201 protein-coding genes, 2 tRNA genes, 1 other RNA gene and 1 pseudogene (2 of these 205 only partly in view) are annotated in these 230,686 nt (G+C 67.2%); 142 read left to right on the top strand and 63 right to left on the bottom strand.

The window, feature by feature from the left end:
• The 5 genes from hemC to ACWF5H_RS14360 form a co-directional block, all read left to right on the top strand.
• Positions 1-655 carry the 3' portion of a hydroxymethylbilane synthase gene (hemC, locus tag ACWF5H_RS14380; protein ID WP_452037781.1) on the top strand. It extends 311 nt beyond the left edge of the window, so 655 of the gene's 966 nt are visible here — the last part of the coding sequence; its start codon lies beyond the left edge, outside the window; it ends in the stop codon at positions 653-655.
• A gap of 2 nt (positions 656-657) precedes the next feature.
• Positions 658-1,578 carry a uroporphyrinogen-III synthase gene (locus ACWF5H_RS14375; RefSeq protein ID WP_452037643.1) on the top strand — a complete coding sequence of 307 codons (921 nt, stop codon included), beginning with the start codon at positions 658-660 and terminating at the stop codon, positions 1,576-1,578.
• Positions 1,575-2,549 (top strand): porphobilinogen synthase, encoded by a 975-nt coding sequence (hemB, locus tag ACWF5H_RS14370; protein ID WP_452037642.1) that lies wholly within the window; start codon positions 1,575-1,577, stop codon positions 2,547-2,549. Before ACWF5H_RS14375 ends, hemB begins: the two co-directional genes overlap by 4 nt.
• Before the next feature lie 77 nt (positions 2,550-2,626).
• A complete protein-coding gene (gene hemL, locus ACWF5H_RS14365; protein WP_452037641.1) occupies positions 2,627-3,961 on the top strand; it encodes a glutamate-1-semialdehyde 2,1-aminomutase in 1,335 nt (444 codons plus the stop codon).
• 181 nt (positions 3,962-4,142) lie between these two features.
• Complete coding sequence (locus ACWF5H_RS14360) at positions 4,143-5,273, top strand: AI-2E family transporter (RefSeq protein ID WP_452037639.1); 1,131 nt, start codon at positions 4,143-4,145, stop codon at positions 5,271-5,273.
• Positions 5,274-5,376: 103 nt separating this feature from the next.
• Here ACWF5H_RS14360 and ACWF5H_RS14355 read toward each other — a convergent pair whose 3' ends face one another.
• The 4 genes from ACWF5H_RS14355 to ACWF5H_RS14340 form a co-directional block, all read right to left on the bottom strand.
• A complete protein-coding gene (locus tag ACWF5H_RS14355) occupies positions 5,377-6,216 on the bottom strand; it encodes a MetQ/NlpA family ABC transporter substrate-binding protein (RefSeq protein WP_452037637.1) in 840 nt (279 codons plus the stop codon).
• 157 nt (positions 6,217-6,373) lie between these two features.
• Positions 6,374-7,108 carry a methionine ABC transporter permease gene (locus ACWF5H_RS14350; protein WP_364648206.1) on the bottom strand — a complete coding sequence of 245 codons (735 nt, stop codon included), beginning with the start codon at positions 7,106-7,108 and terminating at the stop codon, positions 6,374-6,376.
• A complete protein-coding gene (locus ACWF5H_RS14345; RefSeq protein ID WP_452037635.1) occupies positions 7,105-8,097 on the bottom strand; it encodes a methionine ABC transporter ATP-binding protein in 993 nt (330 codons plus the stop codon). The genes ACWF5H_RS14350 and ACWF5H_RS14345 overlap by 4 nt, the downstream gene beginning before the upstream one ends.
• A 185-nt stretch (positions 8,098-8,282) precedes the next feature.
• A complete protein-coding gene (locus tag ACWF5H_RS14340) occupies positions 8,283-8,981 on the bottom strand; it encodes an exonuclease domain-containing protein (protein WP_452037633.1) in 699 nt (232 codons plus the stop codon).
• A 121-nt stretch (positions 8,982-9,102) separates the two neighbouring features.
• On the opposite strand from ACWF5H_RS14340, the gene ACWF5H_RS14335 reads away from it, so the two are divergent.
• From ACWF5H_RS14335 to ACWF5H_RS14325, 3 genes are read left to right on the top strand one after another with little or no spacing between them, the layout of a single operon-like run.
• Complete coding sequence (locus tag ACWF5H_RS14335; protein WP_452037632.1) at positions 9,103-9,477, top strand: MGMT family protein; 375 nt, start codon at positions 9,103-9,105, stop codon at positions 9,475-9,477.
• Positions 9,477-12,734, top strand: coding sequence for an ATP-dependent helicase (locus ACWF5H_RS14330; protein WP_452037779.1), 3,258 nt, complete (start codon positions 9,477-9,479; stop codon positions 12,732-12,734). The genes ACWF5H_RS14335 and ACWF5H_RS14330 overlap by 1 nt, the downstream gene beginning before the upstream one ends.
• Entirely contained in the window at positions 12,731-16,087 is a 3,357-nt protein-coding gene (locus ACWF5H_RS14325; protein WP_452037631.1) for an ATP-dependent helicase, read from the top strand. Before ACWF5H_RS14330 ends, ACWF5H_RS14325 begins: the two co-directional genes overlap by 4 nt.
• Positions 16,088-16,112: 25 nt before the next feature.
• On the opposite strand, the gene ACWF5H_RS14320 is transcribed toward ACWF5H_RS14325, so the two are convergent.
• The gene (locus tag ACWF5H_RS14320; protein WP_452037630.1) at positions 16,113-17,582 is read right to left on the bottom strand and encodes a macrolide 2'-phosphotransferase; all 1,470 of its coding nucleotides are present in this window, start codon (positions 17,580-17,582) and stop codon (positions 16,113-16,115) included.
• 161 nt (positions 17,583-17,743) lie between these two features.
• Here ACWF5H_RS14320 and nudC point away from each other — a divergent pair, with 161 nt between their 5' ends.
• A complete protein-coding gene (gene nudC / locus ACWF5H_RS14315) occupies positions 17,744-18,691 on the top strand; it encodes an NAD(+) diphosphatase (protein WP_452037629.1) in 948 nt (315 codons plus the stop codon).
• The gene (locus ACWF5H_RS14310) at positions 18,688-20,817 is read left to right on the top strand and encodes an ATP-dependent DNA helicase UvrD2 (RefSeq protein WP_452037627.1); all 2,130 of its coding nucleotides are present in this window, start codon (positions 18,688-18,690) and stop codon (positions 20,815-20,817) included. The genes nudC and ACWF5H_RS14310 overlap by 4 nt, the downstream gene beginning before the upstream one ends.
• 40 nt (positions 20,818-20,857) lie before the next feature.
• On the opposite strand, the gene ACWF5H_RS14305 is transcribed toward ACWF5H_RS14310, so the two are convergent.
• Complete coding sequence (locus ACWF5H_RS14305; RefSeq protein WP_452037625.1) at positions 20,858-21,931, bottom strand: TOMM precursor leader peptide-binding protein; 1,074 nt, start codon at positions 21,929-21,931, stop codon at positions 20,858-20,860.
• A 151-nt stretch (positions 21,932-22,082) separates the two neighbouring features.
• On the opposite strand from ACWF5H_RS14305, the gene ACWF5H_RS14300 reads away from it, so the two are divergent.
• Entirely contained in the window at positions 22,083-22,748 is a 666-nt protein-coding gene (locus ACWF5H_RS14300) for a M48 metallopeptidase family protein (protein WP_452037623.1), read from the top strand.
• Here the strand turns inward: ACWF5H_RS14300 and ACWF5H_RS14295 are convergent.
• Positions 22,745-24,178, bottom strand: coding sequence for a zinc-dependent metalloprotease (locus ACWF5H_RS14295; RefSeq protein ID WP_452037778.1), 1,434 nt, complete (start codon positions 24,176-24,178; stop codon positions 22,745-22,747). The two genes, ACWF5H_RS14300 and ACWF5H_RS14295, sit on opposite strands and share 4 nt — an antisense overlap.
• Positions 24,179-24,452: 274 nt before the next feature.
• On the opposite strand from ACWF5H_RS14295, the gene ACWF5H_RS14290 reads away from it, so the two are divergent.
• The 4 genes from ACWF5H_RS14290 to ACWF5H_RS14275 all read left to right on the top strand — a co-directional run bounded on the left by ACWF5H_RS14290 (position 24,453) and on the right by ACWF5H_RS14275 (position 30,178).
• Positions 24,453-25,586 carry a YlbL family protein gene (locus ACWF5H_RS14290; RefSeq protein WP_452037622.1) on the top strand — a complete coding sequence of 378 codons (1,134 nt, stop codon included), beginning with the start codon at positions 24,453-24,455 and terminating at the stop codon, positions 25,584-25,586.
• A gap of 196 nt (positions 25,587-25,782) precedes the next feature.
• Complete coding sequence (locus tag ACWF5H_RS14285) at positions 25,783-28,773, top strand: UPF0182 family membrane protein (RefSeq protein ID WP_452037620.1); 2,991 nt, start codon at positions 25,783-25,785, stop codon at positions 28,771-28,773.
• Positions 28,774-28,818: 45 nt separating this feature from the next.
• Positions 28,819-28,892 (top strand) — tRNA-Met (locus ACWF5H_RS14280).
• A gap of 152 nt (positions 28,893-29,044) precedes the next feature.
• Positions 29,045-30,178: a hypothetical protein gene (locus tag ACWF5H_RS14275; RefSeq protein WP_452037619.1), complete on the top strand. Its 1,134-nt coding sequence runs from the start codon at positions 29,045-29,047 to the stop codon at positions 30,176-30,178.
• 74 nt (positions 30,179-30,252) lie between these two features.
• Here the strand turns inward: ACWF5H_RS14275 and ACWF5H_RS14270 are convergent, their stop codons facing one another.
• Entirely contained in the window at positions 30,253-31,020 is a 768-nt protein-coding gene (locus tag ACWF5H_RS14270) for a PspA/IM30 family protein (protein WP_364648244.1), read from the bottom strand.
• Positions 31,021-31,095: 75 nt separating this feature from the next.
• Positions 31,096-33,171 (bottom strand): TPM domain-containing protein, encoded by a 2,076-nt coding sequence (locus tag ACWF5H_RS14265; RefSeq protein WP_452037618.1) that lies wholly within the window; start codon positions 33,169-33,171, stop codon positions 31,096-31,098.
• 335 nt (positions 33,172-33,506) lie between these two features.
• On the opposite strand from ACWF5H_RS14265, the gene ACWF5H_RS14260 reads away from it, so the two are divergent.
• The 4 genes from ACWF5H_RS14260 to ACWF5H_RS14245 all read left to right on the top strand — a co-directional run bounded on the left by ACWF5H_RS14260 (position 33,507) and on the right by ACWF5H_RS14245 (position 37,761).
• Positions 33,507-35,063 carry a S1C family serine protease gene (locus ACWF5H_RS14260; protein ID WP_452037617.1) on the top strand — a complete coding sequence of 519 codons (1,557 nt, stop codon included), beginning with the start codon at positions 33,507-33,509 and terminating at the stop codon, positions 35,061-35,063.
• 152 nt (positions 35,064-35,215) lie between these two features.
• Positions 35,216-36,031, top strand: a complete 816-nt coding sequence (locus tag ACWF5H_RS14255; RefSeq protein ID WP_452037616.1) for an electron transfer flavoprotein subunit beta/FixA family protein — start codon at positions 35,216-35,218, stop codon at positions 36,029-36,031.
• Positions 36,032-36,064: 33 nt separating this feature from the next.
• A complete protein-coding gene (locus tag ACWF5H_RS14250) occupies positions 36,065-37,009 on the top strand; it encodes an electron transfer flavoprotein subunit alpha/FixB family protein (RefSeq protein ID WP_452037615.1) in 945 nt (314 codons plus the stop codon).
• Between the two features lie 23 nt (positions 37,010-37,032).
• Positions 37,033-37,761 carry a PIG-L deacetylase family protein gene (locus ACWF5H_RS14245; RefSeq protein ID WP_452037776.1) on the top strand — a complete coding sequence of 243 codons (729 nt, stop codon included), beginning with the start codon at positions 37,033-37,035 and terminating at the stop codon, positions 37,759-37,761.
• A gap of 65 nt (positions 37,762-37,826) precedes the next feature.
• Here the strand turns inward: ACWF5H_RS14245 and ACWF5H_RS14240 are convergent, their stop codons facing one another.
• From ACWF5H_RS14240 to ACWF5H_RS14230, 3 genes are all read right to left on the bottom strand, one after another.
• Complete coding sequence (locus ACWF5H_RS14240) at positions 37,827-38,414, bottom strand: anti-sigma factor (RefSeq protein WP_364648259.1); 588 nt, start codon at positions 38,412-38,414, stop codon at positions 37,827-37,829.
• 72 nt (positions 38,415-38,486) lie between these two features.
• Positions 38,487-38,954, bottom strand: a complete 468-nt coding sequence (locus tag ACWF5H_RS14235; RefSeq protein ID WP_452037613.1) for a tRNA (cytidine(34)-2'-O)-methyltransferase — start codon at positions 38,952-38,954, stop codon at positions 38,487-38,489.
• A gap of 66 nt (positions 38,955-39,020) precedes the next feature.
• The gene (locus ACWF5H_RS14230; protein WP_452037611.1) at positions 39,021-39,947 is read right to left on the bottom strand and encodes a J domain-containing protein; all 927 of its coding nucleotides are present in this window, start codon (positions 39,945-39,947) and stop codon (positions 39,021-39,023) included.
• Between the two features lie 116 nt (positions 39,948-40,063).
• Here ACWF5H_RS14230 and ACWF5H_RS14225 point away from each other — a divergent pair, with 116 nt between their 5' ends.
• Complete coding sequence (locus ACWF5H_RS14225; protein WP_452037610.1) at positions 40,064-40,969, top strand: diacylglycerol/lipid kinase family protein; 906 nt, start codon at positions 40,064-40,066, stop codon at positions 40,967-40,969.
• On the opposite strand, the gene ACWF5H_RS14220 is transcribed toward ACWF5H_RS14225, so the two are convergent.
• From ACWF5H_RS14220 to ACWF5H_RS14210, 3 genes are read right to left on the bottom strand one after another with little or no spacing between them, the layout of a single operon-like run.
• Positions 40,891-41,703 (bottom strand): pyrimidine reductase family protein, encoded by an 813-nt coding sequence (locus tag ACWF5H_RS14220; RefSeq protein ID WP_452037609.1) that lies wholly within the window; start codon positions 41,701-41,703, stop codon positions 40,891-40,893. The two genes, ACWF5H_RS14225 and ACWF5H_RS14220, sit on opposite strands and share 79 nt — an antisense overlap.
• Positions 41,700-42,644, bottom strand: a complete 945-nt coding sequence (gene folP, locus ACWF5H_RS14215) for a dihydropteroate synthase (RefSeq protein WP_452037607.1) — start codon at positions 42,642-42,644, stop codon at positions 41,700-41,702. The genes ACWF5H_RS14220 and folP overlap by 4 nt, the downstream gene beginning before the upstream one ends.
• Entirely contained in the window at positions 42,641-43,876 is a 1,236-nt protein-coding gene (locus tag ACWF5H_RS14210) for an NAD(P)/FAD-dependent oxidoreductase (RefSeq protein WP_452037605.1), read from the bottom strand. The genes folP and ACWF5H_RS14210 overlap by 4 nt, the downstream gene beginning before the upstream one ends.
• A gap of 177 nt (positions 43,877-44,053) precedes the next feature.
• Here ACWF5H_RS14210 and ACWF5H_RS14205 point away from each other — a divergent pair, with 177 nt between their 5' ends.
• The 5 genes from ACWF5H_RS14205 to ACWF5H_RS14185 all read left to right on the top strand — a co-directional run bounded on the left by ACWF5H_RS14205 (position 44,054) and on the right by ACWF5H_RS14185 (position 48,778).
• Positions 44,054-44,719 carry a helix-turn-helix transcriptional regulator gene (locus tag ACWF5H_RS14205; RefSeq protein ID WP_364648280.1) on the top strand — a complete coding sequence of 222 codons (666 nt, stop codon included), beginning with the start codon at positions 44,054-44,056 and terminating at the stop codon, positions 44,717-44,719.
• A gap of 120 nt (positions 44,720-44,839) precedes the next feature.
• Complete coding sequence (locus ACWF5H_RS14200; protein ID WP_452037603.1) at positions 44,840-46,063, top strand: cysteine desulfurase family protein; 1,224 nt, start codon at positions 44,840-44,842, stop codon at positions 46,061-46,063.
• An 80-nt stretch (positions 46,064-46,143) separates the two neighbouring features.
• Complete coding sequence (gene mnmA / locus ACWF5H_RS14195) at positions 46,144-47,280, top strand: tRNA 2-thiouridine(34) synthase MnmA (RefSeq protein WP_452037602.1); 1,137 nt, start codon at positions 46,144-46,146, stop codon at positions 47,278-47,280.
• Positions 47,281-47,352: 72 nt separating this feature from the next.
• Positions 47,353-47,718, top strand: coding sequence for a chorismate mutase (locus ACWF5H_RS14190; protein WP_127511335.1), 366 nt, complete (start codon positions 47,353-47,355; stop codon positions 47,716-47,718).
• A gap of 1 nt (position 47,719) precedes the next feature.
• Complete coding sequence (locus ACWF5H_RS14185; protein WP_452037600.1) at positions 47,720-48,778, top strand: hypothetical protein; 1,059 nt, start codon at positions 47,720-47,722, stop codon at positions 48,776-48,778.
• A gap of 53 nt (positions 48,779-48,831) precedes the next feature.
• Here ACWF5H_RS14185 and ACWF5H_RS14180 read toward each other — a convergent pair whose 3' ends face one another.
• The 6 genes from ACWF5H_RS14180 to ACWF5H_RS14155 all read right to left on the bottom strand — a co-directional run bounded on the left by ACWF5H_RS14180 (position 48,832) and on the right by ACWF5H_RS14155 (position 55,351).
• The gene (locus ACWF5H_RS14180) at positions 48,832-49,473 is read right to left on the bottom strand and encodes a DUF4166 domain-containing protein (protein WP_452037598.1); all 642 of its coding nucleotides are present in this window, start codon (positions 49,471-49,473) and stop codon (positions 48,832-48,834) included.
• Between the two features lie 66 nt (positions 49,474-49,539).
• Entirely contained in the window at positions 49,540-50,832 is a 1,293-nt protein-coding gene (locus ACWF5H_RS14175) for a DUF58 domain-containing protein (protein ID WP_452037597.1), read from the bottom strand.
• A 7-nt stretch (positions 50,833-50,839) separates the two neighbouring features.
• The gene (locus tag ACWF5H_RS14170; RefSeq protein WP_452037595.1) at positions 50,840-51,865 is read right to left on the bottom strand and encodes an AAA family ATPase; all 1,026 of its coding nucleotides are present in this window, start codon (positions 51,863-51,865) and stop codon (positions 50,840-50,842) included.
• A complete protein-coding gene (locus ACWF5H_RS14165; protein ID WP_452037593.1) occupies positions 51,862-53,124 on the bottom strand; it encodes a DUF4350 domain-containing protein in 1,263 nt (420 codons plus the stop codon). The genes ACWF5H_RS14170 and ACWF5H_RS14165 overlap by 4 nt, the downstream gene beginning before the upstream one ends.
• The gene (locus ACWF5H_RS14160; protein ID WP_452037591.1) at positions 53,121-53,798 is read right to left on the bottom strand and encodes a DUF4129 domain-containing protein; all 678 of its coding nucleotides are present in this window, start codon (positions 53,796-53,798) and stop codon (positions 53,121-53,123) included. Before ACWF5H_RS14160 ends, ACWF5H_RS14165 begins: the two co-directional genes overlap by 4 nt.
• Positions 53,795-55,351, bottom strand: coding sequence for a glycerophosphoryl diester phosphodiesterase membrane domain-containing protein (locus ACWF5H_RS14155; RefSeq protein WP_452037589.1), 1,557 nt, complete (start codon positions 55,349-55,351; stop codon positions 53,795-53,797). The genes ACWF5H_RS14160 and ACWF5H_RS14155 overlap by 4 nt, the downstream gene beginning before the upstream one ends.
• Positions 55,352-55,544: 193 nt before the next feature.
• Here ACWF5H_RS14155 and mtrA point away from each other — a divergent pair, with 193 nt between their 5' ends.
• The 7 genes from mtrA to secA all read left to right on the top strand — a co-directional run bounded on the left by mtrA (position 55,545) and on the right by secA (position 65,551).
• Positions 55,545-56,222, top strand: a complete 678-nt coding sequence (mtrA, locus tag ACWF5H_RS14150) for an MtrAB system response regulator MtrA (protein ID WP_127511342.1) — start codon at positions 55,545-55,547, stop codon at positions 56,220-56,222.
• On the top strand, positions 56,223-57,917 hold the full coding sequence (gene mtrB, locus ACWF5H_RS14145; protein ID WP_452037587.1) for an MtrAB system histidine kinase MtrB: 1,695 nt from the start codon (positions 56,223-56,225) through the stop codon (positions 57,915-57,917).
• Positions 57,898-59,625 (top strand): LpqB family beta-propeller domain-containing protein, encoded by a 1,728-nt coding sequence (locus ACWF5H_RS14140; RefSeq protein WP_452037586.1) that lies wholly within the window; start codon positions 57,898-57,900, stop codon positions 59,623-59,625. The genes mtrB and ACWF5H_RS14140 overlap by 20 nt, the downstream gene beginning before the upstream one ends.
• Positions 59,626-59,733: 108 nt before the next feature.
• Complete coding sequence (locus ACWF5H_RS14135) at positions 59,734-60,558, top strand: ComF family protein (protein WP_452037585.1); 825 nt, start codon at positions 59,734-59,736, stop codon at positions 60,556-60,558.
• Between the two features lie 208 nt (positions 60,559-60,766).
• On the top strand, positions 60,767-61,492 hold the full coding sequence (gene hpf / locus ACWF5H_RS14130) for a ribosome hibernation-promoting factor, HPF/YfiA family (RefSeq protein ID WP_364648315.1): 726 nt from the start codon (positions 60,767-60,769) through the stop codon (positions 61,490-61,492).
• A 40-nt stretch (positions 61,493-61,532) separates the two neighbouring features.
• Positions 61,533-62,783 (top strand): winged helix-turn-helix domain-containing protein, encoded by a 1,251-nt coding sequence (locus ACWF5H_RS14125; protein ID WP_452037584.1) that lies wholly within the window; start codon positions 61,533-61,535, stop codon positions 62,781-62,783.
• Positions 62,784-62,827: 44 nt separating this feature from the next.
• Positions 62,828-65,551: a preprotein translocase subunit SecA gene (secA, locus tag ACWF5H_RS14120; RefSeq protein ID WP_452037583.1), complete on the top strand. Its 2,724-nt coding sequence runs from the start codon at positions 62,828-62,830 to the stop codon at positions 65,549-65,551.
• Between the two features lie 13 nt (positions 65,552-65,564).
• On the opposite strand, the gene ACWF5H_RS14115 is transcribed toward secA, so the two are convergent.
• Both ACWF5H_RS14115 and ACWF5H_RS14110 read right to left on the bottom strand, forming a co-directional pair.
• Positions 65,565-66,191, bottom strand: coding sequence for an Rv3235 family protein (locus ACWF5H_RS14115; protein ID WP_452037582.1), 627 nt, complete (start codon positions 66,189-66,191; stop codon positions 65,565-65,567).
• Between the two features lie 86 nt (positions 66,192-66,277).
• Positions 66,278-66,979, bottom strand: a complete 702-nt coding sequence (locus tag ACWF5H_RS14110) for a LysM peptidoglycan-binding domain-containing protein (RefSeq protein WP_452037580.1) — start codon at positions 66,977-66,979, stop codon at positions 66,278-66,280.
• Between the two features lie 165 nt (positions 66,980-67,144).
• On the opposite strand from ACWF5H_RS14110, the gene ACWF5H_RS14105 reads away from it, so the two are divergent.
• A complete protein-coding gene (locus ACWF5H_RS14105; protein WP_452037579.1) occupies positions 67,145-67,705 on the top strand; it encodes a hypothetical protein in 561 nt (186 codons plus the stop codon).
• A 4-nt stretch (positions 67,706-67,709) separates the two neighbouring features.
• Here the strand turns inward: ACWF5H_RS14105 and ACWF5H_RS14100 are convergent, their stop codons facing one another.
• Positions 67,710-67,925 carry a helix-turn-helix domain-containing protein gene (locus ACWF5H_RS14100; protein ID WP_136784652.1) on the bottom strand — a complete coding sequence of 72 codons (216 nt, stop codon included), beginning with the start codon at positions 67,923-67,925 and terminating at the stop codon, positions 67,710-67,712.
• A gap of 237 nt (positions 67,926-68,162) precedes the next feature.
• Here ACWF5H_RS14100 and ACWF5H_RS14095 point away from each other — a divergent pair, with 237 nt between their 5' ends.
• The 4 genes from ACWF5H_RS14095 to ACWF5H_RS14080 all read left to right on the top strand — a co-directional run bounded on the left by ACWF5H_RS14095 (position 68,163) and on the right by ACWF5H_RS14080 (position 76,512).
• A complete protein-coding gene (locus tag ACWF5H_RS14095; protein WP_452037577.1) occupies positions 68,163-68,810 on the top strand; it encodes an SAF domain-containing protein in 648 nt (215 codons plus the stop codon).
• Positions 68,807-70,132 carry an AAA family ATPase gene (locus ACWF5H_RS14090; protein WP_452037576.1) on the top strand — a complete coding sequence of 442 codons (1,326 nt, stop codon included), beginning with the start codon at positions 68,807-68,809 and terminating at the stop codon, positions 70,130-70,132. Before ACWF5H_RS14095 ends, ACWF5H_RS14090 begins: the two co-directional genes overlap by 4 nt.
• A 70-nt stretch (positions 70,133-70,202) precedes the next feature.
• Positions 70,203-75,035, top strand: coding sequence for an NAD-glutamate dehydrogenase (locus ACWF5H_RS14085; protein ID WP_452037575.1), 4,833 nt, complete (start codon positions 70,203-70,205; stop codon positions 75,033-75,035).
• A gap of 1 nt (position 75,036) precedes the next feature.
• Positions 75,037-76,512 carry a sensor histidine kinase gene (locus ACWF5H_RS14080; RefSeq protein WP_364648342.1) on the top strand — a complete coding sequence of 492 codons (1,476 nt, stop codon included), beginning with the start codon at positions 75,037-75,039 and terminating at the stop codon, positions 76,510-76,512.
• An 80-nt stretch (positions 76,513-76,592) separates the two neighbouring features.
• Here ACWF5H_RS14080 and ACWF5H_RS14075 read toward each other — a convergent pair whose 3' ends face one another.
• Positions 76,593-76,841: a WhiB family transcriptional regulator gene (locus tag ACWF5H_RS14075; RefSeq protein ID WP_086994524.1), complete on the bottom strand. Its 249-nt coding sequence runs from the start codon at positions 76,839-76,841 to the stop codon at positions 76,593-76,595.
• Between the two features lie 269 nt (positions 76,842-77,110).
• On the opposite strand from ACWF5H_RS14075, the gene ACWF5H_RS14070 reads away from it, so the two are divergent.
• Positions 77,111-77,527: a hypothetical protein gene (locus tag ACWF5H_RS14070; protein ID WP_452037572.1), complete on the top strand. Its 417-nt coding sequence runs from the start codon at positions 77,111-77,113 to the stop codon at positions 77,525-77,527.
• On the opposite strand, the gene ACWF5H_RS14065 is transcribed toward ACWF5H_RS14070, so the two are convergent.
• Positions 77,499-81,386, bottom strand: a complete 3,888-nt coding sequence (locus tag ACWF5H_RS14065) for an FtsK/SpoIIIE domain-containing protein (protein ID WP_452037571.1) — start codon at positions 81,384-81,386, stop codon at positions 77,499-77,501. The genes ACWF5H_RS14070 and ACWF5H_RS14065 overlap by 29 nt on opposite strands.
• Before the next feature lie 155 nt (positions 81,387-81,541).
• Between ACWF5H_RS14065 and ACWF5H_RS14060 the strand changes: the two genes are divergently transcribed.
• The 5 genes from ACWF5H_RS14060 to ACWF5H_RS14040 all read left to right on the top strand — a co-directional run bounded on the left by ACWF5H_RS14060 (position 81,542) and on the right by ACWF5H_RS14040 (position 86,876).
• Positions 81,542-82,831: a nucleotide sugar dehydrogenase gene (locus ACWF5H_RS14060; RefSeq protein ID WP_452037570.1), complete on the top strand. Its 1,290-nt coding sequence runs from the start codon at positions 81,542-81,544 to the stop codon at positions 82,829-82,831.
• Between the two features lie 67 nt (positions 82,832-82,898).
• Positions 82,899-83,531 carry an acyltransferase gene (locus ACWF5H_RS14055; protein ID WP_452037568.1) on the top strand — a complete coding sequence of 211 codons (633 nt, stop codon included), beginning with the start codon at positions 82,899-82,901 and terminating at the stop codon, positions 83,529-83,531.
• Complete coding sequence (locus ACWF5H_RS14050; RefSeq protein ID WP_452037566.1) at positions 83,528-84,622, top strand: DegT/DnrJ/EryC1/StrS family aminotransferase; 1,095 nt, start codon at positions 83,528-83,530, stop codon at positions 84,620-84,622. The genes ACWF5H_RS14055 and ACWF5H_RS14050 overlap by 4 nt, the downstream gene beginning before the upstream one ends.
• 2 nt (positions 84,623-84,624) lie before the next feature.
• On the top strand, positions 84,625-85,695 hold the full coding sequence (locus ACWF5H_RS14045) for a Gfo/Idh/MocA family protein (RefSeq protein ID WP_452037565.1): 1,071 nt from the start codon (positions 84,625-84,627) through the stop codon (positions 85,693-85,695).
• Positions 85,695-86,876, top strand: a complete 1,182-nt coding sequence (locus tag ACWF5H_RS14040) for a glycosyltransferase (protein WP_452037564.1) — start codon at positions 85,695-85,697, stop codon at positions 86,874-86,876. Before ACWF5H_RS14045 ends, ACWF5H_RS14040 begins: the two co-directional genes overlap by 1 nt.
• 71 nt (positions 86,877-86,947) lie before the next feature.
• On the opposite strand, the gene ACWF5H_RS14035 is transcribed toward ACWF5H_RS14040, so the two are convergent.
• On the bottom strand, positions 86,948-88,087 hold the full coding sequence (locus ACWF5H_RS14035; RefSeq protein ID WP_452037563.1) for a hypothetical protein: 1,140 nt from the start codon (positions 88,085-88,087) through the stop codon (positions 86,948-86,950).
• 253 nt (positions 88,088-88,340) lie between these two features.
• Between ACWF5H_RS14035 and ACWF5H_RS14030 the strand changes: the two genes are divergently transcribed.
• From ACWF5H_RS14030 to fdhA, 8 genes are all read left to right on the top strand, one after another.
• Entirely contained in the window at positions 88,341-89,477 is a 1,137-nt protein-coding gene (locus tag ACWF5H_RS14030) for a glycosyltransferase (RefSeq protein ID WP_452037561.1), read from the top strand.
• A 52-nt stretch (positions 89,478-89,529) separates the two neighbouring features.
• Positions 89,530-90,195, top strand: coding sequence for a glycosyltransferase family 2 protein (locus tag ACWF5H_RS14025; protein WP_364648369.1), 666 nt, complete (start codon positions 89,530-89,532; stop codon positions 90,193-90,195).
• A 4-nt stretch (positions 90,196-90,199) separates the two neighbouring features.
• A complete protein-coding gene (locus ACWF5H_RS14020) occupies positions 90,200-90,583 on the top strand; it encodes a DUF2304 domain-containing protein (protein ID WP_364648372.1) in 384 nt (127 codons plus the stop codon).
• Positions 90,580-91,791: a glycosyltransferase family 2 protein gene (locus ACWF5H_RS14015; RefSeq protein ID WP_452037560.1), complete on the top strand. Its 1,212-nt coding sequence runs from the start codon at positions 90,580-90,582 to the stop codon at positions 91,789-91,791. The genes ACWF5H_RS14020 and ACWF5H_RS14015 overlap by 4 nt, the downstream gene beginning before the upstream one ends.
• A complete protein-coding gene (locus tag ACWF5H_RS14010) occupies positions 91,788-92,924 on the top strand; it encodes a glycosyltransferase family 1 protein (protein WP_452037559.1) in 1,137 nt (378 codons plus the stop codon). The genes ACWF5H_RS14015 and ACWF5H_RS14010 overlap by 4 nt, the downstream gene beginning before the upstream one ends.
• Before the next feature lie 3 nt (positions 92,925-92,927).
• On the top strand, positions 92,928-93,905 hold the full coding sequence (locus ACWF5H_RS14005; protein WP_452037558.1) for a glycosyltransferase: 978 nt from the start codon (positions 92,928-92,930) through the stop codon (positions 93,903-93,905).
• 208 nt (positions 93,906-94,113) lie between these two features.
• Positions 94,114-94,899 carry an MIP/aquaporin family protein gene (locus ACWF5H_RS14000; protein WP_452037557.1) on the top strand — a complete coding sequence of 262 codons (786 nt, stop codon included), beginning with the start codon at positions 94,114-94,116 and terminating at the stop codon, positions 94,897-94,899.
• An 81-nt stretch (positions 94,900-94,980) separates the two neighbouring features.
• Entirely contained in the window at positions 94,981-96,195 is a 1,215-nt protein-coding gene (gene fdhA / locus ACWF5H_RS13995) for a formaldehyde dehydrogenase, glutathione-independent (RefSeq protein ID WP_452037555.1), read from the top strand.
• 68 nt (positions 96,196-96,263) lie between these two features.
• Here fdhA and ACWF5H_RS13990 read toward each other — a convergent pair whose 3' ends face one another.
• Complete coding sequence (locus tag ACWF5H_RS13990; protein WP_452037554.1) at positions 96,264-98,081, bottom strand: ABC transporter ATP-binding protein; 1,818 nt, start codon at positions 98,079-98,081, stop codon at positions 96,264-96,266.
• A 207-nt stretch (positions 98,082-98,288) separates the two neighbouring features.
• Here ACWF5H_RS13990 and ACWF5H_RS13985 point away from each other — a divergent pair, with 207 nt between their 5' ends.
• The 7 genes from ACWF5H_RS13985 to ACWF5H_RS13955 all read left to right on the top strand — a co-directional run bounded on the left by ACWF5H_RS13985 (position 98,289) and on the right by ACWF5H_RS13955 (position 103,073).
• Positions 98,289-99,515, top strand: coding sequence for a CpaF family protein (locus ACWF5H_RS13985; protein ID WP_452037553.1), 1,227 nt, complete (start codon positions 98,289-98,291; stop codon positions 99,513-99,515).
• A complete protein-coding gene (locus ACWF5H_RS13980; RefSeq protein WP_452037552.1) occupies positions 99,512-100,369 on the top strand; it encodes a type II secretion system F family protein in 858 nt (285 codons plus the stop codon). Before ACWF5H_RS13985 ends, ACWF5H_RS13980 begins: the two co-directional genes overlap by 4 nt.
• Positions 100,366-101,307 carry a type II secretion system F family protein gene (locus tag ACWF5H_RS13975; protein ID WP_452037551.1) on the top strand — a complete coding sequence of 314 codons (942 nt, stop codon included), beginning with the start codon at positions 100,366-100,368 and terminating at the stop codon, positions 101,305-101,307. Before ACWF5H_RS13980 ends, ACWF5H_RS13975 begins: the two co-directional genes overlap by 4 nt.
• A gap of 86 nt (positions 101,308-101,393) precedes the next feature.
• Positions 101,394-101,591: a hypothetical protein gene (locus ACWF5H_RS13970; protein ID WP_452037774.1), complete on the top strand. Its 198-nt coding sequence runs from the start codon at positions 101,394-101,396 to the stop codon at positions 101,589-101,591.
• A 37-nt stretch (positions 101,592-101,628) separates the two neighbouring features.
• Positions 101,629-102,045, top strand: coding sequence for a TadE family protein (locus ACWF5H_RS13965; RefSeq protein WP_452037773.1), 417 nt, complete (start codon positions 101,629-101,631; stop codon positions 102,043-102,045).
• Between the two features lie 39 nt (positions 102,046-102,084).
• Positions 102,085-102,573 (top strand): hypothetical protein, encoded by a 489-nt coding sequence (locus tag ACWF5H_RS13960; RefSeq protein WP_452037550.1) that lies wholly within the window; start codon positions 102,085-102,087, stop codon positions 102,571-102,573.
• A 41-nt stretch (positions 102,574-102,614) separates the two neighbouring features.
• Positions 102,615-103,073, top strand: coding sequence for a pilus assembly protein TadG-related protein (locus ACWF5H_RS13955; protein WP_452037549.1), 459 nt, complete (start codon positions 102,615-102,617; stop codon positions 103,071-103,073).
• A 53-nt stretch (positions 103,074-103,126) separates the two neighbouring features.
• Here ACWF5H_RS13955 and ACWF5H_RS13950 read toward each other — a convergent pair whose 3' ends face one another.
• Entirely contained in the window at positions 103,127-104,431 is a 1,305-nt protein-coding gene (locus tag ACWF5H_RS13950; protein WP_452037547.1) for a S8 family serine peptidase, read from the bottom strand.
• 393 nt (positions 104,432-104,824) lie between these two features.
• Between ACWF5H_RS13950 and prfB the strand changes: the two genes are divergently transcribed.
• The 14 genes from prfB to smpB all read left to right on the top strand — a co-directional run bounded on the left by prfB (position 104,825) and on the right by smpB (position 118,932).
• The gene (prfB, locus tag ACWF5H_RS13945; protein WP_364648446.1) at positions 104,825-105,940 is read left to right on the top strand and encodes a peptide chain release factor 2; all 1,116 of its coding nucleotides are present in this window, start codon (positions 104,825-104,827) and stop codon (positions 105,938-105,940) included.
• 262 nt (positions 105,941-106,202) lie between these two features.
• Positions 106,203-107,384, top strand: a complete 1,182-nt coding sequence (locus ACWF5H_RS13940) for a substrate-binding domain-containing protein (protein ID WP_452037545.1) — start codon at positions 106,203-106,205, stop codon at positions 107,382-107,384.
• A 152-nt stretch (positions 107,385-107,536) separates the two neighbouring features.
• Positions 107,537-108,301, top strand: a complete 765-nt coding sequence (locus ACWF5H_RS13935; protein WP_241914959.1) for an ABC transporter ATP-binding protein — start codon at positions 107,537-107,539, stop codon at positions 108,299-108,301.
• Positions 108,298-109,191: an ABC transporter ATP-binding protein gene (locus tag ACWF5H_RS13930; RefSeq protein WP_452037544.1), complete on the top strand. Its 894-nt coding sequence runs from the start codon at positions 108,298-108,300 to the stop codon at positions 109,189-109,191. The genes ACWF5H_RS13935 and ACWF5H_RS13930 overlap by 4 nt, the downstream gene beginning before the upstream one ends.
• Positions 109,188-110,063 (top strand): branched-chain amino acid ABC transporter permease, encoded by an 876-nt coding sequence (locus tag ACWF5H_RS13925; RefSeq protein WP_127511396.1) that lies wholly within the window; start codon positions 109,188-109,190, stop codon positions 110,061-110,063. Before ACWF5H_RS13930 ends, ACWF5H_RS13925 begins: the two co-directional genes overlap by 4 nt.
• Positions 110,060-111,271: a branched-chain amino acid ABC transporter permease gene (locus ACWF5H_RS13920; RefSeq protein WP_452037543.1), complete on the top strand. Its 1,212-nt coding sequence runs from the start codon at positions 110,060-110,062 to the stop codon at positions 111,269-111,271. Before ACWF5H_RS13925 ends, ACWF5H_RS13920 begins: the two co-directional genes overlap by 4 nt.
• A complete protein-coding gene (locus tag ACWF5H_RS13915; protein ID WP_452037542.1) occupies positions 111,268-112,875 on the top strand; it encodes a class I adenylate-forming enzyme family protein in 1,608 nt (535 codons plus the stop codon). The genes ACWF5H_RS13920 and ACWF5H_RS13915 overlap by 4 nt, the downstream gene beginning before the upstream one ends.
• Positions 112,872-113,516, top strand: coding sequence for a TetR/AcrR family transcriptional regulator (locus ACWF5H_RS13910; protein WP_452037540.1), 645 nt, complete (start codon positions 112,872-112,874; stop codon positions 113,514-113,516). The genes ACWF5H_RS13915 and ACWF5H_RS13910 overlap by 4 nt, the downstream gene beginning before the upstream one ends.
• On the top strand, positions 113,509-114,261 hold the full coding sequence (locus ACWF5H_RS13905) for a 3-hydroxybutyrate dehydrogenase (RefSeq protein WP_136784621.1): 753 nt from the start codon (positions 113,509-113,511) through the stop codon (positions 114,259-114,261). Before ACWF5H_RS13910 ends, ACWF5H_RS13905 begins: the two co-directional genes overlap by 8 nt.
• Positions 114,258-115,193 (top strand): alpha/beta fold hydrolase, encoded by a 936-nt coding sequence (locus ACWF5H_RS13900; RefSeq protein ID WP_452037539.1) that lies wholly within the window; start codon positions 114,258-114,260, stop codon positions 115,191-115,193. Before ACWF5H_RS13905 ends, ACWF5H_RS13900 begins: the two co-directional genes overlap by 4 nt.
• Before the next feature lie 89 nt (positions 115,194-115,282).
• Positions 115,283-115,984, top strand: coding sequence for a cell division ATP-binding protein FtsE (gene ftsE / locus ACWF5H_RS13895; protein ID WP_136784619.1), 702 nt, complete (start codon positions 115,283-115,285; stop codon positions 115,982-115,984).
• Positions 115,981-116,895: a permease-like cell division protein FtsX gene (gene ftsX / locus ACWF5H_RS13890; protein ID WP_127511402.1), complete on the top strand. Its 915-nt coding sequence runs from the start codon at positions 115,981-115,983 to the stop codon at positions 116,893-116,895. Before ftsE ends, ftsX begins: the two co-directional genes overlap by 4 nt.
• A 100-nt stretch (positions 116,896-116,995) precedes the next feature.
• Positions 116,996-118,375, top strand: a complete 1,380-nt coding sequence (locus ACWF5H_RS13885; protein WP_364648476.1) for a peptidoglycan DD-metalloendopeptidase family protein — start codon at positions 116,996-116,998, stop codon at positions 118,373-118,375.
• Positions 118,376-118,458: 83 nt separating this feature from the next.
• Positions 118,459-118,932 (top strand): SsrA-binding protein SmpB, encoded by a 474-nt coding sequence (smpB, locus tag ACWF5H_RS13880; protein ID WP_364648479.1) that lies wholly within the window; start codon positions 118,459-118,461, stop codon positions 118,930-118,932.
• Between the two features lie 51 nt (positions 118,933-118,983).
• Here the strand turns inward: smpB and ACWF5H_RS13875 are convergent, their stop codons facing one another.
• Entirely contained in the window at positions 118,984-120,123 is a 1,140-nt protein-coding gene (locus ACWF5H_RS13875; RefSeq protein ID WP_452037537.1) for a carboxylate-amine ligase, read from the bottom strand.
• A gap of 132 nt (positions 120,124-120,255) precedes the next feature.
• Between ACWF5H_RS13875 and ssrA the strand changes: the two genes are divergently transcribed.
• Positions 120,256-120,625, top strand: a transfer-messenger RNA (tmRNA) gene (ssrA, locus tag ACWF5H_RS13870).
• Positions 120,626-120,730: 105 nt separating this feature from the next.
• Here ssrA and ACWF5H_RS13865 read toward each other — a convergent pair.
• Entirely contained in the window at positions 120,731-121,102 is a 372-nt protein-coding gene (locus tag ACWF5H_RS13865) for a hypothetical protein (RefSeq protein WP_452037536.1), read from the bottom strand.
• A gap of 214 nt (positions 121,103-121,316) precedes the next feature.
• Here ACWF5H_RS13865 and ACWF5H_RS13860 point away from each other — a divergent pair, with 214 nt between their 5' ends.
• Positions 121,317-122,021, top strand: coding sequence for an AfsR/SARP family transcriptional regulator (locus ACWF5H_RS13860; RefSeq protein WP_452037534.1), 705 nt, complete (start codon positions 121,317-121,319; stop codon positions 122,019-122,021).
• Positions 122,022-122,085: 64 nt separating this feature from the next.
• Here the strand turns inward: ACWF5H_RS13860 and ACWF5H_RS13855 are convergent, their stop codons facing one another.
• The 10 genes from ACWF5H_RS13855 to ACWF5H_RS13810 all read right to left on the bottom strand — a co-directional run bounded on the left by ACWF5H_RS13855 (position 122,086) and on the right by ACWF5H_RS13810 (position 131,498).
• Positions 122,086-123,186 carry a carboxylate-amine ligase gene (locus ACWF5H_RS13855; RefSeq protein WP_364648491.1) on the bottom strand — a complete coding sequence of 367 codons (1,101 nt, stop codon included), beginning with the start codon at positions 123,184-123,186 and terminating at the stop codon, positions 122,086-122,088.
• A 155-nt stretch (positions 123,187-123,341) separates the two neighbouring features.
• Positions 123,342-124,067, bottom strand: coding sequence for a metal-dependent transcriptional regulator (locus ACWF5H_RS13850; protein ID WP_452037532.1), 726 nt, complete (start codon positions 124,065-124,067; stop codon positions 123,342-123,344).
• 43 nt (positions 124,068-124,110) lie between these two features.
• Complete coding sequence (locus ACWF5H_RS13845; protein ID WP_452037530.1) at positions 124,111-125,007, bottom strand: metal ABC transporter permease; 897 nt, start codon at positions 125,005-125,007, stop codon at positions 124,111-124,113.
• The gene (locus ACWF5H_RS13840; protein WP_452037529.1) at positions 124,994-125,773 is read right to left on the bottom strand and encodes a metal ABC transporter ATP-binding protein; all 780 of its coding nucleotides are present in this window, start codon (positions 125,771-125,773) and stop codon (positions 124,994-124,996) included. Before ACWF5H_RS13840 ends, ACWF5H_RS13845 begins: the two co-directional genes overlap by 14 nt.
• On the bottom strand, positions 125,770-126,678 hold the full coding sequence (locus ACWF5H_RS13835) for a metal ABC transporter substrate-binding protein (RefSeq protein WP_452037527.1): 909 nt from the start codon (positions 126,676-126,678) through the stop codon (positions 125,770-125,772). Before ACWF5H_RS13835 ends, ACWF5H_RS13840 begins: the two co-directional genes overlap by 4 nt.
• A 66-nt stretch (positions 126,679-126,744) precedes the next feature.
• On the bottom strand, positions 126,745-127,503 hold the full coding sequence (locus ACWF5H_RS13830; protein WP_452037526.1) for a class I SAM-dependent methyltransferase: 759 nt from the start codon (positions 127,501-127,503) through the stop codon (positions 126,745-126,747).
• Between the two features lie 25 nt (positions 127,504-127,528).
• On the bottom strand, positions 127,529-128,413 hold the full coding sequence (gene hisN / locus ACWF5H_RS13825) for a histidinol-phosphatase (RefSeq protein ID WP_452037524.1): 885 nt from the start codon (positions 128,411-128,413) through the stop codon (positions 127,529-127,531).
• A gap of 66 nt (positions 128,414-128,479) precedes the next feature.
• Positions 128,480-129,583 (bottom strand): ribosome small subunit-dependent GTPase A, encoded by a 1,104-nt coding sequence (gene rsgA / locus ACWF5H_RS13820; RefSeq protein ID WP_452037522.1) that lies wholly within the window; start codon positions 129,581-129,583, stop codon positions 128,480-128,482.
• Between the two features lie 2 nt (positions 129,584-129,585).
• Positions 129,586-130,905 carry a 3-phosphoshikimate 1-carboxyvinyltransferase gene (gene aroA, locus ACWF5H_RS13815; protein WP_452037520.1) on the bottom strand — a complete coding sequence of 440 codons (1,320 nt, stop codon included), beginning with the start codon at positions 130,903-130,905 and terminating at the stop codon, positions 129,586-129,588.
• An 11-nt stretch (positions 130,906-130,916) separates the two neighbouring features.
• Positions 130,917-131,498, bottom strand: coding sequence for a DoxX family protein (locus ACWF5H_RS13810; RefSeq protein WP_364648517.1), 582 nt, complete (start codon positions 131,496-131,498; stop codon positions 130,917-130,919).
• A gap of 330 nt (positions 131,499-131,828) precedes the next feature.
• Between ACWF5H_RS13810 and ACWF5H_RS13805 the strand changes: the two genes are divergently transcribed.
• Both ACWF5H_RS13805 and rsrA read left to right on the top strand, forming a co-directional pair.
• Positions 131,829-132,533 (top strand): sigma-70 family RNA polymerase sigma factor, encoded by a 705-nt coding sequence (locus tag ACWF5H_RS13805; RefSeq protein WP_364648520.1) that lies wholly within the window; start codon positions 131,829-131,831, stop codon positions 132,531-132,533.
• Positions 132,530-132,793, top strand: coding sequence for a mycothiol system anti-sigma-R factor (rsrA, locus tag ACWF5H_RS13800; RefSeq protein ID WP_364648523.1), 264 nt, complete (start codon positions 132,530-132,532; stop codon positions 132,791-132,793). Before ACWF5H_RS13805 ends, rsrA begins: the two co-directional genes overlap by 4 nt.
• Before the next feature lie 131 nt (positions 132,794-132,924).
• Here the strand turns inward: rsrA and ACWF5H_RS13795 are convergent, their stop codons facing one another.
• From ACWF5H_RS13795 to ACWF5H_RS13775, 5 genes are all read right to left on the bottom strand, one after another.
• On the bottom strand, positions 132,925-132,999 hold the full coding sequence (locus ACWF5H_RS13795; RefSeq protein ID WP_394940783.1) for a 50S ribosomal protein bL37: 75 nt from the start codon (positions 132,997-132,999) through the stop codon (positions 132,925-132,927).
• 110 nt (positions 133,000-133,109) lie between these two features.
• Positions 133,110-133,706: a PadR family transcriptional regulator gene (locus ACWF5H_RS13790; RefSeq protein ID WP_452037518.1), complete on the bottom strand. Its 597-nt coding sequence runs from the start codon at positions 133,704-133,706 to the stop codon at positions 133,110-133,112.
• A complete protein-coding gene (locus ACWF5H_RS13785; RefSeq protein ID WP_452037516.1) occupies positions 133,706-134,530 on the bottom strand; it encodes a DUF4097 family beta strand repeat-containing protein in 825 nt (274 codons plus the stop codon). The genes ACWF5H_RS13790 and ACWF5H_RS13785 overlap by 1 nt, the downstream gene beginning before the upstream one ends.
• 190 nt (positions 134,531-134,720) lie before the next feature.
• Positions 134,721-135,320: a GDSL-type esterase/lipase family protein gene (locus ACWF5H_RS13780; protein ID WP_364648532.1), complete on the bottom strand. Its 600-nt coding sequence runs from the start codon at positions 135,318-135,320 to the stop codon at positions 134,721-134,723.
• A gap of 86 nt (positions 135,321-135,406) precedes the next feature.
• A complete protein-coding gene (locus ACWF5H_RS13775; RefSeq protein ID WP_452037514.1) occupies positions 135,407-139,204 on the bottom strand; it encodes a multifunctional oxoglutarate decarboxylase/oxoglutarate dehydrogenase thiamine pyrophosphate-binding subunit/dihydrolipoyllysine-residue succinyltransferase subunit in 3,798 nt (1,265 codons plus the stop codon).
• A 354-nt stretch (positions 139,205-139,558) separates the two neighbouring features.
• Here ACWF5H_RS13775 and guaB1 point away from each other — a divergent pair, with 354 nt between their 5' ends.
• The 6 genes from guaB1 (at position 139,559) to ACWF5H_RS13745 (ending at position 146,524) form a co-directional block, all read left to right on the top strand.
• Entirely contained in the window at positions 139,559-141,013 is a 1,455-nt protein-coding gene (gene guaB1 / locus ACWF5H_RS13770) for a GMP reductase (RefSeq protein ID WP_452037513.1), read from the top strand.
• A gap of 292 nt (positions 141,014-141,305) precedes the next feature.
• Entirely contained in the window at positions 141,306-142,646 is a 1,341-nt protein-coding gene (locus ACWF5H_RS13765; RefSeq protein WP_452037512.1) for a hemolysin family protein, read from the top strand.
• A gap of 8 nt (positions 142,647-142,654) precedes the next feature.
• Positions 142,655-143,704, top strand: coding sequence for a hemolysin family protein (locus tag ACWF5H_RS13760; protein WP_452037511.1), 1,050 nt, complete (start codon positions 142,655-142,657; stop codon positions 143,702-143,704).
• 134 nt (positions 143,705-143,838) lie between these two features.
• Entirely contained in the window at positions 143,839-144,825 is a 987-nt protein-coding gene (locus ACWF5H_RS13755; RefSeq protein WP_452037510.1) for a metal ABC transporter solute-binding protein, Zn/Mn family, read from the top strand.
• Complete coding sequence (locus tag ACWF5H_RS13750; RefSeq protein ID WP_364648549.1) at positions 144,822-145,628, top strand: metal ABC transporter ATP-binding protein; 807 nt, start codon at positions 144,822-144,824, stop codon at positions 145,626-145,628. Before ACWF5H_RS13755 ends, ACWF5H_RS13750 begins: the two co-directional genes overlap by 4 nt.
• A 2-nt stretch (positions 145,629-145,630) precedes the next feature.
• The gene (locus tag ACWF5H_RS13745) at positions 145,631-146,524 is read left to right on the top strand and encodes a metal ABC transporter permease (protein WP_452037509.1); all 894 of its coding nucleotides are present in this window, start codon (positions 145,631-145,633) and stop codon (positions 146,522-146,524) included.
• A 107-nt stretch (positions 146,525-146,631) separates the two neighbouring features.
• On the opposite strand, the gene ACWF5H_RS13740 is transcribed toward ACWF5H_RS13745, so the two are convergent.
• A complete protein-coding gene (locus ACWF5H_RS13740) occupies positions 146,632-147,066 on the bottom strand; it encodes a Fur family transcriptional regulator (protein WP_364648554.1) in 435 nt (144 codons plus the stop codon).
• A gap of 129 nt (positions 147,067-147,195) precedes the next feature.
• Here ACWF5H_RS13740 and ACWF5H_RS13735 point away from each other — a divergent pair, with 129 nt between their 5' ends.
• From ACWF5H_RS13735 to ACWF5H_RS13720, 4 genes are all read left to right on the top strand, one after another.
• Positions 147,196-147,855, top strand: coding sequence for an MBL fold metallo-hydrolase (locus ACWF5H_RS13735; protein WP_452037508.1), 660 nt, complete (start codon positions 147,196-147,198; stop codon positions 147,853-147,855).
• Positions 147,856-147,969: 114 nt separating this feature from the next.
• The gene (locus tag ACWF5H_RS13730; RefSeq protein WP_452037506.1) at positions 147,970-148,809 is read left to right on the top strand and encodes a sulfurtransferase; all 840 of its coding nucleotides are present in this window, start codon (positions 147,970-147,972) and stop codon (positions 148,807-148,809) included.
• A 202-nt stretch (positions 148,810-149,011) separates the two neighbouring features.
• Entirely contained in the window at positions 149,012-150,067 is a 1,056-nt protein-coding gene (locus tag ACWF5H_RS13725) for an NAD(P)-dependent alcohol dehydrogenase (protein ID WP_452037505.1), read from the top strand.
• Between the two features lie 79 nt (positions 150,068-150,146).
• Positions 150,147-150,575: an HIT family protein gene (locus tag ACWF5H_RS13720; protein WP_452037504.1), complete on the top strand. Its 429-nt coding sequence runs from the start codon at positions 150,147-150,149 to the stop codon at positions 150,573-150,575.
• A 374-nt stretch (positions 150,576-150,949) separates the two neighbouring features.
• Here ACWF5H_RS13720 and hrpA read toward each other — a convergent pair whose 3' ends face one another.
• The gene (hrpA, locus tag ACWF5H_RS13715; RefSeq protein WP_452037503.1) at positions 150,950-155,005 is read right to left on the bottom strand and encodes an ATP-dependent RNA helicase HrpA; all 4,056 of its coding nucleotides are present in this window, start codon (positions 155,003-155,005) and stop codon (positions 150,950-150,952) included.
• 352 nt (positions 155,006-155,357) lie between these two features.
• On the opposite strand from hrpA, the gene ACWF5H_RS13710 reads away from it, so the two are divergent.
• The 3 genes from ACWF5H_RS13710 to ACWF5H_RS13700 all read left to right on the top strand — a co-directional run bounded on the left by ACWF5H_RS13710 (position 155,358) and on the right by ACWF5H_RS13700 (position 158,166).
• Positions 155,358-156,371 carry an ABC transporter substrate-binding protein gene (locus tag ACWF5H_RS13710; RefSeq protein WP_452037502.1) on the top strand — a complete coding sequence of 338 codons (1,014 nt, stop codon included), beginning with the start codon at positions 155,358-155,360 and terminating at the stop codon, positions 156,369-156,371.
• Between the two features lie 105 nt (positions 156,372-156,476).
• A complete protein-coding gene (locus ACWF5H_RS13705; protein ID WP_452037501.1) occupies positions 156,477-157,376 on the top strand; it encodes an ABC transporter permease in 900 nt (299 codons plus the stop codon).
• Position 157,377: 1 nt separating this feature from the next.
• Positions 157,378-158,166 carry an ABC transporter ATP-binding protein gene (locus ACWF5H_RS13700; protein WP_452037500.1) on the top strand — a complete coding sequence of 263 codons (789 nt, stop codon included), beginning with the start codon at positions 157,378-157,380 and terminating at the stop codon, positions 158,164-158,166.
• Between the two features lie 56 nt (positions 158,167-158,222).
• On the opposite strand, the gene ACWF5H_RS13695 is transcribed toward ACWF5H_RS13700, so the two are convergent.
• Complete coding sequence (locus ACWF5H_RS13695) at positions 158,223-159,200, bottom strand: helix-turn-helix transcriptional regulator (RefSeq protein ID WP_452037499.1); 978 nt, start codon at positions 159,198-159,200, stop codon at positions 158,223-158,225.
• A 227-nt stretch (positions 159,201-159,427) separates the two neighbouring features.
• On the opposite strand from ACWF5H_RS13695, the gene ACWF5H_RS13690 reads away from it, so the two are divergent.
• Positions 159,428-159,985 (top strand): DinB family protein, encoded by a 558-nt coding sequence (locus tag ACWF5H_RS13690; protein WP_452037498.1) that lies wholly within the window; start codon positions 159,428-159,430, stop codon positions 159,983-159,985.
• 64 nt (positions 159,986-160,049) lie between these two features.
• On the opposite strand, the gene ACWF5H_RS13685 is transcribed toward ACWF5H_RS13690, so the two are convergent.
• A complete protein-coding gene (locus ACWF5H_RS13685; RefSeq protein WP_364648587.1) occupies positions 160,050-160,217 on the bottom strand; it encodes a hypothetical protein in 168 nt (55 codons plus the stop codon).
• Between the two features lie 81 nt (positions 160,218-160,298).
• On the opposite strand from ACWF5H_RS13685, the gene ACWF5H_RS13680 reads away from it, so the two are divergent.
• Positions 160,299-161,309, top strand: coding sequence for a GlxA family transcriptional regulator (locus ACWF5H_RS13680; protein ID WP_364648590.1), 1,011 nt, complete (start codon positions 160,299-160,301; stop codon positions 161,307-161,309).
• Positions 161,310-161,373: 64 nt separating this feature from the next.
• On the opposite strand, the gene ACWF5H_RS13675 is transcribed toward ACWF5H_RS13680, so the two are convergent.
• Positions 161,374-161,446: transfer RNA gene (locus tag ACWF5H_RS13675), tRNA-Arg, on the bottom strand.
• 205 nt (positions 161,447-161,651) lie between these two features.
• Here ACWF5H_RS13675 and argS point away from each other — a divergent pair.
• The 23 genes and pseudogenes from argS to murA all read left to right on the top strand — a co-directional run bounded on the left by argS (position 161,652) and on the right by murA (position 186,128).
• Positions 161,652-163,295: an arginine--tRNA ligase gene (gene argS, locus ACWF5H_RS13670; protein ID WP_452037497.1), complete on the top strand. Its 1,644-nt coding sequence runs from the start codon at positions 161,652-161,654 to the stop codon at positions 163,293-163,295.
• Positions 163,295-164,779: a diaminopimelate decarboxylase family protein gene (locus ACWF5H_RS13665; protein ID WP_452037496.1), complete on the top strand. Its 1,485-nt coding sequence runs from the start codon at positions 163,295-163,297 to the stop codon at positions 164,777-164,779. Before argS ends, ACWF5H_RS13665 begins: the two co-directional genes overlap by 1 nt.
• A gap of 56 nt (positions 164,780-164,835) precedes the next feature.
• The gene (locus ACWF5H_RS13660; protein WP_452037771.1) at positions 164,836-166,161 is read left to right on the top strand and encodes a homoserine dehydrogenase; all 1,326 of its coding nucleotides are present in this window, start codon (positions 164,836-164,838) and stop codon (positions 166,159-166,161) included.
• Positions 166,162-167,262 carry a threonine synthase gene (gene thrC, locus ACWF5H_RS13655; protein ID WP_452037494.1) on the top strand — a complete coding sequence of 367 codons (1,101 nt, stop codon included), beginning with the start codon at positions 166,162-166,164 and terminating at the stop codon, positions 167,260-167,262. It begins immediately after the preceding gene.
• Positions 167,263-167,269: 7 nt separating this feature from the next.
• Positions 167,270-168,241: a homoserine kinase gene (gene thrB, locus ACWF5H_RS13650; RefSeq protein ID WP_452037493.1), complete on the top strand. Its 972-nt coding sequence runs from the start codon at positions 167,270-167,272 to the stop codon at positions 168,239-168,241.
• Between the two features lie 321 nt (positions 168,242-168,562).
• The gene (gene rho / locus ACWF5H_RS13645) at positions 168,563-170,632 is read left to right on the top strand and encodes a transcription termination factor Rho (RefSeq protein ID WP_452037491.1); all 2,070 of its coding nucleotides are present in this window, start codon (positions 168,563-168,565) and stop codon (positions 170,630-170,632) included.
• A 204-nt stretch (positions 170,633-170,836) separates the two neighbouring features.
• A complete protein-coding gene (gene prfA, locus ACWF5H_RS13640) occupies positions 170,837-171,916 on the top strand; it encodes a peptide chain release factor 1 (RefSeq protein ID WP_452037489.1) in 1,080 nt (359 codons plus the stop codon).
• A gap of 6 nt (positions 171,917-171,922) precedes the next feature.
• On the top strand, positions 171,923-172,768 hold the full coding sequence (gene prmC, locus ACWF5H_RS13635) for a peptide chain release factor N(5)-glutamine methyltransferase (RefSeq protein ID WP_452037488.1): 846 nt from the start codon (positions 171,923-171,925) through the stop codon (positions 172,766-172,768).
• 18 nt (positions 172,769-172,786) lie between these two features.
• Positions 172,787-173,446 (top strand): annotated as a pseudogene (locus ACWF5H_RS13630) (L-threonylcarbamoyladenylate synthase); the annotation flags it as partial.
• An 11-nt stretch (positions 173,447-173,457) separates the two neighbouring features.
• Positions 173,458-175,332, top strand: coding sequence for a polysaccharide biosynthesis protein (locus tag ACWF5H_RS13625; protein WP_452037486.1), 1,875 nt, complete (start codon positions 173,458-173,460; stop codon positions 175,330-175,332).
• Entirely contained in the window at positions 175,329-176,342 is a 1,014-nt protein-coding gene (locus tag ACWF5H_RS13620) for a UDP-phosphate glycosyltransferase (RefSeq protein WP_452037485.1), read from the top strand. The genes ACWF5H_RS13625 and ACWF5H_RS13620 overlap by 4 nt, the downstream gene beginning before the upstream one ends.
• 99 nt (positions 176,343-176,441) lie before the next feature.
• Positions 176,442-176,957, top strand: a complete 516-nt coding sequence (locus tag ACWF5H_RS13615) for a hypothetical protein (RefSeq protein ID WP_452037483.1) — start codon at positions 176,442-176,444, stop codon at positions 176,955-176,957.
• A complete protein-coding gene (locus ACWF5H_RS13610) occupies positions 176,947-177,219 on the top strand; it encodes a hypothetical protein (protein ID WP_452037482.1) in 273 nt (90 codons plus the stop codon). Before ACWF5H_RS13615 ends, ACWF5H_RS13610 begins: the two co-directional genes overlap by 11 nt.
• A gap of 86 nt (positions 177,220-177,305) precedes the next feature.
• Positions 177,306-178,112, top strand: coding sequence for a F0F1 ATP synthase subunit A (gene atpB, locus ACWF5H_RS13605; protein WP_364648629.1), 807 nt, complete (start codon positions 177,306-177,308; stop codon positions 178,110-178,112).
• A 64-nt stretch (positions 178,113-178,176) separates the two neighbouring features.
• Positions 178,177-178,380, top strand: coding sequence for an ATP synthase F0 subunit C (gene atpE / locus ACWF5H_RS13600; RefSeq protein ID WP_074701684.1), 204 nt, complete (start codon positions 178,177-178,179; stop codon positions 178,378-178,380).
• 48 nt (positions 178,381-178,428) lie between these two features.
• Entirely contained in the window at positions 178,429-178,977 is a 549-nt protein-coding gene (locus ACWF5H_RS13595; protein ID WP_364648633.1) for a F0F1 ATP synthase subunit B, read from the top strand.
• Positions 178,977-179,792, top strand: a complete 816-nt coding sequence (locus ACWF5H_RS13590; RefSeq protein WP_452037479.1) for a F0F1 ATP synthase subunit delta — start codon at positions 178,977-178,979, stop codon at positions 179,790-179,792. Before ACWF5H_RS13595 ends, ACWF5H_RS13590 begins: the two co-directional genes overlap by 1 nt.
• A gap of 104 nt (positions 179,793-179,896) precedes the next feature.
• On the top strand, positions 179,897-181,534 hold the full coding sequence (gene atpA, locus ACWF5H_RS13585; protein ID WP_364648640.1) for a F0F1 ATP synthase subunit alpha: 1,638 nt from the start codon (positions 179,897-179,899) through the stop codon (positions 181,532-181,534).
• A 71-nt stretch (positions 181,535-181,605) separates the two neighbouring features.
• Positions 181,606-182,499: a F0F1 ATP synthase subunit gamma gene (locus ACWF5H_RS13580; RefSeq protein WP_364648643.1), complete on the top strand. Its 894-nt coding sequence runs from the start codon at positions 181,606-181,608 to the stop codon at positions 182,497-182,499.
• A gap of 59 nt (positions 182,500-182,558) precedes the next feature.
• Positions 182,559-184,022 carry a F0F1 ATP synthase subunit beta gene (gene atpD, locus ACWF5H_RS13575; RefSeq protein WP_353917296.1) on the top strand — a complete coding sequence of 488 codons (1,464 nt, stop codon included), beginning with the start codon at positions 182,559-182,561 and terminating at the stop codon, positions 184,020-184,022.
• A 5-nt stretch (positions 184,023-184,027) separates the two neighbouring features.
• Positions 184,028-184,321, top strand: a complete 294-nt coding sequence (locus ACWF5H_RS13570; protein WP_241915008.1) for a F0F1 ATP synthase subunit epsilon — start codon at positions 184,028-184,030, stop codon at positions 184,319-184,321.
• 6 nt (positions 184,322-184,327) lie between these two features.
• The gene (locus ACWF5H_RS13565; protein WP_364648647.1) at positions 184,328-184,759 is read left to right on the top strand and encodes a DUF2550 domain-containing protein; all 432 of its coding nucleotides are present in this window, start codon (positions 184,328-184,330) and stop codon (positions 184,757-184,759) included.
• 88 nt (positions 184,760-184,847) lie between these two features.
• Positions 184,848-186,128: a UDP-N-acetylglucosamine 1-carboxyvinyltransferase gene (murA, locus tag ACWF5H_RS13560; protein ID WP_364648650.1), complete on the top strand. Its 1,281-nt coding sequence runs from the start codon at positions 184,848-184,850 to the stop codon at positions 186,126-186,128.
• 88 nt (positions 186,129-186,216) lie between these two features.
• Here the strand turns inward: murA and ACWF5H_RS13555 are convergent, their stop codons facing one another.
• From ACWF5H_RS13555 to nucS, 3 genes are all read right to left on the bottom strand, one after another.
• The gene (locus tag ACWF5H_RS13555; RefSeq protein WP_136787594.1) at positions 186,217-186,420 is read right to left on the bottom strand and encodes a cold-shock protein; all 204 of its coding nucleotides are present in this window, start codon (positions 186,418-186,420) and stop codon (positions 186,217-186,219) included.
• Positions 186,421-186,682: 262 nt separating this feature from the next.
• Positions 186,683-187,906, bottom strand: coding sequence for an N-acetylglucosamine-6-phosphate deacetylase (locus ACWF5H_RS13550; RefSeq protein WP_452037478.1), 1,224 nt, complete (start codon positions 187,904-187,906; stop codon positions 186,683-186,685).
• Positions 187,907-187,959: 53 nt separating this feature from the next.
• Entirely contained in the window at positions 187,960-188,655 is a 696-nt protein-coding gene (gene nucS / locus ACWF5H_RS13545) for an endonuclease NucS (protein ID WP_364648657.1), read from the bottom strand.
• A 71-nt stretch (positions 188,656-188,726) separates the two neighbouring features.
• Here nucS and ACWF5H_RS13540 point away from each other — a divergent pair, with 71 nt between their 5' ends.
• On the top strand, positions 188,727-189,053 hold the full coding sequence (locus ACWF5H_RS13540; RefSeq protein WP_127511466.1) for a hypothetical protein: 327 nt from the start codon (positions 188,727-188,729) through the stop codon (positions 189,051-189,053).
• A gap of 8 nt (positions 189,054-189,061) precedes the next feature.
• Here ACWF5H_RS13540 and ACWF5H_RS13535 read toward each other — a convergent pair whose 3' ends face one another.
• Complete coding sequence (locus ACWF5H_RS13535; protein WP_452037476.1) at positions 189,062-190,369, bottom strand: AI-2E family transporter; 1,308 nt, start codon at positions 190,367-190,369, stop codon at positions 189,062-189,064.
• A 312-nt stretch (positions 190,370-190,681) separates the two neighbouring features.
• On the opposite strand from ACWF5H_RS13535, the gene ACWF5H_RS13530 reads away from it, so the two are divergent.
• The 9 genes from ACWF5H_RS13530 to ACWF5H_RS13490 all read left to right on the top strand — a co-directional run bounded on the left by ACWF5H_RS13530 (position 190,682) and on the right by ACWF5H_RS13490 (position 201,365).
• A complete protein-coding gene (locus ACWF5H_RS13530) occupies positions 190,682-192,472 on the top strand; it encodes a hypothetical protein (RefSeq protein ID WP_452037474.1) in 1,791 nt (596 codons plus the stop codon).
• 90 nt (positions 192,473-192,562) lie between these two features.
• Positions 192,563-193,522 carry a tetratricopeptide repeat protein gene (locus ACWF5H_RS13525; protein ID WP_452037473.1) on the top strand — a complete coding sequence of 320 codons (960 nt, stop codon included), beginning with the start codon at positions 192,563-192,565 and terminating at the stop codon, positions 193,520-193,522.
• Positions 193,523-194,635: an NADH:flavin oxidoreductase/NADH oxidase gene (locus tag ACWF5H_RS13520; RefSeq protein ID WP_452037472.1), complete on the top strand. Its 1,113-nt coding sequence runs from the start codon at positions 193,523-193,525 to the stop codon at positions 194,633-194,635.
• Between the two features lie 48 nt (positions 194,636-194,683).
• Complete coding sequence (locus tag ACWF5H_RS13515; protein WP_452037471.1) at positions 194,684-195,583, top strand: ATP-binding cassette domain-containing protein; 900 nt, start codon at positions 194,684-194,686, stop codon at positions 195,581-195,583.
• Entirely contained in the window at positions 195,565-197,136 is a 1,572-nt protein-coding gene (locus ACWF5H_RS13510; RefSeq protein ID WP_452037470.1) for a transporter, read from the top strand. Before ACWF5H_RS13515 ends, ACWF5H_RS13510 begins: the two co-directional genes overlap by 19 nt.
• A gap of 82 nt (positions 197,137-197,218) precedes the next feature.
• Complete coding sequence (locus tag ACWF5H_RS13505; protein ID WP_364648672.1) at positions 197,219-197,536, top strand: DUF3039 domain-containing protein; 318 nt, start codon at positions 197,219-197,221, stop codon at positions 197,534-197,536.
• 84 nt (positions 197,537-197,620) lie between these two features.
• Entirely contained in the window at positions 197,621-199,051 is a 1,431-nt protein-coding gene (locus ACWF5H_RS13500) for an MFS transporter (protein WP_452037469.1), read from the top strand.
• A complete protein-coding gene (locus ACWF5H_RS13495; RefSeq protein ID WP_364648677.1) occupies positions 199,048-200,835 on the top strand; it encodes a DEAD/DEAH box helicase in 1,788 nt (595 codons plus the stop codon). The genes ACWF5H_RS13500 and ACWF5H_RS13495 overlap by 4 nt, the downstream gene beginning before the upstream one ends.
• Before the next feature lie 287 nt (positions 200,836-201,122).
• A complete protein-coding gene (locus ACWF5H_RS13490; protein WP_452037468.1) occupies positions 201,123-201,365 on the top strand; it encodes a GIY-YIG nuclease family protein in 243 nt (80 codons plus the stop codon).
• A 256-nt stretch (positions 201,366-201,621) separates the two neighbouring features.
• Here ACWF5H_RS13490 and ACWF5H_RS13485 read toward each other — a convergent pair whose 3' ends face one another.
• Positions 201,622-202,239: an isochorismatase family protein gene (locus ACWF5H_RS13485; RefSeq protein ID WP_452037467.1), complete on the bottom strand. Its 618-nt coding sequence runs from the start codon at positions 202,237-202,239 to the stop codon at positions 201,622-201,624.
• Entirely contained in the window at positions 202,236-203,567 is a 1,332-nt protein-coding gene (locus ACWF5H_RS13480; protein ID WP_452037465.1) for a nicotinate phosphoribosyltransferase, read from the bottom strand. Before ACWF5H_RS13480 ends, ACWF5H_RS13485 begins: the two co-directional genes overlap by 4 nt.
• Before the next feature lie 87 nt (positions 203,568-203,654).
• Here ACWF5H_RS13480 and clpS point away from each other — a divergent pair, with 87 nt between their 5' ends.
• The 11 genes from clpS to ACWF5H_RS13425 all read left to right on the top strand — a co-directional run bounded on the left by clpS (position 203,655) and on the right by ACWF5H_RS13425 (position 212,507).
• Complete coding sequence (gene clpS, locus ACWF5H_RS13475; RefSeq protein ID WP_414958557.1) at positions 203,655-203,987, top strand: ATP-dependent Clp protease adapter ClpS; 333 nt, start codon at positions 203,655-203,657, stop codon at positions 203,985-203,987.
• Complete coding sequence (locus ACWF5H_RS13470; RefSeq protein WP_364648689.1) at positions 203,988-204,563, top strand: DUF2017 domain-containing protein; 576 nt, start codon at positions 203,988-203,990, stop codon at positions 204,561-204,563.
• 144 nt (positions 204,564-204,707) lie between these two features.
• Positions 204,708-205,664: a glutamate racemase gene (gene murI / locus ACWF5H_RS13465; protein WP_364648692.1), complete on the top strand. Its 957-nt coding sequence runs from the start codon at positions 204,708-204,710 to the stop codon at positions 205,662-205,664.
• The gene (locus ACWF5H_RS13460) at positions 205,661-206,455 is read left to right on the top strand and encodes an MBL fold metallo-hydrolase (protein ID WP_452037463.1); all 795 of its coding nucleotides are present in this window, start codon (positions 205,661-205,663) and stop codon (positions 206,453-206,455) included. The genes murI and ACWF5H_RS13460 overlap by 4 nt, the downstream gene beginning before the upstream one ends.
• Before the next feature lie 202 nt (positions 206,456-206,657).
• Entirely contained in the window at positions 206,658-207,446 is a 789-nt protein-coding gene (rph, locus tag ACWF5H_RS13455) for a ribonuclease PH (RefSeq protein ID WP_364648698.1), read from the top strand.
• Positions 207,439-208,071, top strand: coding sequence for an RdgB/HAM1 family non-canonical purine NTP pyrophosphatase (gene rdgB, locus ACWF5H_RS13450; RefSeq protein ID WP_452037462.1), 633 nt, complete (start codon positions 207,439-207,441; stop codon positions 208,069-208,071). Before rph ends, rdgB begins: the two co-directional genes overlap by 8 nt.
• 156 nt (positions 208,072-208,227) lie before the next feature.
• Complete coding sequence (locus ACWF5H_RS13445) at positions 208,228-208,905, top strand: DedA family protein (protein ID WP_452037461.1); 678 nt, start codon at positions 208,228-208,230, stop codon at positions 208,903-208,905.
• A gap of 462 nt (positions 208,906-209,367) precedes the next feature.
• The gene (locus ACWF5H_RS13440) at positions 209,368-209,757 is read left to right on the top strand and encodes a GntR family transcriptional regulator (protein ID WP_364648707.1); all 390 of its coding nucleotides are present in this window, start codon (positions 209,368-209,370) and stop codon (positions 209,755-209,757) included.
• On the top strand, positions 209,754-210,683 hold the full coding sequence (locus ACWF5H_RS13435; RefSeq protein ID WP_452037460.1) for an ABC transporter ATP-binding protein: 930 nt from the start codon (positions 209,754-209,756) through the stop codon (positions 210,681-210,683). Before ACWF5H_RS13440 ends, ACWF5H_RS13435 begins: the two co-directional genes overlap by 4 nt.
• Positions 210,680-211,369: a hypothetical protein gene (locus ACWF5H_RS13430; RefSeq protein WP_452037459.1), complete on the top strand. Its 690-nt coding sequence runs from the start codon at positions 210,680-210,682 to the stop codon at positions 211,367-211,369. The genes ACWF5H_RS13435 and ACWF5H_RS13430 overlap by 4 nt, the downstream gene beginning before the upstream one ends.
• A gap of 121 nt (positions 211,370-211,490) precedes the next feature.
• On the top strand, positions 211,491-212,507 hold the full coding sequence (locus tag ACWF5H_RS13425) for an exonuclease domain-containing protein (protein WP_452037458.1): 1,017 nt from the start codon (positions 211,491-211,493) through the stop codon (positions 212,505-212,507).
• Positions 212,508-212,537: 30 nt separating this feature from the next.
• On the opposite strand, the gene ACWF5H_RS13420 is transcribed toward ACWF5H_RS13425, so the two are convergent.
• Positions 212,538-213,464 (bottom strand): SDR family NAD(P)-dependent oxidoreductase, encoded by a 927-nt coding sequence (locus tag ACWF5H_RS13420; protein ID WP_452037457.1) that lies wholly within the window; start codon positions 213,462-213,464, stop codon positions 212,538-212,540.
• A gap of 3 nt (positions 213,465-213,467) precedes the next feature.
• Positions 213,468-214,571: an ADP-ribosylglycohydrolase family protein gene (locus ACWF5H_RS13415; protein ID WP_452037456.1), complete on the bottom strand. Its 1,104-nt coding sequence runs from the start codon at positions 214,569-214,571 to the stop codon at positions 213,468-213,470.
• Between the two features lie 147 nt (positions 214,572-214,718).
• Between ACWF5H_RS13415 and ACWF5H_RS13410 the strand changes: the two genes are divergently transcribed.
• The 4 genes from ACWF5H_RS13410 to ACWF5H_RS13395 all read left to right on the top strand — a co-directional run bounded on the left by ACWF5H_RS13410 (position 214,719) and on the right by ACWF5H_RS13395 (position 221,367).
• Complete coding sequence (locus tag ACWF5H_RS13410) at positions 214,719-215,693, top strand: MIP/aquaporin family protein (RefSeq protein ID WP_452037455.1); 975 nt, start codon at positions 214,719-214,721, stop codon at positions 215,691-215,693.
• Positions 215,694-215,785: 92 nt separating this feature from the next.
• On the top strand, positions 215,786-216,946 hold the full coding sequence (locus tag ACWF5H_RS13405) for an exonuclease SbcCD subunit D (RefSeq protein WP_452037453.1): 1,161 nt from the start codon (positions 215,786-215,788) through the stop codon (positions 216,944-216,946).
• Positions 216,943-219,978, top strand: a complete 3,036-nt coding sequence (locus ACWF5H_RS13400) for an AAA family ATPase (protein ID WP_452037452.1) — start codon at positions 216,943-216,945, stop codon at positions 219,976-219,978. The genes ACWF5H_RS13405 and ACWF5H_RS13400 overlap by 4 nt, the downstream gene beginning before the upstream one ends.
• Before the next feature lie 81 nt (positions 219,979-220,059).
• The gene (locus tag ACWF5H_RS13395; protein WP_452037451.1) at positions 220,060-221,367 is read left to right on the top strand and encodes an MFS transporter; all 1,308 of its coding nucleotides are present in this window, start codon (positions 220,060-220,062) and stop codon (positions 221,365-221,367) included.
• 6 nt (positions 221,368-221,373) lie between these two features.
• Here ACWF5H_RS13395 and ACWF5H_RS13390 read toward each other — a convergent pair whose 3' ends face one another.
• The gene (locus tag ACWF5H_RS13390) at positions 221,374-222,087 is read right to left on the bottom strand and encodes an IclR family transcriptional regulator (RefSeq protein WP_452037449.1); all 714 of its coding nucleotides are present in this window, start codon (positions 222,085-222,087) and stop codon (positions 221,374-221,376) included.
• A 309-nt stretch (positions 222,088-222,396) separates the two neighbouring features.
• Here ACWF5H_RS13390 and ACWF5H_RS13385 point away from each other — a divergent pair, with 309 nt between their 5' ends.
• Positions 222,397-223,788, top strand: coding sequence for an MFS transporter (locus ACWF5H_RS13385; protein ID WP_452037448.1), 1,392 nt, complete (start codon positions 222,397-222,399; stop codon positions 223,786-223,788).
• 83 nt (positions 223,789-223,871) lie between these two features.
• Here ACWF5H_RS13385 and ACWF5H_RS13380 read toward each other — a convergent pair whose 3' ends face one another.
• From ACWF5H_RS13380 to ACWF5H_RS13370, 3 genes are all read right to left on the bottom strand, one after another.
• Entirely contained in the window at positions 223,872-224,522 is a 651-nt protein-coding gene (locus ACWF5H_RS13380; protein WP_452037447.1) for a phosphoribosyltransferase, read from the bottom strand.
• Between the two features lie 584 nt (positions 224,523-225,106).
• On the bottom strand, positions 225,107-226,585 hold the full coding sequence (locus ACWF5H_RS13375) for an APC family permease (protein ID WP_452037445.1): 1,479 nt from the start codon (positions 226,583-226,585) through the stop codon (positions 225,107-225,109).
• 236 nt (positions 226,586-226,821) lie between these two features.
• Positions 226,822-227,598, bottom strand: coding sequence for an SDR family NAD(P)-dependent oxidoreductase (locus tag ACWF5H_RS13370; RefSeq protein ID WP_452037444.1), 777 nt, complete (start codon positions 227,596-227,598; stop codon positions 226,822-226,824).
• Positions 227,599-227,808: 210 nt separating this feature from the next.
• Here ACWF5H_RS13370 and ACWF5H_RS13365 point away from each other — a divergent pair, with 210 nt between their 5' ends.
• Positions 227,809-230,130, top strand: a complete 2,322-nt coding sequence (locus ACWF5H_RS13365) for an aminotransferase class III-fold pyridoxal phosphate-dependent enzyme (protein WP_452037442.1) — start codon at positions 227,809-227,811, stop codon at positions 230,128-230,130.
• On the top strand, positions 230,127-230,686 hold the 5' portion of the coding sequence (locus ACWF5H_RS13360; protein WP_452037440.1) for a TetR/AcrR family transcriptional regulator. The gene runs 106 nt beyond the window's last position; the window shows 560 of its 666 coding nt (coding positions 1-560); its start codon is at positions 230,127-230,129; its stop codon lies off the right edge, out of view. The genes ACWF5H_RS13365 and ACWF5H_RS13360 overlap by 4 nt, the downstream gene beginning before the upstream one ends.

Raw genomic sequence — 230,686 nt, 5'->3', positions numbered from 1 at the left:
CGCCCGCGACGGACTGACCCTTGCCGAACTGCCGGCCGGGGCTAAGGTGGGCACGGGCTCGCCGCGCCGGGCGGCCCAGTTGCGCGCCGCCCGCCCCGATCTGGACGTGGTGGACATCCGCGGCAACGTGGACACCCGGCTGGGACGGGTCAAGGGGTTGACCGGTGAAGCGATGGTCGAAGGAAAGCACGCCGATCTTGACGCCGTCGTGCTGGCCGCCGCCGGCCTGGCCCGGCTGGGCCGAACCCAGCATGTAACGGAACTGCTGGATCCGTCGGTCATGCTGCCCGCCCCGGGCCAAGGTGCGCTGGCCGTTGAATGCCGGGTGGCCGACACAGCGGCCGGCACGGCGCTGGCCGGCGCGCTGGCCGAGTACGACGACGCGGAAAGCCGTTTGGCCGTGACCGCCGAACGCTCGCTGCTGGCACGGTTGGAAGCCGGCTGCAGCGCTCCGGTGGGGGCGCTGGCACGGGTGGACGCCGGCAGCCTGATCCTGCGGGCAGTGGTCTGCAGCCCCGACGGCAGCCGTCTGCTGCACGGTGAGCAGCAGGTGCACGCCGCCGGTGCCGAAGACGCCGTGGCGCTGGGGGCCAGGCTGGCGGAAGAGTTGCTCGGGCAGGGCGCCGGCGACTTGATGAGCCAGGCTGGCCACTGACCATGGCGTTGCTGCGGCAGCGCGGGGCGCCGCAGAACCAGCTCCAGGGGCTGCGGGTGGTCCTGCCGCGCACACCGGACCGTGCGGCCGGGATGGCAGCCGAGCTGCTCCGGCGGGGCGCATCGTCCAGCGTGATGCCGCTGATCGATTTCGAGCGGACGGACAAGCCCGCCGAACTGGACGAAGCCCTCACCCTGCTGGCCCAGCACAAGGTGGACTGGCTGGTGATCACCAGCATCACCACGGTGCGGGCGCTCAAGGCCTGCGCCCTGGACCGCGGAACCAGTCTGGCCGCCCTGGTCGGCGACACCAAGGTTGCCGCCGTCGGCACGCCGAGCGCCAAGGCGCTTGAGGCGGAAGGCATCTCGGTGGACCTGGTTCCGCCCGGCAGCATGGACGCCGTCGGCCTGGTGGAAGCCTGGCCGCTTCCGCCCGAAGGCGCCAGCCGTTCGACGGAGCGGATGATGGTGTTGCTGCCGCAGGCCGACATCGCCGCCCCCACGGTTTTCGAAGGCTTGATGGCCAAAGGCTGGCAGGTGCTGCCCGTCACCGCCTACCGGACCGTGGACTACCCCGCCCGGCCGGAGTTCCGGCTGACGGCCGCGCTGGAGATCGCATCCGGTGAGCGCGCCGACGGCATGGAAGTCATTACGGCTGCCGATTTCCGCGGCCGCGCGCTCGACGGCGGCATTGACGCCGTCGTCCTGACCTCGCCCAGCGTGACCCGGCGGTTGGCCGGTCTTCTGGACCCCTGGCCGGCCGGACTCCGGCTGATCGCCATCGGCAATAGTTCGGCACGGCAGGCCGCCGAACTGGGGCTGCAGATCGCGGCCACTGCTGCCGAACCGACGCCGTCCGGCATCGCCGACGCGCTCGCACAGACCCTGGAGCGCCAGCCCACCGAAACGGAAGGAACGCCATGAGCTTCCCCTACCACCGGCCCCGTCGACTGCGGACCACCGAAGCGATCCGCCGGATGACTGCGGAGGTCCGGACCCACCCGAACCAGTTGATCCTGCCCGCGTTCATCCGCGAAGGCATCAGTGAGCCGGTGCCGCTGCAGTCCATGCCGGGCGTGGTCCAGCACACCACGGACTCGCTCAAACGAGCGGCCGCCGAGGCCGTGGAGTTGGGACTGGGCGGAATCATGCTCTTCGGCGTTCCTGCGGTGCGCGACGCCGTCGGCAGCGCGGGGGTGGACCCCAACGGCGTCCTCAACCGCGCCATCGCCGACGTAAAGGCCGAGGTAGGCCACGACCTGGTGGTGATGGGCGACGTTTGCCTGGATGAATTCACCGACCACGGGCACTGCGGCGTGCTGGCTCCCGACGGCACGGTGGACAACGACGCCACGCTGCCGATCTACGCGGAGATGGCAGTGCTCCAGGCGGCGGCGGGAGCCGACGTGCTGGGTCCGTCCGGCATGATGGACGGCCAGGTGGCGGTGATCCGCCAGGCCTTGGACGAAGCCGGATACCAGAACGCCTCCATCCTGGCCTACGCCGCCAAATATGCTTCGGCCTTCTACGGACCCTTCCGTGAGGCGGTGGATTCGCAGCTCACCGGAGATCGGCGCACCTATCAGATGGATGCCGCCAACCGGCGCGAGGCCATCCGCGAAGTGGAGTTGGATCTGGCCGAAGGCGCCGACATGATCATGGTCAAGCCGGCCATGAGCTACTTGGACGTCCTCGCCGACGTGGCGGAGATGTCCCCGGTGCCGGTGGCCGCCTACCAGATCTCCGGCGAGTACGCGATGATCGAGGCGGCCGCAGCCAATGGCTGGATCGACCGCAAGGCCGCCATCCTGGAGTCGGTCCTCGGCATTCGCCGCGCCGGTGCCGACATGGTGCTGACCTACTGGGCCCCGGAACTGGCCCGCTGGCTGAAGTAGCCGCCTGAACTCCCTGCCGCCTGCGGTCGCCACCGTGCCCGCAGCGGACTCAAGCTGTGCCGAAAGGAACCATGACCATGACTAAAGCCTCCCGCTCCGAGGAACTCTTCGAACGCGCCCGCAAACTGATGCCTGGCGGCGTGAACTCGCCGGTGCGGGCCTTCGGCTCAGTCGGCGGAACCCCGCGCATGATGGTCAGCGGCAAGGGCGCCTACCTCACCGACGCCGATGGCCGCGAGTACGTAGACCTGGTCTGCTCATGGGGACCTGCCCTGCTGGGCCACGCCCACCCCGCCGTGCTCGAGGCCGTGCACTCCGCGGTGGACCGCGGCCTGTCCTTCGGCGCGTCCACGCCGGCCGAGTCCGAGTTGGCCGCCCTGGTCGTCGGCCGGGTCTCCGCCGTCGAGCGCCTGCGGATGGTCTCCACCGGTACGGAAGCGACCATGACCGCGGTCCGCCTTGCCCGCGGCTACACCGGGCGCAACCTGATCGTGAAGTTCGCCGGCTGCTACCACGGCCACTTGGACGGGCTCCTGGCCGCCGCGGGTTCCGGCGTCGCCACGCTGGCGCTGCCCGGCTCGGCCGGCGTCACCGAGGCGACCGCCGCCGAGACGCTGGTGCTGCCCTACAACGACATCACCGCCGTCGAAGAGGTCTTCGCCGCCCGCGGCAGCCAGATCGCCGCGGTCATCACCGAGGCGGCACCCGCCAATATGGGCGTGGTCACCCCCGCCGATGGCTTTAACGCCGGCTTGTCCCGGATCACCCGTGAACACGGTGCGCTGCTGATCCTGGACGAAGTGCTCACCGGCTTCCGTACCGGACATGCAGGTTACTGGGGGCTGACCGGCGGAGCCGTTGGTGCAGCCGATCCGTTCGTGCCCGATCTGCTGACCTTCGGCAAGGTCATCGGCGGCGGCATGCCGGTGGCTGCCTTGGGCGGCCGGGCGGACGTCATGGACTACCTGGCGCCGGTGGGCCCGGTCTACCAAGCCGGAACCCTCTCCGGCAACCCGATTGCCATGGCGGCAGGCGTCGCGACGCTGACTGCCGCAACGCCGGACGTCTACACGGCCATCGACTCCCGCTCGCGCGAACTGCAGGCCGCACTGTCCGCCGCCCTATCCGAGGCCGGCGTGGACCACAGTATCCAGACCGCGGGAAACCTGTTCAGCATGGCCTTTGGCACCTCGGTCCACGGCGTGCGCAACTACGCCGACGCGCAGGCCCAGGAAGCCTTCCGCTATGCGCCGTTCTTCCACGCGATGCTCGACGCCGGCGTCTACCTGCCGCCGTCGGTCTTCGAAGCCTGGTTCCTCTCGGCCGCGCATGACGACGCGGCGATGGAGAAGATCTTCGCGGCCCTGCCGGCGGCCGCGCGTGCCGCCGCGGCGGCCGAGCCCGCGGCCTGACCCACTGGCCGAGCCGGCGCCGCCCCCAGCGCCGCGCGGTACAGTGCCGGGCAGCCTCCGGCGTCCCCGGGCCGGCCAAGGGCATGGCAGACTGGTCCTAAGACCGGCCCCGTGAGGGGCCGGTCTGCCGAAACGTCAAACCAGGGGAGTGCAGATGGGCCTGTTGTCCAGGCGCAGGCAAATGCAGGAAAAGCACGACGGCGGGACCCGCCAGACGCCGGAGGCAGCCGTCCACACGCCGCCGCGGTCCATGTGGTCGGACGGTATGGGCCGGACGGCCACCCGTTCCGCACAACTGCTGCTGGCGCTGGCGCTGGCCGTTGTGGTGATCTACGGGCTGCTGCAACTGCGGCTGCTGGTCATCCCCTTCCTGATTGCCCTGATCTTGGCCGCGGCCGTGAGCCCGGTGGTGGGGGTGCTGCGCCGCTGGGGCTGGTCCCCGGCGCTCGCGACAGTCACCGCGTTCCTCGGGATCCTCGCAGTGCTCGGCGGAGTGGTCACCGGAATCGTCTTTGCGGTCCGCAGCGAATCGGACGAACTCGTCCGCTCCGCAAACGAGGGCTGGCTTCAGTTGCAGGACATGATGGCCAACTTCCCGCTGCCGGTGAGCCAGGGGCAGATCGACGAAGCGCTGGCGTCAGTGGTGGACTTCCTGACCAGCGCCGCCGCCGGTCGCAGCGCCCTCAGCGGGTTGTCGATGGCAGCGGAAATCATTACCGGGGCTGTCCTGATGGCCGTCATCCTATTCTTCTTCCTCAAAGACGGTCCGCGGATCTGGGGCTTCCTGCTCAGCTGGTTCCCGGCGGCGCGGCGGCCCAAGCTGGAAGAGGCCGGATCGCGTGCCACGGACGTGCTGGGCAGCTACGTCCGGGGGACTGCCACCGTAGCGGCCGTCGACGCCTTTTTCATCGGTCTCGCCCTGTTCATCCTCCAGGTACCGCTGGCGCTGCCACTATCGGTGCTGATCTTCATCGGCGGATTCATTCCGATTGTCGGCGCCACCGTTGCCGGCATCTTGGCCACCCTCGTGGCGCTGGTGGCCAATGGCCCGGTGGCAGCGCTGGTGGTGGTCGCCGTCGTGATTGTGGTGCAGCAGTTGGAAGGCAACTTCCTGCAGCCGGTGGTGATGGGGCGCTCCGTGAGCCTGCACTCGCTGGTAATCCTGCTGGCCTTGACCGCGGGGACCATCCTGGGCGGCATCATTGGTGCAGTCTTGGCCGTTCCGGTGACGGCGGTGTCCTGGGTGGTCATTCAGGTGCTCACCGGGCGTTCCTCCGGTGAGGAACCCGCACCGGTCAGGCGGCGCCGCTGAGCAGCGACGCCAACCGCACATGCGAGAGGTCCCCGGAAGCCGAAGCTTCCGGGGACCTCTTGTTGCCCGCGGCGGCCGCTGAGGCCAGCGGCCGGGGAGGAGGTTAGAAGGCGGGGAACACGTCGCCGTTGGGCCAGGTCTCCTCGATGAACTTCTTCACATCCGGGCTGTGCAGCAGTTCGTCGAGCTTGGCGACGGCGGGGTTCTCGTCGCCGGCCTTCCATACCAGGAAGTTGGCATACGGGTTGTTCTCGGCGGACTCGACGATGACCGCGTCCTCCGTTTTCAGGCCGGCATCCAGGATGAAGTTGCCGTTGATGATGGCCAGGTCGACCTTCGGATCATCGATCAGCTGGACCAGGATTTCGGGCTGGTTCTCCTCGAACTTCAGTCCCTTGGGGTTCTGCTCGTCGGTCAACGTCAGCGCCGCCGAATGATCCTCGATGCCCTTGAGCAGGCCCTCGGCTTCGAGCAGCTTCAGCGCGCGAGGCTGATTGGCCGGATCATTGGTGACGGCAATGGTTCCGCCGTCGGGGATCTCGTCGACAGTCTTGTGCTTGGAGGAGAACCCGGCGTACGGCTCAATGTGGATGCCTTCGCCGTGTTCGAAGTCGTAGCCCTTGTCAGCCACCTGCTGCTCAAAGAAGGCCAAGTGCTGGAAATAGTTGGCATCGAGCGAGCCATCGCTCAGGGCGATGTTCGGAGTCTGGTAGTCGGTGAATTCCTTGATGTCCAGGTCGATGCCGGCGTCCTTGGCCAAGTTCTCGTCCACGAACTGCAGGATCCGGCCCTGCGGGACCGGGGTGGCTCCGACCGTGACCGTCGTGGGATTGGCCGGGTCCAGCGTGGCATCAGCACTGGGGGTGGAATCTGAGCCACCGCAAGCCGTCAGCGCCAAGGCCGCGGCCAGGCCGGTACCAATGAGGGTTAGTGCTTTACGCATCTGCGTGCGTTCCTTTCAACTAACCGGGGCAGCCGCAGGCGGCTCATCCCGGATGTGGTGCAGCTAGCGGCTACTGGCTGCATTCCTCCGCGGCCTCACGGCTGGCGGGAGCATTGGGGGAGCGGGACTGCATTGTCCCTGTACTGACGGAGACCGTTCAGACGGCGGCGGCCGGTTCGTGCCGGCGTTTCTTGCTGCCCGCGCTGGCCGCGCTGCGGTGGTCCACCCGTCGGGCCGAGGCGTCGCCGATCCACTGGATCAGCTGGACCAAGACCACCATGATCACGATCGTGACCAGCATGACCGTGGTGTCGAAACGCTGGAAGCCGTAGTTGTAAGCGAGCTGGCCGAGGCCGCCGCCGCCGGTGAGGCCTGCCATCGCGGAGTAGCCCACCAAGGTGACCAACGTCGTCGTGAAGGCAGCCACCAGCCCGGGCAACGCTTCGGGAACCAGGACCTTGGCTACGACCTGCAAGCGGGTGGAGCCCATAACCATCGCGGCATCGATCTTGCCGGAGCTGACATCCCGCAAAGCGGTTTCCACCAAGCGGGCGAAAAACGGCACCGTGCCGATGGTGAGCGAGACACAGGCCGCCAAGGCGCCGATCGACGTACCGGTGATCGCCCGCGCCAGCGGGATCAACGCGATCATCAGGATGGCGAACGGTATGGACCTGGTGATATTCACGATGACGTCGGACACAATCCGGTTGGTCACCCGCATGGGCCGCAGGCCTCCCGGTGCGCTGGTGTAGAGGAAGATGCCCAGCGGCAGGCCGATCAGCAGGACAAAGACACCCGAGACACCGACCATCAGCAACGTTTCGCCGAGGGCTTTGGGCAGGGCGTTGGTGAGGGCCGGGTTGGTCATCAGCTCGTCGATAAAGTTCATACTGTCTCTTCCTGGACGACGCGTACGGCAACCCCTTGGCCGGTCAAGTGGCGGGCGAGGGACGCGGTGTCCGCCCCGGCCGGCAACTGGATGCGGAGGTGGCCGAACTGGGTGCCGGCCAACGACTCCACGCTGCCGGCAAGGACGTTCAGGTCCATGCCAAAGGCGCGTGCGGCCCCGGTGAGCACCGGTTCGGATGCGCTGTCGCCTGAATAAAGAATTTCCAGCACCGTGCCGCTGCCGTTCGTTTCGGCCGGCGGCAGCGGCAGCAGCGTGGTCGACAGGCGGCCGCCGAGATCGGCCGCCACATCGCGCAGCGGACCATGCTCGACGATCCGGCCCGCCTCAAGGAGCGAGACCGAGTCGCAAATGCGCTTGATGACCTGCATCTCGTGCGTGATCACCAGCACGGTCAGCTGGAGCCGCTGCGTGAGGTCGTGGATCAGCGTCAGGATTTCATCGGTGGTCTTCGGGTCCAGCGCCGACGTGGGCTCATCGCAGAGCAGGATGTCCGGATCGGAGGCGAGGGCGCGCGCAATGCCGACGCGCTGGCGCTGGCCGCCGGAAAGCTGGGACGGGTAGGCGTTCTCGAACCCCTCCAGTCCGACCAGCTTGAGCAGCTCGGCCACCTTCGAACGGATCGCCGCTTTGGGCGTCTTGACGATCTCCAGCGGATGCGCGACGTTCTGGGCAGCGGTGCGCGAATCCATCAGGTTCGCATGCTGGAAGATCATCCCGATGCGGCGCCGGGCCGTCCTGAGATCGGCGTCCCGGGCCGCGCTGAGCTCCGCCCCGTTGATTGACACCGAACCCGACGTCGGGCTGTCCAGCAGGGTCAGGCACCGCACCAAGGTGGACTTGCCCGCGCCGGAATGGCCGACGATGCCGTGGATGGACCCCTTGGGAACGGACAGGCTGACGCCGTCCAGGGCTACCACTTCGCGGTTGCCCTGGCGGTAGACCTTGCGCAGGTCGGTAACGGTGATCATGAAACCTCGGGGAGTTGAACTCAGGAAGCATTGGCGGCCGCCATAGCACGCGCCGCCGCCAAGTCTTAATTATGACAGCCGGGGCGGCACGCCGGAATTCGGCAAGAGGTTGCGTCATATTGCGACCCGAAGTTGACAGTCAAACTCTCTAAGGGTGCTTCGGAATTGCGCTTGGGCGGCAGGCGTCAAACGGCCGCGGGCATCAGGCGAACGGGCCAGACGCCGTCCACGACTGCGTCCGGATCGGTGCGCCGCAACCATTCCTGAAAGCTGGCTGCCTGTTGTGCGCACCAGCCGATTTGCCGTTCATGCAGGTCGGCCGCGTCGATGCACAGCCCGGTGTAGCGCCGGGCGAGGGCATCCGCGACTCCAATGGTTGCCAGCGCGTCGGCTGCCGACGTATGAGCAGCCTCCAGGCGCACTCCATAGAGTTCGCACAGCGCCACCAGCGTGCGCTTCCCCCGCCGATAGCGGTCCATCTGCTTATCCAAAATGAAGGGATCGATCACCGGAGTTGCTGCCGGGGAATTGAGGCCGTACCGCGCACATTCATTCGCCAGCACGGTGAAGTCGTAGGCGGCGTTGAAAGCCATGACGGGAACGCCGGCGTCAAACAATCCGGCCAACGCCTCGGCAATCCCGGCGGTGGCGGTGGCTGCATCGAGGCCTTCGGCACGTGCGCGTTCCGTGCTGATGCCGTGGATCGCTGCCGCTTCGGCGGGTATGTCGACGCCGGGGTCAACCAGCCACTCGCGCTCCTGCACCGTACGTCCCACTTCGTCGACCAGTACAAGGGAAGCCGTGACGATCCGGGCAGTATGCGGATCACGGCCCGTGGTTTCCAGATCGAAGGCGGCCCGGGGACGTTCATGCCAGCTGTTCATGCCGGTAACCGTAGCCGCCGGGTCGGACGAAATCGGGGAGGCACGGCGGAGCGCGCGAAACTCCGGGGCCTCGCGGGGCCCTGTGTAGGGCGGCACGGGCAGGTCAAATTACAATGGTGTAATGCGGGAAGCGGTGGTAGAAGCGGTCCTTGACCTCGCAGCGATCGTTCCGCCCGGCCGCGTGCTCTCGTACGGGGACGTTGCCGAGCTGCTCGAGGTGGGCGGGCCCCGGCTGGTCGGCAGGATCATGTCGCTCCACGGGGAAGCGGCCCCTTGGTGGCGCATCATTCGTGCCAATGGTTCGCTGCCCGATGTGCTGATGGCGCGGGCGGTGGTGCACTACCGCCGGGAGGGGACACCGCTGGCAGAGCCGGCTGCCGCTCCGGCGAAGGTGCGCATGGTCGAGGCCCGCTGGGTGCCCCACGACGAAGAATTCGCGGCGATCGAGCGGTTGCGACGCAAAGTGTCCGAGGCGACTGATGGGGTGGGTGCATGATGGAGACTAAGCCAGCGGCGGGGCTGAAACTGGTCCGGCCCGAAGGCACGTCCGCAGGCGCCCCGCTGCCGAGCCGGGACCAAGAAGCAGTCATCGGCCTGCCCGCCGGCTGTGGCCCGGTGCTGGTACTCGGAGGCCCGGGTACCGGGAAGACGACCGCCTTGGTGGAGCATGCGGTTCGTCGTGTGGAGAAGAGCGGCTTGGACCCGGCGGGCCTGCTTTTCATGGCCCCAAACCGGCTGGCAGCCTCGAGGCTGAGGGATGCCTTGACGGCGCGGCTCGACCGCAGCCTGGGCACGTCGCCGGCCAGAACCTGGTCTGCCTACGCCTTCGACCTGATCCGCCGGGCCCGCGTGGAAGGTCTGCTGCCGCTGGTGGAACGGGCTCCGCGGCTGCTGTCCGGGCCCGAACAGGACCAGATCATCGCCGAGCTGCTGGCCGGCCATCGAGCGGGCTATGGCCAAGGAGCCGACTGGCCGGATGACCTGCAGCAGGCGCTGGCGACGCGTGGCTTCCGGCAGGAGATCCGCCAGCTTTTCGACCGGTTGACCGAGTACGGCAGCACCGCCGCGCAGTTGGAGCTCCTGGGCGCCGAGTGCGGCCGCCCGGACTGGACTGCCGCGGCACAGCTCTACCGTGAATACCGGGACCTGATCGACCTCCGGATGCCTGAGGCCTTCGACCCGGCCGGCATCATTACATCGGCGCGTCAACTGTTGCTGGAACATCCCGGACTCCTTGACCGGGAACGCAGCCGCCTACAGCTGGTCCTGGCGGATGACCTGCAGGAAGCCAATCCGGCCGTCTTCGAGCTGTTGGCCTTGCTCGTCGAGGGACAGGACGCCGTGCTTGCGGCCTCACCGGACACGGTCGTCCAGGGGTTCCGCGGCGCCCGGCCGGATGTGATCGGTAAACTTCCGGGGCTCCTCGGTGCCCGAGACAAACCCTTGCAGACGCTGGTGTTGACCACCTCGCACCGGATGGCACCAGAAATCGCCGCCGCCTGGCAATCCACCGCGGTCAGAATCTCCCAGGTTGCCGGCGCCCACCGCGCCCGCGATCTTGTCCACCCTGGCCCGATGTCACAATCCGGAGCCGCCATCGAACCCGGCCGAGGAAACGCCGTAGCGGATGGTGCGCCCTCCGCCAGCGCGCACGTGGTGGCCTCGCCCGTCCACGAGCACCGCTATGTCGCCCAGCGGATCCTGGAGGCCCGGTTGTTCGAGGGCTACCGGCTCAGTGAGATGGCGGTGATCGTCCGGACCGGCGGCCAACTCTCCTCCCTCGCGCGCTACCTCACCGGCCAAGACATTGCGGTTAAAGTTCCGGTGGCTGAAAGCGCGGTGCGCGACGAAGCAGCCGTCCGGCCGTTGCTGGACGCGTTGGCCATGGCCCTCGATCCGGATCTGCTTAACGCAGACACCGCCGTTTCCCTGCTGACCTCCAGGATCGGGGGCGCTACGGCAATTGACCTGCGCCGCCTGCGCCAGGCCCTGCGGCGCGAAGAGCTGCTCGGTGGCGGGGGGCGGTCCAGCGATGCCCTGCTGGTGGAGGCGCTGGGCGACGCTGCGTTCCTGAGCACATTGGGGAGGGAGGGCGGTGCCGCACGGAGGGTCGCGCGGATGCTCCAGGCCGGCCGGGAGGCAGCGGCAGCGCCGGGAGCCAATGCGGAGACCGTGCTGTGGGCCCTGTGGTCGGCAGCCGGGCTCGCGGACCGCTGGGCCGCGCAGGCACTGCAAGGGGGACCGGCCGGTGTGCGGGCCGACCGTGATCTCGACGCCATGATGGCGTTGTTCCAGACGGCCGAACGGTATGTGGACCAGCTTCCCGGATCCAGCCCGAGGCAGTTCCTGGAGTACTTGCTGAATCAGGAACTGCCGATGGACAACCTGGCGCCGCGCGCCCAGCTGCGCGAAGCGGTGGAACTGCTCACCCCGGCCTCCGCGGCTGGCCGGGGATGGCCGCTGGTTATCGTGGCGGGGGTCCAGGAAGGGGTGTGGCCAAACACCCGGCTGCGCGGAGAGCTGTTGGGCAGCACCCAATTCGTCGACGTCCTGGAGCACGGTGCCGAGGAGGCACGGCGGATCGACGCGGTGGCACGGCTGCGCGAGATCCGGTATGACGAATTGCGCAGTTTTTCCACCGCAATCTCCCGCGCTGAACGCCGGTTGATCTGCACGGCCGTGCAATCGGAAGATGCCCAGCCGTCCCAGTTCCTGGACCTGGTTGATCCGTGGCTGGACCCGGAGACTCCCCGGCCGGCCACCGAAGTACTCCGGCCGCGGACCGTGCGGGCGCTGGCCGCGGAACTCCGGCAGGCCGCCCAGCAGGCAACTGACCGTCCGGAACAAGCTGCAGACGCCGCGGCGGTTTTGGCCATGCTGGCGGCCAGTCCGGTGCCGGTGCCGGGGGCGCATCCCCGCGACTGGTGGGGGCTGCTGCCCCTGAGCAGCACGGCACCGGTCGTGCCGGAAGGGGAACCGGTCCCGGTATCCCCGTCGAAGGTGGAGGCTGTCCAGAAGTCGCCGCTGGACTGGTTCATCCAGGCCGCCGGGGGCGAAGCAGCCACCGATTTTGCCCGCAGCCTGGGCACGCTGGTCCACGCTATTGCGCAGGACCTTCCCGCGGGCACCGGAAGCGAATACGTGGCGGAACTTGTCCGCCGCTGGCCGCAGTTGGGCATGAAGGAGAACTGGGAAGGCCGGTTGGACTTCAACCGGGCCGAAGGCATGGTCCGGAGACTGGCCCAGTACGTGGTCCAGATGCGTCTGGAAGGACGGAGCCTGGCCGGCGTGGAGCAGGACTTCTCCGTGGATCTGCAAGGGCCCGAGCGCGTGGCCAGGCTCCGCGGACAAGTGGACCGGTTGGAGCTGGACGCCGACGGACGGCTGCACATTGTGGACCTGAAGACAGGACGCTCCGCCCCGACGAAAGCGGAACTGGAACGGCACCCGCAGCTCGGAAGCTACCAGGCGGCGGTGCGGGCCGGAGGTTTTTCCGGGCACCCACCGGCCGCCGGCGGCGCATCCCTGGTCCAACTCGGACAGGACCTGAAATCGGTCAAGGTCCAGCAGCAGGAAAGCCTGGCCGACGGCGATGACTGGGCGACGCCGATGATTCATGAGGCAGCGGCACTGATGTCCGCCTCGCAGTTCGAAGCCCGGCATGATCCGCAGCGGTCCCGGAACGGCGGCCACGGCTGCCGGGCCCCGGAAATATGTCCCCTGTGCGCAGAAGGAAGGCAGGTCACCGAATGAGCATCGGATCGGTCACCACCACTTACACCCCCGAAGAACTCGCCGGTTCGCTGGGCCAGCATCTGCCCACCGAGGAACAATCCGCCATCATCAGCTCCGCGATGCAGCCGTTGCTGGTGATAGCCGGCGCCGGCTCCGGCAAGACCGCGACCATGGCGGACCGCGTCGTCTGGCTGGTGGCCAACGGCCTCGTGCGGCCCGACGAGATCCTCGGCGTCACGTTCACGCGCAAAGCCGCCGGGGAACTCGCCGCCCGGATCCGTGCCCAGCTGGCCAGACTGGACCGCAAGGGACTGCTGCCGCAGGAGGCGGACAATGCCGCCGGATTCGTGGAGCCTAAGGTCTCCACCTATCACTCCTACGCCAACGGCCTGGTCAGCGACTACGGGCTGCGTCTAGGCATCGAACGCGACGTGGTGCTGCTCGGCACGGCGCAGTCCTGGCAGCTGGCCAGCCAATGCGTGGAGGCCTATGACGGCCCCATCGAACACCTGGTGGCCGCCAAGTCGACGCTGGTCGGCTCCGTTATGCAGTTCGCATCAGAATGCTCGGAGCATCTGGTGACCCCTGAGCAGGCGGCCGAATACTTGGAGAAGGAAGTGGAGCGGGTCGCCGCCCTTCCTTACATCGACGGCAGCACGAAGCCGGCCAAACAGGACGTCCGAAAACTGCTGGATCGGCTGCGCACGCGGATTACGGTGGCAGGCCTCGCAGCCGCGTACAACCGGGCCAAGCGGGAACGCGGCGTACTGGACTACGGCGATCTCGTCTCGCTGGCGGCGCGCATCGCCCGCGAAGTGCCGCAGGCCCGCCAACTCGAACGCAGCCGCTACAAAGTGGTGTTGCTCGACGAATTCCAAGACACCTCCCACGCCCAGATGGTGTTGTTCTCCGAACTGTTCGGGGACGGGCACGCCGTGACCGCAGTGGGAGACCCCAACCAATCCATCTACGGCTTCCGCGGTGCTTCGGCAGGCCAGCTTTTCGCCTTCCAAGAGCAATTCCCGCTGGTGGACGACGACGGACGCCGCGCCCCCGCTCCAGCGGGCTTCCTCACGGTCGCTTGGCGCAACAGCGAGAACATCCTGCGGATGGCCAACCGGATTTCCGCACCGCTGAACAGGGAAGATCCGAACCGGCCGCGCCCCGGCAGGATCAGTGTTCCGCCGCTGCGCCCCCGGCCCGGAGCCACAGATGGAACAGTGGCGCTGGGGCGGTACGCGACCGAGGCGGAAGAAACCGAGGCCCTCGCCGACGCCATCGAACGGGCGAGGATGACAGTCTTCGCGCGGGATCCGGAAACGGGCAGGGCAGAGCAAGTCAGTGCAGCGGTCTTGTGCCGGCGGCGAGCCCAGATTCCCGGCATCGCCAAAGCACTGGACGAACGGGGCATTCCCTACGAAATCGTTGGGCTGGCCGGACTGCTGACCCAGCCTGACATTGTGGACCTGGTGGCAATGCTGCGGGTCCTGGCGGATCCGGGACGCTCCGATGCGCTGATGCGGTTGTTGGCGGGTGCCCGCTGGCGGATTGGACCTGCGGACCTCATGGCCTTGGCCGACTGGTCGCGCTTCCTGGAGCGCAAGCGCCTCAGCGCCGTCCGGGCCGGCGAGGCTCCCGATCTGGACCGGGATGAGGCGACCGCGGAAACCGTCGTCGAACACGATCTGGCCGAGGCAGCGTCGCTGATTGAGGCTCTCGACCGGCTGCCCAGGCCGGGCTGGACCTCACGCCATGGGCGCTCGTTGACGCCTGTAGCGCTGGAGCGGCTGGCACGCTTGGCGGATGAGGTCCGCTACCTGCGCAGCTTCATCGGCGACGACCTGACGCTACTGCTGGGTGAAGTCGAACGCACCATGATGCTGGATATCGAGGTCGCCTCCAAGCCGGGCCAGAGCATCCACCAGGCCCGGCGCAACCTTGATGCGTTCCACGATGCTGCGGCCGCGTTCATGCAGACATCGCAACGCGTTGACCTGCTGGCCTTCCTCGCGTGGCTGGAAGCCGCGGCCGCCGAGGAAGGAGGACTGGACATGGCCCAAGTGGATGTTCGTCACGATGCCGTGCAGCTCCTCACCGTCCACGCGTCCAAGGGGCTGGAGTGGGATGCGGTCTTCGTGCCCGGGCTCAACGACGGAGCCTTCCCCTCGTCGTCGGACAGCCGGTGGAGCAGCGGTCACGCGGCGCTGCCCTGGCCGTTGCGCGGAGACCGCTCGGATCTGCCCCAATGGGACACCGACCAGCCGGACCAGCTGTCCTGGTTGGATGCTGAGACTGACTATAAGGGGGAGGTCCAGGCCCACGGCGAAGACGAAGAGCGCCGGCTGGCCTACGTCGCCTATACCCGGGCCAAACATCTGCTGGTCTGCAGTTCCGCCGGCTGGACCGGCAGCAAGGTGAAGCCAACGGCGGCCTCGGTGTTTCTCACCGAACTGCACGAGTTGTCGCAGAGCTCACCCGGTACGGTGCAGGTGGCGCGTTGGGTGCAGGACGAGGATCTTGGGCCGGAAAATCCGTTCCGCGCCGAAGTGGAATCGGCGCTGTGGCCCTTTGACCCGTTGGAAGGACCGCGGGTTTACCGCAACGGTGTGCCACAGCGCCAACGTGCCGGCCGGCGTGCGGCCATGGAGCAGGCAGCCGAGGCAGTGCTCGAATCGCTGGAACAGGACCGCCGGCCTCCCGCGGATTCAGCGTGGGCGCATGAAGCCAGACTGTTATTGGAACGGCACAAAGCCGCGCCAACTGCTGGAGAGGTGCAGTTGCCGGCCCACATCTCCGCTTCGCTGCTGGTGGACTTGGCCGATGACCCCGCCGAAGTCACCCGGCGCCTGCGCCGTCCGGTGCCGCGCAAGCCCGGAATGGCGGCCAGGAAGGGCACGGCCTTCCACGGGTGGATCGAGGAATACTTCGGCACCACGGGGATGCTGGACCTCGAGGCATACCCGGGGGCGGCCGACTCCTACATTGACGAGGCGTACGACCTGGACGGGCTGATCAAGACGTTCAAGGACTCGGAATGGGCCGGCCGGGTGCCGGCAGCCATCGAAGTGCCCGTGGAGACCCGGGTCGGCGACGTTGTGGTGCGCGGGCGAATCGATGCAGTCTTCCGGGACACCGACGGCTGCTGGGACCTGATTGACTGGAAGACCGGCACCGCGCCGACGGGCCGGCAGATGGCCGTCAAATCCGTGCAGCTTGCCGTCTACCGGCTGGCGTGGGCCCGACTGCAGGGTATCAACCTGGACCAGGTCAAGGCCGCCTTCTACTACGTTGCCCAGGACCGGCTGGTGAGGCCTCACGATCTGGCCGGTGAAGAGGAACTGGAAGCGGCGGTCTTGAGGGCCTACGCCTAGGAGGGTGTCGCTGTGGCAGCGGTGGTCACTGCTGGTTGATCACCGGCAACGCGGTGGTGTCCACCGACGCAGGGCCGGTTGCCGGCGCTTCTTGACCGTCTGCGCGTTCTCCCCGGTCCGGACTGCTGTCCTCGGGAGCGCCGTTGTCCGGACGGCTATCCTGCCGGCCGGCCGGAGCCTGGTTGTCCTGCCGGTCCTCGGCCGCTGCCGAGATAGCGGAATCGGTCTCTGGATCCTCAACCGGGAGCAGCGTGACCTTCCGATGACCGGAACCGCTGGAGAGATGCACGCGGGGAGGGTCCGTGTGGGTGGGACGCCCGCCGTCCGCTGCGGAATCCGCGTCATCCGCGGAACCGGCGTCCTCGGCCGGGTCTGCGACGGCGTCGGCCGAATTTGCGTTCCCCGGCTTGCCAGCCGGAGCATCGGCCGCGGCACCGGCGGCGCCGGCTGAGGCATCGCTGGTCTCCGGCTCCGGCTCCAGTTCCGGAGCGCCCGGCGCAGGTACGGGAGCGGGCTGAGCCGAGGCTAGGGTCGGGGGAACGGCGGGCGGCGGGGGAGCGGTGACACTGATGGGCTGGCCGCCGTGCTCTGCCACATCGGATTCGAGCTCGTTCAGCATCTCCACGGCTTCGTCCACCATGGTCTGATCCTCCGCTGCCAGACCGCGGACCAGCCATTGCGCCAAGGCGAATTCGGCGGCCAGCGCTGCCCGGCGCATCAGGTGCGGGTCCACCGGATCCTTGCGGTACTTCCGGTAGGACTCCAACACCACGTCGGCGAACGACTGTTCGTGCACGGCCACCAGCCAGGCAAAGTCGTCGGCCGGATCGCCGATGCGCAAATCCGTCCAGCCGGTCACCGAGCCAACGCTGCCGTCATGGACCAGCAGGTTGTCTTCGTGCAAATCGCCGTGCACCACGCACGGGTTGAACTTCCACAGGGCCACGTCCTCCAGGGCGTGCTCCCAGCGGCGAAGCAGCGCGGGCGGAATCTTGCCGGTGGTGGCCGCCTGGTCCAGCTCGTTGAGCTTGCGCTGGCGGAACTGGTCGGCGGTGTAGCTGGGCAGGTCGGCCGCATCGACCATGGCCGGCGGCAGATCGTGGATGCCTGCCGTTGCCCGCCCGATGGACACCGGAACTGAGGCTGCGGAGGCGACCAGCGCCTCCAGCCCGAAAATGCTGCCCGGCACGTGGTTGTAGACGAACGTGCGCAGCTCAGACTGCTGGACGGTTCCGGCGACAGTGGGCACCTGGAAGGGCAGCTCTGCCCGGATGGCAGGGGAGAAAGCACGGAGCACCAGCAGCTCCGTCTCCAGCCGCATACTGGCCTCGGGGTGTTTCGGCGAACGCACGCGCCACCGTTTGCCGGCCGAATCGGTGAGCACGGCGGACTGGAAATCCGCTGCATCGTCTGGCAAACCGGCAACGCCCGTGGGCGTCAACCCGGGTACGGCCGCGCTGGCTATCGCCGCCAGCTCCAGAGGTGTCTTTCTCACGTAGTCCACCGTACGTGCAACCGGTACCGGCAGCCTGTCCACGGCCGCGGCGAGTCGCCGGATCGGTGACGCAGACCGCACCGGTACGCACCGCCGTCGTGCCTTCCACAGCCCGACTGCCCGAATAACGGTCGGGGCCCCGCGGTGAGTACGGTAGATGCATGAGTCTTAGCACCGCCTCCGCCGGGTTTCCGCCGCTGGGCCAGCTGATGCTGGCGCGCACCACCATGGACCGCGGCTGCGAACGGCGCAGCCATCCGGGCCTGCTGGACAGCATCTGGGGCGGTGACAGCACCTATGTGATGCTCATCGCCGGCGGCAAAACGCTGGTCCGCGGCGGCAAGATTGTGCTGCTGCCGAGCCGCGAACGGGCCGCCACCGGGCTCTCCATCTACCTCGGCCGGGCCGTGGAAGGAGCAGATGTGCCGGTTGGCACGGACATTGTGCTGTCCGTGCTGCCTGAAGGCGCGGAATTGGCGGAGCACGACGGCGAGTGGCTGAGCCTGCGCGATGTGGCAGCGGAGCTTTCCGCCCAGGACGCCGGGCTGTTCGTGGAAGCCGCGGCCATTTCCAATTGGCATCTGTCGCACACGCACTGTCCGCGTTGCGGCAAGCGCACGGAAATCGAGCAGGGCGGGTGGGTGCGCAGGTGTCCGGCCGACGACAGCCAACATTTCCCGCGCACCGACCCGGCGATCATCGTCTCGGTGATCGACGAGGACGACCGGCTGTTGTTGGGCCGGAACAGTGCGTGGCCGGCCAGCCGGTATTCAACCTTGGCCGGATTCGTTGAACCGGGGGAGTCGCTGGAGGCAGCGGTGGTGCGGGAGATCGAGGAGGAGTCCGGCGTCTTGGTGCATTCGCCCACTTACCTTGGCTCCCAGCCGTGGCCGTTCCCGGCGTCGCTGATGATTGGCTTCACGGCCGTTGCAACCGATGCGGTCTCGGTGCCGGACGGTGTGGAGATCTTAGAGACGCGCTGGTTCAGCCGCGCCGAACTGGCCGCAGCCCTGGAGGCCGACGAGGTCCAGGTTGCCAGCGGCATTTCCATTGCGCGGGCGCTGATCGAGCACTGGTACGGCGGCGAACTGCCGCAGGCCGGGCAATGAGCGCATCGGCAGCGTCCCGCCCGGAGGTCAGCCTCGACGAGCAGATCCTGGCCGGGCTGGACGACGAACAACGCCAGGTGGCCACCACGCTGGCCGGCCCGCTGTGCGTCCTTGCGGGGGCGGGCACCGGCAAGACCCGGGCCATCACCCACCGGATTGCCTACGGAGTGCACACCGGGGTGTATCAGCCGCAGCGTGTGCTGGCCGTGACTTTCACGGCCCGGGCGGCCGCCGAAATGCGGACCCGGCTGCGTGACCTGGGCGTCGGCGGGGTACAGGCGCGCACGTTCCACGCCGCGGCGCTTCGCCAGTTGCAGTTTTTCTGGCCGCAGGCGGTCGGCGGCCCGCTGCCCGGTTTGCTGGACCACAAGGCCAGCGTCATCGCCGAAGCGGCGCGGCGCCTGCGGCTGACCACCGACCGGGCTGCCATCCGTGACCTGGCCGCCGAGATCGAATGGGCCAAGGTGTCCATGCTGACGCCCGAGAGCTACGTCCGCCGGGCGGCCGGTCGTGCAGCGCCGGCGGGCTTCGACCAAACCACGGTGGCGCGGCTGTACCAGGCGTACGAGGACGTCAAGACGGACCGGAACATCATCGACTTCGAGGATGTCCTGTTAATCACCGTCGGGATTTTGCAGGAGGACGCGAAGGTCGCCGCCGCCGTGCGGGACCAGTACCGGCACTTCGTGGTGGACGAATACCAGGACGTCTCGCCGCTGCAGCAGCGGATGCTTGACCTCTGGCTGGGGGACCGCGACGAGCTGTGCGTGGTCGGGGACGCCAGCCAGACCATCTACTCCTTCACCGGCGCGACCTCACGCCATTTGCTGGAGTTCACCAAACGCTTCCCCGGAGCCGATGTGGTGAAGCTGGTGCGGGACTACCGCTCCACGCCCCAGGTGGTGCAGTTGGCCAATTCTCTGCTTGCCGCCCGAACCCGGCAGCCGACGCGCGGCACGGACAGCTGGCCCACCCCGCTGGAGCTGATCGCCCAGCGCCCGGCAGGCCCCGAGCCGACCTTTACCGAATGCGCCGACGACGAGGCGGAAGCGGCGCAGGTGGCCACCCGAATCCGCGGCCTGATCGACGACGGCGTGGCTGCTGCCCAGATTGCCGTGCTCTTCCGGACCAATGGCCAGTCGCAGGCTTACGAACAAGCGCTGGCCAGTGCCGGTATCGGCTATCAGCTGCGCGGCGGCGAGCGGTTCTTCCAGCGCCGGGAGGTCCGTGACGCGATCCTGCAGTTGCGTGCATCGTCCCGCGCCGCAGGAACGGAGCCCGTGCCGCAACTGGTCCGCGATGTGTTGGCGAATCTGGGCTACACCAGAGATGCCCCGCAGGCCGGCGGAGCCGTGCGCGAACGCTGGGAATCGCTGGCCGCGCTGGTGGGGCTGGCCGAGGAGTTGGATGCCGTCCGCGGGTCGGCAGCCGGCGGTGTGTTCACCATGCTGGACTTCGTCGCGGAACTGGATGAGCGCGCGGCTGCACAGCACGCTCCCACGGTCCAAGGCGTCACCCTCGCATCGCTGCACTCCGCCAAGGGCCTGGAATGGGACGCGGTCTTTTTGGTGGGCTTGAGCGAGGGACTGATGCCGATCTCCTTCGCCGACACGGACGACGCCGTGGACGAAGAGCGCCGCCTGCTCTACGTGGGCATCACCCGTGCCCGCCAGTATCTGGGGTTGTCCTGGTCGCTGGCCCGTACTCCGGGCGGCCGAGCCAACCGCAGGCCATCCCGGTTCCTGGACGGGTTGCGGCCGGCTTCTTCTTCCTCGGTACGGAGCGTGTCCGGCCAGCGCCCCGCACGCCGCAAGCAAGCCGCGCCGGCGGTTTGCCGGGTGTGCGGCACCCTGCTGAACAGCGGAGCGGAGCGCAAGGTCGGCCGGTGCCACAACTGTCCTCCCACCTACGAGGAGTCGACGTTCGAGGCGCTGCGCGAGTGGCGCAAGGACACGGCCAGCAATGCGTCGATGCCCGCCTTCGTGATCTTCACCGACGCTACGTTGGTGGCGATCGCCGAGGCTCGGCCGCAGACGCTGCCCGAGCTGTCCAAGCTGGCCGGCGTGGGACCCGCGAAACTGGAGCGCTACGGCGAGGACGTGTTGCGGATCCTGGCCGCAAACTGAGCTGTCGCGGTCTCCGGCGGTCTGCTGATGCGGTCCGGTGTCAGGACGCCGCGGCCAGCACGCAACCGCAGTCAGGATGCGGCGGATAGTCGTGCCGGGTCAGGGTGCCGTCGCCGCTCTCGAGCCTGAGCACGGCGGAAAAACTGCCCGGTTGGTTTCGTCCGTCCAGGAACAACAGAGCCTGGATGGCGGCCAAGCCGGCGGCCGCTACCGACTGCGATACCTCGTCGGCCTGGCTTCGGGCGGAGGCCTTGCCACGTGTGCCGGTCAGCCGGGCCACGACCGCGGGCCACGTCGGATCGGCATCCGCCCGGTGCAGTTCCACGCAACCGAGGCAGCTTGTGTGACCGGGGACCACCAGCGGCCCGATCAAGGTGTCTTGTTCACGGACCAGGACGCTCAGATGCGGATGGCCCCGGCTCATCAGCGCCGCCGCGACCCGAGGGTCCGCCACGTCGCGGTCGACGTAGATGGCCAGGCTGAGCGCACGCGGAAAGATCCCCGCGGCCCCTTGTTCCGCGGTCGCGCCCGGCAAGAGGTGGCAAGCGACCGTGGGGTCGATCTGGCGGGCCGCACGCCGGACAGCTTGTCCTCGGGTGAGGCCGATGTCGGTGATTCGGAAGGCGCCCGAGCCTACGTCTGCCGGGCCCACCACTGCCGGATCCTCCAGCAGAAGGGTGCCGACGCCGGCGGCCGTCAGGGCCGTGGCCAGCGCTGCGCCGGTGCGCCCCAGCCCGATGATTTGCACCACGCAGCGGCTCCGCGCCGCCAACGGCCCCTCACCATCGGCCGAGTAGACCGCGGACCAGTGGCGCGCGTCCGGGCCCAGCCGGTCCGCGCGCAGACCGGACAGGCGTTCCCCGCCGGCATCGGGCACCAGCACCGGCGCCAGCGCCGCCAGCAATAAGGCGGCGCGCTCGGCATCCAGGCTGCAGCCGGCGCGCACTGAGTCCAGCTCGGAGGAATCGAAACCCTGACGCAGGCGGCGCAGGAACTGCCGGTCCGGTTCCCCGGTTCCGTCGAGCACCAGCCCGCCGGCCCCCAGACCGAACTGCACACTGCCCGCTGCGAATTCGACCATGCGCAGGCCGGGATTGATTTTCAGCCGGGCCATGGCCACCTCCTTGCCGTTTGTCCGTCACCGGGAGCGAGCTGATAGTCCATGCTGGCACGGCGGTGCCAGCTGCCCGATGGTTATCCACAGAAAACGGGGCAGGAGCCGTGGGCGGATGCGGGCGGTCCGAAGCACCCGGTAACCTCAACGCATGTCCCGAGCAGAACAGACGCAGAAATCCCGCGGATCAGGGGAACCCTCGCGGCCGGTGCCGCTGGTGGCCGGCACCGGGGAGCGCGTGCCGTTGACCACATCCAGCGGTGCTCCCGTGGTGGTCAAACGCTCCGCGCGCCGTCGCCGGACCGTCTCGGCCGCGTGGCGGGACGGGGCCGCCGTGATCTCCATTCCCGGCCACTTTACGCAGGCACAGGAACAGGAGTGGGTGCGGCGGATGCTGGCCAAGCTCGAGACCCGCGGTGCACGTCCGGCAGGCCGTACTGCAACCAACGACGCCGAGCTGGCCCGCCGCGCCGGCGAGCTGTCGGAGCGGTATCTGGCCGGCGACGCGGTGCCGGAAAGCATCCGCTGGGTGTCCAACCAGAACGACCGCTGGGGATCGGCCACCCCGGCCCGGGGCAGCATCCGCATCTCGGACAAAATCAAAGAGATGCCCGCGTGGGTGGTGGACTATGTGATCCTGCACGAGCTCGCGCATCTGCTGGAGGCAGGGCACGGGCCGCGCTTCTGGCAACTGCTGCAGCCCTACCCGCAGCTGGAACGGGCCAAGGCCTTCCTCTCCGGCGCGGCGTTTGCCATGGGCCGCGGCCTGCAGGACGACGACGATGTGTTGAATGGCGCTGACGAAGGCGACGCCTAGCTGCGGTCTCCGTTCCCGGAGCCGTTCAGACCGCCCTCAGCGGAACCGTCGTCGTTCCCGTCGGGTGTTTCGTCCTGTCCCGGGGAACTGTCATCGCCTGGCTGCTCGTCGAACCCGCCGCTCAAGAGTTTCTGCAGCGCCTCGTCGACTTCGGCCTCGGAGGCGTCCAGCAGTTTCCGGCGGGCGCTGAAGCCGGCCGGATCGTCCAGATCCTCGGGCGTGGGCAGCAGGTCCGGGTGGTTCCAGACGTCGTCGCGTCCCTCAATCCCGCGTTCCTCCTTCAGTGCCGCCCACAGTGCCGCGGCATCGCGCAACCGGCGAGGACGAAGTTCCAGGCCGACCAAGGCCGCGAACGCGTGTTCGGCAGGACCGCCGGTGGCGCGGCGCCTCCGCACCGTCTCGCGCAGCGCCGGCGCGGACGGCAGGTTGGCCGCGGCGCTGGCGGTGAGTTCATCCACCCAGCCTTCAACCAACGCAAGGGCTGTTTCCAGCTTGATCAGGGCGGCATCCTGCTCCGGGGTGCGCTGCGGCATGAAAACGCCCTGCGAAAGGGCCTGCTGCATGGATTCAGGGTTGCCGGGATCGATGTTGCGGGCAACTTCCTCGATCCGGCCCATATCGATGTGGATGCCGCGCGCGTAGCTTTCGATGGCTCCCAGCAAGTAGCCCGACAGCCACGGCACGTGCGTGAACAACCGGGTATGGGCCGCCTCGCGGATGGCCAGGAAGAGCAGGACGTCCTGCGCCGGGATGTCCAGGCCTTCACCAAAGGACTTGACGTTGGCCGGGAGCAAGGCCATTTTTCCCTCCACCAGCGGAACGCCGATGTCGCTGGAACTGACCACGTCCTTGGCCAGGGCTCCCACGGCCTGGCCCAGTTGCATGCCGAACATCGCCCCGCCCAGGTTCTGCAGCATGGAATGCGCGCCGCCAAGCATCTGCTTCATTTCTTCCGGAACCTGCTCGGTGAGCGCTGAGGTCAGCGCAAAGGCGATGCTGTTGGCGACCGGCTCCGTCAGCCGCTTCCACGTGGGCAACGTTTCTTCGACCCATTCGGCGCGGGACCAGGCACGGCCGATGACCCCCGTGCCCGGAATTGTCGTGGCAGGATCAAGCCACATCTCGGCCAAGTGGAGGGCTTCGTCAACCGCCTTGGTCTGCTGAGAAGTGACCGACGGGTCGCTGTCCGAAGCGGCCACCTTGCGGGCGCTTTCATGAGCCAGCTTCCAGTTGACCGGCCCCTCCGACGGTGCGTTCATCATGGCTTGCACCTGCTGGAACATCTGGGCCAAGGCGTTGGGGTCGGACGGCAGCCCTGCGGCCTTGGCCATGGCGGCGGGATCCACGTCACCTGCCTGACCGCCGAAGAGCCTGGCGAACATCTCCGACAGCGGATCTTGCGCGTCGTCGTCTGGCTGCTTGGGGGTCATCACTACCACCGGTCCTCGAAGGGTTGGAGCGAGCAAAGCCGCAGCGGCTGCCGGGGAGGCAGCGGGGGACTGTGCCCGGGATGTTGCGTCACTCCCACGTTACCGGCAGCCGGGATTCCTTGTCGCGCCGGAGCGTGTGCAGTTCGCTCTAGGCCGAGCAAGGACCCGGAGGGCCGATGCCAGGCGCACGGCGTACGCTAGAGCAGGCGCCGTGCGCGCCATCAGGCGGCCGTGCCGTCTGCGTACAACCGAGCGGCGAGAAGGAATCCATCACGTGACACAGTCCACCAACAACGGCACTGAGCACGGCATGGACGGCTGGGACGGCGATGTCGCCGGGCCGCAGTCTGTTGCGCCGCGTCCCCGGGACCGCCGGGGGCCGGTCATGGCGGCCGCCGCGGTGGTGGCGGTTGTGACCGGCGTGCTGGGACTGGCGCTGCCGGCGGGGTACGTCATCGAAACCCCGGGCCCGGCGATTAACACCATCGGCGAAATCTCCGGAACGCCCCTGATCGAGGTTCCGGACCGTCCGACCTATAAGACCTCCGGCGCCCTGGACCTCACGACGGTCTATGTGGAGGGCGGACCCAATTCGCAGGTCAACATGCTTCAGGTCCTGGCCGCCTGGTTGGACCCGCAGCGAAGCGTCGCGCCCACCGATCTGGTCTATCCGCCGAACGTGACGCAGGACGACATTCAGCAGCAGAACGCCGCGTTGATGGCGTCGTCGCAGGAGTCATCGATCGCGGCGGCACTGACCCAGCTGGATGTTAAGTTCTCGCAGACCCTGTCGGTCGCCGACTTCACCCCCGACGCCGCGGCTGCCGGGAAGCTCGAGTCTCGGGACACCATCCGGACGGTCAACGGCCGGCCGGTCACCGGCATCGACGTGCTGCGCGAAGAGCTCAATGCCAGTGAGGGCGCCCCGGTGGAACTGGGCATTACGCGCGACGGCCAGCAGGAAACCATCGACGTCGCACCGAAGGAAAACGGCGACGGCGACTACCAATTGGGCGTCCTGCTGGGAACCGAATTCGACTTCCCGTTCAAGGTAAAGATCCAGCTGGACAACGTGGGCGGCCCCAGCGCCGGCATGATGTTTGCACTGGGCATCATCGACACCCTGACCGAAGGCGAAATGACCGGCGGCAAGCACTTCGCCGGGACCGGCACCATCGACGCCGACGGAACCGTTGGCCCGATTGGCGGAATCCGGCAGAAACTGGTCGGTGCGGCAGAAGCCGGAGCTACCGTCTTCCTGGCGCCGGAGGCCAACTGCGCCGAGGTCGCCGGCCATGTCCCGGACGGTCTGCAGGTTGTCTCAGTGGCCACCTTGGACGACGCAGTCCACGCGGTCAAGCTGATCGGCGAGGGCAAGGACGCCTCCTCGCTGCCCGGCTGCAGTTGATTCGTTTCAGTGGCCGGCGGTCACATTCAGGCAACAGTAACGTCCTGACGGCCTCAGCGGTTCGTCCGGGCCGGTGCTGACAAGGCAGAATGGGGAAGGAACCCTCCGAGCCGTCCGTTCGTGGAACCTAGGGGGAGTATCCCCGACAGCGGCGGGTCTGCCCGCGATGCTAAACACGCAAATAACGAGGTAACGAGTGACGTTCGGACAAGACCGGTCCTACGGCGACCGGCCAACACCGCCCAGCAGTCCTGGCAAGAAGCGCTCCGCATTGGTTCCCACCCTCATTGTGGTGGCGGTCCTGGTAGTCGGCTTCGTCTTCTTCTCGCAGATCTACGCAGACATCCTCTGGTACAACCAGCTGGGCTATCTGGAAGTCTTCCTCAAAGAAAACGGCACCCGGATTGCCATCTTCCTGATTGCTTTCCTGATCATGGGCCTCGCCGTCTACTTCAGCCTCCGGGTGGCGTACCGCTCGCGCCCGGTGTACGCGCCGGACAGCTCGCTGCAGGACAACCTGAACCGCTACCAGCAGCAGTTGGAACCGGTCCGCCGCCTGCTGATGATCGGCATCCCCTTGGTGCTCGCCGCTTTCGCCGGCACCGCCGCGGCTTCGGCGTGGCAGACCGTGCTGCTGTTCTTCAACCAGGAGCAGTTCGGCCAGACCGATCCTCAGTTCGGCCTCGACTACAGCTTCTACATGAACACGCTGCCGTTCCTGGGCTTCATCAACGGCTACTTGGTCAGCGTGGTGCTGATCGCCGGCATCGCAGGACTGCTCACCCACTACCTGTACGGCGGCATCCGGCTGGAGGACAAGGGGTTTTTCGCGTCCACCGCCGCCAAGATCCACGTGGCCGTTTTCGCCGCGCTCTTCCTGATCCTGCAGGGCATCAACTACTGGCTTGACCGCTATTCCACGGTCCAGTCCGACGCAGGGAAGTGGACCGGCGCGCTGTACACGGATGTCCATGCGGTCATTCCCACCAAGGCCATCCTGGCCGTCGCCGCCGTGCTGGTGGCCATCCTGTTCATCGTCTCCGCATTCGTCGGACGCTGGCGCCTCCCGATCGTGGGCACGGCGATGCTTATCGTGACGGCGATCCTGGCCGGCGGCGTCTACCCGTGGATCGTGCAGCGTTTCCAGGTGGAGCCCAACGAGCAGAAGGTTGAAGCCGACTACATTCAACGCAATATCGCGCTGACTCAGTTGGCCTATGGGCTGGATAAGATCGAGTCCACCAACTACAAGGCAACTTTGGAAGCGGAAGCCGGTGCGCTCCGTACGGATGCGGAGACCACGGCGAACATCCGCCTGCTGGATCCGAACCTCGTCTCCGACGCGTTTGCCCAGTTGGAACAGTTCCGCCAGTACTACCAGTTCGACAAGACCCTCAACGTGGACCGCTACAACATCGACGGCGAGGTGCAGGACACCGTCATTGCCGTCCGTGAACTGAACACCGCGGGCGTGCCGGCCGGCTGGGTCAACGAACACCTGCTGTACACGCATGGTTACGGCGTGGTGGCCGCAGCCGGCTCCAGGGTCGAACCCGACGGGAAACCCTCCTTCCTGCTCTCCGGCATCCCGACCCAGGGTGTGCTGGCGAACGACTCAAACTACGAGCCGAGGATCTATTTCGGCGAAAAGTCGCCGGACTATTCGATCGTGGGCGCGCCCAAGGGCAACAACCCGATCGAGATCGACAGGCCGCAGAGCGCCAACGCCGAAACAGACACCCGGAATACCTTCGACGGCAACGGCGGTCCGAGCATCGGCAATTGGTTCAACCGACTGGTGTACGCCCTGAAGTTCCAGTCCACCGACCTGATGGTTTCCGACGCCGTCAACTCCGAGTCCCAGATCCTCTACGACCGCAACCCCCGCGAACGTGTCGAGAAGGTGGCCCCCTACCTGACGGTGGACGGCAACGCCTATCCGGCGATCGTGGACGGCAGGGTGAAGTGGATCGTCGACGCGTACACCACCAGCAAGGCCTTCCCGTACTCGACGCCGCAGCAACTGGAATCGGCAACGATTGATTCGACCACCAGGGAAGGTGCCACGGTCGCACTTCCCGCCGAGGACGTCAACTACATCCGCAACTCCGTCAAGGCAACCGTGGACGCCTACGACGGGTCGGTGGACTTGTACGCCTGGGACGACCACGACCCGCTGCTCAAGGCTTGGGAGAAGGTCTTCCCAACCACGATCAAGCCCTACAGCGAGATGTCTGCGGACCTGATGGCCCACGTGCGCTATCCAGAGGACCTCTTCAAAGTGCAGCGCGAACTGCTGACCCGCTATCACGTGACCGATGTCGGCCAGTTCTACGAGAACTCCGATGCGTGGAGCGTGCCCGCGGACCCGACCCTGGGTGAGGGGTCGTCTGTGAAGCAGCCGCCGTACTACCTGTCGCTGAAGATGCCCAAGCAAGACGAGGCGTCGTTCTCCTTGACCACTCCGTTCATTCCGTTCACCCCGCCGGGCCAGCCGGCGCGCAACGTGCTGTATGGATTCCTGTCCGTCAATGCCGATGCCGGCACTGGCAAAGACGGCGTGAAGGCGGAAGACTACGGCACCATGCGGTTGCTCGAAATGCCGCGGGACATCACAGTGCCGGGCCCCGGCCAGGCTCAGAACCTGTTCAACTCGGACACCGAGGTGTCGCAGGCACTGAACCTGCTGCGCCAGGGTGCGTCCGAAGTCATCAACGGAAACCTGCTCAGCCTTCCGGTTGGCGGCGGCATGCTGTACGTGCAGCCGGTCTACGTCCAGTCCTCGGGCGCTTCCTCCTACCCGATCCTGCGCCGCGTACTGGTGAGCTTCGGCGAATCGGTGGGCTTTGCGCCGACGCTGTCCGAAGCACTGGACCAGGTCTTCCAAGGCGATTCGGGCGCCACGACCGGCGACCAGGGCAACGTTGGTGAGACCCCGGCGACACCGGAAGCTCCGACGACCACCACCTCCGAGCAGAAACTGCAGACGGCGCTGCAGACGGCCCGCACCGCCATCCAGGACGGACAAGCAGCGTTGGCCAAGGGCGACTTCGCCGCCTACGGCGAAGCCCAAAAGCGCCTGCAGTCCGCGCTCCAGGACGCGATTGCCGCCGAGGAAGCCATCTCCGAAGGCGGCACGGGCGGGGCCACCGAGCAGCCCTCCCCGCAGCCAACCGAGGGTCAATAGCCGATTTGCTTCACCATCCCGCGGCCGGTATTGTTTTCACTGCGCCGCGGGGTGGAGCAGTTCGGTAGCTCGCTGGGCTCATAACCCAGAGGTCAGAGGTTCAAATCCTCTCCCCGCAACGAAGAGTAAAGGCCCCGTCCGATGTCATATCAGGCGGGGCTTTTGCGTGCCGTGCCGCGGAACACTGGGCGGATCAGCTGGTGGAACACGAGGCGGATAGAATGGTTTCACCCGTTCCCGATTTTCCCCTGGAAAGATCGCTGTTTATCCCATGCTTGAATCTGTGCCCAGCTATGCGGTGGCCGCCGGAGTAGCAGCTCTATTCAATCCATGCAGCCTGCTGTTTTTGCCGGTCTGGCTCGCGATGGTCGCCGCCCGGGCCTCCGACATCTCGACGCCAGGCGCCTCGCGCTGGTCGGCCGCCGCGGCGCCGGCCTTGACCGGCGGCTACGCTGCCTCGTTTTCGGTGGCGCTGTTGGTCCCGGGGGGACCGACGGCCGCGGCGGGCGCCCTGGCCTATGTCTCCGCCGGCACCGGGATGCTAGTGGTGCTGCTGGCATCATTCCTGATCGCCGGCGGCCGTGTGCCCCTGCTGCAAGCAGCGTCGCCGGTCGGCGGAGTCCGCATCCGTCTCGTGGGCCTCGCCGTGGCCGGCGCCGTGACCGGACTGGCATCGTTGGCTCCGCAACTTCCGGAACTGCTCACGAGGATGGAAAGCGAGCTAGGGTCCGGTGCAGGAGCCGCTGCGGTGGAGATTGCCGCTTACCTCCTGGGCCTGCTCGCCGGTTTCGGCCTTCTCTGTGCTGCCGCGTCATGGCTGGGAGGCGCTGCCGGGCGGCGATGGCCCGCCAGCGGAACGGTCCTGGACACTGCGCAAGGGTACCTGCTCCTGCTCGCCGGGCTAGGCACGGCTTACTACGCCTTCTTTGCCGTGCGGGACGCCGCAGGAACCGAGGTCGAGGACCGGCTGATCGACGCCGCGCATGGCGTCCACGGGGCCCTGACGGACGCGCTGCAGGCCGTCCCGGTGTGGTTGATCCCGGCCGCCTACGTGGCGCTGACCGGCTGGCTCCTGCTGCGCAAGCGGCCAGAAGGCGGGGATGGAGGAGAGTCTCCGCGCGGCGCAGCCGCTGTCGCCTCCCGTTCGGCGGCCGCTGTCGCGTCCCGTTCGGCAGCCGCTGGGCCCGCACAGGCATCCGCGGCGCGTGCCCGCCGTCGTCCGATGCCGGAGACGGACGAGGGAGAGACGGCGCCGCCGGTGCAGGCGTCCGGGTGGCCGGAGGCAGACGAGCACCGGCCGCGGCATTTCAACCCGAGGGCACTCCGCCGCGCACCGGACGTCGCGGCCAAGCCCGGGCGCGGAGCAAGCCGCCGCTCTCCCGGGGCCGCGAAGCCGCGCCGCTGACGCGAAGAAGGGCTACGGCAGCACCTTCGCCAGGTGCGGCCGTAGCCCTTCGACGTGCCCCGGTGGGGGCAGGGTCAGTAGGTTTCAGACGTCGTCTGCTTGCCGGCCTCAAGTGACGAGGGCGCGGTGCTGCTGCCGGCCTTGAGCGCTGCCAGCCGTGCCTCCACCTCGGTCTGTTCGCCGAGGTCTTCCAGGCTTTCGAACTGCGCGTCGAGGCTGGAGGCGGCGAGTTCGGCCTGGCCGCGGACCTTTGCCTCTTCGCGGCGGATCTTTTCCTCGAAGCGGCCGACTTCGCTGGTCGGGTCCAGAACGTCAATGCTCTTAATGGCGTCGTGGACCTGCGTCTGCGCCTGCACGGTCTTGGAGCGGGCGATCAGCTCATCGCGCTTGTTCTGCAACTCATTGAGCTTGGACTTCATCTGGTTGAGGCCCTGCTTGAGCTTCTCGACGATCTCAGTCTGCGACGAGATCGTCGGCTCGGCGCCCTTGGCTTCGTTCTCGGAGGAAATCTGCCGCTGGATCGCTACCTTGGCGAGGTTGTCGAACTTCTCTGCATCGGTGGCCTGTCCGGCGGAACGGTATTCGTCGGCCTTCCTGCTGGCCGCCAACGCCTTGTTGCCCCAACTGTTGGCGTTCTCGAGATCCTGGTTGTAGTCGTCTTGCAGCATCCGCAGGTTGCCGATGGTCTGTGCAACGGCGCTCTCGGCTTCGGCGATGTTGTTCGTGTAGTCGCGGACCATCTGGTCCAGCATTTTCTGCGGGTCCTCGGCCTGATCGATCAGTGAGTTGATGTTCGCTTTGGCCAGTTGTGCGATGCGGCCGAAAATGGAGTGCTTTACCACGGTGATGCCTTTCGATCTGGGTTACTCGAACTGTTTGCCTTCCGGGCAGCCGGTTGGCTGCCCAGCCTGTCTGGTCTAGAAGTTGCCACCGGCTCCGTCGCCGCCACCGAATCCGCCGAAGCCGCCGCCGAACCCGCCGCCGCCGCCGAAGCCGCCGAAACCGCCGCCGCCGAAAACGTCACCGCCTCCGCCACCGCCGCCGCCGAAGAAGCCGCCGTCGCCGTGCGAGCCGTGCCCCCCGTGCAGGATGGAGTCGATCAGGATGCCGCCGAGGATGGCTCCGCCCAGTCCGCCGCCCCGGCCGCCGAACATCCCGCCGCCGCCGAAGCCGCCCATGCCGCCGAAACCGTCCACGTCCTGTTGGGCCATTTGGCTGGCCTGCTGGGCCAAGGCATTGGCCTGCCGGGCGTAGTTGAGGGCCTGCTCCGGATCGGAGTCCGCGATCGCCAGCGCATGGTCAAGGTTCCGTTCCGCCTCGGCCAGCCGGGTGCGGGCCTCGCTCCGGACCCCGCCGCGCCGGGCCTGAATATAGTCGGAGGTGCCGGAGATCTGGGCCTGCGCGGACATGATGGCGTGCTGCAATGCCTCGCGGGCGCGGCGGCTGCGATCCTGGCTGTCCCGGATTCCGGACAGAGCGGCATCCAGCGGCGCCACGGCCTCTTCCAGCCTTTGCACCATCATGATCGGGTCGATACGTCCGCCGGCAACCTGCTGTTGGACCGAGGACAGCGCCGCCTCCAGCCCCGCCACCGGACCGGCCAGCTCGGGGTGCTGCCCGGACGCCATCACGGCCTTGGCCTGGGCGATGTCCTGTGCAGCCTCGGAGACGGTCCGTTCCATGCTGTTCCGGGCCTCTTCGAGGTCCCTGGCCGTCTTGGCTATGGCCTCCAGCAGGATATTGGCCTGATGCAGGCTTTCCTCGGCGGCACGCACAGCGATCACCGCGGCGCTGCGGTCGCCTTCGTCGAGCTTGGCCTGTGCGGTGTTGGCCGCGTTTTCGACGAAATTCAGCCGCTCGCCGGCCTGATCGATATTGTCAGCCACCTGTTGCAGCGCGCTGTCGGCATAGCGGGCGCGGAGCTCCTGCAGCCGAGCCGTCCCGTTGGCCAGCCGGCCGCGGGTCTCGTGGGCAGCAGACCGTGCCTGCTCAAGCGCCTGCGGTGCGGTTTTTTCCAGCTCTCGCAGGGCGTCGAAGTCTTCCTTGTGTGCCTGGAGCGAATCGTTGACCGCTTCGCAGCGTCGGATGATGTCGCCCAGCCAAGCCCGCTGTTCCTGTTCGGTGTCTGGAATATGGTCGTCGAGCTGCTGCTGCAACTTGAACGACTCCATCATGTGCGACTTTGCCGCAGTGATGTCCTGGCGGAACGGCTGCACCGCTTCATCGCCGTATTGCGCCATGGCGAAGCCGAGTTCCTGCTCGCTTGACTTGATCGCATCGTCGGCGGCCACCAGCAGGCTTCCGGCCTTCTTGCGCAGGTCTTCGACGGACATGGCGTCATGCGGATCGATCGGACGGCCGTCGGGGCCGGCCACCAGCTGCGGCTGCCGGCGGGAGTCCTTCTTGCGCTTCGACCGGGCATACAGCAGGGCCGCGCCGCCGCCCACCACCACCACGCCGCCGCCGATCAGCAGCACCGGGGCCAGCGAGGCGCCGCCACCGGCCGCCGTCCCGTCGCCGCCCGTGGCAGCGTCCGTGACGGCAGCCACGGTCATCAGCGCTGCGTCCGCCCATTCCCCGGCGCCCAGGGCCGGCCGGATGGACCGGGCGATGTTCTGGTCGTAAGGCTCGACGGGATTGTCCTGGGCAGATTCAAAAACATATTCGCGGCTGTCCACCGCAACGGCCAGCACACTATCGACCGAGCCCATCGAGTTGAGTTCGGAGGTTGCCTTTACCCACTGTTGGCGGTCGGCCGGGTCGGTGAACTCGTCGACGTACACAATGAAGACGTTCAAGCCTTCGGACTGTTGCAGTTCACGGACCGCGTCCTCGACTTCGCCGGTCCGGGAGCCCAGTACGCCGGCCCGGTCCACCACAAAATCGCCTGGCGGGAAGTCGACCGGAGGCACGGCTTGCGCCAGTGCGGCCGGCGAAAGGAAGACTGCTGTCAGGCCGGCTATGGCCGCCAGACGCCTGAACGGTGAACGCATGAAGGTCCCTTCGGCAAACGCAAACTGGGGCCGTGGTGCCCCGGCTCGTCAGCATGGTCCGGCCCCCGAACGGGGCGGATCCGCCATTGTGATTCTATGGTCCCGTATTTGACACAGTCCACCGATGCTCTCCGCCCGCGGCGAACGCGGAGCCGCCGCAGCGCGGGTGCCGGCCCGGTCCCTGAGCCGCACCGCGGCCGGGCCGCGCCCCCAGCCCGGAGGCGGACGCCGCCGTCGTACACGTCCGGCTGCTTCCCAGAAACCTTTCAGGAAACGTGTGACGTTATCCCAGCGATGCCGTGCATAGTGGACTGCAGACCAAGAAAGGACCTGCCATGACTGAGAATAATCAGGACCCGCAGCAGCGGCCAGCGCGGCCAGTACCGCCCCAGCCGCAGAATCCGCCGGCCTCTGGAGCCGGAGAGCAGCGGTCCGCTGCCAACGACACCGAGCAGTTCGGTTCCCCGGCCCCTGACGCCGCCCGGCAGGTCCCGGCGCAGGAACAGACGCAGCCCCTGACCTCACCGACGACCTCACCGACGCTCCAGTACGGCCAGTCCGCTCCGGGCGCGTTTGGCCAGTATGCCGCTCCGTCCTACGGTCAGGACACTTCGTCCGGACACGGGGGCTACGGCAGCCACTGCCAGGGCCCAACCGGCTTCGGCCCCGGAACAGCTGCCGGTTACGGCGGAACGCAGACCGCGGTCAGCGCCAAGAAGCGCTTCGGCACCGGGACACTGATTGCCGGCATGCTGCTTGCGGGCCTCGCCGGCGGCGGCGTGGCTGTGGGTTCGCAGGCGCTGGCCGACGGCACCGCCGGCACCTCGATTGCCGGCAGCCCGGCCAAGCAGTTGATTGTGAACAACACCGACTCGGTCAACGCCATCACCGCGGCCGCGGCCAAAGCGTCCCCGAGCGTGGTGACGATTTCGGTGGCCAGCGGCAACACCGGCGGTTCCGGTTCCGGCATCATCCTGGACACCGAGGGCCACATCCTCACCAACACCCACGTGGTGACGCTCGGCGGCCAGACGTCCAGTCCCGACGTCGAGGTGCGCACCAGCGACGGCAAGGTGCACAAGGCAAAGGTGGTCGGCACCGACCCGCTGTCGGACTTGGCCGTGATCAAGATCGACGCCGAGGGCCTCACCCCCGCCACGTTCGGCGACTCGGCGAAACTCAACGTCGGCGACACCACCATCGCCATCGGCGCGCCGCTGGGATTGGCAGGCACCGTCACGGACGGAATCGTATCCACGTTGAGCCGGACCATCAGCGTCTCCTCCTCAGCGGTTCCGGAAAATTCCGGCGACAGCGCGCAGCCCAGCCCTAACGACCAGTTCAACTTCCAGTTCCCCGGCGAGCAACAGTCCGCAAAACAAGGCAGCATCTTCCTGAACGTGATCCAGACCGACGCGGCCATCAACCACGGCAACTCCGGCGGTGCGCTGGTGAACACGAAGGGCGAGATCATCGGCGTCAACGTCGCCATCGCGTCCTCCAGCGAAGACAGCGGCAGCATCGGCGTCGGCTTCTCCATTCCCAGCAACTACGCGCAGCGGGTTGCCCAGGAACTGATCAAGGACGGGTCGGCAAGCCACGGCATGCTGGGGGTCTCGGTCACTGCCAAGGCCTCCGGGAATTCCTCCGGCAACACACAGTTCTCGGTCGGCGCGGATGTGGTCGAGGTCGTGAAGGATTCGCCCGCGGCGAAGGCGGGACTGCAGAAGGGCGATGTAATCACCGGGGTGGAAAACCGCGTGATCGGTGACAGCCAGTCCCTGACCGCCGCCATCCGTGAACATGCCGCCGGCAGCACCGTCAAGGTCACCTACCTGCGCGGCGGCGAGACGCACACCGCCGACGTGACGCTCAGCGAAGGCCAAGCCTGACCTACACGGTTCCTGCGACGCACCTGCGGCCCCGCCATTCACGGCGGGGCCGCAGGTGTTTACCGACGTGGCGTTCCCGGTAAGGTTAGGGTGTTTGCAGCGGCCCGCAACACCCGCGCGGGCCGTGGACGGCGGAAGGAAGTTCAGCGAGGATGCAAAAAGCAGCAGGCACAGCCTTGAACATCGTGGTGCTGGTCAAATATGTACCGGACGCGCAGTTCGACCGCCACCTGACCGGCGATCCGGCGACGGTGGACCGGTCCGAGAGCATCCTCTCCGAACTGGACGAATACGCCATTGAATCCGCCCTGCAGCTGGCGGAGGAGCGCGGCGGGCCGAAGGCCGGCAACCGGGTCATTGCGTTGACCATGGGCCCGGCGGCGGCAGCCACTGCGGTGAAGAAGGCCCTGCAGATCGGCGCCACCGAAGGCCTGCATGTGAACGACGACGCGCTGGCTGGCTCCGATGCCACCGGAACGTCGCTGGTTTTGGCAGCGGCTATCCGGAGCCTCGGCGAAGTTGACTTGGTGCTCACCGGCATGGCGTCCACGGACGGCGAAACCTCGCTGGTCCCGGCGCAGCTGGCCGAGCGCCTGGGCCTGCCGCAGCTGACCTTCGCCGCCAGCCTGGAGCTGGACGGGACCACGGTCCGTGCCCGCCGCGACGGGGATACCCACGCCGACAGCCTGGAAGCCGAACTTCCGGCGCTGGTGTCCGTCACCGACCAGATCAACGAACCGCGCTACCCGAACTTCAAGGGCATCATCGCGGCCAAGAAAAAGACGGTTGCCACGGTGACGCTGGCGGACCTGGGCATCCAGCCCGCCGAGGTCGGCACCGCCGGGGCCTGGACCGCCGTCCGGACGGCCGAGGCACGCCCGCCGCGATCGCAGGGCACCATCATTACCGATGAGGGCGACGCCGGCATCCGCCTGGTGGACTTCCTGGCCGCCCAAAACCTGCTCTAGTCCGCCACGGAAACCGCGAAGGATATCGGCACCATGCCCACAGTTCTTGTCTTTATCGACCATCCCGGCCAGACCCTGCACAAGGGCCAGTTGGAACTGCTCACGCTGGCGCGCAGCATCGGCGAGCCAGTGGCGGCGTTCAACGGAGACCTCACCGACGCCGTCCGGACCACGCTCGGGGATTACGGCGTGGGCACCATCTACCGGCCGTCCGCCGACCTGGACGGCGCCCTGGTGGCCCCGAAGGCTGCGTTCGTGGCCGCTGCCGCCCGTGAAGCCAACCCGGCCGCGGTGCTGCTGCCCAACACGTTCGAAGGCAAGGAGATTGCTGCCCGGGCCGGGATCAAGCTCGACTCCGGCGTCATTACCGACGCGATCGGTATCTCCGCCGACCTGACCGTGACCAAGAGCGTGCTCGCGGGCGCCTACACGGTGCAGGCACAGGTCGGCCGGGGCACGCCGATCATCACCGTGAAGGCCAACGCCGTTGCCGAGGCCCCGGCGGCCGAAGCGGCCGTGCCGGAGGTGGCGACAGTGGACGCCGGGGACTTCGGCCCCGCGGCCCGCATCACCCACCGCGCGGAGAAAGCGGCCAGCGGTCGGCCGGCGCTCACCGAGGCCCGCGTGGTGGTAGCCGGCGGCCGCGGAACCGGCGGAGACTTCTCGCCGATCGAGGACCTGGCCGACGCCTTGGGCGGGGCGGTCGGCGCATCACGGGCGGCCACCGACGCCGGCTGGATCGAGCACTCGGCACAGGTGGGCCAGACCGGCCAGACCGTCTCGCCGCAGCTGTACGTCTCGGCCGGCATCTCCGGCGCCATCCAGCAGAAGGCCGGCATGCAGACCGCCAAGGTGATTGTGGCGGTCAACAACGACGCCGATTCGCCGGTCTTCGAGATTGCCGATTTCGGCATCGTCGGCGACCTGGCTGAAGTCCTGCCGCAGGCCGCCGCCGAGATCCGCCGGCGGAAGGGCTAGCCGCGGTGACTGCTGCGGAGTTCATGCCGGCACGTGTCCTCGTCTTTGCCGCGCACCCGGACGACCTGGATTTCGGCGCGGCGGGCACCATTGCCCGCTGGACGGCCGCGGGCGTGCAGGTGAGTTACTGCATCATGACCGACGGCGATGCCGGCGGCTTCGATGACGGCCAGCGGGCCGGCATCGTGGAACTGCGGGCGGCCGAGCAGGCGAAAGCCGCGGCGTTGGCCGGCGTGACCGACCTGCACTTCCTGCACCAGCCCGACGGCTACCTGGAACCCACCCACGAGGTGATCCGGCAGACCGTGGAACTGATGCGGCGGATCCGTCCCGACATTGTGCTCTCCATGCACCCGGAGCGGGCCTGGGACCGGATCCAGAAGAGCCACCCGGACCATCTGGCCTGCGGTGAGATCGTGACCCGCGCGATCTACCCGGCGGTGGAGAACCCGTACGCGTATCCCGAGTTGCTCGAGGCAGGGCTGGCCGCTTACAAAGTGCCCTATCTGTGGTTCTACGGCGGGCCGGGAGAGCGGGAGAACCACTTCGTGGACATCACCGACTGGGTCGATACCAAGCTGGCCGCCATCCGCATCCACGCGAGCCAGCACCCTGACCTGGCCGGGATGGACGCCCGCGTGCGGCAGAATCTGGTGGAGAACGCCGAGCGCGGCGGGCTTCCTGCCGGCCGCAGTGCGGAGGCTTTCCACGTGGTGGGCATCAATACCCCGGAGACGATCGCCGGATTCTGACGGCGGCGGACCGGCACGGCGGTGGGCCCTGCGCTGCCGGACACTGGCGCCGGCAGCGCAACGGGTTAGCCGGCCGGCGTGGGAATGATGACGGCGAACGGAAGGCTGGGGGACTCGGCCCCGCCCGGCGCCTCGACCGATACGGCCAGTTCGCGGGTGGTGGAGATGCCGTCGACCACTACCGGGTTGCCCGCGGTAATGTCCGCGGCCTCAATGGTGCCGGCCGATACCGGCGCGGAGCCGTCCAGCGGGACCCGCCAGACCTGGTAGGTGCGCCCCTCGGACGCCGCGACGTCGTTGAACGTCAGGACGGCAGCGTTCTTCTCCAGTGAGATCGAGGCGTCGACGGTGCCGCCGCCCTCCACTTCCTGCTGGCTGGAGACAACGTCCGGTGCATCCGCGACGTCCTGGTCAGAGGTTCCGCCCAGGGCTCCGGCCACGGCGATGGCACCAATAATCACCACGATGGCAGCCAGGGCCAGCAACAGCCACTTGGTCACCGCGGGCATCGGCTGCCGCACGTCCTCGTCTGCTCCGCCGGTCAACTGGTCGGCGTGCAAGACGGAGTGGTCCTCATCCGCTGCTGCGTAGTCGTTCCCCTCGGTGGAGTTTCCGGGGCTGGCCAGGCGATCAGATGGCTGTGGCGTATCCATAGGCTGCCAGTCTATCGGTCCCCGGGCGCGGTGCCTCTGTGGCCGCCGACACGCTGCCGTTCCGGTGCGCGGCTAGAGCTTCGCCCCGGCGAAGCCGTGCTGCCGCCAGGCTTCGTAGACGGCGATCGAGGCCGAATTGGCCAGGTTCAGCGATCGCAGCGACGGCAGCATGGGCAAGCGCAGGCGAGCCGTCACATGGGCATCCTGCTTGACCGCTTCCGGCAGCCCGACGGACTCCGGGCCGAACATCAGCACGTCGCCCGGAAGGTAGGAGACGTCCGTGTAGGAAGTCTCGCCATCGGAGGTGAAAGCGAAGACCCGCTCGGGTTGCAGGGCTTGCCAGGCGGCCTCCAGATCGGCGTGCACGTGGACCACCGCCAGGTCGTGGTAGTCCAGGCCGGCGCGGCGGAGTTTGGAGTCTTCGAAGCTGAAACCCAGCGGTTCAACCAGATGCAGTTCGGCTCCGGTGACCGCGGCCAGTCGGATGGCGTTGCCGGTATTGCCGGGGATCTCGGGAGTGTAGAAGAGGATGCGGAACACGGAGTCCATCCTAAGCGCGCCGAAGCACCGTCCCGGACCGGCCGGCGGTCGGCAAACCCGCAGCCGTCAGCTGTGCATCCCAGCCAGCAGCCGGGCGAGCGAGGGGACATGCACCGTGTTCGGTGCCGGTCCGGAGGACAGGAATTGCTTGGTCTCGCGCACCAGCCGGGCTGCGTTGACCACGTGCACCGGCGCAATGCCGTCCGGATCGTAGCCGCGGGTGTAGTCGATCACCGGTTCGTGCAGGTTCCCGTCCGCGGAATGGATCACAATCCAGCCGGTGACATTGAGTTCCGGGAACAAATCCTGCATCCGCCGCACCGCCGGTGCCAGCAGCGGCGGTTCCACCACGCGGCCGTCCTTGTGCAGAGTGCGCCCGTCCCAGCGGAAGTTTCCCCGCGGCAGTAGCATCGAATCGATCAGGGCCAACCGGTAGCCGGCCAGCAGCGCATGGTCGATGAACCCGTTGTCGGCCGGCGAATGCAGCCCATTGACCAGCCGCGCCGACGGAATCGCCGGAAGAATCTGCCGGCTGATCAATTGCACGCTCAGGGCCTCGCGGCGCAGCCGGGCGCCGGCACCGAAGATTCCGCGCTTGCGCGGCACCCCATGGATTTGCTGCCGGGCGATGTTTTCCGCCAGACCGGTGGAGGCCTCGGCGGACTCATAGGCAGGTACGAAGACCGGCGCGTCGGATGCCGAGGGACCGCGCTGCCCGGGTGTCCGCCGGGGCGCGGCGGATGCTGCGAAGGACTCGGCGCTGTCCGTCCGTGCGTCCGGTGCGGTGGCGGCGCCGTAGGACCGGTCATAGCGGGACCGGGTCTGCGGGTTGCTGAGGACTTCATAGGCCAGGCTCACGCGGCGGAACTCGGCCGGATCCCCGCCGTGGTCCGGATGGGTGGCCCTTGCGGCCCTGCGGTACGCGGCCTTGATCTGCTGTTCGGTGGCAGTGACCGGCAGCCCCAAGGCATCGTAGTGGGATGGGGGAGTCACCGGCCGCCTCTCTGTAGGGTCTGGGGGTCCTGCGCGAAGCCCAGTGTAACCGCCGGGAAGCGGCCGCCTGTGTCGTGCCGCGGCTGCACGCGAACTTGCTGCCACAATGATCTGCTGTGACTTCGCTGCCGCCCGATGCCCCGATCGCCGTCGCGATCAACCCCCACGCCGGGTTCGGGACAACTGCCCGCGCCGGTGCGGAGGTGATGGCGGAACTGGCCAGCCGCGGCCGTGACGCCGTCGAACTGCGGGCGGAGACGTGGTCCGCGCTCGCGGGTCTGGTGGCCGGCGAGCTGCACCGCGGGATCTCCGCCCTGTTGGTGGTGGGCGGGGACGGAATGGTTCATTTAGCAGTCAACGCCTTGGCGGGCACGCAGGTTCCGCTGGGCATTGTGCCGACCGGGACCGGGAACGATTTTGCCCGGTTGTTCAACCTGCCCACGCAGCCGCGCACCGCCGTCGGGCATTTCCTGCAGGCGCTGGAGCAGCCGCGCAAGGTGGACCTGGGGCGGGTCACCCGCGCGGACGGAACCACCTGCTGGTTTGCCGGGGTCCTCTCCGCCGGCTTCGACGCCGCGGTCAACGACCGGGCCAACCGCTGGCGCTTCCCGCGCGGCCGCCTGCGCTACCCGCTGGCGATGCTGCGCGAACTCGCCTCCTTCCGCCCGCTCAGCTACAGCCTGGTCGTGGACGGGGTGCCGCGCCGGACCGACGCGATGCTGGTTGCCGTTGCCAACGGCCGGTCGATCGGCGGCGGAATGCGCATTGTCCCGGAGGCAGCGTACGACGACGGTGCGTTGGATCTGTTCATCGTCTCGCCGCTGTCCCGTCCCGCCTTCTTGGGCATCTTTCCGCGCGTCTACGCCGGCCGGCATACCGACCATCCGGCGGTCCACATCGAGCGGGTGCGGACGGTGCGGCTGGAAGCCGCAGGGGTCACCGCCTATGCCGACGGCGAACCGGTCGGCAGGCTGCCGGTATCCGTCGATGTGGTGCCGGGTGCCCTGTCAGCGGCGGTGTAACGCAGCAGCAGCATGGACCCGGACTCCAGCACCTGGCGCAGTTGAAGCCGCTGCAGCGACTGGCCGGGAACATGGTCCGAGATCCGTTTGCCGGTGCCGCCGGCCAGCAGCGGGCTGATGGTCAGGCACAGCTCGTCGACCAGTCCCGCGGCCTGGAAACTGCCAAAGAGGGTGGGGCCGCCTTCGCTGTGCAGCTGCTGGTAGCCGCGGGCCGCCAGCGCCCGCACCATCAACGCGGGCTCCACCCGGGCGGTGCCGGCGTCGACCACATCCGCCACCCGTTCCAGTGCGCGGCGACGGGTCGCGGGGGAGGCGGCACTGGTCAACACGATGGGGCGCACCGGCGCGGCCGTGAAGAACTCGCTGTCCGGATCGAGGTCCAGCGAGGCGGAGACCACCGCGACGGGCGGATGCGGATTCATGCCGCGCGCGGTGCGCCAGGCCTGCGACTCGGCCGAGAGCAGCTCGCCGCCATAGCCCTCCGCCCGGATGGTCCCGGCCCCGACCACCAGCACGTCGGCCAGCCGCCGCAGCAGCAGGAAGACGCGCTGGTCCACTTCGTCGCCCAGCGTCCCGGAACGGCCCTCATAGGTGGCCGCACCGTCCAGGCTGGCAACAAAGTTGAACCGGATCCACGGGCCGGACCTCGGGACTTCGCCGTACCAGTCCAGCAGGTCCTGGTCGGTGGCCTGTTCCGGCCCGGGCGGCAGGATGCGCCGGATCGGCCGGGTCACTGCGCCGCCGGTTCGTTGACGTCGCCCATGTTGTGCTTCAGATAGGACGGTTCGCGCCAGCCCAGCACCGCCTCGGCCATGCGGATGGCGGCGCTGGCTTCGGGAACGTTGTGCATGCGCAGGATCCGCGCGCCGTTCATGATGCAGATGACGGCGGCAGCCAGCGATCCGGACAGCCGTTCCTGTTTGGGCTGGTCCAGCGTTTCGCCGATGAAGTCCTTGTTGGAAACCGCCGCCAGCGCGGGGTAGCCGAGGGCGGCGATTTCACCGAAGCGGCGGGTGATTTCCAGCGAATGCAGCGTGTTCTTGTTCAGGTCGTGGCCCGGGTCGATGATGATTTTCTCCGCAGGGATGCCCAGCTCCACGGCCAGGTCCACCTTGCGGCGCAGGAAGCCGGCAACGTCCTCCACCACGTCGTCATAGTGGGGCCGCGGATACACCGTGCGGGGCGCGGCGAGCGAGTGGGTAATGACCAGATGTGCCCCGCCCTCCGCTACTACCGCCGCCATGTCCGGGTTCTGCAGTCCGGTGGTGTCGTTGATGACGTTCGCACCGGCGCGGATGCTCGCCTCGGCCACCGCGGGCAGGAACGTGTCGGCGGAAATCACCACGTCCGAGGCGGCCCGCACCGCCTCGATCACCGGAACAATCCGTTCCGCTTCCTCGCGCGCTGATAGGGCCGGTCCCGGCGCGAAGGGCACGCCGCCAATGTCCACCCAGTCCGCCCCCGCAGCGACCGCCTGCAGGGAAGCATCGATGGCAGCCTCGAGTGCGAAGGTCCGGCCGCCGTCGTAAAACGAATCGGGCGTGCGGTTGACGATGGCCATCAGTGCCACCTGCGAGCGGAAATCGATCCGGCGGGAGCCGAACTCGTGCACCGGGTGGTGCAACTCGGGCAGGAAGGCCCCGGACGGCGTTCGCTCCGTCAGTGGTTGACTCACAGGCTGGTCAGCTCCTTGTCGGGGTTGGACAGGTCCGCGGCGTCCACCGTTCGGCCCGACCGGATCAGGTCCTGGATGGGCTCCTGGACGTCCCAGATGTTTACATTCATACCAGCCACCACCTTGCCCTCGCGCAGCCAGAACGCGATGAACTCCAACTTGTCCGGATCCTGGTAGCTGCCTCGGATGACCGGTTCGCTCTCCGCCGCCCACGGGAAGTAGCCGGAATACTCCATCCCGATGCCGAACTGGTCCGTGTAAAAGTACGGGATGTCATCGTTGGATGCATCCCGGCCCAGCATGGCGGCAGCGGCAGTTTTGCCCTGCGCAATGGCATTCGCCCAGTGCTCGCTGCGCAGCGGCGCGCCGTAGGCCGGGTGATAGGCGCGGGCCACGTCACCGGCGGCAAAGACATGCTCGGCCGAGGTCCGCAACCGCTGGTCGGTATCGATGCCGTTGGACACCGTCAGCCCGGCTGCCTCGGCCACCGCGGTGTTGGGGACGGCGCCGATGGCTGCCAGCACCACGTCCGCGGGGAGGCGCTCGCCGTCGTCCAGGAGAACGCCGCCGACCTTGCCGTTCCCGCCGATGATTTCCACCGGCCGGCCTCCGGTGCGCAGCAGCACGCCCTCGCGGCGATGGGTGTCCGCGAAGATGCCGCCGATGGTTCCGCCCAGCGCCGAGGCCAGCGGGACCTGGCCGCGGCCCACGATGGTGGCCTCATTTCCCAGTTGGCGCGCCGTGGCGGCAACCTCCATCCCGATCCAGCCCATGCCCAGCACCACCAACCGCTGGTTCCCGGCCGCCAGCAGCGTGTGCAGGGATTCGCTGTCATCCAGCGTGCGCAGGTAGTGCACCCCTTCCAGACCGGCCCCGGGAAGGTCCAGCCGCCGCGGCGATGCGCCGGTGGCCAGCAGCAGCCGGGAGTACTTCAGCGTGATGGCATCCGAGAACGTCGCGGTACGGGCGCCGGGATCGAAAGACTCCAGCGTGGTGCCGCGCAGCAGCCGGACGCCATGCTCCGCATACCAACCCGGCGGCTGCACGAGTGCCGCCTCCGCGTCCTCGCGTCCGGCCAGGAAGTCCTTGGACAGCGGCGGCCGAATATAAGGTGGTTGGTCCTCGGTACCGGCCAGGACGATTTCGCCCCCGTAGCCGCCCTGCCGCAGCGCCTCGGCAGCGGTGGCGCCGGTCAGCCCGGCTCCGGCAATGACGATCGGGTTCTCTGCCATGGCAGCGCTCCTTCAAAGTGCCGGCGGGCACCGGGCGGTTCACAGCCCCAGCTGCCGATCTGATGGAAGCACCGGCAGCTGCCTGTTCGGGCAGGGCCAGATGTTCTAAAATGGTTATGTTCGACTTTAGAAATCCGTCCCGCAGAAGTCAATGGATCAGCCACCGGAAAGAGCGCCATGACCGAACATCCTCCGCCCGGACTCTCGGCCGTCACCGCCTTGGGCGACGACGTCCGCCGCCGCCTGTTCGAATTCGTCCGGCACAGCGCCGAACCGGTGACCCGGGACCAAGCCGCGGCCGCCTTGGATCTGCCGCGCAGCACCGTGTCCCTGCAATTGGATGCGTTGGCCGGGCACGGGCTGCTGACTGTGGAGTTCCGCAAGCTCAGCGGCAAATCCGGGCCGGGCTCCGGCCGGCCGTCGAAGGTTTACACGGCCGCGGTGCCGGAAGTCTCGGCCTCCGTGCCGGAGCGGTCCTACGACCTGGCCGGTGAGCTGTTGGCCACGGCGGTGGAGGAATCGGCCCGGACGGCGCGCCCGGCGCATGAGCTGGTAGCCGAGGCCGCCCGTGCCAAGGGCCTGGAGCTCGGGGCCGGCGCGGCCGGGATGGAAGCCGCGCTGGCATCGGCGGGCTACCGGCCGCTGCCCGATGCGGCCGGATTTGCGCTGGGAAACTGCCCGTTCCACCTGCTGGCGCGGAGCCACACGCAGACGGTGTGCGGGCTGAACCTGGCCCTGCTGGAGGGGATGCTGGACGGCTGCGCGGACCGGCACCACAGCGTCGCCGCCGATCCGGACGGGCCGTTCTGCTGCGCCAGGATCAACCGACGCCCGCCCGCCTGATGCCGCGCTCCGTGTGATGCCCGGGCGGGAAGCGGTCCTGCCGGCAGCCGGACAGCCCGTTCCGCCGGCCGTTCCGGGCGACGGCTGGGGTACATGCAGGGGGCCATGTAAAATGTTGGCGTGCCCGTGTACCTTGACCACGCGGCGACCACGCCCATTCTGGCGCAGGCCCTGGCCGCACTCACCCACGAACTCAGCCGCAGCGGCAACCCCTCGTCGCTGCACGGCTCCGGCCGTCGTGCCCGCAGGGTGGTCGAGGAAGCCCGCGAGAGGATCGCCGCCGCAACCGGAGCCCACCCGTCCGAAGTGATTTTCACCTCCGGCGGCACCGAAGCGGACAACCTGGCCGTCAAGGGGCTGTACTGGGCGCGTCACGACGCCGACCCCCGGCGCCGCCGTATTTTGTGTTCGCCGGTGGAACACCATGCGGTGCTGGACACGGTGGAGTGGCTGGAAAAGCACGAAGGAGCCGAAGCAGTCTGGCTGCCGGTCGACGCGGACGGCGTGGTCTCCATCGAGGCCGTGCAGCGCGAAATCGACGCGGACCCCGCAGCCGTGGCCTTGATTACCGTCATGTGGGCCAACAACGAGGTAGGCAGCGTCCAGCCGATGGCGGAGATCGTTGCCGCCGCGCAGGCGCAGGGGATTCCGGTCCACTCCGACGCGGTCCAGGCCTTCGGGCACCTGCCGGTGGACTTCAAGGCTTCCGGACTGGACACCATGGCCATCACCGGGCACAAGATCGGCGGCCCGGTGGGCGTCGGCGCGCTGCTGGTCCGCCGGGACGTCAAGCTGACGCCCGTCCAGCACGGCGGCGGACAGGAACGCGACATCCGGTCCGGCACTCTGGACACGCCGGCGATCGCCGCCTTTGCCGCCGCGGCGGAGACCGTCGTCGGGCATTTGCCGGAAGAAGCCCGGCGGTTGGCGGACCTGCGCGAGAAACTCATTGCCGGCGTCGTACGCACCGTTCCGGAGGCGGTGCTGCGGGGGACTCCGGATCCGGAACAGCACGGCCGGCGGCTGCCGGGCAACGCGCACTTCACCTTCCCGGGCTGCGAGGGGGATTCGCTGCTGTTCCTGCTGGATTTGGCCGGCGTCGAGTCCTCCACCGGGTCCGCTTGCACCGCGGGAGTGCCGCGGCCCTCGCACGTCCTGCTGGCGATGGGGCTGAGCGAAGAAGAAGCCCGTGGCGCGCAACGCTTCACGCTCGGGCATACAACCACCGAATCCGACGTTGACGCATTGGTGGCTGCGCTGCCGGAGGCTTACGCACGGGCGAAAAAGGCCGGCATGGCCGGGCACGTCTCCAGCATCCAGACCGCCGGCACACAGGCGGATTGACCGGCGCAACGCACGCTGCATCGGCTCGAATCACTGGGCCGCAGCAGACACAGACAACACATCAGTAGGGAATCGAATTCATGAAGGTACTGGCAGCGATGAGCGGCGGCGTGGACTCCGCCGTGGCAGCGGCACGGGCGGTGGAGGCCGGCCATGACGTGGTAGGCGTGCATCTGGCCCTGAGCCGGATGCCCGGCACACTCCGCACCGGCAGCCGCGGCTGCTGCACCATCGAGGATTCGCGGGACGCCTGGCGCGCCTGCGACATCCTGGGCATCCCGTACTACGTCTGGGACTTCTCCGAGCGGTTCAAGGAAGATGTGGTCGACGACTTCATCGCCGAATACGCCGCCGGCCGGACGCCCAATCCCTGCATGCGCTGCAACGAACGGATCAAGTTCGCCGCGCTGCTGGAGAAGGCGCTGGCGCTGGGCTTCGACGCGGTGTGCACCGGCCACTACGCCAAGGTGATCGAAGACGAGCACGGCAACCGGGAACTGCACCGCGCCGCCGACTGGGCCAAGGACCAGTCCTACGTGCTGGGCGTGCTGACCCACGAGCAGCTCAAACATTCCATGTTCCCGCTGGCCGAAACGCCGTCCAAGGCCGAAGTGCGCGCCGAAGCCGCGCGGCGCGGGCTCTCCGTGGCGAACAAGCCGGACAGCCATGACATTTGTTTCATTTCCGACGGCGACACCCGCGGTTGGCTGGCCGAAAAGATCGAAATGGAGACGGGATCAATCGTTGACCAGGACGGCCAGGTAGTCGGCGAACACGAGGGCGCCAACGCGTTCACCGTGGGCCAGCGCCGCGGACTGAAGCTGGGCCGTCCGGCGCCGGACGGCAAGCCGCGGTTCGTGCTGGAGATCCGGCCCAAGGAGAACAAGGTGGTGGTGGGGCCGGAGGCCTTGCTGGCCGTGGACCAGATGCGCGGCATCAAAGTTTCCTGGGCCGGCCTGCCGCTGCCCGAGGTGGAAGCGCAGACCGCATTCGAGTGCATGGTCCAGGTCCGTGCGCACGGCGACCCGGTGGCCGCCCGGGCGCAGTCGGAGCTCGATGACGACGGCCGGCAGCAACTGGTGGTCACCCTGATCGAGCCGATGCGCGGCGTGGCTCCGGGCCAGACAATGGTCCTCTACCAGGGGACCCGGGTGCTGGGTCAGGCAACCATTGATTCGGCCCGTTCGCTGAGCTGGGACCCGGCCAAGGTTTCCTGACACAGCGCCGGCGGACTTCACACTGGAGTAACCGGTGCAATGCCGGTGCGGGCCGAACCATAAACTGGGATCATGACCGAGCCCCACCTTGCCGATGACTTTGACCCGACCGCCAGCTCCCTCTCCGACCAGGTGGCCCCCGAGGTGATGGCCGAGCTGCTGGCAGTGCGCGGCAGCATCGACAACATCGACGCCACGTTGGTCTATCTGTTGGCCGAGCGGTTCAAGGCCACGCAGCGGGTGGGCTACCTCAAGGCCAGGCACAAGCTGCCCCCGGCCGATCCCGACCGCGAAACCGCCCAGATCGGCCGGCTGCGGCGGCTCGCCGAGGAAGCGCATCTGGACCCGGCCTTCGCCGAGAAGTTCCTGAACTTCATCATCTCCGAGGTCATCAGGCACCACCAGGCCATCTCCGACGAGCACAACGGCGGCAACTGAGGTGACGGCCGGCTCCGACGCACCCGCTGCCGGGGTGCGGCCCAGCCAGGTGAGCGCTACCGGGCTGGGCAGCTGGCCCGGTACTGATCCGGCCGAAGCGGCCCGGATCATTCGCGGCGAACTCGGCGAACCCAACCTGCCGCATCTGGTGGAGCTGCCCGATCGCGGTGTCGGCTCGGACCCGGTGGCACGGACGGCCGGATTGCTGGAGGAACTCTTCATCGACCTGCAGCCGCACGGCTGGCGGCTGGTGGACCGCCCGGGGCAGGACCACCGCCGGTCTGTTTCCGCCCTGCGCACCGACCTGAACGTGCTGGCCGATGTGGTGGGTGCCGAAGAGCGTCCGGGTTCGCACTTCAAAGTGCAGCTGCGCGGGCCGATGTCCTTGGCCGCCAATCTCTACCTACACAACGGTGAACGCGCGCTCATCGACGCCGGGGCCCGGCGCGACCTGGCCCAGTCGCTGGCGGCCGGCGCGGCAGGCCACCTCGCCCAGGTCAAGGCTTCGCTGCCGGCCGGCACGGAGCTGGTGGTCCAGCTGGACGAGCCGGACATCGACACCGTGCTGGCCGGGACCATTCCCACCGCCAGCGGCTACCGCACCCTGCGGTCGGTGCCGGCGTCGGAAGCATCCGCCGCCTGGGACCTGCTGGCCGCGGCCCTGCGCGACGCCGGTGCCGTGGAAGTGGTGGCCCAGATTCCGGCCACCGATTCCGGCCTGGACGCGGTGGCCGCCAGCGACTTGGACGGGTTCGCCGTCCCTACCGGCGGGCTGGGTACCCGGCAGTGGGAAACAATCGCCGCGGCCGTCGAAGCCGACCGGCGCATCTGGACCGGCCTGATCGACCCCGCCGCCGGAAGCATCCCGCAGGTCACTGCACTGGTCGATTCAGTAGTGCGGCCATGGCGGCAGCTCGGATTGCCGTTGAAACGCCTGCCCCAGCTGCGGATCACGCCCTCCGCCGGCCTGGCCGGGACTGCCCCGGAGGCGGCCCGCTCGGTAGTGAAGCGGTTGACCCAGACGGCCGACGCACTGAACCAGGTTATCGCGGAGGCCTGAGCAACCCGGCCGGGACTTTGTCCGGCGGGTTCCGCGGGCGCTGCGATCAGGGGCTAAACGAGTACCGAGTAGGTGAAGGAGCCCTCGTATTCGAGCACGGTTCCGAGCTGGCGCTGAATGACCTTGGTCCGGATCCGGAAGCGGTCTTCGGCTCCGTCCCACCACTGTTCGGTGAAGGCCGCGGCCTCGAACAGGAGTGGCAGCCGGAGCGAGCGGCGGCCGGCAGCCAGGCGGCTGCCACGCGAGATGATCCGCATCCGGCCATCGGCGCCGACCGAGCACGCCACGTCCGTGAGCAGGCGGCCGCTCCGACCCAGCGCGCCGACGGCCTTGCCCAGTTTGGCGTCCCAGCTGGTCCGGTCCTCCATGATCCGGGTCCGGTGGTCGAAGTGGAGTGTCCTGACAGCGGTCAGCTGAGGCTGGCCGCCGGCATTGAGCGAGGCCCGGTTCTCGATGCTGAAGGGCACCTGGTGCTGGTACTCGGGGAACAACGCGTTGTCGCTGCTCGTCAGGTCCAGGAACGGCCGCAGCACCGGGACGGGGCAGCCCGCCACATCGAACGTTCCGGAACCGACGCCGCTGACTGTTGCACCGTCGTCGTTCTCCGCACTTGCCGCCAGCGAGAAATACTGCTGCAGTTCGGGTTGGAGCCGCGCGAAGTCCGGCCCCAGCGCACGTTGGTAAACAGACGTCATGGCCTCACCGCCCGCGCCGGGCGGTGAGCCGCTGCCGGGGCATTCCGGTGACGGGTCCCATGGCGGTCAGAGCCTCCCGGCGGCTTTGAGCCGGATATACATGTCGGCCAGCTGGGGCGGCAGCTCGTGCGGGGGAGCGTCCACCACTTCGGCGCCCAGTTGGCGGATCTGGGCCGCGACGGCGGCCCGTTCCAGCATGGCCCGCTCCGCGGCGGCGGCACGGAACGTGTCGTCGGCGGTGTCGCGCACGGTGCGCAGCCGGTCGATGTGCGGATCGCTGACCGAGGCGACCACCACGGTGTGCTTGGCGGTAAGCTGAGCCAGCACGGGCAGCAGCCCCTCCTCGGCGGCCCCGGAATCCAGCGCGGTCAGCAGCACCACCAGGGACCGGTGCGAGGACAGGGCATGGACCTCGGCAGGTATCTGCGACCAGTCCGCTTCGATCAGCTCCGGGTCCAGCGGTGCCATGGCGTTGACCAGTTGGTTGAGCAGGTTGCCTTTGGCCGCGGAAGCGACTTTGGCCCGCGGCCGCCGATCGTAGGCCAAAAAGTCCACGCGGTCGCCGCCGCGTTCTGCGAGCACTGCCAGGAGCAGGGACGCTTCGATCCCGGTGTCCAGCCGCGGCTCGTCGTCGATCCGTGCCGCCGAGGTGCGCGAGGTATCCAGCACGATCACCACGCGGCGGTCGCGTTCCGGCCGCCAAGTGCGGACGACGACGGCCTGTCGCCGGGCGGTGGCTCGCCAGTCGATCGAGCGCACGTCGTCGCCGCGAACATAGTCGCGCAGCGAGTCGAACTCGGTGCCGGCTCCGCGGATCTGCACCGCAACCCGTCCGTCGAGTTCGCGCAGCTTGCGCAGTTTGGAGGGCAGATGCCGTTTGGAATGAAAGGGCGGCAGCACGCGGAGTCGGCCCGGCAAGTCGACGGTAATCTGTCGCGCGGCCACACCCAGCGGACCGAGCGACCGGATGGCCACGTGGTGGGCCAGGAGGTCGCCGCGGCGCTGAGGCGTCAGCCGGACCTCGAGCAGCCGGCGTTCGGCCGGCGAAATGCGCACGCGCTGGTCGGGATTCGCGGCGCCGGCCGAGGGCTGCCAGCCATCGCGCACCACGGCCCGCAGCTGGCGGCGGCCATGATTGGCCATCAGTAGCTGGGCCGTCACTGATTCGCCCAGCCGGACATTCGCGGGCAGCCGCCGCTGCAGCCCCACCCGGCGCGGCGAAAGCGCCAGCGCCAGGTCAACGCCCACCGCGGCGGCCAAGAGCAGGCACCACGCCAGGGCCGTGGCCGGCCGCGGAAAGAGCAGCAGCGGAATCATGCCCGCCAGGGCCAGCAGGACAAAACGCCCGGTAATCGCCATGACGTGCTCAGCGGGGGACCGGCACGGTGGCCAGGATGCTCTGCAGCACGTCGTCGGCCTGGACGCCGTCCATCTGCGCCTCCGGCCGCAGGCCGACTCGGTGGCGCAGCGCCGGCAGGGCCAGCGCCTTGACGTCGTCTGGTGTTACGAAGCTGCGCCCGTTCAGCCAGGCCCAGGCCCGGGAGGTATTGAGCAGCGCGGTGGCGCCGCGCGGCGAGACGCCCAGCTGGAACGACGGCGCCGACCGGGTGGCCCGGACCAGGTCCACAATGTAGCCGACGACCTCGGGTGCAATCGCCACCCGGGCCACGGCGGCCCGGGCCTGGACCAAGTCCTCGGCAGAGGCCGCGGCCCGCACCCCGGCGCCCTGCAGGTCGCGCGGGTCGAAGCCCAGGCTGTGCCGGCGGATGATCTCGATCTCGGCGTCCCGGTCCGGCAGGTTCATGGTCAGCTTCAGCAGGAACCGGTCCAGCTGGGCCTCCGGCAGCGGGTAGGTGCCCTCGTATTCCACCGGGTTCTGCGTGGCTGCCACGATGAACGGCTCGGGCAGCTTCCGCGAGGTGCCGTCCACCGAGACTTGGCGTTCTTCCATGGCTTCCAGCAGCGAGGCCTGGGTCTTCGGCGGCGTGCGGTTGATCTCGTCGGCCAGCAGGATGTTCGTGAACACGGGACCCTCGCGGAAACGGAACTCGGAGGTGTGCGTGTCGTAGATCATCGAGCCGGTGACGTCGCCCGGCATCAGGTCCGGGGTGAACTGGATCCGCTTGGTATCAAGGCTCAGCGCGGCGGAGAGCGAGCGGACCAGCAGTGTCTTGGCCACACCGGGCACGCCTTCAAGCAGCACATGTCCGTGCGAGAGCAGGGCGATCAGCATCCCGGTCACGGTGGCGTCCTGGCCCACCACGGCCTTGGCCACTTCGCCGCGCACATCGTGCAGGGCCTGGCGCAGGCGGCCGTCGTCGGAGGGCGGCGTGGCCACGGCGGGGCCGCTGCCGTACTGGGCCGCCTGCCGCTGTCCTGTCTGTTCGCTCATCGGTGCGTTATCTCTTTCTCTAGCTGCTGAAGTTCTTGGGCCCAGGCCACCAGCCGGGCTTCGGTCCCGGGCGCTTCGTCCCGCAGGATACGTTCCAGATCCGCCCGTGCGCGCCCGCTGTTCCGGGCCACCGCATTAACGACGTCGGCGCTGCCGGCTCCCGCGGGTAGGCGCAGGTGGGCGGCGAGCCGGGTCAGGGTGGCGGCACGCAGGTTGTCCGCCGCATGGTTCACGGCCTTGGCATTCTGGTAGAGCCGGGCGCGGCCCTCGATCGTCTCGGCCGAGCGGACCAGGACCGGCAGCGGCTCGGACACCAGCGGGCCGAGCCTGCGCCCGCGCCAGAACATGGCGATGACACCGACGGCCATCAGCCACAGTGAAACCGGCAGCACCCATCCCGGCAGCAGGCTCATCGGGTTGACCGGTGTTTCGGCCACGGGCATGTCCTGCGGTCCCGCCCGGTACCAGACCAGCCGGTCCGTGGCGCCCAAAGTGTTCAGGGCCAGCGCCGCGTTGCCGGCCTGCACGATGGCCTCGTTGCTGAGCACATGGCCTGCCCCCAGCACCACGGTGACCCCGTCGTCGGAGCGCACATAGGGTGCCGCGTCCCCCGCAGGAGTTTCGAAGGCGAAGCACATCTCGCTGCCGCCGCGGTAGGACAGGCCGCCGCGGGTGATCTCGCCGGCCCGGATGGGGCCGGGGACCGTGCAGCCGGCTGGCAAGTTCCCGCCTTCGCCCGGGACCACGCCCGCTGCCCGGACACCGGGGGCGAGCGCCCGCAGGGCCTCGAAGCCGGGTTCAAGCAGCACAATGTGGTCCGTTTGCTGCTTCAGCGGTTCCAGCTGGTCCGCCGCCAGGTAGCCGTTGGGATCATGGACCAGCAACGTGGCGTCGGCCGCCTGGAGTTGGTCGTGCGTTTCCTGCAGCGAGCCGGTGGCAACCACCTGCACGCCCTGCTGGCGGAGCACCTCGGCCACGGCTTTGGCACCGTTGGGCGCGGCATTGCCGGGGGAGAGGGCGGCACGGTCGGCTGCCGGGCCGCGGAGCAATTCCAAGGCGACGACGCCGCAGAGCAGCACCAGCAAGACGAGCCAGAAGCTCCACCGACGCAGCCGGTTGCGGAGCGTGGACCACACGCTGCCGCCGTCGCCGACCGTTTCCGGCCGGGTCCCGGCTGCGTTGACTTCCGCGCGATCGGCTGGGCGTTCGGCTCGGTTTTCGGCTTCTGCCGGCGCCGGAGTTGTTCCTGTAGGGGTCATCGCGGGACCGCCAGCGGTGGGATGCTCGCTCTTGCCGCCGCCGGCGACGCTGCTGCCAGCGAGTCATCCAGGGCGGCCAGCCGTTCCACATCGTCCCGGGACGCAGGAACTTTGCCGTAACGCACCGAGTCGAAACGGTTGGCCGCCGTCCGCAGCCGTCCGGCTTCGGTGCTGAACGCGGCAGCAATCCCGGCGGCTGCCTCGTCGGCGGTCCGGCCGGGTTGCGGATCCAGCACCACGCGCTCCTCCATCGCGCGCACCAGCGCGCGGAACCGCTCGGCGAGGGCCGTGTCCCAGTCTCCTCGGGCGGCCGCGTCGCGGGAGTTCCGGCGGTGCTCGTCGGCGGTGAGCGGGACGGCGGCGTCGAAAATTTCTGCCGCTGCACGGCGCCGGGCGTTGAGCCGCGGCTTGACCACCCAAACGGCCGCGCCGATCAACAGCAGGGCGGCCAGGACCAGGATCAACGTGCCCAGATTGGGACTGAAGCCGTTCAGCTGGGAGATCAGGTCGGCGAACCAGTCCAGGATCCCCTGCAACACCGACTCCAGCACGGAGGGGCGGGCGTTCTGGTATTCCTCTTTGGCCAGCTCGCGGACCAGCAGTTCGCGCGCCTCCTCCGGATCCGGATTCAGCAGGGCCGCGGCGAGCGCCAGAGCCGCCGGGGCCACTGTCACGGCCCCCACGGCCCGGATGCCCCCGGGACCGAGGAGCCCGGCGCCGTTCCGGCGCCGAGCCCCGGAATGCTGCGCGTATCCTGGCCGCCGGACGCCTCGTGCTCGCGCAGCAGCACCACGTCGAACCCCTCGCGGCGGATCCGTAGGTCGATGTAGACCAGGGCGATCACCGCGGCCTGGAACGCGTAGCCGATGGCCGAGAAAATCGAAGACAGCAGCATCGAAGCCAGCGTGAGCGGTCCCATGGTGGAGAGCATGCTCTCGGCCGACGTCGGATCGCCCAGCAGCGGGCCGGCCAGGCCAAGGATGAACGAAATAGGCATGCTGATGACCGACGTGATCACCGTGACGATGATGGTGCACAGCAGGATGATGCCGAAGGTCCGCCACCAGCTGCGGTTGGTCAGCTGCCAGGACCGGGCGAGCGAGTGGAAGAGCGGTGCACGTTCCATGATGATGACCGCCGGGGCCAGCATCAGCTTAATGCCGATCCAGATGGACACAGCCGTCAGGGCGAGAATGATCAGCACGATCACCCAGACCGAGGACACGCCCAGTTGGTCGGCCAAGAAGAACGAGCCGGCAACGATCAGCACCAGAGCAACGGCCGTCAGCGCCAAATACAGCAGGCCCAGTCCCGCCAAGGCTCCGATCCGGCCCTTGGCCAGCGCGAACATCAGGCGGAAGCCGGTCTTCTGGTTGACCGCGGCCCTGGCCGTGGGAATGGCGAGCACGCCCTGCAGGACCAGGACCCCGACGCTGGACAGCAGGCCCAGGACCAAGGAGGAGATGATGATGGAGAGGCCGAAGGCCAGCGCGGATTCGTCCGTCAGTTCCTCGTTGGCCATGACCTGCAGGCCGCCGAAGGCCGAAATGATCAGGCCGCCCACCAGCCAGGCCAGCGCGCTGATCACTACTTGAAGCAGAACCGCAGTGCCGAAGACGGCCGCCGCGTTCTTGCGGGCAGCTTGGAATGCGCCGTCGAGGATCTCGCCCACGCCAAGCGGACGCAGCGGGATGACACCCGGTTTCGGGGGTGCCACATAACCTCGGTACGGACCGGGGCCGGTCGGCGCCGGCCAGCCGCCGCCTTGCTGCCCCTGCCACGACCCTGGCTGCTGGCCGCCGGGTGCGGGCTGTCCCCATGCCTGTCCGGGCTGCCCCCACGGCTGACCCGGTGCGGGCTCCCCCCACGGCTGACCCGGCGCGGGCTGCCCTGCCGTTTGGCCGGGAGCGGGGTGCCCCCATTGCTGCTGGTTCCAGCCGGCCGGGGCGGGCGGCGCCTGCGGGCCCGGCTGTGCCCACGTAGGTTGTGCTGCGGCAGGTCCAGGCTGCCCCCACACCGGCTGCTGGCCCCAGACCGGCTGGCCGGACTGTCCCGGTTGACCCGGTGCTGCCGGTTGGTTCCAGACCGGTTGCCCGGCCGCATCCTGCCGGCCCGGCCGCTGCGGGCCGGCGTCGTTGCCCTGCCCGGCCGGATCGGAACCGGCGCCGCCGGAGCCCTGCTGCGGATCCCTGCTGTCACGCCCGGCGTCGTTGGCCCCGTGGCTCATCGCGTTCCGTCTTTCTGATCTCGTGTGGCCGACTGCGGGAGGCTGTCGGCGAAGTGTTAGCCTCTCATCAGCCTATAGTTTCGGTCCGTGAGTTCCTAGAATCCCGGGCCGGGCCCGGCCGTGGGCTCGTTTTAGGTGCGCCCGGTGTGCCGTTGCGGCAGGAACTCAGTCAAATAGGGGACAATTAGGAGATATGAAGGCACGCATTCTGGTCGTAGACGACGACGAGGCCCTGGCCGAGATGATCGGCATCGTGCTGCGCAACGACGGTTTCGATCCGGTGTTCTGCGCGGACGGTTCCCAGGCCCTCGAGGTCTTCCGCAGCAGCAAGCCCGATCTGGTGCTGCTCGACCTGATGCTGCCTGGACTGGACGGGATCGAAGTCTGCCGACAGGTTCGCGGCGAATCGGATGTCCCCATTGTCATGCTGACCGCCAAGGCGGATACGTCGGACGTGGTCCGCGGACTGGAGTCCGGCGCCGACGACTATGTGCCCAAGCCGTTCAAACCGGCAGAACTCGTGGCCCGCGTGCGTGCGCGGCTGCGCCCGGGAGACCAGCGGGCCCCTGAGACGCTGCGGATCGCCGACGTCGTGATCGATGTCGCCGGCCACGTGGTGCACCGCGGGGACGAGAGGATCTCGCTGACCCCGCTGGAATTCGATTTGTTGGTGGCACTGGCCCGGAAACCGTGGCAGGTGTTCACCCGTGAATTACTGCTGGAGCAGGTCTGGGGCTACCGCCACGCCGCAGACACCCGGCTGGTCAATGTGCATGTCCAGCGGCTGCGCTCCAAGATCGAGCGCGATCCGGAAGCGCCCGAAGTGGTGCTCACGGTTCGCGGCGTCGGATACAAGGCCGGCCAAGGGTAAGTGGAGCCGGTTCTCAACCGGTGGAAAGCCAAGCTGAAGGCGGCAGCTGAGGCCGCTTGGCATGCCACACTGCGGGGCCGCGACTTCCTGAACCGGAAATGGCGGAGATCGCTGCAGTTCCGGACGGTCACGGCTGCCGTCCTGCTCACCGCCTTCGCGTTCTTGGGCGTGGGCGCGTTCCTCTCCAGCCAGATCGCCTCCGGGCTCTACCAAGAGCGCGTCAACCAGGCAGAGGCCGAGTCCCGGCGCGGCCTGTCCCAAGTCAAGACCATCTTCGAGAGCTCGTCCGCCAGCGACCGTGCCACCGTGGCCAGCATGGTGGGGGACACGCTGAAACTGCTGGAGGGCACCGGCGCGGAAGCCCCGCGCTATTACCTGCTCACGCCGCTGCCGGGCGGGCAGAACCTCTACGTGTTCAGCCAGTCCAACACGTCCATCACCGCCAACATCATCCCGGAGGGGCTGGCCAACGAGGTCGCCACCGGCAGCGGACAGTACCGCCAGGCACTCGCGTTGCCGGTAGGCGACAGCGACGTGCCGGCCATCGGGTTCGGCACCCAGGTGCAGCTGCCGCCGGGCAACGCCTACGCGTTGTACCTGGTCTACGACCTCTCCTCCGTGCAGCAGACGCTGGACTTCATCCACCGCGTGCTCTGGATCGGCGGCGCACTGCTCCTGGTCTTGGTCGGCGGCATCGTCTGGCTGCTGACCCGTGCGGTGGTGCACCCGGTCAGCCAGGCGGCGATCGTGTCGGAGAAGCTGGCCGCCGGCCAATTGCAGGAGCGGCTGGAAGTCCGGGGCGAGGACGAACTGGCCCGGCTGGGAGCCTCCTTCAACCACATGGCCGGCAGCCTGCAGGAACAGATCACCCAGTTGGCCACGTTGTCCGAGATGCAGCAGCGGTTCGTATCCGACGTCTCGCATGAACTGCGCACCCCGCTGACCACGGTCCGGATGGCAGCCGAAGTGCTGTACGACTCACGCGAGGACTTCGATCCAATCAACGCCCGCTCCACCGAGCTGTTGTACAACCAGGTGGAGCGCTTCCAGGCACTGCTGGCCGACCTGCTGGAAATCTCGCGTTTCGACGCAGGTGCTGCCGCGCTCGATGCGGAACCGACCGATTTGGTGGAGATAGCCCGCACAGCGCTTGACGCTGCCCAGCCGCTGGCGGACAACTCTGGTTCCGAACTGCGCCTGATCGCGCTGGAACCGCGCTGCATTGCGGACATGGACCGCCGACGGATCGAACGCATCCTGCGGAACCTGATCGTCAACGCCTTGGAACACGGCGACGGCAACCCGGTGGAACTGACCGTCGGTGCCACCGAGGAAGCGGTGGCCGTTGCGGTCCGGGACTACGGCATCGGCATGACCCCGATGGAAGCCTCCCGGGTCTTCGACCGCTTCTGGCGCGCCGACCCTGCCCGGGCGCGGACCACCGGCGGCAGCGGCCTGGGACTGTCCATCTCCACCGAGGACGCGCGCCTGCACGGCGGTTGGCTTCAGGCGTGGGGCGAGCCCGGCAACGGTGCCTGCTTCCGCTTGACCTTGCCGCGGCACAGCGGCGGCACGCTCACGCATTCGCCGCTGCCGCTGCCGCCCGCCGGTGCCAACGGCATGCACGGGCATCCGGCGGCGGAGAACGTCCTACTCGAACAGCAGGAGGAAAACGGTGTTCCGGACCCCAGCTGAGCCCGCCCGCATGGGTCGCCTGCGCGCCGTCGTCGTCATGGTACTCGCCATGCTGGCGCTGGCCTCCTGCTCCTCCATCCCGATGTCGGGACCGGTCGCGACGGTCCAGGCCGACTCCGGCGAGAGCCGGGGGACCGGATACACCTTCAACCCGCCGGGACCGACGCCCGGGGACGACCCGAAGGAGATTGTCGAGGGATTCATCCAGGCCGGGACGGCGCCGCAGGACGACTACCGGATAGCGCGCGAATTCCTGGCGCCGGATCTGGCGGGCGAATGGCAGCCGGTGCAACGGACGCTGGTGTACCGAAACGTCGTGAAGACCGTGGGCTCGCCGTCCGAAACCGAGTTCGTGCTCCAGGTGGAAGTTGACACCTCCATCAACGAAGCAGGGGTGCGGACGCAGGCTGAGGAAGGCGCCACGGAATCGCTGCCCGTTGAACTGACCGAGGTGGACGGCGAATGGCGTATTTCCAGCATCCCGGACGGGACCATGGTCTCCACCGTGGATTTCCGCACCTTGTTCTCCCCGTACAACCTCTACTTCTACGACCCCACCTACACCTACGCTGTCCCCGATGTGCGCTGGTTCGCCAACCGGCAGGGAATTTCGGCGGCCATCGTAGCGGCCATGCTGGAGGGGCCGGCACCGTACCTGGCCGGGGCGGTGATCAGCGCCTTCCCGGAGGGATCGCAGCTGGTGCGCCGGGCCGTGCCCATTGAATCGGGCGCTGCCAGCGTTGACCTTTCCGCTGAGGTCCTGACCGGCACCACGTTCCTGCGCCGACAGCAGATGCAGCAGCAGCTGGAATTGACCCTGGGCGAGCTCAATACCGTCTCCACGGTCCAGATGACTGTTGACCAGCGGGAAGTGGATCTGGGCAGCGGCCCCGATCCTGAGTTCCAGGCCGCGGTGACCGACCCCGCCGTCGGCAATGTACAGGTCGGGATCCTGAACGAGGAGCTGGTCTTCTACGAGGGATCGCGTCCGGTCAAGCCCGAGGGCCTGCCCTCGGTTGACCGGCTGAGCCCGCACGAACCGGCGATGTCGCTGGACCAGGAGCGCTTCGCGTTCCTGACCGCAGAGCGCAATCGGATGTTCGTGATCGGTGAAGACCGCAGGGCGGTGGAAGCGGCTTCAGGGCGGGAACTGACCGGTCCCAGCGTTGATCCCTTCGGCTGGGCCTGGACCGCCGCCGGCGACGGCAGCGGGAGGGTTTCCGCGGTCTCCATCGAGAAGCCGGACGAAGTGGTTGCGGTCAGTGCCCAGTGGCTGACCGAGCGGACGGTGACCGAGCTGCAGATCTCCCGCGAAGGCTCCAGGGCTTTGATCATCACCCGCGAAGGCGAAAGCACGGGCGTGTATATCGCCGGCGTGGTCAGGGACCGGGACGGGCGGCCGCGCGGCATCACCACGCCCAAGCGGCTGAAAGCGTCGGTGCCGGTGGACACCGGCGTGTGGGCGAACGAGGACACCGTCATTGTCATGAAGTCCTCGGCGGAAGAGGCCGTGACCGCGGAAATTCTGCACCTGGACGGCAGCAGCCAGCGGACCGCACCGCTGCAAGGCATGGTGGAGATCAGCGCCGGAAACGGTGACCAGGACGTCTACGCGCAAACCAACGAGATGCTCTACATCCGGGTGGGCAACAGCTGGGCGCCGCAGCGGAATTCGCCGTTGGTCATCGATCCGTCCTTCCCGGGCTAGCTTCGCCTGCACAGGCCGCTGCTGGCCCAGCCGTGTCCACAACCGCACGGCATCCGTCCCCGGTGCGGCAGGGGAAGGCAAAGCTTGGTGCATGGCAGGGACACGGCGATGAGGACGACGGCGGAGCTGGGCGGCGGGCTGGACCGGCTGTATTTCAGCCGGAGCGTCCAGGCCCTGCGGATCTGGTCCGGGCAGTTCGGGCGGCTCCTGCTGCCGACCGACTGCGTGGCCTGCGGTGCGCCGGACCAGGTGCTGTGCGCTGCCTGCAGGCGGCGGCTGCGGCGCTCCACGCTGCGCCCGGTTGCGGTCGAGGAGGCGTCCGAATCGCTCCCGCTGGACGAGGCCGGCCGGCCGCTGCCGGTGACGGCGGGCGGTCCCTACCGGCGCGAATTGTCCCAAGCAGTGCTCGCCTTCAAGAATCATGGCCGGACCGAACTGGCCCCGGTGTTGGCCGTCGCGTTGGCGGGCGCCTTGGACGCGGCCGCCGAGCGTGCTGGCCGGCCCGACGGCGCGGTGCTGGTCCCGGTTCCCGGCCGTGGGATCTCCCGCCGGCGCCGCGGCTACGATCCGCTGCAGCTGCTGCTCTCCCGGTTGGAACGGCACGGACTGCTGCCGGCCGGAGTGCAGTTGCTGCCGGCGGTCCGGCCGGCGGGCTCGGGAAAGCGGCTGATGCGGTGGACTTCCCCGGGCGGGCAGAAGTCGCTGGGCCGGACCGCCCGGCAGCGGAATGTTGCCGGCAGCATGGCCGTGCCGAAGCGTTACGTGCCACAGATCGCCGGGCGCGGCTGCCTGCTGGTGGATGATGTGCTGACGACCGGGGCCACGATGGCCGAGCTGGCCAGGGCGCTCCGCGCCGCCGGCGGAGTTCCCCTGGGCGGAGCGGTGCTGGCAGCTGCCTCGGCTCCGGCTGGACACGCCGACGGACCATCCTGATGAGCGCCGGACGAGCCGATGCTGGTGCGGGTTCCGCAGGGAATCGGCAGGAAATGTTCGAGATTATCTGACTAAAAGGTGAATAAAAGGCATACGTGATCTAACGTGAGGTATGGGCTCCCGTAAGGGAGGATTCCCGTCTTCAGCGGCTGAAAGGAGTTTCTCTTTCAGTCGCTGTTGTGTCATCTAGGCAACTATGGAGGGCACCATGGAATTCAACATCAACGGCCGCAACCTGTCTGTTTCCGACAGGTTCCGCGAGTACGCTGAGGAGAAGATCTCCAAGATCGAGCAGCTGGGCGACAAGGTCCAACGGCTTGATGCCAAAGTCACCAAAGAAGCCAATGCCCGCAATGCCGAGAGCTCGATGACCGTCGAACTGACCGTGCTCGGACGCGGCACCGTGGTCCGTGCGGAGGCCAAGGCAGCGGACAAGTTCGCAGCTTTCGACATCGCCTATAACAAGCTTCTGGAGCGCCTGCGCCGCGCCCGGGACCGCCGCAAGGTCCATCACGGACGCCACACTCCGACCGCCGTCCACCAGGCCACCGCCACGCTGGAACCAGCCAGCACGGACGTGCCGCTGCATGAAGAAACGCTGGCCTCCGCGGCCGCTCTCCAGACCCCGGCCGAGGAACGAACCGGCTACGAGATCGAAAACGACATCCCCGCGGGAGACTCGCCGGTGCTGATCCGCCGCAAGGTCTTCCCGGCCGCGGCCATGACCCTCGACGATGCCGTGGACAACATGGAACTGGTGGGACACGACTTCTACCTGTTCGTTGACAAGGCAACCAGCGCGCCCAGCGTCGTCTACCGCCGCCGTGGCTGGACCTATGGCGTGATTACCCTCGATGCCGACTGCAGCGCCGAAGAAGCCAAGGCGCGCGAAGAGCTGCTGGCCTACCGCTCGCAGGAGAACGCCAACGCCTGACTGCCGCAGCGGCTGCCTAGTGGATGCCTAATATGAAGGCATGACAGCCCGCATCAGTCTGGTCCAGGCCCGCCGCATTGCGCTGGCCGCCCAAGGATTGGCCAAGGAACGGCCCACCGGTCTTGTGACAGCAAGGCAGGTGGGCCGGACCTTTGACCGGCTACGGCTGCTGCAAATCGATTCGGTGAATGTGCTGGTGCGCTCGCACTATCTGCCGTTCTTCTCCCGGCTCGGCGGCTACGACGTCGATATCCTGCACCGCTTGGCCGGGAAAGCGCCGCGGCGCATGATCGAGTACTGGGCCCACGAAGCCAGCTACATCAAGCCGGAGGATTTCGCCGATCTCCGCCAGTGGCAGCGGCGCCGCTGGGTGGGCGCTGCCGGAATGGATCCGGACGTGGTCCGGGATTTGTCCGCCCGGATCCTCGACGCGCTGGCCACCTCGCGGGGCCTGACTGCCCGCGCGGTGGCGGACCGGATCGGCCATGAGGAGACCCGGGCCAAGACAGACTGGGGCTGGAACTGGAACGCGGTCAAACGGGTGCTGGAGGCCCTGTTTGAACAAGGGCTGGTCAGCGCCGCCGCGCGCACCCCACAATTTGAGCGGCTCTACACCCTGACCGACAGGGTGCTGCCCGCGCCGCATGACGCCGGGCACCGGCCCCATCCGGAAGAAGCGATGCTCCGGCTGACTGAAGCCGCGGCGCGGGCCCACGGTATCGGGACGGTCAAATGCTTTGCCGACTACTTCCGTGTCCCGGCGCGGGCTGCGGCCGGCGCGGTGCGGGCGCTGGAGGCCGCTGGCACCTTGGAACGCGTGGAGGTGGATGGCTGGAAAGGGGAGGTCTATCTGCATGCCGGTGCCGCCAGGCCGCGCCGGGCCACCGGCCGGGCGCTGCTGAGCCCCTTCGATTCCCTGGTTTTCGAGCGCCAGCGGGTCGAACGTTTGTTTGACTTCCGCTACCGGATCGAAATCTATACGCCGGCGGCGAAGCGGACCTACGGTTACTACGTCCTGCCGTTCCTGCTGGGGGACCGGCTGTGTGCCCGGGTGGACCTGAAGGCGGACCGGCCCGCAGGCAGGCTGGTGGTCAGGTCGGCGCATTCCGAAGTGGACGCTCCACCCGGCACGGCCGCGGAGCTGGCAGCCGAGCTCGCGGCCATGGCCGGATGGTTGGCGCTGGACCGTGTGGCGGTTGAGGACAGGGGCGATCTGGCTGCCGGCCTGGCCCGGGAGGTTGCGAAACGGGCCCAGGGAACCAAAACAGTGCGCGGCACGTCTCTCACGTAGACTGAACAAGCCAGAATTCTGCGCGACTGACTGGGAGCAATGTAGTGCCAACGATTCTCGAGCGTGTGCTTCGTACCGGCGACAAGAAGACGCTGAAGAGGCTGCGCGGTTACGCCGATGCGATCAACGTGCTGGAAGAGGACTTTAAGTCCCTCACCGATGCCGAGCTGCGCGGGGAAACCGACACGCTGAAACAGCGCTACCAGGACGGCGAGGTGCTTGACGACCTGCTCCCTGAAGCATTCGCCGCGGTCCGCGAAGCCGCCAGCCGCACGCTGGGGCTGCGCCACTTCGACGTCCAGCTCATGGGCGGGGCGGCCCTGCACCTGGGCAACATCGCGGAGATGAAGACCGGTGAAGGCAAGACGCTGGTGGCTACCGCGCCTGCCTACCTGAACGCTCTCACCGGCAAGGGCGTCCACGTCGTCACGGTCAACGACTACCTGGCCGAGTACCAGTCCGATCTGATGGGCCGCGTCTACCGCTTCCTCGGCCTGACCAGCGGCTGCATCCTGGCGAACCAGAACCCGGCCAGCCGCCGCGAACAGTACGCCGCGGACATCACCTACGGAACGAACAACGAGTTCGGCTTCGACTACCTGCGCGACAACATGGCCTGGAGCCGCGACGAGTTGGTGCAGCGCGGACACCACTTCGCGATCGTGGACGAGGTCGACTCGATCCTCATTGACGAGGCCCGTACCCCGTTGATCATTTCCGGCCAGGCCTCCGGCGACGTCAACCGCTGGTACACGGAATTCGCCCGCGTGGTGATGCGGCTGAAGGATACCGAGGACTACGAGGTCGACGAGAAGAAGCGCACCGTCGGCGTGCTCGAGTCCGGCATCGAAAAAGTCGAGGACTACCTCGGCATCGACAACCTGTACGAGTCGGCGAACACGCCGCTGATCGGGTTCCTCAACAACGCCATCAAGGCCAAGGAACTGTTCAAGCGGGACAAGGACTATGTGGTGCTCAAGGGCGAGGTGCTCATCGTCGACGAGCACACCGGGCGCATTCTGGCCGGCCGCCGCTACAACGAAGGCATGCACCAGGCGATCGAGGCCAAAGAAGGCGTCGAGATCAAGGCCGAGAACCAGACGCTGGCGACCGTGACGCTGCAGAACTACTTCCGGCTCTACGGCAAGCTCTCCGGCATGACCGGAACGGCCGAAACCGAAGCCGCCGAGTTCATGAGCACCTACAAGCTCGGTGTGGTGCCGATCCCGACGAACAAGCCGATGGCCCGCATCGACCAGTCGGATCTGATCTACAAGAACGAGATCGCCAAGTTCGACGCCGTGGTGAAGGACATTGCCGCCCGCCACGAGAAGGGCCAGCCGGTCCTGGTCGGCACCACCAGCGTGGAGAAGAGCGAGTACCTGTCCAAGCAGCTCGCCAAGCAGGGCATCCGGCACGAAGTACTCAACGCAAAGAACCACGCCCGTGAAGCGGCGATCGTCGCCCAGGCCGGCCGCAAGGGTTCGGTCACCGTCGCAACCAACATGGCCGGCCGCGGCACCGACATCATGCTCGGCGGCAACGCCGAGTTCAACGCCGTGTCCGAGCTGGAACGCCGCGGCCTGGACCCGGCCGAAAACGCCGAGGAGTACGAGGCCGCGTGGCCCGCGGTCCTGGAATCGACGCAGAAGGCTGTGCAGGCCGAACACGACGAAGTCAGGGCGCTGGGCGGGCTCTACGTGCTGGGCACGGAACGGCATGAATCGCGCCGCATCGACAACCAGCTCCGCGGCCGTTCGGGCCGACAGGGCGACCCGGGCGAATCGCGCTTCTACCTGTCCCTGACCGATGACCTGATGCGGCTGTTCAATGCCGGCGCCGCCGAGCGGATCATGAACTCCTCGCGGATGCCCGACGACGTGGCGCTGGAGTCCAAGATGGTGTCCAAGGCCATCCAGAACGCCCAGGCCCAGGTCGAGGGCCGCAACGCCGAGCAGCGCAAGAACGTGCTGAAGTACGACGACGTGCTCAACCGGCAGCGCGAAGCCATCTACAACGACCGGCGTCGGATCCTGGAGGGTGATGACCTGCACGAGAAGGTCTCGTTCTTCCTGGAGGACGTGGTGACCGCGATGGTCAACGAAGCCACCGAGGAAGGCCACGGCGACGACTGGGACTATGAGCAGCTGTGGACCAACCTCAAGCAGCTCTACCCGATTGAACTGACGATCGACGAAGTGCTGGAGGAAGCCGGCGGCCGGTCAAAGGTCACAGCCGATTTCCTCCGCGCCGAAATTGTGTCCGACGCCAAGGTCTCCTACGCGCAGCGCGAGCAGACCCTCGGGTCGGAGACCATGCGCGAATTGGAGCGGCGCGTGGTGCTCTCGGTGATCGGCCGGAAGTGGCAGGAACATCTCTACGAGATGGACTACCTCAAGGAAGGCATCGGCCTGCGCGCCATGGCACAGCGCGATCCGCTGGTCGAATACCAGCGCGAGGGATTCGTCATGTTCCAGGCGATGATGGAGTCCATCCGTGAAGAGAGCATCGGCTACCTCTTCAACCTCGAGGTCCAGGTCCAGCAGCCTGTCGAGGTGACCGCGCCGGGTATTGCGGACGCCCGGACGGCAGCGGGACCGCAGATCGTGGCGGCTGGATTGGAAGCTCCGCAGCGCCCTGCCTCGCTCCAGTTCACCGCACCGACAGCGACCGGAGAGGCAGAGACCCGGGTGGAGCGCCAAAGCGCAGCCAAGGCCGAGACTGCCAAGGACAAGCGGCCCGCGAAGAGCGGCAAGCGCCGGAAGTAGCCTGGGGCTGCCGTCAGCCGATCTCCAGGGCTGTGACCTTCCACAGCCCACGGACCAGTTCCAGCCGCAATGCGATGGCCCGCACGCGCCGGCTGTCGGCAACCACGAGCGACGCTTCGTAGGCGCCTTCGGCGGCCCGGCACACCCGGGAGGACCGCACCACCGCGCTGCGGTGCAGCCGCAGCGGCGCGCCGCCGGCCCGCAGTTTGGCTTGGTGGGTCTTGACAATGTCTGCGCGGTGCACCAGCTTTTCGTAGCTGGCGGGATCGAGCCATCGGGCCAACTGCTGGACCGGCCGCGTGCCGGCGACCGCTTCCAGACAGGCCTGCGCCACGGATCGGGCCGTCGCCGTCACCTGGCGCAGTTCGGCCGCCGCTTCCGGATCCGCTGTTGTTCGCAGCCGAACCGGCGGAGACACCGCACCGGGCCCGGATGCCCGGTCCGCCACAGCCGGGTCAGGTTTCCTGGGCTGCAGTCGGATGACCGGTGCGAAGTAGCTGTCGGGCCCGGCGGGGTTGACCCGCCGCACCGTCAGCGGCCGCGGCGCGCCGCTGGCGGGGGCGAGGGCGTGCGCCTGCTCGGCAGCCTCCGCGTCTTCCGCCCGTGTCCGTGCGTCCGGGAGTCGTCGAACGTTGTCCATGTCCTGCCCTTTCATTCCATCGGTAGTGCGCTGGCGTTTCTCTGCCACCTCGAAGTTCCGCGGCTCCGGGGCAGCCCGTGGGGTCCTTAACGCGGCGGCGGAACGATGAGGGTTTGCCCCGGTCGGATCAGCGAGGGGTCGTGGCCGATTGTTTTGGTGTTGGCGGCATGCCAGTCCGGCCACCGTTCGGCAATTTCGGCGTCCGTCGCCAGCGGGCCGAGCTCGGCAGCCGCCAGGTGCCAGAGAGAGTCTCCGGCGGTGACGGTCACCGACCGCCGGCTTCCGAGATCATCCCGGGTCAGAGGCTTGGCGACGATTCCGGGTGCCGCTGCAGGAGGCCTCGGTTGCCACGAGGGGTCCACCGCCTCACCGGCCGGTTGCCACAGCGGATCGATTCCGGCGGTGTGTGAAGGCGCGGTGGGCAACGGCGGTCCGGCGGTGCCTGCCGCGGGGGAACCATGGGCGACGGGGATGACCAACAGGTTCAGCCCGACGACGGCGCCCGCCAGCCGCAGCAGGAAGGCCGGACTAGCGGCGGCTGACAGTGCAGCCAGCTTCAGGTGTCCGGTTTTCGCCAGCGTGGCGCCGGCGGCAGCTGCAGCCAGACCGAGAAGTAGCCAGCACAGCACGGCAAAGCCGGCGCCGACGGAAAGGACCGCGAGTGCGTCCTGATAGCTGTGCGGCGGCCACAGCGCCCCGGAGCCTATCCTCGTGCCGGCAAGAATCAGCACGGTCCCGCTGCCGAGTATCAGCCCTGCGGTGACGAGATCGGAGATGATTCGGCGCATCGGATGCCCCTTAGGTCGTGCCTCGTTTGGACAGTTTTGACGTCATTTGTTGCTGTTTGGTGTCGTTTGAATGCCTGAGGTTTCATATAGTGGCACTTAGCTGAGGAAGATGTAAAGGGTCTTGACCGATTGACGTTGTTTGCCCGTGCTTCCTAGGCTTGCGCCATGCGATGGGACGCCCTGTTCGAGGATCTGGAGGCACAGTTGCACGCCGCGGACCGGCTGGAGCTGGAGGCCGAGGTCAACGAGCGAGCGCGGATCGAGCTGGCCGCTGTGGATCTAGCCAACAGGCTGCGCGGACAACTGGGCACGCAGCTGCGCGTGAGCGCCGGTGCACAGCTCAGGTTTGACGGATCGCTCGCCCACGTGGGATCTACTTGGCTGGTGCTTAACGAGGGCGTGCGGAACGTGCTCGTGCCCCTGGCTGCCGTGCAGTTGATCGAAGGCATGGGCCGGCATGCGGCGGCGGATAAGTCCGCAGCGCGCCGGCTGGGTCTCGGGTCGGCGCTGCGGGGGCTCGGCCGGAACCGGGCCCCGGTAGGCGTCTATCTGGCAGGCAACTCCGGCACCGCCGCGGCTGAGGGAGTGATCGACAGGGTGGGGGCTGATTCCTTCGACATCGCTGCGGTACCGTCCGGAGAAGACCGGCGCGCGGCCAATGTCCGTTCGGTCTACACCGTGCCGTTCACTGCCATCGCGGCACTCGTTTCGCGGCGCCTGGACTGAGCGCTCACTCCGCGTTCGACTTGGCTTCTTCGATCAGCCGACGCGTCTGGGCGTACTTGTCCTGGATGTACTGGTCCAGCACAACCTGCTCCACCCGCCACTGGCCCCGGCCGCCAATCTGGATGGCGGGCAGCTCGCCGCTGCGAACCAGGGCGTAGGTCTGCGACGAGGAAATCTGCAGCTCTTCGGCCACATCGGCCAGAGTGAGGAACCGTGGCATGGACAGATCCTTCGGAACGGGAATGGTTTTCCCCATTATGGCACCGTTTGATGCCGTTTGACGGCGCTGGGGCGTTGCTGTTGAGGCGAGTAGTTTTCCACAGATTGCGCCCGGAACAGGCGGTTGCAGTTCCCAAGCAGCAGCGGCTCGACCAGAATGGTGCCACCCGCGTCCCGGAGTACAGGTTCGGACCGCAGCATCGCTGTCCGCCCGGCGCGGGGATTGAGGGGGAGATCCTTGAGCGCTGCCATCGCGGAAAAAGCCGCGGCACCACGATTGAAGCGCCCGTCCTGGAAAGATCCACGCCTGCTGGTGGGGTTGCTGCTGGTGTTGGCCTCAGTGGCAGGGGTCTCCGCGCTGGTGGCCACCGCGGACCAGACAGAGGGGGTGCTGGCGGCCAAATCGGACATCGCGGTAGGGCAGCCGGTTTCCGCCGATGACCTGGTCGTGGTCGACGTGAGGCTGGGCGACGCCTCGGCCCGCTATCTACCGGCGGATGCCGGGCTGCCGGCCGGCGCGGTCGCCACCGCGCTGATCCGGGGCGGCGAATTGCTTCCGGCCTCGGTGCTGGGCACGGCCGATGACCTGGACCGGAAACCGATCGGATTGAACATTGAGAGCCCGTTGCCGGAAGGCGCCGGCCCCGGCTCCAGGGTGGACGTCTGGGTGTCCCTGCCCGATGGCCGGAACGGCTTCGACCAGCCTGAACTGCTGCTTGCCGCGGCCGAGGTGTCGCAGTTGGCGGACGCCAGCACGGCGTTCGGCTCGTCCGGTGCGGAACGGCTGCACGTGCTGGTCGGGGACGACACCCTGCCGGCGCTGCTGCACGCGCTCGCCAACGGCGCCCGCATCAACGTGGTGCTCAATCCGGGCGGCACTTCGTGAGCCTGCCGGTCCTCACCCTGGGCACGGCGGCGGTGGACTTCGTCTCCGGCCTGGAGCGGCTGCACGGGCCGGTGACGGTGGTCCGGCGCTGCACCGAACTGGCGGACTTACTGGCGGCGGCGCAGTCCGGACTGGCCCGGGCCGCCATCGTCGCCGGTCAAACCCAAGACCTTGACGGCGGCGTGCTGGAGCGGCTGCACAGCGCCGAGGTCTCCGTGGTGGCGCTCACCGACGACGACGGCGAACGGCTCCGGCTCGAGGCGCTCGGCATCCGCACCGGTGCGGAAACGGTCGAGCCTGAGGCCCTGTCGGCCCTCGTGGCCGAGTCGGCGGCACAACTGCAGGGCACCTGGCCCCCGGCCCGAGCTGCAGCCGGAGCCGCCGGTCCGCGGCTGGCGGGATTGGCGGACCCCGCCGGGGCACTGCGGCCACGCGCAGCCGACCCGCTGCAATCTGGACTGCCGGCCGCGAAGGGCGAGCTGGTGGCGGTATGGGGTCCTGCCGGGGCACCGGGCCGCACCACCGTGGCGGTCAACCTCGCCGCAGAATGCGCAGCCGGCGGGCAACGGACCCTGCTGGTCGATGCGGATACCTACGGGGCCAGCGTGGCGGCGTTCCTTGGCCTGCTGGACGAATCTGCGGCCCTGGCCCATGCCTGTCGGATAGCGGACCAGGGCATGCTGGACAGGGAGGCATTCGAGCGGGTCTGCCTAAAAGTGGCGGTGGCCGGCACCTCGCTGCGGGTGCTGACCGGGATCACCCGGGTGGACCGCTGGACCGAGCTCAGGCCGTCCGCGCTGGGAACTGTCCTGGAGCTGGCGCGCGCGCTCGCGGACGTCGTCGTGGTGGATTGCGGGTTTTCGCTGGAGCATGAAGAAGAGCTGAGCTTCGACTCGATGGCTCCGCGACGCAACGGGGCCACCCTGCGGGTGCTGGAGCTGGCGGACCGGGTGCTGGCGGTGGGCAGCGCCGATTCGGTCGGGTTGCCGCGGCTGGTCCGGGCCCTGGACGAGCTGGCGCACGCGGTCCCTTCGGCGTCGGCGGAGGTAGTGCTGAACAAGGTCCGGGCGGCGGCGGTCGGGGCGCGGCCGGAGGCGCAGTTGCGGGAGGCGTGGGAGCGATTCGGGCCGGTGCGCGAGATCCGCGCCCTGCTGCCGGCCGATCCGGCGGCAGCCGATGCCGCGCTCCTGGGCGGGTCGGTCCTGTTGGAATCCGCGCCGGACTCCGCGCTGCGCCACGCCATTGCCGGGTTGGCAGGAAGCCGGCTGGCGGCACCCAGGCGGGGACTGCGCCGTCGGACCCTGGTCAAAGTGAAGTTTTGAACGCGCCGCGTTAGGCTTGCGCAAGGACCGCAAAGGCGCGGTTCGGACACACCTATCGGAGGCGTTTTACATGTCGACTGGATCCAGCATGGCGGATCTGTCCAGCTCAGCAACGAACGATGAGGAATTCATCGCCAAATACTACGAGCATCTGGCAGCGGACGACGCGGCCAGCTACAGTCCCGATGTGCTCAGTTCCCGGGCGCTGGCGCACCGGGGACTGGCCGCCCACCGTCCCCCGGCCGAACCCGTGATCGGGATCCATGACGAACCCGACGCCAGCGTCGTCATGATTGTCACCGATGACATGCCGTTCCTGGTGGACTCGGTCACTGCCGAGGTGGTGCGGCACGGCATTGCCATCCGGATGATCATGCACCCTACTTTTGTGGCAACCCGCGACCGGGACAGCCACGACCTGACCGGCGTGGAGCGGGTCCCGGCCAGCGCCGGAGTTTCCAGCGGCGACACGGCAGCGCTGCCGAACCTGGCCGCGTTCGAGGCCGGCGGCGACAAGGTGCTGCGGATCGAATCCTGGATGGCGGTGGAGACCGCCCGCATCGACCCGGAGAAGGCCGCCGAGCTGGAAGCCGGGCTCAAGCGTGTCCTGGCGGACGTCCGCGCCTCGGTCGAGGACTGGCCAGCCATGCGCCGGCAGGTGCGGCAGGTTGCCGCCTCGCTGGATTCGGTGGTGGGGGCCGAGGAGATTCCCGATCTGGCCGAGGCCAAGGCGCTGCTTGAATGGCTCGACGACGGCAATTTCACCTTCCTGGGCTACCGCGAGTACGACCTGGTCACCCAGAACGGGGAAGACGTCCTGATGGTCCGTCAGGACAGCGGACTGGGCATGATGCGCCGGGTCGCCGACGCGCGGCGCGTCCAGCACCTGACCGAGGAGGGCCGCGCCCGCGCCCGGGAGAAACGCGCCCTGGTGATCACCAAAGCGAATTCGCGCTCCACCGTGCATCGCGCCGCGTACCTGGACTACATCGGGGTGAAGAGCTTCGATGCCCAGGGCAACGTCGACGGCGAACGCCGCTTCATCGGTCTCTTCGCCACCAGCGCGTACAACCGGTCGGTAAAGAACGTCCCGATCGTCCGGCAGAAGGTCGCGGCAGTGCTGCGGCACAGCGGATTCCCGGCCGACTCGCACTCCGGGAAGGATCTGCTCTCGATCCTCGAGACCTACCCGCGCGACGAGTTGTTCCAGATGGACACCGAGGAGCTGGCGACAACGGCAATGGGTATCCTGCGGCTGCAGGAGCGGCGCCGGACCCGGCTGTTCCTGCGCGCGGATGTCTACGGCCGGTTCGTCTCCGCGCTGGTGTTCCTGCCGCGCGATCGCTACACCACGGCCGTCCGCCTGCGCATCGAGCAAGAGCTGCGCCGCACCTTCGACCCGCAGAGCATCGACTACGAGGCGCGGATGTCCGAGTCTGCGCTGGCCCGGTTGTTCTTCCGCATCCGGCTCAAGCGGGATTCCGGCGTGCCGAAGGTCGATACTGCCGAACTGGAGCGCCGGCTGGCCCAGGCCTCCCGGTCCTGGTCGGAGGGCATCGACGAGGTGCTGCGCGCCAACTTCGGCGGTGAGGCGGCCGCCCGGCTCTCGGCGAACTGGAAGGACGCGTTCCCGCCCAGCTACCGGGTGGACTATGAAGTGGAGGACGCGCTCGAGGACATCAGCCGCTTCCGCAGCTACGAAGGTGGCGAAGCCGGGGCTGCACCGGTCCTGCATGTCTATGTTCCCGAGCAGAGGACCGATGTCCTTGCCGCCGACGCCCGGCTGAAGCTGTATCTGCCCGAGGCGCGGTCGCTGAGCAACATCATGCCGATCCTGCAGAACACCGGGCTGGAAGTGCTGGACGAGCGGCCTTTCGAGATCATGACGGCCGACGGGGAAGACTACTTCCTGTACGACTTCGGCCTCCGGTACCCTGCCGGCGTTGATCCGATTGCCACCGGCGGCCTGCTCGAGGAAGCCTTCGGCGCCGCCGTCACCGGCCGCAGCGAATCGGACGGCTTCGACCGGCTGGTGCTGGCCGAGGGAATCGGCTGGCGCCAGGTGGCAGTGCTGCGGGCCTACACGCGCTACCTGCGGCAGCTGGGCAACCTGGTGTCCTACGCGTTCGTCTCGGACACGTTGTTGGCTAACCCGGATGTGGCCCGGGCGCTGCTGGCCGTGTTCAACGCCAGCTTTGATCCGGATCTCGACGGCGACCGCGAAGCGGCGGTCGAGGCAGCCCGTTCCGACCTGGCTGCCGGGCTGGACGCCGTCCCGACGCTGGATGCCGACCGGGTGCTGCGCTCGCTGTCCAACCTGATCGGGGCAACGCTGCGCACCAACTACTTCCAGGACAAGACGTACTTCAGCTTCAAACTCAGTCCCGCGCAAATCGAAGGCGCACCGTTCCCGCGGCCGAAGTACGAAATCTGGGTCTATTCGCCGCGCGTCGAAGGCGTCCACCTGCGGTTCGGCGACGTGGCCCGCGGCGGCCTGCGTTGGTCGGACCGGCGCGAGGACTTCCGCACCGAAATCCTGGGCCTGGTCAAGGCACAGACGGTCAAGAACGCGGTCATCGTACCGACCGGCGCCAAGGGCGGGTTCTACGCCAAGCGGCTGCCGGACCCCGGGGTGGACCGCGCCGCCTGGATGGCGGAAGGACAGGACAGCTACCGAACCTTCATCCGCGGCTTGCTGGACATCACGGACAACTTGGTCCGGACCGAGTCCGGCCAGAAAGTCGTGCCCCCCGAGCGGGTGGTCCGGCTGGACGGCGACGATACCTACCTGGTGGTGGCAGCCGACAAGGGAACCGCGAGCTTCTCCGACATCGCCAACGACATCTCGCTGGAGTACGGCCACTGGTTGGGCGACGCGTTCGCTTCCGGCGGCTCGGTTGGCTACGACCACAAGGAAATGGGCATCACTGCCCGTGGGGCGTGGGAATCGGTCAAACGGCACTTCAGTGAACTCGGCGTCGACACCCAGGCCGAGGACTTCACCGTCGTCGGGGTGGGAGACATGAGCGGCGACGTGTTCGGCAACGGGATGTTGCTCTCTGAGCACATCAAGCTGGTCGCTGCCTTCGACCACCGGCATATCTTCCTGGATCCGGATCCCGACGCCGCTGCCTCCTTCCAGGAGCGCCGCCGCCTGTTCGAGCTTCCCCGGTCGTCCTGGGCCGACTACGACGACCAGCTGATCAGCGCCGGTGGCGGGGTCTACCCGCGGTCGGTGAAGTCGGTTCCGGTCTCCGAGCAGGTCCGGGGCATCCTCGGTTTGGATCCGCAAGTCACGAGCATGAGCCCGCCCGAACTGCTGCAAGCCATCCTGCGCGCACCGGTGGATCTGCTGTACAACGGCGGCATCGGCACCTATGTGAAGGCGTCGACCGAGTCGAATGCCGAGGTGGGGGACAAGGCCAACGACCCCATCCGGGTCAACGGCGACGAGTTGAGGGTCAAGGTGATCGGTGAGGGCGGGAACCTGGGCATGACCCAGCGCGGGCGGATCGAAGCCGCCAGCCAGGGGATCATCCTCAACACTGATGCCATCGACAACTCGGCCGGTGTGGACTGCTCCGACCACGAGGTCAACATCAAGATTCTGGTGGACCAGATGGTCGCCGCCGGCAAACTGCCGGTGGCGGAGCGGGCCGACCTGCTGCACTCGATGACCGAGGAAGTCGGCCGGCTGGTGATCCAGGACAACATCGACCAGAACGTCCTGCTGCTCAACGACCGCCAGCAGATTATCAAGGCGAGCCCAAGCTTCGAACGCCTGATGGACTGGCTGGAGAACCATGCGGAACTGGACCGGGAGCTCGAAGCGCTGCCGACCACCGAGGAACTGCACGAACGGATCGACGCCGGCCTGGGCCTCACCTCGCCGGAGCTGTCCGTCCTGGCTGCCTACGCCAAGATCGAACTGACTCACGCCCTGACTGTCAGCAATTTGGCCGACGACCCCTATTTCGATCGGGTACTGCGCGGCTACTTCCCGCAGGAACTGGCCGGGCGGTTCGGCGACGATCTGGCCGGCCACCCGCTGCGACGGGAAATCATCGCCACCGTGGTGGCCAACGACATGATCAACATGGGCGGCATTACCTTCGCCTTCCGCGTGCTGGAGGAGACCGCGGTCTCGGAGGCCGACGTGGCCCGGGCCTTCGTGGCGCTGCGCGAGATCTTTGAATTCGACAAGCTGGTGGAGGAGCTGAACGAACTGCCGGCCAGCTTCCCGACGGATCTGTGGTGCACGGTGCACCTGGACATGCGCCGTTTGCTGGACCGGTCGGTGCGTTGGTACATCAACCATGTTGACAGCGGCACACCGGTCGCTGACGGCATCGCGGCGTTCAAACCGCAGATGGACCCGCTGCGCAGCCAGCTGGTCAAGTACCTGCGCGGTGACGACCTGGCCCGCGTGCGCGGATGGCTTTCCAGCGCGGAAGAACGCGGGCTGCCCGAGGAGATCGCCCGGCAGTGGGCCGAGCAGTTCGAGAGCTTCGGCTTGCTCGACGTCGCCCGGATCGCCGGACAGGTGGACGAGCCGGTCGCATCGGTCGCACATGTCTACTACACGGTCTACGACCGGTTCGACATCGACGACCTGCTCGAGCGCATCACTGCACTCCCGCGCGAGGACCGCTGGCAGTCACTGGCCCGGGCCGCGATGCGCGACGATCTGTACACCACGGTCACCGACATCACCGTTGCGGTGATGCAAAGCACCCAGCCGGGGGAGCCGGCGGAAGCCAGAATCGACGAATGGGAGCAGGCCAACGCCGAGAACATCAAGCGTGCCAGGGACATGTTCGAAGAAGTGAACCAGCTCGAAAAAGACGACATGGCCTCCTTGTCCGTAGCCCTGCGCCTGATGCGCTCGACAGTACGGCGGTAGCTTGGCCATCTTCACCGACCCCATCCGCGACTACGCCGACTTCAGACCGGGCGATGCAGAATGGCTTCATCTGCTGGTCGGCGACTGGCAACTCATCGCGGACCTGGCCTTCGCCGACCTGGCCCTGTGGTTCCCGACGCCGGACGGCAGCTATGTCGCCCTGGCGCACGTGCGCCCCTCGACCACGCACACAGTGTTCCACCGAGACTTCGTGGGCGAGCGCATCCGCGCCGACCTGAAGCCGCTGGTGGACGCGGCGCGGCAGTCTCAGACGATTGAACGATCGTCGGAAGCGGACTGGACCACCGAGATGGCCATGCGAGTCGAAGCGGTTCCCATGGTTCGCAACGGCCGGACCTTGGCCATCGTGACCTCGCACATGGACCTGTCCAGTTCCCGGATGCCGTCACGGCTGGAGCTGACCTACCGGCAGTGCGCCTACGATCTGCTGAAGATGGGAACGCTGGGGCTGTGGCCGGACTTCGCGTCTCCGACCGGGTCGCGCCGCGGCGCGCCCCGGGTCGGAGACGGACTGATCCGGCTGGATGCCGACGGGGTGGTGGAGTACGCCAGCCCGAACGGCGTCTCCGCCTTCCGTCGGCTCGGCGACATCGAGTCATTGGAAGGCCGCTCGCTGGCCGAGGTGACCACTGCTTTGCTCAAGGACCGGCGGATGGTCGATGAGACCCTGCCGTTGGTGGTGACCGGACGGATGCCGTGGCGCACGGAGATCGAATCCCGCGGCGTCTCGCTCTCGCTCCGGGCGATCCCGCTGCGGAATGAGCGGGAGCGGTTCGGTGCATTGGTGCTGTGCCGGGATGTCTCGGAGCTGCGCCGGCGGGAGATGGAGTTGGTGTCGAAGGACGCCACCATCCGGGAGATTCATCACCGGGTCAAGAACAACCTGCAGACGGTGGCAGCACTGCTGCGCATGCAATCGCGGCGGATGGTCAGCGACGAAGCCAAGCAGGGGCTGGAACAAGCAATGCGGCGGGTGGCAACGATCGCGCTGGTCCATGAGACGCTCTCCCAGGGCCTGGCGCAGAACGTCGACTTCGATGAACTGATCGGGCGCCAGTTCCGGCTCTCGGCCGAGGTCGCCTCACCCACCCAGGCTGTCCGCACCGAGCGCAGCGGCGAGTTCGGCGAGCTGCCCAGCGAATTCGCCACCCCGTTGGCGCTGGTCATCAACGAACTGGTAACCAACGCCGTCGAACATGGATTGGCCGGGCGGCACGGCACGGTCCTGTTGACAGCCAAGCGGTCCCGGCGCGGCGAGGAGGAACTGCTGACCGTCTCGGTGGAAGACGATGGTGTCGGGTTGCCCGAGGAACCTCGGCGGGAGGGCCTGGGGCTGCAGATCGTGCGGACCTTGGTCACCAGCGAACTCGGCGGCCGGATCGAGTGGGCGCCCCGCGATGGTGGCGGAACCTGCGTGCGGATCGATCTGGTGCTCAACAACCACACGGCCCGCTGAGCCGACACCCGCTGTGCAGGTGGAATGCGAGAGGCCGCTGCCGGAACCGGCAGCGGCCTCTGTTCAAACCTGGCTTCGGGTCAGGACGCCCGGCGGGCCCGGGCGGCGCGGCGCTTGAGCGCACGACGCTCGTCCTCGCTCATGCCGCCCCATACACCGGCGTCCTGGCCGGACTCGATGGCCCACTGCAAGCAGGTATCGATTACCGGGCAGCGTCGGCAAACGCTCTTGGCCTCTTCGATCTGCAGGAGTGCCGGCCCGGTGTTCCCCACGGGGAAGAACAGTTCGGGGTCCTTATCCAGGCATGCCGCGCGGCTACGCCAATCCATGCTGATCACATACTCCTCTAAATGGTGTCCGGCTTATCATCCGGCTGGGGGGATTCGTGAAAACATTCACGAACAGAGTCATAGAAAAGGGAGCCAGACAGGCCCCCTTTGCTTCGCCATCCAGCGTTTCATGTTAAATCCATGTAAACAAGGGGTCATGCCGACTTAACCGGCCGTAATTCATGAGTCATTCATCACAGGGTGGTCTGGTGGGGCTCCCGGTTCGGAAGCCGATACCTGACTATCTAAGGTAGGGTGCGAATGTGTCAATGCCTGCCCCTTCGTCCAGCCCTGCCTCCCGCCCCATTGCCATTAAGATCATCGCTGCCGCCGTCGTTTTGGAGGCGCTTGCTTTGCTGGCCGGAGCCGCACTGTATGGCTACGGACTCGCCACGCAGACCCCGATCTCGTTGGCCGGCAGCCTCTTCCTGCTGGTCCTGATGCTGGTCTTCGGCATCTGGCTGCTGGTGGTGGGGCATTTTCTGTTCCGCGGCTACCGCTGGACCAGGGCCGCGGCCTTGGTGTGGCAGGTGTTCGTTGTGGTGGTGGCCATCTCGATGATCCAGGGCGGCCAGTTTGCGCTCGGCCCGGTCCTGCTGGTGGCGGCGGGAGCCGCCTTTGTCCTTTTGCTGACCAAGCCCGTGACCGCGTTCCTGGTCAAGGGTGCCGCACCGCGCGCTCTGTAGCCACGGCGATCTGCAGCGGCACTGTTTTTCCGGAATCGATCCGGTAGGCCCGTCCCGGCGGTCTCCACGTGTCGTCGAGCCTGACACCGAAGAAGTCCGCATCCGCCCCGGTCCGCGGGGACAAGACCATGCCGCGCCCATCGGCGCGGGCCTGCAAAGCCAGCGGGACCTGCTGCAGCAGCAGCGGCCCGGGGCAGGCCGCAACGACGGCCGACGCGCCGGCAGCAATCAGGGCGGCAACCGCCTCGTGTGCCCGGGTGCTGAGGTTCGCGGCGTCGTCGACCAGCAGCACCGTGCCCCGGGCGACGGGCCCGTGGCCGGCCCAGAAACCGTCAGCGTTCCCGCCGTCGGGCGGGGTTGAACAGGGCCGCAGCCCGTCGAGCGCCTGCTGCAGGACGGCCAGGAGATTCGTTTTCCCGCTGCCTTCCGGGCCGAGCACCAGGTACGACTGGCCGGCCGGCAAGGTCAGCGTCGAAGGCTCCAGTTCGTCGCCTTCCACACCGATCACCGGGTTCCCGTGCCGGACGCGTGGCAGCGCACCCGCCGGAACGGAACGCGGCAGCGCTTCGACGCGGAACGGGCGGATCCTGGCCCCGGCGGGCGGGGGAGTGCCCTCCGCGTTGGTGGCCAGCTGGCAGACACCGCCCTCGCCGCCGATTCGCCCCAGCACAAGCGCCCGGCCCGGCACCGGTTCCATCGGCGGAAGCCGCGGCCAGCCCATCAATGTTTCGGGTCCGGCACCGGTCGGCAGGTGGAGCCTGTTGGCCACCAGCGGCAGGAACCGGCTGCTGGCCAGCTCCCGCTCGCCGGTCACGGCCAGGACGACTCCCGTCGCCTGGCCATCGCGGGCGATGTCCTGCACACAATCCTCGGCCCAGCCGAGCCGGCCGGACCGGAAGCCACTGAGCCAGCGGCCCCATCCGCTCACCAGCAGCATCAACGGAACGCCGGCGGCCGGCGCGGCCGGGTCCGGCGCCGAAGCCAGGCGGCCCAGCCGGGAAGCGACCTCGTTGGCCAGACGGCGGAGGACCCTCGCCGCGCGCTCGACGTCCTGCGGCCCGACGTAGGCTCCCGTGCGCTCCGCGCGCGACACCGGGCCTAGCGATCCATCACCGTCCAGGACATAGCAATGACGCTCCGGCGGGCTGCCCAGGACCTGTGCCGCCAGCGTCCGGAGGAACGCCCGGTGTCCGCCGCCCTCGACGCCGAGAACAGCCAGGTGCCCGTCGCGCTCCGGCCGCCAGCGCAGGGGCTCCTGCCGCTGCCGGGAGGGCAAATCCAACAGCCCGATCGCGATGTCCTCGCCGTCGTGCAGCGAGGCCGGTGCGACGGCCAAATCTGCGACGGCCAGATCGGCCGGCAGGGCAGGCGGCAGCGCTCCGGCTCCCGCCAGGCCCAGCCCGCCGGCGACGCCGGCGGCTTCCGTCACCAGTTGCTCAAGCTGTTCGGCGCCTTCCACACGGTCCGTCGGCTGCACCCCTTCCTCCCGCACCCAGTCGTCCACGGTCCGCAAGATGCTAGCCGGGTCTGTGTGCGGCCGGGTGCTGGAGGCCGACTGGAACAGCACGGCATCCCCGGTGCCGATGCGCAGATAGGCCCTGCCCCGTGCGATGACCGGGATTTCCGCCGCCACGGGGGAGTCGAGCAGATCCCGCGACTCGGCAGGGTTCTGCGTCCGGAGCGCAACCATGGCGGTGACGTTGGCGCGGATATCGGAGGACACGGCACCCTGCGGCCGCTGTGTTGCCAGCACCAGATGGATGCCGAGCGCGCGGCCGACAGTGGCCACGCGCATCAGTTCCGGAAGGGCCTGCGGAGCGTCCTCGCCGAGCATCCGGAATTCATCCACCACGACGACGAGACGCGGCAATGTCCCCGGCCTGCAGGCTGCGATGTCGCTGAGGCCGAGGCCGGCCAGCAGCGTTTCGCGGCGGCGCACTTCCGCCTGCAGCCAGGCCAGCGCCCGGTTCACCGCTTCGAGCGTCAGATCCGTCAGCAGGCCCGCGCAGTGCGGCAGCCGGGCGAGCGGGCCGAGCCCGGAACCGCCCTTGAAGTCGACCAGCAGGAAATTGACGGTAGCCGGCGATCTGGTCAGGGCCAGCGAAAGGACCAGGCTGCGCAACAGCTCGGACTTGCCGGCCCCGGTGGTCCCGGCGACCAACAGATGCGGCCCGTGCACGGCAAGGTCGAGGGCCAGCGGACCTGCTGCGCACGCACCGAGGACGGCGGCCAGGCCGGGAGCGCGGTCGCCGTCGGACCAGCGCCGGGCAAGTGGTTGCGGCCGGAGCAATGCCTGCAGCCGGCAGCTGGCGGGCACGGATCCGACGGACTCCGCGCCCTGTCCCGCCGCCGCCGCCAACCGGGCGAATCGATCCAGCACCAAAGCGGTGGCAAGGTCCGCCGAAAACCGGACGGTTCCGCCATCACGGATCAGGCGGCTGTCCGCCCCCGACACTTCGATCCGCGTCCCCGGTCCGGCGGGACCGCCGAACCACAGCTCGGCCGCCGGGGCGACGCAGTTCGCCAGCACCCGGGCGGTCTCGGCATGGCGTCCGGCCACCAGCAGCACGGTGCTGCCTTCGGCGGACAGCAGCTGCGCCAGTTGCCGGGGCCGCTCCGCCAGCGCGACTCCCGGGAGGAACCGCGCCGACGACCGGGCCGGTTCAGGCAGCGCGTAGCAGACCACCTGCAGGACGCTTCCGCCGGCCCGGGCGGCTGCCTGCAACAGCACCGACCTCAGCATGCCGTCGAGCCCCGACGCTGTTCCGGAGAACCGCAGCCGGTGCTCGGCCAGCAGATCCACGCAGAGCGGAAGGTTCTCCAGCAGCGGAGGCTCCGCGACCGGCGCCTCCGCCGCGCCGATGTGCGCCGGCAGGCGGGCCGTGCCCAGGCGCAGCCAGGCATGTTCCGGACCCGGTCCGCGCACCGGCCGGTGCACGTTTGGAATCCGGGCCGGGCTTCCGCGGCGCAGCAGGGACACCATCAGCGCGGCAGCGTCCGGTGCCGCCAACTGGCGGCGGCGGGCATCGGACTCCGCCGCCGCGGCCACTGCCGCCCGGTAGCGGCTGCGCTGCCGGCGGCCGGCTGCGTACGGAACGGCCGCGGCCAGCAGGGACATGGCGCTGAAGACCAGGAAGAACCACATGCCCGTCAGCAGCGCCAGGACCAGGCCCGCGATGAGCGGGAGCCCGGCCAACAACAGGGTCATGGTGGTGCGCGGTTCCGGGCGTTTCTCCGCCACCGGGACCGGCACGGCCAGATCGGCGTCCGGCAGGAACGGTTCGTCGGGTTCGCTGCCCACGATCAGCCGCAGCTGGCTGTTGCCGATCCACACGGGGCGCCCCGCCGCGAGCACCACCTGCCCGGCACGTTTGCCGGCGCAGACGATGCCGTTGGCCGATCCGGCATCGCGGAGCAGCACGCAGCGGTCGGTTACCTCCAGCGTGGCGTGCAGCCGGGACAAGGACGGATCCGCGATCGTCAGTGCGCACGCATGCCGGCCCACGGTGAAGCTGCCGCGTCGCAGGCCGAACAGCCGGCCGGCGTCCGGCCCCGCCGTCACGGCCAGCCCCAGCGGCGGCAGCGGGAAGGCATCCCGCAACGGGAAGACGGCGTCCTCCGGGCCGCAGACCACCACGGCGCCGTCGACCAGCGGGTGTGCCCCGGCGGTCAGCGAAGCCAAGCTGCGGCCGGCAACAGTGAAGGCCACGCCGGCCAAGCGTCCGCGCAGCCAATCGCCCAACGGCGCAGCACTGCTTCCGGCCTCCAGCCCGCAGACGGCATGGGAATGGTCGGCGATCCAGGCGGCCGCCGGGGCGGGGATTCCGGGCGCGGCCACCAGCGTCAGATGAAGGGCCATGACAAGAACCTAGGCAGAATCTCCGGGTCCTTTCCTGTGCGGCAGGCCGACCTGTGGATAACCGGTGGACCTCGAGCCCGCCGGTTCAAGCGATACGCTTGACTCTGGGCCGGAAGCGGCCGCCACGTTGACCGAACGAGAAAAGGCCTTAGCTCTTGAAGATCGCTGTCATTGCTCTGGGAAAGATCGGGCTGCCGTTGGCCGTCCAGTTTGCTTCGAAGGGGCACGAGGTCATCGGCGTGGACGTGAACGCCGCCGTGGTGGACCTGGTCAACGCCGGCACCGAGCCGTTCCCCGGCGAGGCCGGACTCCAAGAAAAGCTGACCGAGCTCGTGCCCGCAGGCCGGCTGCGCGCCACCACCGACTATGCGGAAGCGGTGCCCGGCGCAGACGCCGTGGTGCTGGTGGTGCCGCTGTTCGTGGACGAGGAGGCTAAACCGGACTTCGGCTGGATGGACGCCGCCACCCAGGAACTGGCCCGGCATCTGACCCCGGGCACGCTGGTGTCCTACGAGACCACGCTGCCGGTGGGCACCACCCGGACCCGCTGGAAGCCGATGCTGGAGGAAGGCTCAGGGCTGGTCGAGGGGCAGGACTTCCACGTGGTCTTTTCCCCGGAGCGGGTGCTGACCGGGCGGGTGTTCGAGGACTTGCGCAAGTACCCCAAGCTGATCGGCGGGCTGTCCGAGGCCGGGACCGCCGCGGCACAAAAGTTCTACGAGGCGGTGCTGGACTTCGACGACCGCCCGGACCTTCCGCGCGGCAACGGCGTCTGGGACCTGGGTTCGGCCGAGGCCTCCGAGCTGGCCAAGCTGGCCGAGACCACCTATCGTGACGTGAACATCGGGCTGGCCAACCAGTTCGCCCGCTACGCCGCCACCGCGGGGATCGACATCTACCAGGTGATCGAAGCCTCCAACTCCCAGCCGTACAGCCATATCCACCAGCCCGGCATCGCCGTCGGCGGGCACTGCATCCCCGTGTATCCGCGGCTGTACCTGTGGAACGACCCGTCGGCCACCGTCGTGGCCGCGGCCCGCGCTGCGAATGCCGGGATGCCGGACTACACCATCGGCCTGCTGGAGGGCGCCTACGGTGACCTGGCCGGCGCCCGCGTGGTGGTCCTCGGCGCGGCCTACCGGGGCGGCGTGAAGGAAACGGCGTTCTCCGGGGTGTTCGGCGCGGTGGAGGCCATCACCGCGCGGGGAGGCACCGCCGTCGTGCATGATCCGCTGTTCAGCGATGCGGAACTCGCCGCGCTGGGTTTCACGCCGTACCACCTGGGCGAGCCGGCCGACGCCGCGGTGGTGCAGGCCAACCACGCCGGCTACGCGCAGCTGGGCCCGGACGACCTGCCTGGTGTGAAGGTGTTCATCGACGGCCGGCGGGTCAGCTCCGCCGAGCGCTGGCCGGGCGTGGCCTACCGGGTGATCGGCAAAGCCTAGGGCCACCGGCCGCACCACCACATTGAGGACGACGGCGGCGCTCGCCGCTAGCGGAAAGAGGGAACCTATGGTGTTCGTCGCCGATTCGGCCGATGTAGCCGACGCCGCCCGGCTGGGCGAGGGAACGAAGATCTGGCATCTGGCCCAGGTCCGCGAGGACGCGGTGCTGGGCGCGAACTGCATTGTGGGCCGCGGCGCCTACATCGGCACCGGGGTGCAGGCCGGGGACAACTGCAAGGTCCAGAACTACGCGCTGGTGTACGAACCGGCGCGGCTGGGCCACGGCGTGTTCATCGGCCCCGCGGTGGTGCTGACCAACGACACCTACCCGCGCGCCGTCGCGCCCGACGGGTCGCTGAAGAGCGCCGACGACTGGACGCCGGTGGGCGTGGACATCCGCGACGGCGCGTCGATCGGGGCCCGGGCGGTCTGCGTGGCGCCGGTGACCATCGGCGCCTGGGCCACCGTGGCCGCCGGCTCCGTGGTCACCCGCGACGTGCCCGATTTTGCGCTGGTCGCCGGAGTGCCGGCCAAGCGGATCGGCTGGGTGGGCCGGGCCGGGCAGCGGCTGATTCAGGATTCGGCGGACCCTTACGTCTGGGTGTGTCCGGCCACCGATGCGCGGTACCGGGAAGAAAACGGCGTCCTGCAGGAAGCCACGGACGACGTTGCGAACGAAACGCGAGGAGAGCAGCAGTGAGCAAGGACTTCATACCGGCAGCCAAGCCGATCATCGGCGACGAGGAACGGGCCGCGGTGGACGCGGTGCTGGTCTCCGGCATGCTCGCCCAGGGGTCCGAGGTGGCCGCCTTCGAGCAGGAGTTCTCGCAGGTGCTGCTGGACGGCCGGCACACGGTGGCGGTCAACTCCGGCACCTCCGGCCTGCACCTGGGCCTGCTCGCCGCCGGCATCGGGCCCGGGGATGAAGTGATCGTGCCGTCCTTCACCTTCGCCGCCACCGCCAACTCGGTGGCCCTGACCGGGGCCACGCCCGTGTTCGCGGACATCGAGCCGGACCACTACTGCCTGGACCCCGAGGCGGTCGCCGCCGCCGTGACGCCGCGGACCAAGGCCATCATGCCGGTGCACCTGTACGGGCACCCGGCCAACATGAACGCACTGGGCGCGCTGGCCGCGGAGAAGTCGCTGCTGTTGTTCGAGGACGCCGCGCAGGCACACGGCGCGTCGCTGGGCGGCCGCCGGGTGGGCACGTTCGGTGAATTCGCCATGTTCAGCCTGTACCCGACGAAGAACATGACCTCGGGCGAGGGCGGCATGGTCTCCACCGGCAACGACGAGGTGGCGCGGCGGCTGAAGCTGCTGCGCAACCAGGGCATGGAACGCCAGTATGAAAACGAACTGGTGGGCTTCAACGCCCGGATGACCAACCTGCACGCCGCGATCGGCCGGGTGCAGCTGGGCAAGGTCGGCGGCTGGACCGGACAACGCCAGGCCAATGCCGCGTTCCTGGATGCGAACCTGGCCGGCGTCGGCACGCCCCGGGTCGCCGACGGCGCCGTGCACGTCTACCACCAGTACACGGTGCGGATCGGCGCGGGGGAGCGGGACCGCTTCGCCGCGGCGCTGAAGGACGAATACAACATCGGCTCCGGGGTCTACTATCCGATCCCGAACCACCGGCTGCCCTCCTTCAACATCACCGCGGACCTGCCGGTGACCGAGGCAGCGGCGGCCGAGGTGCTCTCGCTGCCGGTGCACCCCTCGCTGGACGCCGAGGATCTGGACCGGATCGCCACCGCGGTCAACGCCCTCGCCAAGGCAGGAGCCTGACCATGGCCGGGACCGAAAAAACAGTGCTCCGCGCCGGGCTGATCGGGCTGGGCATGATGGGCCGGCACCACGCCCGCGTGCTCCGCGAGACCGAGGGCGTGGAACTGGTGGCCGTCGCCGACGCCTACGGCGACCCGCACGGCGCCGCCCCGGGGCTGCCGGTCTATTCCGGGGTCGAGGAACTGATCAATGCCGGGATCGACATCGCCATGTGCGCGGTGCCCACCGGCCTGCACGTGGAGGTCGGCCTGGCCCTGGCCGAAGCCGGCATCCACACAATGGTGGAAAAGCCGATCGCGGACACGGTCGCCGGCGGCGAGAAGCTGGCCGCTGCGTTCGAGGCCCGCGGGCTGGTCGGCGCCGTCGGCCACATCGAACGCTACAACCCCGCGCTGCAGTCGCTGCGCACACGGCTGGAATCGGGCGAACTCGGCCGGATCTTCCAGATCGCCACCCGCCGGCAGGGCCCCTTCCCGGCGCGGATCGCCGACGTCGGCGTGATCAAGGACCTGGGCACGCACGACATCGACCTCACCGCCTGGCTGGCACAGGCCGCCTACGCCTCCGTCAGCGCCAACACCACCATCCGCTCCGGCCGCGAGCATGAGGACATGGTGGCGGCCACCGGGCTGCTGGACAACGGCGTGATCACCAGCCACCTGGTGAACTGGCTGTCGCCGACGAAGGAACGCGTCACCGTGGTCACCGGCGAACGCGGCGCCTTCGTGGCGGACACGCTGACCGCCGACCTGACCTTCCACGAAAACGGCACCATCAACACCGAGTGGGAGTCCGTGGCCAACTTCCGCGGCGTCTCCGAAGGCAACATCACCCGGCTGGCCATCCCCAAGCGCGAACCGCTGAAGGTGGAACACGAAGCCTTCCGCGACGCCGTGCTGGCCAACCGGGGGCTGCTGCAGCCTGCCCCGGCCGCGGAGCACGACGGCGGTGCCGGCACCGAGCATCCCGCGGCGACGATAGTGACCATGCGGGAAGGGCTGAACACCTTGCGCGTGGCCGAAGCCATGATCGCCAGCGCAAAGGAATCCCGCACCGTCGGGCTGCACGCCTGATGGGCCTGCGGATCCTGCTGGCCACCCGGATCTATCTCCCGGAAGCCGGCGCCGCCGCCTACCGGCTGGCCGCCACGGCACGGGCGCTGACCGAGGCCGGCCATGAGGTGACCGTGCTGACCACCCGGCCGCCGCGGGCACTTCGCGCCGCGGAAGGTGGTGCGGCCGCCGCCGGCGGTGCCCGGATCCGGCGCTGGCCGGTGCTGCGCGATGCCAGCGGTGCCGTGCGGGGCTATCTCCAGTACGCCAGCTTCGACATCCCGCTGTTCTTCCGCCTGCTGGCGCAAAAACCGTTCGATCTGCTGCTGGTGGAACCACCGCCGACCACCGGCGTGGTGGTCCGGCTCGCTGCCGCGCTGCGCCGCCGCCCGTACGTCTACTTCTCCGCGGACGTCAGCTCCGATGCCGCGGCCGGGATCGGCGTGGATCCGCGGGTGGTCGCGGTGCTGCGGGCGGTGGAGCGTTGGGTAGTCAGCGGCGCGTCCGGCGTGCTGAGCATTTCCACCGGCGTGACGCTGGCGCTGGCACGGCTGACCGCGGGACGGGCCAGGGTGGCGGAAGTCGGCACCGGCATCGACACGGACACCTTCAGCTTGGCCGGGCCCGGGGATCCACATCCCGGCCCCACCTTCGTCTACGCGGGGACCATGTCCGAGATCCAGGGCGCCGGCGTGTTTGTGGACGGCTTCCTGAAAATCCTGGACCGCTACCCCGATGCCCGGCTGCTGATGTACGGTGGCGGCGTGGAGCTGGAAGAGCTGCGCCGGCGTGCGGCACCGGCGGGGGAGCGCATCCGCTTCATGGGAACGGCCGACGGCGGCACCATCGCCCGTGCGCTGCGCACCGCCACCGCGGGGCTCGCCTCGGTGCGGCCGGCCCGCGGCTATGACTTTGCCTTCGCCACCAAGGCCTTCGTCTCGCTCAGCTGCGGAGCACCGGTGGTCTACGCCGGCGTCGGGCCTCTGCGGCAGCTGGTCGCCGAGCACGGGCTGGGGCAGAGCGTGGACTGGGACGCCGGCCAGGCCGCCGAGGCCATGGCCCAAGCGCTGGAACAGCCGGTGGACGACGCCGAACGCCGCAGGCTGTCCGAGTGGGTGGAGCGTAACTACTCGCTGCGCAGCGTGGGCAACCGGGCGGCCGCAGCCATCGCCGAGGCCGCCGAAGCCTTCCGCCGGCGCTAGCCCTATTCAGGGCGCGATAGGGGGCCAGAGCAGTACAGTCGTTCAGGGGTTGGCGCCCTGGACCGTGTCGGTCAGGGCGTGAGCACGGCGGCGAGGATGCCGCGGGAGACCGCTTCGTCCTCGGCGGAGCTCAGCGCGGCGGCGGCGCCGTGCGCGTTGGCCTTGTACTTGTCCACCTGCTCGGTGGTGAGCGAGGCCAGGGCGCGGGCCAGCGACTCGGTGCTGAAGTCCTCGGTCACCACGCCCAGATCGTAGGCCCTCATCAACGCAGCGGTCTCCGGAGACGGGCTGAACACCAGGGCCAGCCGGGCCTGGACGAAGTCGAAAAACTTGTTCGGCAGCATGAACTGGTGGTTCATGGTCTGCGGCGGCAGCGAGAATACCCCCACGTCGTAGGCGTTGAGGGTCGCGGGCAGCTCTTCCGGCGGGACTGCGTCGTGGAAGGTGATGCGCGGGTCGCCGGAGGCCAGGTCCCTGAGCTGCTGCCAATAGCGTCCGCCGTCGCGCGCCTTAACCAGGTACAGATCCAGTGTGAAGCGGTCGTCGAGCATCTTCACCGCCTCGATGGTGCCTTCCAGGTTGCGGCCGGGCACCGCCGCGCCGCTGTGCACCAGCCGGATCTTCCCGGGCAGCGGCAGCGACGGTTCCAAATGCCGGAACGGTCCGGCGTTGCGGACCACCTCCACGGTGCAGCCGAACTGCTCGGCATACATCCGGGCGATGGACCCGTTCACGGCCGTGATCGCGGTGGTGCGCGGCAGGTACTTGGCGCAGATGCTGCGCATATACGGAGCGACCAGCAGCTTCCAGGGCAGAACATGCGAGCGCTCCTCCGGAGCCCACTCGTGCATGTCGCCCCAGACCGGTGCGCCCTGGGCCACCGCATGGGCCAGCGGCAGGGCCCGTGCCTCGTTCGCCACCACCAGGTCAAAGCGGCGGCCCGCAACAAGCGCGCGGGCCTGCTTGACCGCGGGAGCGCTGAGCTCCACCGCGGAATGCTGGCGCAGGGCCAGCAGCAGCACGCCCAGCGGTGTCTGCGGCAAAGAGGGCAGCGACTCGTCGATTTCCAGATGATGGGTGGCTCCGGGCGGACGTTCGCCGTAGCTGAGCGTGGTGACTTCACCGGCTTCGGTCAGCAGTTTCAGCTGCCGCAGCACGCGGGAATCGGCCTGGATATCCGAGAAAGAGATACACAGGATCTGCTGGGCCACCACTGCTCCTTGTCACCGATGCCGGGCGGATGCCGGACATTGAAAGATTACCGTCCGGCGATCGCCCGGCCGTGCGCGGCGGGGCACCCGGCGCGCCGGACCGCTGCACGCGACGCCCGCTCGCGACGGCCGCACGCCGCTGCCGGACCCTGCCGCGGTGCGGAAGATCCAAGCTGGCGTGCAGGGCGCCGGGCTAGGATGGCGAGGGAAGCCGGGCCCATCCGGCTGCAGCCGAAAAAGGTCCAGGAGCCTCGTGAAGATTGCCATCACCAAAAGCACGTTGCGGATTCCGCCAACGTACTTCGCCACGGCGCACGCCGAACGGCTGAAGGATCGGCACGACTTCCACGTTTTCACCTTGGTGGCCCAGATCGAGGACCCCTCGGTCACGGTGCCCATCACCGACTTCGTCCCGGCTCCCGGGCTGGGCTTCCGCCGCCGCGAGCTGGTGATGCCCGCGTTCATGCGGCCGATGGCGCTGGCGGTGAACCGCTTTGGGCCGGACATCATCCACCAGCATTTCGCCACGTGGTCGGAGCCGGCGGTCAAGGCATCCAGCGTCTCCGGAGCCCCGCTGATCACCACTATGCACGGCTCCGATCTGGTGTCCTTGGCCAATCCGGCGGACACGATGATGGCCCGGTGGCACCATCGCAACGTCCTGTCCGCCGCGGCACACAGCTCCCGGCTCCTGGTGGTCAGCAATTACATGGCCGGGCGGGCTGCCGATCTGGAACTCGATACCGGAAAGATCCATGTGCACTATCAAGGCGTGGACACCGATTATTTTGTGCCCACCCGGCATCACTCCGATGAGCTGCCGGTGGTGCTGTTCGTGGGCGCGCTGAACATGCAGAAGGGCATCCGGGATCTGCTGGACGCCTCGCTGGCTGTCTGGCGCAAGGCCAGGCACCGGCTGGTGGTGATCGGCAACGGACCGCTGCGCGACGCCGTGGCAGAGCACGCGGCCAGCCATCCGCACATTGATTTCGTGGGCCGCCAGGACCGGGCCGGTGTCCGCTCCTGGATGCAGCAGGCGCAGATCCTGGTGGCACCCAGCCAGGAAGCCGGCGGCGCCCGGGAAGCGGCCGGCCTGGTGCTGCTGGAAGCCCAGGCCTGCGGGACGCCGGTGCTGGCGTACCGCAGCGGCGGGATTCCCGAAATGATGGAGGACGGCGTCACCGGCCTGCTGGCACCGGAAGCGGACTTCCGCCAGTTGCAGGACGGGCTGCAGCAATTGCTCCAGCTGGGCAGTGCAGATTATCTGGCCATGCGCCGGGACGCCCGTAAGTTCGTGGTTGACCGCCGGAGCCTGGCGGGCAGCGTCAAGGAGCTGGACGGCCACTACCAGGACTTGGCGGCCCAGGCGCCGGCCCCGCGGCGGCGATGAGCGCCGGGTGCTGCGGCCGCCGGGACCATTCCCGTTGTGGAATACTAGGCGGGTGAGTCGCTGCTGGGTCGTCGTGCCGATGTATAACGAGGCCACCGTCGTCGGCTCGGTCATCCAGGAGCTGCTGCAGACCTTTCCGAACGTGGTCTGTGTTGACGATGGCAGCAGCGACGATTCCGCCGCCATGGCACGCAAGGCGGGCGCCGTCGTCGTGGTCCATCCGGTGAATCTTGGCCAGGGCGCAGCGCTGCAGACCGGCTTCGAATATGCCGTACAGGATCCGGCGGCGGACGCAATCATCACGTTCGACGCCGATGGCCAGCACCGGGTCCAGGATGCCGTTGCCATGCTGAACCGGGTCCGGGACGGCGAGGCAGACGTGGTGCTGGGCTCCCGGTTCCTCGACGGACGGGGAGACGTGTCCGCGCTCAAGCGGCTGGTGCTGCGCACGGCCGCCGTCCAATCCAGACTGTCCACCGGCTACCGCCTCACCGATGCCCACAACGGACTGCGCGCCATGTCCGCAGAGACGGCGCGCAAAATCCACCTGACGCAGAACCGGATGGCGCACGCCTCCGAGCTGATCCACCAGTTGTCAGCGCTCGAGGCGCGGGTGGTGGAGCAGCCGGTACACATTGTCTATACGGAATATTCCAAGTCCAAGGGGCAGTCCCTGCTCAACGGCGTCAACATCCTCGCAGACCTCTTCTTCCGGTGATCCCATGCTCATAGTCGTTCAAATTGTCCTGGTCCTGGCCGTCGCGCTCGGCGCGCTGGCGCTGATGCGCGGGGGCCAGAATGCCCGGCACCAGGCGGTGCGCCGGATCCTGCTGCTGTTGTTCGCCGTGCTGGCGGCGCTGTCTGTGTTCTTCCCCGGCATGCTGACCGCTGCGGCGAACGCGCTGGGCATTGGCCGCGGCACCGATCTGGTGCTCTACGGGCTGATCGTGTGTTTCCTGATCTTCATGGCCAGTTCGTTCCAGCGCACCCGCCAGTTGGAGGCGCGGATTACCAAGTTGGCACGCCGGATTGCGCTGGACGAAGCGCCGCGCCCCGAGGATGCGGCCGGACCCGACGACCCCGCACGGCCGGAGACCGGCCGATGACGGTCCCGGAAGCGGAGATCGTGATTGCGGTCCACACCGCGGACCGGCCGGTCAGGCGCGCGGTGGAGTCCGTGCTAGCCGCCGCGCCGGGACGCGTCGGCGCCGTGGTGGTGTGCCACAACATGGATCCCGGGCCGGTGCGCGAGCAGCTGGCCGGCCTCCCGGAGACCGTGAGGCTGCTCGAACTGGCCGATGCCATTCCGTCCCCGGCCGGCCCGTTCAACTATGGCCTGGACCAGGCGCGTGCCGGGTTTGTTGGCATCATGGGCTCGGACGACACACTGGAGCCGGGGGCCGTCTCCGCTTGGCTGGATACTGCCCGGGCCACCGGCGCCACCGCGGTGATCGCACCGCTCCGCTACCGCGGCGGCCCGCGGATCCTGACCCCGCGCGCCAGAGTGGTCCGTGGCCCGCTGGTGGATCCGCTGCGTGACCGGCTGGCCTACCGGACGGCGCCGCTGGGGCTGGTCCGGCGGGATGCGCTCAGCCGGCTGGGGCTGCGGCTGAGCCGGGGGCTGCGCACCGGCGAGGATCTGGAATTCGGCCTGCGGCTATGGTTCTCCGGTGAGAAAATCGCCTATCCGGCCCACGCCCCTGCATATCTGGTGGGGCAGGACGCGGACGAACGGGTGACGTCGGCCGTGCTGCCGCTGGGCAGCCAGTTCCAGGACGTCACCTCGCTGGTTTCCGGGGCGTGGTTTCCGGCGCTGCCCGCGGCACAGCGGGAAGCCATCGCGGTGAAATTGCTGCGCGGCCACGTGATCAGCGCCGCCGTCCGCCGAGGTGCGCGGTTCGGATGGGGTGCCGAGGACCGGCAGGCGATCTCCGCCGTCGTGCGTTCGCTGACCGCCGCCGCACCCGGAGCGCCGCGCCTGCTCAGCGCGCCGGATGAACGCCTGCTGCTGGTGCTGCGTGACGCGGTCTCCGATGGGGAAATTTCGGCCGAATTACGACGGCGGGCGGACGCCGGAGCGCTGCAGCGCACCTTCACCCGGCGCTGGCTCACGAACCTCCGGCGCGAAGCGCCGCTGCGGACCAACCTGAACTCCCTCGTTTTCACCGCGGCTTCCCGGCTGCACCGCTCCCGGCCCGCGGCAGTGCCCGAGGCAGCGCCAGCGGCAGGGCTCGCGGATGGCTCCGCGGCCGCGGTCGCGGGATCACCGGCCGCTCCGGCATCCGACAGAACCGATGGAAGGCAGCCTCGTTGACTGGACCCCGCTCCCTGCTGATCCTCTCGCTCTCGCCGCTGCGCAGCGACCCGCGGGTGCTCAAGCAGATCACGCTGTTCCGCGACAAGTACCGGCTGTTCACCTGCGGGTACGGCCCGGCACCGGACGGCGTCGCCGGACACTTCCAGCTGGACACCGCGCTGGCCAGCTGGCCCCGCGATCCGCAGCGGCTGGCTCTGCGCCGCTACGTGGACGTGTACTGGAACATCGCCGCGGTGGCGCAGGCGCGCAAGCTGCTGCGCGGCCAGCGATTTGATGCCGTGCTGGCCAACGACACCAACACCGTGCCGCTGGCGCTGAGCCTCGGGCCGCAGCACGGCGTGCACGCAGACCTGCACGAGTTCGCGCCGAAGGAGCACTTCAACAAGCCGGCCTGGCGGGCGCTGGTGGCCCCCTACGTGCGCTGGCTCTGCCGCACCTACCTGCCCGCCGTGCGCTCGGTCACCACGGTGGCCGAGGGCATCGCCGAGCAGTACACCAAGGACTTCGGAGTCGCGGCCTCGGTGGTCACCAACGCCGCACCGTACGCGGACAAGCAGCCGCGCCCCACCGGCGAAAAGATCCGGATGATCTACAGCTCCGCCGGGCAGCGCTACCGCAAGATCGAAGACATCATGGAAGCCATGCGCGGTGCCCCGGAACACCTGGAGCTGGACCTGATCGTGATGCCGAACGAGCCGGCCTACGTCGCCGAGCTCAAGGCGCTCGGCGAGGAGCTGCCGCGGGTGCGGTTCCGCGAGCCGGTCCCGTATGACCAGTTGGTGGACACCGTGGCCGAATACGACGTCGCCATCTCGATCATCCCGCCCACCAACTTCAACCTGGCGCACGCCCTGCCGAACAAGTTCTTCGAGGCGGTCCAGGCCAGGACCGGGCTGATCATCGGTCCCTCGCCGGCGATGGAGACCCTGCTGCGCCGGCACGGACTGGGTGCCGTCACCGCAGACTTCAGCCCGGCGGCGCTGGTGGAGGTACTCAAGACGCTGACGCCCGAACTGGTGGATGAGTGGAAGGCCAACGCGCACGCCGCCGCCCGCGAGCTGTCCTCCGAGCACCAGATCAAGGGCTGGGAGCACGCGGTGGACGGCCTGTTCGCCCGGCAGGAGGCCTGAGCAGTGGCCGCCGAACCGCGCGTCCTGCACATCTATGACGCGGCCGACGTCGGTGCCACCTTGGTCAAGTACGGCCGGCGCGAGGGGAAGCCGTGGCGGCACTTCAACGTGCTGCCGCCCGAGGGCACGCCAGGATCCGTGGCCGCCCGAGCCGGGAAGCTCGCCGCGGGTGCTGCCTGGCAGGCCCGGCGGGCCGCCGCCATCCTGCGCTCGGACCTGCTGCACGTGCATTCCGGCTCGCGGATCGGCGTGGTGCGGTCCCGCCCGGTCAAGCCGTTCCTTTTGCATTTCCACGGCACGGATATCCGCACTCAGTACTACGAACCCGCCCGCCAGCCCGCGCTGCAGTGGGGAGCCGACCATGCGGTGAAGGTCCTGTACTCCACCCCGGACCTGCGCGAACACGCCGAAGCCGCCCGGGCGGACGCGGCCTACCTGCCGAACCCGGTGGACCTGGAGGAATTGCCCGAGTGGCGTCCCGCCGCCCGCCCGCGCATCGTTTTCGCCTCCCGCTGGCATTCCTCGAAGGGCGGCCGGCAGCAGCTGGAGTTGGTGCGGGCGCTGCGGGCCGCCGTCGGGCCGGGCGTGGAACTGCAGGGGCTGGACTGGGGCGACGGGGCACCGCAGGCTGCGGAGCTCGGCGTAATCCTTGCGCCGAAGATGGCCAAGCCGGAATACCTGCGCTGGCTGGCGTCAGCGCACGTGGTGATCGGCCAGAGCGCCGGCATCCTGGCCATGAGCGAACTGCAGGCCATCGGCATCGGCGTTCCCGTCGTCATGCCGTTGGGCGAGGGGTACTACCAGTCGCCCCCGGTGCTGCAGGGGGACTCTGCCGAGACGCTGGCCGATGCGGCCGCCTCCGCCCTGGCTGACCCGGCCGGCACGACCGCCGCCTTGGACGCCCGAAGCTGGCTCCAAGAACACCACAATCCGGTCCGTTTGGTGGGCCGGCTGGCCGGAATCTACGCCGCCGCGGGATAATCTGCCGGGCCGCTCCGCAGGCCGCTGCAGGATAGTCCGCCTGGCCGCTGCAGCTGGGCTGAAGCAGCCGCAATCGTGATGGCTCTGGTTAAAGGATGCCATCCACCGCCCCTATTGACGCCCTTCCGAGGTCCCGCCTAGACTCGCTGAACTTCCAGCTCGTTCCATTTTCGTGACATTTCCTCGTATCTACATGAAATGGTGCAACATGACCCCCACCTTAATGCGGCGGCTTGCAGCCGAAGTGATCGGCACGGCAATACTGGTGACTTTCGGAGTCGGATCGGTGATCGCGGCGTTCACGGTCGGCTCCGGGGAGATCACCTATCCGGGCATTGGGTTTATCTCCCTGGCATTCGCCATTGCCATTGCGGTGGCCATCTATGCATTCCTGGCGGTTTCCGGTGCCCACATCAACCCGGCCGTGACCTTCGCACTGGCGGTGACCAGGCGCTTTTCCTGGGTAGAAGTGGTTCCCTACATCGTTGCCCAGCTGGTGGGAGCCACTATCGGGAGCCTGCTGCTGGTTGCGTCGTTCGGGGCGCGAGCGGTGGACTTTGGCGGAGGCGCGACCGCGCTGGGGCCGGACGTCTCGTACGGCCAAGGCATCGTTGCGGAGGCGGTGGGAACCTTCCTGCTCATGCTCTCGATCATGGCCGTTGCGGTGGACAAGCGGGCACCGAAGGGCTGGGCGGGCCTGATCATCGGGCTCGCTGTCGCCGGCGCCATTTTTGTGCTGGCTCCGCTGACCGGCGGGTCGCTCAACCCGGCCCGGACCTTCGGCCCCAACGTGGTGCAGTCCATCTTCGGCGGCGCGGTCGAGTGGTACCAGTACCCGCTGTACATCCTCGGTCCCTTCATCGGCAGCGTTGCCGCCGCCGTTGTCTACGACCTGGTGGTCCGCCCGCGCGAAGTCCCGGAAGGCGAGCCACGCGCCGACGACTTGTCAGTGTCGGCGGAGAAGGACAAGAAACCCGATTCCGACAAGGGATAGAAAACACGCAGAGAAATAACGCGGCTGCGCGGGCCCGTCGGCTTGAGCGCGGTTGAGGGATAAATACGAAAGGGAAAAACCATGACGGGAAATCGTGTAGTCGTCTACAAGGGCCCAGGGGAAGTTGCGGTTGAAACGATCGACTACCCCAAGCTGGAACTGCCGTCCGAAGTTGCCAGCAAAATGGGAATCCAGCAGAAGGCACCGCACGCCGCGATCCTCAAGCTGGTGGCGACCAATATCTGCGGCAGCGACCAGCACATGGTGCGCGGGCGCACCACCGCGCCGGTCGGCCAGTCGCTGGGCCATGAGATCACCGGGGAGGTGGTCGAGACCGGCGATGATGTGCTCTTCGTGAAGGAGGGCGATATCTGCTCGGTGCCCTTCAACATCGCCTGCGGCCGCTGCAGGATGTGCAACGAAGGCAAGACCGGCGTCTGTCTCAACGTGAACCCCGCCCGGCCCGGCGCAGCCTATGGCTATGTGGACATGGGCGGCTGGATCGGCGGCCAGGCCGAGTATGTGATGGTCCCTTACGCGGACTTCAACCTGCTCAAGTTCCCGGACCGGGACCAGGCGCTGGAGAAGATCCTGGACCTGACCATGCTCTCCGACATCTTCCCCACCGGTTATCACGGTGCGTACACCGCCGGCGTCACGACGGGATCCACGGTCTATGTCGCCGGGGCAGGTCCGGTGGGACTGGCCGCGGCCTTCTCCGCGCAGGTGCTGGGCGCCGCGGCGGTCATCGTCGGCGACATGAATGCCGACCGGTTGAAGCAAGCCGCTAGCTTCGGTTGCGAGACCATCGACCTGAGCAAGGAAGGCTCGCTGACAGACAAGATCGAGCAGATCCTCGGCGTCCCGCTGGTCGATGCCGCCGTGGACGCGGTAGGTTTCGAAGCCCGCGGGCACGGAGCCAATGCCGGGGAGGCGCCGGCCACGGTGCTGAACGACATCATGAGTGTGACCCAGGTGGGCGGTGCCCTGGGCATCCCCGGCCTGTACGTCACTGGAGACCCGGGCGCCGTCGATGAGAACGCCAAGGTCGGCCAGATCGGCGTGCAACTGGGCACCGGCTGGGCGAAGTCGCTCTCGTTCACCACCGGGCAGTGCCCGGTGAAGCGGTACAACCGCAAGCTGATGAACCTGATCCTCAGCGGCAAGGCCGACATTTCCAAGGCCGTGAACGCCACCAGCATCAGTCTGGACGACGCGCCGAAGGGCTATCGGGAATTCGACCAGGGCGCGGCCAAGAAGTACGTGATCGATCCGCACGGGATGGTCCCCGCGTAGGACGGCTGTCCAGACAAACAGTGGTGGCTGCGCCCAGGTCCGGTACCTGGGCGCAGCCGCCGCCGTCCTTACCGGCGTTCGTCCACCGGCTTCTCGGTCTTTCCCAGTCCCGCCAGCGCAGCCTGTTCGGCGAAGTCGGGGACGCTGGCCACCACCTCGTCGAAGGTACCGGCGGCCGCCACCGTGCCGCCGCGCATAAAGAACACAATGTCCGCGTCCCGGATGGTGGCCAGGCGGTGCGCCACGGTGATGACGGTGACGTCGCCGTGCAGCTGCCGGATCGCCGTCGTTACTGCCGCCTCGGTGGCGGTGTCGAGGGCGGAGGTGGCCTCGTCCATGACCAGCACCCGGGGATTGTCATAGAGCGCGCGGGCAATGCCGAGGCGCTGACGCTGTCCGCCGGAGAGGGCCATGCCGCGCTCACCCACCAAGGCGTCCAGCCCGCCGTCGCGCTGCATCACGGTGTCCAGCAGCTGCGCACGGCGCAGGGCGATGGTCACGCGTTCCGGGTCCACCCGGGCCGTGTCCCACGCCAGGGCGACGTTCTGAGCGATCGACGCGTCGAAGAGCGAGACTTCCTGCGGCACGTAGCCGATGCGCCGGCGCCAGGAGTCCAGCACGAACTCCATCGGTTCGCCACCGACCATAACGTGTCCGTGGCTGGGCTCCAGCAGCCCCAGCAGCAGGTCCACCATGGTCGATTTGCCAGCGCCGGACGCACCGACGAAGGCCACGTGGCTGCCGGCCGGAATCCTGATGTTCACGTTGTGGAGGGCAGGAGCCGCCGCAGCGGGATAGCTGAAGGCGACGTCCCGGAGCTCAATGTCCGCGGCGTTGTCCGGCAGTTCGTGCTGCGGACGTTCATCCCGCTGCCGGTGCATTTCGGCTTCGCCCTCGTGGATGTCTTCGACGATCTGCCGGGCAAAGGAAGCGCTGGTGTTCACCGAGGACTGCACCGCCTGCATGCGCGTCAGCGACGGGATCAAGCGGAAACCCGCGACAGCGAACAGGCCGACGGCGCTGACCGCTCCGGCCGGTCCGCCGGTGAGGTAGCCCACGCCGCCGAGCAGCGCGAAACCGAGGACCAGGGCGGTCTCCAGCACGTAGCGCGGGATCTGAGAGATCTGGATGGCGCCTGCGCGCGCTTTCGAGGACTTGGTCCGGGTGCCGTGCACCTGTTCCTGCACCTCGGGTCCGCGGCCGGCCAGCGTGATTTCCTTGAGCGCTCCCAGCGCCTCGTACAGGGTCTTGGCCGTCCGGTTGGACCATTCGCGGTTCTCCCGGCCAATCGCTACGGCGCGGGGAGAAATCACCTTCGCCAGCAGCAGCGCCACCAGGCCCAGATAGATCATGGTCACCACCGCTATCAGCGGCTGCGCCACAAAAAGCACGACGACGACCGCCGCCAATGTGCCCAACTCGCCGAACAGACTCATCGCCGGCATCAGCACCCCGGAGACCGTGATTCCGACGCCCACATCCACGGACCGGACGATCTCGGCGGAGTTGCGGCCCAGCCGCTTCTCCCACGGCGAGGCCAGATACGCGGCAAACAGGCGGTCGCCGATGGCTACCTCGTGCCGGGCGAAGCGCTTGGTGGCGAACCGCAGCAGCAGCACCGCCAAGATCCCCTTGAGCACAATCAGGAGGCAGATGAAGGTCAGGATCGGCAGCGCCATCCCGTTTTCGGTGACGTTGCCCACGACCGGAAGCTCGGCTTCGGAGCTCCCGACCAGTGCCGGCAGCAGCGCGGCAATTAAACCCAGCGCCACAACGTCCAGCAGGGCGAGCGCCGCGGACGCCGCGCCGTAGCCAGTCAGGAAGCGCCGGCTGCCGGCCGGCAAGGTACGCAACAGCGGCACGAGGACGTCGAAGATGCTTTTCATACTGCCCCTCAGCCTATTGCATCGCGCCTTTATCACCCGCGACAGCTTCTGACCAGTGGCAGTTGAAAGTTGGGACCGGTTTTCCACAATCCGCCAGTTGGGGCTAGCCCGCCAGAAGAATGGTCGCCTAGGGTTCAGTGCAAGCAGCTGCCCGCCGGTCTCAAACTCCGCGGGACGGTTGCGCCTGGGGGTTGAAAAGGGGGAAGGATGGATGCCGTCCGGATCGTCGAGGGTGAGGTCCGCGAGCTGATCCGCCAACGCGGATTGGACCCTGCCCGCCAAGGCCCGGAAGTCCGACGCCTTGTTGAGGCAGCAGTGACCGACTATGACGAGCGGTCTTTGCTGGGATCCCTGCCGCCCTTGGGGCAACTGGACCAAGCCCGCAAATACATTTTTGATGCCGTGGCGGGATTCGGGCCATTGCAGCCGCTGCTGGACGATCCCTCGATTGAAGAGATCTGGATCAACTCGCCGTCGGAAGTATACGTAGCCAGAAGCGGAGAGTCTGAGCTGACATCGGTGACACTCACGGAACAACAGGTGCGCGACCTCGTCGAGCGGATGCTCAAGTCCTCCGGCCGCCGTTTGGACTTGTCCTCGCCCTTTGTCGATGCTGCCCTGCCGGATGGGTCACGCCTGCATGTGGTCATTCCGGACATCACCCGGCAGCACTGGTCCGTCAACATCAGGAAGTTCATCGCCCGCGCTTCCCGGTTGGAGCACTTGGTTGAACTGGGATCGCTGACGCCGGAGGCATCCAGGTTCCTCGGGGCGGCAGTCAGCAGCGGACTGAACATCCTTGTCTCTGGAGCTACCCAGGCCGGGAAGACAACGTTGCTCAATTGCTTGGCGGCCGCGATTGGCAGCCGGGAGCGCGTGGTCACGGTCGAGGAAATATTCGAATTGCAACTGCCTCTCCGCGACGTTGTAGGACTCCAATGCCGGCAGCCCAACCTCGAAGGCGAAGGAGCCATACCGCTGCGGCGCTTGGTCAAAGAGGCCCTGCGGATGAGGCCCGACCGGTTGATAGTGGGAGAGGTCAGGGAAGCAGAAAGCCTGGACATGCTCGTGGCACTTAACAGCGGGTTGCCTGGCATGTGCACCGTCCATGCAAATAGCGCTCACGACGCAATTACCAAGATTTGTACGCTGCCACTGCTGGCGGGCCAGAACATCTCGTCAGCCTTCGTGGTTCCAACGGTGGCCTCGTGCATCGACCTGGTGGTCCATTGTTCCCGCCGGCCTGACGGAAGGAGACAGGTGGTGGAGATTGTCTCGCTGGGCCGTCGAGTGGAAAACGGCATTATCGAGACGTCCACAGTTTTCAACCGGCAGAATGGCCAGCTGGAGGTCAGTCCCTCCGCGAGCCCGGCGGAAGAAAAATTTGTGCGCGCTGGGTACGAAGTGATGCAACTGCTGGAGCCTGTGTCATGACGGCGGCGGCGGGACTCGTTGGCGGCGTCGGCTTGTTCATGATCTGGTGGTCATGTTGGGAAAAACCGCCGGTCAGCCCCACCCGGCAGAAGCGGCTTAGCCGGCTCCAGCTCGTGATCAATCAGGCCGGTATTGAAAAGGTGTCTTCGAAGGCGCTCCTGGCCAGCTGCGTGGGCATGGCAGCGGCTACTTTCCTCATCGTTTTTGCCCTGACCGGGTCGGGCCCGATCGCCGCGTGTTTCGGCTTGTTCGGAGGCTGGCTCCCGCTCGTCCTTGTTCGCTGGAGGGCGCGCCGCCGTACTGCCGCCCTACGCGAAATCTGGCCGGACGTCGTCGACCATCTTCGGTCGGCGATCCGGGCCGGGCTGTCCCTGCCCGAGGCACTGGTCCAGCTGGGAACACGTGGACCGGTGGAGTTGCGGCCGGCCTTCAGCGCGTTCGCCACAGACTATCGCGCAGGAGGGCATTTCGACGACGCATTGGAACGGCTCAAAGCCCGGCTTTCGGATCCCGTGGCTGATCGGATCGTTGAGGCGCTACGTATGACGCGTGAGGTTGGTGGCACCGACTTGGGCAGGTTGCTCGGAACCTTGGCGGACTTTCTTCGCGACAGCGCACGGACCCGCAGCGAACTCGAGGCACGCCAGTCGTGGACGGTCAACGCCGCCCGGCTGGCCGTCGCTGCGCCCTGGATCATCTTGATGCTGCTGGCCACGAGGCCCGAAGCGGTAGCGGCCTACAACACCGCGCCTGGGGCCGCCGTCCTGCTGGGCGGACTAGTCGTGTCGCTGGTGTGCTATCGCCTCATGCTGCGCATCGGATCGCTCCCCGAAGAGGAGCGGGTACTCCGATGAACCACTTGGGGGCAGTGACTGTGCTGATCGGCATTGCCCTGGGAGTGGGTCTGTGGCTGACGGCCACGCGGTTGCCGTTCTTCCGGCCAACGAGATTTTCCGATCGGATCGCGCCGCAACTGAAGGCGATCGAGATGAAATCGCGGTTGCTGGACAGCGGCCCGGGAAATCTCACGCCGTTCGGCCCCTTGGAACGGATTTTCCGGCCGGTGCTTCGTGATTCGGTCGCTTGGCTGGGGACATTCAACTTCGGTTCGACCTTGTTGTCGAAGCGTTTGCTGCAGGCCGGACGCAAGCAAAGCACGGTCGATTTTCGCGCCGAGCAATTGCTGTGGGCGGTGGCAGGGTTCCTCATCGGCATCGCGTGGATGATTACGACGGCGGCAGGAGGCTCGCTGGATCCGGTCCTTGCAGTGATCCTGACCATTGGGCTGGCCACTGGCGGGTTCATGCTCCGGGACTACCTCTTGACAGCCCAGATACAGCGCCGCGAGGCAAAGATGCTGGCGGAATTCCCGAGCTTGGCGGAGTTGATGGCACTGGCAGTCAGTGCAGGGGAAAGCGCGACCGGTGCACTGGAGAGAATCTGTCGCAGCGCTCACGGCGAACTGGCGCAGGAATTTGCGGTGGTTCTTGCACAGACCCGCTCGGGTACACCGGTGTTGACGGCGTTGCAGGAGTTTTCACACCGGACGCGTTTGCCGGCGCTGGTGCGCTTCGTTGATGGAATCACGGTTGCTGTTGAACGGGGGACCCCGCTTGCGGATGTTCTGCGGGCCCAAGCGCAGGACGTGCGCGATATGGCGAAACGCAATCTGATGGAGTCGGCCGGGAAGAAGGAAATCGGCATGATGGTGCCGCTGGTTTTCGGTGTCTTACCGCTGACGGTGTTGTTTGCCGTGTATCCGGGGATTGCGCTGATCAATCTCGGATGGTGAAGCACAGAAGGAAGCCTTATGAGCCAAGTCGCAAACCGGGAAGGAAAGAGGATATGACGGAACTATCGCTCAGGGTCGTTGCCACGATGTCGCTGGTGTGGAGCGGAGGGCTGGATCGCTTGCGAAGGTCGGTTCGGTCCGCGGATGGCGAACGCGGAGACGTCCCGGGGTGGGTGATGATCACGCTAATGTCGGCGGTCCTCGTGGCAGGCATCTTGGCTCTGGCCAAACCGGCTTTGGAAGGGCTGTTCAATGACGCAATTGGTCGCGTGACGCAGCCCTGACGTGGGACAGCGTCCGTGGGTTCGCCGGTTGCGGCCGTTGTCCGAACTGTCCGCCGGCTCTGGCCCCGGCCAGGACCGGAGCGGCTCAACCGATCGTGGTTCGGCAAACGTGGACTTCGTGTTGGTCGGCGGAGTCCTCACCCTGATATTTGTCTCAATTATGCAGTTGACGCTCATCCTGCACGTCCGCAACACACTGATTGACGCCGCAGGGTCCGGTGCCCGGTACGGAACCTTGGCCGATCGTGGGGCGGCCGACGCGCAGGAGCGGACAGAGGCCTTGATCTCGGCTGCGCTGACCGGCGAATATGCGCAAGACGTGCACGTGGAGGAGGTCCTCCGGTCAGGCGTACCCACGTTGCGGGTCACGGTCCGAGCCCCACTGCCTGCGCTTGGGCTGATCGGCCCGGCCGGTGCCTTGGAAGTTGACGGACATGCGGCGTTTCCACGCTGACCGCACAGCGGGTGGACGGCCGCGGGAAGGAGTCGTCGAGTGAGTGCCCAAGCCCGGACCGATCGACAACGCTCGATGATGCGCCTGCGTCAGCGCCTGCGGGAATGCTTGGACGACGGTCTGGGAGGGGAAGCGGGGAGTGCGGTCGTTGAGTTCGTCTTCCTTGGAACGTTGCTCTTGGTGCCGACGGTTTATTTCGTGATCTCCGTCTCCCAGGTCCAGGCCGCCTCCTTTGCGGTGGTGAATGCGGCCGACCAAGCTGCGAAAGTGTACGCCGGGTCCGACGATGCCACAGCGGGAAGTCAGGCAGCGCATCAGGCGGCGCTCTTCGCCGGAGGAGACTTCGGCATTGGCTCAGATCAACTGGATGTCAAGATCAGCTGCGGCAACGGTGCGTGCTTGGAAGCCGGCTCGTCGGTCACGGCGGAAGTATCGATTTCGGTCCCGCTGCCGCTGCTCGGTGGCACTGGGCTGAGCATGGCGACCGTGAGCTCCTCGGCAACGCAAATCGTGGAACGGTTCGGATGATGGTCGAGGGACCCGCGAACACCCGAATTGCGCGTGGCCTTGTGCGGACCAGTAACCAGCAGGGGAGGAGCGACGAAGGCGGCCAGGTACTGGTTCTGCTCATCGGCTTCGTCTTATTGAGCCTGCTGATCCTGACAGTGGTGATGGGTGCATCCACCGTCTACGTCGAAAGGAAAAAGCTGCTATCCGTCGCAGACGGGGCAGCGTTGGCAGCCGCAGATACGTTCGCTTTGGCCGACGTCGAGGCTGGCTCGGGTGCTCCCGTGCCTTCATTGGACGGCGGATCCGTGCGGGGATCGGTCCTGCGCTACTTGTCAGAGACGGACGCCTACGCGAGATTCGACCAGTTGGCGGTTGGCGGCGGCACCGGCTCCCCGGAACGACGCACGGCGCACGTCGAGCTGAGCGCGGTGGTCCGGCCTCCGGTGGTCAATTTCCTGATCCCGGCAGGCATTCCGGTGACGGTCTCCAGCGACGCACGCTCAAAACTCAGGCGCTGACCTCCACTCGGGTCAACGGAAGGGCCAGACGGTATCGCACCGTGTTGAGGCGCCTAGTCGCACAGCGCGGTGGTGGTGAGGTAACCGTAGTATTTGCCGGAAGCCGGTCGGAGCGGGTCACCGTCGAACCCGTACTGGCTGTTGTCGTTGTTGTAGGCCTCGACGGACGCGAGGAATTGCTTCATCACGGACGACCCATCGCCTTGGCACATCCCGCTATAGATGCATCGGACCACCGAGCCGGCGACCACCGGACTGGCAAAGCTGGTGCCGTGGGCGGTGTTGTACAGGCCTCCCGGGTAGGTGGAGGTGATGCAGACTCCGGGGGCGGCAATGGTGTGCTGCTGGTCTGCAGCTTGGACCGCGAAGTTGGAGAAGTTGGCAAACTCGTCGTCGGCGCTGGGCACGGACCCTCCGCTACAGAGCGGCGTTTCCTTGCCGCCGGGTAGGCCGTCGTAGTCCGCCATGGCCGTGGCGGTGAGCACCTCGTCATAGGTGGCCGGGATGGTGGTGGCGAAGTCCGTCCCCGCATTGCCGGCGGCCACCGTCCAGGTAACTCCCTCCGCGACTCCCTGGCAAATCATTTTGTGCAGGGGATCGGACCCGTTGCCGCAATTTCCCTGATCTTGACCGGGGCCGCCGATGCTGATGTTGGCAACCTGGATGTCGTTCTGTTCGTCCTGATCCGTGCGGGTCGAGACCACCCAGTCGGCGGCGCAGAGCAGTGCAGCCTCTGAGATGGTGCCGGCGTCCGTCATCACCCGGACGGACCAGAGCGGGGCTCCATACGCGGTGCCGATGACGCCAAAGGTGTTGTTCCTCGCCGCAAGAACTCCAGCAACCATCGTTCCGTGGCCGTAATGGTCCACCGGGATGACCTCCACAGCAGTGCCTGCCGAGCAGTCCACGCCGCCGCGGACGTTCAGGTCCGGATGGGTGCTATCGATTCCGGTATCGATCACGGCGGTGTTGACCGCAATCTCCTGGCCGTCCTCGGCTGCCTCTTCAGGGGTGCCTCCGACCCGCAGCCACCAAGCGGGCAGAGATCCAGCGCTCGCGGTGTCGACAACGTCGTCGTCCGCGTCTTCTGCCAAAGTGAAGGCCCGCTCGGGCGCAACGAAATCAACGGTCGGATCGGCACCGAGCCGGGCCGCCTCCGAGTCCGTCATGGTCCCCGAATAGCCCTTGAGCGCGTGTTCGTAGGTGCTTGAGAGCGTAAACCCGTATTCCTTCCCCTGCGCCGTGGCGGTGGAATCGACGTTGGTCACGCTGTCCTTGAGAACGACGGTGTAATCGCTTTCGTCCGCGGCGGCTGCGGGTCCGGATCCGGCAACGATGGTTGCGGCGGCCAGAATCACCGCGCTGAAGGCACCCAGAATTCTTCGTAAACTCTTCGGATGTGGCGCGTGGCCGCCGTGCCGGCTTCCGGGCTTGTGCCGCTGTCGCCGGGCGTGACCCGGGCCGTGACTTTGACTGGACATTGCAGCCTCCCCACAAGGTGGAATGTAAATCAGGATGCCCTCGTCCCCGTGTGCAGTGCGTGAACATCCTGCACGTCCGCACTCCCAAAGGTTATTGCAAGCTCCGCCCCGGTGCTAGAGGCAGCCGGAAAGCACCGGCAGGTTTTACTGCCAGAGCCGCCCACCACGTACGCCGGGAAGGCATGCCGACCGGGCCGCAGGAGCCGCAAGGGCGCAGTCCTGACCGGCCGGGGGAGAGGAGTTCCCACCATGGCGTACGCTTGGAGAACCATGGCTGAGATCGACTTTCCCGCTGAAATCCGCGCTTTGCGCGCCACGTACGAATCCATCGAAGCAGTCTCCGATGTGGAGAGAATCCGCAAGGATATCGCCGAGCTGAGCGAGCAAGCAGGCGTGCCGGATCTGTGGGACGACCCGGCCGCGGCGCAGAAGATCACCTCCAAACTGTCGCACCGCCAGAGCGAACTGGAACGGCTGGAGAAGCTCGCCGCACGGATCGACGATCTGGAGGTCCTGGTGGAGCTGGGCCAGGATGCCGGCGACGAGGACTCCATGACCGAGGCCGCGAGTGAACTGACCTCGCTCAAAAAAGCGCTGTCTGAACTCGAAGTCGTCACTTTGCTGTCCGGGGAGTACGACGAACGCGAGGCCGTGGTGACCATCCGCTCCGGCGCCGGCGGCGTTGACGCCGCGGACTTTGCGGAAATGCTGATGCGCATGTACCTGCGCTGGGCCGAGCGCCATGGCTACGCGACGCAGGTGCTGGACACGTCCTACGCCGAAGAGGCCGGACTGAAGTCGGCCACCTTCGAAGTCAAGGCACCGTTCGCCTTCGGCACGCTCTCGGTGGAGGCAGGCACCCACCGACTGGTGCGGATCAGCCCGTTCGACAACCAGGGCCGCCGGCAGACCTCGTTCGCCGCCGTCGAGGTTATCCCGCTGATTGAACAGACCGACTCGATCGACATTCCGGACAACGAGATCAAGGTGGACGTGTTCCGCTCCTCAGGCCCGGGCGGTCAGTCGGTGAACACCACCGACTCCGCGGTCCGGCTGACCCACATTCCCACCGGGATTGTGGTCTCGATGCAGAACGAGAAGTCGCAGATCCAGAACCGCGCCGCCGCGTTGCGCGTGCTGCAGTCCCGGCTGCTGCTCTTGAAGAAGGAGCAGCAGGACGCGGAGAAGAAGGCGCTTGCCGGCGACGTCAAGGCGTCCTGGGGCGACCAGATGCGCTCCTACGTGCTGAACCCCTACCAAATGGTCAAGGACCTGCGCACCGAACACGAGGTCGGGAACACCGGTGCGGTGCTGGACGGCGAGATCGACGACTTCATCGACGCCGGCATTCGGTGGCGAGCCAACAGCCGCAACGCGGAAAACTAACTTCTCAGGCTGCACGAAGCCCGGTCGCTCCCTCGGGAGCGGCCGGGCTTTTCGTCGTCCGGAGGAGCTCTGCAACCGAATCGTGACCTGGCACCGGGGCGCTGATGTTGACACTGCTGTGAGGCGGGCCATAGATTTACTGTAATCTGAATCACCTTTCAGGTTTGGGTGACCCGACCATCAGGTTCAGACAGTTCCAGATTTCTCCTCAGCAGATTCTTCAACGAAAGGCATCGGAGTGAAGGCAACAAAGAAGTTCCTGATGGCCGCAGCATTGGCCACCGGACTTGCCGTGAGCGCATGCGCTCCCACCACCGGCGGCGAGACCGCCGGTGCGGCCGGCGAGGCCAGCAGCGCGCCCGAGAGCATCAACGTGGGCATCGTCTATTCCGAATCCGGTCCGCTCGCCGCTTACGGCGCGGCCTACTACCAGGGCCTGCAGGCAGGCATTGACTACGCCACCGAGGGCACCGGCGAGGTCAACGGCACCAAGCTGAACCTGACCTACCATGACGACGGCGGCGATCCCGACAAGGCGGTCAACGTTGCCAAGGACCTGATCGGCAAGGACTACAAGATCCTGGCCGGCACGGTGGTGTCCGGCATCGCGCTCAAGCTCGCCGAGCAGGCCGAGCAGAACAAGGTGCTGTACATTTCCGGCCCGGCCGCCACCGACGCGCTGCAGGGCATCAACGACTACACCTTCCGTTCCGGCCGGCAGAGCCTGCAGGACGTGGCCACCGCGGGAACCTTCGTCGACGACCTCAAGGGCAAGAAGGTCGTGGTGTTCGGCCAGGACAACGCGTTCGGCCAAGGCAACCTCGCCGCCGTCAAGGCCGTGCTCGGCGAGCAGGGCGCCGAGGTCGATGACGTCCTGGTGCCCGAAGACGCCACCGAGTTCACGCCGTTCGCCCGCCAGCTGATCGACGCGAAGCCGGATCTGGTCTTCGTTGCCTGGGCCGGCGCCACGTCGGGATCCATGTGGCAGGCACTGAGCCAGCAGGGCGCGTTCGACGCCGCTCCGATCGTGACCGGTCTGGGCGACGCCGCCACCTTCGGTGCCTACGGCCCCGCCTCGGACAAGATCAGCTTCCTGAACCACTACTTCCCCGGCGCTGCCGGCAACGACGTGGAGAAGGCCATGATCGAAAGCGTCGAGGCCGAGGGCAAGAAGGCGGACCTGTTCACCCCGGACGGCTTTGTTGCCGGCCAGATGATCGTCCAGGCCGTCAAGGAAGGCGGCACCGACGTCGACGCCATGGTGACCGCGCTGGAGGGCTACACCTTCGACGGCCCCAAGGGCGAGACGACCGTCCGCGCCTCCGACCACGCGCTGCTGCAGGACATGTACCAGGCCAAGCTCGTGGAACAGGGCAGCGACTGGGCGCCCGAGCTGATCAAGGCGATCCCGGCCGACGAAGTAGCTCCGCCGGAAGCCAAGTAACCGAAGCCCAGTAGCCGGAGCCGCGCAACGCCGCTCCGGCTACCGGTACCGCAGGTCCAGGGGCGCCGCCCGACCCACTCGGTGGGCGGCGGTCCTGGCCGCGGACCGTCCCGGCAACCACCACGGTCCGTGACCGCACAGAAAGTGACATGATGACCTCCCCAGATCAGCCCGCGCTCTTGGTGCAGGGCCTCGGCCTGCAGATCGGCGGCGCCCGCATCCTCGAGGATGTCGGATTCTCCGTGGCCACCGGCGAAATGGTCGGCGTGATCGGACCCAACGGTGCCGGCAAGACCACCTTGTTCAATCTCATCTCCGGCGTGCTCAAGCCGACCGAAGGGTCCGTTCAGCTCGACGGCGCCGACGTCACCTCGGCGTCGATCCATCACCGGGCACGGGCCGGGCTGGGCAGGACCTTCCAGACCTCAAGCCTGTTTCCGCGTCTGAGCGTGCTGGAAAACGTCCGGCTGGCAGCGCAGGCCGCCCTGGGCGGCAGCCTCTCGGTTTTCCGGTTCCCCTCGCGGACGGATTCCGCAACGTCCGTCGCGCAGCAGAACGTGGCCGAGGTCGGGCTGGAGGACAAGCTGCACACCGCGGCCGGAGACCTCTCGCACGGCGACAAGCGCAAGGTGGAGATCGCCATGCTGCTGGCCGGCGATCCCGCCGTCATCCTGCTGGACGAACCGATGGCCGGGGTGGCCTCCGGCGACGTCCCCGGACTGAGCGCGATCATCCGCCGGATGCACCGCGACCGCGGCTGCACTGTAATGATGGTGGAGCACCACATGGATGTGGTCCTCGGGCTGGTGGACCGCGTGGCGGTCATGCACCACGGCAAGCTGCTGGCCATTGACACCCCGGACGCGGTGATGGCCAATCCCACCGTCCAGAGCGCCTACTTGGGAGAACCCGTATGAGCCAGCACCCTCAGCCCGGCGCGGACGCAGCGCACGCCGGGGCCACCGGCTCCTCGGCCCAGGCCACCACCGTGCAAGCGGCGGCAGCGCAGGCCGGCGCCCAGGCCCGGCCGGTGCTGGAAATTTCCGGCCTCACCGCCCACATAGCCGGCCAGCAGGTGGTGGAGGACGTCAGCTTCTCCGTCCCGGCCACCGGCATCACCGCCCTGCTGGGACGCAACGGGGTGGGCAAGACCAGCACCATCAAGGCCGTCATCGGCCTGATCTCGCGGACCGGCAGCGTCACGCTGGACGGGGAACGGATCGATAAGGAACCCACCTTCAAGATCATCCGCCGCGGCGTCGGCTACGTGCCGGAGGACCGGGAGGTCTTCTCCAAGCTGACCGTGGCGGAGAACCTGCGGCTGGCCGAACGGGACGCCTCCCCGCGCCGCCAACTGGTGGAGGAACTCTTCCCCGACCTGCTCAAGCGCGCCTCGCAGATGGCCGGCACGCTCTCCGGCGGGCAGCAGCAGATGGTCTCGCTGGCGCGGGCGCTGCTGAACGAGAACAAGCTGCTGCTGATCGACGAACCCACCAAGGGCCTGGCGCCCAAGATCGTGCAGGAAGTCGCCGAGACGCTGGAGCGGGCCGCGGAAACGGTGCCGATCCTGTTGGTGGAGCAGAACCTGCAGGTGGTCCGCCAGTTGGCCGGGGGAGCGGTAGTGCTCTCCGGCGGCAGGGTGGTCCACACCACCAGCAGCGCGCTGGATTTCCTGGACAACGAAGACCTGACCCAGCGGCTGCTGGGCGTCCACGCCGACGCGGGGCACGGCGAAGACGCCGACGCGGGGCACGGCGAAGACGCCGCCGCCAACACCCAGACCGACCGGAACGGAGCGCAGAAGTGAGTACCATCGTCTTGCTGACCGTCACCGGCCTGGGGCTGGGCGCGCTCTACTTCCTGGTGGCCTCCGGGCTGAGCCTGATCTACGGCCTGATGGGCGTGCTGAACTTCGCGCACGGCTCCTTCCTGACCCTGGGCGCGTTCGCCGGCTGGGAATTCGCCCGCCGCGCCGGCGCCGACAACTGGTGGACCTTCCTCGGCTCGCTCCTGGTCGGCGCGGTGGTGGGTGCACTGTTCGCCGCGTTCACCGAATTCGTGCTGATCCGCAAGCTTTACGAGCGGCATATCGAACAGGTTCTGGTCACCGTCGGCCTCTCACTGGCATCGGTCGCGCTGTTCGACGGGATCTGGGGCACCGACACGATCCACATCTCCGGACCGGAATGGTTCCGCGAGACCACCGGCATCCTCGGGGCGCAGATCTCGAACGACCGGTTCGTGGCGATCATCGCCGCGGTGCTCGTGCTGCTGGGCCTGGTGTTCTTCCTCAAGCGCACCCGCTACGGCATGATCATCCGCGCCGGCGTGGAAAGCCGCTCCATGGTGACCGCGCTGGGCATCGACGTCCGCAAAGCCTTCACGCTGGTCTTCGCCATCGGCGGCGCCGCGGCCGGCCTGGGCGGCGTGCTCGCCAGCCACTACTTCCAGTACGTCTCGCCGCTGCTGGGCGGTTCGCTGCTGATCTTCGCCTTCATCGTCACCGTGATCGGCGGCTTGGGTTCGCTCACCGGCGCGGCCATCGCGTCCGTGGTGGTGGCGCTGCTACAGCAGTTCGCCAACTTCTACCTCAATGGCACCGGGGATTTCGTCGTCGTCGTGGCCCTGGCCCTTGTCCTGCTCTTCCGGCCCTCCGGCCTGCTCGGGAGGAAATCATGACCACCAGCAAGACCGACCCGCAGTCCGAGGCGCAGCCGGCAGTTGCCGGCAGTTCCGCAGGCCAGGGCGAGACGGACGCCGCAGCCGCGGGGCGGCGGAAAGCCAAGCACGACGGCGCTGCTGCCGCCGGCGGCCGCAGCCTGCTCAAGTGGGGGCTCGGCGGAGCGGGCGTGGTGCTGCTGGCCCTGCTGCCGCTGCTGAACCTGTCCCTGCCGGGCGTGCTGCCCGGGCCCACCTACACGCCGGGTTCGCTGCAGCTGCTCGCCATGTGCATGCTGATGGCCGCGGCGGCGCTCAGCTACCACCTGCTGCTGGGCGTGACCGGGCTGCTTTCCTTCGGCCACGCGCTCTACTTCGGTGCCGGCGTGTACGGGCTCGGCGTCATCCTGGATACCTTCGACATCCCGCTGTTGCCGGCCATGGGCCTGACGCTGCTGCTGGTGATCGTGCTGGCCCACGTGGTGGGTGCGGTGGGGCTGCGCGTGACCGGCATCCCGTTCGCCATGGTGACCTTGGCCTTCGCCGAGGCCGGCCACGTGCTGGTGGGCCGCAACCCCGGCCAGGCCACCGGCGGCGAAGAGGGCCTGACCCTGGCCACCGAGAACCTGCCCGAGGCCCTGCTGGGCGTGGCCAACACCCGCAACCTGTACTGGCTGGCGCTGATTGTGCTGCTGGTGGTCTTCGCCGTGGTGACCTGGGTGCAGTACAGCCGGGCCGGCCATGTGGCCGCGGCCGTGCGGGAGAACGAACTCCGGGTGCGGGTGATCGGCCTGCAGCCGTACCTGATCAAGCTGCTGGTCTTCGTGGTGGGCGGCGTGCTGGCCTCGGCCGTGGGCATGGTGTACCTGCTGCTGCAGTCCGGGGCCGTCCCACGCAGCCTCTCCGCCGACTTCACCATCACCTTGCTGGTCATGGTGGTTCTCGGCGGCGTGGGCTCGCGCTGGGGCGCGATCATCGGCGGCGTGTTCTACACGCTGCTGGACCAGCGGCTCACCGCGCTGGCCCAGTCGGAGGCCATTGCCGGGCTGCCGGACATCCTGCGGATTCCGCTCTCCGAGCCGCTGTTCATCCTCGGTACACTGTTCATTCTGGTGGTCCTCTTCCTGCCCGGCGGCATCACCGGAGCGGTGCACAGGGCCACCCTCAGCCGCGGCCAGCGCCGCCAGGCAGCCGCCCGGCAGCGCCAAGCACTGGAGAATGCCGAGTGAATCAGCAGCACAACCAGCAGGACGGGCTCCATACCCTGGGCCGCTGGACAGCGGACCGCGCCGTGTCCACACCGGACCGGGTGGCGATCGATGACCGCGGGGTAGTCCTGCGCTACCGCGAGCTCGACGCCCGGGCCGATGCCCTGGCCGGCCGGCTGCTCGCCGCCGGCTACGGGGTGGGGGACCGGATCGCCACCCTGACCGGCAACTCCGCCGACCACGTGGTGCTGTTCTTCGCCTGCGCCAAGGCCGGTCTGGTCCTGGTGCCGCTGTCCTGGCGCCTGTCGCCGCGGGAGATCGCCGAGCAGCTGCAGTTGGCCGACCCGGCGCTGCTGCTGGTGGAGCACGAATTCGACGCGCTCGCCGCGGCCGCCGCCGCGATGCTGCCGCTGCCGCCCTGCACCGCCGCGCTCGGGCCCTCGGGGGTGGAGCGGCAGGTGCCGCACCCCACCCGGCGGGCGGCAGGGAACGTCCTCGACGCCGCGGTGCAGCGGGAAGTGCGCGACGACGATGCCCTCCTGATGATTTTCACGTCCGGCACCGAGGGGCAGAGCAAGGCCGCCATCCTCACGCACGCCAACTGTTTCTGGACCAACCTCTCGCTCTCGCGGACCATGGAGCTGTCCAGCTCCGACGTGGTACTGGCGGCCCTGCCGCAGTTCCACGTGGGCGGCTGGAACATCCAGCCGCTGCTGGCGTGGTGGACCGGTGCCACGGTGGTGCTGGAACGGACGTTTGATGCCGGCCGGGTGCTGCAGCTGATCGCCGAACGCAAGGTCACCACTATGATGGGCGTTCCCGCCCAATACGCCATGCTGGCCGAGCACCCGGACTTCGCCTCCGCCGACCTGTCCCGGCTGCAGCACGCCATTGTCGGCGGGGCATCCATGCCGGCACCGCTGCTGCGCATCTGGCACAAGCGGGGCGTGGCACTGAGCCAGGGCTATGGGCTGACCGAAGCGTCGCCGAATGTGCTCTGCCTGCCCAACGAGGATGCCGCGTCCATGATCGGCTACGCGGGCAAGCCCTACCCGCACGTCAGCGTGGCGGTAGCGGACCCGGCCACCGGCGAGATCCTCGCCGGCGAAGCCACCGGCGAGCTGCTGGTCTCGGGTCCGGGCGTCTTCGCCGGCTACTTCCGCAATCCGGAGGCAACGGCGGCAGCGCTCGCCGGCGGCTGGCTGCGCACCGGGGACCTGGTGGAACGCACGGCTGACGGCTTCTACCGGATCGTGGACCGGATCAAGGACCTGTATATCTCCGGCGGCGAAAACGTGGCGCCGGCGCAGGTGGAGCAGACCCTGCTGTCGCATCCCGCGGTAGCGGAGGCCGCCGTCGTCGGGGTCCCCGACCCACGCTGGGGGGAGACGGGCCTGGCCTACGTGGTGGTCCGGCCGGGCCAAATCACTGACGCCGAAGAGCTGGCCGAGCACTGCAAGGCTCAGCTGGCCTCCTTCAAGGTCCCCGGGCGTTTCGACTTTGTGCCAACCTTGCCGCGGACGGCCTTGAACAAGGTGGCCCGGGGACGGCTGCGGCAGGCCGCCGTCCGGCCCGGGCAGTCCGCATGGACCGCAGCAGCTGCGGGATCGGAGCAGGAATCATGAGTGCCGCACCACGCACCGCCCGGGGCACTCGGACCCGCGCCAAGCTGCTGGCCGCGGCGGAAACCGTGTTCGCTTCGGTGGGCTACCATGACGCCTCGATCGTGAAGATCACCGAGCAGGCCGACGTCGGCCTGGGCACGTTCTACCTCTACTTCCAGGGCAAGCAGGCCATCTTCGACGAAGTGGTCGAGGACCTCAATCGGCGGGTGCGCCACGCGATGACCGAGGCGGCCAAGTCGGCCGGCAACCGGCTGGAAGCCGAGCGCGCCGGGTTCAAGGCGTTCTTCCGCTTCACCGCGGAGCACCCCGCGCTCTACCGGATTGTCCGGCAGGCCGAGTTCGTCTCGCCGGGCGCACTGCGGATGCACTACACCCGCATCGTCAACGGCTACATCGAGGGGCTGAAGTCGGCGCAGGCCACCGGCGAAGTCCGGCCGATGGACCCGGATGTAGCGGCCTGGGCGCTGATGGGCATTGGCGAGCTGATCGGCATGCGCTGGGTGCTCTGGGAGGACGACGCCGGTGCGCAGCCCGTTCCGCGGGAAGTGCCCGATCATGTTTTTGAAGAAATGATGCAGTTTATCGAGCGGGCCCTGGCGCCCGGACAACCGCACGGGACGGAAGGACACCCCCATGGCTGAACAGACTCTGACAGGCCGCAGCGCCGTGGTCACAGGCGGGGCCAGCGGCATCGGTGAAGCCTGTGCCCGGGCCCTCGCGGAGCGCGGCGCCAAAGTCACCGTGGCGGACCTGGACGGCGCCGCCGCCGAACGCGTGGCGCAGGAGATCGGCGGCGTCCCGTGGCAAGTGGACCTCAGCGACACCCGGGCACTGGAAACGGCGACGGTGGACACTGACATCCTGGTCAACAACGCCGGCATCCAGCGGATTAACCCGATCGAGGAATTCGCGCCGGAGGACTTCAGGCTGATGCTGCGCCTGATGCTGGAGTCCCCGTTCCTGCTGATCCGCGCGGCGCTGCCGGGCATGTACCAGCGCGGCTTCGGCCGAATCATCAACATCTCCTCGGTGCACGGGCTGCGGGCGTCGGCCTACAAATCCGCGTACGTCTCGGCCAAGCACGGCCTCGAAGGTCTCTCCAAGGTCACGGCACTGGAGGGCGGCGCGCACGGCGTGACCAGCAACTGCATCAATCCCGGCTACGTGAAGACGCCGCTGGTGGAGAAACAGATTGCGGACCAGGCCCGGCTGCACCAACTGCCGGAGGAGGAAGTGGTGGCCCAGGTGATGCTCACCGAAAGCGCCGTCAAACGCCTGACCGAACCGCACGAGGTGGCCTCGCTGGCCTGCTGGCTGGCCAGCGCCGACGCCGGCATGGTCACCGGCGCGTCCTACACGATGGATGGCGGATGGTCCAGCCGATGAGCGCTGAGCCGACAGCCCTGCCCTATTCAACGCTGGACGTTCCGGTCCGCGGCGGCACCCTGCGCACCGGCGTGTGGGGGCCGCAGGATCCGACGGCGCCCGCCGTGCTGGCCGTGCACGGGGTGACCGCGTCGCACCGCACCTGGGGCCTGCTGGCGCAGGAGCTCGACGGCGTGCGGCTGATCGCCCCGGACCTGCGCGGCCGTGGCCGCAGCAACCAGCTGCCCGGACCGTTTGGCATGGCGGCCCACGCCGATGACCTCGCCGCGGTGATGGCGGCACACCGGGTGGGCAGCACCGTCGTCGTCGGTCATTCCATGGGGGCGTTCGCCTCCGTGGTGCTGGCGCGGCGGCATCCGGAACTGGTGCGGTCGTTGGTGCTGGTGGACGGCGGGCTGCCGCTGCAGGTGCCCGCCGGTCTCAGCGACGAGGAAGTCATCCAGTCCGTGCTGGGGCCCGCGGCCGAACGGCTGGCGGCAACCTTCCCCAGCCGGGAAGCCTACCGGGACTTCTGGCGCGCGCACCCGGCCTTCGCCGACCACTGGAACGCACTGGTGGAGGACTACGTGGACTACGACCTCTCCGGCGAACCGCCGCTGCTGCGGCCGTCGACCAACTACCAGGCGATGGCGCGCGACACCGCGGACCTGAACGGCGGGGCGTCCCTGATGGACGCGCTGGAGTCGCTGGCCGTGCCGGCCGTGCTGCTGCGCGCGCCGCGCGGCCTGCTGAACGAAGACGCGGGCCTGTACACGCCCGGCTATGTGGACCAGTGGGCCCGCCGGCTGCCCGCGCTGCAGGCCAGCGACGTGCCCGGGACGAACCACTACACCATCGTGATGGACAGCCCGGGCGCCGCCGCGGTGGCCGAAGCCGTGCGCCAAGCCGTGGGTTCGCTGGTGAAACGACACACCCGGACTGCTGCAGGCTAAACCCAAGACTGCGTGCTTATAGTCGAGAGGCTGAGGTTTCTTCCCCCAAGCACAGGCCCTCGTCCTCGGCACTGAGGCACAAAGTAGTCATGATTCGATTCGATAACGTCACGAAGATCTACGATCAGAACTCGCGTCCTGCCCTGGACAGGATCAGCCTGGAGATTGACCGCGGGGACTTCGCGTTCTTGGTCGGCTCCTCCGGGTCCGGAAAATCAACGTTCATCCGGCTGGTTCTGAAAGAAGACCGTGCCACCCGCGGCGCCGTGTACGTCGCCGGCCAGAATGTGGCCAACATTCCCAGCTGGCGCGTGCCCAAACTGCGCCGCGGCATCGGCGTGGTGTTCCAGGACTTCCGGCTATTGCCCAACAAGACGGTGTTCGCAAACGTGGCGTTTGCCATGCAGGTGATCGGACGCAGCCGTGCCGTGATCCGCGAGACGGTGCCCGAAGTACTCAAGACGGTGGGCCTGGAGGGCAAAGACCACCGCATGCCGCACGAACTCTCCGGCGGCGAGCAGCAGCGCGTTGCCATTGCCCGGGCCGTGGTGAACAAGCCCGGGATCCTGCTGGCCGACGAACCCACGGGCAACCTGGATCCGACCACCTCGATGGGCATCATGAAGGTGCTGGACCGGATTAACCAGAACGGCACCACAGTGGTGATGGCCACGCATGACGACGTGATCGTGAACGAGATGCGCAAGCGCGTGATCGAACTGCGCGACGGCGTGCTGGTGCGTGACCAGGCCGAAGGCATCTACCTGGGCGAGCCGGAGGAGGCCAAATGAGACTGGCTTTTATCCTCGGTGAAATCGGTTCCGGCCTGCGCCGGAATCTGTCCATGGTGGTCTCCGTGGTACTGGTGACGTTCATTTCGCTCACCTTCGTGGGAGCCGCCGGCATGCTGCAGATGCAGATCAACCAGATGAAGGGCTACTGGTACGACAAGGTCCAGGTGGCCGTCTTCCTGTGTGTTGACACCTCGACGGCGGCCAGCTGTGCGTCCGGCCCGGTGACTGATGAACAGCGCGCCGAGATCGAGGCAACGCTGACCAGTCCGGCGGTGGAGCAGTACGTGGACACCTACCTGTATGAATCGCAGGAGGACGCGCTGGGCCACTTCCGCGACCAGTTCGCGAATTCGCCGATTGTTGATTCGGTGACCGCCGACCAGCTGCCGGAGTCCTTCCGCATCTCCCTGGTGGATCCGCAGAAGTACGAGGTCATCAACGAAATCTTCTCCTCGCTGCCCGGCGTGGAGGTGGTGGTGGACCAGCGCGAAATCCTGGAAAAGGTCTTCAACGTCATGAACATCGCCTCGCTGGTGGCGGTGGGCATCGCCGTCATCATGATTGTCTGCGCCATCCTGCTGATCGCCACCACCATCAGGCTCTCGGCCTTCAGCCGCCGCCGGGAAACCGGCATTATGCGCCTGGTCGGGGCCTCGAAGGCGGTGATCCAGCTCCCGTTCGTGCTGGAAGGCGTGATCGCGGCCGTGGTCGGGGCCTTGCTGGCCTCGGTCACCCTGTGGGCCGTGGCGCACTTCTTCATCGGCGACTGGCTGGCCAGCCAATACCCGGATACCGCATTCATTTCCTCCAACACCATGCTGGTCATCGGCCCCGCGCTGGTGCTGCTGGGGGCTGTCCTTGCAGGAATATCGTCCCTCCTGACCCTGCGCCGCTACTTGAAGGTCTAGAATCATGAAACGTGAGCAGAACTTGACATTGGGGAGCCAGGCTGTGAGCCGTTCAACGCCGCGGAAGAAATGCCTTCCGCAGGGGATTCTGAGTGCAGCCATGGCGGCTCTGCTCGCGTTCTCGCTGGGATCAGCCGGGCCGGCCCAGGCCGACGAGCTCGACGACCGCAAGGCGGCGCTGGAACAGGAAATCGAGGAGATCGAGCACTCGCTGGAATTCCTTGACGCGGACATCGTGGAGACGGTCAAGGAGCTCAAGGAGTACCAGAGCCGGTTGCCCGGGGCACAGCAGAAGCTCTCCGAGGCCGAGGGCAGGGTGGAAGCGGCTGCCAACAAGGTGGCCGCCCTGGCGCAGCGCGTTGATCTGGCCCTGCAGACCAAGGACAAGATCAACCAGCAGCTGGCCAGCGACGCCGAAGAGCTCAAGGAGACCAAGAAGGTCATCGGCCAGATTGCCACCCAGGCCTACAAGCAGGGCGGCGTGCCGTCCAACCTGTCGCTGTTCTTCGGCTCCGACGGCGACGCGAGCCTGGCCAGCACCATCGACCTGGCCGACCAGGCGCTGCGCAGCCAGAACGCAGCGTTGAACAAACTGTCCCAGCAGAACGCCACCAACGTGAACTCCCAGGCGCGGCTGGAGGCCGTGGAAGAGGAAATCAGGGACCTGAAGGCACAAGCCGAGGACGCGTTGGCGGCGGAACAGACCGCCCGTGACGAGGCCGCGGCCGAGAAGCAGAAGGTCGACCAGCTGATTTCCGAGACCTCGGCGCTGTCGGACAGCCTGCAGGCCCGGAAACCGGAGATCGAGCAGGAGCTGGCCAAGTCCGAGCAGGCCCAGCAGCAGGTGCTCGCCCAGATCAAGGAGCGGCAGGAACGGCTGCGCCGCGAGGCAGAGGAGAAGGCCCGGCGCGAAGCCGAAGAGCAGCGCAAGGCCCAGGAAGCGTGGGAACGCGAACAGGCCCGGATCAAGGCGGCCCAGCAGGCGGCGCGGAACAACGGCCAGCCGGTGCCGCAGATCATTCCCAAGGTCAAGCCGCCGAAACCGGCCACCTCATCGCCGTCGTCCTTTGGATTGATCAGCCCAACCAGCGGCGCCATCACCTCCGGGTTCGGCTGGCGGAGCACGCCGCCCGGCACCATCGACTTTTTCGGCACCGGCGGCTACCTGCACAGCGGGATCGATTATGGACCCGGCTGCAATGCCCCGGTGTATGCGCCCGCCGCCGGCACAGTGGAGCGCGCAGACGGCTCGGTCTGGGGCGGCGGCAACAGCGTGACGATCAGCCACGGCTGGGTGGCCGGCAACGTGCTGGACACGAACTACTACCACCTGAACAAGTACGTGGTGTATGCCGGCCAGCAGGTCGGGCAGGGACAATTGATCGGCTACGTGGGCAGCACCGGTAACTCCACCGGGTGCCACCTTCACTTCGAAACCATCCTGAATGCCGACTTCGTAAATCCGCTGAACTTGCTCTAACGCTCCGGCTGGAGCGGGCGCCGCGGGACCAAAGCCCGCGACGCCGTTATAATGGAACGTTCCGACGACGAAGGAGTTACACCGTGCCCAGAGAAAGTGGCCGAAAGGTAGTGGCCACCAATCGAAAGGCCCGGCACGACTACCACATCATGGATACCTACGAGGCCGGGATGGCCTTGATGGGAACTGAGGTGAAGTCCCTGCGCGAGGGCCGCGCCTCGTTGGTGGACGGCTTCGCCATCTTCTACAACGACGAGCTGTATCTGGAGTCCGTCTACATCCCGGAATACCTCAACGGGAGCTGGACGAACCACGCCGCCCGCCGCCGGCGGAAGCTGCTGCTGCACCGGGCCGAGCTGGAGAAGATTGCGCGCGCCACCCGGGAGTCCGGCTACACCATTGTGCCGCTGCAGCTGTACTTCAATGACGGCCTGGCCAAAGTGGAGATCGGCGTGGGCCGCGGCAAGAAAGATTACGACAAGCGGCAGACGCTGCGCGAGAAGCAGGACAACCGCGAGGCCCTGCGCGCCATGCGGGAGAAGAACCGCGGAGCCTGACCCGCGGGAGCCGCGGTCATGCGGGGGCGGACCCTTGCTGCTCCGGCAACGTCAGCCGGCCGTTATGGACCGGCTCACCAAATCGAGCCACGCTGACAGTCCGCCGCCGGCCAGCGCCGCCCGCTGGCGCTGCGCGCCGTTGCCCTCCAACCGCAGTCTGGCGCACTGCTCATGCACCCAGCCGCGGTCCCCGTGTTGTTCCAGGGCGTCGTCGATGTGCCGGAGCAGCAGCTCAAGGACGTCGAACGCGGGCCAGAGGGTTGCCGAATCAAGGTGCACCAGTTTGTCGGACAGCCCGAACCGGGCAGCCTGCCAGAGCGCCACATCCAGATGCTCCGGGAAGTGGTTGGCAGCCAGCCGGCCGGCGACGGCGGCAGCCTGTTCGGTAGCTACCAGCGCCCTCGCGAGTCCCGCCAGCAGCACGCTGTCCGACGCCGTGAGCTGGCTGTCGGAGGCACGGATTTCGATGGTGGGGAACTGGTCCGACAGTCGTGCGAGCCAGGAAATGTGGCCCGGGTCCGGTGCTACCCCGGAGGCGTACAGCTGCCGCACGCGGACGCGGTAATCGTGCAAGTCGGCAAAGTACGGCGGACACCCCTGGATCTGCCACCGGCGGTACAGGATGGTCCGCCAGCTGGCGAAGCCGCTGTCCGCATGCCGCCAGAACGGCGAGTTGGCCGAGACCGCGGTCAGCAAGGGCAGCCAGGGCCGCAGGCGGTTGAGCACCTGCAGCCGCACCTCCGGATCAGCCACTTCAACGTGGATGTGCATGCCGGTGACATACTGGTCGGCGACCAGCGCCGGCGCACGTTCGGCAATGCCGCGGTAGCGGGGAGAATCGGTCACCGATGCCGGGCGCAGATCGGCGTCGAAAATCACGCCGATTCCGGCCGCTGCAGCACCGGTCGAGACCGCGCTGTGGGCTAGATCGCGGCGGAAGTCCAGCAGGGCCTCGGCAGCTTCGGCCAGGGTGCGGCATACCGGTGTGGCGGTCTCCACCTGGCAGTCCAGCAACTCGGTACTGACCCAGTCAGGGTTGGTGTCCAGCCGCAAGGCCGCCCGCACGGCCGGCCCCGTGGGCACCGGCTGTGCCGACCGGGGATCCATCAGCAGGAATTCTTCCTCGATGCCGAAGGTGGCCGAGGTGGAAGTCGGTCCCGCCGCTGTGCCCTCCGTTGCACGCACGACCATGGTTGAAGCGTAATCTCGCCCGGGCATGCTGGCTAGAATAATGAGGGAATAGACAGCTGTAGGGATGGGTTACACTGGATGGTCCGGGCAGGTAACTGACCGGCACCAATAGTTATTTTGATAACTACATACGGGGATGACAGGTTTCGACGATGTTAGTCGCGCCAGGGGAAGCGGGCCGAGGATGCAGAGTTATCTCGGAAACGCTCTCTGCAAACCAATAAGTGCCGAATCTAAGCGCACTGACTTCGCACTCGCTGCCTAAGTAGCGGTGCAAGTCCGTCAGCCCGGGGATGCTCTCGCCCCGGATGCTGGCGTCATTAAGAGAGCCACTGCTGGATGCCTTCGCCGTTGGGGTATCCGGGACATTTAGACGGCTGGGCCCGGGTCAGCCACCTGTTTGCAGGATGGTTGGGGCCAAGAAAACCCGACGCAAACTGCGCCCGGAGAAGTCCTGGCAACACAACATCGGACGGGGGTTCAATTCCCCCCATCTCCACTGATTTAGCCCCGGATTTCCGGGGCTTTTTCTTTTCTTGCCGGGGGCAGCTCGAGGGCCCTGCCCCCGGCCGAGGGCCCTGCCCCCTGAAGGCCCTGGCCGATCGGGTCAGGAGCCGGGCAGCGCCACGTCGACGATCCCGATGAACCTGGTGCCGATGCCGTCATACTCGCTGCGGACCCAGCCGGCGGGCAATTCCGGCAGCTCGCCGGGGTCATGGTGCTGGCAGTAGACGTAAGTGAATTCGGGCCACCATTTCTTCGGCCGGGCCGTCTCTTCGTGGCCGCACACGACGCACCGCAGCGAGGTCCAGACCGGCCGCTTGCCCGTGCGGTTGGCGCGCGACTGGGCCAGCCAAGCCGGCGGGTTGGTGTCCAGCGCGGCGAGTTCCTCCCGGGAGATTCGGGACGGGATGCCGTGGCGTTTGGCCATCTCCGGCGGGATATCGAGGAACTGGGCTGCTTCGCGTCTGGTAATCATCACCTACCACCTTGGACCGGGGCGCCACCGGCCGCAACTTGGGGTTTCCTTGCGGTCGGGGGCCAGACCGGTCGGCCGCCTCACGATACTCAGGTTATTTTCAGGATGAATCCTTTAGCTCCGTTGACAACGCCAGACAGGATGGGAAGCTGATCGAGGAGACGTTTTCGGCAGTGGCTAGGGGTGCCTAATAAATGCCTTGGGGGGCACGAAAATGAATGCAGAACACAGCTGGGAAGTCCAGTTATTAGGGGGATGGCAGATTCGCCGCGGAGGACTTCCCGTCAAAGTAACCATCCGGCAGCAGCGCCTCATCGCCGTGCTCGCCTTGTACGGCAGCCAGCCACGCGCGTTCCTGGCCGGACTGCTCTGGCCCGACAGTTCGGACAAGCAGGCAACGGGGAGCCTCCGGGAGACCATCTGGATGATCTCCCACCAGCTGCCTGGGTTGCTGGTGGAGAGCCGGGATCCGCTGGCACTCGCTGCGGACGTGGTGGTGGATGTCCATGAAATCGGCCGGAGTCTAGCCGCCCTGGATGGGGATCCCGGTGCCCGACTGCGGCCGGAGATGCTCGATCGGCTGCGCACCGCCGAACTGCTGCCCGGATGGTACGAGGACTGGGTCATGGCAGAGCAGGAACGGTGGAAGCAATTGAGGATATCGGCGCTGGAACGTCTCGCCACGCGATATCTGGAGCGCGGCGAGACGGATCAGGCTACCGACGCGGCGGGATTTGCCATCGCCATTGAACCGCTGCGTGAAAGCGCCCAGCGGCTGTTGCTGGAGACGCACATTGCCGATGGCAACTATGCCCAGGCATTGCGCGCGTTCGAGGTTTTCAAGTCCCGGCTGTGGAGGGAATTCGGGGTGGAACCTTCGGCCAAGATTACAAAGATCATGGCGCCGCTGCTCACCTAGCCAGCTTCAGCGGCCGGCAGGGCGGCTCGGGCGGGACGGCTGTTGGCCTCCCGCCCGCGCCGACTTACGGCTCGGCGGTCAGCGACGTCGCATAGAGATCCAACAGGGCCGGAAGCCCGCCGGACTCCATTGCCCGACGCTGCCGTTCGGCGCCGGTTCCCGTGGCGAAAAGCCGTTCAATGCTGGCATCCACCCACTCCGCATCGCCTTCCTCCTCCAGGGCTGGCCGGATGTAGCGCAGCAGCATGCCCACCACGTCCCGTGCCGGCAGCAACAAGCCGGACTCCGGATCCACCAAGCGGTCGGCCAGGCCCTGCCGTCCGGCCTGCCAAACGGCGGCATCCAGCAGCTCGGGCTCCGGCTGCAGGAAAGAACGTGCTGCAGCTTCGTCGGCCAGCACCGTGGAGATCAGCCCCCGGATCACTGCCGCGATCAATACGGCGTCCTGGGCCTCGAGCTGCACATCTGCCGCACGGACTTCGAGGGTGGGGTAGCGGTCGGAGAGCCGTGCCAGCCACGTGAGGACCCCCCGGTCAATAATCACGCCGGAGTCCACCAAGCGCTGGATGCGGCGCTCGTAGTCGGCGGCGTCGCGGAAGACCGGCGCGCAGCCCTGGACCGGCCAGCGGCGGTAGTGCACAATCCGCCAGCTGCCGAATCCGCTGTCGCGGTCCAGCCAGTACGGCGAGTTGGCGCTGAGCGCCACCACCGCCGGCATCCACGGCCTGATCCGGTTCAGGGCCTGCACTCCGGCTTCCTTATCCGGGACGGAGACGTGGACGTGCTGGCCGTTGACGAACTGGTCGGCCACAATGCCCTTGGCACTGGCCTTCAGCTGGTGGTAGCGCTGATTGTCCGTGACCTCCGGGTAGTCGTCCTGGATCCGAGGTGCGGTGCCCGTGGCGGCGGCACGTATGCCGGTTTTCCGGACAGCAGCATCGAGTTCCCGGCGGAAGTTCAGCAGCGACTCCTCGGCTTCGGTGAGCGTGGAGCAGACTGCGGTGGCGGTTTCGATCTGGCAGGTGAGCAGTTCGCGTTGGATTTCCCCGCGGGCCACATGCAACGATCCTTCGAGGTTTTCGGCGACCTTGTCCGCCATCGGGGCGGGCAGGCCGGTGGTCGGATCCAGCAGCAGGTATTCTTCTTCAATTCCCAGAGTCGCCAAGGGACACCTTTCTTCTGCTTCCATCTGCCGAAGCTCGGACAAAGCCGAGCCTAACCGATCAACCCGCGCTTGTGGGCGCGGTCAGGGCCGTCGTGCCCGGCCGGACGGCACGGAAGGCGCGGTACCGACGCACAGGCGCGCGGCCGGCGTCGTACTCAGGAAGCGAGCAAACAACCCGGATGCGGATCACTGTGCACCCATAGTGCGGCGGCCGCCTGGTCACCCAGATCCAGCTCGCGCGCGGATCCGGTGGGTCCAAAACGAACCACCAGCGCACCGCCGAAGGGGCGCCTGCCGACAACTTCCACGCGGTCGTCGAGCCTGATCTGCTCGGAACTGAAGAAGCGCAGCAGATCGGCGTCGGCGTCACTGATCCGGGTGATCCGACCGGTGTGACCGCCGTCGAGTTCCTCCAGCTGCACGGCGTTGGGCACGTGCACCGTGCCGTCCGCCGAGGGGATGGGGTCGCCGTGCGGGTCGCGCTGCGGATTGCCCAGCTTGGCCGCCATCCGGTTGATGAAGGTGTCGGAGACAGTGTGTTCGAGCAGCTCGGCTTCGTCGTGAACCTCGTCCCAGGCGTAGCCGAGTTCCTGGACCAGGAAGGTCTCCAGCACTCGGTGCCGGCGGACCATGGTCAGTGCCAGCCGGCGGCCGGCACTGGTCAGTTCAATGGCGCTGTACGGCCTGTGGTCCACCAGTTGCAGCTCCACCAGCTTTCGCACCATCTCGGAGACCGATGAGTTGGCCACGCCCAGGCGCGCGGCCAGCTGGGAGGACGTGATGGGCTTGTCCTGCCACTCGGTGAAGGCGTAGATGACTTTGACATAGTCCTGCACACTGGACGAGCCGCTGCTGAGCGCGGTTTTCCTTGCCGGTGGCATGCGGTTTCACCCTTTCGTCGTACGTCCGTGAAGGACTGCAGGCTTACAGCCTGGTGCTGCTGGTTTCCGGCTGCACGGCGGTGCGCCGGCCCTCCGACCGGCGGCGTACCAACTGCCAGATTACCCCGGTTCGCGGCGCGGACAGGTAGACCACGAGGAAGACCAGGGCCTGGGCCAGGACCACCGCCGCACCGGTAGCGACGTCCAGATAGTAGCTGGCATAGATGCCGGCGACCGAGGCCGCGGCCGTGACCGATGCGGCGATGACCAGCATGGCGTCAAATCGGCGGGTCAGCAGGAACGCGGTGGCGCCCGGCGTAATCAGCATGGCCACCACCAGCACGATGCCCACTGCCTGCAGGCCGACGACGACGGTGAGCGCCAGCAACCCCAGCAGGAGCACCGACAGCCAGCGGGTGCTGAGGCCGATGGCGTGCGCGTGGACGCGGTCGAAGGCGAACAGAGTGAGATCGCGGCGTTTGAACAGCAGCACGCACAGGGTCACCGCACCCAGGCCAAGCACCTGCAGCAGTTCGCCGTCGCTGACGCCCAGAACGTTGCCGAACAAGATGTGCTGCAGATCGGTCTGGCTGGGCGTCTTGGAGATGATGGCCAGGCCGGCGGCGAAGAACGCGGTGAACACCACACCGATCACGGTGTCGCCCTTCAACCGGGTGGAGGAGCGGACGCCGCCGATCAGCGCCACTGCGGCCGCGCCGAAGACGAAGGCGCCGAGCGAGAAAGGAACGCCGATGATGTAGGCCAATGCAACGCCTGGCAGCACGGCATGGGAGACGGCATCTCCCATCAGCGACCAGCCCATCAGGATCAGCCAGCAGGAGAGCACCGCGGACACAATGGATGCCGCCAGCGTGACCAGCAAGGCGCGGGTCAGGAACCCGTACTGCAACGGCTCCAGCAGCCAGTTAGCTAAGTCCACGGCGGACTCCTTCCGCGGGGCCGATCAGCGCGGAGCCGAAGGCTAGGGCCAGATTGTCATTGGTTAGCACTTCCGCCGGCGATCCGTGCGCCAAAACCTTCTGGTGCAGCAGGATCGCCTCGTCGCACAACTGCGGGATGCCGGCCAGGTCATGGGTGGAGATCAGGATCGTCTTGCCCTCGTGGCGCAGCTCCTTCAGCAGGGTGATCAGGCCCGCTTCCGAGGCCTTGTCCACGCCGGCGAACGGCTCGTCGAGCAACAGCAGCCCGGCGTCCTGGGCGATGCCGCGGGCCACGAACGCGCGTTTCCGCTGGCCCCCTGACAGCTCGCCGATCTGGCGGTGCTGCAGGTGGCTCAGGCCCGTCCGTTCCAGCGCCGCCTCCACGGCTTCACGGTCCCCGCGGTGCGGCCGGCGCATGGGGCCGAGCCGGCCGTAGCGGCCCATCATCACCACATCCCGCACGGACACCGGGAAGGTCCAATCGACGTCTTCGGACTGGGGAACGTAGCTGACCAAGTTCAACTTCCGCGCTTGCCGGGGGGAGAGGCCGAACAGTTCCACCGTGCCGGAGGTCGGATGCGCCAGCCCCATCAGCGACTTGAACAGCGTGGACTTGCCGGAGCCGTTGACCCCGATCAGCCCGCAGATGGTCCCCAACGCTATCGTGACGCCGACGTCGTCCAGGGCCACGACGTCGTTATAGGCCACGCGCAGGCCGGCCACCGAGATGGCGGGAGCCTCGGCCGGGATGACATGTGTGCTCACGGTGCCAGTCCTTCCTTCATCAGGGAGATGTCATGCCTGATCAGGTCCAGATGAGTGGGGACCGGGCCGTCCGGTCCGGAGAGGGAATCCACATACAGCGGCGTGATGAACCTGGCGCCGGTGGCCATTGCTACCTGCCGCATCGATTCCGGGTTGACCGTCGATTCGCAGAACACCGAGGGGATCCGGTGCTGGCGGACCTGTCCAATGACTTCTTTGATCTGCCGGGGCGTACCCTCTGCATCCGAGTTCACCGGCCAGAGATACGCCTCGTGCAGCCCGGCGTCGCGGGCCAGGTAGGAGAAGGCCCCCTCACAGCTGACCAGGGCAGGAACGGCCGCCGGATCGGCGAAGGCTGCCTTCAGGTCTTCCATCACCAGGTCCAGCTCATGACGGTAGGCCGCGCCGTTGCGCTGGAAATCCTCGGCGTGTCCGGGCACCAGGTCGCTGAAGGCGCGGACGATGTTGTCCACGTAGATCTTGGCCGCTTCCGGCGACATCCAGGCGTGCGGATTCGGCCGGCCCTCATAGTTGCCCGCTGTGATGTTCACCGGCTCCACTCCGTCGCTGAGGACCACATGCGGCGCCGGGACCGCATTCAGGAACCGCGCGAACCAGCGTTCGAGCCCCAGCCCGTTGTCCAGTACGAGGTCGGCATCCTGCGCTTTGACCAAGTCCGACGGCGTGGGCTGGTAGCCGTGGATTTCGGCGCCGATCTTGGTGATGGAGATGACCTCCACATGCCCGCCGCCGATCTTGTTGGCCATGTCGGCCAGGACGGTGAAAGTGGTCAGCACCAGCGGCCGGTCGCCCGCCGAGGCGGCAGCGGGTGGACGGGCACAGCCAGCCAGGGCCAGCACGGCGGCCATGGCCAGCAGGCACCCCTTCACCCAATATTTCGGCATGCCTAAATTTTGCCGGACGGTCGGCCTCAACACAAGCCGCGCGAACCCATGACCGCACTCGGCCGCTCAGACCGCCCTGGCCCGCCAACTGTGGGTCAGGTACGGCAGGCCGATCTGCGCCCCGGGGGAGTGGCCCAGATGGTCGTGAAGGTACCAGTCGAGGTTGGCCAGCACCTTCGTCCGGGTTGCCTCGTTGGCGCGCAGGTAATAGCTGCGGGTCTTGGCCAGTTCCATCACGTCGAGTGTGCTGAGCGGATCCTGCCACCGGGTGTCGTGCCCTTCGAGTCCGCTGAACTCCGGACCGATGCGGGGACGGAAATCCGGCTTGAGCACGTCGCCCGCATGCATGATGCGCGTGAGCCGGTGCACCCACGGCACGCCGGTATCCAACTGATTCCAGACCAGTCCCAGGACGCCGCCGGGCTTCAGGATCCGGGCGGCCTCGGTGCTGGCCCGGAGCGGGTCCGTCCAGTGCCAGGCCTGGGCCACGGTGACAACATCCATGCTGGCGCCGGCAAGCCCGGTGTGCTCCGCGGTGCCGACCACCGTGATCACGCCGGGCAGGTTGCGCTTGAGCTGGGCGAGCATGTCCGCGGACGGGTCGACCGCCACCACCTGCAGCCCCCGCGCGGCCAACGCGGCGGTGTATTTGCCGGTACCGGCACCCAGATCCGCGGCGGTTCGGGCGTTGGCCGGCAGCAGCCAGCCCACCGCGTCGTCCGGGTAGCCGGGGCGGATGCGGTCGTAGTGTTCGCCGCCCTGCTGGAAGGTGTCGCCGTATGCCCGGCGCCGGTCATCGTCCATCCGGGGGCCGCCGTGTGCCACGTGGTGCTCCTTGTGCAGCGGCCGGCTACCGGCTCTCGCCGTCGGCTTCGGTGCTGCCGGCTGCCGCGTCGTCGTACGCCGCCGTGGCCGAACCAGCCGGGCGCTGTCCGCGCAGTTCGGGGTTCAAGCGGTGCAGGGCCGCCTGGTGCAGCAGGCCGTTGGTGGCCAGCGCGTTGCCGCCGAACGGGCCGTCTTCGCCCTCCAACGAGCTGAACGTGCCGCCGGCTTCGGTCACGATCGGGACCAGGGCGGCCATGTCGTAGAGGTTCAATTCCGGTTCGCAGGCGATGTCCACGGCGCCTTCGGCGACCAGGCAATAGGACCAGAAGTCGCCGAACGCGCGGGTGCGCCAGACCGTTTCAGTCAGATCGAGGAAATCGTCCAGGTTGCCGCGCTCCTTCCAGCCGCCCAAGCTGGAGTAGGACATGGACGCGTCCTCCAGCCGGTCCACGGCGGAAACCTGAAGCCGGGTGGCTGCGGCCAGCGAACGCCCGGTGTAGGCGCCGGTTCCCTTGGCTGCCCACCACCGCTTGCCCAGCGCGGGAGCACTGACCAGGCCCACGACCGGCTGCCCCTCGTCCACCAGGGCGATCAGAGTGGCCCAGACCGGAACGCCGCGGACAAAGTTCTTGGTGCCGTCAATCGGATCGATGATCCAGCGGCGGGCACCGTGGCCGCTGCTGCCGAACTCCTCGCCCAGCACCGCATCGCGCGGCCGGGACCGGGAGAGCTGCCCGCGGATGGCCTCTTCGGCGGCGCGGTCCGCGTCGGTAACCGGCGTCAGATCCGGCTTGGTCTCCACCTTCAGGTCAAGGGCCTTGAACCGGGCCATGGTCTGCGAGTCCACGGAATCGGCCATCACATGGGCCAGGCGCAGATCGTCGTTGTAGGTTTGCGGAGCGTGGGTCATAGGTTTCAACTTATCGGTAAGTGCAGTGCGGACGCGGGAGGCAGCGCCCGCAACCGGGTGCCGGAGCTAGACCGTGCCGAGCTCTTTGGCCTCCGGCCGTTCCTCGGCGCCGAGCAAACGGCGCAGCGACGCCAGCCGGGCCACCCCGGCATCGCCGGCCCCGCCGTCCGCCACGTAGGCGTCCAGGCCGCAGCCGATGGCCGCCGCGTCGTGCTTGCAGCCGCGCGCGCAGTCGGCCGTGCCGGGCTCCAGATCCGGGAAGGCGGACAGGATGCGGTCCGGATCCACGTGGGCCAATCCGAAGGACCGGATGCCCGGGGTGTCGATGATCCAGGTGCCGGCCGGCGCGTCCAGGACTTTCAAGGCCAAGGCCGACGACGAGGTGTGCCGCCCGCGTCCGGTGACGGCGTTGACCCCACCGGTGGCCCGCTGCGCCCCGGTCAACGCGTTGACCATGGTGGACTTGCCCACGCCCGAGTGGCCCAGCGTGACGGTGACCTTGCCGTCGAGGTAACCGCGCAGTTCCGCCACGGCCTCGGTATCCAGCCGGGCGGAGAGGCCCTCGTCGGAGAGCGTATCCACGCCGGAAGCGTCCACGGCCGCGGTGCGGCTGACGATCACCGGCAGGTCCAGATGCTCGTAGTTGGAGAGCAGTTCGGCGGGGTCCTTAAGGTCCGCTTTGGTGACGCACAGCAGCGGGCTGATCCCCGCGTCGTACGCGGCCACCAGCGCGCGGTCGATGAATCCTGTTCGAGGTTCGGGATTTGCTGCGGCCACCACAATGACGAGCTGATCCGCATTCGCTACCACCACGCGTTCCACCGGGTCGGTGTCGTCCGCGCTGCGGCGCAACAGGGTGCGGCGTTCCTCCACCCGGACCAGACGCGCGAGGCTGTCCGGTTCGCCGGAAACATCGCCGACCAGTGCCACGAAGTCTCCCGCCACCACCGGGGTGCGGCGCAGTTCCCGGGCGCGGGCGGCCACGACGACGCGCTCGCCGTCGGTGTCTTCATCGACGACGGCGGTGTAGCGGCCGCGGTCGACCGTTACGATCCGGCCGAGCTCGGCATCCTCGTGCGCGGGACGGTCCTTGGTGCGCGGACGCGTTCCGCGCTTGTTGGGACGGATGCGCACATCCGATTCGTCCCAGCTTCCAGTGCTGCGCCCCACCGTCAGCCCTCGGTGGCCGAGGGCGCGGGTGCGGCAGCGTACATTTCCTGCCAGAGCTGCGGGAACTCGGGCATGGTCTTGGCCGTCGTTCCGATGTCCTCGACCTCCACGCCGCGCACGGCCAGGCCGATGATGGCACCTGCGGTAGCCATCCGGTGGTCTTCGTAGGAATGGAACAAACCGCCGTGCAGCGGCCGGGGGCGGATCAGCAGTCCGTCGGACGTCTCCTCCGCGTCGCCGCCCAGGCGGTTGATTTCCGTCACCAGGGCAGCCAGTCGGTCGGTTTCGTGGCCGCGCAGGTGGGCGATACCGCTCAGGCGGGACTGGCCGTCGGCCAGCGCGCACAGGGCGGCAGCGGTGGGAGCCAGTTCGCTGGTATCGGCCAGGTCTGCGCCGGTGATCTTTTCGCCGCCGATCACGGTCAGCGTCCCGTCCTCCAGCGTGACCGTGGCGCCGAGCCGCGGCAGGATGTCCCGCCAGGCGTCGCCCACCTGGGTGGTGGAAGCCGGCCAGTTCGGCACCCTGATCCGTCCGCGCGTGGCCAAGGCGGCGGCCAGGAACGGACCGGCGTTGGAGAGATCTTGCTCGATCCGGGTGTCGAAGGCGCGGATCGGGCCGGGCGAGACCACCCAGTGGTTCGGGCGGGAATCGTCCACGCTCACGCCGAGGTCGCGCAGCAACCGCACCGTCATGGCGATGTGGTCCAGGCTCGGCACACGCTCGCCGACGTGCTCCAGATGCAGGCCGTCGCGGAAACGCGGGCCCACCAGCAGCAGGGCGGAGACGAACTGCGAGGACGCACTGGCATCGATCGCCAGATGCCCGCCTGCCACACTGCCGGTCCCGGTGATGCGGAACGGGAGGCTGCCGCGCCCGCCGTCGTCCACTGCCACGCCCAGTTGGCGCAGCGCGTGGATGGTGGGGGACATCGGCCGGCGCCGTGCCGCGGGGTCGCCGTCGAACTCCACGTCACCGGTGCACAGCGCCGCCAGCGGCGGAACGAACCGCATGACGGTGCCCGCGAGGCCGCAGTCAACACCGGCGCGGCCCAGTGGTCGCGCCGGATCAATCGGTTCCACCAGCAGGTCGGGGCCGAACCGGCCGTCTCCCTCCGCTTCGGTAATCCGGGCGCCCAGGGACCGCAGCGCTTCCACCATCAGCACGGTGTCGCGTGAGTGCAGCGGTGCGCGCAGCCGGGACGGACCGTCGGCCAACGCGGCGAGCACCAAATAGCGGTTGGTCAGGGACTTGGAAGCGGGGATCTGGACCGTTGCGTCGATCGGCTTCTCGGCATAAGGAGCCGGCCAGCTGTGGGCAACCATGGGCATTGCGTTCAGGATCCCACCACATCCGCGGTGGCTTCGCGCACTACGCGTTCCGCCTTTTTCAGCTGTCTGCGGGCGTCCTTGCCCATCGATTCCGCATTGCGCCGGGCGCCCTTGCTGATGGAACGGACGTTGCGCCGGGCATCTGCCGCAAAGTGCTCGGCCCGCCAGACCAGCCCGGGCCGCCCGGCGGTGTCGACGGCTGCCAGCATGACGGCTCCGATCAGTGACAGATTCTTCAACAGCCGGTTGCGGCGCATTCGCCTGGCTTCCGGCGTGGCGGAATCAGCAGTCCGGTATTCCACCAGCGTGTTGACGGCGGTGGTGCCGGCCAACAGGGCCGCAGCAGGCCGGGAGAACTTGCCCATGCCCAGCAGGACGCCGGCACCCACCTGGACGGCGCCAATGACCCGTGCAATGGTCTTCTCTTGCCCTGCCAACGCTCCTGCCGCGGGAAGGACGGATTCTGTCTGCTGCACCAGCGGCCGCAGTGAAGCAGCCGTTTCGTCAGCGTGGCGCAAACGGTCAAGACCGGTGGCTACAAAACTGGTGGCCAGCAGGGGACGGGCGGCAAGGCGGACGATTGACATGGAAGCCTCCTGGGCGTCGGCGTGCGTCGAAGGAATCTGTGCCCTTCCCCTCGGCCGGACCGCGGGAAGGCGGCACTGGACACTAGTCTGGCACTTTTGTTGGCACCGCACACCTTACGGAGAGGTTTGGCATCATCCGCAGGGAATAGCCGGGCGGCAGCGAACGTTACGCCTGAGAGGAAATGCCGGGGCATTGTCTCCGGTTCAGGACGTGTCAGAACGAAGGGAAAACCTGTGACTACAGCGCTTGCCGAACCAGCCCACGCGGGGCCGGTAGACGGCGCAGCATCGGCCCCGGGGTTCGTGAAGCTCAGCGTAGACTGGGAGCCAATGACGACTGAGAATTCGGACGCCGCCAAGAACCGCAGCACCCCCGGAACAACGGGGCAGCCGGATGAGGTTGACGTCCAGACGGAAACTGCCGAGCAGCGCCGTGCCCGCTTTGAACGCGACGCGATGCAGTATGTGGACCAGCTGTACTCGGCCGCGATGCGGATGGCACGCAATCCCAGCGATGCCGAGGACCTGGTGCAGGAGGCCTACACCAAGGCGTTTTCGGCGTTTCATCAGTACAAGCCGGGGACCAACCTCAAGGCCTGGCTGTACCGGATCCTGACGAACACTTACATCAACCTCTACCGGAAGCGGCAGCGCGAACCGCAACAGTCCAACACGGACCAGGTAGAAGACTGGCAGATGTTCCAGGCTGCCTCCCACACTTCCTCAGGACTGCGGTCCGCGGAAGCGGAGGCATTGGACCATTTGCCGGACTCTGATGTGAAGGACGCCCTCCAAGCCATCCCGGAGGAATTCCGGCTGGCCGTTTACTTCTCGGATGTAGAGGGCTTCGCGTACAAGGAAATATCGGAAATTATGAACACCCCCATCGGTACCGTGATGTCCCGCCTGCACCGGGGACGCAAGCTGTTGCGCGAACTGCTTGCGGATTATGCGCACGAACGCGGCATGAGCGGTACCAAGGACAGGAAAAGCGCCGCAGCGGCGGTGGGGACACAACAGGAGAACGTCAAATGAGCGACTGCCACGGACTGGGCGACTGCGAAGACGACCGGATGCAACGGATTTACGAGTACGTTGACGGCGCACTCTCCCGCGACGACCTCGCGGAGATCAAGGCGCATCTGGACAGCTGCCAAGAGTGCGCCGAAGAACATAATCTGGAATGCCTGATCCGCTCGGTGGTGAGGCGCTCTTGCCAGGAGGCGGCACCGCAGACTCTGAAGGAACGCATCCTGGACAGGATCGGCCACATCAGGGAATCGGACACCGTCTAGTCTTTTCGGCGGGCCAGCTCTCCGGATGCAGCGCCGCCGTCCAACACACAACGGAAGAACCCCCGCCGCCCAATCGGGCACGGGGGTTCTTCGCTCAGCAGCATCAGCCGCGCGGGCTGGTGCCCAACCGCTTAGGTGTTGGGGCGCTTGCTGTGGTTTGCGCCGCCGCGCTTACGGTCACGACGCTTGCGTGCACGCTTGCTCATGGCTGCCTCCTTTGCTGGTTGAAAAAGAACTGCGCACCAGTCTTTCATACGCCCGCTCCTGCTCCTAACTGAAGGAGCTGCACGTCACTGAAGGAGCTGCACGCCGGAAGTCAGCGCAGGGCCGCGGTAATGGATGCTTTGGCCTGGTCCAGCACCGTGCGGATGGTCTGCACGGCGAGTTCGTCTACCGTTCCGGTGGCGCTGCGCCGGCGCAAGCGCACCCGCACGTCGTCGCGGAAGTCGTTGAGCAGGTGCTCCAGTTCCTTCACCGTCCGAAGCCCGGCGGCGTCGGCCGCGCGCGGAGAGGTCCTGGCTTTGCTGCGGGCGGCCTCGGCCGAGGCTGCCAGATCCGCCCGCAGACCCTTCATAGAGCTGCGGAGCTCGTCCCGCAACCCATCGGCGAGGCGCCGCACGGACTCGGAGATATCAGCTTCGACGTCGGCCAGCTCGTCCTGGCGGGCGGCCAGTTCCTGCCGTCCGGCTGCGGTGATGCTGTAGACCGTGCGCCGTCCGTCCGAGGTGGTGGCGACCAGGCCCTCCTCCTCCAGTTTGGCCAGCCGGGGATAGACGGTGCCCGCGCTGGGGGAGTAGGTGCCGCCGAACCGGTCGCTGAGGGCGCGGATGATGTCATAACCGTGCTTGTCCCCTTCTGCCAGCAAGGCGAGCAGATAGAGCCGCAAGGCGCCGTGGGCGAATACGGGAGGCATCAGTTCACCTGGCTTCCGGCAGTGTCCCGGTGGAAAACGGCCAAGGTGCCCGAGACTGTCGTGGAGCGGACGGTGAGACCGTGGCCTTCGGGGCCTATCCGGGTCTTCACCTTCTCCGAGAAGCCGAAGAACTTTTGGTCGTTGACGGTGATGCTGCCGGTCGCCGACGAAGCGGCCACGTCCACGCCGTATTGTTCGGGCACCCGTACGGTGACGTTGCCGGACACGGAGTTGACGGCCAGGTCCTGAGGTGTGCCCTGCAGGTCGAAGCTCAAGTCGCCGCTGACCGTGCTAGCCCGGACATGGTCCAGGTCGCCGGATGCGGTGACCTCGCCGGAGACGCTCTTGGCCGCCAGCGTGCCCCGGTGGCGGCGGACGATGATCTCGCCGCTGACAGTATTGACGGTGAGCATGCCGGCAGTTTCGTCGGCCATCATGGACCCTGACACGGTGTTCAAATCCGTGCTGGCGGCAATGCCGGATACGAGGCCGTCCCCGCTGACGGTGGAGGCCTTCACGGAAACGTTCCGTGGCAGCGCGATGCTGATTACGGCCTCCTCCCGGTAGCCGGAGACCGCCAGGTTGACCTGCCGTGCCAAGAATCCCAGGGGGCCCTCGGCGCCCTTGTTATGGCTGATCTCCAGCGTGCCGCCTCGCAGGGTCATCTCCAGCGGCGCGCCGGTGACTTCGGAGACCTCCACCCTGACGGCCGGCTCGTCGTGCACGATGATGTCCAGCCGCCCTTTGACGATGGAGGCCTTGAGCATGCGGACCCCGTCAACGTCGATGGTTTGTGGACCGTCGATGCTCCACGTATCGTTCATGGCTTGTCCTGACTGGTGGCGATACACCGCTCCCAACGCGATATATCTCGTAATGAAAGACACGATATATCGCGATATGAAGGCTGGCAAGGGTACGCCCGGAAATACAGGAACGGCGGGACCGGAGCATGGCCGGTCCCGCCGCCTGGGCAGTGCAGGTGCTGACCCGCGCTCCAGCGGGCGCGGGTGGTTAGAAGGGCTCGGGCAGATCCAACCACGGATACCAGCCCCGATGCAGGACCAACCAGGCGAGCAGGCCGTAGCCCGCCTGGCCCGGAGCCCCGCCGTTGCTGGCCAGATCGGTGCGCCACTGCTCGTGGTTGAGCAAAGGTGTGAAGGTGTCGACGTAGACGTGTTTACGGCGCGTGGTGACATCGCCGAAGGCCGTCGACAGCTCGGCAAGTTGAGCATTGCGCTGGGCATCCAGCCCGGGCGGCGGACCCACTACGAAGACCTTGACGCTGAGCTGGGCCGCGCCGTCGAGAATGTTGGCCAGGTTCAGGCGGCTGCGGGCCGTGGACAAGCCGAGGTCGAGGTCGCGGGCGGACAGACCGATGATCAGCCGGTTTTCGAAGCCGTCATCGAAACGCCGTCCGGCTTCTTGAAGCCATCGGCCGGCCAGCTCCTCCGTTCCTTCGTTCGGCGATGCGAGGACGAAGGATTCCAAGGTGGCTGGTTCAGGGTTGGTGCGGGCCAGCGTACGGCCCAACCAACCGAGGGCGCGCGGGTCTCCCACGCCGGCCAGCAGTTGTTCACCCACTGCGGCGATCCTGATTCTGCGTTGCTCCACGAGTAGCTTTCTGGTTCGACGGGCTGGAGACGGTGCTTAAAAGAAAGTGGGCGGGGCGCCCTGCGGCCCCCCGCCCAACATCCTACTTACCGGCGTTCAAAGGCCTTCTTGACCAGAACGTCCTGTTCCACAGCGTGGCGCTTGGCCGAGCCGGTGGACGTCGCAGCGGAGGCCGAGCGGGAAACCAGGCGCACCGGCTTGTCGAGAGCCTCCGGAAGGTACAGACCCATGAACGGCCACGGACCCTGGTTGCCGGGCTCGTCCTGAGCCCAGACAACCTCGGCGTTCGGGTACTTCGCCAGTTCGGCCTTGATCTCCTCGACCGGCAGCGGGTACAGCTGCTCCACCCGGATGAGCGCGGTCTTGGTGTCCGAGTTCTTCTGGCGTGCGGCCAGCAGATCGTAGTAGAGCCGGCCGGAAACCAGCACCACGCGGTCCACGTCATTGCCGTTGAGGTCCTGGACATCGCCGATGACCGGCTGGAATGTTCCGGTGGTGAAGTCCTCGACCTTGGCGGCAGCAGCCTTCAGCCGCAGCAACTGCTTCGGTGTGAAGATAATCAGCGGCTTCCGCGGGCGGCTGTAAGCCTGGCGGCGCAGCAGGTGGAAGTGCGAGGCCGGGGTGGTCGGGTTGGCCACGATCATGTTGTCCTCGGCGCACATCTGCAGGAAGCGCTCGATCCGGGCCGACGAGTGGTCGGGGCCCTGGCCCTCGTAGCCGTGCGGCAGCATCAGCACCAGCGAGGAACGCTGGCCCCACTTCTGCTCGGCCGAGGAGAGGAACTCGTCGATGATGGTCTGGGCGCCGTTGACGAAGTCGCCGAACTGCGCCTCCCAGAGCACCAGCGCATCCGGGCGCTCCACCGAGTAGCCGTATTCGAAGCCCATGGCCGCGTATTCGGACAGCAACGAGTCATAGATCCACAGCTTGGCCTGATCGTCCGAGAGGTTGCTCAACGGGGCCCACTCTTCGCCGCTCACGCGGTCGTGGAAGACTGCGTGGCGCTGCACGAAGGTACCGCGGCGGGAGTCCTGGCCGGCCAGTCGGACGGGGACGCCTTCCATCAGCAGCGAGCCGAACGCAGCCAGTTCGCCGAAGCCCCAGTCGATGTTGCCCTCGCGGGACATCTGCTCGCGGCGCTCCAGCAGGGCCTTCAGCTTCGGGTGGACGGTGAAGTCTTCCGGAATTTCCAGATGGGCCTTGCCGATCTTCGCCAGAGTCTCCGCGGAGATGGCGGTGCCGGACGGCACATTGTCCGTGTCCTCGGCCTGCTGCGAGAGCGGGCGCTCCAGATCGGACACTGCGGCGGAGTCCTTGGTGATGATCGGGAGCGGCGAGGTCTGCGCGGCATGGGTTTCGGCGAAGACGCGCTCCAGCCGTTCCTGGTAGTCGCGCAGCGCCTGGTCCGCCTCGTCCTGCGTGATGTCGCCGCGGCCTACCAGGGCCTCGGTGTACAGCTTGCGGGTGGAACGCTTGGCTTCGATCAGGTTGTACATCATCGGCTGCGTCATCGAGGGATCGTCGCCCTCGTTGTGTCCGCGCCGGCGGTAGCAGACCATGTCGATGACGACGTCCTTGTGGAAGCGCTGGCGGTACTCGTAGGCCATCTGGCCCACACGGACCACGGCCTCCGGGTCATCCCCGTTCACATGGAAGACGGGTGCCTGGATCATCTTGGCCACGTCGGTGGAGTACACCGAGGACCGCGAGGAATGCGGCGAGGTGGTGAAACCGACCTGGTTGTTGACCACAATGTGCACGGTGCCGCCGGTACGGTAGCCGCGCAGCTGGGAGAGGTTCAGGGTTTCCGCAACAACGCCCTGTCCGGCGAAGGCAGCGTCGCCATGGATCATCACCGGCAGCACCGGGAACTCGTCGCCCCGGTCCAGGCGGTCCTGCTTGGCGCGGACAATGCCTTCCAGCACCGGGTCAACGGCCTCAAGGTGGGAGGGGTTGGCGGCAAGGTAGACCTTGGTCTCGTTGCCGTTGTCGGAGGTGAACTTCCCTTCGGTGCCCAGGTGGTACTTGACGTCACCGGAGCCCTGGACGCTGCGCGGGTCCTGGGTGCCCTCGAACTCGCGGAACACCTGTGCGTAGGTCTTGCCGGCAATGTTGGTCAGCACATTCAGCCGGCCGCGGTGGGCCATGCCGATGGCGACTTCATCCAGGCCGTCGTCGGCGGCATCGGAAATCACTGCATCCAGCAGCGGAATCAGGGATTCGCCGCCCTCCAGCGAGAATCGCTTCTGGCCCACGAACTTGGTCTGCAGGAAGGTCTCGAACGCTTCGGCGGCGTTCAGCTTGCCCAGGACGCGCAGCTGCTCTTCGCGACTGGGCTTGGCGTAGGGGCGCTCCAGCTCGTTCTGGAACCACTCGCGTTCGGCCGGATCCTGGATGTGCATGTACTCGATGCCGGTGGTACGGCAGTAGGCATCGCGGAGCACACCGAGGATGTCGCGCAGCTTCAGGCGGTCGGCGCCGCCGAATCCGCCGGTGACCCATTCCCGGTCCAGGTCCCACAGGGTCAGCCCATAGGTGTTGATGTCCAGGTCCGGGTGCTTGCGCTGGACGTATTCCAGCGGGTTGGTGTCCGCCATCAGGTGGCCGCGCACGCGGTACGCGTGGATCAGTTGCTGGATGCGGGCAATCTTGTTGACCTGCAGCTCCACGTCAACCTGGTTGTCCGAGCGCCAGCGGACCGGCTCGTAGGGGATGCGCAGCGCTTCGAAGATCTCGTCGTAGAAGCCCTGCTCGCCCAGCAGCAGCGATTCGATCAGGCGCAGGAACTCGCCCGACCCGGCGCCCTGGATGACGCGGTGGTCGTAGGTGGAGGTCAGCGTAATGATTTTGCCGACGCCCTGGGCGGCGATGGTTTTTTCGCTGGCACCGCGGAATTCGGCCGGGTACTCGAGGGCACCGACGCCAACGATGGTGGCCTGGCCCTTGGACAGCCTGGGCACGGAGTGCACGGTTCCGATGCCGCCCGGGTTGGTCAGCGAGACGGTGGTGCCGGCATAGTCGTCGGCGGTCAGCTTGCCGGCGCGGGCCCGTTTGATCAGGTCCTCGTAGGTATGCCAGAACTCGGAGAAGTTCATGGTCTCGGCGCGCTTGATGTTCGGCACCACCAGCAGGCGGCTGCCGTCAGGCTTGGGCATGTCGATGGCGATGCCGAAGTTCACGTGGGCCGGCTGGACCGCCGCCGGCTTGCCGTTGATCTCGTCATAGTGGACGTTCTGGCTGGGGAACTGGCCCAGCGCCTTGACCACGGCGTAGCCGATCAGGTGGGTGAAGGAGACCTTGCCGCCACGGGCGCGGGCCAGGTTGGAGTTGATCACCACGCGGTTGTCAATCAGCAGCTTGGCCGGAACTGCGCGCACCGTGGTCGCGGTGGGCACGCTGAGGCTGGCGTCCATGTTGGTGGCGATGGCCTTGGCCGGGCCGCGGAGCACGGAGACGGTGTCTTCTTCGGCGACTGCGCTGGGCGCGGACTTGGGCAGCTGGGCCGGGATCGGTGCCGGCTTCGGCTCCGCCTTCGCGGCGGGCTTGGCCGGGGCAGCGGCCGTGTCGGTGGAGGTATTCGGTGCCGGCTCGTTGTCGGCGGGAATCGGCTTGGTTCCTGCCCGATCGGTGGCGGTGCTCTCACCAGAAGCCTTGGGCGTGTCCTTCACCGGCGCGGGGCGGGACGGAGACTGAGCCGAGGTGGGGACGGACGAAGTGGCGGTGGTGTCGTTCACGCTGCCGGCGCCATTGGCCGCCTCGAAGATGCTCCACCATTTCTTGTCCACGGAATTCTTGTCCTGGAGGTACTGCTCGTAGATTTCGTCAACGAGCCATTCGTTACCGCCAAATTCCTCGGGTAGACGAAGGTTGGGATGCTCTGGCACTTGTAATACGCCTCTTCCGTGAGTTGCCGCTTGCCCTTGCAGATCACACGCTTCCCTGGCTGCCTTCCGGACCTGCCGTCAGCAGCGGAATTGCGAGTGCGCGTCTGGCGCGCACTAGATCTGGACCAGTAGCCAGTCTAATGACACTTTCGCAACGCAGGCTAATCTTTACCACCCGTGCCGCCGAACGGCACCCCGATTCGTTCCCGGCGCCGGTGCCTCTAGACTTTGCGGGGGAGTCTGGCCGGTCAACCGCCAGACTGCTGCCGCAGGTTCCCGGGCACCATACGGTTCCCACACCCACCGGCCCCGCCGTCCCGCCGGCCCGCACGGCGACGAGGAAAGTGAGCATCCATGCGCCTGATCAACCAGCCGATGACCGACCTGACGTATTCGGACGTCTTCCTGGTGCCTTCGCGCTCGGACGTCACCTCCCGGCTGGACGTGGACTTGTCCGCCGGCGACGGTACGGGCAGCACCATTCCGCTGGTGGTGGCGAACATGACGGCCGTGAGCGGACGCCGCATGGCGGAGACGATGGCCCGCCGGGGCGGGCTCGCCGTGCTGCCGCAGGATGTGCCGCTGGAGGTGCTCGCGGAAGTCACCGGCTGGATCAAGGACCGCCACACCATCTTCGAAACACCGTTAAAGCTGACCGCCGCCAGCACCGTCATCGACGCCCTGCACCTGATGGACAAGCGGTCGCACGGAGCGGTTGCTGTGGTGGACGACGGCGGCAAGTGCGTGGGCGTAGTGCGCGCCGAGGACTGCGAAGGCGTGGACCGCTACGCCTCGCTCGACTCGGTGATGGCGGCCCACCCGCTGCTGCTGGAGGCTTCCATGTTCGACGCCGGGGCGGATACCTCGCTGCGCCAGGCCTTCGATTTGTTCGACTCGGCATCGGCGAACTTCGCACCCGTGGTGGACGACGACGGCGTGCTGCTGGGCGCGCTCACCCGTTCGGGCGCGCTCCGGTCCACCATCTACACGCCCACGCTGGATCCGCAGGGCAGGCTGCGGGTGGCGGCCGCCGTCGGCATCAATGGCGACGTGAAGGGCAAGACCGAGGCCCTGCTGGAGGCGGGCGTGGACGTGCTGGTGGTGGATACCGCGCACGGGCACCAGCGCAAGATGTTCGACGCGCTGGACGCCGTGCGCAGCCTGGATCCGCAGGTTCCCGTGGTGGCCGGGAACGTGGTCAGTGCCGAAGGCGTGCGCGACCTGGTGGAAGCCGGCGCGGACATCGTCAAGGTCGGTGTGGGGCCGGGCGCCATGTGCACCACCCGCATGATGACCGCCGTGGGCCGTCCGCAGTTCTCGGCCGTGCAGGAATGTTCGGAGGCCGCGCGGGAGCTTGGCGCGCACGTATGGGCCGACGGCGGGGTACGCTATCCGCGGGACGTGGCCCTGGCACTGGCGGCCGGTGCCAGCCAGGTGATGATCGGCTCCTGGTTCGCCGGGACGCACGAAAGCCCGGGGGATTTGCTCACGGACAGCAGCGGCCGGAAATACAAGGAGAGCTTCGGCATGGCCTCGGCCCGTGCGGTGCAGAACCGCACCCGGCGCGAGGACGCGTTCGAGCGGGCGCGCAAGGCCCTCTTCGAAGAGGGCATTTCGTCCTCGAAGATGTACCTCGACCCGCTGCGCCCGGGGGTCGAGGACCTGCTGGACGAGATCACCGCCGGTCTGCGCAGCTCGCTGACCTACGCCGGGGCGCAGAACCTGGTGCAGTTCCGCGAGCAGGCCATCGTCGGTGTGCAGTCGGCCGCCGGCTATGAAGAGGGCCGCCCGGTTCCGCAGAGCTGGTAGCGGTACGGCAGCCGGCGGCGGGGGTCCGCCTGCTAGGCTAGTGCGCATAATGGACAGCTATTCTAGGAGCCGGTCCGTGACGCGCCCCGCAGGGCAGGCAACATGCCGCACCGCGGGAGCACAGGCAGCCCAAGCGGCCGCCCGGTGCGAGGCGTCACCCAGCACCGGCAAATCCCGTGCACGTGCCCATCACACACTTGCCGCCAACGCGGCCGGTCAGGAGCCTTCTAGTCCGGGCTCGGATGACCACCCTCCATCTGCCCGCCTGAGACGCAGGACGGTGGCGCGCTAAATGGAATGGATCCAAATTGCCGCCGGCATGCTGCTGATCCTCGGCACCGGGTTCTTCGTCGCCGTTGAATTCGCCCTGGTGGCCCTGGACCAGCCCACCGTGCAGCGCGCCATCGACAAGGGCGACCGCGGCGCGGTGCCGCTGATGAAGTGCCTGAAGTCCCTCTCCACCCAGCTCTCCAGCTGCCAGCTCGGCATCACCCTGACCACACTGCTGACCGGTTTCTTGATGGAACCGGCCATCAGCAGCCTGCTGCGCCCGCCGCTGGCGGCGCTGGGCCTGGCCGAGGCGGTTATTCAGCCCATCGGCGCGGTGATCGCCATGGTGATCGCCACCCTGCTCTCCATGTTGCTGGGCGAACTGGTGCCGAAGAACGCTTCCATTGCCCTGCCGATGGCAGTCGGCAAGCTGGTGGCACGGCCCCAACTGGTCTTCACCGCCGTTTTCAAGCCGTTCGTGCTGATGCTCAACGGCTTCGCCAACAAGGTGCTCCACCTGTTCGGGCTGGAGGCCAAGGAAGAGCTCTCCGGAGCCCGGACCCCCTCCGAGCTGGCGTCGCTGGTGCGCCGTTCCGCCGAGATGGGCACGTTGGACGCCGGAACCGCCAACTTCCTGGCCAAGACGCTGACCTTCTCCGGCCGGAGCGCGGCCGACGTGATGACGCCGCGGATCCGCGTTGAGTTCATCGATGCGGACCAGACCGTGGCCGACCTGATCGCCGCGGCCCGCCGCACCGGCTACTCCCGGTTCCCGGTGCTCGGCGATTCCCCGGACGACGTCCGCGGCGTGGCGCATATCAAGAAGGCCATCGGCGTCCCGCGCAAGAAGCGTGCGTCACTGCCCGCGGCCACCATCATGACCGACGTGCTGAGGGTACCGGAGACGGTGCACCTGGATTCGCTGCTGTCCGAACTGCGGGCCGCGAACCTGCAGTTCGCGGTCGTGCTCGACGAATACGGCGGAACCGCCGGAGTGGTCACGCTGGAGGACTTGGTGGAGGAAATTGTTGGCGAGGTCGCCGACGAACACGACCGGGTGAAGCCTGGAGTGCTGCAGAGCGCGGCCGGGAACTGGTATTTTCCCGGCCTGATGCGCCCGGATGAGGTCACCGACCAAATTCCGCAGCTGTCCGTGCCGGACGAGGCCAGCTACGAGACGGTGGGCGGCTTCATCATGGCCGAGCTGGGCCGGATTGCCGTGGTCGGCGATACGGTTCCGGTGGACGGCGGAACGCTGGAGGTGGAGCGGCTGGACGGACGGCGGGTGGACCGCGTGCGCTTCATCCCCGATCCGGCAACCGGTGCGGTACAGCCCGATGCCGGCAAGGCGGGTGGGCTCTGATGGCGGCGATGGGTATTTTCTGGTTGGTCGTGCTGCTGATTGGCAACGCCTTCTTCGTCGGCGCCGAGTTCGCCGTCATGTCCGCGCGCCGCAGCCAGATCGAGCCCTTGGCGGAGGCCGGCTCCAAGCGTGCCAAGACCACGCTGTGGGCCATGGAGCATGTTTCGCTGATGCTGGCCTGCGCCCAGCTGGGCATCACGGTGTGTTCGCTGCTGATTCTGAACGTGGCCGAACCGGCGATCAAGGAATTGCTGCTACTGCCGCTGGAAGGATGGCTGGGCGTTCCGCATGAGGTCTCCTATGGGATTTCCTTCGCCGTGGCGCTGGTGGTGGTGACCTTCCTGCACGTGACCTTTGGCGAAATGGTGCCGAAGAACATTTCCGTTTCCGTGGCGGACAAGGCCGCCCTGCTGCTCGCTCCGCCGCTGGTAGCCGTGTCCAAGGTGGTGCGGCCGGTGATCGCCACGCTGAACTGGTCGGCCAACCACATCCTCCGGGCGGTCCGGATTCAGCCGAAGGACGAGGTGACCTCCACCTTCACGCTGGAGGAGGTCCAGTCGATCGTGCAGGAGTCCACCAAACACGGACTGGTGGACGACGACGCCGGACTGATCTCCAGTTCGCTGGAGTTCTCGGCCGTCACGGCGGCCACCGTGATGGTGCCCCTCGACCAGCTGGTGACCATCGGCGTCGACACCACTCCCGAGCAGTTCGAGCGGGTGGTGGGCCGGACCGGGTTCTCCCGGTTTGCGGTGGCCGACGCCGACGACAACCTGACCGGGTACCTGCACCTGAAGGACGTCATGACCATCCCGGAGGACCGGTTCAATAAGACGATTCCACTCACCAAGGTCCGCACCCTGGCCAACTTGGCGCTGGACGAGGAAATCGAGGACGCGCTGGGCGTCATGCAGCGGACCGGGTCGCATCTGGCCCGCGTACTGGGCACCGACGGCAGCACCCACGGCGTGCTGTTCCTCGAGGACGTGATCGAAGTGCTGGTGGGCGAGATCCGCGACGAGACCCAGGCCCAGGGCTTGCGCCGGACCGGCGAATAGCCCACCCGAGGGCGCGGGACTGCTGCGGCGGTTCCGCGCCCTCGGCGCACGGTAATGCGAACGGTTCGCAATGCGCTAAGCTGGGAATCCTTATTGTTATTGATTCTCATCTGTGAGTAGAACCGAGGTCGCCCGTGAGGCACTCCCGTACCACCCCTGTGTTGGCAGGCCTGGCCGCGACGGCTCTGTTGCTGTCCGGTTGCGCGGCCGCCGGGGGAGCGGACGAACCGGACGGCACGTTGAAAGTGGTCGCCTCCACGAACGTTTACGGGGACCTGGCCCGCAGCATCGGCGGCGACCAGGTGGAAGTCACCTCGATCATCGACCGGATGGCCCAGGACCCGCACTCCTACGAAGCAACGGCCCGCGACAAGCTTGCCGTGTCCAAGGCCGACCTGGTGCTGGAAAACGGCGGCGGCTACGACACGTTCATGCACACCCTCGCCGACGATACCGGTGTGGACCACGACAACATCATCACTGCGGTTGAACTCTCGCCGCTGCCCGGGGCCGACGACGAGGCGCCGCACGCTTCGGCGGCGACAGACGCCGGCGACGACCATACGGACCACGGCCACGGGGACCACGACCACGGCGGCTTCAACGAGCACGTCTGGTACGACCTGCCCACCATGGCGAAGGTTGCCGACGCGGTTGCCGCGAAGCTGTCCGCGCTGGATCCGGAGCAGGCCGACGCGTTCAAGGCCAACGCCGGGCAGTTCCAGGCCGGACTGGACAAGCTGCAGGCCGAGGTGGACGGACTGGCCGCTGCCGCCGACGGGAAAGCCGTAGCGGCAACCGATCCGGTGCCGCTGCACCTGTTCGATGCCCTGGGCCTGGAGAACAAGACCCCTGACGACTTCATGGAGGCCGCGGAGGAAGGCAGCGATGCCTCCCCGCAGGCCCTGAAAGCAGCCGAAGACCTGGTCACCGGCGGCTCGGTCCGGTTCGTCGCCTACAACGAACAGACCGAGGGACCGCAGACACAGCGCCTCCGCCTGTTGGCGGAGAAGGCGGGCATCGCCGTCGTCGATTTCACTGAAACTTTGCCGGAAGGCCAGGACTACCTGGGCTGGATGACGGCAAACCTCCAGGCCGTGGAGAAGGCGCTGCGCGGATGAGCGGGGCCCCGACCGCCGCCGTCCGCCTGCAAGGTGCTTCGCTGTCCTTCGGCCGGCGCGTGCTGTGGCATGACCTGGACTTGACCATCAAGCCGGGGGAGTTCTTCGCGGTACTGGGTCCGAACGGTTCCGGGAAGACCAGCTTCCTGCGCGTGTTGCTGGGCCTGCAGCCGCTGAGCCACGGCACGGCCGAGATCAACGGTCGGCCGCTGGAACGCGGCAGCCGGGACATCGGCTACATCCCGCAGCAGAAGACCTTCGCGCCGGAGACACCGCTGCGCGCCCGCGATCTGGTGGGCCTGGGCCTGGACGGCCACCGGTGGGGCATCCGGCTTAATCCGCGCAAACATCGCCGGCGGGTGGACGAACTGCTGGAAATGGTCGGCGCCGAGGGGTACGCGGAGGCCCCGGTCGGGCAGCTTTCCGGCGGCGAGCAACAGCGGCTTCGGGCGGCCCAGGCACTGGCATCCGACCCCCAAGTGCTGCTCTGCGATGAGCCGTTGCTCTCGCTCGACCTGCACCACCAGCAGGCGGTCAGTGCGATGATCAACCGGCAATGCCATGAAAAGAACAGCGCCGTAGTCTTCGTGACGCATGAAATCAATCCCATCATCGACTACGTGGACCGGGTGTTGTACCTGGCCGGCGGCCAGTTCCGCGTGGGCACGCCGGAAGAAGTGATGACCACCGAGGTGCTGTCGCGGATGTACAACAGCCACGTGGAAGTCATCCACAACCAGGGCCGCATCGTGGTGGTGGGCCTGCCGGACGCCACCACGCACCAGCACGGCGAGGGGGAGTAGGCATGGACCTCTCGGAACTGCTGAACGCGGTCTTCAATTTCAGCGATTACGGCGAGTTGCTTCCGCTGGTGCGCAACTCGCTGATCGCCGGCGCCGTCCTCGGCCTGGTCGGCGGCCTGATCGGCGTCTTCGTGATGATGCGGGACCTGGCGTTTGCCGTGCACGGTATCGCCGAATTGTCCTTCGCCGGGGCGGCCTTCGCCCTGCTGATCGGCGCCAACGTGGTGTTCGGGTCGCTGGTGGGCTCGGTGATCGCGGCCGTGGTCCTGGGCGTACTGGGCATGCGCGCCCGGGACCGGAATTCGATCACCGGTGTGATCATGTCCTTCGGGCTGGGCCTGGGCATCCTGTTCCTGTCGCTCTATGAGGGCCGCTCCGCGAACAAATTCGGCCTGCTGACCGGGCAGATCGTGTCCGTGGACACCGTGCAACTGAACCTACTGGCCGCGGGATCGGCGGTGGTGGTGCTGGGGCTGCTGGCCATCTGGCGTCCGTTGACCTTTGCCAGCGCCGATCCGGACCTGGCCGAGGCCCGCGGGGTGCCGGTGGGTGCGCTGGCCATCGTGTTCATGTTCCTGCTGGGACTGGCCGTGGCGCTGTCCATCCAGGTGGTCGGCGCACTGTTGGTGCTGTCGCTGGTGATCACGCCGGCTGCCGCCGCGCTCCGGGTGAGCAGTTCGCCGCGGATCGTGGTGCTGCTGAGCGTGCTGTTCGCCGTGACCGCAACCCTGGGCGGGATCCTGCTGGCCCTCGGCGGCAGCCTGCCGATCAGCCCGTACGTGACCACGATTTCGTTCCTGATCTACGTGGTGTGCCGGCTGGCCGGCGCTCGGCGGCAGCGCCGCGGCCGAGTGGGGCGGCGCACCGAGCCCGCGGTGAGGGTCAGCGCCGGATAAACGCCGGCATTACGGCATGACGGCGCTACCGGGTTGCGGCGGAATCGGGTAGCGGCGCAACGGGGGGACCGCGCTGCGGAGTTACTGTCCGGGGTTGCTGGCCGAGGCTACTCGGCGGCGCTGCATTCCGGGCACAGCCCATACATTTCCACGGTGTGCGCCACCTGCGTGAAGCCGTGCTCCCTAGCCATCCGCGCCGCCCACTGCTCCACCGCCGGAGCCTCGATCTCCACGGTCTTGCCGCAGGTCCGGCAGAGCAGGTGATGGTGATGATGTTCGACGGCGCAGCGCCGGTAGACGGCTTCGCCCTCGCCGTTGCGCATCACGTCCAGTTGCCCGTCGTCGGCCATCGACTGCAGGATCCGGTAGGTGGTGGCCAGGGAGACCGGCTCGCCGCGTTCCTGCAACAAACGGTGCAGTTCCTGCGTGCTGACGAAGTCCTCCAGGCTGTCCAAAGCGGTGGCCACCGCTACCCGCTGGCGGGTCACTCGCTGCTCCGGACCGCGGCGCTGCGCCTGCGGTTTGGCTGACGGGACGGACATGTCCGCTTCGGCTCCTTGCTGATGGTTCTGGACGCCCGTGGGCTCCTTCCAGCCTACCAGCAGGCCTGAATTGCCGGGCCTGCGGGGCCGCCATACCGCCTTCCGCCCGGCGCGGTTAGGGTTGGTGCCATGCAGCTGACTAAATTCACCCATTCCTGCGTCCGGCTTGAAGAGAACGGGCACGTCCTGGCGATCGACCCGGGCAATTTTTCCGAGGTGGAGCAGGCTCTCGACGGGGCCTCCACCGTCCTGGTGACCCACGAGCACGCGGACCATCTGGACCGTGACCGGGTGCTCGCCTTGCTCGCGGCGGCAGACGGAATGGAACTGTACGCTCCGGCCTCGGTTGCGGCCGAGCTCCGGGCGCTCGCCCCGGCGTCATCGGAACGGATCCACGCCGCCGAGCCGGAGACGGAGTTCGCTGTGCCGGGGTTCCGCATCCGCACCTTCGGCGGCCAGCATGCATTGATCCATCCGCACATCCCGGTGGTGGCCAACATTGGCTACGTCATCAACGACAACCTGTACCACCCGGGGGATTCGTTCATCGTGCCGCACGGGCTGATGGTGAAGAACGTGCTGGTACCCATCCACGCTCCCTGGTCCAAGACGGCCGAGGTGATCGACTTCGTCACCGCCATGCGCGCCGAGCATGCCTACCCGATCCACGACGCCGGGCTCAGCGACCGCGGCCTGCCGCTGGTTGAAAAGCACGTGACGCTTTTCGGCGGCCACTACGGCACCAGCTACCGGCACCTGTCGCCGGGGGACAGCGTGGAACTGGCCTGACCGTCGGGGCAGGCGGTGTCGGGGCGTGGATGCTTGGCCCGGTACCCGCTGCTGTGATGGACTGGCCGGACACCGGCGGGCAACGACGCCCGCCTGCAGTCAGGAGGAGATCTCATGAGGACTCTGATGGACGTGCAGACGCTGCGGGAACGGATGATCTCCGGACGGCGCACCGTACTGCTTGATGTCCGCTGGAAACTCGGCGACCGCGAGGGCGACGGCCAGGGCCGCTACCGCCAGACCCATATTCCCGGTGCGGTCTACGTTGACCTGCCGTCCCAACTCGCGTCCGCGCCGTCCGCGGCCAGCGGACGCCACCCGCTGCCGGAGCCGGAGGCCTTCCGCGAGGCCGCGCGGGACTGGGGGATCAACAACGACGACGTGGTGGTTGCCTACGACGAGAACGGCGGCCTTTCAGCTGCCCGGGTGTGGTGGCTGCTGCGCGACGGCGGCTTCGACTCCGTGTACCTGCTCGACGGCGGACTTGCCGCCTGGCTTGCCGAAGGGTACGAGCTAGACGGCGGCGAGGAGTTGGCCTCGCTGGGAAATGTCGAACTGGGCAGCGGGCGAATGCCCCGCCTGGGGTTGGACGAGGTGCTGGACTTCGCCGGCACCTCGCTGTTGCTTGATGCCCGCGCCGCCGAGCGCTACCGGGGTGAGTTGGAGCCGGTGGACCCGCGCGCAGGCCACATTCCGGGCGCGGTCAGCGCACCGACCACGGAGAATCTGGCCCCCGGCGGCCAGTTCCTGCCCGCCGCGGAACTTGCCGCGCGGTTCAAGGATTTGGGCGCCGACGGTCGGGATGTGGCGGTCTATTGCGGTTCGGGTATCAACGCCGCGCACCAGATTGCGGCCCTGGCCGAGGCCGGCTTCGATGCGGCCTTGTTTCCTGGTTCATGGTCCCAGTGGTGCGGGCATCCGGACCTGCCGATAGCCACCGGAGCCGAGCCGTGAACGGCGGCCGTCCGGCCTCGCAGACCCCGGAACCCGGAGCGTCACACACGGTGCGTCCCGGTGGCATGGCGGTCCGGCAAACGGTAGCGTCGAGCTCATGACACTTGGCCGTCCGGCACCCCCGCCACTGGGGAAACCCCTTTCACCGAAGCAGGAACAGGTGGCCCACGCGGCCGCGGACCGGCAGACATCGAGGAGCAGCATGAACACGGCCTTGGCCTACGGCGTGGAGGCCCCCGGTTCCGGTTTGGTCCCGCTGCAGGTGGAGCGCCGCGACCCGGAGGCGCACGACGTGGAGATCGCCATAGCGTTCTGCGGCCTCTGCCATTCCGACGTGCATACCGTCCGCGGGGAGTGGCGCGAGATCGACTACCCGCTGGTGCCCGGCCACGAGATCGTCGGCCGGGTCACCGCCATCGGCCAGGACGTGACCCTGCACGCCATCGGCGATCTGGTGGGCGTGGGCTGCATGGTGGACTCGTGCCGCGACTGCGCCGCCTGCCACGAGGGGCTGGAACAATACTGCGACAAGGGCGCGGTGGGCACCTACGGGGCCCGCGACCGGCGCCACGGCGGTGAGGTGACGCAGGGCGGATACGCAAGCTCCGTCGTCGTCGATGAGAATTTTGTGCTGCGGATGCCGCCGGAGCTGGATCCGGCCGCGGCGGCACCACTGCTGTGCGCCGGCATCACCACGTACTCGCCGATGCGTTACTTCGGCGTGGAAGCCGGCGATTCCGTCGGTGTGGTGGGTCTCGGCGGGCTGGGGCATATGGCCGTCAAGCTGGCCAAGGCCATGGGCGCGTCCGTGACGGTCTTCACCAGCTCGGCGGGTAAGGCCGATTCCGCCCGTGCACTTGGTGCCGACCACGTGGTGGTGACCGGCGATGACGAGGCGCTCGCCGCCGCCCGGCGCAGCGTGGACCTGGTGATCGATACGGTGTCCGCGGCCCACGACCTGGCGCCCTACTTGCGGACGATCCGGCGCGACGGCGCGCTGATCCAGCTGGGTGTCCCGCCGGAGCCGATGCCGCCGGTGCCGGTCAACCTGCTGATGGGCCACCGAATTGCCTACGGCGCATCGAACATCGGCGGCATCGCAGAAACCCAGGAGATGCTCGATTTCTGCGCAGAGCACGGGATCACCGCCGACGTGGAGCTAGTGCGTGCCCCGGAGCTGAACCAGGCCTATGACCGGATGGTGGCCGGCGACGTTGCCTACCGGTTTGTGCTGGACATCGCCTCGCTCAACGACTGAAGGTTCGCCGGTCCAGTGATCCGCTGACGGCTGCCTAACCGACTTTCTGATTGACTGACCTACGATAAGGATTGCGTCCATGAGCACACTGTTCACCAAGATCATCGACGGCGAGATTCCCGGCCGCTTCGTCTGGAAGGACGACGACGTGGTGGCTTTCCTGAGCATCAATCCGCTCGCTGACGGGCATGCGCTGGTGGTGCCGCGCCAGGAAGTGGACCGCTGGACCGATGCCCCGGCCGACCTGCTGCAGAAGCTCACCGCGGTTGCACAGACCATCGGCAAGGCCCAGGTGGAGGCCTTCGGCGCCGCCCGTGCCGGCCTGATCATCGCCGGCTTCGAGGTGGACCACCTGCACCTGCATGTCTGGCCGTCGAACTCGGAGGCCGAGTTCGACTTCAAGCGCGCCCAGCAGAACCCCGATCCGGACGTGATGGAGGAGTCAGCCAAGCGGCTTCGGGCGGCGCTGCGCGACGCCGGCCACGGGGATAACGTCCCCGAAGACTGACCCGGCGCTTTCCGGAGGGTAGCGCCGGTGGACAACGTTCCGGGCGGCGCGGCGGGGGAGAGGATGCCGGGCGGACAGGATGCCGGGTGGACAGGATGCCGGGCGGCGCGGCGGGGGATTATGCCGTGGGTCGATGGGCCCGAGGTCAGGGTTTGGCGTCCAGCTCATCCTGCGTCGTCCAGATGCGGGGCAATAACCCCTGATATGGACGCCAAACCCTGTGGTCACGGCGAGATCAGGGCCCGTAACCCCTGATCTCGCGGCCAGCCCCAGATCTCGAGGCCAGACCGCGGCCAGCCCGTGACCTCGCGCCAGCCCCGCGGCCCGCGGCCAGCCCCAAACCTCGCGGCCAGCCCTGGACCCTTCGGGCAGCGTCAGCCGGCGAGGGCGTCGTGCAGGGCCGCCCGGACGCGCTTCTCGGAGACCGAGAAGGCCGTGCCGAGTTCCTGTGCGAAGAAGCTGATCCGCAGCTCCTCCAGCATCCAGCGCACCTTGTCCAGCCCGGAACCGTCCAGGTTGCCCGGTTTCAGGGCCGCCCGGGCGTCGTCGTACTCGTCTTCGAGCCGCTGAACCACGGACATCTGCTGTGCGTCCCGGCCCACGGCGGTGGGCAGTTTCTGCAGCCTACGCTCGATGCCCGCCAGGTAGCGCGGCAGCTGGCTGAGCTGGGCGTAGCCGGTGGCGGCCACGAATCCGGGGTAGACCAGCTGCTCCAGTTGGCTCTTGATGTCGGAGAGCGGGCTGATCAGGGCCAGGCTGGCATTGGACTTCAGTTCCTTCTGGATCCGCCGGGCACTGGAGAGGATTTTTTCCACAATCGCGGTCACGGTGAAGACGGTGTCGATCAGCTCGGCGCGGACCTGTTCGTACAGGGCATCAAAGCCGGCCTTGGTGAACGGCAGTTCGGCGGGGACCAGCTTGTCCACCGCGGCCTGCGTGCAGTCATCGATCAGCGAGGCCACCGAGCCGTGCGGATTCTGCGTGAAGGTCAGCTTTTCCGTGTTGTTCAGGTGGTCCAGCACGTACCGCTGCGGCGAGGGAACGCGCAGCACCAGCAGCCGGATGACGCCGGAGCGCATGGCCGACTGCTGGCTCGCCGGGGTCTGGAAGACCCGCACCCCCGCGGTGGTGCCCTCGTCCACCAGCGCCGGATAACCGGTCACGGTGTGGCCTGCCACCTCGCGCTTAACCTCGCGGGGCAGGTCACCGTCAGGCCAGGCCGTCAGGCCGCTGCGTTCCTGCACGCCGCCGGTCGTCAGCCCGGGGGAGGTCGACGACGGTGCGTCAGCGGGGGCGGATCCCTGCCGTCCACCGTGCTTGCTGTGCTTCTTGCCGGGGGCGCCGCGGCCCGTGTCCGCCGACGGCCGGCCTTGCGGTCCACCAAGGCCGCCCGGGGCCGCTTGGGGACCCGGCGTTGCGCCCAGCGACTCGGCGATGGCCCGCCGGTTCGCCGGCGCCAGTTCCAGCTGCAGCTTCGCCAGGTCCTTGGCTTCGTCCAGCACCTTGCCCTTGCCATCCAGCACCTGGAAGGTCATCCGCAGGTGCGGCGGCACGGTGTCCCAGTTCCAGGAACCGGGCGGGATGATGTGCCCCTTCAACCGGCGCAGCACCAGTTCCAGCGAGGGCTCCAGCGCATCCTCGGCCGGGTTGAAGTCCGCTGCCAGCGCCGCCGCCGCGCTCCGGGCCACGTCCGGCGCCGGGACAAAGTTCTTGCGGATCTGCTTCGGCAGCGACTTGATCAGCGCCGTCACCAGTTCCACCCGAAGTCCGGGGATCTGCCAGCGGAAGGGGGCCTCATCCAGCTGGTTCAGGAACAGGACCGGGACGTGCACGGTCACACCGTCGGACGGATCCGGGGTCGCGCCCGGTGCCACCGGCGAGAATTCATAGCTCAGCGGGAGCTCGAACGACCCCTGCAGCCAGGTCTTCGGGAACGCCGACGCGTCCAGTTCCTCGGCGTCGGCGGTCAGCACGGCGTCCGGATCGAAATCCAACAGCGTGGGATCCTCGGCGCGGGCGTCCTTCCACCACTTGTCGAAGTGCCGTTCGGAGACCACGTCGGGTCCGATCCGCTCGTCGTAGAACTCGAACAGCGTCTCGTCGTCGACGCGCAGGTCGCGGCGGCGCATCCGGGTTTCCAATTCCTCCACCTCGGCCAGCAGCCGGCGATTGCGGTGGAAAAACTTGTGGTGCGTGCGCCAGTCGCCTTCCACCAGGGCGTGGCGGATGAACAGCTCGCGGCTGAGCTCTCGGTCGATCCGGCCGTACTGGATCCGACGCTGCGGGACAATCGGCACTCCGTAGAGCGTGACCTTCTCATAGGCCATCACCGAGCCCATCTTCTTGGACCAGTGCGGCTCCGAATACGTGCGCTTGCACAGCTGCGGGGCAATCTCCTCGGCCCACGCGGGGTCGAAGGTGGCCGCCACCCGGGCCCAGAGCCGCGATGTTTCCACCAGCTCGGCCGCCATCACCCAGTCCGGTGACTTTTTGAACAGCGCCGAGCCCGGGAAGATGGCGAACCGGGTGCCGCGGGCGCCGGCGTATTCGCGTTTGCGCTCCTCATAGGCACCAATGTGGCTGAGCAGGCCGGCCAGCAGCGACTTGTGGATGTCATCGTGCTTGCCCGCGGGGTCCACATCCCGCCCGGACCCCAGCGTGATGCCCAGCGGCTTGGCCAGCTGGCGCAGCTGCGCGAACAGGTCCTGCCACTCGCGGACCCGCAGGTAGTTGATGAACTCGGTGCGGCACAGCTTGCGGAACTGGGTCGAGGAGAGCTCCTGCTGCTTCTCCTGCAGATAACGCCACAGGTTCAGCACCCCGGTGAAGTCGGACTTCTCATCCACAAACCGCTTGTGCTTCTCGGTGGCCTGCTGCTGTTGGTCGGTGGGGCGTTCCCTCGGGTCCTGGATGGTCAGCGCAGCCGCCAGCACCATCACCTCGCGCACACATCCGCGCTGGCCGGCTTCCACAATCATCCGGCCCAACCGGGGGTCCACCGGAAGCAGCGCCAGCTTGCGCCCGACGGCGGTGAGCCCCGGTTTCGCCCGGTCTCCACGCGGCGCTGATGCGCCCGGTGATCGACCAAGCGCAGCGCGGGGAGATCCGACCACCGAAGTGCCGGGCTCGGGCAGGGCACCGAGTTCGCGCAGGAGGGTGACGCCGTCGTTGATGGCACGGGTCTCGGGAGGCTCCACGAACGGGAACGCCTCAATGTCCTTGGAGTCCCGGGCCACGCCCATGGCGGTCATCTGCAGGATGACGGCGGCCAGGTTGGTGCGCAGGATTTCGGGGTCGGTGAACTCCGGCCGGGAGTCGTAGTCTTCCGCGGAGTAAAGCCGGATGGCTATGCCGTCGCTGACGCGGCCGCAGCGGCCCGAACGCTGATTGGCCGAGGCCTGCGAGATCCGTTCAATCGGCAGCCGCTGGACCTTGGTGCGGTGCGAGTATCGGGAGATGCGTGCGGTTCCGGTGTCGATCACGTACTTGATGCCCGGAACGGTCAGCGAAGTCTCGGCCACGTTGGTGGCCAGCACAATCCGGCGCTGGCTGCCGGGGGAGAAGACGCGGTGCTGCTCCGCCAGTGAGAGCCGGGCGTAGAGGGGCAGGATCTGGGTGCCCGCCAGCCGGCGGTTGGTCTTGATCCTGGCCGCGAGGGCGTCGGCGGCATCGCGAATTTCGCGCTCGCCGGAGAAGAAGACAAGGATGTCGCCGGGTGCCTCCAGGGACAGCTCGTCCACTGCGTCGCAGACGGCGTCGAGCGGGTCCCGGTCTTCTTCCAGTTCGTCCACGTCCGGGTTGTCGGCGTCCGTGCTCGCCGGTTGGTTGAGCGGGCGGTAGCGGATTTCCACCGGGTAGGTCCGGCCGGAGACTTCGATGACGGGCGCCGGGTCTTCGTCGCTGCCGAAGTGGCGGGCGAACCGCTCGGGATCGATGGTGGCCGAGGTGATGATCACCTTCAGGTCCGGCCGCTTCGGCAGCACGCGCTTGAGGTAGCCCAGGATGAAGTCAATGTTGAGGCTGCGTTCGTGCGCCTCGTCGATGATGATGGTGCTGTACTTCTTCAGCAGCTTGTCGTGCTGGATCTCGGCCAGCAGGATGCCGTCGGTCATCAGCTTGATCCGGGTATCGCGGCTGACTTCGCCGGTGAAACGGACCTGGAAGCCCACTTCCTCGCCGATCTTCACATCCAGCTCTTCGGCAATGCGCTCGGCCACGGTCCTGGCCGCTAGTCGCCTGGGCTGGGTATGCCCGATCAGACCCTTCTCGCCCAGGCCCAGTTCCAGGCACATTTTCGGGATCTGGGTGGTTTTGCCGGAACCGGTTTCGCCGGCGATGACGGTCACTTGGTTTGCGGCAATGGCCGCCATGATGTCCTCGCGCCGCTCGGAAACCGGCAGGGCCGAGGGATACGTGATATTCACAGCCATGATTGATCACAGTCTAGCGGCTGGGCCGGTTGCCCCCGCCCGCCCGGACAGGCGGCCACGGCTGCAAGCCGCTCGTGGACGAAAATAACTATCCGGCGACATAAGGACGCAATTTGTCCGGCAGGCGAGACGTATCTCATATGGTTGTCCTGACCCCGCGGGTCTGATTAGACAATGTGACTCGGTTCACAGGTAAGATCTTCAGGACGCTTTCCGCAGGGATCGCCAGCCACATCTTCCGGCGCCGAAGACGCTGCCGCGTGTGGCGGACCGCAACAGCTGCGCCGGGGAGGGGCAGCAAGCGGAAATGTGCCGGACTACCGGCACATGATGGACATTCGAAAGGAACACCGTGAAGAAACGCTCGACCATGTTCGGCCTGGGTGCAGGCCTGCTGGCCACCACCCTGCTGGTTTCCGCGTGCGGCAGCTCGGCATCGTCCGAGGGCGACGCAGCCGATGGCGGCACTGAATCCGTGGAAATCGGCATCAGCCAGATTGTTTCGCATCCGTCCCTGGACGCGACCGCCGTAGGGTTCAAGAAGGCGTTGGCCGACAACGGTTATGTCGAGGGTGAGACCGTGACCTACGACGAGCAGAACGCGCAGGGCGACCAGGCCACGGCCACCTCCATCGCCGGCAAGTTCGCCACCGACAAGAAGGACCTCATCCTGGCGATCGCCACGCCGACCGCGCAGGCAGCCGTCCAGGCCATCATGGACACCCCGATCCTGTTCACCGCCGTCACCGATCCGGTATCCGCCGACCTGGTGGAAAGCGCGGACGCCCCGGGTTCCAACGTCACCGGTACGTCCGACCGCAACCCCGTCGAAGAGCAGCTGGCCCTGGTCAAGGAGCTGAACCCGGACGCGAAGTCAGTGGGCATCGTCTACTCCTCGGGCGAGGTCAACTCCGGCGTCCAGGTTGAATGGGCCAAGGAAGCCGGCAAGAAGCTGGGCCTGGAAATCAAGGAAGCGGCCATCTCCAACTCGACCGAAGTCCAGCAGGCCGCGGAGTCGCTGGACGTCGACGCGTTCTATGTCCCGACCGATAACGCCGTCGTTTCGGCCCTTGAGTCGCTGATCCAGGTGGCCGAGTCCAAGAAGATCCTCACCATCGCCGCCGAAGGCGACTCGGTGAAGCGCGGCACGGTGGCCACCTACGGCATCAACTACGAAAAGCTGGGCTACCAGACCGGCGAGATGGCTGTGAAGATCCTCAAGGGCGAGGCCGAGCCGGCATCCATGCCGGTGGAGACCCAGACCGAGCTGGAACTCTACGTCAACGAGGCCGCTGCCAAGCGCACCGGCGTCACGCTGCCCGACGGCTTCACCGACAAGGCCAAGGCCGAGCACGTCTTCAAGTAAACCGAAGGCACTTCCAGCGCGAGCTGACGAAGTCCACAGTCCGTCCGGCGGCCGGCCACCCCGGCCGCCGGGCGGACCCCACGAGAGAACCAAGGTCCTTTACCTATGATTACCGCGGTTGAGCTTGGGCTGATCTACGCGATCATGGCCCTGGGGGTCTATCTGACCTTCCGCATCCTCAATTTTCCCGACTTGACGGTCGACGGCAGCTTCACCACCGGTGCCGGAGTTGCCGCTATCAGCATCATCAACGGCATGCCACCCATCCTGGCGACAGTATTGGCTTTTGTTGCCGGCATGGCAGCCGGCGCCGTCACGGGCCTGTTGCATACCAAGGGCAAGATCAACGGCCTGCTGGCAGGCATCCTCACCATGATCGCCCTCTATTCCATCAACCTGCGCATCATGGGCAAGGCCAATCTGCCGCTATTGCGTGAAGAAACCTTGATCACGCCGCTGCGCGAGGCAGGACTGCTCGGTGGCATCGGCGCCATCGCCATCTTCCTGCTGGTAGCGCTGGCGGTGAAGGTGATCATGGACTGGTTCCTGCACACCGACGTCGGACTGGCCATGCAGGCCACCGGCGATAACGAACAGATGATCCGCAGCTTCGGTGTCAGCACCGACAACCAAAAGATCCTCGGCCTGGCGCTGTCCAACGGACTGGTAGCCCTCTGTGGGGCCTTCATTGCCCAGTACCAAGGTTTTGCCGACATCGGCATGGGCATCGGCCTGATCCTGGCCGGTCTCGCCTCCGTGATCATCGGCCAGGCAATCTTCGGCACCCGTCTGATCTGGATTGCTACCCTGGCCGTCGTGTTCGGCTCGGTGCTGTACCGCGTGGTCATCCAGCTGGCGCTGGAAGCCGGACTGAAGCAGACCGACATGAAGCTGGTCTCCGCCGTGCTGGTGGTCATGGCGCTGCTCCTTCCGCAATGGAAGGTCTTCGCCCGGGTCGGTGGCCTGGGGAAGATGAAGAAATCCCTGACGGGAGCGAAGGGCTGACATGCTGGATATCAAGAACGTTCACAAGACCTTCTTCGCGGGCACCGTCAACGAGCGCGTTGCCCTGCAGGACATCAATTTGACGCTGGGTGCCGGCGAATTCGTCACGGTCATCGGCAGCAACGGTGCCGGTAAATCGACCATTCTGAACATCACCTCCGGCAAGCTGCGCCCGGACACCGGCACGGTGAGCATTGACGGCAACGACGTCACTCGGCTCGCAGACCATCAGCGCGCACGCTTCATCGGACGCGTCTTCCAGGATCCGATGGCCGGCACCTCGCCGGAAATGACCATCGAAGAGAACCTGGCCATCGCCTACGAGCGCGGCAAGCGGCGCGGTTTGCGTCCCGGCGTGACCCGCAAGAAGCGCGAGTTCTTCAAGGAGGAGCTGCGCTCCTTGGAACTGGGGCTGGAAAACCGGCTCAAGGCTAAGGTCGGACTGCTCTCGGGCGGCCAGCGGCAGGCCCTGTCGCTGTTGATGGCCACCTTCAGCAGCCCCAAGATCCTGCTGCTGGACGAGCACACCGCCGCACTGGATCCGCAGCGTGCGGAACTGGTCAGCCGGCTGACGGCCGAGGTGGTGGACCGCCACCAGCTGACCACCCTGATGGTCACGCACAACATGGAGCAGGCACTGCGGCTGGGCACCCGGCTGATCATGATGCATGACGGCCGGATCATCCTGGATCTTGATCAGGAGCAGAAGCTGAAGGCCACCGTGCCGGACCTGCTGCACGAGTTCGAAAAGATCAAGGGCGTGGTGGACGACCGCACCATGCTCCAGTAGCAACCGGCGCTCCCGGCGCAACAGCACTCGGCAGCGTACGACGGCGGTTGTTTCACCTATGCGGGTGGGGCGGCCGCCGTTTCCGTGCCCGCAGCGGCGGACAAGCGGCCGGCGAGCTCTGCGGCGCGTTGCCGGAATTCCGCCGGTTCCACGATCTCGAAGGCGAAACCGACGGCGGCCAGCTGGACCAGGGGATAGTCGAGCGAGTCGTAGCCTGCGCGCAGCAGGGTGGCGCCGCCGTCGTCGGACAGGGTGGCGATGTTCGGCGGGATCCGCTCGGCGACCGCCTGCAGCGGAGCGTCGATCCGCACCACGACGTCGAACTGGTACGGAGACCGGGTGATCGACTGCTGGACGTACGCGGCGAGGTCCGGCTGCGGCAGCTGGCGCGGGGCGAAGCGTTCCCGGGGGGTCGGAACCGACTCGAACCGGTCCACCCGGAAGGTGCGCCAGTCCTGCCGGCCGGTGTCGTAGGCCACCAGATACCAGCGGCGGCCCGTGTCCACCAGCCGGTACGGTTCGGCGAGCCGGCGGGAGGACTCTCCATCGGCCTTGGCGTAGCGGAAGCCGATCACGCGCCGCTCGGCGATGGCGCTGGAAATTCCGGTCAGCACCTCCGGATCCACCGCCGCGGTGGGCCCGGCCAGGGTGACCACGGCATTCTTCAGCGTGGAGAACTTGGGCCGCAGCCTCGAAGGCAGCACCTGCTCCAGCTTGGTCAGGGCCCGCAGCGAGGCTTCGCCGACGCCTGCCACCGGGCTGGCCGTCACCGCACTGAGGCCCAGCGCCACGGCCAACGCCTCGTCGTCGTCAAGCAGCAGCGGCGGAAGCTGGGCGCCCGCACCCAGCTGGTAGCCCCCGGCCACACCGGGGGAGGCGTTGATGGGATAGCCCAGGTTGCGCAGCTTGCCGATGTCCCGGCGCACCGTGCGTTCGGTGACGCTCATCCGCTCGGCCAAGGCGGAGCCGGTCCACTCCCGGCGCATCTGGAGCAGGGAAAGCAGTTGCAGCAGCCGCGCTGACGTTTCGAGCATGGGCACCTGTCTGAAGCGGCCGGCCCGGCGGATGCTTTCCGCGCTGACCGGGGCCGGAATTTCCGGGACAAGGCCAATCTACTCGTGAACGCGGACAGGAGCTGTCCGTGATGACCGCTTTGCAGGCGGATGGGGAGCAGCAGAGACTGGGCAAGGACGGCCCGGCCGCTCCAAGATGGACTCGAGAGTCCGCGTGGTGTCGGGACTCAGGGGTGATGGGAGCTGCGATGACTTTCAATGCGGCAGTGGAATTGGTGGAGCAACTGACCTGGCACTGGGACGCCCAGGCCCGTCCCCGGTTGCATGGGCTCACGGACGAGGAGTATTTCTGGGAACCTGCCGAGGGCTGTTGGAACGTCCGGCACCGTGGCACCAGCACCGCCCAGATGGCCGTGGGGGCTGGGGACTTTGTCATCGAATTCGCGGTCCCGGAGCCAAAGCCGCCGCCGGTAACCACGGTGGCCTGGCGCCTGAACCACATTCTGGTGGGGGTGCTGGGGAGCCGGAACGCTTCGCACTTCGGCGGCCCACGGGTGGGCTACGAGTCCTTCGAGTATCCCGGGACCGCGGCCGGGGCATTGGCCCTGCTCGACGACTACTATGCGCGGTGGCTCGACGGTGTTCGAGCGCTCGGCGAGGATGGGCTGGGCCGGCCGTGCGGTCCTGCGGAAGGCGCCTTTGCCGACCGGTCCATGGGAACCCTGGTGCTGCACATCAACCGAGAAATGATCCATCATCTGGCCGAGATTGCACTCCTGCGGGACTTGTTCGCCCACCGCCAGTAGCAAGAGGAAGCCCGACCGGGTTGCGGTCGGGCTTGGGGCGGATCCAGATCAGGCAACGGTCGGCTCAGACCAACCGGGGAAGGTCGGCATAGGGGCGACTCGGGACGGTGCCGGCGGTCCAGTCGGCGTGTGAACGTTCCGGCGGGGTGGCGCCGCGGCCGTCACGGATGATCAATCGGATGGTGGCGCCGATGACGAAGAGTGCCAGTGCGGTAATCAGAAGTAGTTCCATGCCTCTATGGTGATCCTGCGGCAGCGGAAAAAAGAGTGGCAGAAACGACCATAAAGCACAAAAAACTGCCATACTAGTTGCATGTTGAAAACAGTGGCTGTGGTGGTGCTTCCGGGGGCCGCGCCGTTCGAGTTTGGAGTGGTCTGCGAAGTCTTCGGCATCGACCGGTCTGACCGCGGCACCGGCGTTCCGGCGTTCGACTTCCGGATCTGCACGACCGTGCCAGGCGTGGTCAGCAGCAAGCTGGGATTCTCCCTGAACGTCCCGCTTGGACTGGAGGCTGCCGCCGACGCGGACCTGGTGGTGGTGGCGCCCTACCAGCAGATGGACCAGGTCCCGGACGAACTACGGGACGCCCTGCACGCCGCGCATGCCCGCGGCGCGTGGGTGCTGTCCGTATGCTCGGCGGCCTTTGTGCTGGCCGAGGCGGGGCTGCTGGACGGGCGCCGCGCCACAACGCACTGGCAGTACTCCCATCAGCTGGCGGCCAACTATCCGCAGATCGACGTGGACGAAAACGTGCTGTACGTCGAGGACGACCGCATCATCACCAGTGCCGGGACAGCCGCGGGGATCGACGCCTGCCTGCACTTGGTCCGGACCGAGCTCGGGGCCTCGGTGGCCACGGCCATCGCCCGGGACATGGTGGTGCCGCCGCACCGGGCCGGCGGGCAGGCGCAGTATATTGACCGTCCAATGTCGCTGGCCGGCTGCCACACCCTGAAAGACCTGCTGGTGTGGCTGGATGAGAACCTGGCCCAGGACGTGACGGTCGCCCAATTGGCCGACAGGGTGCACATGTCCGAGCGCACGTTCGCCCGCCGGTTCCGGGCCGAAACCGGTGCCACGCCGGCCGCATGGATCAACGCGCAGCGGGTGCTCCGTGCGCAGGAGCTGCTGGAGGAATCGGACCTGAACATCGACGAAATCGCGCGGATCACGGGATTCGGCCAAGCGGTGCTGCTGCGCCACCATTTCGCCAAGTCCGTCGGCGTCAGCCCGGCGGCCTACCGCCGAACCTTCCGCGGCAGCGGCGCCGCCGGCACTGCGGCAACGCGTGACCGCCAGCCCGCAGCCAGCGCAGCCCGGTAGATCGGGGTTAACGCAAGAATCCCCGGCCGTGTGGCCGGGGATTCCTGCGGTCCTGCTTCATCAGTGCCCTCGATAGGATTCGAACCTACGGCCTTCTGCTCCGGAGGCAGACGCTCTATCCCCTGAGCTACGAGGGCGCGGCACCGGCTGTTCGCCTGATGCCCTGCGGGACCTATTGAGCTTAGCAGCATCCGGCCCGCCAGAAGAAATGCGCAACGCCGCGCGCCTGCAGGAACTGTTGTGGGGGAGCGACCGGCCCCGCCCCGAAGGCCAGGTGCGAGCCCCGTCACAGCCGGGCCGTGGAAAGGCGGGCGGCAGAAGTGATTGCCCTATGCTTGTGGGGTGACTCCTGAAGAACTTTCCGCTGCCATTGCCGCCTGCCTGCAGGCCGCCGTCGACGCCGGCGATTTCGCCGTCGAAATGCCGGACGAGGTCCGGGTGGAGCGACCGAAAAACCGGGAGCATGGGGACTGGGCCACCAACATTGCCATGCAGCTGGGCAAGAAGGCCGGCATGAATCCGCGCCAGTTTGCTGAGATTCTCAGCGCCCGGCTGGAGAAGATCGACGGCGTCGCCCGGGTAGAGATTGCCGGCCCCGGCTTCCTCAACATCACCGTGGACGCCGCCGCCGCCGGTGTGCTCGCCAAGAGCATCGTCGAAGCGGGAACCGGCTACGGCACCAGCGATGACCTGTCCGGGCAGCGCATCAACCTGGAGTTCGTCTCCGCCAACCCCACCGGGCCAATCCACCTGGGCGGCACCCGCTGGGCTGCGCTCGGCGACTCGCTGGCGCGCATCCTCGTGGCGCAGGGCGCGGACGTGGCCCGCGAATACTACTTCAATGACCATGGCTCGCAGATCGACCGGTTTGCCCGCTCCCTGCTGGCGAAAGCCAAAGGCGAGCCCGCACCGGAGGACGGCTACGGCGGAGACTACATCGCCGACATCGCCAACGCGGTGCTGGCGCAGAACCCGGACGCGCTTTCGTCCGCTGACCCGCAGGAAGAATTCCGCAGCCGCGGCGTGGAGCTGATGTTCACGGCGATCAAGAAATCGCTGCATGAATTCGGCGTGGATTTCGACGTGTACTTCCACGAGAATTCGCTGTTCGAGGACGGCGCCGTGGAGAAGTTGCTGGAAGAGCTGAAAGGCTCCGGCAGCCTCTACTTCAACGACGGCGCGTGGTGGCTGAAGTCCACCGACTTCGGCGATGACAAAGACCGCGTGGTCATCAAGTCGGACGGCAACGCGGCCTACATCGCCGGCGACATCGCCTACTTCAAGAACAAGCGGGACCGCGGGTTCGACCTGTGCATCTACATGCTCGGCGCCGACCACCACGGCTACGTCGCCCGGTTGAAGGCCGCCGCGGCCGCGATGGGCGACAGCGCCGACCGGGTGGAAGTGCTGATCGGCCAGATGGTCAACCTGGTCAAGGACGGCAAGCCGATGCGGATGTCCAAGCGCGCCGGCACCGTGGTGACCATGGAGGACCTCGTCGACGCCGTGGGCGTGGATGCGGCCAGGTACGCGCTGACCCGCTCGCACGCCGATTCGAACATCGACATTGACCTGGACCTGCTGGTTAAGCACAGCAACGACAACCCGGTCTACTACGTGCAGTACGCCCATGCGCGCACCTGCGCCGTCGCCCGCAATGCTGCCGCCTCCGGGGTGGAACGCAGCGCCTTCGACGCGTCGCTGCTGGACCACGCCACCGAGAATGAACTGCTGGCCGTGCTGGGCGCCTACCCGTCCGTGGTGGCCATGGCTGCGAAGTTCCGCGAACCGCACCGCGTGGCCCGCCATCTGGAAGTCATCGCCGGCGCCTACCACCGCTGGTACGACGCCTGCCGTGTCACCCCGATTGGCGACGGCGAAGTTACCGACACGCACCGTACCCGGCTGTGGTTGAACACCGCCGTGACCCAGGTGCTGGCCAACGGCCTGGACCTGCTGGGCGTCAGCGCCCCGGAGAGGATGTAATGCCCGCAGCACACGTATCCGGCGCCGCGTCAGAGCTGGCCCCGGACTGGCTGACCTGCCCGCAGGATGTCAATGCGCTGGAGGCCAAGCTGTGGGCCCAGGATGTGGCCCGTGGTGCAGCCGGTGAACTGGAAGTCTCCGGCATCGGCGTCGGCGAACTCAAGGAGCAGTTCGGCACGCCGCTGTTCGTGGTGTCCGAGGACGATTTCCGCGCCCGTGCCCGCGCCTTCAAACAGGCCTTCGACGATGCCTTCAGTTCGCTCTGCGGCGGCGTGGATGTCTACTACGCCGGCAAGGCGTTCCTCAGCGTGGAAATTGCCCGCTGGGTGGCCCAGGAAGGGCTTCGGCTCGATACCTGCAGCGGCGGGGAGCTGGCCGTCGCCGCCCGCGCCGGCATCCCGGGGGAAAACCTTGGCCTGCACGGCAACAACAAGTCGGACGCCGAAATCCACCGCGCCCTGGACATGGGGCTGGGCCGCATCGTGGTGGACAGCCTGGATGAACTGGCACGGGTCGGCGCCATCGCCGCCGCCCGGGGCGAGATGGCCAACGTGATGCTGCGGCTGACCCCCGGCGTGCACGCGCACACGCACGAGTTCATTGCCACCGCGCATGAAGACCAGAAGTTCGGCCTCTCGATGGCCGGCGCCGGCCAGCAGCAGGATGGCACGGAGCACGACGCCGGTGCGCCGGCTCAGTCCGCCGGCTCGCCCGCAGCACAGGCCGTCGCTGCGGCGCTGGCGCACGAGTCGATCAACCTGCTGGGACTGCACTGCCACATCGGCTCGCAGATCTTCGAGCCCGAAGGTTTCGCGCTGGCGGCCGAGCGGCTGCTGAGCTTCGTGGCGCAGGTCCGCGACGAGCACGGCGTTGACCTGCATGAACTGGATCTGGGTGGCGGCTACGGCATCGCCTACACCGAAGCCGACACCCCGCGGCCGCCGGCCGAACTCGCCCAGGCGATGGCCGCCGTCGTGCGCGCCGCCACCGAACGGCTGGGGATCCCGGTGCCGCGGATCTCGATTGAGCCGGGCCGCGCGATCGCCGGGCCGAGCACCTTCACCCTCTACTCTGCCGGCACCCGGAAGACCGTGCAGGTTGACGTGGACGGCGGCGGCAGCCGTCCGCGGCGCTACGTGTCCGTGGATGGCGGCATGAGCGACAACGCCCGCCCGGTGCTCTACGACGCCGATTATTCGGCCGTGTTGGCTTCCCGTGTGACGGAAGCAGCGCCGATTATTTCCCGCGTGGTTGGTAAACACTGCGAGAGCGGTGACATTGTAGTCAGGAACGTTTACCTGCCCGAGGACATCGAGGCGGGGGACCTGCTGGCGGTGCCGGCGACCGGGGCCTATTGTTGGGCGCTCTCCAGCAACTACAACTATGTGGCCCGGCCGCCTGTGGTTGCCGTGCGCGGCGGCGAGGCGCGGTTGATCATCCGCGGCGAAACCGAAGACGACCTGCTGGCCCGCGACCTGGGCTGACCCCCGACGGGCGGCAGGGGTGGCGAGTGAGATAAAAGACTGAGAGTTTGGGCAGCATGAAAACGCTGAAAGTAGCACTGTTGGGATGCGGGAACGTCGGAGCCCAGGTGGCCCGGATCCTGATTGACGACGCCGAAGTGCTCGCCGCGCGTACCGGCGCGCGGCTGCAACTGACCGGGATCGCCGTGCGCGACGTCGCCGCCAAGCGGACCGTGGAACTGCCCGCCGAGCTGTTCACCACCGAGGCCGAGCCGCTGGTCAAGGACGCCGACATCGTGATCGAGCTGCTCGGCGGGCTGGAACCGGCGCGGACGCTCATCCGCAGCGCCATCGACAGCGGCGCCGCCGTGGTCACCGGTAACAAGGCCCTGCTGGCGGCCGACGGGCAGGACCTGTACGCCCGCGCCGACGAGGCCGGCGTCGAGCTGTCCTTCGAAGCCGCGGTTGCCGGCGCCATCCCGCTGCTGCGGCCCATCCGCGAGTCGCTGGCGGGGGACCGCATCACCAAGGTGATGGGCATCGTCAACGGCACCACCAACTACATCCTGGACCAGATGGACACCACCGGCGCCCAGTTCGCCGACGCGCTGGCCGCCGCGCAGGAACTCGGCTACGCCGAAGCGGACCCCACCGCCGACGTGGAAGGCCATGACGCCGCGGCCAAGGGTGCCATCCTCGCCGAGCTGGCCTTCCACACTCCGTTCGATCTGGCCAACGTCCAGTGCCAGGGCATCAGCTCCATCACGGCGGACGACATTGCCGCGGCCAAGGATGCCGGCTACGTGATCAAGCTGCTCTCCATCGCCGAGCGGCTGCGCGGCATCGACGGCCAGGAGGGCGTGGCCGTGCGCGTCCACCCGACCCTGCTGCCGCGCCAGCACCCGCTGGCAGCCGTGCACGGAGCCTTCAACGCGGTCTTCGTGGAGGCCGAAAACGCCGGCGAGATGATGTTCTACGGCCAGGGCGCCGGCGGCGCGCCGACCGCCTCCGCGGTGCTGGGCGATGTGGTCAGCGCCGGCCGGCGCATGGTTGGCGGCGGTCCGGGCCGGACCGAAACACCCACGGTCCAGTTGCCCGCCGTCGGACTTGACTCGGTCAAGACCAGCTACTACATCGGCCTGGACGTGGCGGACCAGCCGGGCGTACTGTCGCAGATTGCCGGCGTCTTCGCCGAGCACGGCGTCTCCATCGAGACGATGCGCCAAACCATCCACGCCGAAGCCCCCCATGACACCGCCAGCGACGGCGGCAAGGTGACCGCGGAGCTGCGCTTCGTCACGCACCGGGCGTCCGAGGCTTCGCTGGCCGCGACGGTCGACGCCGTGCGCGGACTCGACATTGTCAACGCTGTTATCTCTGTCCTGCGAGTAGAAGGAATCTAAGTGGCCCACCAATGGCGCGGCGTCATCCGTGAATACGCGGACCGGCTGCCGGTAACGGAGCAGACCGAGATCATCACCCTCGGCGAAGGCGGCACCCCGCTGGTGCGGGCCAAGGCCCTCTCCGAGCTGACCGGCTCCGAGGTGTACCTGAAGGTGGAGGGGATGAACCCCACCGGCTCCTTCAAGGACCGCGGCATGACCATGGCCATGACGGCGGCGGTGGAGGCGGGCGCCAAAGCGGTAGTCTGCGCGTCCACCGGCAACACGTCCGCCTCGGCGGCCGCCTACGCCACCCAGGCCGGGCTGAAGTGCGCGGTGCTGGTTCCCGCCGGCAAGATCGCCATGGGCAAGATGAGCCAGGCGATCGCGCACGGCGCCGAAATCATCCAGATCAACGGCAACTTCGACAACTGCCTGGAAGTGGCCCGCAAACTCTCCGAGGCCTACCCGGTGTTCCTGGTGAACTCGGTGAACCCGGCACGCATCCAGGGCCAGAAGACGGCGGCCTTCGAGACGGTTGACTATCTGGGCGATGCCCCGGACATCCACGTGATGCCGGTGGGCAACGCGGGCAACATCACCGCCTACTGGAAGGGCTACCAGGAGTACGCCGCGCCGTACGAGTCGGCCACTGCCGGCATGCTGGGCCCGGTTGCCAGCAAGACCCCGACGCTATGGGGCTTCCAGGCCGCCGGTGCCGCCCCGCTGGTGCTGGGACACCCGGTGACCGAACCGGAGACCATCGCCACCGCGATCCGGATCGGCAACCCGGCCTCTTGGGACACCGCCATCGCCGCCCGCGACGAGTCCGGCGGCCTGATCGATTCCGTGACCGACGACGAGATTCTGGCCGCGCACCGCTGGCTGTCCTCGAAGGAGGGCGTCTTCGTGGAGCCGGGCTCCGCGGCGGGCGTGGCCGGCGTGATCAAGAAGCACGCCGCCGGCGAGGTGCCCTCGGGCAAGACCATCGTCATTACGGTCACCGGTCACGGACTGAAGGACCCGCAGTGGGCACTGCGAACCGAGGATGGCAGCGAAGCGTCGCCGATCAAGGTGGACTTCGACGTGGTCAGCGTGGCCTCCGCCCTGGGTCTTGAGTAGCAGCACCTTGGCAGGGGAGGACGCCGCGGTGGCCGGCCGCATAGCGCCCGGCCAGCGCATCACGGTGCGGGTGCCGGCCACCAGCGCCAACCTGGGTCCGGGCTTCGACAGCCTGGGCCTGGCCTTGGCGTTCTACGACACGGTCACGGTGGAGTCGACCGACGACGGCGTCTTCCAGGCATCCGTCAGGGGCGAAGGCGCGGCCAACCTGCCGACTGACGAATCGCACCTCATCATCCGGACCTTGCGCAGCACGCTGCGCCAAGCAGGGTACGACGCCGGTGGGTTGCGGCTGGAAGCCGAGAACCTGATCCCGCATGGGCGGGGGATGGGTTCTTCCGCCGCCGCGGTGGTGTCCGCGGTGCTGTTGGCCGATGCCCTGCTTCCGGAGCAGGACCGCCTTGGCGCCGGAAAGATCCTGCAGATCTGTTCCGGCCTGGAAGGCCACCCCGACAACGTGGCACCCGCCTTGAGCGGGCAGTTGGCCATCTCCTGGGAGGAAGCCGGGGTCTACTACAGCACCCGGGTGCCGATCTGCCCGGACATTGTGCCAGTGGTGGCCATACCCTCCTTTGAACTTTCCACCGAAACGGCACGTAATCTGCTGCCCGCCTCGGTGCCGCACCACGTTGCTGCCGCCAACTCCGGCCGCGCCGCACTGTTGGTCCACGCACTCACCCGCGACCCGTCGCTGCTGCGGGCAGGGACAGAAGAGTGGCTGCATCAGCGGCACCGGGCGCCGGCCATGAAGCCCAGTGCCGCGCTCATCGAGGCGCTGCGCAGCCGCGGCCACGCCGCCGTCGTCTCCGGCGCCGGGCCCACTGTCATGACACTCACCGCGGACGAAGCCGAAGCGGTGCAGGTTCAGAAGGTCATCGCCACCCATCTGGAGCAGCACGACATGCCGGGGAGCTGGCGTGTTCTGAAACTGGCAGTGGAGACAGATGGTGCTAAAGTGGAAATGCACCCCCGGGAATAACCGGCGAGGAATCCTGCCCGGATGCTCCGGATCACGCAAGCCGAGCAGCCGTTGAGGCAGGATCCCCGTTCCAGGTGCAGCCTTTCAGGAGCCTTCCGCGGCACTCAACGGCGTTGCTGTCGGCCATCGGCCGGACAGGACCTCCCTCGTTCCAGCCGGATGGCTTGTTTCAAAGGCTTTCATATCTGTTCACCCGGACTTTCCTCGGCATGACGCCGGAGGCAACAACGGACCCCGGCCGGGCTTCTCATGCACGGTCGGGTGGCAAACAACGCGGTGCGCTTCATATGCACATCGCCCGACGAGGGGGAAGGATCCTTCGTGACCGAAACCACTGACCTGACTGCAGGTGTGGAAACCATTGACTCTCCTGCACCGAAGAGTGCGGGCCTTGCCGGCCTGAAGCTGGCCCAGCTGCAGGTGCTGGCCGGACAGCTCGGCATCACCGGCGGCTCCCGGATGCGCAAGGGCGACCTTGTCACCGCGATTTCCGACCACCAGCGCGGCTCCTCGGTTGCAGACCGGGCCGCCAAGAAGGTGGACCAGCCGGCGCGCACCGAAGCTTCTGCTCCGGCCAAGGAAGAGACCTCCGGCACGGCAGGCGAGGGCGCCGGCAACACGTCCGGCGGTGACCTCACCAAGGCCGCCGAGCGGGTCAGCCGTACCCGCAACCGCAACCGCCGCGCCAGCAGCGACGGCACGGTGGCACCTGCCGACGCAGAGGCCACTGCCGCAAACACCGCCACCGCGGCGCCGGCCGAAGCCCCTGCCCAGGCTCCCGCCGCCGAGACTGTCCAGGCCGACGGCGAAGTCCGCCAGGAGCGCCGCAGCCGCGGACGCAACCGGCGTTCGGAGTCCGGTCAGCAGGACGCAGCCGAGATCAAGACCGATGCCCAGCAGGAAACCGCCGAGGCCGGCAAGCAGGACGAGAAGAAGGACGGCCAGGACGGTGCCGCCCAGCAGCAGCAGTCCGGCCGCGGCGACGGCCAGTCCGACCGCCGCAACCGTGACCGCAGCCGCAACCGCAGCGAGTCCGACCGCGACAACCGGGACAACCGCGACAACCGCGACAACCGTCAGGACGACGGCGAGGACGGCGGCCGCGGACGCAACCGCAACCGCCGCAACCGCCGCGACAATGACAGCAACACCCGCTACCGCGACCGCAACGAGCGCCGCCGCGGCCGCGACCGCGGTCCGGACGTCGACGACACCGAGGTTTCGGACGACGATGTGCTGCTGCCCGTCGCCGGCATCCTGGATGTGCTGGAGAACTACGCCTTCGTGCGTACCTCCGGCTACCTGCCCGGACCGAACGACGTCTACGTCTCGCTGGCCCAGGTCAAGAAGTACAACCTGCGCAAGGGCGACGCCGTCGTCGGCGCCATCCGCGCCCCGCGCGACGGCGATTCCGGCGGCCAGAGCAGCCGGCAGAAGTTCAACGCGCTGGTCAAGCTCACTTCCGTCAACGGCAAGCCGGTGGAAGACAACAAGGACCGCGTGGACTTCACCAAGCTGGTTCCGCTTTACCCGTCGGAGCGCCTGCGCCTGGAGACCGAGCCGAAGAAGATCGGCCCCCGCGTCATCGACCTGGTGGCCCCGATCGGCAAGGGCCAGCGCGGCCTGATTGTCTCCCCGCCGAAGGCCGGCAAGACCCTGATCCTGCAGTCCATCGCGAACGCGATCACCACCAACAACCCTGAGGTCCACCTCATGATGGTGCTGGTCGACGAGCGGCCTGAAGAGGTCACCGACATGCAGCGCACGGTTAAGGGCGAGGTCATTGCCTCCACCTTCGACCGTCCCGCCGATGACCACACCACGGTGGCCGAACTGGCCATCGAGCGCGCCAAGCGCCTGGTGGAAATGGGCATGGACGTGGTGGTCCTGCTGGACTCGATGACCCGTCTGGGCCGTGCCTACAACCTGGCCGCCCCGGCATCCGGCCGCATCCTCTCCGGCGGTGTGGACTCGTCCGCGCTGTACCCGCCGAAGCGCTTCTTCGGTGCCGCCCGCAACATCGAAAACGGCGGCTCCCTGACCATCCTCGCCACCGCCTTGGTGGAGACCGGGTCGAAGATGGACGAGGTCATCTTCGAGGAATTCAAGGGCACCGGCAACATGGAACTGCGCCTGTCCCGCTCGCTGGCGGACAAGCGCATCTTCCCGGCCGTCGATGTCAATGCCTCCGGCACCCGCCGCGAGGAGAACCTGCTCTCGCCCGAAGAGGTCAAGATCATGTGGCGCCTGCGCCGCGTCCTCTCCGGACTGGACACCCAGCAGGCGCTGGAACTGCTCACCGGCAAGATCCGGGAAACGCAGTCCAACGTGGAGTTCCTGATGCAGGTCCAGAAGACGACGCTCGGCTCGAAGGCCGAGAACGACAAGTAGCTGGTTAACAGCCGCTGATTTTTGCCGGCCCCGCCCTACGCCGGGCGGCCGAGGATCTGCGATCCTCAGCCGCCCGGCTCCGGTAGGCCCGATGCCACTCCCTGGCCGGCAAAAAAATCAGCGGCTGTTGCTGTTAAGTCGGCTTTTTGTCCCCGTCGTTGTCGTTGCTATTTAGACTTGTTGTGAGTCGAAAGAGGTTTGAAGATGTTTGAGTCCGTTCAGGGGCTGCTGGATGAGCATGCCCAGCTGCAGAAGGAATTGAGCGACCCTGCTGTCTATGCCGATCAGGCGCGGGCACGGAAGTTGGGGCGCCGTTCGGCGGAGCTGAACGGCATTGTGGAGGCGCACAAGCGCTGGTCGCACCTCTCGGACGACCTTGAGGCGGCCCGCGAGCTTGCCGACGAGGATCCGGAACTGGCGGCCGAGGTGCCGGGGCTGGAGGCTGAACTCGAGACCGCCCAGGAGCGGCTCCGCCGGCTGCTGATCCCGCGCGATCCGGACGACGCCCGCAACGTGATCATCGAGGTCAAGGGCGGCGAAGGCGGCGACGAGGCTGCACTGTTCGCCGGCGACCTGCTGCGGATGTACATGCGCTACGCGGAATCGCGCGGCTGGAAGACCGAAATTATCTCCGCGACGGAGTCCGATCTGGGCGGCTACAAGGACGTCCAGATGGCCATCAAAGGCAACTCCAACGACCCGGCCGAAGGTGTGTGGGCACGGCTCAAGTTCGAGGGCGGCGTGCACCGCGTGCAGCGTGTTCCGGTGACCGAATCGCAGGGCCGCATCCACACCTCCGCCGCGGGCGTGCTGGTGCTGCCCGAAGTGGACGAACCGGAAGAAATCGACATCAGCCAGAACGACCTGAAGATCGATGTGTACCGTTCCTCGGGCCCCGGCGGCCAGTCCGTGAACACCACCGACTCGGCGGTGCGTATCACCCACCTGCCCACCGGCATTGTGGTGGCGATGCAGAACGAGAAGTCACAGCTGCAGAACCGTGAGGCCGGCATGCGCGTTCTCCGCGCGCGGCTGCTGGCCCACCAGCAGGAGCAGATCGACGCCGCAAACTCCGAGACCCGCAAGTCGCAGATCCGCACCATGGACCGGTCCGAGCGGATTCGAACCTACAACTTCCCGGAAAACCGCATCGCGGACCACCGCACCGGCTACAAGGCCTACAACCTGGACGCGGTGATGAACGGCGAACTGGAACCCGTGATCCAGTCGGCCATCCAGGCGGACGAAGAACACCGGCTGGCCGCACTGGGCGAGGAAAACTAGCCAGCGGTGCCCGGCACGAATCTTGCCGAAGCCCTCTCCGCCGCCACCGCGCGGCTGGCAGAGGCCGGCGTCCCTTCGCCGCGGGTGGACGCCGAGTTGCTCGCCGCCCACCTGCTGGGCGTGTCGCTGGGGCGCGTGCGTGCGCTGGCGCTGATGGACGCCGAGTCTCCGGACGGCCTGGAGGACCTGGTGGCCGAACGCGCCACCCGTGTTCCGCTGCAGCACATTACCGGCCGGGCTTTCTTCCGGCACCTTGAACTGCAGGTGGGGCCGGGCGTGTTCGTGCCGCGGCCGGAGACCGAAACGGTCGCCCAACATGCCATCGACCAGGCGCTGGCCCTGTCCGCGGCCAAGGTGGTGGACCTGGGCACCGGCTCCGGAGCCATCGCCGCCGCCGTCGCCAGCGAAGTGCCCTCCGCCACCGTCTACGCGGTGGAACTCAGTGACCTCGCGCACGCCTGGGCCGAGCGGAATCTGGCACCGCTGGGCGTCACTCTGCTGAGGGAGGACCTGCGCACGGCGCTGTCCGCGCATGACGGGACCTTCGACGTCGTCGTGTCCAATCCGCCCTACATTCCCGCCGAAGCGGTCCCGCGCGAGCCCGAGGTCGCCGATCACGATCCGCAGATGGCGCTCTACGGCGGGGGAGCGGACGGGATGGAGCTTCCGGCCGCCACCGCGGCCACCGCCGCGCGGCTGTTGAAGCCCGGCGGCTACTTCATCATGGAACATGCCGAGGTCCAAGCCGCAGCGGTGCTGACCCTGCTGCAGGCTGCCGGATGCTGGCAGCAGGTGGCTACCGAGTACGATCTAACCGGGCGCGAGCGGGCCACGTCCGCTCGACGGTTATGAGAATGGAACAATGAAACTGTGAGCACCACGTTCAACTGCACCGACGCCGCAGACCGCAGCGAGGGCCTGGCGGCAGCACAAGCCGCCCTCGCAGACCGGCAGTGTGTTGTCATGCCCACCGATACTGTCTACGGGATCGCCGCCGACGCGTTCTCGCCCCAGGCGGTGGCCACCCTGCTGGCCGCCAAGGGCCGCGGACGGAAAATGCCGCCGCCGGTGCTGGTGCCGCGGCCGCAGACCATGGACGGCCTCGCCACCGACGTGAGCGACGAAGCCCGCGCCCTCGCCGACGCCTTCTGGCCGGGCGGCCTGACGCTGATTTTCCACGCCCAGCCGTCGCTGACCTGGGACCTGGGCGAAACAAAGGGCACTGTAGCCCTGCGTATGCCCGACGACGAGCTGGCGCTGGAACTGCTGGCAGCCACCGGACCGTTGGCCGTGTCCTCGGCGAACCGCACCGGCCAGCCCTCGGCGCAAACGGCCGCGCAGGCCATGGAGCAGTTGGCTGAATCGGTGGACGTTTATTTGGAAGACGGCTTTCGCCCCGCCGAAGGTGCGACGGCGGTGCCCTCCACCATCGTGGACTGCACCTCCAGCCCGCTGCGGGTGGTGCGCGAAGGGACCATCAGCCTGGAAACCCTGCGCACCGTCGTCCCGGATGTCCTGGGCCTCGGGGAGACGGTAGAAGCATGAGCCGCGACTCCGCTCTTCCGGCCGGCAAAACTGCCAGCAGCGACCGCGCTCTCTGGCTGTGGTCGCAGATCCTGCTGGACTCCCTGGCTTGGGTCGTGGCGATTATGCTGGCAGTTTTCCTGCGCTACGAAATGGCGCTCAGCCCGGCCAAGATCCCCGGCATCATCCTGCTGTGTGCGCTGGCCATAGCGGCCCAAGTAGCGGTCGGGTCAGCCTTCGCCCTATACAAGGGCCGTTACAGCTTCGGCAGTTTTCACGAGGCCAAGCTGCTGGTCATGGTGACCATCTCGGTGTCCGTGATCCTGACCCTCGGACTGCTGACCTTCGGCATCTCGCTCGGCATCGCGCGCGGCACTGGCCTGATCGCGTTCCCCTTCGCCTGCCTCTTCATGGCCGCGGTTCGCTACCTGAAGCGGATGTACGTGGAAAGCAAAGCCAAACCGGGCGACCAGGCCGAACGGACCCTGATTTACGGCGCCGGCTTTGTCGGCAACAACATCGTGACCCGGATGAGCAACGATCCCGCCTCGCCGTGGCTGCCGGTGGGGCTGATCGACGACGATCCGGCCAAGAAGCACCTGCGCATCGCGTCCGTTCCGGTCCTGGGCAGGATGGAAGACCTGCCGGAGATCGTACAGCGCACCCAGGCAACCGTCCTGCTGGTGGCGATCGCGGACATCGACGCCGTGCGGATGCGCAAGATCTCCGACACCATCGCCGGCCTGAACGTGCGCGTCCTGGTGGTGCCGCCGCTGAAGGACATGCTGACCGGCCGGCAGGACTTTTCCTTCCGCGAAGTCGCGATTGAAGACCTGATCGGGCGCCAGCCGGTGGATATCCACGTGGAAGAAATCGCCCACTACGTGACCGGCCGGCGGGTGCTGGTCACCGGCGCCGGCGGGTCCATTGGATCCGAGCTCTGCCGGCAGATCCACGCCTTCCAGCCGGCCGAACTGATCATGCTGGACCGCGACGAGACCGGCTTGCAGGGCACCCAGATTTCCATCACCGGCCAAGGACTGCTCACGGGCAAGGACACCGTGCTGGCCGACATCCGCGACGCCGGTGCGCTCGAAGCGATTTTCCTGGACCGCAAGCCGGAAGTGGTGTTCCACGCCGCGGCACTGAAGCACGTCTCGCTGCTGGAGCAGTATCCGGAGGAAGCCTGGAAGACCAATGTGCTCGGCTCGCTGAACGTGCTGCGTGCTGCACGCGCGGCCAGGGTCGAGACCTTCGTCAACGTTTCCACCGACAAGGCCGCCAATCCCACCACCGTGCTGGGCCACTCCAAGCGGGTAGCCGAGAAGCTGACGGCCTGGGTCGCGCAGCAAACCGGGCTGAAGTACGTCTCCGTCCGGTTCGGCAACGTGCTGGGCAGCCGCGGATCGGTCCTGCCGCTGTTCAGCGAGCAAATCCGCAAGGGCGGTCCGGTCACCGTTACCGACGCCGAGGCCACCCGCTTCTTCATGACCATCCCGGAAGCTTGCCAGCTGGTGATCCAGGCCGGCGCCATCGGCACCGGCGGCGAAGTGTTGATTTTGGACATGGGCGAACCGGTCAAGATCCTGGACGTAGCCGAGCGGATGATCGCCATGTCGGGCCGGGACGTCGAAATCGTCTTCACCGGCCTGCGCCCGGGGGAGAAGCTGCACGAGGACCTGATCGGGGAGGGCGAAAGCGATTCGCGGCCGCTGCACCCCAAGATCTCGCACGCCAGCATCGAGGGACTTGATCCGGACCGGATGAGCCTGACCGACTGGAAGAGCCGGCAGCATCTGGTCTCCGCCTCGACCGGTGCGCTGGACACCGTTCCGCTGGCGGTGGCCCCCGAGGACGATCTTGAGTCCGACGGGCGGGAGCGGGCCTCGTGAGCACGGCCGTGGTGGCCGTTGCCGCGGCCCTTCTGCTCAGCCTGCTGCTGCCGTTCGCGCTGATTCCGCTGCTCAACCGGCACGGGGTGCTGGATGTGCCCAATGAACGTTCCTCGCACACACGGCCGGTGGTGCGCGGCGTCGGCATCACCGTGGCGGTCGGGCTGCTGGCCGGTCTCCTGATTGCCGGCTTCGGCGGTGCTGCGGAAACACCCCAGTTGCTGCTCGCGCTTGCCGTCGTGGCGGCGGCGGCCGCACTGCTGGGCTGGGTCGAGGACTTCCGCGGGCTGTCCATCCGCGGCCGGGCCGCTCTACAGTTGGGCATCGGCGCCGGCGGAACAGCGCTGGCCATCGAACTGACCGGCCAGACCTGGTGGTGGCTGCCACTGGGCGCGCTGGCCCTGGCCGCCTACATCAACATTGCCAACTTCATGGACGGCGTCAACGGGATCTCCGGGCTGCATGGCACCGCAGTAGGGCTCATGTTCGCCGGAACCGGGGCAGTCACCGGCCACGGCTGGCTGGTGGTAGGCGGTGCCGTAGTGGCTGCCGCGTTCGTGGCGTTCCTGCCATGGAATCTTGGACGGGGCAACGTCTTCCTGGGCGACGTCGGCAGCTACCTGTTGGGAGCCTCGCTGGCCATGCTCGGCCTGACGGCCTTTTTGGACGGTGTACCCGCCGAGTATCTGTTGGGGCCGGTGGCCATCTACCTGGCGGACACACTCGCCACACTGCTGCGCCGGATCAGTGCGGGGGAGCAGTGGTACACGCCGCACCGCACGCACGCTTACCAGCGGTTGACGGACGTGGGCTTCAGCCATCTGCAGTCGGCGCTGCTGGTCACCGGCTGTTCACTGCTGACCGGTTTTTGCGGCTACCTGGCAGCCGAATCGGACCTGATGGGCAAAGCCGCCGCCATCGTCGCAGGGGTCGCCGTGGTCGTTTTCTACCTGCGGTCGCCGGTGATCTTCAGCCGACGTTCATCGAACGCGGCCGGCCCCGCCGCGTAACAGCGGGCGCCGAATCGTCGGCCAGTTCTATCTCATGTAGAATTATTCCGGCCGGTTCCGGCCAGCTCACTTCGCCTGCGACCGAAACGGATTTATCCCATGCGCGCATCCCGCCACGACGGCACTGCTGCCGCCGGCGGAGCCATCGCCGCATCCGGTCCCACCCGGTCGCCATGGCTGAAGATCCTCCGCACTTCCCTGATGGCAAGCGGCGCAGCAGCCGTGCTGATCATCGCAACGTCGGCCATCGTGGCCGGCGCGGCCGGTGCGTTGAGCGCCCTGCTCGGCGCCATGCTGGTGATGCTGTTCTTCGCCATCAGTTTGCTGGTGGGTCATTTTGTGGGACGGTCGAATCCATCCGGTGCCATCGGTGCCTTCATCGCCACCTACGTCATCAAGGTGGTGGGATTCGGCGCCGCACTGTTCCTCATCGGAACACCGGACTGGCTGGAGCGGACCTGGTTCTTCGTCGCGGCGGTTGCCGCCGTCGTCGTGTGGCAGGCAGCAGAAGTGTTCGCCTTCTCGCGTACCCGGCACCAGCTGTACGCCGATCCCGAGCCGGCACCGGAACACCGTCAGCAGCTGCCGAAGGGGGAGTCCTCCCATGGCGGCTAACGACTCATCCGGCCCTACAGACAACGGTTCCGGCGACGACTCCACCTACCAGGGCGGCAACACCCTGCTGACCTATATAGTTGGCGGGATCATCGCCTGGGGTTTGATAGGCTGGGGATTGGACTATCTGCTGGATACCCGCTGGCTGATTTTCGTCGGCGCCGTTCTAGGCGCTGGAGGCGGATATTACTTGGCCCGCAAACACAAGCTCACGCGCGGCGCTCGGCGTCGCCATGAGGGCGGCCCGGGGGACCACACCTAAATGTCAGAAAACTTCATATGGTGGCCTGCCTTGACGGCGACCCACCCTGAAACGCCCAAAGATGGACACTGCAGAGAGGAAACGCGTTGATCGCGCTTGCGCTTCCGGCGGCCGCTAATGAAGGTGGCTTCGTCCCACCGAGCCTCGAAGATATGCATCTACCGGAGATTCTTCCGTGGATGGCCCCCTACGGCGAGGGCTTCGGCAAGCAGATGCTGCTGGTCCTGCTGTCCGTCGTTTTGATTTCTTGGTTCTTCATCGTCGCGGCCCGCCGCCGCCAGCTTGTCCCCGGCAAGCTGCAGTACCTGGGCGAAATGAGCTACAACTTCGTCCGCAACTCGGTGGGTAAGGACATCATCGGTGAGCGCGACTTCAAGCCGTTCGTGCCGCTCCTGTTCTCCCTGTTCTTCTTCATCCTGGTGAACAACCTCTTTGGCTCCATTCCGCTGATCCAGATGCCGACCACCTCGCATGTGGGAACGGCCTACGCGCTGGCCGGCATCGTCTACGTCACATGGATTGTGCTGGGCATCAAGAAGCACGGCATCGGCTACTTCAAGCTGGCCGTGGTGCCTTCCGGTGTACCGAAGGCGATCCTGCCGCTGGTCGTCCTGATCGAGATCATCTCCACCTTCCTGGTCCGCCCGGTCACGCACAGCCTGCGTCTCTTCGCCACCATGCTGGCCGGCCACCTGATCATCATGCTGGCCGCTGCCGGCACACAGTTCCTGCTGGTGGACGCTGATTTCTGGTTGAAGCCGCTGGGCATCCTCACCCTCGCCGGCGGCGTCGGCATGTACTTCTTCGAAATCCTGATCCAGGTTCTGCAGGCCTACGTGTTCGTCCTGCTGACCGCGATCTACATCCAAGGCTCCCTGGCCGAGGAACACTAAATTTCCCCTCTGGGGAAGAACCTGAACCAACAACCTGCCCACTGGGCATCTTGAAAGGAAAAAAATGGAAGGCAATATCAACCTCGTCGGTTACGGTCTCTCCGCTATCGGCGGTGCCATCGGCGTGGGCCTCGTGTTCGCTGCTTACATCAACGGCGTTGCCCGCCAGCCGGAGGCACAGCGCGTGCTGCAGCCGATCGCGTTCCTGGGCCTGGCTCTGACTGAAGCTTTGGCCATCCTCGGTCTGGTGTTCGCGTTCGTCCTCTAATCCAGGCAACGCGAACCATCCACACCGAATAGATAGGACGGGTGAGATATGAATCAGGCAATGATCCTCGCCGCCGCGGAGGGTGCTAACCCTCTGATCCCTAACGTCTGGGAAATCCTCGTCACGCTGATCGGCTTCGCGATCCTTATGTACATCGTCGCCAAGTTCGTCGTTCCGGCGTTTGAGAAGACGTTTGCAGAGCGGACCGAGGCCATCGAGGGCGGGATCGCCAAGGCGGAGGCGGCCCAGGCTGAAGCCAGTGCTGCTCTGGACGAGTACAAGCAGCAGCTGACTGAGGCCCGTACGGAAGCCAACCGCATCCGTGAGGAAGCACGCGCCGAAGGCGCCCAGATCCTTGCGGAGCTGAAGGAAAAGGCGCAGTCCGAAGCCGCACGCATCAGCGAGCAGGCCCAGGTGCAGATTGACGCCGAGCGTCAGGCTGCCGTGACATCGCTGCGCAGCGAGGTCGGATCCTTGGCGACCGAACTGGCTGGCAAGATCGTCGGCGAAGCGCTGAACGATGACGAGCGTTCTGCGCGCGTCGTGGACCGCTTCCTCGCCGACCTTGAGTCCCAGAGTGCAGGTGCTGCTAAATAATGGCCGGTGTATCGAGCGAGTCGCTGAAAGCGGCACTGCAGGAGCTGGAAGCTAAGCTTCCGACCGCTTCGCTGTCCCTGGCCGAGGAACTCTTCGGGGTCCTGGGCTTGTTGGACAGCAATGCCGGACTGCGCCGTGCCCTGACCGATCCGTCGCGGGACAGCAAAGAGAAGGCCGCCATGTTCGGCCGTCTCCTCGAGGGGAAGGTCTCGGCGGAAGCCCGGGACATCGTCACCTCGCTGGCTGCCTCGCGTTGGGCCTCTGCGCGCGACATCGGGGACGCCTTGGAGACCCTGGCGGCCACCACTGCCGTCGCCGTTGCAGAGAACAATGGCCAGGGTGTTGACGGACTCGAAGGTCTGGAGCGCGACCTGTTCGCGTTCAACCGCATTGTCGGGTCGGACCATGACCTGCAGCGTGCTTTGGTTGAGCCCCAGGCATCGGACGACGCCAAGACGGCACTGGCACTGCAGCTGGTGCCGGGTGCGGGTCCGGCAGCCCAGCTGCTGATCCGGCAGGCGGTGTCCGCCCCGCGCGGCATCAAGCCCACGGCACTAGTAGAACGGTTCGTCCAGCTGGTGGCCAAGCGCCAACAGCGCTGGATCGCGGAGGTCAGCGTTACCCGTCCGCTGACCAGCGAACAGGCGAGCCGCCTGCAGGCCGGCCTTGACCGGTTGTACGGCCGCGGACTGAAGATGAACGTCAACGTTGATCCGAGACTGGTTGGCGGCGTGCGGGTCATGGTCGGGGATGAGGTTGTGGATGCGTCCGTGATCTCCCGCCTGGCTGAACTCCGCAGGAATCTCTCGGTCTAGTTTCCGCACGGAGACACGGACCGGAAGCCTCACACAGACTGAATTACACACCGGTCATCGCGCACCACGCGATGATCACAAACACAGGAGAGCAGGGACTGCAGATGGCCGAATTGACCATCAACGCCGACGACGTCCGCAATGCGCTGAACGAGTTCGCGGCGTCCTATGAACCCGGAAGCGCCGAGCGGGTCGAAGTCGGCCACGTGACCACTGCCAGCGATGGCATCGCCCGCGTCGAGGGTCTTCCCTCGGTCATGGCGAACGAACTGCTGCGTTTCGAGAACGGCGTGCTGGGCCTGGCCCAGAACCTCGACACCCGCGAAATCGGCGTCGTGATCCTCGGCGACTTCACTGGCATCGAAGAAGGCATGGAAGTTCACCGCACCGGTGAGATCCTGTCCGTGCCGGTTGGCGACGCCTACCTGGGCCGCGTCGTGGACCCGCTGGGCCACCCGATCGACGACAAGGGCCCGATCGAGTCGACCGAGCGCCGTGCACTGGAGCTGCAGGCTCCGGGCGTTACCCAGCGTAAGTCCGTGCACGAGCCGCTGCAGACCGGCATGAAGGCCATCGACGCGATGATTCCGATCGGCCGCGGCCAGCGCCAGCTGATCATCGGTGACCGCCAGACCGGCAAGACCGCCATCGCAGTCGACGCCATCCTGAACCAGAAGGCCAACTGGGAATCCGGCGACGTCAGCAAGCAGGTCCGCTGCATCTACGTGGCGATCGGCCAGAAGGCATCGACCATCGCCGCCGTCCGCCAGACCCTGGAAGACAAGGGCGCGCTGGAGTACACCACCATCGTGGCGTCGCCCGCGTCCGACCCGGCCGGCTTCAAGTACTTGGCTCCTTACGCCGGCTCGGCCATCGGCCAGCACTGGATGTACGGCGGCAAGCACGTTCTGATCATTTTTGATGATCTCTCCAAGCAGGCCGAAGCCTACCGCGCCGTGTCGCTGCTGCTGCGCCGCCCGCCGGGACGCGAGGCCTACCCGGGCGACGTGTTCTACCTGCACTCCCGCCTGCTGGAGCGTTGTGCCAAGCTCTCCGACGAGCTGGGCGCAGGCTCGATGACCGGCCTGCCGATCATTGAGACCAAGGCAAACGACGTCTCGGCCTACATTCCGACCAACGTCATCTCGATCACGGACGGCCAGATCTTCCTGCAGTCCGACCTGTTCAACGCCAACCAGCGTCCCGCCGTGGACGTCGGCGTGTCCGTCTCCCGCGTGGGTGGTGCGGCACAGGTCAAGGCGATGAAGAAGGTCTCCGGCACCCTGAAGCTGGACCTGGCCCAGTACCGCGACATGCAGGCATTCGCCATGTTCGCGTCGGACCTCGACGCGGCGTCGCGCCAGCAGCTGACCCGCGGTGCGCGGTTGATGGAACTGCTCAAGCAGGGCCAGTACACGCCGTACCCGGTCGAAGACCAGGTTGTCTCCATCTGGGCCGGTACCAACGGCTACCTGGACGATGTTCCGGTCGAGGACGTCACCCGCTTCGAGGCCGACTTCCTCTCGCACCTGAAGCACCGCAGTTCGGTGCTGACGACCATCGCGCAGACGAACCTGCTCGAGGACTCCACGGTGGACGAGTTGAAGTCGCAGATTGCCGACTTCAAGCAGGGCTTCTTCGGGGAGGGTGACAGCCGTCTGGTTGGCGCCGGCCGCGAAGAGTACGATGCCCTGGCCGAAGACGAAGTCGCCCAGGAACAGATCGTCAAGCAGAAGCGCTAATTCATCTTCGTTGATCGGGCGGGGCCACACCGCGGTCCCGCCCGGCCGCCGAGGACGAGGAAAGGAAGAGTATGGGAGCCCAGATTAGGGTCTACCGCCAGAAGATCGCATCGACTTCGTCGCTGCGGAAAATCTTCAAGGCGATGGAGCTGATCGCCGCCTCACGCATTGGCAAGGCCCGCAGCCGTGTCGCGGCTTCGATGCCGTACGCCAATGCGATCACCCGTGCCGTTTCTGCTGTGGCTTCGCAGTCCGAGATCGACCATCCGCTGACCACCGAGCCGGAGCAGATCCGCCGGGCCGCCGTGCTCGTGCTGACCTCCGACCGCGGTCTGGCGGGGTCGTACTCCGCGTCCGTGCTGAAGCAGGCCCAGTCCCTGACCGAACTGCTTCACGGAGAAGGCAAGGAAGTCCGCCACTACCTGGTCGGCCGCAAGGCGCAGGCCTACTTCGACTTCCGGAACATCCAGTACCAGCAGGTCTGGACGGGCGGCACGGACTCTCCGGAGTTCAGCACCGCCCGCGAGATCGGCGAGGAACTGCTCTCCGACTTCAACACGCCGTTCGAAGACGGTGGCGTGGACGAGATTCACATCGTCTACACCCGCTTCAAGTCCATGGTTGTCCAGGAGCCCGCGGTCATCCGACTGCTGCCCCTGGAGGTTGTGGAAGAAGAGGCCACCGAGGAGACCGACCTGCTGCCGCTGTACGAGTACGAGCCGGAGCCCGAACAGGTTCTGAACGCACTGCTGCCGCGCTACATCGAATCGCGTATCTTCGCGGCATTGCTGCAGGCTGCGGCCAGCGAGCTTGCCGCCCGCCAGCGAGCGATGAAGTCCGCAAGCGACAACGCCACGGACCTGATCGAGAAGTACACGCGTCTGCGCAATAACGCGCGTCAGGCAGAGATTACGCAGGAACTCACCGAGATTGTCGGTGGCGCGGACGCCCTGGCAGCGTCCTGATCAGTCCCTGCAGCAACAGCACACATAAACCACGCCATCGAAACTGAGAAGTGAGAAAGATGACTGCCCAAACCATCGAGCACGGAACCGGTTCCGTCGCTACGGGCGCTACCGGTCGTATCGCCCGTGTCATCGGCCCGGTTGTCGACGTCGAATTCCCGGCGGACGCAATCCCCGCAATGTACAACGCGCTCACCGCTGAGGTCACCCTCAACGGCGAGACCCGCACCATCACCTTCGAGACCTCGCAGCACCTGGGCGACAACCTGGTCCGCGCCATCTCGTTGCAGGCCACCGACGGCCTGGTCCGCGGCACCACGGTGCAGGACCTCGGCTCCCCGATCACCGTGCCCGTGGGCGACGGCGTCAAGGGCCACATCTTCAACGTCCTGGGCGAGCCGCTGGACGTCGAAGCCTCCCAGCTGGAGATCTCCGAGCGCTGGCCGATCCACCGCAAGGCGCCGAACTTCGCCGAGCTGGAAGGCTCCACCGAGATGCTGGAGACCGGCATCAAGGTGATCGACCTGCTGACCCCGTACATCAAGGGCGGCAAGATCGGCCTGTTCGGCGGCGCCGGCGTGGGCAAGACCGTGCTGATCCAGGAAATGATCACCCGTGTGGCCCGCAACTTCGGTGGTACTTCGGTATTCGCCGGTGTTGGCGAGCGTACCCGTGAGGGCAACGACCTCTGGGTGGAAATGGAAGAAGCCGGCGTGCTCAAGGACACCGCCTTGGTGTTCGGCCAGATGGATGAGCCGCCGGGAACGCGACTGCGCGTGGCCCTGTCTGCTCTGACCATGGCGGAGTACTTCCGCGATGTGCAGAAGCAGGACGTGCTGCTGTTCATCGACAACATCTTCCGGTTCACCCAGGCCGGTTCCGAGGTTTCCACGCTGCTGGGCCGTATGCCCTCCGCCGTGGGCTACCAGCCGAACCTGGCCGACGAGATGGGCGTGCTGCAGGAACGCATCACCTCCACCAAGGGACACTCGATCACCTCGATGCAGGCGATCTACGTTCCCGCGGATGACTACACCGACCCGGCTCCGGCGACCACCTTCGCCCACCTGGATGCGACCACGGAACTTTCCCGTGAAATCGCTTCGCGTGGCCTGTACCCGGCCGTGGATCCGCTGACCTCGACGTCGCGCATCCTGGATCCGCAGTACATCGGGCAGGACCACTACAACACCGCTGTGCGCGTGAAGCAGATCCTGCAGAAGAACAAGGAACTGCAGGACATCATTGCCATCCTCGGCATTGATGAACTGGGCGAAGAAGACAAGATCGTCGTCGCCCGCGCCCGCCGCATCCAGCAGTTCCTGTCGCAGAACACCTACACCGCCAAGCAGTTCACCGGCGTCGAGGGTTCCACGGTTTCGATCAAGGACACCGTGGAAGGCTTCAAGGCCATCTGCGACGGCGAGCTCGACCACATTGCCGAGCAGGCCTTCTTCAACGTGGGCGGCCTGGACGATGTTGAGCGCCAGTGGGCCAAGATCCAGGAACAGACCGGGAAGTAAGGCCTGTGGCTAATATTTCTGCTGAACTGGAAGTTGAGATTGTCGCCGCGGACCACTTCGTGTGGTCCGGCCAGGCAACAATGGTCAAGGCGCGGACCAGCGACGGCGAAATCGGGATCCTGCCCGGGCACACCCCGGTGCTGGCAGTCCTGGCCGCCGGCGAGCTGGCCATCGAGCCTGTCTCTGGTGACCGCATCACCGTGAATGTCGACGGCGGGTTCTTCTCCGTGGACAGCAACCGGGTTGTCATCGTCGCAGACAATGCGACGGTTGGCGACGAGGCCACGGCGACCCGCTAGCCGCCGGTGAACGGTCTCGACATCACGTTCGCCATTCTGGCCGCAGTCTTCCTGCTGCTGGTGTTGGCACTGATTGCCTTCGGAGTGCGCCGCTATCAACTGCGGCGCACTCTGGGCACCTTCGACGCCTCCATCGCCATGCTGCCCGGCAGCTGGCAGATGGGGGTTTGTCGTTACACGGACACCCATTTGGAATGGTTGCGCCTGCTGTCGTTGAGTCCCAAGCCGCGCTACAGGTTCCGGCGCAGCTCGCTGGAACTGCAGGGATGGCGGCAGCCGACCGAAGCGGAACGGGCAAAGATCCAGCCCGGTGCGATCATCGTGATGCTGACTCATGAAAAACAGGATCTGTCGATGGCGATGACGTTCGACGTCTACGCAGGTCTCTCGTCTTGGCTCGAAGCCGGGCCGGTGATCGGCATCGGCACCTGGCGCTAGTCCTGGATGTGGCGGCGCGGTTCCCCAGGGAGCCGCGCCGTCAGCCGTTTAACCAGCACAGCCGTGCCACAACCGTAGGATGGAATGCATGGATGAGGTGATCGTGGTGCGCGGGCCCAGCACGCTCAATGGGCGGGTGGAGGTCTCGGGCGCCAAAAACAGCGTCTTGAAGCTGATGGCGGCGGTGCTGCTGGCCGAGGGTCGTTCCACCATCACCAACGTGCCCGATATCCAGGACGTCTGGATCATGTCCGAACTGCTCCGCCGGCTCGGTTGCGCGGTGGACTACGACGTCGACGCCGCCAGCGTCCACATCGACGTGCCGGCCGCGCCGGCGCACCAAGCCGACTACGACCTGGTCCGCGCCATGCGGGCGTCCATTTCCGTGCTGGGCCCGCTGGTGGCCCGCTGCCGCCAGGCCGAGGTGGCGCTGCCCGGGGGAGACGCCATCGGCAGCCGCGGGCTGGACATGCACCGGGCGGGGCTGGAGCAAATGGGCGCGCGGATCAGCATCGACCACGGTTATCTGGTGGCCAGGGCGCCGGACGGACTGCACGGTGCCCACCACCGGCTGCCGTATCCGTCGGTGGGGGCTACGGAAAACCTGATGATGGCGGCAACGCTGGCCCGGGGAGTGACGGTGATCGACAATGCCGCCCGGGAACCGGAGATTACGGACATAGCCGACCTGCTGGTTTCCATGGGCGCGCGGATCGAAGGGATCGGTTCGCCGACTCTGGTGGTCACAGGCGTCGAGAGCCTGCACCCGGTGCGCCATAGCACCGTCCCGGACCGCATCGTTGCCGGCACCTGGGCTTTTGCCGCTGCCATCACAGGCGGAACCGTGGACGTGGCCGAGTCCAATCCGGGCCATCTGGCGGTGGTGCTGGACAAGCTGGCGCAGGCCGGCTGCCGGATCACCCGCCGGGATGACGGCTTCACGGTGGAAGGACCCGAGCGTCCGGACCCGATCAACGTTTCCACGCTGCCGTATCCCGGGTTCCCCACGGACCTGCAACCGTTCGTCGTCGCCTTGAACGCCGTAGCCAACGGGCACGGAATGGTGACGGAAAACGTCTTCGAAGCGCGCTGGGGCTTTACCTCCGAACTGTCCCGGCTGGGCGCCGTGGTGAGGCTGGACGGGCACCATGCACTGATTAAAGGCGTGTCGCAGCTCTCCGGCGCGCCGGTCGAGGCCAACGACATCCGGGCGGGGGCAGCACTGGTGATCGCGGGGCTGGTGGCGGAAGGGACCACCGAGGTGCACGGCGTGGAGCACATCGACCGCGGCTACGAGCGGTTCGACGAGCGGCTGCGGGCCCTGGGCGGAGACGTGGTTCGGCTGGGACCGCCGAAGTTGCCAGCCTGACACCGGAAACAGCAGAACCCCTCCGGATTCCTCCGGAGGGGTTCTGCTGGCATTGCGCTGCCGTGGGCTGCGCGGTGCTGAAGCGAAACTAGATGACAGTGACGCCGGTGGCCTGCGGGCCCTTGGCTCCCTGGCCGATCTCGAAGCTCACACGCTGGTTTTCATCAAGCGTCTTGAAGCCGCCCGACTGGATCTCAGAGTAGTGAACGAAGACATCTCCGTCTGCCTCATCCGGAGTGATGAAGCCGAAGCCCTTTTCCGCGTTAAACCACTTGACGGTCCCCTGTGCCATTTAAATCTCCTCATCGTGGAACAGAATCAAGCCGGTACACCTCGTACCAACCCGGTTACTCCGTGGAAGATCCAAACAACATGGCCATCGGGCCGGACGCTGAGGAGCTTCACACTCGCAACATGTCTTGCGAGCATGAAAAACTCACCTACACAAAGACTGAGTTAAGCATCACATAAGCAACATGGGCGGTCAACGGTACAAAGGGCGATTCAATCTAATATTAAGGAAGAGTTCGATTCGTGGTGAAACCCACCGTGGGTCAGCCCGGCAGCGCATCCAGCCAGCGGCCCCCGCGTAATACCGCGGTCAAGGCCAACTCTCCGGTGGTCACCAGCAGATCGGCCCTGAAGCCGGGGGACAGTGCGCCGGCCTCCTCCGCGAGTCCCAGCACCCCGGCCGGAACAGCGGAGGCGGAGGAGACGGCGGTTTCCAGCGGGACTCCTGCGGCGACCGCACCGCGCACGCAGTCCAGGAGAGTGGCCGTACCGCCCGCCAAAGCGCCGCTGGCGGCCACCCGGGCAACGCCGCCGCTGACGCTCACATCATTGGCGCCCAGCAGGTACCCGCCGTCGCCCAGTCCGGTCGCCGCCATCCCGTCGGACACGAGCAAGACGTTGGCGCCGCCCACCAGATCGAAAACGGTCAGCACGGTCTCCGGGTCCAGATGGATGCCGTCCGCAATGAGTTCGACGGCGGCGCGCCCCGCCGAGGCGGCGCGCAAGCAGGCTGCCGCGGCGCCGGGGGAGCGGTGGTGCAGGGGCGGCATCGCGTTGAACAAGTGCGTGACGAGCGGCCGCCGGGCCTCCAGGCCGGCCTGCGCCAGGCCCTCCGCCGCGCGCACCAGTGAGCCGGCAGCCGTCGCGGAATCGGCGTCGGTATGCCCGAGGGACGGGGTCACGCCGAGCGCCGTGAGCAGATCAACCAGTTCGTCGGCACCGTCCAGCTCCGGGGCATAGGTCATCGAGACCAGCTGCCCGCCGGCGGCCTGCACCAGTCCGGCGGCGAAAACGGTGTCCGGTGCGAGCAGATAGTCGGCGTTCTGCGCTCCGCGGCGGGCTGGGGAGAGAAAGGGGCCTTCCGCGTGGACGCCGGCGAGCACGCCCTCGCGGGACAGTTCCCCCAGCAGCCGCACGGCCGCCAGCATGTTGTCTGGGGAACCGGCCATGGCGCTGGCCACCACGGTGGTGGTGCCGCTGCGATGCAGGAAGTCGGCCGCGCGCCGTGCGCCAGCCTCGTCCGCGGAGGAGAAGTCGCCGCCGTAGGCTCCGTGGCAGTGGGTGTCCACCAGCCCGGGCAGCAACAGGCTCTCCGCCGGCAGCTCCACCTGGTGCCAGCCAGCGGGATCGAAGCGTGAGGCGGGGCCGGCATAGCGGATCCGGCCGCCCGCAAAGGCGACCACACCGTCGTCGAGCGTGGTTCCTGACGAGACGATCCGGCCCCGGACGTACTGCTGTTGCGGGCCGGCCTGCCCGGGGGAACTCATGGTCCGATTCTAGGCCGGGTGCCGGCCCGGCAGCTGAAGGAGAGGCCGCCGGCTCAGAACAGGCGGGACTCGGCGTCGTCCACGCCGCGCATTTCGTCGTAGTCCAGGGTCAGGCAGGCGATGCCGCGGTCGGTGGCGAGCACCCGTGCCTGCGGCTTGATCTGCTGCGCGGCGAAAATCCCCTTGACCGGAGCCAGCAGCGGATCACGGTTGAGCAGTTCCAGGTACCGGGTCAGTTGTTCCACGCCGTCGATGTCGCCGCGCCGCTTGAGCTCGACGGCCACGGTGCCGCCGTCGGCGTTGCGGGCAAGGATATCTACCGGGCCGATCGCCGTCATGTATTCGCGCCGCACCAGCGTGTGGCCGGGTCCGAGGCGGTGGATCTGCTCGGCCAGCAGGCGCTGCAGGTCGGCCTCCACGCCGTCCTTGACCAGCCCCGGGTCCACGCCCAGGTCGTGGCTGTACTCGTGCAGGTGCTCGTGGATGCTGATCACCAGGCGGTCATCGCTCTTGGCATGCTGGACGTGCCAGACTTCCTGGACCCCGGACTCGGCATCGTCGGTCTCCGGTTCGGCAACCCGCAGCGTGGCCGGCGGGCTCATCCAGTTGAGCGGCTTATAGGAACCGCCGTCGGAATGGATCAGGACGGAGCCGTCCGCTTTCACCATGAGCAGCCGGGTGGCCAGCGGAAGGTGGGCGCGGAGGCGGCCAATGTAATCAACGGAGCAACGGGCAATGACAAGACGCACAGTAGGCCACTTTACCTTCTGCCCGGTGGGTGGTTCGGCCCGGGCCGCGGCGGTGGGGCAGAATGGATGGCATGCCCCGATCCAACCGTCCGCGCCGCCGTTCGGGGACGGGCAGCAGCAAGTGGACGCGGGAAAGCGAACTCGATCTGGACCGCGCCCGCGCCGGCATCCCCGAGCGCCAGAACGCCCCCGACGGCGAATGGAACGTCCGGCGGATCACCGGCTCGAATGCCGCCAAGGACTACACCTGCCCCGGCTGCCACCGGACGATCGGTCCCGGAATCGAACATCTGGTGGCCTGGCGAGCCGATTCCTTGTTCGGCGGCGAAACGGCGCTGGCCGAGCGGCGGCACTGGCACCCGCGCTGCTGGCAGACCCGCAGCTTCCGTTACCGCTGAGCGGTGAGTCAGTTGCGGTCCTGCCGCACAATAAAGACGTCCTTCAGCAGTAACATCACCGACGCTGCAACCGGAATCGCCATCAGCGCGCCCAAGACCCCGAGCAGCGAACCGCCGGCAATCACGGCGATCACGGCCACGGCCCCGGGAACCGCAACGGCCCGCTGCATCACACGCGGCGACACGAAATAGGCCTCGATCTGCAGGTAGGCAAAATAAATCACGGCGAACAACGCCGCCGTCTGCCAGCTCACGGTCAGGGCCACCAGCGAGACGAGCGCACCGGCAATCACCGCACCGATCAGCGGGATGAAGGCCAGCAAGGCGACGACGAACGTCAGCAACGCGGTGAACGGCACCTGGGCAATGGACATGGCTATGAAGGCCACCGTGGCGTTGATCAATGCCACACAGGCCTGACCGATCACGTAGCTGCCCACGCTGCTGCTGATCTCTTCGGACAAGCGCTGAACGTGCTGGCGCTTGGACCGCGGTGCCAGCCGGTAGGCCCAAATCTTCAGGGCCGGAAGCGACGCCAGGAAGTACAACGTCAGCACCAGCACGATCAGCGCGCCGAAGGCACCTTGGAGGACGGCGCTGCCGACGCCCAAGACACCGCCGAAAATACCGGTGACGTTCTCGGAATTGGCAAAGAACTTGGCCAGTTCCACATCTATGCGCTCACGGACCTGAAACTGTTCATCGATGCTCTGGAAGAACGCCGAGTTCAGGAAGTTGTCGACATAGCGGGGGGCGTTCGCCACGATCTGGGTGGTCTGGTTGACGATGGTCGGGATCAGCGTGGAGATAAAGGCGGCGACCAGCCCGGCCAGGATCAGCACCACAATGATGACGCCGGCCGGACGCGGCAGCCCCTTGCGTTCCAGCCAGCGGACGATCGGATCGAGCCCGAGGGCAATGAACAGCGCCGCCGCAATCCAGGCCAGCAGTCCACCGACGTTGGTGAGCACGAAGTAGAGCAGCAGGGCGAAACCGACGCCTACCGTAGCCATGAAACCGAAATGGATCGGATGCCGCGCGGCGGACAAGTCTGTGCTGGCCTGTTCAGGGCGTGCAGCAGACGGGCCATCTCCCTCGGGCGGCATCTCGAACCGGATGCGCGGCCTGGCCCGGGGCATGGACGCCCCGATGCGCCCGAGAGCACCCAGGACCGCACGCTGCCGTGCCGCCGAGATCGGCGCGGACTCCGGTGTTCCGGCCGCTGGTTCGCCCGATGAAGTGGCCGCGGCTCGAGCGCCGTCGGCGTCCTCTTCGTTGCCCGCGCCGGGCATCGGACCGTCCCGGTGTTCGTTCACGCAGCATCCTCACTTCCGCCTGCAGCCGCTGAAGCTACGGGCGGGCGCTTTGTCACGCGGTAGGCAGCAACGGCGCAGGATGCGGTCAATTCTGAGCGAAAGACTACCAGCATGGCGGTGCTCTGCAGCGGATGTGGCCAGCGGGCGGGGGCTGCGTCGGACCCGCTGGGAACCCGGCTTTGCGTGGACCGCGAGGCGGTTCGTTACCATAGGGTTATAAAGTTTAACCGACGCCGGGCAACCGCTCCGGTCCTTGAGGCTTGGGCGGACCTGCAGCCCTTCCTTCCTGCACGATCGACGATTGGTATTTTTGTGCGTTTCAAGATTTCCGTGGCCCTGATGGTGATCGGGTTGTTGGCCATCGCGCTGGGCATCGCCCAGCGCACGGTGTGGGCCCCGCCCGAGCGGGCATCCGCCAGCTACACGGCTGACTCCACCGCGCCGGTGACCGTCATTGACCCGGAAGTCTTTGGTGTTCATGAGGAAGAAGTGGACGTCTCTGTGGAGGCCGACGGCGACTTCCTGATGGCCATCGGCCGCGCCGGCGACGTCGACGCCTGGGTGGGCGAGGCAGCGCACACCTCCCTGACCGGGATCGAGGACGGCCAGCTGCAGGGCACCGTGACCGAGGGCGACGCCAAAGTGCCGAACCCGGCCGGATCGGACCTCTGGGTGAGCGAGGAGCAGGCCGAGGGCAGCATCGAGCACCGTTGGCTGGCCCCGGGCGACGGCGAGTGGTCCATCCTGCTGGCCGCCGACGGCAGCGAGCCGGCTCCGACCAACGTGACCGTGACCTGGCCGAACGACACGTCCGTTCCGTGGTCGCTTGCCCTGATCATCGTGGGCGCCCTGCTGGTGGTGCTGGGCGTGGCGATGGCCGTTGTGTCCCGCCGGCCGAACCGCCCGTCCGCAGGCGACGACTCGGCGGGCGACGACTCGGGTCCCCGCGGCGGAACCGGCAAGCGGGCTGTCGCCGGTCCGGCGACCGCGACACTGGCCAAGACGGACGCCGCCGTACCGACCGGCCGCGCTGATGAAGCGGCACCGGCCAAGCCCGGAACCGAGAGCCCGGAGGAGAGCTCCCGTACCTCCGGCCGCCGTTCCCTGATGGTGCGCCCCGCGCTTGGCCTGCGCGCCGCGGCGGCGGCGGGCACCGCCGTCGTGCTTGCCGCCGGCACAGTGCTGCCGGCGCAGGCAGCTGCCTCCCCGGAGGCTGAGGAAGCAGCAGGTTCCCCGGTGGTGATGGAGAGCCAGCTGACTCGGATTATGGATTCGGTGGCGGCTTCTGTTTCGAATGCCGACAAGGCGCGGGACGCCGGCAAGCTGGAGCCGCGGGTCGGCGGAGCGGCGCTGACTGTCCGCGAGGCCAACTACACGGTGCGGGCCGAAAACGGCAAGGCGCCTGCTCCGGTTCCGGTGGCCGCCGGACCGATTCTGGCCTCGATGGTCAGCACCAGTGCCGAGTGGCCGCGGACCGTGGTCACGGTGACCGAAGGCGAGGACAATCCGGTACCGCAGGTGATCGTGCTGACACAGCAGGATCCGCGATCGAACTACCGGATGATGGGTGCCATGCAGATGCTGCCGGGAACCACCTTCCCGCAGGTTTCCACCGAGAGCAGCGGTACGCCGGCCGTACCGCTGGATGCTGAAGACGGTCTGCTGTATTCGCCGCAGGCAGCCGTGAAGATGGTCGCCGAGAATCTGGACAGCGGCAAACACCAGAACAAGATTGGCAAGAACACGTTCTCCGACCAGATCCAGAAGATCCAAAAGGACCAGGTCAAATCCAACAAGAGTGCGGACATCTCCTTCCGCCGCAGCGTCGACAATAAATCGCTGAGCGCGCTGCGCACAGCCGACGGCGGTGCCGTGGTGTTCGGCCACATTAAGTCGGTGACCAGGAGCGTGCCGGCCGAAGCCGGCGCAACCGTGGAACTCTCGCCCGAGTTCGCGGCGCTGGCAGGGGAAGATTCCACCACCGAAGGCGTGGACGTGACCTACAGTGAAGCCGTCTTCCTGCGCGTGCCGCCCGCCGGCTCCGATGAAAAGCTCACCGTGGTCGGCGTGGCCCAGGGCCTGGTGGACGCGAAGCTGAAGTAGGGCCAAGCCCGGCCGGGGCAACCCGGCCGGGCGGCGTCGCTTTCCGCCCCGCAATTCCGGACGCACACCTAGACGTATTAGTGTGATGTTATGACCACTCCAACTCCAGAGCAGGGCCCCGCGCCGTCTTCCGTCAGCCTGCGCGGCGCCGTTGACCTGTCGGCGCTGAAAAGGCCGCAGCAGCCTGCTGGCGCTGCGCCGGCTGCCGGGGCGCCGGCAGCGGGCGACGGCGACACCGCAAGCTTCATCGTCGAGGTCAACGAGCAGAGCTTCCAGTCGCTCGTCCAACTCTCCGCCCAGGTCCCCGTGATCGTGGAGTTGACCGCAGCCTGGAGCGACCTGGCGCAGCAGCTGGCCTCCGCCTTGGCCGAGGTGACCAACGAATTTGCCGGCCGGTTTGTCCTGGCCCGGGTGGACGTCGACGCCAGCCCCGGCATCGCCCAGGCCTTCCAGCTGCAGAGCGTGCCCGCCGCCGTCGCGCTCTTGAAGGGGCAGCCGATCCCGCTGTTCCAAGGCGCGGCGTCCGCGGACGAATTGCGCCAGTTTGTTAACGAGCTGCTCAAGGTGGCACAAGCCAACGGCGTGACCGGCACCGCTCCGGGCGCGGCAGACGCTCCCGCCGAGGAGGAGAAACCGTTGCCGCCACTGCATCAGGAAGCCTTCGATGCCATCGAGGCCGGCGACTACACGCGGGCAGCGGCGGCCTACCGGAAGGCGCTGGCCGAACAGCCGGCCGACAACGAGGCCCGCACGGGGCTGTACCAGGTGCAGTTGCTGGAGCGGCTGCAGGGTGCCGATGCCAACGAGCTGCGCCGCGCCGCCGCCGACCAGACCGACGATTTGGCTGCCCAGCTGGCCGTAGCCGACCTGGACGTGTCCGGCGGGCATGTCGAGGACGCCTTTGCGCGCCTGGTCGGCTTCATCAGCCGGCATGGCGGAGACGAACGGGAAGCGGCCCGCGCGCGGCTGGTGGAACTGTTCGATGTGGTGGGCAGCTCCGACCCGCGGGTCTCGAAGGCACGCCAGGCCCTGGCGCGGGCGCTCTTCTAAATGGTGCAGGCTTCAGCCGGCGGCCTGTTCGAGCCGATGCGGCTGCGCGGACTGCAGTTGGCCCACCGCGGCTGGGTGGCCCCGATGTGCCAGTACTCGGTCCGCCGGGACGATGCGCCCGGAACGCCGAACGACTGGCACCTGATGCATCTGGGCCAGTTCGCAGCCGGTGGGGCGGCGCTGATTCTGACCGAGGCGACGGCGGTCAACGCCGTCGGCCGGATCAGCCCGCAGGACACGGGCATCTGGACCGACGCGCAGGCGCAGGAGTGGAGCCGGATCACGGAGTTTGTGCACCGCTACGGTTCGGCGGACACCAAAATCGGCGTCCAGTTGGCCCACGCCGGGCGCAAGGCGTCGACGTACGCGCCGTTTGCCCGCGAATCCGGTTCCGTACCGCACGCCGAGGGCGGTTGGCAGACCGTCGGTCCGACCACGGGGCCTTTCGGCCGCTACGCTGCGCCCGCGGCACTGGACGAAGCAGGCATCTTGCAGATTGTGGCCGACTTCCGCGACGCAGCGGTGCGTGCGGTCTGGGCGGGTTTCGACACTGTCGAGATCCACGGCGCCCACGGCTATCTGCTGCACCAGTTCCTGTCCCCGCTGGTCAACACCCGCACCGATGAGTGGGGCGGTTCGGCGGCCAACCGGGCGCGCCTGCTGCTGGCGGTGGTGGACGCGGTCCGCGGCGTGATCCCGGATGCCATGCCGCTGTTCCTGCGTGTCTCCGCCAGCGACTGGTCGGACGGAGGCCTGGAACCGGAAGCGGTGGCCGACGTCGTATCCCAGGCGGCCGCCCGCGGCGTGGACCTAGTGGACGTGTCCAGCGGCGGCGCGGTGCACGGCGTGAACATTCCGCTGGGCCCCGGCTACCAGGTGCCTTTCGCCGCAGCCATCCGCCGCCGGACCGGCGTCCGGACCGGTGCCGTCGGGCTCATCACCACGCCGGCGCAGGCCGACTCGGTTATCAGGGAGGGCTCGGCCGACGCCGTGCTGCTGGCGCGGGCGGCGCTGCGCCATCCGCACTGGTGGCAGCGCGCCGCCGTCGAACTGGGCCACGACCTGGCGTGGGCGCCGCAGTACGAACGTGCCGCCGTGGCGGAGAATTATTAGTCCTTGCGGATGATGTCCGCGTGGGCGCCGCGTTGTTAGCGTGGCAGTATGACTTCGCATCCATCACAGCCCCCGGTCCAGCAGCCGGACGACCAGAACCCCGGCCAGCCGCCGGCGCCTACCGGCGGCGCCGAGGCTCCAGCTCCGGCCTACGGGGCTGAGGCCCCCACATCCGCCTACGGCGCCCAGGCACCCCTTCCCGCCCTGGCCGTGCGCGGTCTGGCCAAGCGGTTCGGCGAGAAGATCGCCGTCAACGGCGTCAACCTGGACGTGCCGGCCGGGTCCTTCTACGGGCTGGTCGGCCCCAACGGCGCCGGCAAGACCACCTCGCTCTCCATGGCCACCGGGCTGCTCCGCCCCGACTATGGTCAGGTCTGGGTGCACGGCGTGGACGTCTGGGCCGAGCCGCTGAAAGCCAAGCGACTGATGGGCGTGCTGCCTGACGGCGTGCGGCTGTTCGACCGGCTGACCGGCGAGCAGCTGGTCACCTACGCCGGTTTGCTGCGCGGCATGGACCGGGAGACGGTGGCCGCACGCGTGCCCGACCTGCTCCGGGCGATGGACCTGACCAACGACGCCGGCACCCTGGTGGTGGACTATTCCGCCGGTATGACCAAGAAGATTGCGCTGGCCACGGCGCTGATCCATGCGCCCAAGCTGCTGGTGCTGGACGAACCGTTTGAGGCCGTGGATCCGGTCTCCGCCGCGAACATCCGCGACATCCTCCACGATTACGTGGCCTCCGGCGGAACGGTGATCGTCTCCAGCCACGTGATGGACCTTGTCCAGCGGATGTGCGACCACGTGGCGGTGATCGCCGGCGGCAACGTGCTGGCCGCCGGCACCGTGGACGAGGTCCGTGACGGTGCCAGCCTGGAAGAGCGGTTTGTCCAGCTGGTCGGCGGCCGGACCCAGTCGGAGGGGCTCGAGTGGTTGCGCACCTCGTAAGGCTGAAGCTGACGCTGCTGCGCAACGGCTTTAAACGCAGCCCATGGCAGCTGGTCGGCGTGATCCTGGGCGGGCTGTACGCCATCGGTGTGCTGGCACTGCTGATCTCCGGACTGTTCTTCCTCAGCTACACCGAGCCGGAGATGGCGCGCATGGTGGTGGTGCTGGGCGGATCCGCCGCCTTCCTGGGCTGGGCGCTGATCCCGATGATGGCCACCGGTGTGGACATGACACTGGACCCGGCCCGCTTCGTCACCTACGCCGTGCCCATGCGGCAATTGCTTTTGGGGCTCGCCATCGGCGGCCTCGTGGGCATCCCGGGCGTGGTGACCCTGGTGGCAGCGCTGGGGCATGCGGCCGCGTGGTGGCAGCACCCGGTTGCGCTCGTGGCCGCCGTACTGTGCGCGGTGATCGCCACGCTGACCTGCGTGGTGCTCTCCCGCGTGACCACGTCGGCGTCCACCACGCTGGCCAGCTCGCGCCGGTTCAAGGACATGAGCGGGGTCATCGGCATCATCCCGCTGGTGCTGCTGGGGCCCATCATGCTCGGCATCACCGAGGGCTTCCGCAGCTCGCAGGACTTTCTGCCGTCGCTCGCCGAGGGCCTGGCCTGGTCGCCGCTGGGCGCGGTCTGGGCGGTCCCGGGAGACCTGGCGCTGGGCAACTGGGGCGCCGCGGCGGCCCGGCTGCTGATCGCGGTGGCCTTCCTGGCCGTGATGGCCTGGCTGTGGAAGCTGAGCCTGGCCCGCGCGCTGGTGACCCCGCCGTACAACGCGGTGTCGCGCAAAGCGGGCGGCAAGCTGGGCTGGTTCTCCCGTATGCCCGCCACTCCGGCCGGAGCGGTGGCGGCGCGGGCGCTGATTTACTGGTTCAAGGATCCGCGCTATGGCGCGTCGCTGGTGTCCATTCCGCTCATCCCGGTGGCGGTCTTCTTCGGCCTCTCGCAGACCGGCGACTTCACCTTCATGCTCTGGCTCGGCCCGATGCTCGCCTTCCTGCTGTCCTTCGGCATTTCCGCAGACATCGCCTACGACAACACGGCGTTTGCGCTGCATGTCAGCACCGGCGTGAGCGGCCGGGACGACCGGATCGGGCGCGCCGTTGCCTGCGCGGTGATCGCCCTGCCGGCCACCGTGCTGCTGACCGTGCTGCCATTCGTCTTCATCGGCGAATGGCACCTGCTGGCCCCCGTTTCCGGGGTGGCGCTCGGAGTGCTGCTGACCGGGCTGGGGCTGTCCAGCGTGGTCTCGGCCCGGTACACCTACAACGTGCCGCTGCCCGGGGAGAGCCCGTTCAAGACGCCTCCGGGTTCGACCGCCCGGATGATGCTGGTCCAGCTTGGCGGCCTCGGCGTGCTGGTGCTGCTCTCGCTGCCGGAACTGGTGCTGGCGCTGATCGGCGTCTTTACCGGCGATCCGCTGTGGGGCTGGCTGGCCCTGCTGGTCGGCGTCCTGCTGGGCGCCGTGCTGCTGGTGGTTGGCATTGTGCTGGGCGGCCGCTGGTATGACCGCCGCACGCCGGAACTCCTCCAAGCTGTGGCGAAAAACAAATAGCAGGCAAACTCACCTGCCACGGCAGGCGAGGACGACGGCGGAGGCTGCCTCCGCCGTCGTCCGTCCTTTTCCAGGGGTTAAGATGGTTGGCATGAGTCTTCCCCCGGATCCTTTCGAAAACGACCCCCGCGCACCGCAGACCCCGGGCGGGTCCACCGCGACGATCGAGCGTGAAGAACTCCGCGAAGAGCTTGAGCCAGGCGACCGCGAACGCTTTGCGCATTATGTCCGCAAGGAAAAGATCATGGAGTCGGCGCTGTCCGGCGAACCAGTGATCGCCCTGTGCGGTAAGGTCTGGGTGCCCGGCCGCGACCCGAACAAGTTCCCCGTCTGCCCCGACTGCAAGGCCATTTACGAAGGCCTGCGCCCCGGCGGCGACGATTCCGGCAAGAAGAAGTAGCCGCTCCCACTTAACCGAAGCGGGCCCATTCGGCGCCCGCTTCGCTTTCGCCTGCCTGCAAAGAAAGTTAGCCCTGGTTCCTTGATGACCGAATCCACTGCCGTCCGCGCGCCCGGCGCCATGTCGGCTGCCTACCGGCCGCTGACGCTGGGCTTGCTGGCAGTGATCACGCTGGCGGCCTTCGAGGCAGTGGCGGTGGCTACGGCGATGCCGGTGGTGGCGGCGGATCTCGAGGGAAAGTCCGCCTACGGGCTGGCCTTCTCCATGTTCCTGACCGCCTCGCTGCTGGCCAGCGTGGTGGCGGGCGTCTGGTGCGACGCCAAAGGCCCGCGCCCGGCGCTTGGCGCGGGACTGGTGCTGATGGTGGCCGGTCTGGTGCTGTCCGGAGTCGCCGGAGAATTCTGGATTTTCACCGCCGGAAGGGCCGTGGCCGGGCTGGGCGGCGGCTTCGCCATTGTGGCCGTCTATGTGATCATCGGGCAGGTCTATCCGCAGCGGATGCAGCCGGTGGTGTTCGGCTGGCTGGCCGCGGCCTGGGTGGTGCCCTCGCTGGTAGGGCCGCTGGCCGCTGGCGTGGTCGCGGAGTACATTTCCTGGCGCCTGGTGTTCTACGGGGTGGCGCCCATCTTCCTGCTGGCCGTGCTGGTGATCTGGCCGCGGACCCGGAGCGTGGGCGCACCGGAGAACCCGACTACGGACCGGCGCGCCGGACGCCTGCAGGCGGTGCGCGGCCTGATGCTGGCCGGCGGCGTGTTCCTGGCCCAGTGGGCGCTGTTCGAAGCTGTTGCCGGCGGGCCCGCCTGGCAGCTGGTGCCGTTGTATGCGCTGGCGGCCGGGGGAGTGGTGTTGGCACTGGTGGCGCTGCCCAAGCTCATGCCGGCCGGCACCATGCGGCTGCGCCGGGGGCTGCCCAGTGTGATCGCCACCCGCGGACTGATCAACCTGGCGTTTTTTGGTGCCGAAGCATTCATCCCGCTGATGCTGGTGGCCGCGCACGGGATCTCACCCGCCACCGCAGGGCTGGCGCTGACGGCCGGCGCGGTCGGCTGGAGCATCGGCTCGTGGGTGCAGGCCCGCGTGCAGACCGCGCGGCACCGGATGCTGGTGGTCGGCTCCGGCATCCTGACCGCCTGCATGGGGCTGATGGCGCTGGTCTCGGCGCCGTCGGTGCCGCTCTGGGCGCTTATTGTGGTCTGGGCACTGGCCGGGTTCTCCATGGGGGTGGCGTTGTCCACCACCTCGGTGCTGGTGCTGCAGATGTCCGCTCCGGAAGAGCGGGGACGGAACTCCGCGTCACTGCAGCTGGCCGACCAGCTGGGCGGCGTGGTGGGCACCGCGGGAGCGGGAGCACTGTTTTCGCTGCTGCGCGATCCGGACAACCCCGGCGCGATCGGCGTCTACGTGGTGATCTGGCTGGTGCTGGCCGTGGTGGCCGCCGGCGGCATCGCCACCGGGTGGCGCAGCGCGGAACGGACGGAAGTTAGACAGGAACAACGGGAGGAGGCCACCGAATGAACAACGACACACTATTTGGCGCGGGACCGGTGCTGCCGCCGGCATACCCGGAGCGGGCCGCGTGGGGCACGGCGCCCAAGCTGCGCCAATGGCAGGCCGAGGCCCTGCAGAAGTACTTCGAGATGGCACCTCAGGACTTCCTCGCCGTGGCGACGCCCGGCGCCGGCAAGACGACGTTTGCGCTGCGCGCGGCCACCGAGCTGGTGGACCGCGGGCTCATCAACCGGATCACCATTGTGGCGCCGACCGACCACCTCAAGCGCCAGTGGGCGGACGCCGCCGCGCGGGTGGGCCTGGCCATTGACCCGAACTTCAAGAACTCCGACGGTTCGCACGGCCGCGACTTCATCGGCGTCGCCGTCACCTATGCGCAGGTGGCGATGAAACCGATGCTGCATAGGGCCAAGACCGAAGCGGCGAAGACGCTGGTGATCCTGGACGAAATCCACCACGGTGGCGACGCGCTCAGTTGGGGCGACGGCATCCGCGAGGCCTTCGAACCGGCCGTCCGCCGGCTGGCGCTGACCGGTACCCCGTTCCGCTCCGATACCGCGGCCATTCCGTTCGTGGAGTACGCCGAAGACAAGGACGGGATCCGCCGCTCGCGGGCCGACTACACCTACGGCTACGGCAGCGCGCTGCGCGACCATGTGGTGCGCCCGGTGATGTTCATGGCCTACTCCGGCGAAATGCGCTGGCGGACCAGCTCGGGGGAGGAATACGCGGCCTCGCTCGGTGAAGCCGCGGTGACCAAGGACATCACCGCGCAGGCGTGGCGGACGGCGTTGAATCCGCAGGGGCAGTGGATTCCGTCCGTGCTGGCCGCCGCCGACAAGCGGCTTACCGAGGTCCGCCGGGCCGTGCCCGACGCCGGCGGGCTGGTGATTGCCACCGACCACGACGACGCACGTGCCTACGCTGGCCAGCTGAAGAAGATCACCGGCGAATCAGCCACGATCATCCTCTCCGACGACGCCGGAGCCTCGGAGAAGATCGAGTCGTTCTCCGCCGGCGACAGCCGCTGGATGGTTGCCGTGCGCATGGTCTCCGAAGGCGTGGACGTCCCGCGGCTTTCGGTCGGCGTCTACGCCACGTCCACCGCCACGCCGCTGTTCTTCGCCCAGGCCGTGGGCCGCTTTGTGCGTGCCCGGAAGCGCGGCGAAACCGCGTCCGTCTTCCTGCCGTCGGTGCCGAACCTGATGGAACTGGCCAACCAGATGGAGCTGGAACGCGACCACGCGCTGGACCGGCCGGACAAGGACAACGACGAAGGCTTCATCCCCGAAGAGGCCCTGATGGAGCAGGCCAACCGGGAAGACAAGGCCTCCGACGAGCTGACCAAGCAGAAGTTCGAAGCCCTTGACTCCCAGGCCTCCTTTGACCGGGTCCTGTTCGACGGCGCCGAGTTCGGCACCGGCGGAGAGATCGGCAGCGAAGACGAACTGGACTTCCTGGGCATCCCCGGCCTGCTCGACGCCGAGCAAGTAGGCGTGCTGCTGCGCCAGCGCCAGCAGGAGCAGCAGACCCGCAAACGCCAGCGGGCCGGCGGAGCTGCCGCACCCGAGCCTGCGCCGGTCCTGGTGGACCACCGGCAGCTCACCGAATTGCGCAACCAACTGGCCAAGAACGTCTCCGCCTGGTCGGCCCGTTCGGGCATGCCGCACGGCGTGGTCCATTCGGAGCTGCGCCGGGTCTGCGGCGGTCCGGCCGTGGCCCAGGCCAACGAAGAGCAGCTGAACAAGCGGCTGAAGAAGCTCCAGGACTGGTTCATCGGCCGCAAATAACCACCCCCGGTGATCGACCAAAGGCGCTTGCGCCTGTGTGGAGATCCGCCCACGTCCCCGGTGATCGACCAAAGGCGCTTGCGCCTGCGTGGAGATCCGCCCGTCCCCGTTGATCGACCAAGGCCGCTTGCGGCCGCGTGGAGATCCGCCCCCCGGTGATCGACCAAGGCCGCTTGCGGCCGCGTGGAGATCCTTCGGCGTGGAGATCGGGCTCGCCGGTGCCCTGTGGAAACCGCCTGCCGACCCCGCGACTTTTTGGCACACTGGTCCTCCAAACAGGAGGCGGCATGCCCTACATGTACATCCTGCAGTGCGCGGACAACAGTTTCTACGTTGGGAGTACGTGGGACATTGAACGGCGGATTAGTGAGCACGGATCCGGTGAAGGCGCTGCCTATACGGCCCGCCGCCGACCGGTTCGCCTTGTCTACTGCGAGGAATTCACCCGCGTAGAAGACGCGTTCGTACGGGAGAGCAGGTTCAGAACTGGAGCCGTGCCAAACGCATTGCACTTATCGAGGGCCGCCTAGACGATCTCAAGAGCAACATGAAATAAGCGGACGTCGCATCCAGACGGGATCTCCGCGCAGGCGCGGGCGCCTTTGGTCGATCACCGAGGGGTCGGGATCTCCGCCCAGGTGCGGGCGCCTTTGGTCGATCACCGAGGGGGCGGGAGGGGAAATCTCCGCGCAGGCGCAAGCGCCTTTGGTCGATCACCGAGGGGGCGGGAGGGGGGATCTCCGCGCAGGCGCAAGCGCCTTTGGTCGATCACCGGGGGCCGGAGAACTACTCGATGATGTCGATGCCGTTGTCGCTGAATTCGGCCAATGTCTTCTCCACGCGCTCGGCGTTGATCCCTGCCGACAGCGTCAGGTTCACTGATGTGGCGTAGCCCGCCTGGACGGAGTCGAGGGCCGTCTGCCGGACGCAATAGTCGGTCGCCAGCCCTGCCACCACTACTTCATCCACCTCGTGTTCCTGCAGCCAGTCGTCCAGACTGGGCATCTCCGTCTCTTCTTCTTCCTCGTCGCCCTCGCGCTCGCCGGTGGCTACTTCGTCGGCCGGTGCCAGCAGGCCGTCGAAACCGGAGTAGCCGGCGTCGAACTGGCCCTTGCGGAAGTAGGCGTCAATCCGGTCGGTGTCCAGATCGGGGTGCAGGTCGGCCCCGCGCGTGCCTGCCACACAGTGCCGCGGCCAGCTGTCTACGAAGTCCGGTTCCTCGGAGAAATGGCTGCCCGGTTCTATGTGCCAGTCCTGCGTCGCCACCACGACGTCGTAGTCGTCCGGCCGGGTGTCCAGGTGCTCGCTGATCTCGGCGGCAGTTTTCGCGCCGCCGTCGACCGCCAACGTGCCTCCTTCGCAGAAGTCATTCTGAACGTCGACGATGATCAGTGCTCGGGTCATGGCTGCTCCTCGAACTCGGTGGGAATGGCGGCCTCGCCGCGCTGCAACCGGTGTACGGCGCCGGGCAGCTCGGTCATGGAGGCGGCGTGGCGTTCAGCGGCGCGGCGAACGCCTTCGTCGCCGGTCCAGCCATCCGCCAGTTTGCCGTTGGTGACAAACTGCTGCAACAACGGCCGGTCATTGCCGTCGTCCAACGGCCGATGGCCAATGCCGATCACCTCGGCAGTGGCGGCGCCCCGCTGGTTGAGCCGGCGCAGCGCGTACTTGCGGCCGCCCACGGAAATCTTGTTCTTCGAGGCTTTCGCCACCGAGACCTGCTCGCCGTCGGGGCCCTCGCGGCTGACCAGCTTGTAGACCATGCTGGCGGTGGGGGCGCCCGACCCGGTGACCAGTGCGGTGCCGACGCCATAGGAATCCACCGGAGCCGAGGCCAGCGAGGCGATGGCATATTCGTCCAGGTCGGACGTGACGGTGATGCGGGTGTGGTGGTTGCCCAGATCGTCCAGCAACTTGCGCACCCATTGCGCCTGGGCAATCAGGTCGCCGGAATCCAGCCGCACCCCGCCCAACTCGGGACCTGCCAACTCCACGGCCGTACGAACGGCGGTCTCGACGTCGTACGTGTCTGCCAGCAGGGTGGTCCCCACGCCCAGCGAAGCCAGCTGCGCTTCGAACGCCTTCTGCTCGCTGTCATGCAACAAGGTGAAGGAATGGGCGGCCGTGCCCACCGTCCGGACGCCGTAGCGGTAGCCGGCTTCCAGATTGGAGGTGCTGGAGAAACCACCAATTACCGCGGCGCGGGCCGCCGCAACGGCCGACTCCTCGTGCGTGCGCCGGGATCCCATCTCGATGCAGGGCCGGCCGCCGGCCGCGCCGGTCATCCGGGAAGCTGCCGAAGCAATGGCGCTGTCGTGGTTCAGCACGGACAGGATGAACGTCTCCAGCACGCACGCTTCGGCGAAGCTTGATTCCACAATCATGATCGGCGAGTAGGGGAAATACGCCTCGCCCTCGGCATAGCCGTAGATGTCGCCGGAAAAGCGGAAATCGGCCAGCCAGTCGATGGTCTTCGCGTCCACCACGTCCGTGCGGGCCAGGAAAGCCAGCTGGTCTTCCGAGAAGGTGAAGTGCTCGATGCCCTCCAGGATCCGGCCGGTGCCGGCCACCACTCCGTACCGGCGTCCCTCGGGCAGCCGCCGGGCGAAGGCCTCGAAGACGGAGCGCCGTTGGGCCGCGCCGGAATGCAAGGCGGCCTGGAGCATGGTCAGCTCATAGTGGTCGGTGTACAGGGAGGTGCTGGGGTGTCTCCAGCCGGCTGCAGTGTTCACATCCTCGACTCTAATCCTGTGTTCGCCGTCTGAGTACTTCAGGGCCGCTGGCAAGCCCCGAAGCGGCGCCTGCCTACAATGGAAGTCATGACCGTGAGCATGCTTCCCTCCTGCACAACCGTGCTGGACGCGGATATCGAGACATCCCGACGCACGGAATCGTCTGAACTTACGGCCAAAGACGTCCCGTGGGTCGTCATCGTGTGGAACGACCCGGTCAACCTGATGAGCTACGTCAGCTACGTCTTCCAGAGCTACTTCGGTTATTCGGAGGCCAAGGCGCACAAGCTGATGCTCGAAGTGCACCAGCTGGGCAAATCCGTGGTGGCGACCGGCAGCCGCGAGCAGGCCGAGCGGGACACCGTGGCGATGCATTCGTTCGGCCTGTGGGCCACCTACCAGAAGGCGGACCAGGCGTAGATGGCCAAGGCATTCAAGCGCACGCGCAAGGGGATTACCGGGTTCCTGGAGCCGGCCGAGCGGGAACTGATCGGGAAGCTGTTCGGGGACGTGATTTCCATGCTGGAGATCGACCGGAAGGACGAGGATCCGCTCGCGGCGATGGTGGGCCTGGACCTCGACGCCGCCAAGCCCCAGGACGCGGCCCTGCTGCGGCTGCTCCCCGACGCAGTACAGCACGACGACGGCGAGGCGCTGGAGTTCCGCAGGCTCACCGAGCGCTCCCTGCGCGAGGACAAGCTCGGTGCGCTGCGGGCCAGCGCGCTGCTGCTGGAACACACACCGCTGCAACTGACCGACGAGCAGGCCCGGCTGTTCGCGCGTGCCACCAACGACGTCCGGCTGGTGCTGGCCGAGCGGCTGGACATCCACACGGATGAAGACGCGCAGGCGCTGCATGAGATCGACGACTGGTCCCAGGCCGAGGATCTGGAGACCTACCTGGCGCTGGTCTACAACTTCATGACCTGGCTTCAGGAAACGCTGATGCAGGCGCTGCTGGACGGGCTGGAACGCCACCGCGGTGACGAGCGCTAAAGCTCCGCGGCGCCGCGAAGGGAAGCCCCCGCCGTCGTCAGGGGTGTGAGATGGCTTACAGAAGCCGCGCAGAAGTTCGCCCAACCGGCCGTGCACGTCTTATCCTCTAGTGAATATGAGCCCGGAAAGGCAGTGACACGGAAGATGTTGATCCAACCCGCAGCTCCGATCGGCATCTTTGATTCCGGGGTGGGCGGGCTGACTGTTGCACGCGCGGTGATCGACCAGCTGCCGAACGAATCCATTCTGTACGTGGGCGACACCGCTAACGGCCCGTACGGCCCGCTGCCGATCGCCGAGGTGCGCGCGAATGCCCTGGGCGTGATGGATGAACTGGTCGACGCCGGCGTCAAGCTCTTGGTCATTGCCTGCAACTCGGCCTCCGCAGCCGTGCTGCGCGACGCCCGGGAGCGTTACACCGCCCGTTACGGCATCCCGGTGATCGAGGTGATCCAGCCGGCGGTCCGCCGCGCCGTCGCCTCCACCCGCAGCGGCCGGATCGGCGTGATCGGAACCTCGGCCACCGTCGGCTCCCGTGCCTACGAGGACACCTTCGCCGCCGCGCCCCACCTGGACGTGACCTCGGTGGCCTGTCCGCGTTTCGTGGAATACGTGGAAGCCGGCGTCACCGCCGGGCAGGATCTGCTGTCCACCGCCGAAGAGTACCTGGAGCCGCTCAAGCGTGCGGACGTCGACACCCTGGTACTCGGCTGCACCCACTATCCGCTGCTGACCGGCGTCATCTCCTATGTCATGGGCGACGGCGTCACGCTGGTGTCCAGCGCGGAAGAGACCGCCAAGGACGTCTACCGTTCACTGGTCTCCCACGATCTGCTCCGGCCGGAGGGAACGCCGGGCCAACACCACTTCGTCGCCACCGGCGATGCCGCGTCCTTCGAAGTGCTGGCTCGCCGGTTCCTGGGACCGGAGGTGATTGCGGTGGAGCATGTGGACCACGTGGCCGCCCACTATCCCACCGGCAGCATGGCCCGGATTACCCCCGAAATGGTCGCCGCCGCACGCGCCGGCGCGGCAGCGGAACCCAAGGTCTCGCCGTTTGCCGGCACGGCTCGGCTGCCCAACCAGGGGGAGCGGGCATGAACCTGACCATCATCGGATGCAGCGGCTCGTTTCCCGGGCCGCTGTCCCCGGCGTCGTGCTATTTGGTAACTGCCGACGACGGCGAACGGGTCTGGCGGATCCTGCTGGACCTGGGCAACGGCGCCCTGGGGACCGCACAGCGTTACATGGAGCTGGAGGACATTGACGCGATCTTCTTGAGCCATCTGCACCCAGACCACTGCATGGACCTGTGCGGACTCCATGTGGCCGTGCGCTGGAAACCCGGCGGCTGGGCCAAGGGCCGCATTCCCGTGTGGGGGCCGGCGGCCACCGCGGAACGGATGGCCACGGCCTACGGGCTCGAGTTGGATCCCGGCATGACCGAGGAGTTCGACTTCCACCACTGGTCGGAACGGGAGCCGGTCAAGCTTGGCCCGTTCACCATCACGCCTTACCCGGTACGCCATCCCGTGGAAGAGGCCTACGCCATCCGCGTCGAGGCGACCGAACCCACCCCCGACGGGCCGGTGACGCGCGTGCTGACCTATTCCGGTGACACCGACAGCTGCCCCGAGCTGGTTGAAGCAGCTACCGGTGCGGACATGTTCCTGTGCGAAGCCGCCTTCCATGAAGGGCGCGACGACGCGGTCGACGGCGTGCATCTCACCGGGAAGCGCGCCGGCGCGGCCGCCACCGAAGCCCACGTCCGGCGGCTGCTGCTGACCCACCTGCCGGTCTGGAACGATTCCGTGCGGACCGTCAACGAGGCCCGCGAAACCTACCAGGGCGATTTGGCCGTGGCGGTGGCCGGCGTCAGCTACATCGTCTGACTCGCCGCCGGAGATGCAGCGCTCGTGCCTCGCCTGCGTGCGGAAGCAGGCTGCGCCGTCGTGCCTTAGCGGCACATTCGTGAGCGCGCCGCCCGCGCGCGGAAGCCTGCGCCGTCGTGCCTTAGGTCCGCAGCGTCAGCCGGCCAGCCTGCGCCTCGCGGTCTGAACCGCGGGGGCCGGCGCGAGCCGATAGGCTGGTGGCATGACTGATGTTGATTCCAGCTCCGCCCTGCCCGCCGTCACCGCCCGAGCCGACGGCCGGACGCCGGAGCAGCTCCGGCCGATCAGCATCACCCGCGGCTGGTCCAACCAGGCCGAAGGCTCCGCACTGATTGAATTCGGCAATACCCGCGTGCTGTGCACCGCCTCGCTGACGGCGGGGGTGCCGCGCTGGCTCAAGGGCGAGGGACGCGGCTGGGTCACCGCCGAATACGCCATGCTGCCGCGAGCCACCAACACCCGTTCCGACCGCGAATCCGTCAAGGGCAAGATCGGCGGCCGCACACATGAAATCTCCCGGCTGATCGGCCGCTCGCTTCGCTCGGTGATCGACACCAAAGCACTGGGGGAGAACACCATCGTGCTGGACTGCGACGTGCTGCAGGCCGACGGCGGCACCCGCACCGCGGCCATCACCGGCGCCTTTGTGGCCCTCGCCGACTCGCTGCACTGGGCCAAAGAGCAGAAGCTGATCGCCCGCTCCGCCCGGCCCCTGACCGACACTGTGGCCGCCGTGAGCGTGGGAATTATCGACGGCGTGCCCATGCTGGACCTGCCGTATGTCGAAGACGTGCGCGCGGAAACCGACATGAACGTGGTGGTGACCGGGTCCGGCCAGTTCGTGGAAGTCCAGGGCACCGCCGAGGGTGCACCGTTCGACCGCGCTGAGCTCGACGCCCTGCTGGACCTGGCGCTGGCCGGCACCGCCCAGCTCTCCCAGATCCAGCGCGACACGCTTTTGGAGACGCTGGGAGAAGTCATCCGTGGCTGAGGGCGAACCGCGGTTGGTCCTGGCCACCCATAGTCAGGGCAAGCTGCGCGAGTTGCGAGAACTGCTGCGGGGCCAAATCCCTGGACTCGACGTGGACACCCAGGTGATCGACGCTGCTGCTGCCGGCGCGCCGGACGTCCCCGAAACCGGCCTGACCTTTGCGGATAATTCCCTGTTGAAGGCACGCGCGGTGGCCGAAGCCACCGGCCTTGTGGCGGTCGCGGACGACTCAGGCTTGGCCGTGGATGTGCTCGGCGGTGCGCCCGGGATCTTTTCCGCCCGCTGGGCCGGTAAACACGGCGACGACGAAGCCAACCTCCGGCTCCTGTTGGCCCAACTGGCCGATATTGCTCCCGAGCACCGCGGTGCCGCGTTCGTCTGCGCCGCCAGTGTTGTGTCGCCGCGGCTGGAAGCCGTCGAGGAGGGCCGCCTGGCCGGCGTCCTCCTGACCGAACCCCGCGGCTCCGGAGGATTCGGCTACGACCCGATCCTGCAGCCGGCCGGCATGGACCGCAGCTGTGCGGAGCTGCTGCCGGAGGAAAAGAACGCCATCAGCCACCGCGGCCAGGCGTTCCGCGCGCTGCTGCCGCACCTGGTGGCGGCGCTGAGTGAGGAAGCGCCGTAGCCGGCCAGTCAGGCATCCCACTCCGCTTTTCCGGCGATCGGCCCGTCCGGTTCCCAAGCCACCAGTGGCCGGCCCCCGACCGCGTTTGCCTCAACGGTGAAGCAGTGCCCGGTTCGGACTCTGGGGCTCGGTAAGGCAAACTTGTAAGTGATGACCATGATGAGCCTTTCCTTCCTGTCAGCCAACATCCCCGCACAATCCTCTGGCGATACCAGTGCACTCACCGGTGTAGCCGACTGGGCTGTCGGCCTGATGGAGACCATTGGTGCCCCGGGTGCGGGCCTGGCCATCGCGCTGGAAAACCTCTTCCCGCCGCTGCCCAGTGAAGTGGTGCTTCCGCTGGCTGGCTTCACTGCGAGCCGCGGCAGTTTCAGCCTCATCGAGGCACTGATCTGGACCACGCTAGGTTCGGTCTTCGGCGCTTGGGCGCTGTACGGCCTGGGTGCTTGGCTGGGCCGGAGGCGAATGCGTGCCATCGCCGAAAAGCTTCCGCTGGTCGACCTGGAAGACGTGGACAAGGTTGAGGCGTGGTTCAACCGCCATGGCTACAAGGCCGTGTTTTTCGGGCGGATGATCCCCATTTTCCGAAGCCTGATCTCCATCCCCGCCGGCATCGAACGCATGCCGGTGGCGAAGTTCCTGCTGCTGACCACTGCGGGCAGCCTGGTTTGGAACTCCATCTTCGTGTTTGCCGGCTTCTACCTGGGGGAGAACTGGCACATCGTGGAACAGTACGCGGGCATCTTCCAAAAGATCGTCATCGTCGTCGTCGTTCTTGCGGTGCTCTACTGGGTTACCACCCGGATCCGTAAGATTCGGAACCGCCGGAGCTAGTTTCCCGGTCGCTGAACCGGTCACCGCTGGAGCTCCACATTCGGACCGAAGTTGTTCTGCAGCGGCCGGGCCCGCTGCACTGTCCGAGCTGCACTGAGTGGCCTTCGCCTGGCGTCGCTGCGACGCCCAGTCTCCACACACCGCATTCCAGCCTGACCGCCGGCTGCCGCCCGCTGTAGTCCGGGCTCTTGGTCAACGCCGCACCCGCCCTGGCGCCGTTACCCACCGCCCGCCACCGAGGGTTTCGCGCGCTCCCGTGCCCTATCTCCCGCCGACGGCGTTGGTTCGCCGCTGCCACCTCCGCCGCTGCCAAGCAGGCGCATAAGCGACAGCGCCCGCGGCCAGCACCTCTGATAACCGACACTTCCCTTGACAAGCGCCGCCTAGCTTGTATGGTTAGTTACATCAGTAACTAACCCCTTCACCGAATAACCGGTGGCGGGTTCCATGGAAGGAGCGGCTGTGATCGACGATTCAAGGCCGATCTTCCTGCAGATTGCGGAGCTCATCGAGAACGACATCGTGGACGGGGCGCTGGCCGAAGAAAGCCAGGCGCCGTCCACGAATGAGTTCGCCGCTTTCTACCGGATCAATCCCGCCACTGCAGCGAAAGGCGTGAACCGCTTGGTGGACGACGGGATTTTGTACAAGAAGAGGGGGATCGGCATGTTCGTGGCCACCGGCGCCCGCTCCCGGTTGTTAGCCCAAAGGCGGGACGACTTCTTCAGGGAGTACGTCCAGCCGATGACCCGGGAGGCACGAAAGCTGGGCATCAGCACCGAACAGCTGACCGAAATGCTCCACCGCACCGAGTCCACCAGCGACATGACAGAGGGAAGCGTGTCCCGATGAACAACCCGACCACACCCGCCGCCATAGAACTGCGGCAGGTGACCAAGACCTACCGTGATGCCAAGGCGCTAGACAACGTCAGCCTCCGCTTGGAAGGCAACCGGATCTACGGCCTGCTGGGCCGAAACGGCGCCGGCAAGACCACCCTGATGTCGGTGCTCACCGGCCAGGGCTTCCAGAGCAGCGGTGAAGCGCTGGTCTTCGGCCAGCGCCCCTATGAGAACGACGGCGTGCTGTCGCGGATTTGCTTCATCCGTGAATCGCAGAAGTATCCGGACGACTTCACCGCGCGGCAGGCCTTCAGGTCCGCCTCCTTGTTCTTCAAGCACTGGGACCAGGCGTTCGCGGACCAGCTGGTCGAAGAATTCCAGCTGCCGCTCAAACGCCGGATCAAGAAGCTCTCACGCGGCCAGCTCTCCGCCGTCGGGGTGATCATTGGGCTGGCGTCCCGCGCGGAAATCACGTTCTTTGACGAACCGTATCTGGGGCTGGACGCCGTGGCCCGGCAGATCTTCTATGACCGGCTGGTGGAGGACTTTGCCGCGCACCCGCGGACCATCATCCTCTCCTCGCACTTGATCGATGAAGTGGCGAACCTGCTGGAGCATGTGGTCCTGATCGACCGCGGCCGGATCATCATGGATGACGACGCCGAGGCCATCCGCGGCACGGCGGTCACCGTTGCAGGCAACGCCTCCGCCGTCCAGTCGTTCGCGGCCGGCCGCGAGGTGTTGCATCGCGAGTCGTTGGGCTCGCTGGCTTCGTGGACCGTCGAAGGCCGGCTGAAGAACGCCGAGCGTGCCGAGGCAGCCGAACTTGGCCTGGAACTGGCACCGGTTTCGCTCCAGCAGCTGGTGGTGCGCAAGACCATGGCAGCGACCGATGCTGTCGTCGATACCGACTCCGAGCTGGAGGTCCTGAAATGAACCGCGTCGTCAACGTTGCGCGCATGCAGCTGATCAACAAGTGGACCTTCCTCGGGATCCCGGCCATCATCATGGTTTCGGCCTTCCTGATAACCCTCGCCATCTGGGCGATGATCCCGGCCAGCGGCGAGACGTTCTACTCCGGCGCTTCGCAGGCAGTGATGTGGTATTTCCTGGCGCTGGGCATCCAGTCACTGACGCTCACGTTCCCTTTCTCACAGGCGATGAGCGTCAGCCGGAGGACCTTCTACATCGGCACGGTGGGACTGTTCGCCACCGTGGCGCTGGCCATCAGCGTGCTCTACTACCTGCTGGGCCTGGTGGAAGTTGCCACCAACGGCTGGGGGTTCAACGGACAGTTGTATGCGCTGGACTGGGTAGCCGCTGAGCACGCGGTGGTGCAGATCCTGTTCTACTTCATCGCCATGGTGGCGCTGTTCATGATCGGTTTCTGGTTCGCCACCATTTACAAGCGCTGGCAGGCCACCGGGATGTTGATCACATGGATCGCGATTGCCGTGGTCTTGATTGGGCTGCTGGGCCTGACCAGCTGGCAGGGCTGGTGGCCGACCGTGGGGCAGTGGCTGGTGGCCCAGACACCGCTGAGCGTTTCCGGCTGGGCGGCGCTGTTCTGCGCGGTTCTTGCCGGCGGGTCCTACCTGACCCTGCGCCGCGCCGCTCCATGATTTAGCCAACGAGCAGCGCTCACACCATCAGCATCACGGCGGCTCCCGCACACCAGGCGGGGGCCGCCGTGCCGTGTGTTGGCTGACCAAGACTGTCCTGCTCATCAATTAGGGTTGACCCGTGGCAATTGACTTCACGGCGATAGATTTCGAGACGGCAAACGGGTTCAGGGGATCGCCATGCTCCGTCGGCTTGAGCAAAGTCCGTGATGGCCGAATCGTCGAGGAAGCTTCATGGCTCATGCGCCCGCCGGAAGGCTTCGATCATTTCGATCCGCGCAACGTCCAGATCCACGGCATTACCGCAGACATAGTTGCGGCAAAGCCCCGCTTCGGGGAACTCTTCGCCCACATGGCAGCGTTCATCGGCACCGACATGCTGGTCGCCCACAACGCGGCCTTCGACATGGGCGTCATCCGGTCGGCACTGGAAGTCTCTGAACTTTCCGGCCCGGCTTACGACTACGCCTGTACGGTCATCCTGTCTCGGCGCAGCTATTCGCTGGTGTCCTATTCGCTCCCGTTCGTGGCCGAAGCCGCCGGCGTGCCGTTGCTGAACCACCACGACGCCGTGGCGGACGCTCGGGCGTGCGCCGGCATCATGATCGACATTGCCGGCCGGAACTCGGCCGGAAGTATTCCGGACCTGTTGACGGCCATGCAGATGCGCACCACCCGCCTCGAGGCCTACCTCCACGGAACGGCGGCTATCTCGAAACCCACCCGGACGGCGCTTGAACGCCAGGAGCTGGGCTCTGCCGGGGGAGCGGCACTGTCTTCCGCGTGGACGTACTGGCCGGACGAGGGCAGCAATCCGGAGCCGAACCATGATGCCGACGACTCCCACCCGCTCTACGGCCAGACAGTGGTCTTCACCGGTAATCTGGGCCTGTCCCGGCAAGAGGCGAAGAACCGTGCGGCGGAACTGGGTGCGCGACCGGCCAGCAACGTGACCCGCAAAACCACGGTGCTGGTGGTGGGAGACGGTTTCGTCGCCTCCGACCTCAAAAGCGGCCGGGTGACAGCCAAGGCGCACAAGGTGCTGCAGCTGCACGGCAAGGGCCACCAGATCGAGGTGCTGTCCGAAGGCGAGTTCCTGCAGATGATCGGCGGACGCTGGCCGGTGCACAGCGCCTGACCGAATGCGCCCGACTGGCAGCGTTCGGCGTCAGAGCCGCAGGCAAACCCCGGTGAGCTCTTCGGACAGGTCGATCAGCCGGGAGGCAGCGTTGCGCTCGCGGGCATTTCGCTTCGGCGCAACGACGGCGGGGCTCCCGGTCAGTTGGAAGCGTCCATCCGGCCCCCAATAGTCGCCGTTGCGCACGCCGTCGCCGCCCGTCGCCTGTACCAGCGGCCACGCTCCAGCATCCTTGCCCTGCGCCATCAGACCGTACAGACGGCGCTGCCAACGGCCGGCTGGTTGGGAGAGCCGCAGGCCGGGCCGGTCAGGCGTGAAGTACTTCCGGGCGTAACCCGGGTGCGCCACCACGGAGGAGACCTTCGAACCAGCCGCTTCCAGCCGGTGGGCCAACTCAAACCCGAAACTCATCACCGCAAGCTTGGACAAGGCGTAGGACCGATAGCTGGAGTACTTCGCCGGCAGCGCTGCTCGGCGGAAGTCCGGGCGCGCCCAGCGGTGGCTGATGCTGCCCACGTGAACCAGGCGGCTGTGGCTGCGGGTCAGTGCAGGCATCAGCCTTGCGATCAGCGCAAAGTGGCCCAGGTGGTTGGTGCCGAACTGCAGCTCGAAGCCGTCCACGGTGAATTGCAGCTCCTCGGACCCGATGACTCCGGCGTTGGCCAGCAGGGCATCGATCCGGCCGAGGCCGGCCAGTTCCTCCGCGGCCTGCCGGACCGAGTCAAGGCTTGCCAAGTCGAGTTGCTGGAAGCGCACGTCCGCTCCGGGCACCGTAGTCCGGACGGCGTCCATGGCCGCGCGGCCGCGGGCCTCGTCGCGCGCGGCCATCACTACCGTGGCTCCGGCCGCGGCGAGCTGCTCGCTGGCGAAATAGCCAAGTCCGGCACTGGCACCGGTCACGATGATGGTCTTGCCGTCCTGACGAGGCAGGACGGGCGGGTGGCTGTCGTGGCGCATGCCTTAGCCCTGCGTCTGGGCCAGGAAGCGATCGGCCATGCCGAGGATGACTTCTGGCCCCTCGAGGGAGGCCAGCCATTCGGGGGGCAGCGCGGCTTCGCCGTAATGGGCGCCTAAAAGGTTGCCGGCGATACTGCCGGCTGCGTCGCTGTCGCCGTCGTGATTGGTCGCAGCGGCGACGCCCCTGCGGAAGTGTTGTTCCGGTGTCGTGCTGTCAGCGGTAGCCAGCACCGCGTACAGGGCGATGGATAGAGCTTCCTCGGCCGCCCGGCCAGTGCCGAGTGCCGCGGTCAGGTCGGCAGGTGCCACCGGACCGTGGGCGGAGAGCTCGACGGCGGTCCGCAGGCGCCCGGCCAATTCGGCGGCTCCGGCATCCTGCTCGGTGCGCGCCAGCATGGCCACGGCGGCACCGGGCAACGTGGCTTGTTCATGCACCAGCAGCCGGATCAATGTGGCCAAGGTGGCCGCGCTGCGGTGTGCCGCCGGATGGCCATGGGTAAGTGCGGAGCCGTCGGTGGCCAAACGCTGGACGGTCTGGTCGTCGACGAACGGCAGCAGCCCGAAGGGGGCCGAACGCGTCACCGTGCTGCCGTCCACAGCATCCGCGTTGACCGGACGGGCCCGGGTTCCCATCTCGCCGGTGGCCAGTCCGGACAGACAGGCCTCGGCGGGAGCGCGCCGCGCATGCAGTACGGACTGGCCGTCGATCCAGCGCGGCTGCGGCGCCGGCGCGCCCTCCGGAAAGCGGCCTTCCTGCGTGGCGTACCAGCGGAGGTAGGCGAGCCAGAGGCAGGCGGCTTCGTCCGCGGCGGTGCCGGCGTTCGCCCACTCCAGGGCCTCGGTCAATCCGTCGAGGGTATAAAGCGTCAGTTGGGTCTCGTCGCTAAAATGCCCGGGCTCCGGCAGTTGCGGGAAGTCGTGCAGCCCGTCGGCCCCGAAGCGTCCGGCGATCACGTCGAAGGAGTCGGACTCGACGGCCGCCCCCAACTGGTCTCCCAGCGCGCCGCCGAGCAGGCAGCCGCGCACCCGCGAGGCGTAGTCCGGGACAGTGTGGGCAGTGGGATCGGCATCGGACCGGGAAGCGGGAAGCGGGGCGTCGGTAGTCACGACTACCAGCTTAGGCGTGCGCGCGGATATTCCGCCCGACTGAGCCTCCCCGGAAACGTTCAGGGTTTTCCCAGAACCCGGTGACAGAGTGGAGTAGTTTTGAGTCAATCGCCGGCGTCCCGTCGGCCCGGTAGGAGGACAGTATCCATGGCAGCAGCCCACCCGGCGGCATCGGCACCAGCCGTCCCCGCCGCCCCACCCCGGCTCGGCGAAGGACGCAGCTACTCGGCCCGCATCGGCGCCGAGGTGGCAGGTTCGTTCTTGCTGTTTTTCGGTGCGCTCGGCATCGGCATGTTCAATCCGCAGGGCTCTTTCGGCGTTCCCTTCGGTTTCGGCTTGGCCGTCATTGCCGGCATGCTCGCCTTCGGCTACATCTCCGGAGGCCAGTTCAACCCGGCGATCACGCTCGGCAGCGCGCTCGCGGGCCGCACGGCCTGGAAGTCGGTTCTGCCCTATGTCCTGGCGCAACTGGTTGGTACGTCCTTGGCCGCCGTCGTGCTGTGGGTCATCATCGGCAGCCACCCGGCCGGCGCGCAGTCGGAAAGCGTCTTCGCTTCCATCGCCAACGGCTATGCCAGCGGTGATGAGTTGGGCTTCTCGATGGCCGGCGTGTTCCTGGCCGAAACCATCGCGACCGGCCTGCTGGTGGCCGTCTACTTGGGCGCGACCTCGTCCCGCGACCGGCTGCGCAGCGCCCCCTATGCCGTTGGCCTGGTCTTCGCCGTGCTCACCGCGGTAATGCTGCCCATCTCCAACGCCGGCATGAACCCCGCCCGTTCCACCGCCGCGGTGTACTTCGCCGGTCCCAGCGCGGTGAGCGAACTATGGCTGTTCTGGGTGGCTCCGCTGCTCGGTGCCCTGATCGCCGGGCTACTGTACCGCAGCGCCGAGACGGCACCGGGGCCGCGGCGGAAAACGGACGACGGCGTTGCTCCGGTTGAGTCTGCCGCCGCACCTGTCGAGGGCGCGACCGCCGGGACGGCTGCCGGTAAAGGTGATGTTCCCGACGTCGCTGTGGAGGACCAGCCGGACCGGCCGGCGCCCGCGGACGACCAGGGTGCGGCCGAAGCCCGCGATTTCTTTGACCGCAAGCCGAACCGGCCCCGCGCGGACACCGAATAACCGAAATCTGCAAGTTCAACGGCACGTCCCGATTCCGGGGCGTGCCGTTGCGCTTGTCCGAAACTGTCCTGACCGACGGTTAGTTTTGAAGCATGAGGTTATTGCACACGTCGGACTGGCATCTGGGACGCTCCTTCCATGGCGTCGGGATGCTGGAGGCGCAGCGCGCATTCGTCGACCAGCTTCTGGAAACCGTGCGGGACGAGCTCATCGATGTAGTGCTGATCGCCGGCGATGTGTACGACCGCGCTCTGCCCGGCGTGGATGTTGTCAACCTCTTTTCCGAAGCTCTGTCGCGCATCCGCGCCGCCGGAGCCACCGTCATCATGACCAGCGGCAATCACGATTCGGCCACCCGGTTGGGTTTTGGATCCGGCATCCTGGCCCACGGCGGCGTCCATGTCCGCACCCGGCTGGACCAACTCGCAGATCCGGTGGAACTGGACCTGGGCGGCGCCACCTTGGCCGTGTACGGAATTCCGTATCTGGAACCGCGGATGTGCGCGGAGGAGCTTGGGGCCGCGGCTCCGAGCCACACCGCAGTGACGCGGTCGGCTCTAGGCCGCATCCGTGCCGAGCTGGCAGAGCGGAAGGCCGGCGGGCCCGTCCATTCGCTGGTCGTGGCGCACACGTTTGCCAGCGGCGGGATCAGCTCGGACAGCGAGCGGGACTTGAGCATCGGAGGAGTGGGAGCGGTCCCGCTGGACCTGTTTGACGGTCTTGACTATGTGGCGCTGGGTCACTTGCATGGACGCCAGATGCTGAGCGAAACCGTGCGCTATTCGGGCTCGCCCCTGCCGTATTCCTTCTCCGAGGCCGGTCACGAGAAGGGCGGCATCATTCTTGAGTTCACGGCGGACGGGCTCAGCTCCGTCGAAAACGTTTCCTGGCCAGCCCCACGCAAGCTCGCCGTGCTCAGGGGGAGCATGCAGGACCTGCTGGAATCCGCGGACCATGCTTGGGCACAAGAGGCCTATTGCCAGATCACCATCACGGACGACGAACGGCCGCTGAAGGCCATGGAACGTCTGCGCGAACGTTTCCCTGACACGTTGGTGTTGAGCTTTGAGCCGGCCTCCGGACCGCGGCGGGACACCATGAGCTACAGCCAGCGCATCGCCAAGGCCCAGGACGACCTGCAGGTTTGCTGCGGATTCCTGGACCACGTTCGCTCCCGGCCGGCCGACGAGGCCGAACGGGCCCTGCTGGCGGACGCGCTGCAGGCAGTGCAGGCGGCGGAGGTATCGGCATGAGGATCCACCGGCTGGAAATTCAAGCCTTTGGCCCTTTCGCGGCCCGGGAAACCATCGACTTTGATGAGCTCAGCTCGCAGGGACTGTTCCTGCTCAACGGCCCGACCGGTGCCGGCAAGACCAGCATCCTGGACGCCATCTGCTTTGCGCTGTACGGATCCGTTCCCGGCGCGCGCCAGCAGGGCAAGCGGCTGCGCAGTGATCATGCCGAACCGGAGACGGAGCCCGAAGTCGTCTGCGAGTTTTCGGCTCGCGGCCGACGCTTCGAAGTGACCCGCAACCCGCAGTGGGAACGTCCGTCGTCCCGGGCCAGGTCCGGTTCGGTGACGGAACAGGCGCACACTCTGCTGCGCGAAAAGGTGAACGGCGCGTGGGTCCAGAAAAGCGCCCGAAACGACGAGGCCGCCGCCGAACTGCTGTCCGTCCTGGGCATGAGCCTGGAACAGTTCACCAAGGTAGTGCTGTTGCCGCAGGGCGACTTTGCCGCGTTCCTGCGGGCCGACGCCAAAGACCGCCGGCCGCTGCTGCAGCGGCTGTTCGCAACCGGCCGCTACGAGGCTGTGGAACAAACGCTCGCGGACGAGGCGGCCAAGGCGCGCTCGGCTTATCAGGCCGCCGTCGCGGGAGCGGATCAACTCATGGAACGGGCAACGGAAGAAGCCGCTCGACACCTGGCTGCCGGGGAGATGCCGGACCAACCGCTGGCTGCCGCGGACCTGTTTGCCGCCTTCGAGTCGTCGGTCGCCTCCGCTGCCGCCTCGGTCCAGGACGCGGCCGCCCGCGGCCAAGAAGAATTGGGTCGGCTGCGGGACACCCTCGGCAGGCGCGAGCGGGCGCTGGCCGACCACGCGGCCCTGGCGGAACTGGAGAAAATCTCCGCTGAGCACCGCCAAGCCGCAGGCAGCCATGCCGCTTTGACCGAAACGCTGGCGGCGCACCGCTCGGCGGAACTGTTGGCGTCGCCAATTCGCCATCGCGACCAGGCCGCGCTCGCCATGGAACGCGCTGCCAAGGAGTTTCTGGACCGGATCGACGCGGCGGAGACGCATCCGCTCTATCCGGCGTTCGTTTCCAGCCGTCCGGAACCCGACCACGCCGGACAGGCGCTGCTGGACGAAGCGGCGGGCCGGCTCGCCGCCGAGCTGGGGCGCATCCGGGCCCTGCTGCCCGAAGAACAGCGGTTGCGATCGGCCCGTACCGAAGTGCAGGGGTTCGAGCTACGCGCGGAGCAACTGGCGCAGCACCTGGCTTCTGCCGCCGATGAGCGCGAACAGCTCGCCGCAACCGGCCGCAGCCTGCAGGAGCAACTGGCCGCGCTGGCCGAGACCCCGGACGTCGGCCTGCTCACCGAGCGCCTCGAACAAGCCCAGCACATCCGGGAAGCGGTGGCCGACCATGCGGCCTGTCGAGCCAAGACGGAAGCGGCGCGCGCCCGCCGCGACACAGCACACACTCGGCAACTCGAGCGCAAGGAAGCCTGGTTGTCCCTGCTTGAACAGCGGTTGGACCAGGCCGCAGCCGAGCTCGCTGCCACCCTTGCCGAGGGAGAGCCCTGCCCGGTGTGCGGCGGGACCGAGCACCCGCAACCTGCGGTGGCAGCCTCCGGCCGGCTGGTCACCCGCGAGCAGGAAGCCGCAGCCCGGGATGATCACGCGGCCGCGGAGGCCCTGTACACCGAGGCACGCGACGCCTGCGCCCACCTCGAACAGGAGCTTTCCGCCCTGGCATCCCGCGGCGGGGCGACCGATGCCACCGATGCCGCCGCGGCCGTGGCCGCTGCCCAAACCAGCCTGGACCACGCTGTAGCTGTGCGGGACCGGCGCCGCGAGCTGCAGGAGCAATCGGCTGCCACAACGCAGCAGCTTGAAGAGCTCGGACAGCGGCTTTCAGCGCTGGCTGTGGCCAAGGCCAGTGCGGATTCCGAACTCAAAGCCGGCAGAGAACGCACGGACGAACTGGAACGGAAACTGCACGAGGCGCTGCCTGACGGGGGCAGCCTGCACGATCATGCGGCGTCTTTGTCCCGGCTGGACCAGCTGCTGGCCGATGCCATGAGGATCCTCGCGCAGCACCGCCATTGTGGCAACGCTTTGGACCAGGCGGAGGCCGAGCTCGCCTCGGCGATCGAGCAATCCAACTTCGCCACCGAAGAAGAAGCCCGCGTCTCCTTGCTGGCGCCGGCACAGCTGCAGGAACTGGAGCGGCGCCACACCGCCCACATCGAAGCCGGGCAGCGGCTGATGGTGCTGGAGACCTCCGAACCAGTGATCCGAGCCCGCACCGCCCTCAAGAACGGAGAAGCGTTGCCGGGAACCGGGGAAATGGACGAGGCACGCGATCAGGTCGCTGTCCTGGACCGCAGGGTTCGAGAGCACCAAGTGCGGCACGGCGTGCTGGCGGCGTCGCAGGAACAACTGGCGGCGTACCGCCGGCGTTTCGAGGAGGAACAAATCCGCCTGGCGCCGATCGCCGCACGGCACGAGCTGCTGCAGTCGGTGGCGGACACGGTCCGGGGATTGGGCGAGAACGAGCGAAAAATGACGCTCACCACTTATGTCCTCGCCGCCCGGCTGGAACAGATCGCGGCCGCGGCGTCCGAACGCCTTATCACGATGACTGACGGCCGGTACACGCTGGTCCACGACGACTCAAAGTCCGGCAACAAGAAGTCCGGACTTGGCCTGCACGTCAGTGACGAATGGACCGGGCAGCGGCGCGACACGGCGACGCTTTCCGGCGGCGAGTCCTTCATGGCCTCGCTCGCGCTGGCCCTGGGCCTGGCCGACGTCGTTCAGGCCGAAGCCGGCGGCGTGGACATTGAAACGCTCTTCGTCGACGAGGGCTTTGGCAGCCTGGATGAGCAGGCACTCGAACAGGTCATGGATGCTTTGGAGGGACTGCGCGACGGTGGCCGGGTGATTGGCCTCGTCAGCCATGTGGCAGAAATGAAGCAGCGGATCGGCGCCCAACTACAAGTCACGAAGGGACGCCACGGCTCATCGGTCCGCACGGTACTCACCGGCGTCGCGTGACACCGGTATGATAGTTGCGTTATCCGGGTTGTGCGCATCGGGAGGCGGGACGATGCGCGGTTCGAACCAACGGAAAAACTGATGAGATCTCCTGATTCAGGCGCGCCCGCACGGGAACAAACCGCGACCGGCGCTCCTGCCGGCGGGCGTAAGCGCCGCAACCCTTTCGGCCGCTACGCCCGGCTGGCCCGGCTGGCCGGTACGTCCTTCCTGACCATCGGATTCCTGGCCCGGCTGCCGCTGGCGATGCTGACGGTCGGTGCCCTGACCCTTATCACCGTGACCACCGGCTCCTATGCCTCGGGTGGCTTCGCCGCCGGCGCGGTGGGCATCGGTTCGGCGGTGGGGGCGCCGCTGTTCGGCTATTTGGCGGATCGAGCGGGCCAGCGGCCGGTCCTCTTGATTGCCGCCGCGGCTCACACCTGCGCCATTGGCTTGCTGCTGACCTGCGTTTACATCGGCACCAGCGGGGCCGGAACCGCAGCCGTGCTGGCGGCGTCGTTCCTCGTCGGGGCAACATGCCCGCAGGTGGGCTCGCTGGCGAGGGTGCGCTGGATGGCGATGACGCGCAGCGACAAGCCTGCGCTGGACACCGCACTGTCGTACGAAAGCACGGCGGATGAACTGACGTTCGTGATGGGGCCGGCGCTGGTCGGCCTGTTGGCCGCGCTGATTGCGCCGTGGCTGCCGTTCGTGCTGGCCGCCGCCCTGACCGTCACCATGGTCACCGCTTTTGCCGTCCACCCCACGTACCGCGCGGTAGTCCCGGTGACCCCCGAACTGGTCAAGGCGCATCCGGGCGCGGCTGCGGCCGCAACTCCGGTGCGGATCAACTGGCCGTTGGTTGCCATCCCGGTGCTGGGCATGGTGGCCATGGGGACGTTCTTCGGGGCAACCCAGAACGCGCTGAGTGCCTTCGGGGGCACCTTCGGAGCGGCCGACGCGGCGGGCCTGTTGTACGCTCTGCTGGGACTGACGTCGGCCTTCGGGGCGCTCTCCGTGGCCTATTGGCCGGCACGGTGGACGCATGCCTGGCGCTGGGTCGTCTGTGCTGCTTTGATGACGGCATTCTGTTTGCTTTTGCTGCTGCCGGGCGACGTGCTGCCGATGATTTTCGTGCTGCTGCTGGTCGGCGTGCCCGTGGGGCCGACCATGGTCACCATTTACGGCATTGGCAGCGTGGTCGCTCCGGACGAGCGTCTGGGCACGGTCATGACGCTGCTGGCCAGCGGGGTTGTCCTGGGCTCGGCGCTGGGTTCCGCATTGGCCGGTGCACTGGCCGAGGCCTCGGGGCATTCCGGTGCCTTCCTGGTCTCGATCGGCGCCGCGGGCATGTTGTTTGTGCTCGGCCTGGTTGCCGCCGCCGTCGTCAGTCGCCTGCGGCGCTGAGCCCGCTCAGCGCAGTTCTGCCTCGATGGTGGCGGCAGAACGCTTCAAGGCCACCGCGATCTCCCGGTCGGGAGTATCGGTGCGGATGTAAACCACAGCGATAGCCGCCGGCAGTTGGCCGGGAACTGAGACCGGCACCGCGACCGCGGAGACACCCGGGATGACCTCGTCATGGCTGACGGCGTAGCCGGTTTCCTTGGCCAGTTGGGCTTCCGGCCGGATCTGTTGTCCCGGAGCGTGCTGCTCCCACTGTTCCCGGGTCAGCGCAGACTGGATGGCGATTCCCGGTGCCCCGGCGGCGAAGGAATGACGCGTGCCGGGGTGCTGGACCAGCGCCGTTGTGTGCCGCGGCTCCACCGTGAACAGCGTGACGCAATCGTGTTGATCCCAGACTGCGATAAAAGCGGTCATCATCAGGTCGTTCGCCAGCGTGGTCAGCTCGGGCAGAGCCGCAGACTGCAGGTCGCGGGACACACCGCGCGCCAGCGCGGCCAACCCCGGGCCCGCCTGCACACGTCCGGCCGAATCGCGCATCAACAGTGAGTGGTCTTCAAGAGTGCGCAGGATCCGGTAGGCGATCGAGCGGTGCACTTCCAAAGCTTCGGACAGCTCGGCGATGGTCATCGGCGACTGGGCTTCGGCCAGGATTTCCAGCGCTCTGATGCCGCGCGAGAGAGTCTGCGAGTGCGCCGGGGCTGGCTTGGTGGGAGTCTGGCTCATCGGACCATCCTAGGAAAAGTAACTGGGGGAGCACGTCTTGTAGGAGACTGAGCGACAGGGCTGTGCCACGCCTCACATCTCCCATTGTTCTATATCAGGACGAAGCGTCCAACTATAGAACGTCCGCGTGGGCGGCAGGGCCCTCCGGAGGGAAGCAGCGGGTCGAGCTGGATGGCGTGACGGGAAAGGAGCCGTTACTCAATTGATATGGCGGCACTATGTGTGCCCTATCACTCTCCGGTAGTATGGCTCCAGTCACATTACCGACCGTTCGGTAATTACCGTTCTGTGAACACAACGGAGAAAAATATGTCCACGTCAGAAGAGCTGGCAGGCAACATCAGCCCAGCCACCCGCCACGAAGAGCGCAAGGTGCTCGCCGGCACCTTGGTTGGTACCACCATTGAGTGGTACGACTTCTTCATCTACGCCCAGGCTGCCGGATTGGTGCTGGCCTCCCTGTACTTTGCCCCGTTGTCGCAGGAGAGCTCCGGCCTGGCCCAAATCGTCTCGTGGGCCTCGCTGGGCATTAGCTTCCTGTTCCGCCCGCTCGGCGCCATCGTTGCCGGCCACCTCGGTGACCGCCTCGGCCGGAAGATGATGCTGGTCTTCACGCTGGTGCTGATGGGTGCCGCCACCGCGCTGATCGGTGTTCTGCCGACCTACGCGCAGATTGGCATCTGGGCTCCCATTCTGCTGGTGTTCCTGCGCATCCTGCAGGGCTTCTCGGCCGGCGGTGAATGGGGCGGCGCTGCCCTGATGTCCGTCGAGCATGCCCCGGTGAATAAGCGCGGCTTCTTTGGTGCATACCCGCAGATCGGTGTTCCGTGCGGCATGATCTTGGCCACCGGCGTGATGTGGCTGCTCAGCACCCTGCTGTCAGAAGAAGACTTTATGAGCTGGGGCTGGCGTGTACCGTTCCTGTTCTCGATCGTGTTGATTGTCGTGGGCTTCTTCATCCGCCGTTCGGTGGATGAGTCCCCTGTGTTCAAGGAGATGCAGGAGCGCAAGAAGGAGTCCGCCGCTCCGCTGGGCCAGCTGTTCAAGCACAACTGGAAAGAAGTCATCCAGACCGCGCTCATCTTCATTGCCAACAACGCAGCCGGTTACCTGCTGATCGCGTTCTTCGCTTCCTACGCCACCAAGCCGGTGGAGGACGGCGGCCTGGGCATGGACCGTCCGTCCGTGCTGCTGGCTACCACGCTGGCCGCCTTCGGCTGGTTGATCTTCACCATGTACGGAGGCATTCTCTCCGACAAGATCGGCCGCATCCGGACGTTCCAGATTGGTTACGTCTGGGTCTTGCTGTGGCAGATCCCGATGTTCATGCTGATCGACACCGCGAGCATCGTCCTGATGGGCATCGCGATGTTCGTCCTCACCATCGGCCTGGGCCTGTCCTATGGGCCGCAGTCGGCTCTCTACGCCGAGATGTTCCCGGCCCATGTCCGCTACTCGGGCGTCTCCATCGGCTACGCCATCGGCGCGATTCTGGGCGGCGCATTCGCTCCCTTGATCGCCGAAGTGCTGCTTGGCGCGACCGGTACCACCATCTCGATTGGCATCTACATCATGGTGCTCTGCGTCATCTCGCTCGTAACCGTCTCGATGGTCAAGGAGACCAAGGGCAAGAACCTGCGGGTGGACGAAGCCCATCAGGAGTACCTGCAGCAACACCCTGAGGCACGCGACTCTCACTAGGGACTGCTCAGACTGCTCATGTGGACCGCCGCCGGTAACAGTTACCGGCGGCGGTCTGCTGCTGTCAGGGCTGCAGCCAGCCGTTACCGGGGGAGCAAGGCCAGCACCTCGTCGTCGCTGACCTGGTTGAAATGCCTATAGGCCTCGCCGACAGCCCGAAATCCGCGCGGCTGGCGAAGGCAGAAGACCGCATCGGCCAGCTTTTCCAGCTCAGCGCAGGTCTGCGGAGGCCCCACCGGGACCGCCACGACGATCTCGCGCGGCTTGCTCTGCCGAACAGCCTTGATCGCGGCCTTCATGGTGGCGCCTGTCGCCAGCCCGTCGTCGCAAAGAATGGCGGTGCGGCCGCTGAGCTCTGTTGTCCTGCCGTGGAGATAGGCCTCCTGGCGCCGCTGCAGTTCGGCACGTTCGGCGGCTTGGACGGACTGGAGTCGCTGCTCGCTGTAGTTGCGGCGGCGCAGTTCGGCCACAATATGGTCCACCATGACGACGGCGGTGTGCCCGCCGTGGGCAGCCAAGGCACCGAAGGCCACCTCCGGCTGGTCGGGAATCCCCAACTTGCGGACAATGAGTGCATCAAGGTCGACGGCGAGTTCTTTCGCCAGGACGGCAGCCACCGGAACACCGCCACGAGCCAGTCCGAGCACGGTCACGTCGTCGTGCCCGCGGTAGTCAGCCAATTCGGCCGCCAGTTGATGCCCCGCATCGGACCGATCGACAAATGGGGAAGGCATCCCGCTCAACAGTCCCACGGCCTCCAGTATCCTCTCCCGCGCGCCAACGGGCGAGGGAGGGCTAATAAGCCCGAAGGGAAGGGCGTGGACCGGGCGAGCGAGGGGCAGGGCGAGCCGGGTCAGGGACTGCGCCGACCGGGTGGGGAACCGTCGGAACGGCCGGGCTGTGCCGGTTCGACCGGGACGCCGGGGCGGCCCCGGGGCGCAGGGTGGGGCCGGCGGCGCTAGCTGCATCATAGAGCTCACCCAGAGTAAACGTTTTAGGCGCGATGGGTAGTTCTCCCCATCGCGGCCGTGACAGTACCCGGATAAGCTCGTGTCAACGGTCGGGCTCGGAACGGGGGCCCGCACCGCGTCGGCCGGGCTTGGGTCCGGGCGTGGAAGAGCCGGAGCCGCAGGATTCCCCCCAACGCCTGCTGCTCCGGCCCTTTCGTTTAACACCGGTGCCCCAAGACCCGCAGTCGGTTGTCTCCAGCCGCCGGTTACCTGACGGCGAGGAAGACCATTCCTTGAACGGGTGGGTGCCCCTGACGCGCAGTACCTGGCGTCAGGGGCACCCACCCGTTCAACGTCGAGCGGCGCCGCTATTTCTTGAGAGTGTCCGCATCTTCGACGAGCAATTCGTCGAACTTCTCAAGATCGTCGCTGAGACCTGCGTACACTTCGGGCTTCTTCGCCTTGAGGTAAGCGCCGTAGATGATGCCGCCGACGACAGCGAGCACTAATAGCCATGGCAGCACGACCACGTAGGGTTCCTCGGAACCTGCGACGAGCGGGAACTGCACAATTGCCATGATGCTGAAGACGGCTAGCGCGACAAAGCCAATGCCCGGTGCGATCAGGGTCGTCCAAAGCCGCGGGTCGCGCTTCTTGCGGAAGTAGACGACGACTGAAAGGGCGGCGATGGCCTGCACGATGATGATCGAGAGTGTCGCGAAGCCGAGACCCACCGGAACGAGGGTGAGGATCGACGGCAGCTCCGGGAAAGCGAAACGGAAGATCGCCGCGATGACCAAGGCAAAAATCAGGTTGGTCAGCAGCGCGCGCTGAGGCGCTCCCTTCGAGTTGGTCTTAGCCAGCCACTGCGGCAGCACACGTGCGCGACCGAGCGAGTAGAGGTAGCGTCCGGCCGAGTTGTGGAATGCCAGCTGCGCGGCGAAGAGGCTGACCACCACGAGCACAAGGGAGATGACGACAAAAACTGGCCCAAGATGCTTGTCAATGAGCATCAAGGTGAGGTCGCCCGCCTCGAGATGCTCGACTGCCGTCGCCTGCGCGATGTCGGGACCGATCGAACTGACGATCGCCCACGCGGCAAACGCATGCATGAGACCGATGATGATGATGGCCGCGTAGGTCGCTTTGGGAATGGTCCGGTGGGGATCTTTCGCTTCCTCACCGAAGAGCGCCGTTGCCTCGAAGCCGATAAACGCGGTGGCCGCGAGCAGCAGGCCAATCCACAATGATCCGCCCATAACGATTTCAGGCGTGAACACCGAAAAATCAAAGCCCTGCTGGAAGAGCACGGAGAAGCCGAACACGAAGACCATGATGATTTCGAGCACGAGCGCGACACCCAGAACGACGGCGCTGACATGAATACCCGAGATAGCGAGCAGGTAAACGAGTATGAAGAGCACCGAGCCGGTCCAGAACCAATCGAGCGTGAACGCCTCACCGAAGAGTTCGGGCATGACGACCATGCCGGCGAAGAAGCCGATGGTTCCAAGGGCGCCGGCCACGAAGGCGTTGTAACCGATCGTGGCAATGATTCCAGTGATGAGGCCTGCAGTCTTGCCCAGGCCTTTCACCGCGATCGCGTAGAAGCCGCCAGCGTTGGTCAGCTCCTTAGTGATCTGCGCGTAGCCGATCGCAAAGAGCAGCAGGGCCGCTGCCACCAATAGGATCGCGACGGGTACACCGCCGCCGTTGCCGTGCGCGATCGCGAGCGGGAGCACGACAATGAGAACCGTGACTGGAGCCACAGCAGCGAGAACGAGAAAGACAATCGCACTTACTCCAAGCTGGTTGCGTGCCAACACGTCGGTATGTTTCTCAGACAACTGAACTCCAATCAATGAGTTGCGGTGAATATCGGAAGTGAATCGCACGGCCAGTGGCGAATCTATGCGTCGAGGTCTTGTTACTCGACCCCTGACCGTGCAGCACATCCAGCTCCCGGACTAATAAAGCCAGTTTGCGCCGGATACCGCGGTTCTGGCTTGTCATTCCGTGCACGAAGCTAGACAATGCGCGCCCGGAAGCCACTGATTCCCCGGCTGCAGGGCGCTGGCGCCGGTTATGCCGGAAAGGAGGAACGGCCGGTGTAGCCAAAGTCGGACAGCAGGTTGACTCCGTTGATGGCGCGGGATCGCCGGGATGCTAGGTAGCCGACGCTCCACGCGATGTCATCGGCAGACTGCAGGGGGAACCCTGGGTTGTCCAAGGCGTCGCCCAGCCCGCGGCGCGCCATCGGTGTATCAACGATCGACGGGCAAACACTGTTGACCCGGATCCCATACTCGTCAAACAGTTCTACGGCCAGTGCCCGTGTCATTTGGACGAGTGCGCCCTTGGACGCGTTGTACGCGAGCATGCCCGGCACCGCGACGAAGCCGGAGTCAGAACCGACGATGGTCACGCTGCCGCCCTCTGCGCGCCTGAGGAATGGAAGAGCAAACTTGATCGCAAGGAATGTGCCGACGACGTTGACGTCGAGGACCTCTCGAAAACTCTTCGCACTAACGTCCTCGCAGGCCGCTCCCATTTCACCTTCGATGCCGGCGCAGCAGACGAGTGCGTCGATGCCGCCCAACTTGCCGGCGATTCGTCCCACCGCGTCTTCCAGTTGAGAGTCCTCGGCGACATCTGCGCGTGCTGCCACGACTCGCGACCGCCCGACGAGTTCGAGTTCAGCGATCGCCGCGTCCAATCGGTCCTGGTTCCGGCCGACGATGCCGACCTGCGAACCTTCCCGTACGAATAGCCGCGCCACGGCAAGCCCGATGCCGGACGAACCGCCCGTGACGACGACGCGTTGCGGCAGGTGGCTCCCTGCAGCGGGTGAAAGTGACATGCGTGCTCCAACTCCCTAGGCCCGGCTGGCTGCCGGCTTTCGCGGTCCGACTGTGAGTCAAGTTACTCACAGTCGGCACGCAATGGAATAGCAGTTCAGTCACTAGACTTATAGTCTGAATATTAGACTTGGCCAGACCCTGTTCCTTTTGACTGGACTATGGGTATAGTCTCGCTAACACGCCACCAAGACTCCGGAGCGAGGAGCCCCATGTCACAGCTGTCCCGCGAGGAAGCCCTCACCATCGCACGCAACGCTCTCCCAATGTTCGGGATAGCGGGAGGCGCCGTGATCGACTTCGTCAAGCATCGCGAAAACGTCGTCTTCCGCGTGTCCGAAGGGCCAATCGCCTACGCGCTCCGGATTCATCGGCTGGGTCATCGGACTGACGCGGAAGTAGACACCGAAGGCGCGTTCATGACCGCTTTGGGCGCAGAAGGCTTTCCTGTGTCCGAAGTCGTCCGGACCGTTGCGGGAGCCTTGTTCGCATCTGTTCCTGACAGTCGAGGTCAGATTTACCACGTCGATGTCCAGCGGTGGGTTGCCGGCGGCGAGCCCTTGGGTGATGCCGGTGCGGCCTGGCTGGGCGAAGACGCCATGGAGGAAGAGGTTTTCGCGCGACTTGGCGAACTCTGCGCCACGTTCCATCTGGCATCGCGTCGAATTGGGAAGATATCCGGTTATTCAAGGCCGGCCTGGGACGCTGAAGGTCTTGCCGGAGCCACAGCCCTCTGGGGTGATCCCCGGCGACTGGCGACGACCGATGACGAACGCGATGTGATCGACGCGGCCGTGCGACGCATCGGCCAACGCTTGGTTCAGTTGGGAACTGCGCCCGAATTTTATGGCGTCATCCATGCTGACTTCACGCCTGAGAACGTCCTGACTGCGGGGGGCAAGCATGTCCTCATCGACTTTGACGATTTTGGAGAAGGGTGGTGGCTGTTCGACCTGGCCACGATCCTGTTTTGGTACCACCGTCACCCTCGAGCCGTGGAGTATCGCCAGGCGCTGCTGGCCGGCTACCGGAAGCATGCGGATATTCCGGAGCGTGCGCTCGAGGACTTGGACACGTTCAACCTCGCCCGCGGCCTCACTTACCTGGGCTGGGCAGCCGACCGACCGGGGGATGAGACCAGCGTCTTTCTGCAATCCGAGGTCCTGCCCGTCGTCGTGGATCTGTGCCGTGAGTACATCGGTGTCGAAGGGCAGGTCGAGGAAGGGCAGCACGCCCCGCAGGAGGAACGCCTCCTTGCCCGACGGGCCGCGACCATCGGACCCTACTCGCCTCTTTTCTACGACCGACCGCTCCACTTCGTGTCCGGTGACGGTGTGTGGTTGGTTGACTCGGAGGGAAACCGCTACCTCGACGCGTACAACAATGTTCCGCAGGTCGGCCATGCGAATCCTCGCGTTGCAGATGCCGTATGCCGGCAGCTCAATACGCTCAATGTGCACACGCGATACCTCAGTGAACCGATCGTGGATTACGCTGAGCAGCTCCTTGGCACCTTCGACGCACCGCTTGACCGCGTTTACTTCACGAACAGCGGTTCCGAGTCAAACGAACTAGCCATCCGAATTGCGAGGCATATGACCGGCCGCAGCGGCGTGATCGTCACCGACCACAGCTACCACGGCAACACGATTGCGCTCGCCGCTCTGACGACCGGGTTAACCGTCTCGGAGCCATTTGGCGACCACGTCCGGTCTATCCACGTACCGGATCTTGATGACCAGGGGGAGCACGCGGATTCAGGAGTCATGCTGGAGCGCGCCCTTGCAGCGATTGACGAGGCGATCGCGTCCCTCGTCGAATCCGGCCACGGTGTGGCTGCACTCCTCATCGAGCCGGCGTTCTCCACAGAGGGTCTGCCCCGTGTGCCTGAGGGGTACCTTGAGGCGGTCGTCGAACGGATTCGTGCGGCCGGCGGCCTGGTTATTGCAGATGAGGTCCAGACCGGGCTGGGCCGTTTGGGCGATGTATGGTGGGGGCACCAGGCGACCGGCATCGAGCCGGACCTGGTCACGCTCGGCAAGCCGTTGGGCAATGGCTACCCGCTCGGCGGCGTCGTCACCACCGCCGCAATTCTTGAGTCCTTCAGCAGTGCCAACATGTACTTCAATACTTTTGCCGGCACTGCCACTGCGGCGGCCGCCGGCCAAGCCGTGCTGAACGAGATCACTGGACACGGGCTGATTGCCCGCTCCGGCGACCTGGGACGTCACGTCGCCCGCCGGCTCGAAGACTTGGTAGCCAGCCATCCCCGGGCAGCCTCCGCGAAGGGGCGCGGCCTGTTTTTCGGTTTGAAACTTATTGACGATGCCGGCCGCCCGGATTCCGGCTTGGCCAAACGGATCGTCGAAGCCCTCGTGCAGGAAAAGATCCTGATCAGCCGTATCGGCCCGAACGACAATATCCTCAAGATCCGGCCGCCACTCGTGATTGGCCGGGACGAACTGGATCGCGTCATCGACGCCCTCGACGTGGCCCTTGCCGCGGAAACCCGCGCCGAAGCCGTCCACGCATGAACGCCGAAGACCGTTCGCGTCCGTCCACAGCACGACGAGGGGATGGAGAACCGGGGACCCAGCTTGCTGAGCCGCCCGTTCCGCTCCGCAAGCGGCAGCAGCTGCAAACCCGTCACGACTTGGTACGCTCAGCCATCGACATCATCGACGCCTTGGGAGAGAAGGCGGCCACGATCGATCGGATTACCGCACGGGCTGGAACGTCACGGGCAACCCTCTACGCACATTTTCCGGGGGGCCGTGCCGACGTGTTGGCCGAGGCGTATAAGACCGTTGGCCAAGACTTGATAGACGCAGCCGAGCGAGACGCTGCAGGGCAAGACGATTGGGTCGAAAAGCTCTGCGCCTACCCGCGTGCCATGCTCGCTCTTGCCGCTCGGCGCGAGCTGGGCTTCTTCTACAACGTCTCGGGGCCCCAGCACTTCGGGATCGGCAAGCGTCGAGGCAGCGCCTCGCAACATACCCTCGACATGTTCGTCGGCGAACTCCGGCAAGCCCAGGAGCGCGAGGACCTGCGTGCCGACATCGATATTGAGGCGGTTGCAGGACTTCTCAT

This window comes from Arthrobacter sp. NPDC055138 (genome assembly GCF_053607305.1).
This window is presented reverse-complemented; position numbering and strand designations above follow the sequence as displayed.

What these genes read in the sequence shown, in the direction of transcription:
- ACWF5H_RS14375 (WP_452037643.1), top strand. Translation starts at nt 658, where the DNA reads ATGGCGTTGCTGCGGCAGCGCGGGGCGCCGCAGAACCAGCTCCAGGGG.
- hemB (WP_452037642.1), top strand. Translation starts at nt 1,575, where the DNA reads ATGAGCTTCCCCTACCACCGGCCCCGTCGACTGCGGACCACCGAAGCG.
- hemL (WP_452037641.1), top strand. Translation starts at nt 2,627, where the DNA reads ATGACTAAAGCCTCCCGCTCCGAGGAACTCTTCGAACGCGCCCGCAAA.
- ACWF5H_RS14360 (WP_452037639.1), top strand. Translation starts at nt 4,143, where the DNA reads ATGCAGGAAAAGCACGACGGCGGGACCCGCCAGACGCCGGAGGCAGCC.
- ACWF5H_RS14355 (WP_452037637.1), bottom strand. Translation starts at nt 6,216, where the DNA reads ATGCGTAAAGCACTAACCCTCATTGGTACCGGCCTGGCCGCGGCCTTG.
- ACWF5H_RS14350 (WP_364648206.1), bottom strand. Translation starts at nt 7,108, where the DNA reads ATGAACTTTATCGACGAGCTGATGACCAACCCGGCCCTCACCAACGCC.
- ACWF5H_RS14345 (WP_452037635.1), bottom strand. Translation starts at nt 8,097, where the DNA reads ATGATCACCGTTACCGACCTGCGCAAGGTCTACCGCCAGGGCAACCGC.
- ACWF5H_RS14340 (WP_452037633.1), bottom strand. Translation starts at nt 8,981, where the DNA reads ATGAACAGCTGGCATGAACGTCCCCGGGCCGCCTTCGATCTGGAAACC.
- ACWF5H_RS14335 (WP_452037632.1), top strand. Translation starts at nt 9,103, where the DNA reads ATGCGGGAAGCGGTGGTAGAAGCGGTCCTTGACCTCGCAGCGATCGTT.
- ACWF5H_RS14330 (WP_452037779.1), top strand. Translation starts at nt 9,477, where the DNA reads ATGGAGACTAAGCCAGCGGCGGGGCTGAAACTGGTCCGGCCCGAAGGC.
- ACWF5H_RS14325 (WP_452037631.1), top strand. Translation starts at nt 12,731, where the DNA reads ATGAGCATCGGATCGGTCACCACCACTTACACCCCCGAAGAACTCGCC.
- nudC (WP_452037629.1), top strand. Translation starts at nt 17,744, where the DNA reads ATGAGTCTTAGCACCGCCTCCGCCGGGTTTCCGCCGCTGGGCCAGCTG.
- ACWF5H_RS14310 (WP_452037627.1), top strand. Translation starts at nt 18,688, where the DNA reads ATGAGCGCATCGGCAGCGTCCCGCCCGGAGGTCAGCCTCGACGAGCAG.
- ACWF5H_RS14305 (WP_452037625.1), bottom strand. Translation starts at nt 21,931, where the DNA reads ATGGCCCGGCTGAAAATCAATCCCGGCCTGCGCATGGTCGAATTCGCA.
- ACWF5H_RS14300 (WP_452037623.1), top strand. Translation starts at nt 22,083, where the DNA reads ATGTCCCGAGCAGAACAGACGCAGAAATCCCGCGGATCAGGGGAACCC.
- ACWF5H_RS14295 (WP_452037778.1), bottom strand. Translation starts at nt 24,178, where the DNA reads ATGACCCCCAAGCAGCCAGACGACGACGCGCAAGATCCGCTGTCGGAG.
- ACWF5H_RS14275 (WP_452037619.1), top strand. Translation starts at nt 29,045, where the DNA reads ATGCTTGAATCTGTGCCCAGCTATGCGGTGGCCGCCGGAGTAGCAGCT.
- ACWF5H_RS14265 (WP_452037618.1), bottom strand. Translation starts at nt 33,171, where the DNA reads ATGCGTTCACCGTTCAGGCGTCTGGCGGCCATAGCCGGCCTGACAGCA.
- ACWF5H_RS14260 (WP_452037617.1), top strand. Translation starts at nt 33,507, where the DNA reads ATGACTGAGAATAATCAGGACCCGCAGCAGCGGCCAGCGCGGCCAGTA.
- ACWF5H_RS14255 (WP_452037616.1), top strand. Translation starts at nt 35,216, where the DNA reads ATGCAAAAAGCAGCAGGCACAGCCTTGAACATCGTGGTGCTGGTCAAA.
- ACWF5H_RS14250 (WP_452037615.1), top strand. Translation starts at nt 36,065, where the DNA reads ATGCCCACAGTTCTTGTCTTTATCGACCATCCCGGCCAGACCCTGCAC.
- ACWF5H_RS14245 (WP_452037776.1), top strand. Translation starts at nt 37,033, where the DNA reads ATGCCGGCACGTGTCCTCGTCTTTGCCGCGCACCCGGACGACCTGGAT.
- ACWF5H_RS14240 (WP_364648259.1), bottom strand. Translation starts at nt 38,414, where the DNA reads ATGGATACGCCACAGCCATCTGATCGCCTGGCCAGCCCCGGAAACTCC.
- ACWF5H_RS14210 (WP_452037605.1), bottom strand. Translation starts at nt 43,876, where the DNA reads ATGGCAGAGAACCCGATCGTCATTGCCGGAGCCGGGCTGACCGGCGCC.
- ACWF5H_RS14205 (WP_364648280.1), top strand. Translation starts at nt 44,054, where the DNA reads ATGACCGAACATCCTCCGCCCGGACTCTCGGCCGTCACCGCCTTGGGC.
- mnmA (WP_452037602.1), top strand. Translation starts at nt 46,144, where the DNA reads ATGAAGGTACTGGCAGCGATGAGCGGCGGCGTGGACTCCGCCGTGGCA.
- ACWF5H_RS14190 (WP_127511335.1), top strand. Translation starts at nt 47,353, where the DNA reads ATGACCGAGCCCCACCTTGCCGATGACTTTGACCCGACCGCCAGCTCC.
- ACWF5H_RS14180 (WP_452037598.1), bottom strand. Translation starts at nt 49,473, where the DNA reads ATGACGTCTGTTTACCAACGTGCGCTGGGGCCGGACTTCGCGCGGCTC.
- ACWF5H_RS14175 (WP_452037597.1), bottom strand. Translation starts at nt 50,832, where the DNA reads ATGGCGATTACCGGGCGTTTTGTCCTGCTGGCCCTGGCGGGCATGATT.
- ACWF5H_RS14170 (WP_452037595.1), bottom strand. Translation starts at nt 51,865, where the DNA reads ATGAGCGAACAGACAGGACAGCGGCAGGCGGCCCAGTACGGCAGCGGC.
- ACWF5H_RS14165 (WP_452037593.1), bottom strand. Translation starts at nt 53,124, where the DNA reads ATGACCCCTACAGGAACAACTCCGGCGCCGGCAGAAGCCGAAAACCGA.
- ACWF5H_RS14155 (WP_452037589.1), bottom strand. Translation starts at nt 55,351, where the DNA reads ATGAGCCACGGGGCCAACGACGCCGGGCGTGACAGCAGGGATCCGCAG.
- mtrA (WP_127511342.1), top strand. Translation starts at nt 55,545, where the DNA reads ATGAAGGCACGCATTCTGGTCGTAGACGACGACGAGGCCCTGGCCGAG.
- ACWF5H_RS14135 (WP_452037585.1), top strand. Translation starts at nt 59,734, where the DNA reads ATGAGGACGACGGCGGAGCTGGGCGGCGGGCTGGACCGGCTGTATTTC.
- hpf (WP_364648315.1), top strand. Translation starts at nt 60,767, where the DNA reads ATGGAATTCAACATCAACGGCCGCAACCTGTCTGTTTCCGACAGGTTC.
- ACWF5H_RS14125 (WP_452037584.1), top strand. Translation starts at nt 61,533, where the DNA reads ATGACAGCCCGCATCAGTCTGGTCCAGGCCCGCCGCATTGCGCTGGCC.
- ACWF5H_RS14115 (WP_452037582.1), bottom strand. Translation starts at nt 66,191, where the DNA reads ATGGACAACGTTCGACGACTCCCGGACGCACGGACACGGGCGGAAGAC.
- ACWF5H_RS14110 (WP_452037580.1), bottom strand. Translation starts at nt 66,979, where the DNA reads ATGCGCCGAATCATCTCCGATCTCGTCACCGCAGGGCTGATACTCGGC.
- ACWF5H_RS14105 (WP_452037579.1), top strand. Translation starts at nt 67,145, where the DNA reads ATGCGATGGGACGCCCTGTTCGAGGATCTGGAGGCACAGTTGCACGCC.
- ACWF5H_RS14100 (WP_136784652.1), bottom strand. Translation starts at nt 67,925, where the DNA reads ATGCCACGGTTCCTCACTCTGGCCGATGTGGCCGAAGAGCTGCAGATT.
- ACWF5H_RS14085 (WP_452037575.1), top strand. Translation starts at nt 70,203, where the DNA reads ATGTCGACTGGATCCAGCATGGCGGATCTGTCCAGCTCAGCAACGAAC.
- ACWF5H_RS14075 (WP_086994524.1), bottom strand. Translation starts at nt 76,841, where the DNA reads ATGGATTGGCGTAGCCGCGCGGCATGCCTGGATAAGGACCCCGAACTG.
- ACWF5H_RS14070 (WP_452037572.1), top strand. Translation starts at nt 77,111, where the DNA reads ATGCCTGCCCCTTCGTCCAGCCCTGCCTCCCGCCCCATTGCCATTAAG.
- ACWF5H_RS14065 (WP_452037571.1), bottom strand. Translation starts at nt 81,386, where the DNA reads ATGGCCCTTCATCTGACGCTGGTGGCCGCGCCCGGAATCCCCGCCCCG.
- ACWF5H_RS14055 (WP_452037568.1), top strand. Translation starts at nt 82,899, where the DNA reads ATGGTGTTCGTCGCCGATTCGGCCGATGTAGCCGACGCCGCCCGGCTG.
- ACWF5H_RS14045 (WP_452037565.1), top strand. Translation starts at nt 84,625, where the DNA reads ATGGCCGGGACCGAAAAAACAGTGCTCCGCGCCGGGCTGATCGGGCTG.
- ACWF5H_RS14040 (WP_452037564.1), top strand. Translation starts at nt 85,695, where the DNA reads ATGGGCCTGCGGATCCTGCTGGCCACCCGGATCTATCTCCCGGAAGCC.
- ACWF5H_RS14020 (WP_364648372.1), top strand. Translation starts at nt 90,200, where the DNA reads ATGCTCATAGTCGTTCAAATTGTCCTGGTCCTGGCCGTCGCGCTCGGC.
- ACWF5H_RS14015 (WP_452037560.1), top strand. Translation starts at nt 90,580, where the DNA reads ATGACGGTCCCGGAAGCGGAGATCGTGATTGCGGTCCACACCGCGGAC.
- ACWF5H_RS14000 (WP_452037557.1), top strand. Translation starts at nt 94,114, where the DNA reads ATGACCCCCACCTTAATGCGGCGGCTTGCAGCCGAAGTGATCGGCACG.
- fdhA (WP_452037555.1), top strand. Translation starts at nt 94,981, where the DNA reads ATGACGGGAAATCGTGTAGTCGTCTACAAGGGCCCAGGGGAAGTTGCG.
- ACWF5H_RS13990 (WP_452037554.1), bottom strand. Translation starts at nt 98,081, where the DNA reads ATGAAAAGCATCTTCGACGTCCTCGTGCCGCTGTTGCGTACCTTGCCG.
- ACWF5H_RS13985 (WP_452037553.1), top strand. Translation starts at nt 98,289, where the DNA reads ATGGATGCCGTCCGGATCGTCGAGGGTGAGGTCCGCGAGCTGATCCGC.
- ACWF5H_RS13980 (WP_452037552.1), top strand. Translation starts at nt 99,512, where the DNA reads ATGACGGCGGCGGCGGGACTCGTTGGCGGCGTCGGCTTGTTCATGATC.
- ACWF5H_RS13975 (WP_452037551.1), top strand. Translation starts at nt 100,366, where the DNA reads ATGAACCACTTGGGGGCAGTGACTGTGCTGATCGGCATTGCCCTGGGA.
- ACWF5H_RS13970 (WP_452037774.1), top strand. Translation starts at nt 101,394, where the DNA reads ATGTCGCTGGTGTGGAGCGGAGGGCTGGATCGCTTGCGAAGGTCGGTT.
- prfB (WP_364648446.1), top strand. Translation starts at nt 104,825, where the DNA reads ATGGCTGAGATCGACTTTCCCGCTGAAATCCGCGCTTTGCGCGCCACG.
- ACWF5H_RS13940 (WP_452037545.1), top strand. Translation starts at nt 106,203, where the DNA reads ATGGCCGCAGCATTGGCCACCGGACTTGCCGTGAGCGCATGCGCTCCC.
- ACWF5H_RS13935 (WP_241914959.1), top strand. Translation starts at nt 107,537, where the DNA reads ATGACCTCCCCAGATCAGCCCGCGCTCTTGGTGCAGGGCCTCGGCCTG.
- ACWF5H_RS13930 (WP_452037544.1), top strand. Translation starts at nt 108,298, where the DNA reads ATGAGCCAGCACCCTCAGCCCGGCGCGGACGCAGCGCACGCCGGGGCC.
- ACWF5H_RS13920 (WP_452037543.1), top strand. Translation starts at nt 110,060, where the DNA reads ATGACCACCAGCAAGACCGACCCGCAGTCCGAGGCGCAGCCGGCAGTT.
- ACWF5H_RS13910 (WP_452037540.1), top strand. Translation starts at nt 112,872, where the DNA reads ATGAGTGCCGCACCACGCACCGCCCGGGGCACTCGGACCCGCGCCAAG.
- ACWF5H_RS13905 (WP_136784621.1), top strand. Translation starts at nt 113,509, where the DNA reads ATGGCTGAACAGACTCTGACAGGCCGCAGCGCCGTGGTCACAGGCGGG.
- ACWF5H_RS13900 (WP_452037539.1), top strand. Translation starts at nt 114,258, where the DNA reads ATGAGCGCTGAGCCGACAGCCCTGCCCTATTCAACGCTGGACGTTCCG.
- ftsE (WP_136784619.1), top strand. Translation starts at nt 115,283, where the DNA reads ATGATTCGATTCGATAACGTCACGAAGATCTACGATCAGAACTCGCGT.
- ftsX (WP_127511402.1), top strand. Translation starts at nt 115,981, where the DNA reads ATGAGACTGGCTTTTATCCTCGGTGAAATCGGTTCCGGCCTGCGCCGG.
- ACWF5H_RS13885 (WP_364648476.1), top strand. Translation starts at nt 116,996, where the DNA reads ATGGCGGCTCTGCTCGCGTTCTCGCTGGGATCAGCCGGGCCGGCCCAG.
- ACWF5H_RS13875 (WP_452037537.1), bottom strand. Translation starts at nt 120,123, where the DNA reads ATGGTCGTGCGTGCAACGGAGGGCACAGCGGCGGGACCGACTTCCACC.
- ACWF5H_RS13865 (WP_452037536.1), bottom strand. Translation starts at nt 121,102, where the DNA reads ATGATTACCAGACGCGAAGCAGCCCAGTTCCTCGATATCCCGCCGGAG.
- ACWF5H_RS13860 (WP_452037534.1), top strand. Translation starts at nt 121,317, where the DNA reads ATGAATGCAGAACACAGCTGGGAAGTCCAGTTATTAGGGGGATGGCAG.
- ACWF5H_RS13850 (WP_452037532.1), bottom strand. Translation starts at nt 124,067, where the DNA reads ATGCCACCGGCAAGGAAAACCGCGCTCAGCAGCGGCTCGTCCAGTGTG.
- ACWF5H_RS13835 (WP_452037527.1), bottom strand. Translation starts at nt 126,678, where the DNA reads ATGCCGAAATATTGGGTGAAGGGGTGCCTGCTGGCCATGGCCGCCGTG.
- hisN (WP_452037524.1), bottom strand. Translation starts at nt 128,413, where the DNA reads ATGACCCACGCTCCGCAAACCTACAACGACGATCTGCGCCTGGCCCAT.
- aroA (WP_452037520.1), bottom strand. Translation starts at nt 130,905, where the DNA reads ATGGTTGCCCACAGCTGGCCGGCTCCTTATGCCGAGAAGCCGATCGAC.
- ACWF5H_RS13810 (WP_364648517.1), bottom strand. Translation starts at nt 131,498, where the DNA reads ATGTCAATCGTCCGCCTTGCCGCCCGTCCCCTGCTGGCCACCAGTTTT.
- ACWF5H_RS13805 (WP_364648520.1), top strand. Translation starts at nt 131,829, where the DNA reads ATGACGACTGAGAATTCGGACGCCGCCAAGAACCGCAGCACCCCCGGA.
- rsrA (WP_364648523.1), top strand. Translation starts at nt 132,530, where the DNA reads ATGAGCGACTGCCACGGACTGGGCGACTGCGAAGACGACCGGATGCAA.
- ACWF5H_RS13790 (WP_452037518.1), bottom strand. Translation starts at nt 133,706, where the DNA reads ATGCCTCCCGTATTCGCCCACGGCGCCTTGCGGCTCTATCTGCTCGCC.
- ACWF5H_RS13785 (WP_452037516.1), bottom strand. Translation starts at nt 134,530, where the DNA reads ATGAACGATACGTGGAGCATCGACGGTCCACAAACCATCGACGTTGAC.
- guaB1 (WP_452037513.1), top strand. Translation starts at nt 139,559, where the DNA reads ATGCGCCTGATCAACCAGCCGATGACCGACCTGACGTATTCGGACGTC.
- ACWF5H_RS13765 (WP_452037512.1), top strand. Translation starts at nt 141,306, where the DNA reads ATGGAATGGATCCAAATTGCCGCCGGCATGCTGCTGATCCTCGGCACC.
- ACWF5H_RS13760 (WP_452037511.1), top strand. Translation starts at nt 142,655, where the DNA reads ATGGGTATTTTCTGGTTGGTCGTGCTGCTGATTGGCAACGCCTTCTTC.
- ACWF5H_RS13750 (WP_364648549.1), top strand. Translation starts at nt 144,822, where the DNA reads ATGAGCGGGGCCCCGACCGCCGCCGTCCGCCTGCAAGGTGCTTCGCTG.
- ACWF5H_RS13745 (WP_452037509.1), top strand. Translation starts at nt 145,631, where the DNA reads ATGGACCTCTCGGAACTGCTGAACGCGGTCTTCAATTTCAGCGATTAC.
- ACWF5H_RS13740 (WP_364648554.1), bottom strand. Translation starts at nt 147,066, where the DNA reads ATGTCCGTCCCGTCAGCCAAACCGCAGGCGCAGCGCCGCGGTCCGGAG.
- ACWF5H_RS13735 (WP_452037508.1), top strand. Translation starts at nt 147,196, where the DNA reads ATGCAGCTGACTAAATTCACCCATTCCTGCGTCCGGCTTGAAGAGAAC.
- ACWF5H_RS13730 (WP_452037506.1), top strand. Translation starts at nt 147,970, where the DNA reads ATGAGGACTCTGATGGACGTGCAGACGCTGCGGGAACGGATGATCTCC.
- ACWF5H_RS13725 (WP_452037505.1), top strand. Translation starts at nt 149,012, where the DNA reads ATGAACACGGCCTTGGCCTACGGCGTGGAGGCCCCCGGTTCCGGTTTG.
- ACWF5H_RS13720 (WP_452037504.1), top strand. Translation starts at nt 150,147, where the DNA reads ATGAGCACACTGTTCACCAAGATCATCGACGGCGAGATTCCCGGCCGC.
- hrpA (WP_452037503.1), bottom strand. Translation starts at nt 155,005, where the DNA reads ATGGCTGTGAATATCACGTATCCCTCGGCCCTGCCGGTTTCCGAGCGG.
- ACWF5H_RS13705 (WP_452037501.1), top strand. Translation starts at nt 156,477, where the DNA reads ATGATTACCGCGGTTGAGCTTGGGCTGATCTACGCGATCATGGCCCTG.
- ACWF5H_RS13700 (WP_452037500.1), top strand. Translation starts at nt 157,378, where the DNA reads ATGCTGGATATCAAGAACGTTCACAAGACCTTCTTCGCGGGCACCGTC.
- ACWF5H_RS13695 (WP_452037499.1), bottom strand. Translation starts at nt 159,200, where the DNA reads ATGCTCGAAACGTCAGCGCGGCTGCTGCAACTGCTTTCCCTGCTCCAG.
- ACWF5H_RS13690 (WP_452037498.1), top strand. Translation starts at nt 159,428, where the DNA reads ATGACTTTCAATGCGGCAGTGGAATTGGTGGAGCAACTGACCTGGCAC.
- ACWF5H_RS13685 (WP_364648587.1), bottom strand. Translation starts at nt 160,217, where the DNA reads ATGGAACTACTTCTGATTACCGCACTGGCACTCTTCGTCATCGGCGCC.
- ACWF5H_RS13680 (WP_364648590.1), top strand. Translation starts at nt 160,299, where the DNA reads ATGTTGAAAACAGTGGCTGTGGTGGTGCTTCCGGGGGCCGCGCCGTTC.
- ACWF5H_RS13665 (WP_452037496.1), top strand. Translation starts at nt 163,295, where the DNA reads ATGCCCGCAGCACACGTATCCGGCGCCGCGTCAGAGCTGGCCCCGGAC.
- ACWF5H_RS13660 (WP_452037771.1), top strand. Translation starts at nt 164,836, where the DNA reads ATGAAAACGCTGAAAGTAGCACTGTTGGGATGCGGGAACGTCGGAGCC.
- prfA (WP_452037489.1), top strand. Translation starts at nt 170,837, where the DNA reads ATGTTTGAGTCCGTTCAGGGGCTGCTGGATGAGCATGCCCAGCTGCAG.
- ACWF5H_RS13625 (WP_452037486.1), top strand. Translation starts at nt 173,458, where the DNA reads ATGAGCCGCGACTCCGCTCTTCCGGCCGGCAAAACTGCCAGCAGCGAC.
- ACWF5H_RS13615 (WP_452037483.1), top strand. Translation starts at nt 176,442, where the DNA reads ATGCGCGCATCCCGCCACGACGGCACTGCTGCCGCCGGCGGAGCCATC.
- ACWF5H_RS13610 (WP_452037482.1), top strand. Translation starts at nt 176,947, where the DNA reads ATGGCGGCTAACGACTCATCCGGCCCTACAGACAACGGTTCCGGCGAC.
- atpE (WP_074701684.1), top strand. Translation starts at nt 178,177, where the DNA reads ATGGAAGGCAATATCAACCTCGTCGGTTACGGTCTCTCCGCTATCGGC.
- ACWF5H_RS13595 (WP_364648633.1), top strand. Translation starts at nt 178,429, where the DNA reads ATGAATCAGGCAATGATCCTCGCCGCCGCGGAGGGTGCTAACCCTCTG.
- ACWF5H_RS13590 (WP_452037479.1), top strand. Translation starts at nt 178,977, where the DNA reads ATGGCCGGTGTATCGAGCGAGTCGCTGAAAGCGGCACTGCAGGAGCTG.
- atpA (WP_364648640.1), top strand. Translation starts at nt 179,897, where the DNA reads ATGGCCGAATTGACCATCAACGCCGACGACGTCCGCAATGCGCTGAAC.
- ACWF5H_RS13580 (WP_364648643.1), top strand. Translation starts at nt 181,606, where the DNA reads ATGGGAGCCCAGATTAGGGTCTACCGCCAGAAGATCGCATCGACTTCG.
- atpD (WP_353917296.1), top strand. Translation starts at nt 182,559, where the DNA reads ATGACTGCCCAAACCATCGAGCACGGAACCGGTTCCGTCGCTACGGGC.
- murA (WP_364648650.1), top strand. Translation starts at nt 184,848, where the DNA reads ATGGATGAGGTGATCGTGGTGCGCGGGCCCAGCACGCTCAATGGGCGG.
- ACWF5H_RS13555 (WP_136787594.1), bottom strand. Translation starts at nt 186,420, where the DNA reads ATGGCACAGGGGACCGTCAAGTGGTTTAACGCGGAAAAGGGCTTCGGC.
- ACWF5H_RS13550 (WP_452037478.1), bottom strand. Translation starts at nt 187,906, where the DNA reads ATGAGTTCCCCCGGGCAGGCCGGCCCGCAACAGCAGTACGTCCGGGGC.
- ACWF5H_RS13540 (WP_127511466.1), top strand. Translation starts at nt 188,727, where the DNA reads ATGCCCCGATCCAACCGTCCGCGCCGCCGTTCGGGGACGGGCAGCAGC.
- ACWF5H_RS13525 (WP_452037473.1), top strand. Translation starts at nt 192,563, where the DNA reads ATGACCACTCCAACTCCAGAGCAGGGCCCCGCGCCGTCTTCCGTCAGC.
- ACWF5H_RS13520 (WP_452037472.1), top strand. Translation starts at nt 193,523, where the DNA reads ATGGTGCAGGCTTCAGCCGGCGGCCTGTTCGAGCCGATGCGGCTGCGC.
- ACWF5H_RS13515 (WP_452037471.1), top strand. Translation starts at nt 194,684, where the DNA reads ATGACTTCGCATCCATCACAGCCCCCGGTCCAGCAGCCGGACGACCAG.
- ACWF5H_RS13505 (WP_364648672.1), top strand. Translation starts at nt 197,219, where the DNA reads ATGGTTGGCATGAGTCTTCCCCCGGATCCTTTCGAAAACGACCCCCGC.
- ACWF5H_RS13500 (WP_452037469.1), top strand. Translation starts at nt 197,621, where the DNA reads ATGACCGAATCCACTGCCGTCCGCGCGCCCGGCGCCATGTCGGCTGCC.
- ACWF5H_RS13495 (WP_364648677.1), top strand. Translation starts at nt 199,048, where the DNA reads ATGAACAACGACACACTATTTGGCGCGGGACCGGTGCTGCCGCCGGCA.
- ACWF5H_RS13490 (WP_452037468.1), top strand. Translation starts at nt 201,123, where the DNA reads ATGCCCTACATGTACATCCTGCAGTGCGCGGACAACAGTTTCTACGTT.
- ACWF5H_RS13485 (WP_452037467.1), bottom strand. Translation starts at nt 202,239, where the DNA reads ATGACCCGAGCACTGATCATCGTCGACGTTCAGAATGACTTCTGCGAA.
- clpS (WP_414958557.1), top strand. Translation starts at nt 203,655, where the DNA reads ATGACCGTGAGCATGCTTCCCTCCTGCACAACCGTGCTGGACGCGGAT.
- ACWF5H_RS13470 (WP_364648689.1), top strand. Translation starts at nt 203,988, where the DNA reads ATGGCCAAGGCATTCAAGCGCACGCGCAAGGGGATTACCGGGTTCCTG.
- murI (WP_364648692.1), top strand. Translation starts at nt 204,708, where the DNA reads ATGTTGATCCAACCCGCAGCTCCGATCGGCATCTTTGATTCCGGGGTG.
- ACWF5H_RS13460 (WP_452037463.1), top strand. Translation starts at nt 205,661, where the DNA reads ATGAACCTGACCATCATCGGATGCAGCGGCTCGTTTCCCGGGCCGCTG.
- rph (WP_364648698.1), top strand. Translation starts at nt 206,658, where the DNA reads ATGACTGATGTTGATTCCAGCTCCGCCCTGCCCGCCGTCACCGCCCGA.
- ACWF5H_RS13445 (WP_452037461.1), top strand. Translation starts at nt 208,228, where the DNA reads ATGATGAGCCTTTCCTTCCTGTCAGCCAACATCCCCGCACAATCCTCT.
- ACWF5H_RS13435 (WP_452037460.1), top strand. Translation starts at nt 209,754, where the DNA reads ATGAACAACCCGACCACACCCGCCGCCATAGAACTGCGGCAGGTGACC.
- ACWF5H_RS13430 (WP_452037459.1), top strand. Translation starts at nt 210,680, where the DNA reads ATGAACCGCGTCGTCAACGTTGCGCGCATGCAGCTGATCAACAAGTGG.
- ACWF5H_RS13420 (WP_452037457.1), bottom strand. Translation starts at nt 213,464, where the DNA reads ATGCGCCACGACAGCCACCCGCCCGTCCTGCCTCGTCAGGACGGCAAG.
- ACWF5H_RS13410 (WP_452037455.1), top strand. Translation starts at nt 214,719, where the DNA reads ATGGCAGCAGCCCACCCGGCGGCATCGGCACCAGCCGTCCCCGCCGCC.
- ACWF5H_RS13405 (WP_452037453.1), top strand. Translation starts at nt 215,786, where the DNA reads ATGAGGTTATTGCACACGTCGGACTGGCATCTGGGACGCTCCTTCCAT.
- ACWF5H_RS13400 (WP_452037452.1), top strand. Translation starts at nt 216,943, where the DNA reads ATGAGGATCCACCGGCTGGAAATTCAAGCCTTTGGCCCTTTCGCGGCC.
- ACWF5H_RS13395 (WP_452037451.1), top strand. Translation starts at nt 220,060, where the DNA reads ATGAGATCTCCTGATTCAGGCGCGCCCGCACGGGAACAAACCGCGACC.
- ACWF5H_RS13390 (WP_452037449.1), bottom strand. Translation starts at nt 222,087, where the DNA reads ATGAGCCAGACTCCCACCAAGCCAGCCCCGGCGCACTCGCAGACTCTC.
- ACWF5H_RS13385 (WP_452037448.1), top strand. Translation starts at nt 222,397, where the DNA reads ATGTCCACGTCAGAAGAGCTGGCAGGCAACATCAGCCCAGCCACCCGC.
- ACWF5H_RS13380 (WP_452037447.1), bottom strand. Translation starts at nt 224,522, where the DNA reads ATGCCTTCCCCATTTGTCGATCGGTCCGATGCGGGGCATCAACTGGCG.
- ACWF5H_RS13370 (WP_452037444.1), bottom strand. Translation starts at nt 227,598, where the DNA reads ATGTCACTTTCACCCGCTGCAGGGAGCCACCTGCCGCAACGCGTCGTC.
- ACWF5H_RS13365 (WP_452037442.1), top strand. Translation starts at nt 227,809, where the DNA reads ATGTCACAGCTGTCCCGCGAGGAAGCCCTCACCATCGCACGCAACGCT.